Raw genomic sequence first — 230,686 nt, 5'->3', positions numbered from 1 at the left:
GGACGAGGTAGGCCAGCAGACCGCGGCGTTCGGCGATGCCGGGACTGGTGTGGATGGCGATCGCCTCCCACACCCGGTCCACGTCGTGTGCGCCGACCCCGTGCCGCGTGAGGAGATCAGCGGCCAGGTCGGCACCCTCCACCTCGAATCGCGCGACACCCGGTGCCCTCGTGCCGACGCCGAGATCGTGCATGACGGTGGCGGCGAAGAGCAGTCCGGGGTCGTAGTCCGCGTCGTGCGTGACGTTCTCGTGGTCGGCGAGCAACGTGGCCCACAGGTAGCTGCGGACGGAGTGGTGGAACACCGATTCCGACTCGGTCGACCGGGCGAGGGCGACGGCGGCGACGGCAATCGGGTCAGTGGGGAGATCGAGTGATGTGGTCATGCACGTAGTCCATCGCGACCACGCCGGCCACAACAGTGGCCATCGGGGCACCTCTCGCTCGAAAATGGTCAGCATGACCCATTCCGTCGCGGTGCTCGCGCTACCGAGTGTGTTGCCGCTCGACCTCGGCATACCCATGCAGGTGTTCGGCCTCGATCCGCGCTACACGGTGGTGGTGTGCGCCGACGAGCGACTGGGGCCGACACCTGTCGGAGACGTCGCCATCGTCGGAACCCGCCCTCTCGAGGCGCTGTCGCACGCGCAGACCGTCGTCGTGCCCGGTGTCGCCGATCCCACGGCGCCCATCTCGGGGCCGACCCTCGAGGCCCTGCGGACGGCAGCCGATCGTGGTGCGCGGATGGTCTCCATCTGCACCGGGGTCTTCGCGCTGGCCGCGGCCGGGCTCCTGCGCGGCAGGACGGTGACCACCCACTGGCAGGAGGCCGACCGACTTCGCGATCTGCACCCCGAGGTGTCGGTCGACGCACGACCGCTGTTCATCGACGACGGTGACGTGCTCACCTCGGCGGGAGTGGTGGCCGGGGTCGACCTCTGCCTGCACATCGTGGGGCGCGATTTCGGTGGGGCCGCGGCCAACCAGCGTGCGCGGGCGATCGTTGCCGCTCCACGGCGCGACGGCGGGCAGGCGCAGTTCATCGCCGCCTCGACGCGCGAGCCGCGGGGTGAACGGTTGCGCGACCTGCGAGCGGTGATGACCGCCGACCCCGCACGGCGTCACACGATCGCCGAACTCGCCGCGCGGGTGCCGTGCTCGCCGCGCACCCTGGTGCGCACCTTCGTCGAGGAGACAGGTTCCACTCCGGCGCAGTGGATGGCCGCCATCCGCATCGATCTCGCACGCGAGATCCTCGAGACGACCGACCTCCCGATAGAGCAGCTCGGTGAGCGCACCGGGCTCGGATCACCGTCGGCGACGCGAGCGGCCTTTCGGAAGGTATGCGGCGTGAGCCCCGAGCAGTACCGCCGGACGTTCACCGCCGGTGGCTGACAGCAGTGTTCAGTCGACGACGGGCACGTCACCCAGGTTGGTGACGACGCGGCGCAGCACGCCGAATGCGGTGGCCTGGTCGCGGTCGGCGACGCCGTCGAGCATGGCGGTCTCGACCGACCGGACGGCGACGGTCGCCTTCTCGAGGCTCCGACGGCCCCGGGCGGTGAGCTCGGTCGGCAACACCTTGCCGACGGGCGCCTGATCGGGGCGTCGCACGAACCCGTCTCGCTCGAGCGCCTGCACCAGCACGTTCATCGACTGCCGCGTGACGAACGTGCCCCGCGCCAGCGCGGCCGTCGACAGTCCGGGCCTCTGGGCGAGGAGTTCGAGACACGAGTACTGCGTGACCGTCAGCCCCAGTGGGCGGAGCGCGGACTCCATCGCCGTGCGCAGCGCACTCGACGCCTCCTTGAGCAGATACCCCATCGACGTCTCGAGATCGATGCCCTCTTGACTCATGTCAGTATTCTGACATAGCTTGATGTGTGTCAGGCACCTGACACACATCGAAGGAGAACCCCATGCCCGTCACCGGCCCCGACTTCATCTCCCTGCAGGCCCGCGATCTCGCTGCGTCGCAGGCGTTCTACGAGAAGTACCTCGGTCTGGTCCGCTCGCCGGCCGGCCCTCCGCACGCGGTGGTGTTCACCACGACACCGATCGCCTTCGCGCTGCGCGAGGTCGTCGCGGGCACCGATCTGGAGTCGGTGCCTCAGCCCGGCATCGGGATGGCGCTGTGGATGCACGCCACCGATGTCCAGGCCATCCACGACGCCCTCGACGCCGACGGCCACCCGATCGTCACCGCCCCCTTCGACGGCCCGTTCGGCCGCACCGTCACCTTCGCCGATCCCGACGGCTATCACGTGACGCTGCACGAGAAGGCCTGACACGACGACACCCCGCCGACCGGTGAGGGTCGACGGGGTGTCGTGGTGTGTGGAGCTGAGAGCGTCAGCCCTTCACGTCGAAGCGATCGGCCATCATGACCTTGTCCCACGCCGCGACGAAGTCGTGCACGAACTTCTCCGTCGAGTCGTTCTCGGCGTAGACCTCGGCGACCGCACGCAGCTGCGAGTTCGACCCGAACACGAGGTCGTTGCGGCTGCCGGTGTACTTCTCCGCACCGCTGGAGCGGTCCTTGCCGACGTAGGTGCCCTGCTCGTCACCGACGGGCTCCCACACGGTCTCCATGTCGAGGAGGTTGACGAAGAAGTCGTTCGACAGCGTCTCCGACTTGTCGGTGAACACGCCCAGCTTCGAGCCGCCGTGGTTGGCGCCCAGCACGCGCAGACCGCCGACGAGCACGGTCAGCTCCGGCGCGCTCAACGTCAGCAGGTTGGCCCGATCGACCAGTGCGAACTCCGCGGGAAGGCGATCGCCCTTGCCGAGGAAGTTGCGGAACCCGTCGACCTTCGGCTCGAGGTAGGAGAACGACTCGACGTCGGTCTGCTCCTGCGTGGCGTCGGTACGACCCGGGGTGAACGGCACGGTGATCTCGACACCGCCGTTGCTCGCGGCCTTCTCCAGGGCGGCCGCGCCGCCGAGCACCACGAGGTCGGCGAACGAGACCTGCGCGCCACCGGCGCCGTTGAACGACTCCTGGATCGACTCGAGCGAACGGATCACCTGGGCCAGCTCGTCGGGCTCGTTGACCTCCCACCCGGCCTGCGGCTGCAGGCGGATGCGACCGCCGTTGGCGCCACCGCGCTTGTCGCTGCCGCGGAACGACGACGCCGCCGCCCACGAGGTCTTGATCAGCTGCGAGATGGTGAGACCCGACTCGAGGATCTTCGCCTTGAGTGCCGCGATGTCCTCGCCGCCGATGAGCTCACCGGTGACCGCGGGGATCGGGTCCTGCCACAGCAGTTCCTCGGTGGGCACCTCGGGTCCGAGGTACCGGACGACGGGTCCCATGTCGCGGTGGAGCAGCTTGAACCAGGCGCGCCCGAACTCGTCGGCCAGCGACGAGGGGTCGGCGAGCCAGCCGCGCGTGATCTCCTCGTAGATCGGATCGACGCGCATCGCCATGTCGCTGGTGAGCATCATGGGCGGGTTCTTCTTGCCCTCGACGTGGGCGTCGGGGACGAGATCGGTGGCGGCGCCGTCCTTCGGACGCCACTGATTGGCGCCACCGGGGCCCTTGTGGACCTCCCACTCGTAGCCGTAGAGCGTCTCGAGGTAGGAGTTGTCCCACTGGGTCGGGGTCGCCGTCCAGGCACCCTCGATGCCGCTGGTGATCGTGTACTCGGCGTTGCCGGTACCGAAGCTGTTCTTCCAGCCCAGACCCATCTGCTCCAGGGGCGCACCCTCGGGCTCGGGTCCGATGTACTTCTCGGGATCGCCCGCGCCGTGCACCTTGCCGAAGGTGTGGCCACCGACGACCAGCGCGGCGGTCTCACGGTCGTTCATGGCCATGCGGCCGAAGGTCTCGCGGATGTCGTTGGCCGACAGCTGCGGATCCGGGTTGCCGTTGGGGCCTTCGGGATTGACGTAGATGAGGCCCATCTGCACGGCGCCCAGCGGCGTCTCGAGCTCGCGGTCACCGGTGTAGCGCTCATCGCCCAGCCAGGTCTGCTCGGGACCCCAGTAGACGTCCTCCTCGGGCTCCCAGCGATCCTCACGACCACCGGCGAAGCCGAAGGTCTTCAGGCCCATCGACTCCAGCGCGACGTTGCCGGTGAGCACGATCAGGTCGGCCCACGACAGGCTCTTGCCGTACTTCTGCTTCACGGGCCATAGCAGACGACGCGCCTTGTCGAGGCTGGCGTTGTCGGGCCAGCTGTTGAGCGGGGCGAAGCGCTGCATGCCGGCGCCCGCGCCGCCGCGACCGTCGTGCACGCGATAGGTGCCGGCCGAGTGCCAGGCCATGCGGATGAAGAACGGGCCGTAGTTGCCCCAGTCGGCGGGCCACCAGTCCTTCGAATCGGTGAGGACCTCGGTGATGTCGGACTTCACCGCGGCGAGATCGAGGCCGCTGAACGCCTCCGCGTAGTCGAAGTCCTCACCCAGCGGGTTGGCGACGGCCGGGTTCTTCTGCAGGATGCCGAGGTTGAGGGCGTTGGGCCACCAGCCGCGGTTGGTGTTGCCACCCTCCACCGGCGCGGCGTTGCCGTGCACCACCGGGCATCCGCCCGACGCGTGGTCGGCGGGCTGCTCCTCGTTCATCTCTTTTTCGCGGGTTTCGTGGGCTTCGGTCACGAGATTCCTTCCGGTGATTGACAACTGGCTGTAGAGCAGACGGGCTCGCGATGAGGTATCAGGTTCGCGCCCGGCGTTCGATGGTGCACTGCGGGCAGTGGCCCCAGTAGATGACCTCGGCTTCATCGATCTCGAAGCCGTTGCTGGTCGATGCGGTGAGACACGGCGCCTCGCCCACGGCGCAGTCGACGTCGGCGATGGCGCCGCACGAGCGGCACACGACGTGGTGGTGGTTGTCGCCGACGCGTGACTCGTACCGGGCGACCGAGCCGGCGGGCTCGATGCGGCGTACCAGTCCGGCGCGCGTGAGGGCACCGAGGACGTCGTAAACCGCCTGGCGCGACACCTCGGGCAGAACGGTCCGCACCGAGGTGAAGACGGTGTCGGTGTCGGCGTGAGGATGGGCTGCCACCGCGTCGAGGACCGCCACGCGCGGACGCGTCACGCGCAGCGACGCTGCGCGCAACATCTCCGTGTGATCGATCGCCGGGTGCACGCCACCACTATGCGCGACTTTTCTGGAATGAGTCAAGAGTGTGGGCGATGAACTTTTGGTGTCGACGGGTAGGGCCTGACAAATCTCGTTGGCTAATCGGCGACCGGTCGACACAATCAGCAGATCACCGTGGAAGGGGGTGACGAGCTGTGACAACCGATGGCGACGAGGTGAAGCGGGTCGCCCCGCCGGAGGCGCTCACGTCTGTGGCGACCACGGCCGACGCCCCGGAACTGCTTGTGCTGCAGCGGTGTTGCTGGGTGGCCGAGGCGATCGCGAACGACACCCTCGACATCCCGCCACTACACGAGACACTCGCCGACGTCGTCGCCTGGATCGGTGACTGGACCGTGCTGACCGTTCGGGACGGGTCACGCATGATCGGTGCCGTGCGTGGGCGTCTCGTCGGTGACACGTGGGAGATCGGACGCCTCATGGTGGCGCCGGACATGGCCGGTCAGGGCCTCGGCCGTCGGTTGCTCGCACAGGTCGAACGAATCGCCCCTCAGACCACCGCCGCCTTCGAGCTGTTCACCGGGGCGAAGAGCGTCCGCAACCTGGACCTCTACCGCCGAGCCGGCTACGAGATGGTCGACACGACGGTCCCGACCGGTCACATCACGGGCGCGGTCACCCTGCGCAAACCTGCAGGCCGAGCTGCCGGTGAGCAGTGATCAGGCGAAGCGCGCGGCGAGCCGCTTGAGGGTCTCGGTGATGCCGTCGCCGTTTTTCTTGTCGTAGCCGGTCAGCGTGAGCGCGGCGGGGAGCTTGGCGGTGCCGTAGTTGAACGACTCGGTCACCGTGGTGACACCGGGTGTCTTCTCGTCGAGTTCCCAGCGCCACTTGTGGCCCATCGGGTGCTGCCACTCGACGACCTTGTCGGGAACGATCTCGGTCGCCTTCGAGGTGATCTTGTAGGGGAAGCCGAACTGCTTCATCCCGACGCTGAACTTCGCGCCGGTGGTCAGGCGGTCGGGGCCCTTCACGGCGGTGTCGCGCACGGTGCCCGACCCATCGAGCTCGTGGTGGCGGTGCGGGTCGGCGACCAGGTCGAAGATCTGCGACGCCGGCGCGTTGACCTGCACCTGGCGGGCGACGATCTTCGGGCCGATGTCGACAGAGGTCACGGTGGAGTTCGTCATGTCCCTCACGCTACGCATCCGCTCCCACGATGCAACGGGCTTGCAACGTCGCTCGGCGTAGCGTTTGTGGTGCACATCACAAGTACCCCGTGCAGTGATGACGACAGCTGTCGTCCCAGGATGCGCGGGTCAGGACAGGGAGGTCCAGACATGGCAGTGTTCGCCAACCCCGGAACCGACGGCGCGGTGATGAACTTCGAGTCGCGCTACGACAACTGGATCGGTGGCAAGTGGACGCCGCCGGTGAAGGGTCAGTACTTCGAGAACCCGTCGCCGGTGAACGGCAAGACGTTCTGTGAGGTCGCCCGCTCGACCGCCGAGGACATCGACCTCGCCCTCGACGCCGCCCACGCCGCCGCTCCCGCGTGGGGCAAGACCTCGGTCGCCGAGCGCTCGCTGGTGCTGCTGAAGATCGCCGACCGCATCGAGGCGAACCTCGAGAAGATCGCCGTCGCCGAGTCGTGGGACAACGGCAAGGCCGTCCGCGAGACGCTCGCCGCCGACATCCCGCTCGCCGTCGACCACTTCCGCTACTTCGCGGGAGCGCTTCGCGCGCAGGAGGGTTCGCTGTCACAGGTCGACGAGGACACCGTCGCCTACCACTTCCACGAGCCGCTCGGCGTCGTCGGCCAGATCATCCCGTGGAACTTCCCGATCCTCATGGCGGTCTGGAAGCTCGCCCCGGCACTCGCCGCGGGCAATGCCGTCGTGCTCAAGCCGGCCGAGCAGACCCCCGCGTCGATCCTGTTCCTCATGTCGATCATCGGCGACCTGCTCCCCGACGGTGTCGTCAACATCGTCAACGGCTTCGGCGTGGAGGCGGGCAAGCCGCTCGCGTCGAGCAACCGCATCCGCAAGATCGCGTTCACCGGTGAGACCACGACCGGCCGCCTGATCATGCAGTACGCCTCGGAGAACATCATCCCGGTGACCCTCGAGCTCGGCGGCAAGAGCCCGAACATCTTCTTCGCCGACGTGATGGCCTCCGACGACGGGTTCCGCGATCGCGCGCTGGAGGGCTTCACGATGTTCGCGCTGAACCAGGGCGAGGTGTGCACCTGCCCGAGCCGCGCGCTCATCCAGGAGTCGATCTACGACGAGTTCATCGATCTCGCCGTCACCCGCGTCGAGAAGATCAAGCAGGGCAACCCGCTCGACACCGACACCATGATGGGTGCCCAGGCCTCCAACGATCAGTTCGAGAAGATCGTCTCGTACCTGAGCATCGGTCAGGAAGAGGGCGCGAAGGTGCTCACCGGCGGTGAGCCGCTCAAGCTCGACGGCGATCTCGCCGGCGGTTACTACGTGAAGCCGACGGTGTTCGCGGGCAACAACAAGATGCGCATCTTCCAGGAGGAGATCTTCGGCCCCGTGCTCTCGGTCGCGACGTTCTCCGACTACGCCGAGGCCATGTCGATCGCCAACGACACCCTCTACGGGCTCGGCGCGGGCGTCTGGTCGCGTGATGGTGCCACCGCCTACCGCGCGGGTCGCGAGATCCAGGCCGGTCGTGTGTGGACGAACACCTACCACGACTACCCGGCACACGCGGCCTTCGGCGGCTACAAGGCGTCGGGCATCGGGCGCGAGAACCACCTGATGATGCTCGAGCACTACCAGCAGACGAAGAACCTGCTCGTCGGCTACGCCCAGGGAGCGAAGGGCTTCTTCTGATCCGCTCGCGCCACCTGCACTACGAAAGAGACCGTGATGACTGCTGCTACCGACAGGGTCGTCGCCACTGACTCCGCCGTGGAGCTCCTGACCAAGTTGTCGGAGCTCCACGGCGGCCTCATGATCCACCAGTCCGGTGGATGCTGCGACGGCTCGGCCCCGATGTGCTACCCGGCCAACGAGTTCCGCGTCGGGCAGCGCGATGTGCTGCTCGGCGAGATCGACCTCGCCGAACCCATTCCCGCCGTGCGGGTCTGGATCCAGGGCGATCAGTACGAGGTGTGGAAGCACACCCAGCTGATCCTCGACGTGGTGCCCGGCCGAGGCGCCGGGTTCAGCCTCGAGGCACCCGAGGGAGTGCGGTTCCTGGCTCGCTCGCGGGTCTTCAACGAGGCCGAGAACACCTGGCTCGACGCATGCCCGCCGCGGCGGGGAGCCGAGTTCGCGACCTGAGTGAAGCGGGTTCACCCACGTGACCTGCACCGCCGCCCCGGTTCGTCTGTGACCAAGACGACCGGGGCGGTCTGCGTCCCGGGGTCGCGCGGCACGGTCCGGCGGCTCACGATGTAGCGATGACCGTCGATGACCTGCCCGTTGTCTCGCACGACCTCGTGCTGGCGACCGGCGCCGCCGTCGAGGTGCTCACCGCCCTCACCGAGGTCCACGGTCAGCTCCTCATCCACGAGGCCGGCGGAACCTGTGCCGGGTCGGACCCCATGTGTCACCCGGTGCGCGAGTTCCGCGTCGGCCTTCGTGACGTGGTGGTCGGCGAGATCGCACTCCCCAGCCCGCTGCCCCCGACCCAGGTGTGGGTGTCGCCCGAGCGACACGACCTGTGGCACGACGCCGAGATCGTGCTCGGAGTCGCCGCCGGCCGCGGGTCGGGGTTCAGCCTCGAGGCGCCCGACGGCATCCGATTCGTCGCGCAACCCTTCGCCGGGCCCGGCATCGACCGCTAGGTTGGAACCGCCCACGACTCGAAGATGTCGGGTCGGGGTAGGAGAAGTCGATGTCGTCTGTGCGGGGCAAGGTCGTCCTCATCACCGGTGGTGCTCGCGGGATCGGATGCGAGACCGCGCGAGCGCTGGTCGGGAAGGGCGCGAAGGTCGTCCTCACCGATCTCGACGAGGGACCGCTGGGGTTGATCGGCGAGGAACTGGGATCCTCCGCGGTCACCGTCGTCGCCGATGTCACCGATCTGGCGGCCATGGAACGCGCCGTCGCCGCCGGCATCGAGGCCTTCGGTGGGATCGACATGGTCCTCGCGAACGCCGGCATCGCCAGTTACGGGTCGGTGCTGAACACCGATCCGATCGCGTTCCGCCGAGTCGTCGACATCAACATCACCGGTGTCTTCCACACCGTACGCGCGGCGTTGCCCTCGGTGATCGAACGCAAGGGATACATCCTCGTGGTGTCCTCGCTCGCCGCGTTCACCCCCGCGCCCGGCCTCGCGGCCTACAACGCGAGCAAGGCCGGTGCCGAGAACTTCGCCAGCGCGCTGCGTCTCGAGGTCAAGCATCTCGGCGTCGACGTCGGTTCGGCGCACATGTCGTGGATCGACACCCCGCTCGTTCAGGACGCGAAGAAGGACCTCACCGCGTTCGCCGAGATGCTCGACGCGCTGCCCGGTCCGCTGAGCAAGACCACCACCGTCGACAAGTGCGTCGACGCGTTCGTCGCCGGACTCGAGAAGCGCAAGCGCCGCGTGTTCGTCCCCGGATGGGTCGGTGCCATCGGATGGCTGCGCAACGTGATCACCTCGCCCATCGGCGAGAAGTCTTCTCTCGCACAGGCTCCCACGGTCATCCCGAAGATGGACGCCGAGGTCGCGGCCCTCGGCCGCTCCACCAGCGCGCGCAACATCGACAGCGGTGCGGTGGTCGAGAGCGACCACTGAGCGCGCAGGCTCTCAGTCGGCCGTCGCCGGCGAGCGGCGCAACAGCACGACAGCGACAGCTGCACACGCGGACGTGGTGATGACCGCACTCACGATCGCCGTTGTCGTGGTGGCGGCGTAGCTGAGATCTCCGAAACCGGAGAAGCCCTCGGCATCGGTGAGCGGCGTGTACGCGGTCCATCCCGCGCTCGTTCCGGTGGTCCGCGTCAGGAGTGGCAGTGCGACGAGGGCGCCGACGACCGTGGCGCCGTGCGGGCGGGCGTCGCCACGAACTGCCGCCACCAGCGTGGCTCCGACCACCACCGGCACCAGGAAAATGCCTGCGAACGCGGGGATCATCGACGACGTGTCGCCGTCGAGGAACTGGGACGCCGTGAGGATCGTCAGCGCGATGAGCGCTGCGCAGACGGCGGCCGGTGCCCGCCGACCATCATCACGACCGCTCGTGAGGATCGCGACCGTGGCGCCGAGAGCGATGAGTCCGGCGATCACAGCGGCCTCCACGGCGCCGCTCGCGGACGCCCCGTCGGCGCCGTGTGATGCGACCGCCGCCACGGCCGCGAGCCACACGAGGCCGCGGCGGCCCGGTGTCGCCACGGCGACGACGATCGCCACGGCCACGAGGAGGTAGCCACCGAGGAAGGTGTGGAGGCCGGTCGCGCTGGTCATCGACGAGCTGATCCACCGCAGGAACCACCAGAACACGAGCGCGCCGGCCACGAGCACCATCGCCGCGATCGCGGCCGGCCGAGCGGGTGGTCGACGGATCGGTTCGGACAGGCGGGGTCGAAGTGTGACGGCCAGGAGGACCACGGCGATGACCACGAGCGCTGCGCCGACGACGAGCACCCGGTCGCCGGCGAAGACGGTGACCGATCCCCTCGACGGAAGATAGTCCGCGTAACGGCGGGGCGTGGGGTCCTCCCTGCGCCGGATCGTTCCCAGCGCGGGCACCACGAACGACCCGAGGACGAAGCCGGCGACGGTGCCCGTGAAGGCCGAGCGGCGCGGGTCGGTCCGGGTGATCGCGACGATGCCGCCGAGGACACCGCCGGCCCCGATCGTCCTCACGACTGCCGGAGCGTCGAAGAGTGCCGCGCCGACCAGAATGACTGCCCCGATGGTCATCCCGACGACGGCGACACGAATCCGTCGGGACGCCGACACCACCGCCAGTGCCACGAGTCCACCGACCGCGATCGCCGTGGGTGTCGAATCGAGCGGGAATCCCGGAGGATCGACAGAGAACCCGAATACATCGCCACCGGCCGTGGGCGCTGTGAGGACCGCGCCCGCAACAGCTCCGACGACTGCGGCGCTCGCGGTCGCCGCGATCTGTCGACGATCCAGGTGGACCATCGGTCAGAGGCCGACGAGTTCGGCGCTGATGTCCCAGACGCGTTCGGCCAGTGCCATGTCCGTGCTCTGGCGGCTCGAGGTCGCGGGCTTGCGTTTGGCGAAGTAGCCACCGGGCTCCCAGTCGGAACCGGGTGTCGAGGTGGCCAGCCACACGAGCGTGTCGGCGCCCTTGCTCGGTGAGATCGTGACGAGGTTCTTGATGACGGGGGTGTGGTAGGCGAATCGCATGAAGTGGGTGGTGTCGCTGGCGAAGTTGGTGCCGACGATCCCGGGATGGAACGAGGCCGCGGTGATCCCGCGGTCGCCGTATCGCCTCTGCAACTCACGGGTGAACAGGATGTTCGCCAGTTTGGCGTCGCCGTAGGCCCTCTCGGGCGAGTACCCCTTCGCGTTCTGGAGGTCGTCGAGGTCGAGTCGACCCCATTGCTTGGCCGCGACACTCGCCGACTGGATCACACGTGCGTTGCTCTCGGCCAGACGGTCGATGAGCAGGTCGGTCAACAGGAACTGTGCGAGATGGTTGACCTGGAAGGTCTTCTCGAACCCGTCGACGGTCACTTCGCGATCGCCCATGATGCCGCCCGCATTGTTGGCCAGCACGTCGATCCGTGGGTACTCAGCCAGCAGGGTCGCCGCGAGGTCGCGCACCTGGGCCAGCTCGGCGAAGTCGGCGACGTGATGGGGTACGCCCAGTTCGCGTGCCACCGCCGCGGTCTTCTCCGGTGATCGGCCGACGAGTACGACGTCGTGGTCCGGGGCGAGTACACGCGCGGCGGCGGCCCCGATCCCATCGCTGGCGCCGGTGATCACGATCGTCTCGCGTGGTGTCATGGCGCCCATCGTGTCAGGCGGTGACGGGGGCGTTCTCGTGCGCCGTGCGGGCGAGGACGACTCCGGCCAACGCGACCCCGACGACCATCAGTACGCCGACGTAGCCGACGACGCCGACCCATCCGGCGGCGGTGAAGGCCAGGCCGCCGAGCGCGCCGGCGACCGAGCTACCCAGGTAGTACCCGAACAGGTACAGCGACGAGGCCTCGGCGCGATGATCGCTCGCCCGGGCTCCGACCCAACTGCTGGCGACCGAGTGGGCCCCGAAGAAGCCCGCGGTGAAGAAGAAGATCCCCACCAGTGTGCTCGGCAGCCAGTCGGGGACGGTGATCACGAGTCCCGCCACCATCACGGCGATCGAGATCCACAGGACCCGACCTCGTCCGTGCCGGTCGGACATGCGGCCCGCGTAGCTCGACGAGAACGTACCGGCGAGATACATGACGAACACCAGGCTGACGATGCTCTGCGGCAACGAGAACGGCGAATCCAGGAGCCGGTAGGCGAGGAAGTTGTAGACGGTGACGAAGCCACCCATGAGGACGAACGCGAGGCCGAACAGGCACAGCATGGGTACATCACGAAGATGTCCGGCGAGGTTGCCCACCACGATTCGCGCGGTGACCCGCTGCGGCACGAAGTTCCGCGACGGGGGGACCAGCCGGATGAACACGATCGCGAAGCCGAGCGACACCAGGCAGGCGATCTCGAGCGCCCACCGCCAGTCGACGACATCGGCGGCCAACCCCGGCACGAGGCGCCCGGTGAGGCCACCGATCGTGGTACCGGAGACGTAGTAGCCCATGGCTTTTCCGAGTGACGGGCCGTCGATCTCCTCGGCCAGATAGGCCATCGCGACGGCGGGGACACCGGCACACAGCACACCGACGAGAGCGCGTCCGGCGAGCAGCACCTCGATGTTCGGTGACCACGGCAACACCAGTCCCAGCACCGAAGCCGCGACCGCCGAGATCACCATCACGCGCACGCGTCCGTAGCGCTCGGACAGCACACTCGCGGGGATGATCGTCAGTGCAAGGAGACCGGTGGTGAGCGACACGGTCAGTGCCGAGGTGGTCGGCGAGACCCCGAAGTGGTCGGAGAAGACCGGCAGCATCGCCTGCACGTGGTACATCGCCATGAACGCGGCCATACCGGCCGCGAACAGCGCCAGCGTCGCCTTGCGGAACTCCCTCGATCCGGCTGGATGGCCGTCGAGGTCCGTCACAGCTGGGCTGGGCGTGCGCACTGCTGAACTCATGTGGCTCAACATTTCCACCCGACTGTTCGGAAAGGAAATGAATCGTTTCGAGGTTTGTCATGCACTATTGGCATATAGCCTGGTCAGGGTGCAGTCGGATTTCGAGTGGTTCGTGGATCTCGCGGAGATCGAGAACGTGAGCGTCGCCGCGCAGCGGCTCCACGTGTCGCAGCCGACGTTGTCGCGTGCGCTGGCGCGACTCGAACGCGAGGTCGGGGCGACCCTGTTCGACCGACGTGGCAAGCGACTCGCCCTGAACGACCGCGGCCGCGTCTACCTCACGCACTGCCGTCGGGCCCGGGCCGAGATGGAGGCCGCGCGGCATCAGATCGCCGACATGCTCGATCCCGTGGAGGGCACCATCCACCTGTCGTTCCTGCACTCGTTCGGTGTTCGGTTGGTGCCCGAATGGATCGGGGCGTTCCGGCGCGACGCCCATGTGTCGTTCACCTTGAGCCAGGACGCCGCCGAGACGGTCGTCGGCCGTGTTCTGTCCGGCGAGGCCGATCTGGCCGTCGTCTCCCCGCGCCCGCGCAGTACCGATGTCGCCTGGGCGCCGCTCATGCAGCAGCGCCTCGGACTCGCCGTACCGCGCGATCATCGCTTCGCCACCCGATCGGAGGTCGCGTTCGATGAGGTCGCCTCCGAGCCGTTCATCGCGATGGCCCCAGGGTTCGGTATGCGGCGCATCCTCGATGAGCTCTGTGCCGCCAATGACTTCCGACCCGACATCACCTTCGAATCCAGCGAGCTGGGCACCATGGCCGGTCTCGTCGGAGCCGGCCTCGGCGTCGCCGTGTTGCCCATCGAGGACGACGCGCAGACCCCGGCGACCGTGTCGCTCATCCCGCTGTCGGGGTCGCAGACCACTCGCGAGATCGGGCTGATCTGGCAGCGTGACCGCGCCCTGCCGCTGCCGGCCGCACGGTTTCGTGACTTCGTCGTCGAACGGTGCGCCACCGGTTCATGATCGACGGATGGACGTCTTCCGCACCCCTGACAATCGTTTCGAAAATCTTCCCGGCTGGGACCACGAGCCCCGGTATGTGGAGTGGGAGGGAATGCGTGTCCACTACGTCGACGAGGGCGCGGGCGATCCGATCGTGCTCTTCCACGGCGAACCGACGTGGAGCTACCTCTACCGGAAGATGATCGGCCCACTGTTCGATGCCGGGCACCGCGTGATCGCCTACGACCACATCGGTTTCGGACGTTCCGACAAACCGACCGACCGCGACTGGTACACCTACAACCGGCATTCCGCGGTCGCCGATCACGTGCTCGATGAACTCGGTGTCGACAACGCGACCGTCGTCGTGCAGGACTGGGGCGGGCCCATCGGGCTCCGCTGGGCGACCGAGCACCCCGAACGTGTCGCGCGACTGGTCATCATGAACACCGGCCTGTTCACCGGCAGGGTCAGCAAGGGGTTCCTCGCGTGGCGCGACTTCGCCGAGCGCACCCCGGACCTCCCGGTGGGCACCATCATCGGTGGCGCGACCGCCACCGACGTGCCGCCCGAGGTGATCGCCGCCTACGACGCGCCGTTCCCGACCGTCGAGTCGAAAGCCGGCGCCGCACAGTTCCCGCTGATCGTGCCCGTCGATGCCGACTCGGTCGGCGCCGACGTCCTCACGCGGGTGTCGGACGACCTCAGCCGGTGGCAGAAGCCGGTGCTGGTGGCGTTCTCCGACAGCGATCCCGTGTTCCCGCACCCGCGGTCGGGCCAGGTGTTCACCGACCTCATCCCCACGGCGGGAGAACAGGTCACCATCACCGGCGCCGCCCACTTCCTCCAGGAGGATCGCGGCGAGACCATCGCCGCAGAGATCATCTCGTGGATGGGTGGTTCCTGACCGCACGAGACTTCGCCGCAGGGCCGCTCTTAGGTAGTTCCACGCTGTTTCCTGGACCGCGGCGGTGTGACGGTGGACCGATGAGAATCCGAACAGCTTCGTGGTTGCTGGGCATGGTGGTGATCGCGATGACAACCGTGGGATGCGGTGCGCCGGATCGGAGTGCGGAGGCCGCGCAGCTGGAAACAACGCTGGGATCGATTCCCGGCGTGGAAAGCGCAGACGTCTACTACACGAACGGTTTCGACAGCGGGTACACCGTCGACATCAAGGTCATGATGCCCGGCGCCGACGACCGGCAGGTCGTGGCGATGGTTCGTCGGATGAACGCCGAGATGGGCAACGAGTTCGACGACTACGGCACACCGGTCACCATCGGCATCGGAGACAACGTCGTCATCGAGTCCGGAGGCCGGTTCACCCCTGAGGGCGCTGCCGCAGACCTCGCGACGGCGCGGGTGGCGCAGACTGGAGTGGCAGCCGGCTGGATCACGGTGTCCCATCGCGAAGGCGGTCCATCGATCGACATCACAGATGCTGCTGATCCTGTCCACGCTGCGACCGTGATGTCTGCGGCATTCGGCTCGGCGCGTGGAGAGATCGACGTGATGCCACGAGAGCCTGGCTCGCAGCTGCGGTGGCTCGTCAACACCCCCGTGTCGGACAGGCACATCCACGATGCGGCTGCGCGCATCGACACACTCGGTACCCCGGTTGCCGCCGTCACGGTCGACGACGGAGGCATCGCAGAACTCTGGATCGATGCCGGTACCGAGACGAACGCCCACGCGACGGTGAGCGCGGTCATCCACTCTCTCGGTGCCGGCAGAAACCGCCCGTTGCGCCTCCACTGGAGGGTGTCGCCTGCCGTCGACACCTGGGAGAGAGACGCGAGCGGTTCGGCGTCCGTCGGTACATGCGACGAGACGCGGACCGACCGCGCCGCTGACCCGCGCACCGATTTCGAGGCTGCGTCCGTCGCACTGGAGCGACGCATACGAGCCGAGTACGAGACCTGCCGGAAGTAGCGCTTGACCGCGCTCCGCGGAGCGCGGTCAGGCGGCGATGGGTGTGGTGTGTTGCCCGGTGCGCCATTCCCAGGCGGCGTAGAGGACTTCGAGGGTGTAGCCGAGGTCGAGTGCTCCGCCGCCGACCGGTTCGATCGCGTCGGCGGCGATCATCGAGTCAGGTCGCCAACTGTCGGGTGCGGTGATTGTTGGTGCGGTGTCGATGGCGGTGCCGCTGGGCGTGTGGAACGTGAACTGCTGATCGCCGACCGCGCGGATGGTGAACTCGCCGTTGTGTAGTGCCCGGTGGTGGGTGGAACACAGCATGATCAGGTTGTCGGGGTCGGTGCTGCCGCCGTCACGCCAGAACCGCACATGATGGGCGTGCAGATGACGTGTGCGGCCACACGCGGGATGGCGGCATCCACGATCACGGTCAGAGACCAGCCGCAGCAGGGTGTGCGTGGGGAGCCGTCGTTTCCGGCCCCACCGCAACACGACATCCTTGCGTCCGCGGCGGTGTGTGACGGTGCGCCGCGAACCACCGCATGACGCCTCATCAACATCGGTCTCCGATATGGCCGGACCGGAATCCAGATGCGGTTCGGCTCCCGCGTCGTCGGCGTCGGTGTGGATGACGATCTCCGCGCCGGGTGCGTAGGTGGGCATCGCGGTCACCGTCGCCATGGTGTCGGCCATCGCGACGACCGCGTCGGCGATGTTCGACGGCACGTGACGCCACAGGTCCGCCGAGCCTGCTGCGCTCCGCGGAGCGTTCGGAGCGGTCTCGGGGAGCGGTAGATCGGGGTCGCCGGCGGTGCGGGTGCTTTCATATTCGCTGCGCACCACCCCGGCGAGGAACCGGGCACCATCGAGCGGCGAGAGCCGCATCGTGACCGCGAGCGTGCCGTCGTCGTTCCACTGCCACCGCGCACTCGACTCGACCCGACCGGTGTCGGCTTCGTTCTCGCGCCGGTCGATGTGGCTGACCGACCGCACGATCCGTTCGACCTGCGCCGCTGTCGCCGACAACGCGACATTCACCAGTTCTTCCTCGCGGTCGGTCGTGGCGACGCGGGTCAGGGCGCGCACTTTCGAATACGACAACCGGCCCTGGGCGAACGCGGCGTGCATCTGTGGCAGCTCGTGGAGGGCGTGGGCGATGCGGAGATGTTCCTGCGCTGCGCGTAGCGACAACCCGGTGCGCCACGACAGCCAGTGCGCACACGACCGGACGCCCTCACCACTCCACACCCCGCGCTTATCGAACTCGACGAGCAGGTCGAGAAAACGCGCCGTCAACGACGCGATCTGCCCCGCATAGCCCACGACCCGTTCGGTGAGCGCAGCGTCCGACAATCCGCCCGGACTGGACTGGTCGAACAGATCGGATTGCTTCGACGCGATGGCTGTGACCGTCATGTTTCCCCCGGATGACCTGCAGTTATCGACTCCGGCAAGGGTATCGGGACCCACCGACAATCGTTGCTGAGCGCGCTCCGCGGAGCGCGATCGATACCCTGTGGACGAGCGCAGCGAGGGCGCGCTCACCGGTCGGAGGAGGTAACAGATGTCGGTGTCGTTGGCCAAGGGTGGAAACGTCTCGCTGAGCAAGCAGGCGCCTGACCTCCGTGCGGTGAGTGTCGGATTGGGATGGGACGTACGCGCCACCACCGGGGCCGACTTCGATCTCGACGCCAGCGTGCTCGCCGTCGGGTCCGACCGGAAGGTGTTGTCCGACAGCTACTTCGTCTTCTACAACAACCTCACCTCACCCGACGGGGCGATCGTGCACACCGGCGACAACCTCACCGGCGAGGGCGACGGTGACGACGAATCGGTCAATGTTGACCTGAAGGCCCTCGATCCCCGTGTCGAGTCGATGATCTTCGCGGTCACCATCCACGATGCAGACAACCGACGACAGACCTTCGGTCAGGTGGTCAATGCCTTCATCCGCGTCGTCAACATCGACGACGGCGTGGAGCTCGCGCGCTACGACCTCAGCGAGGATGCCTCCACCGAGACCGCGATGGTCTTCGGTGAGCTGTATCGACGCAATTCCGAATGGAAGTTCCGCGCGGTGGGCCAGGGCTACGCGAGCGGCCTCGCCGGCATCGCACGCGACTTCGGCGTCGACGTCGACTGATCGCGTTCGGCCGGGTCAGCCTGAGACGAGCCCGTGACGATGCGCGAAGGCGATGGCCTGGCCGCGGTCTCGGAGCGCCAACTTCGCGAAGACGTTGTTGATGTGGGTCTTCACGGTGGACTCGCTGACGAACAGCGCCTTGGCGATCTCGCGGTTGCTGGATCCATCGGCCATGTGCACGAGGACTTCTCGCTCGCGGGCGGTGAGTGCGTCGAGTTCGGACGGTGACGTGGTCGCCGCAGACGGACCGGCGGATCGGACGGCACCGGCCAGAAGCCGTTGCTGCACAGTGCGATCGAGGACGGACTGTCCGGCGGCGGCTGCGCGGATGGCGGCGGCGATCTCGTGGCGGTTCGCATCCTTGGTGAGGTAGCCGCGGGCGCCGGCGTCGAGTGCGCGGAAGATCGACTCGTCGTCGTCGAAGGTGGTGAGCACCACGACGGGAAGGTCGGGAGACGATTCGCCGATGATGCGGGTGGCCTCGGCGCCGTCCATCCCGGGCATGCGGAGATCGGTGAGCACCACATCGGGCTGATGTTCCGCCACGAGGTCGACGAGCGCGGCACCGTCGGCCGCGGTCCCCACGATCGACAGATCGGCCACGAGGTCGAGCATCGCGGCGAGTGCGTCGCGGATGGTGGCCTGATCATCGGCGATGACCACACGAATCGGCTGCGGGGAATCGGCGGCGGTCACCGGTGCACCTCGATCGTGACCGTCCAGCCGGCGTCCGGATCGGCGACGGTACCGGGTCCGGCGGTGAGCGTCCCACCGATCTCGGCGGCTCGTTCCCGCATACCGACCAGTCCCATGCCCGACCCTCCGGTGAATCGCTCTGCGTGCGTGCCTCTGTCGTTGACCACACTCACACGAAGCGCGTCGGTCGTGAACTCCAGGGCCACGGTGATGGGTGCCCCGGCCGCGTGACGGCGGGCGTTGGTGAGTGCCTCGCCGACGATCCGGGTGAGGTGCGCGGCGACCTCGGGTGCCGGCTCCCACGCATCGCCGGCCGTCGACAGCGTCTCGCCATCGCCGGTCACCATCGCGCGGATCGCGGTGACGAGATCACGCGACTCCTCGCGTAGCGCGTACACCGCACGTCGCGCCTCGACGAGTCCGTCGGCGACCATGCCCTGGGCCGTCTTCACCGCCTGTCGTCCATCGTCGGCGCGACCGTCCTCGAGCAGCGCGTCGGCGAGATTGAGCTGCATGTTCACCCCGGACAGGGAGTGCGCGAGGACGTCGTGGATCTCGCGTGCGACTCGGGCGCGCTCGGCCAGCACCTGCGCCCGGCTCTCCGAGGCGATCGCCCGGTCGGTCTGTTCGACCTTCTCGCGCGCCAGACGCATGGCCTCGCTGCGGTCGCGGCGCGTCATCCCGATGAGCACGGCCAACCCGACGAGCAGCGGCCAGTACGCCGTGCCGTCGAAGCGGACGGTCGTGGCGATGAACGCGGTGGCAGAGGTGACCGTGGCGATGACGATCGCCGGCACGGTGGCGAAGCGGAACCCTGCCGTGCCCGCGATGATCGGGGCGAACGCGGTGGCCGCGCTGGTGGGGTCGAACGCGAAGAGCAGTCCGGCGACGACACCGGCGGCCAGGGTGGCGAGAAAGCCGATCGGCCGCGGCAGCAAGGCGGGATCGAGCAGCCGCATCGACATCCCCAGCGTGCCCAGGACCATCAGGATCACGCCGTAGAGACCGCTGCCGGAGAAACCGAGCGGCGAGACCGTGAGCCAGGCCCACACGACCACGGCGACGTTGATCAACGGGAACAGTCGCGACACCGTCGCGTCGGTGATCCCCGTTCCCGCGAAGCCGTCGGCCGGTACCGGCGGTGCCAGTCGGGACAGGTTCGGAACGCGCATAGGTGACCACGATGCCACCGACCGTGCGTGGCCGTCCTCCACCCACGGGTGGAGACATATGTCCACCCCGCACTCCACTGTCGGGTCGATCCGCTTTCCGTTGTGGCGCAGCAGAGTTGTCTCGAGCGACACACCGGTCGCCACGGATCGTCACCCACGAAGGAGAACACCATGTCGGACCTCAGCCAGGCAGTCGAGATCAGCGGCGGAATCTTCGCCCTCATGATGGCGACGCAGTACGGCACACGTCATTTCGGCCTGCACAAGATCGCGATGCCCGTTCTCGCGGTGGCCGGCTTCGGCTACGCCTACCTCAAGGACGCGCCGACCGATCACCACTCGATCGTCCTGTATCTCGTCGGGGCGGGTATCGGAGCGGTGTTCGGGCTCCTGGCCTACTTCGCCACGGCCATGTGGGCCGACCGCTCCACCGGGAAGATCATGACCCGCTGCACGACCGCCTTCGTCTCGGTGTGGTTGGTCGCCATGGCCGCGCGGATCGGATTCGTGTGGGCCGTCTCCGACAACGCGTCCTTCCGGACCTGGGTGGGTGAGCACATGATGTCGCTGCATCTCACGTCCGACGCGATCGCCCCGTTCTTCGTGATCTGGGCACTGGTGATGGTCGTGGGCCGCGTGATCGCACTCTCGTCGCGGGCCGCCCGCCTCCGCAGCGAGTTCCGCACCTCGCCCACCGCGGACCTCGCGCTCGCCCGCTGACCACACCCCACACCCGCCGACCATCGAAGAGAGGTCCTGCCATGCTCGCCAACATCGTCATCGCCGTCGCCGTGATCGGCCTCATCCTCTACCGCCAGATGCGCCCGACACCGGTGGGCGGTTCACCCAAGACCGCGGTCATCCTCACCGTGATCGGTGCCGTCGTTGCCGCGAAGTCCCTCGACGGCACCGGGGTCGGCGCTCTCGATCTCGTCGTACTCGGCGCGTCGACCGTCGTCGGCCTGGCCATCGCAGTGGTCCGCGGTTTCACGGTGCGGACCTACCGGGATACCGCCACCGACACCGCCTATAGCCGCGGCACCGCACTCACCGCGGGACTGTGGCTGGCAGGCATCGCCGCCCATGTCGGGATCGACCTGCTCGCGTCGGCCGACGTCAGCGGATCGACGCTGCTGTTCTACCTCGGGTCGGTGCTGCTGGTACAGAACCTCGTGGTGACGGCCCGCGCACGGCGAGCAGGTCTGCCCCTGGCCGTCACCGATGCCCGCAAGGTCAGCGCGAATCGGTGACGCGGGAGCGATCGAACTGATCGGAGACGAAGGAGGCCGCCGCGCGCAACGCGCGAGCGGCCTCTGGTCCGAACAGCGGGAACATCTGGAACACGTGGGTCTGATCGGGCCAGATCTGCAGTTCGCAGGAACCACCGGCGTCGGTGATGCGCCGGTGGATGTCTCGTGCGTCGTCGGCCATCACCTCCAGCGAGCCGGCCTGGATGAGGGTCGCGGGCAGATCCATGTCGGCCGAGAGGTCGATGTGCAGTCGAGGATCATCCGCGGCCACATCGCCGAGATACATGCGGATCACGTTGGCGCCCAACCGCGCATCGATCAGCGGGTCGCGGTGACCGCCGCGCTGCCGGGCCAGCGACAGCTCGAAGGTCGGATCCGACAACGGGGAGAACAACACCATCGCCCGCGGCTGGCCGAGCCCCTGAGCGTGGTTGTACGCCAACAGGTCCAGCGCCATGTGGCCCCCGGCGGAATCGCCCGCGATCACGATCTGGTTCGGCGAGTACCCGCGGTCGAGCAGCCATCGGTATCCGGCGATCGCATCGTCACCGGCGGTGGGGAACCGGTACTCGGGCCCGAGGCGGTAGTCGAGACTGAAGGCCGGCATACCGGTGAGTGTCGACAACCGTGACACCAGACCACGATGGGTACGCGGAGAACACACCACGAACCCACTGCCGTGCAGGTAGTAGATGATCGTGGCGCTCGGCCCCACACCGCGTCCGTGGACCCATTCGCCGCGTACGCCGCGCCGCTCGTGCACCGGGCTGATCGTGGTCCCGCGGGGGACCGGACTCAACGCCACGATGGTGCGGTTCACCACCGGCCGCGCCCGCCGGATCATGGTCGGCGTCGGGGAGTTGACCGCGTCGGCCGAGCGGAGTCCGAAGCCCGAGACCAGGGCGGGCAGCGTGCGCTGCATCGAGGAATTGAGTGACCGGGACCGCCGCGAGCCTCGGGGCGTGTGCCAGGGCTGCGCGGGATCACCGATGTCGTTGGACGCGACCATCAACCGACCATAACCCCGACTATCGAGATGACATCTGTCATTCGAGATCCGTGACATCCGATCCCGGTGCGAGGCCCCCGGCGACGGCATCGTCATCGGCATGAACATCCCACTCGCTCTCCACACCGAAGGACTGACGAAGTCGTTCCGGGGACCACGGTCGCAGACCGTGCGTGCTGTCGACGGCGTCGACCTGTCCATCCGCCAAGGCGAGGTCGTCGCCTTCCTGGGCCCCAACGGCGCGGGCAAGACCACGACTCTCGACATGATCCTCGGACTCACCCGACCCGATTCGGGCACCGTCGAGTTGTTCGGCACCACGCCCGACGCCGCGACCGCATCGGGGCGTATCGCCGCGGTGACCCAGACCGGCGGGCTGCTGCCCGACTTCACCGTCGCCGAGACGGTCCGCATCGTCGCCTCGACCTTCGGCGTCCGTGATGTCGACGACGTGATGGACCGGGCGTCGATCACCGACATCGCCGGCCGCAAGGTGTCGAAGTGCTCCGGCGGCGAGCAGCAGCGCCTGAAGTTCGCCCTCGCATTGCTGCCCGATCCGGACCTCATCGTGCTCGACGAGCCCACCGCCGGGATGGACGTCGAGTCCCGACGCGCGTTCTGGGCGACGATGCGCGCCGACGCCGGACAGGGACGCACGGTCCTGTTCGCCACGCACTACCTCGAGGAGGCCGACGACTTCGCCGACCGCATCGTGATGATCGCCGGCGGCAAGGTCGTCGCCGACGGATCGACAGCGGCCATCCGCGCGCAGTCCTCGGGCCGTGTGGTCTCCGCCGTCGTCGATCCCACCCGCATCGGCTGGATCACCGACAACGCGCCGAGCGTGACCTCGAGTGAGGTCCGCGGCGGCCGACTCCACCTGTCCACCAGCGATTCCGATGCCGTCGCACGATTCCTGTTCACCGCCACCGACGCCCATGACCTCGAGATCGTCGCCCACGACCTCGAGGACGCGTTCGTCGCCCTCACCGCCCCCACCACACAGAACACACCGGAGACGATCAGATGAGCACCCTCACCCCCACTGCGCCCTCCACCGCCGGCGGCCCGCTGCGCGGCTTCTCACCCACCTATGTCCGCCTCGACGTGCAGCGCGTACTCCGCAACCGTCGCGCGATGATCTTCACCCTCGCCATGCCGACACTGCTCTACGTCGTGTTCGGCGCGACCCAGAAGTACGGCGGCGACGACAGGATCGGCCACGCCAACACCGCCGCGTACGTGATGGTGCACATGGCGGTCTACGGCGCGATCCTCGCGACCACCACCAACGCCGCGTCGGTCGCCCTCGAACAGCAGGCCGGATGGACCCGAACCCTCCGACTCACGCCGTTGACGTCGTTGGGGTACGTCGTGACCAAGGCCCTCGTCGCCCTCACCATGGCGGCCCTGCCGCTGATCCTGCTGTCGATCGTCGGTGTGTTCACGGGTGCCCGCGCGCCGGTGGCCATCTGGATCGGGTCGGTGCTGCTCGGCTGGATCGGCGCCTCGGTGTTCGCCGCCTTCGGCATGGCGATGGGCAGCGCCCTCAAGTCGGAGGCCGCGATGCAGGTCAGCGGTGGTGTCCTCACGCTGCTGGCCTTCGCGGGCAACCTGTTCGTGCCGCTCAAGGGCGCGATGCTGACCTTCTCCATGTTCACCCCGATGTTCGGCATCAACACGCTGGCCAACTACCCGATGACCGGCGGCGACACCGTCTACGGCGATCACATCGCGCTCTGGATCAGCCTGCTGAACATCGTGGTGTGGGCGTCGATCTTCACCGCCGCGGCCGTCTGGTTCTACAACCGCAGCACCGATCGTCAATGACGTCGCTCGCGCTTAGAGTCGACCCCGTGAGCACCGCGTCTCCCGAGTCAGCGACCACCGAACCCACCGCGCCACACCGGCGCGGTGGGTTTCCGGGGTGGGTCCGCAGCCGTGGCCGGAAGGACCTCAGGTGGGTGTTCCCCGCCATCTGGCTCATCTTCCTGACCTATCCGGTCACCGCGTTGTTCGCCGCCGACGAGAGTCCGACCCGCACAGCAGTCGGGATGGCGTTGATCGTCGCGTTCGCGGTCGTCTACGTGGCGTCGTGTGCGCACGTCATCCCCATGCGCCACGACAACCCCGACCCGGCTGTGGCGCTGCGATACTTCGTCGCTCTGACCGCGATCGCGGTGGCGACCACGCCCATCCTCGCCAACGGCAGCCTGGCTTTCGGACCGTTCCTCATCGCCATCACGGTGTTCGGCTTGTCGCAACGCACGGGTTTCGTGGTCACCGGCATCGTGATAGGCCTGGCCGTCCTCGGACCGGAGTTCATCCCCGGTTGGGACTTCGACCCGGGAACCGTCATCGCGCTCTTCGTCTCGGGTGGCGCGATGATCGCCGCCCGCAATCTGCAACTGCGCGAACGGGAACGCGATGCCGCCGAGGCACGACAACGCGAGCTCGACGAGCAACTCGCCGTGGTCGCCGAACGCGAACGTGTCGCGCGCGATGTCCACGACATCCTGGGGCACTCACTGACGGTGATGACCCTGAAGTCCGAGCTCGCCGGGCGCCTCGTCGACATCGACCCCGAGCGGGCGAAAGCCGAACTGGCCGAGCTGCACTCGATGTCGCGGCAGGCGCTCGCCGAGGTGCGGGCGACCGTCGGCGGACTGCGGACACCCGATCTGCGCACCGAACTTGCCTCCGCGCGCACCGCGTTGACCGCGGCCGACATCGTCGCCGACCTACCGCAGGCCCTCACCGATCTGGCCCCCTCGCGCTCGGCGCTGTTCGCCTGGGTACTGCGGGAATCGGTGACGAACGTGGTGCGCCACAGCGGAGCGGCCCGGTGCACCGTCACGGTCGCCGACGACCGCCTCGAGGTGATCGACGACGGGTGCGGCATCCCCGAACACGCCTTCGGCAACGGGTTGCGAGGACTCACCGAACGGGTCGAGGCCGCCGGCGGCGACCTGCACGTGCGTGCGACACCCAGGGGTACCGCGGTGGAGGTGATCCTCGCGTGAGCGCACCGATCCGACTTCTCCTCGCCGATGACCAGGCGCTGGTACGGGGCGCCCTCGCGGCGCTTCTCGACCTCGAGAAAGACATCACCGTGGTGGCGCAGGTGGGCCGGGGAGACGAGGTGGTCGACGCCGCGCGGGCCGCCGCCGCCGACGTGTGCCTGCTCGACATCGAGATGCCCGGCGCCGACGGTATCGAGGCCGCGGCACGGGTCAAGGCCGAACTCCCACAGACCCGTTCGTTGATCGTCACGACGTTCGGTCGCCCCGGGTACCTACGACGCGCGATCGAGGCAGGTGCCTCGGGCTTCGTCGTGAAGGACACGCCCGCAGGTGAACTGGCCGACGCGGTACGGCGCGTGCACGCCGGTCTGCGCGTGATCGACCCGACGCTGGCCACCGAGAGCCTCACCGACGGTGACAGCCCGCTCACCGAACGTGAACGTGATGTGTTGCGGGCAGCTCTCGAGGGGGCAACCGTCGCTGCCATCGCCGGTCAGGTGCATCTCACGCCGGGAACGGTGCGCAACTATCTGTCGAGCGCCATCGGCAAGACCGGTGCATCCACACGGGCCGAGGCCGCAGTCACCGCCCGTCGTCGCGGCTGGTTGTAGGCCGCTGTTCTCCCACATCGCGGTTCGCGGTTCCGTGCCTGGTTCGTCGGGCTACGCTTTCCGAAACTGAGCGGGGTAAAAGAGCTGCCTCGCCTGGGGGGGAACAACGATGTCGACCGACGCCGCGCGATCTCTCGACGACCTGCTGGGTCCGTCGGGTCGTGTGCGGTCGGTGTATCAACCGATCCTCGACCTGCAGACCCGTGTCGTGGTGGGATACGAGGCTCTGGCACGGTTCCCGCGGACCCCCGAGCTCGGTCCGGCCGAGATGTTCACCGCCGCCCGTGACATGGGTGTTCTCGGCGATCTCGACTGGGAATGCCGCCGCGCCGCGATGACGGGAGCGCTCCGCGCGGGAGTCCGCGGCCCGCTGCACCTCTTCATCAACCTCGAACCCAGCGTCCTGGGGACGCCTCCACCGTGGCGGGTCGACCCCCGTCAGGTGTCGGAGGCGGTCGGCATCGTCCCGACCGTGATCGAGCTGACCGAGCGGGCTCTGCTGACCGACCCGCGCTCGGTGCTGTGGGCCGCCGACTGGGCCAGGGAGCGCTCGTGCCTCGTCGCGCTCGATGACGTGGGGGTCAACCCCGACTCGATGGCGATGCTCTCGGTCATCCGACCGGACATCATCAAGCTCGACCGGGTGATGCTCGGGCCCGAACTCGACCCCGAACATCGCCGGACCCTGCGCGCGGTATGGGATCACGTCAGCGACAGCGACTGTCGGATCCTCTGTGAGGGAATCGAATCCGAGGACGACCTCGACCGTGCGCGCGCGCTGGGGGCATCGCTGGTCCAGGGCTACCACCTGGGCATGCCGGGCCCGTTGCAGATCACCCCCGACATCCTCGACGCCGCGAGCGGATCGACTGTGCTGGCCGTCGAACCCGAGGCCCCGTCGGTGGTCCCCTCGGTTCCGGCGGATCTGCTGCGACGGGTGCCGACGCGCACCTCGCCGCTGCGCCAGATCGCCACTCTCGGATCGGGTTTCGAGGAGGCCGCCGCCCGCGACGGCACGATCGGGCTGATCCTGCTCTCGATCCATCTGCCCGAGTTGTTCACCGCCACCGCGGCGGCACGGTTCGCGGAGCTCGCGGAGTCGAACACCCTCGTGGGGGTGGTGGGGGCCGGCACGGCCCTGCCCGACGGCGTCCGTGGTGCCCACATCCTGCCGCTACGCGAGCACGTCGCGTTGGCGGTGGTCGACCCCGACGGGTCCACCGCCGTGGTCGCGCGCAATCTCGGCGACACCGGTCCGGTCGGGGACCGCCGCTACGAGTGGGCCATCACCCACGACGAACGCGAGGTGGCCGGCATCGCCCGCGCCCTGTTGCGCCGCCTGGCCCCACTCCCGTCGACCGACGTCGCGCAGGGACACCGCATCGCTGCCCACGCCACGTCGGGTGACCACCGCAACCTCCTGTCGGAGCTGGCGGAGACGGCGGCACGGGCCGTACCCGGCGCCGAGAGCGTGGGACTGTCGCTGGTGTCGCGTGACCAGGGCCTCACCACCATCGCCGCCAACGACCAGTACCCGGTGCTGCTGGATCAGCTGCAACAGCTCTATGGGGTGGGGCCCAGTCTCGAGCCGAGCGACGACGACACCGTGATCCACATCTCCGACCTCACCTCCGACGAACGCTGGCCGGAGTACAGCCGCGTGATCAACTCCGCGGCGCCGATCGGCACGGTGCTGTCGTTCCGACTGTTCACCGGCCTCGACACCTCAGGCTTCATCACGTTCTACGCCCAGGAGTCCGACGCCCTCGATGCAAGCGCCGTCGAGGTCGCCCACGAGCTGGCGCGCCACGCCCAGCAGTACTGGATCTCACTGCGTGCGTTGACCGCTCGTGATGCCCCGACCCCGATCCCGCGGAGTGGCCTGACGGCTGCGATCGACGACGCGGTCGGTGGACCGGAGCCGCCCCCGAGCCACACCGCCGAACCCGACACCGGTCGCATGGGTCGCGTGCGCGAGGTCTTCGACCGTGCCGTGCGCGAGGGGCGTTCGGTCGCGTCGGTCGCGGCCGGGGGATCGTGCGGGGCCGCGGGGACATGACCTCCGCGCTCAGCGGTGGTGGGCGATTTCTGTGGTAGCCGCCTTCCGTGAGAAAATTGTCCGATGATCACGTGCAGGGCGACCCCTTGCCGGGGTCGACGACGCCACGTCCGGTGACGGGCTGGCGTGCACCGTTGAAGCAATGGGGCTGCAACGTTGGGTGCGGATACCGTGGGCCGGGGCGTCAGCGCTGGTCAGAGCCGTGATTAGGGCGTCCTCATAAGGGTTTGCCGAGCGGTGGTGCCGTAATCTGGGAAGCAGTGAGGCGTTCTCGCGTTACGCGATGTAAGGGCGAACAACAATGAAGCAGGCACCCGGCCCCCAGGGCCTTTACCACCCGGTCAACGAGCACGACTCGTGCGGCGTCGCCTTCGTGGTCGACATGCACGGTCGCCGTTCGCGCGACATCGTCGACAAGGCGATCACGGCGCTGGTCAACCTCGAACACCGCGGTGCCGCGGGTGCCGAGCCGAACACCGGCGACGGCGCGGGCATCATGATCCAGGTCCCCGACGCGTTCCTGCGCGCGGTCACCGATTTCGAACTCCCCGCCGAGGGTGAGTACGCGACCGGCATGGCGTTCCTGCCGCAGGGATCGGGCGATGCCCGGACGGCGTGCGAGTCGGTCGAGAAGATCACCGAGTCCGAGGGCCTCACCGTTCTCGGATGGCGCGAGGTCCCCACCGACGACACCTCGCTGGGCGCCCTCGCCCGCGACGCCATGCCGACCTTCCGTCAGATCTTCGTCGGCGGTGCCTCGGGCGACGAGCTCGAGCGGCGCGCCTTCGTGGTCCGCAAGCGCGTCGAGACCGAGCTCGGCAGCAAGGGCGCCGGCCAGGACGGACCCGGTCGCGAGACCGTCTACTTCCCGAGCCTGTCGGGTCGCACCTTCGTCTACAAGGGCATGCTGACCACGCCGCAGCTCCGTGGCTTCTACCTCGACCTGCAGGACGATCGGGTGGAAAGCGCTCTGGGGCTGGTGCACTCGCGCTTCTCCACCAACACCTTCCCGTCGTGGCCGCTGGCGCACCCGTTCCGCCGCATCGCCCACAACGGTGAGATCAACACCGTCACCGGCAACGAGAACTGGATGCGCGCCCGCGAGGCGCTGATCGACACCAGCGTCTTCGGCGACTCGGTGGCCGAGAAGATCTTCCCCGTGTGTACCGAAGGAGCCTCGGACACCGCGCGTTTCGACGAGGTGCTCGAGCTGCTCCACCTCGGTGGCCGGTCGCTGCCGCACTCGGTGCTGATGATGATCCCCGAGGCGTGGGAGCGTCACGAGAGCATGAAGCCCGAGCATCGGGCGTTCTACGAGTACCACTCGACGCTGATGGAGGCATGGGACGGCCCGGCGTCGGTCTGCTTCACCGACGGCACGGTCATCGGTGCGGTGCTCGACCGTAACGGCCTGCGCCCCAGCCGGATCTGGGTCACCAAGGACGGCCTGGTCGTGATGGCGTCGGAGGTCGGTGTCCTCGACATCGATCCCGCCGACGTCGTGCAGAAGCTGCGTCTGCAGCCCGGCCGCATGTTCCTCGTCGACACCGATCAGGGACGCATCGTCGACGACGCCGAGATCAAGGACGAGTTGGCGTCGCTGCACCCGTACCAGGAGTGGCTCGACAAGGGCTTCCTCCGACTCGGTGACCTGCCGGGCCGGCCGCACACCCACATGCCCCACGATCGGGTCCGACTGCGCCAGCAGGTGTTCGGTTACACCAGCGAGGAGCTCAGCCTCCTGGTGACGCCGATGGCGGCCAGTGGTGCCGAGGCCATCGGCTCGATGGGCACCGACACCCCCATCGCGGTGCTGTCGCTGCGGCCCCGCACGCTGTTCGACTACTTCCAGCAGCGCTTCGCCCAGGTCACCAACCCGCCGCTCGACGCGATCCGCGAAGAGGTCGTCACCAGCATCGGCGTGACCATCGGTAAAGAGGGCGACCTGCTGAACCCGACGGCCGACTCGTGCCGTCAGATCGCTCTGCCCCAGCCCATCCTCGACAACGATGCGCTGGCCAAGTTGGTCCGCATCAACGACGACGGCAACTACCCCGATTTCCGCAGTGTGCAGATCCGCGGTCTGTACCCGGTCGCCGAGGGTGGCGAGGGCATGCGCCAGGCGCTCGAGGACGTGCGTCGTCAGGTGTCCGAGGCCATCGCCGACGGTGTGCGGCTGATCGTGTTGTCCGACAGGGAATCCGACGAGAAGCTCGCCCCGATCCCGTCGCTGCTGCTGACCTCGGCGGTGCACCACCACCTCGTGCGTGAGAAGACCCGCACCCAGGTCGGGCTGCTCGTGGAGGCAGGTGACGCCCGCGAGGTGCACCACATGGCGTGTCTCGTCGGCTTCGGCGCCGCGGCCATCAACCCGTACATGGCACTCGAGTCGATCGAGGACATGGCCGAGCGGGGTGTGCTGAAGGACGCGAAGGGCGAGCCCCTCGACTTCGTCACCGCGCAGGCGAATTACGTCAAGGCCGCGGGCAAGGGCGTGCTCAAGGTGATGAGCAAGATGGGCATCTCCACTCTCGCCTCGTACACCGGTGCGCAGCTGTTCCAGGTCATCGGTATCGGCCAGGAGACGGTCGACGAGTACTTCACCGGCCTGCTCAGCCATCTCGACGGCGTCGGCCTCGACCAGATCGCGGCCGACGTCGCCGCGCGTCACGCGCTGGCCTTCGAGGCCCGCCCCGAGGAGCGCGCGCACCGCGAGCTCGAGGTCGGCGGCGAGTACCAGTGGCGTCGCGAGGGCGAGTACCACCTGTTCAACCCGGACACGGTGTTCAAGCTGCAGCACTCGACCCGCACCGGTCAGTACTCGGTGTTCAAGGAGTACACGAAGCTCGTCGATGACCAGTCGCGCAAGATCGCCTCTCTGCGTGGACTGTTCGACTTCAACTTCGGTGACCGCGACCCCATCCCGATCGACAAGGTGGAGCCCGCGAGCGAGATCGTGAAGCGGTTCTCGACCGGCGCGATGAGCTACGGCTCGATCTCCGGCGAGGCCCACGAGACGCTGGCCATCGCGATGAACCGACTCGGCGGCCGCTCGAACTCCGGCGAGGGCGGCGAGAGCGTCGACCGCTTCGAGCCCGACGAGAACGGCGACTGGCGGCGCAGCGCGATCAAGCAGGTCGCCTCGGGTCGCTTCGGCGTCACCTCGCACTACCTGACCAACTGCACCGACATCCAGATCAAGATGGCGCAGGGAGCCAAGCCCGGTGAGGGTGGCCAGCTGCCGCCGCACAAGGTGTACCCCTGGGTCGCCGAGGTCCGCGGCTCCACTCCCGGCGTCGGACTGATCTCGCCGCCGCCGCACCACGACATCTACTCGATCGAGGATCTCGCCCAGCTGATCCACGACCTGAAGAACGCCAACCCGGCCGCGCGTATCCACGTGAAGCTGGTGTCGGAGGTCGGTGTCGGCACCGTCGCCGCGGGTGTGTCGAAGGCGCACGCCGACGTGGTGCTCATCTCCGGTCACGACGGTGGCACCGGTGCCACCCCGTTGACGTCGGAGAAGCACGCCGGCGCACCGTGGGAGCTCGGCCTTGCCGAGACCCAGCAGACGTTGCTGCTCAACGGACTCCGCGATCGCATCGTGGTCCAGGTAGACGGTCAGCTCAAGACCGGTCGCGACGTCGTCGTCGCCGCACTGCTGGGCGGCGAGGAGTTCGGATTCGCCACCGCGCCGCTGGTGGTGTCGGGCTGCATCATGATGCGCGTCTGCCACCTCGACACCTGCCCCGTGGGTGTCGCGACGCAGAACCCTTTGCTGCGTCAGCGGTTCACCGGCAAGCCCGAGTTCGTCGAGAACTTCTTCATGTTCATCGCCGAGGAGGTGCGTGAACTGTTGGCGCGCCTGGGCTTCCGCACGCTGCAGGAGGCGGTCGGCCAGGTCAAGGCCCTCGACACCACGAAGGCGCTCGCTCATTGGAAGGGCGCGAAGGCCGGCAAGCTCGACCTCTCGCCGATCCTGGCCGAGGCCGACTCGCCGTTCATGAACCAGGACCTCTACTGCTCGGGCAGCCAGGATCACGCGCTCGACAAGGCGCTCGATCAGCAGCTCATCGCGCAGAGCCGTCCGGCGATCGACAAGGGTGAGCGCGTCTCGTTCACCTCGGCGATCTCGAACGTCAACCGCACGGTCGGCACCATGCTGGGCCACGAGGTCACCAAGGTGTACGGCGCCACCGGACTGCCCGAGGGCACGGTGATCATCGACTTCACCGGGTCGGCGGGCAACAGCTTCGGTGCGTTCCTGCCCAAGGGCATCACCCTGCGGCTCGAGGGCGACGCGAACGACTTCGTCGGCAAGGGCCTCTCGGGTGGACGCATCGTGGTGCATCCCTCCAAGGTCGCGCCGGAGAGCTTCGTCGCCGAGGAGAACATCATCGCGGGCAACGTGATCGGGTTCGGCGCCACCGGCGGCGAGATCCTGCTCCGCGGTGTGGTGGGCGAGCGGTTCTGCGTCCGCAACTCCGGTGCCGTCGCGGTGGTCGAGGGTGTCGGCGACCACGGTTGTGAGTACATGACCGGTGGACGGGTGGTCGTCCTCGGCGACACCGGGCGCAACTTCGCGGCCGGCATGTCCGGTGGTGTCGCCTATGTCTACGACCCGTTCGGCAAGCTCCCCGACAACCTCAACACCGAGCTCGTGGAGCCCGAGGCGCTCGAGGACGACGACGTGGAGTTCCTGCACGGGATCATCGAGAAGCACCGCAGTGAGACCGATTCCCCGGTGGCCGCAGCCATTCTGGCCGACTGGGACAACACGCAGGGCAAGTTCACGAAGGTGATGCCCCGGGACTTCAAGCGGGTTCTGGCGGCCATCGCCGACGCCGAGAAGGCCGGGCGTGACGTGGACGAGGCGATCATGGAGGCAGCTCGTGGGTGATCAAAAGGGTTTCATCAAGTACACCGAGCGTGAGCTCCCGGCACGTCGGCCGGTCGATCTGCGGCTGATGGACTGGAAAGAGGTCTACGCCGAGCACGACCACGAGACGCTGCAGCGCCAGGCCAGCCGGTGCATGGATTGCGGTATCCCGTTCTGCCACAACGGCTGCCCCCTGGGCAACCTGATCCCGGAGTGGAACGACCTCGTCTACAAGGGTCAGTGGGAGGACGGCATCGACCGTCTGCACGCCACCAACAACTTCCCGGAGTTCACCGGTCGGTTGTGTCCCGCGCCGTGTGAGGCGTCGTGTGTGCTGGGCATCAACCAGCCCGCCGTGACGATCAAGCAGGTCGAGGTCGAGTTGATCAACAACGCCTTCGACAACGGCTGGGTCAAGCCCGTCATGCCGACCAAAGAGACCGGTAAGACGGTCGCCGTCGTCGGCTCGGGTCCCGCGGGACTCGCTGCCGCACAGCAGCTCACACGCGCCGGCCACACCGTGACGGTGCTCGAGCGCGCCGATCGGATCGGCGGACTGCTGCGCTACGGGATCCCCGAGTTCAAGATGGAGAAGCGCCACATCGATCGTCGGGTCGAGCAGATGGAGGCCGAAGGGACCACGTTCCGTACGGGAGTCAACGTCGGCGTCGACCTCTCGGTCGAGGAGCTCCGTTCGTCGTACGACGCGGTGGTCCTCGCCAACGGCGCCACCAGCTGGCGCGACCTGCCGATCCCCGGCCGCGAGCTCGAGGGCATCTACCAGGCCATGGAGTTCCTGCCGTGGGCCAACAAGGTGCAGCTCGGCGACGATGTCGTCGGCGAGGACGGTCAGCCGCCGATCACCGCCAAGGGCAAGAAGGTCGTCATCATCGGTGGCGGTGACACCGGTGCGGACTGCCTCGGCACCTCGCTGCGTCAGGGCGCCGAGATCGTCCACCAGTTCGAGATCATGCCCCGGCCGCCGGAAGAGCGCGCCGAGAGCACCCCGTGGCCGACCTACCCGCTGATGTTCCGCGTGTCCTCGGCCCACGAGGAGGGCGGCGAGCGTGTCTTCTCGGTCAACACCGAGAAGTTCACCGGCGAGAACGGCAAGGTCACCTCGCTCTCGGCGCACGAGGTCGTGATGAACGAGGGCAAGTTCGAGAAGGTCGAGGGTTCGGAGTTCGAGCTCGAGTGCGATCTCGTCCTGCTGGCCATGGGCTTCGTCGGTCCCGAGCGCGAGGACTTCCTCGACAAGCTCGGCGTCGAGTACAACGGGCGCGGAAACGTGGTGCGCGACGACGAGTTCCAGTCGACCGTGCCCGGTGTCTTCGTCGCCGGTGACGCCGGTCGTGGACAGTCGCTCATCGTGTGGGCCATCGCCGAGGGGCGCTCCGCCGCCGCCGGTGCCGACCGGTACCTCACGCAGGAGACCTACCTGCCCGCGCCGATCCACCCCACGCAGGCACCTCAGCGCTGATCTGAACCGCGTCACCGCAACGCCCCTCGTCGATCGCGACGGGGGGTGTTGTGCGTTCTGGACGCCCCGCGCTCACGGCCGGCGGGGCAGCAGCTTTCGCAGGAGGACAGTCGCCGTCAGCATCACGACGAGGATCGTGATGCCCTGCACCCACCAGGTCCACCACGGCGCCACTCCGGTCGCGCTGATGATCGCCGACGCCACGATCAGCGCGGAAAACAGCAGCGGCAGTATCCACCCGCGCCATCCGCGGGAGCTGTACCAGAGCCCGTTGTCGGGTAGGGGTTCGTCGACATGGTCGACCGGCCGCATCGGTTCGATGTCCGTGGGCGACGTCGTCGTCAACGAAGCCGATGGACCCGTGCGGAGTCGGGTGTCACAGGCCGAGCCTCTCGAACACCATCGTTGCTTGAATTCGGTCACCGCCGCCGAATCCTTTGCTTCCCGATGAAGCAGTGGTGATGGTGTGGAGGCGGTACCCGAGCGCGGCTTGTGCGTTGATGGCCTTCTCGAGCTCGGGCAGATTTCCGGAGCCCGTGCCCCACAGCTTCTCCTTGAGGATGATCTGCACGACAACGTAGTTCTGGACTGCTGGATTCGTCATACGGGCAGAATATTGCGGACCGGGGGCCACGTCCGCGCTATTCGTACAACTGCACGGCGAGGAGCTTGCCGTCGGTGGCGACCTTGCGGGCGTGTTCGTCGAAATCGGGAGCGGCACAGACGAACAGGGTGCGACCGTCGGGTCCGCCGAGGCCGCAGGCGAACACGCCGCTGTCGAAGTCGTACTGGTCGATGACGCCGCGGCCCTCGGCCACGCGGGCGACGCGACCGCCGAGTGCGTCGGCGGTCAGGAGGGTGCCGTCGGTGTCGAGGCAGCAGCCATCCGGCGCCAGGACGATCTGGCCCATCGCCGTGGGGATGTCGGTCATGTCGGGGAGATCGCCGAACACCGCCCAGTCGCGGCGCTCGCCGAGCGATCCGTCGTCGGCGATGTCGAAGGCGCTGACCCGGTTGGCGATGGTCTCGTCGACCAGCAGCCGTCCGTCGTCGGTGAGCGCCATCCCGTTCGGGAAGTACAGGTCGTCGGCGACGACACGCGCCGAACCGTCGGGTTCGACGAGGACGAGGTGCGTGGATGCGGGCGTCCCGCCGTTCATGAGGTCGAAGCCGAAATTGCCGACGTAGGCACGGCCGGTCGCGTCGACGAGCATGTCGTTCAGATTCTCCGACACCAGCTCGGAGAGGTCGGCGTGCACGACGAGTTCTCCATCGGGTTCGCGCCGCAGGATGGTCTGATCGCGCATCGACACAACCAGCAGCCGCCCGTCGGGGAGCCAGCCCAGCCCCGACGGCTGATTCGGCACCTGCGCCTCGACGCGCACGTCGGAGCCGTCGGCGTTCGCCGAGATCACCTGGTGCGTGTAGAAATCCGACACCCACACGCGATCGTCGTGCCAGCGCGGGCACTCGAAGTAGGTGTAGTTCTCGAGGATCACGGTTGCGTCAGTGGCCATACCCGATCCGATCACGGAGATGGCACGGCGCGTGGCGGAATCGCGCCCACGATCGGCGCGACCGTGCGCCGGGCGAAGGCGCGGACCGCTGCCGGATCGGTGAGATCGACCGCGAGCCCCGGCGTCATCAGATACGACAGCCCCAGGTGTACGAGCGCATCTGCCTGTTCGTCGGGATCTCCGACCGCGATCGAACCATCCCTGTGCGCCCGACGCAGGTTCGCGGCGACGGCCGACCATGCCAGTCGCAGCGGTGACGGGTCCCCGCCCGACAGCGCGGCGAGCAGCTCGCCTCGTCGTCCACGGTCGGCGAGAAGGGGGTCGTCGTCGAGGGCCAGACAGATCGCGAACCCCTCCACCACCTGGTCGACGGGATCGGTCACCGCGGCGAACCGGTCGACCATCGTGCCGACGACCTGGCCGACGAAACGCACGAGGGCGGCCTCGAAGACGTGGTCGCGACTGTCGAATCGGCGGAACACCGTGGCGCGACCCACCCCCGCCTCGCGGGCGATCTCCTCGACCGTCGCCTCCCGCGTGCTGCGTCGACCGAGCACTGTCAGCGCGGCGTCGAGGATGCGGTCGTCGGTGGTGTCGGACGTGGGCGACGCAGGACCGAAGGCCTGTGTCACGGCGCGGGCGAAGAGATCTCCCAGCGGTGCACCCGGTCGCGTCATGGCTGCGATGATCGCACGCGACGAGGCCGTGTGAGACTATTCAGTCATGAGTAGTCTCACCGATCTCGATCCATCCACGCCGGTCATCGTGGGGGTGGGTCAGGTGTCCGAGCGGATCGGGGAGCCCGACTACCGCGCTCGATCCGAAGCCGACCTCGCCGCGGACTCGGTCCGCGCAGCGTTCGACGACACCGGGTGCGCGCGGGACGAGGTGGCGAGCGCCATCGACACCCTCGGAGCCATCCGATCGTTCGAGGTGTCGAGCCCGCTGTCGTCATCGCAGCTGGGTCGGCCGGCGAACATGCCGGGCGCGATCGCTTCTCGGGTCGGCATCGATGCTCGGCGTCTCATCGCCGAGGTGGTCGGCGGGCAGAGTCCGCAGCACCTGCTCACCGAGCTCGCCGGCGCGATCGCCGCGGGGGAGACCGAGTCCGCGGTGATCGTGGGGGCCGAGGTCATCTCGACGGTCCGTGCGATCACGTCCGACACCGAGGCGACTCGACCCGACTGGAACGAACCAGCCGACCCCGAGGCCGATGCGCGTCTCGAGGACCGCGGATTCGGGCTCCGCGGCATCACGACCGTCGCCGAGGTCCGCCACGGGCTGATGGTGCCCGTGCTGCAGTACTCGGTGATCGAGAACGCGCGTCGTGCGAGGCTCGGCGCCGATCGGGAAACCTACACACGATCGATGGCCGAGCTGTTCGCGCCGATGACCGCTGTCGCCGCGAAAAATCCGCACGCGGCGTCACCGGTCGAGCGCACGGCCGAGGAGATCGCTTCGGTGGACGACTCAAACCGACAGGTCACCGATCCGTTCCCGCGTCTGATGATCGCGCGCGATCAGGTCAATCAGGCCGCGGCTGTCGTCGTGATGTCGGTGCGCCGCGCCCGCGAGCTCAAGATCCCCTCCGACCGCTGGGTCTTCCTCCACGGGCATGCCGACCTTCGCGAGAAGCGACTGCTCGACCGGCCCGACATCGGAGCCGCGCCGGCTGCCGCCGCGTCGGTCACCTCGGCGCTCGAGGTGGCGGGGATCGGTCTCGACGACGTGGCCGCCATGGATCTGTACAGCTGCTTCCCCGTCGCGGTGTCGGCGGTGTGCGACGGCCTCGGTCTCGCACCGGATGACCCGCGCGGCCTCACCGTGACCGGCGGGCTTCCGTACTTCGGCGGGCCCGGCAACAACTATTCGATGCACGCGATCGCCGAGGTGGTCGATCGTGTGCGCGCCGAGCCGGGCTCCTACGGGCTTGTCGGCGCGAACGGTGGTGTGCTGAGCAAGTATTCGACAGGTATCTATTCGACCACCCCGGCGCCGTGGGCGGCGTCGGACAGCGCGCGGGTCCAGGCGCGGCTCGATGCCGTCACCGATGTCGAGATCGTCGATCGTGCCGACGGCCCCGCGGTCATCGAGACGTTCACGATCTCCTACGGCAAACGAGGACCGAAATCGGCGATCGTGATCGGTCGGCTGCTCGGCGCCGACGGCGGGCAGGGCGAGCGCTTCATCGCGACCGTGCACCGGTCCGACGAGGCGATGATGGCGCACCTGACCGACACCGACCAGCCGATCGGGACACAGGTGGTCGCGCAGTCGTTCGCCGACGGCAATCGTGTGAGTCTCGAGGTCGCAACCATGGATGCGTTGAATCCCGTTCGTGCGGCCGGCTTTCGGGACGATTACAGCGGTGTTCTTGTCCGGCGTGACGGTCACCTGCTCGAGGTCACGATCAACCGGCCGCAGGCGCGCAATGCCCTCGATGCCGCGACGAATGCCGAACTCGACGAGATCTTCGACGCCTATCTCGCCGATCCCGATCTGTGGGTCGCGATCCTGACCGGTGCGGGCGACAAGGCGTTCTCGTCGGGCAACGATCTCGCGGCGACGGCATCGGGCGCGATGTTCTCGGTGCCCAAGAACGGGTTCGCCGGACTGACCAGCCGCCCCGATCTCACCAAGCCCGTGATCGCGGCGGTCAACGGCCACGCGCTCGGCGGCGGGTTCGAGATCGCGCTCGCCTGCCACATGATCGTGGCCGACGAGCGCGCTACGTTCTCGCTACCGGAGGTGAAGGTCGGACTCGCGGCGCTGGCCGGCGGGCTGGTGCGACTACCCCGACTTCTCGGACGGTCGATCGCGATGGAGATGATCCTGACCGGTCGTCGCATGCCCGCAGCCGAGGCCCTCGAGCGCGGCGTGGTCTGCCGCGTCGCACCCGAGGGCACCGTGATGGACGCCGCCCGCGAACTGGCGTCGGAGGTACTCGCGTCCTCGCCGACGTCGGTGCGCGCCTCACTCATCGGCATCGCAGAAACTCAAGGAATCAGCGATCCCGTTGTCGCGGCGTCACATCCGACGACGGCGATGGACGAACTCATCATCAGCCAGGACACCATCGAAGGCGTCACCGCATTCGTCGAGAAGCGCGCCCCGGTGTGGCGGGGTCGCTAGGCCCGGACCGTCAGGGGACGACGAGGTACGAGCTCAGAACCGGGAAGCCTGCGAGCAATCGGACCGGTCCCGTCGCCGGGGTGGGAACCACGGACGCCAGGACCAATCCTGACCCGGTGACGATGTCACGGGTGACCTTCTCGCCCGGTCGCGGTCCGAACGACGCGGACAGGTTGACCGTCTTCCCCAGTGCGATTGCGCTGTAGTAGCCGAAACCGAAGTCGACCTTGCACTGGGGCTTCTTAGCCCAACCGGGCCCGTTCCCGGTGAACCCGCGAGACGTGATGGTCACCCGGGTCACCGCACGCTTGGGCGAGGAGAAGTCCACGTAGGCGACTCCTCGGCAGAAGTCGTGGTCGCCGACGACGCCCATGGATTCTCCGTCGGGAGAAAAGCGGGGGACCGGCTTCGATGGTGGGGCGGACGGTGCTGCAGACGCAGGCGCCGCGGACAGCGCACCTCCGGTGAGAGCGGCAGCGGTGATCGCGACAGCGACGGTCAGGGAGCGAAACGTATGGCGCACAGTGTTTTCCTTTGCAGGTGTGATGACGGCCGAGGGTCAGGGGACGATCACGTACGAACCGAGGGGGTAGCTCTGCGGAAGTCGAACAGGACCACCTATTGCATAGGTGCCGACGCCGAACGACACGAGACCGGAGCCGGTCGCGATGTCGCGGGTTACCTTTTCTCCGGGTTTGCGTCCGAACTCTGCGACGAAGGGCGTCTCTTTGAAGAGCGCGTTGCCGCTGATGTGGGTGGTGATGACCAGCGTCCGGCACTTGGGATTCTTCTGCCATCCGCGTCCGTTGCCGGTGAAGCCGTTCGACCTCAGTGTCAGTCGTAGGACTCCTCGCTTCGGTGACGAGTAGGAAAAGGTGAAACTCCCGCGGCAGAAGTCATGATCGCCCACCGTAAAGAGCGTCTCGCCGTACACCGACAACCGCTGCAGCGGTTTGGGTGCGGGGGCAACTGGCGCGGCCGTTGCCGGCGCGGACGCGAGTGCACCTCCGGTGAGGGCGGCAGCGGTGACCGCGACGGCGGCGACGAGTGAGCGAAAGCGCGTACGCATGGTGATTGGATCTCCCCGAGGATGTGGTCGACGCCCCGTCGGCGTCGAGAACGTCGTTAACCTACCGTACGAACGTTCTGCCTCGGCCTGCTGCCCGGTGGTTATCCACAGGCAAAACCTCATATGCGCGCGTGTCTTAGGTCACATTAGTGTAGTCACATGAGTAACATGCGTCACACCGGTGCTCGGGTCGACGGGTGTCGGACCTCTCGGAACCAGGGATGTGATCCTTCGTGAAGCTCACCACGAACATTCATCACGGACGTACTGCGCGACCCACCCACATATTCGCCGGCCGCCCCGGCGGCCTGCTCACCCGGCACCGTCTGGCCCGTCGTTGGCCCGAAGACGGCGAGCGCATGGTCACCGCGGCCGACATGCGCGCATTCGGTCTCTGACGCAGCCGCAGGTCGAATCCACTGCCCACTTGCGGTCTTTACGTGCCCAACCGGCGGGTTTACGTGCCCAACTGGCGGGTTTACGTGCCCAACTGGCGGGGCGGGGTGGGGAGATGCCCGGCGCGGCGGGCGAGGCGCTCGATGTAGAACGCCGTGTCGGCCGGATGCTGGGCGACGACGAGGTGATTCGCCGGACTGATCTCTTCGTACACGCCCCCGAGGATCTGCGCATAACGACGATGTCGCCACCGCCACCAGCGCAACCACAGCCCGGCCGCGGGTAGTGCGGCGAGCACGGTCACCGCCGCACGCACCGTTCCATCGTCGCGCCGTCGCAGTTCTATGAGGTCCATGCTGATGGAGGGGAACGCGGCGTTCTCCACGAGGGTGGCGCGCAGCATGTCCGATCGGCCGAACACCTGACGGACCCAGAACCGTTGCGCCGCCGTGTAACCGGTCGGAGGGGTCGGGAACACCGAATCGTGCGCCGCAGCGCCGAGCAGCTGCGGCAAGCGCAGGCGATCGGCCACGGCCACCGCGCGGTGACAGTTGCGCACGCGCAGAGCAGTCGGCAACACGCGCCACGGGAACATCACGAACGTGCCGTCGATCATGAGCACGCCGGCCGTGCGATCGGGGTGCTCGCGGGCGAACGCCTCGGCGTACATCGACGACATCGAGTGCGCGGCGATCAGCACGGGCTCGTCGATCGCGAGGGCGTCGAGGACGCTCGAGATCCTGTCGACCTCGCCGATCAATGTGGGCCACGCGTCGCGGGGGAGTGCCTCGCTGGCGCCGTAACCGGGACGGTCGAAACGGATGACGGTGAACGACGGCGACAGCGCATGGGCGAGCTGATCGAGATCGAACCAGTTGCTGCCCAACGCCGCCAGCAACACCACGGGTGGGCCGGAGCCCTCGGTGATCACATGCGTGGAACGACCGTCGATGTCGATCAGCTGCCCGGGCAGCTCCTCGGTCACCGGGGTTTGGCCAACGGGAAGGCGAGCGTCTCGCGGATCGACTTGCCGGTCAGCAGCATGACCACGCGGTCGACGCCGATCCCCAGACCGCCGGTCGGCGGCATCGCGTACTCGAGGGCGTCGAGGAAGTCCTCGTCGACCTCCATGGCCTCCCGGTCGCCGCCGGCTGCGCGGTCAGACTGTGCGGTGAGGCGCGTCCGTTGCTCCACGGGGTCGGTGAGTTCGCTGTAGGCCGTGCCCAGTTCGACACCCCAGGCGACCAGATCCCATCGCTGCGCCACCTCGGGGCGATCGGGATCGGACCGTGTCAGCGGCGACACCGACGTGGGGAAATCGACGTAGAACGTCGGCATGGTGGTCCGATCCTCGACGAGGTGCTCGTAGAGCTCGAGCACCAGCTGACCCGCATCCCACTCGGGTCGGTGGAGTATCGCCAGACTGTCACAGATCTCGCGCAGCCGAGCCGCATCGGTGTCCGGCGTGACCGGTAGACCCGCCGCGTCCGACACCGCGCCGTGCACCGTCCGGATCGGCCAGTCGCCGGAGATGTCGACCGCCGTCATCGCGCCACCGGGGCCGGGTCGCATGGCGACGGCCGCACCGTGGGCCGCGACGGCCGCGGCCTGGATCAGCGAACGGGTCAGATGCAGCATCGTCATGTGGTCGCCGTGCGCGAGATATGCCTCGAGACTGGTGAACTCGGGATTGTGCGTGCTGTCGACACCCTCGTTGCGGAAGTTGCGCCCGATCTCGAAGACCCGCTCGATCCCGCCGACGCACAGTCGCTTCAGGTAGAGCTCCGGCGCGATGCGCAGATAGAGGTCGAGGTCGTAGGCGTTGATGTGCGTACGGAACGGCTCGGCGTTCGCCCCGCCGTGCACCCGCTGCAGGATGGGTGTCTCCACCTCGAGGAAGCCGTGGGCGACGAGGTGGTCACGGATGGCCCGCACGGCCAGGGCCCGCGTGCGCAACGCGTCGGCCGCCGAGGGGTCGACGGCGAGTTCGACATGTCGTAGCCGCACCCGGGACTCGGGGTCGGTGAGGCCACTCCACTTGTCGGGCAACGGGTGCAGACATTTGCCGAGCATCGTCCAGTCGTCGGCCAGCACCGACTCCTCGCCCGACCGACTCCGGCCGCGACGACCGCGCACCGACACCAGATCACCGAGATCGACGAACTCGGCGAAACGGTGGGCGACGTCCGGGTGCTCGCCGGCGTCGAACAGGACCTGAATCGACCCCGAAGCATCGCGCACATCGGCGAAGATCACGCCACCGAGGTTGCGCGCCCGCAGGATTCGGCCGGCGATCTCGACCGGCAGACCCGACTCGGCGGTCAACGCGGCGGCCACGGTGTGACTCGGCGGCCGGGCGGCCGGGTAGGCGTCCACTCCGGCCGCGGTGAGCGCGGCGAGCTTGGCCATCCGCACCCGAACCTGCTCGGGCCTGCGCGGTCCGGTCACCGAGGCCTCTGCCGCAGCACGGATCTCGTCGATGACGGTGTCGATGTCGAGTCCGGCCGGGATGGCCGGGGTCGTGCCCACGTGTCGCCGCGACCCCATGCGGTCTCGTCGGATGTGGGGCATGGTGACGAAACCCTCGGTGACGATCGCGGCGATGCCCGCCCGCAGGATGAACCGTGCGTCCTCGCTGCACAGGAATCGCGGTGCCCACTGGGGAAGGTATTTGGCGTTGGAGCGGTACAGCGACTCCATCTGGACGAACCGGGAGGCGAAGGTGAGCACGCCGTGCGCCCCCTTCATCACCGGGCCGGCACCGATCTCGCCGCCGCGTTCGAACACCGAGCGGAACGCGGCGAAGTTGAGCGATATCCGCGTCACGCCGAATTCGCCTGCGTGGAGCGCGAACTCGGTCACCATGGCCTCCACCACGCCGTTCACGGCGTCACGGTCGCGGCGCATCAGGTCGAGCGATGCACCCGTCCGGCCCCACGGCACGAACGACAGCATCCCGACGACGCGGTCGCTCGAGTCCGTCTCGTCACCGGCGATCACGGCCTCGACGAGCAGGCACCGGTCGTCGTGTCGATCACCGAGTCGGCTCAGGGCCATCGCGAAGCCCCGCTCGTCCTCGGTGTCGCGCCACCGGTCGGCGCGGTCGATGACCGCGGCCATCTCGTCGTCGGTGAGATCGCCGTGATGGCGGATCCGCACGGTGACACCGGCGCGACGGGTGCGGGTGACGGCCTGTCGCACACCGCGCATCTCGGGCCCGTGGATGCGGTAGGTGCGGGCGTCGACCACCGCCTCGTCGCCGATGTTGAGCGCCGTCATCCCCGCTGCGGCGTAGGCGGTCGCGCCGCGTTCACTGGCGCCCATCGCGGCGGGGTGCCAGCCGTATCGGTCGCAAAGGGTGAAGAACTCGGCGATCGCGTCGGGCCAGAACCGTGGGTCGCCGATGGGATCGCCCGACGCCAGCCCGACGCCGACCTCGACGCGATAGGTGATGGCGGCGTGGCCGTTCGGCGCGAACACGACCGCCTTGTCCCGGCGGGTGGAGAAGTAGGCCAGCGAGTCGTCGTCGTTGTAGGCGGCGATCATCGCGCGGATCAGGCGCTCGTCGGGCGGGGTCATCAGCCCCGCGAGCCGCTGCGAACGGAACAGCACGACGGCGGCGGCGATGAGCGCGAGCGCACCCAGCAGACCGAGGAGTGAGTTGATGACGGTGTAGGTGTGGTTGCCGTCGAAGGTGCGGGTGCCGACCGACGCGAAGGTCACGACCCGGTTGAACGCGTAGGGCAGGCGCTGCTCGGAACTCAGGTCGCGGGGGAACGCCTCGACCAGCCCCCATCCGATCAGGGTCGCCGCCACCAACCCGCCGGCCAGCACGGCGAGCGCGGTGAGCAGCGCGCCGCGACGCACCCGCGTGTAGAACTGCCGATACCGCAGGATCAGGTAACCGAGGACGACGATGTCGATGGCGAGGCCGATCGCGACACCGACGCGACCGGCCGTGGACACCTCGTACTCGCGGGCGACCGACGGGACGAGATAGATGCTGTTGGTGCCGGCGAACAACACGATGTAGCCGACCGTCAGCCACCACGCGACACGCTTGCGGGCCGAGAGAGCGACAGAGAGCAGGACGAGGACGAACGCCCACGCGAAGCTGGTGTCGGGTGCGGAGATGACGTAGGTGTCGATCCAGTCCCGGGGCACGGCGACGATGTGGCGGACGGTGACCGAGATGCTGCTGACGACAGCGAAGGCGGCCAGGACGCCGACGACGCGGCCCGCGAACCGGGGTGCTCGTCCGCCGTTGCCCGACGGGGTGCGGATGCGCTCGAGGATGCGCGCGGAACGCTCGACCGGATCGCGTCGTTCGACCGGGTCGAGACGCTTGTCGGCAGAGGTGGTGGCGGTCATCGCAGGCGACCCCCTCTCCCGGCCTCGCGTGCCCTCGACGTCGCGCGTCCCACGGTGTCGGTGTCACAGTGGTGCAGGTGACATGGTGTCACCTGCGCACCTGTGTCGTCATCGGGTGCGGGCGACCCGTGGCGAGGAGCGTGACATGACAGATGTGTCCGGCGAGGTCGAGATCGCCGACGACTCGATCCGACTGGGCCAGTTCCTCAAACTGGCGAACCTGATCGAGAGCGGCGCGGAGGCGAAGACGGTGATCGCCGACGGCGAAGTCACCGTGAACGGAGAGGTCGAGACGCGCCGGGGTCGACAGCTCGTGGTCGGCGACATCGTCGCCGCCGGTGGCATCGCCCTGCGCGTGACCGGCCCTGTCACGTGAGCTGATCCGCACCTAAGCTGATCCACCGTGAGCGAATCGACTTTCCAGGCCACCGCCGACCTCGTCGACGAGATCGGCCCCGACGTCCGCAGCTGCGACACCCAGTTCCGCCAATTCGGTGGGCGTCGCGAGTTCTCCGGCCCGGTCCGCACCGTGCGCTGTCACGAGGACAACGCGCTCCTCAAATCGGTGTTGGGGACGCCCGGTGACGGCGCGGTCCTCGTCGTCGACGGGGGCGCGTCGGTGCACACGGCGCTGGTCGGGGACCTGATCGCCGAACTGGGTCGCTCGAACGGATGGGCCGGCGTCATCGTGCACGGCGCCATCCGCGACTCCGCCGTCATCGGCGGCATGGATTTCGGGTGCAAGGCGCTGGGTACCAACCCCCGCAAGTCCACCAAGACCGGTGCGGGCGAAGCCGATGTCGACGTCGCCTTCGGTGGCGTCACGTTCCGTGTCGGCGACGTCGTGCACAGCGACGACGACGGCATCGTGGTGGTCTAGGCGAGATCAGCTCTGGGCGGGGCGGGAGCCACCGCCTACGATGACAACATCGTGTGTCAGATCGGCACACCGCTTGCGAGGAGAAGAGCCCCGATGGCGAGACCGGACACCGCGACCTTCGACCGTCTTCGTCGACTGGTCGCCATCGACCAGTACGACACCCGACCCACGAGGTCGGTGCTCGAGGCCTACACCGGCACCGAGATGACCACCATCCCCATCGGCACCGCCGACGACCTCGACGTGGCCGTGCGTCGTGCCCGCGCCGCGCAGGCCCGCTGGGCCGCGACGTCGCCCAAGGAGCGCGCCGACCTGCTGCTGCGCTTCGCCGCGCTCGTCTTCGAGCGCCGCAACGAGCTCATGGACATGGCCCAGGCCGAGACGGGCAAGGCCCGGTCGTACGCCCAGGAAGAGGTCATGGACGTCGCGCTCACCGCGCGGCACTACGCCAAGACCGGCCCGAAGACGTTGGCCGCCAAGAAGGTCAAGGGCATGATCCCCGGCGCCACCGACGTGCGGGTGCGCTATCAGCCGAAGGGTGTCATCGGCGTCATCTCGCCGTGGAACTACCCGGTCACCCTCGCCGCGTCGGACGCCGTCGCCGCGCTCATGGCGGGCAACGCCGTGGTGATCAAGCCCGACAGCCAGACCCCGTACTGCGCGCTCGCGGTCGCCGAGCTGCTCTACGAGGCCGGCCTCGAACCCGAACTGTTCGCCGTGGTCCCCGGCCCCGGCGGTGTCGTGGGGCAGGCGCTGGTGAAGACCGCCGACTACCTCATGTTCACCGGGTCGTCGGCCACCGGCGCCACGCTGGCCGAGCAGGCCGGCAGCCGCCTCATCGGCTTCTCCGCCGAGCTCGGCGGCAAGAACCCGATGATCGTGACCTCGGGCGCCAACGTCGACAAGGCCGTCGAGGGCGCCGCCCGCGCCTGCTACTCGAACTCCGGCCAGCTGTGCATCTCCATCGAGCGCCTGTACGTCGAGAAGCCGGTGGCTGACGAGTTCACCCGGAAGTTCGCCGCCAAGGTCGCCTCGATGAAGGTGGCGCCGGCCTACGACTTCGACGCCGACATGGGCTCGCTCGCCTCGCAGGCCCAGGTCGACGTCATCGACGCCCACGTCAAGGACGCGACCGCCAAGGGCGCCACCGTGCTCGCCGGCGGCAAGAAGCTCGACGAGCTGGGACCGTTCTTCTACGCCCCGACCGTGCTCAAGGGCGTCAACGAGCACATGGAGTGCTTCGCGACCGAGACCTTCGGCCCGCTGGTGTCGGTGTACGAGGTCGACTCGGTGGACGAGGCGATCAAGCTCGCCAACGACACCGACTACGGCCTCAACGCCAGCGTCTTCGCCGGCAGCACCGGCCAGGCGCGCGACATCGGCGCGCAGCTGCGCGTCGGCACCGTCAACGTCAACGAGGGCTACGCCGCCGCGTGGGGCTCCACCGCCGCACCGATGGGCGGCATGGGGGTCTCCGGTGTCGGGCGTCGCCACGGCACCGAGGGCCTGCTCAAGTACACCGAGCCGCAGACCATCGCCACACAGCGCGTGATCGGCATCGACGGCATCCGCGGTGTCCCGCGCAAGCTGTTCCTCAAGCTCGTGCCGACCTCGATGAAGCTGCTGAGGTTCCTGCCCGGTCGCTGATGCGACCGTGTGCGTCGACCGCTCAGCCGCGCCGGCGTCGCTTGCGACGCCGGCGCCGCAGGACGACGGCGACACCCACGACACCCACCGCGACCACATACGGCACGGGGTTGATCGGATCCTGCGTCGACAACGCCGTCGGCGCGGTACGCCGCAGCTGTGTGAAGCGAGCGGTCTCGTCTCCCGCGTCGGGCGTCGGCACAGCGGGAGTCGGCACCGCGGGCGACGGTGTCTGCTCGGGCGTCGCGACCGGTGGGGTCGGCGGGGTGTCGTGAGGGGATGATTTCGGCGGCGCCTTCTTGGCCGCTGTCCGGCTCCCGGGCGAGGTCGACGCGCGTTTGGTCGGGGCCTTCTTGGCGGGGGCCTTCTTCGCCGGTGCTTTCTTCGCCACGGCCTTCTTGGCGGGCGCCTTCTTTGCCGGGGCTTTTTTCGCCACGGCCTTCTTGGCAGGTGTCTTCTTCGCCGGTGTCTTCTCGGGTTCGTCGGGGGTGCCGGCGGCCGGTTCGGTCATCGTCGAATGCTCCCTGCTGCGCGATGGTGTGGTCGGGGGTGCCTCACGTTGGTGATCATCATGCCGAAGGGGACGGGTGCGGCGCGCGTCCTTGGTGACCCTCACAACCGACGATGCGGTGCGCCGGGTCCCGGCGCACCGCATCTGTCGAGAACCGTCCGTCAGGTACGCGCGCGTCGTCGCACCACGAAGGTCGTGGCGACGCCGACGACCACCACCACGACGACCACGTAGACCCACACCGGGATCCCCGAGTCGTCGGAGGAGTCCGAACCATCGGCCGAGGGACCGGGTGTGCCGGTGCCCGCGGTGGTCAGCGTGAACGGCACCTGCCCCGAGACGGGGTGACCGTCGGCGGAGGTGACGCGGTAGTTGATCCGGTACTCACCCGCAGGACCCAACGGGCGCAGCGCGATGCTGATCCGCTGCCCGACGACCTGCGCGTCACCCTGCTGCCAGAAGTTCTGGTCGGGTCCCACCACGGTCAGGGTGTCGTAGGAGTCCTGCAGCGCCTCGTTGAAGGTGAGCGTCACCCGTTGCGGGCCCGCCGACACCGATGCACCGCGCGCCGGGTCGGAGGACACCAGCGAGGAGTGCGCCGAGGCCGGCCCGGCGAACGCGATCGACGCCAGCACGACGAGGAACGCGGCGAGCGCGCCCCCGACGAGCCGCCGCGCGACGGACGAGGTCATGCCCGTCGCCGGAACGCGACACCGGCTGCGGCGAGACCGATCACGCCCACGACCAGGCCCGCGCCGCCGAGCCAGCGCGCGGTGGTGTCGGAGTCCGAGGACTCCTCGGCAGCCGCTGCGGTGCCCGACCCGTGGTGGTCGTCGGACTTCGCCGCCAGCTCGATCTCGGGTGCGGGATGTTCGGGCTCGGAGCCGTCGGCGTTGGGTGCCTGGTTCCAGTCGACCCGCTCACCGTCGGAGTAGGTCTGCACCGCGGGGAACGTGACCGACTCCTTCTCGGGCAGTGGACCGGCGCTGAGCACGAACCGCTGGAACTGCCCGGGTGCGACACCGGTCGCACCGGGGGTGGTGGTCCACGTGACGGAGGTGGCCTCGTCGGTGGTGGGGTCCTTGGTCACCGCGGCCTGCCATCCCGGGATCGCCTCCGGTCGAGCCGATTTCAGGTTCGGGAGGGTGATGGTCAGGCTGGTCGTGGTGGTGTTCGTGTCGGTCTCGTTCGGCACGTTGAACGTGATGACGCCGTAGCCGCCCTGCGCGAGACCGGGGGAGTTCGCGGTCACGTGCGCCGAGGCGGCGGCCGGTGCGAGCAGCGCGCCGAGACCGAGGGTGGCGACGGTCGCGACGAGGGCGACCGGGACCCGACCGTGACGACGAGAACCGGGCCGACGAGACCGAGGCCGTGAGATGTGATGAATGGTCATGACTGAGATGGATCCTCACTGAGAAGAGATGTGGGTATACCGCCTGCGCCGGCTCTGATGCCGGCAGGCGGTGCGATGCCCTGTGGGCGGTGTCAGGCGAAGGTGCCGACGACCGGAGGACCGCGCGTCCCGGCGCCCGCGGCGCGATCGATGCGGCGGGCGATGACGAGCGGCGCGACCGTGACGACGGTCGAGACGCTCTGCGCGAGTGCGGTGATGGGTTTCGTGAGGGCTGCGACGACGACGGTCGCCATCCCGGACACCGCGCCGGCGAGGGCGACGAGGACGACGCACAGGGGGATGGCCACCAGGTGCGTCAGCAGCATGAGCAGGCCGTCGGCCGACCCGGGGTGGGCGAGCACGGCGAGATGGTCGAGCAGCATCGACGATCCGCCGTCGGCGGACCCGTGTGCGGCGTGACCGGCGCCGCTCATCATCTCGCCGGACGGCATCACGTGGTGATGACCCGTCGCGCCGGTCGCGGACGCCATGCCCGACGGCATCGCGCCGGAGTGCGGCATCCCCAGCGAGAGGGCGAGGTGGGCGACCGCCTGGCCACCGGAGAGGACCACGAGCAACCCGAGACGACTGCAGTGCGGTCCGGCGAAGATGCCGGCGACGACACCGACGAGCAGAGCGGCACAGACACCCAGCGGGCCGGGTGCGGAACCGGAGGCGATCGCGTGGGCGGCGACGGCGAGTGCGGGGATCAACGCCGCGACCGCGGCTCCCCGGACCGACACGACGCCGGCGACACGAGCGCTCACGGCGCGGCGATCACCGCTCAGGGACGCACCCCGAGGCGGGCCAGCAGATCGGCGTTGATGGCGGTGAGTTCGGTCGAGATCGCCTTGTGCGCGGCACGACGGCGCGGGGCCGGCATGTGCTCGGCCGCCTCGGTCGCCGCGGTCAGGTCGGTGAGCCGCGACTGCATCGTCGATGCGAAGGTCTTCGTCTCCGCGTCGTTGTCACGGGTCCCGGCGAGCGTCGACAGCGACCGGTTGGCCCCGGCGATCTGTGCCGACAGTGCGGCACCGTGGCCGCTGTACTGGTTGATCTCGTCGACGGGGACGCCGACGCGCTCGGCCTGGTAGCGGGTGAGCTGCTCGCGGACGAGCACCGATCCGCGGTAGGCCAGCGGCACCACGATGGGCGAGGCGACCTTCGCGATCGACAGGTAGCGCTTGACCTTTCGCGGGGTCAGCGACGTGCCCGCGGCGGCGGCATCGGCCTTCGCCTTGGCCACCTTCACGCTCGCCTTGTTGGTGTCGGTGACGGCCTTCACCACGGCCTTGTCGGACTTGCGCTGGGCGCGCAGCGTCCTCTTGGTGAGCTTCGCCTCCTGGCGCCTGCGCGCCTTGCGATCTCGCTCCACTCCGCGTGAATCGAGGCGGGCCTCCAACTTCGCCTTGGCCTTGAGGGCCTTGGCCTGGGCTTTCCTCTGCGCGCGCGTGCTGCGTCTCGAGGTGAACAGACCCATGAATCGGATCCTCCCGGTTGAAGAAATGTCTCGGCACTACGGTAGAAGAACAGCCACACCAGCATCGCACAGCCGACGGGCGGTGCCCTCGCTCGGTCGAGGAAGCCGGCGGGTGACGTCACGTGCATGCGAAAGGGATGGGTGGAGATGGACGACAGGGCGGCCGTGCGACGACCCCGTCGACTCCTCTCCGCGCGTGATCTCAGCGGTTGCGATCATCGCCTCGCGCTGGATTCGGGCGTGGTCCCGGACACGCTCGCCGCCCCCGAGTCGGCGGCCGCGACCGATGTCGTCGCACTCACCGACACCCCGGCCGCCGAGGATCCGTCGGTCACCCGCCGCAAGGAGGCCGCCACCGCCCACCGCGAGACGGTCGCGGAGATGCTCGAGGGCCTGCACAGCGATCAACCCGGCGCGGTGGTGCGCGTGGACGGCGCCCACGGCGGTGAGCGCGTGGCCGCGACGATGGCGGCCTGCGCCGCGGGCGTCGCATGGATCTGGAACGCGTCGCTGCCCGTCGATCCCGACGCGGGGATCCGCGGTGGATCCGAACTCCTCGTCCGCGTCGCCGACGGCTACGTGCCCGTGATCGTCGTCAACCACCGCGTCACCGTCCCCGCACCCCCCGCCAAGAAGCCGGCCGCGGGCTCCGGCGACACCCCGTCGGCGCCTCCGGTCACGAGTCCGCTCTGGTCGTGGGCGCCGACGCCGGACCCGTCCCGCGCGGTCCGCCGCCATCGCCGCGATCTGCTGCGCCTGGCGCATCTGACCCGGCTGCTCGCCCACGCCGGCCTCGGGTCGTCGAGCGGGCTCGGCGGTTCGATCGGACTCGACGCCGACTGCATCGTCGTCCACGATCTCGGCGAGACCCTCGCCGACTACGACGCCGTGGTCACCCGGCGCTCGGCCATCGCGGCGGGGGAGTTGACCACCGGGCCGAGTCGGGTCGGCGAGTGCCGCACCTGCCCCTGGTGGGTGCGATGCGAACCCGAGCTGACCGCCACCCGCGATGTGAGTCTCGTGGTCAACGGGTCGCAGGTCGGGGCGTTGCGGACCGCCGGTGTGCTGACCATCGACGATCTCGCGGCGTTCGACGGCCCGGTACCGCCGGACTGGCCCGGTCGGGCCGATCTCGCCGACGCCGTGACCTGTGCCCGGGCCTGGTTGGCCGGGGTGCCGCTGATCCGCCGCACCGAGGAGCCCGTCGTCGCGCGCGCCGACGTCGAGGTCGACGTCGACATGGAGTCCTACGGCGAGGACGGCGCCTACCTGTGGGGCACCCTGTTGACCGACCGCACCGACCCCGCGCGTGAGGTGCTCTACCGCCCGTTCGTCACCTGGGACCCGCTGCCCACCGACGACGAGGCCCGGTCGTTCGCGGAGTTCTGGGCGTGGCTGATGGACGAGCGCGCCGCGGCGCACGAGGCCGGCCACACCTTCGCCGCCTACTGCTATTCGCAGGCCGCCGAGAACCGGTGGCTGCTGGGTTCGGCCCGGCGGTTCGCCGACCATCCGGGAGTCCCCGCGATCGGAGAGGTCGAGCAGTTCATCGGTTCCCCTGAGTGGGTCGATGTCTACGAGGCGGTCGGCGCGAACTTCGTGTGTCCCCACGGCAAGGGACTGAAGAAGATCGCCCCCGTCGCCGGGTTCTCGTGGCGCGACCCCGACGCCGGGGGTGAGGCGTCGATGGACTGGTACCGCGTCGCGGTGGGGCGTGACGAACCCGCGAGCGCCGATCCCGACGACGCCGCGGAGGGGCAGCGGGCGCGACTCCTGCGCTACAACGAGGACGACGTGTGGGCCACGAAGGTGCTCCGGGAGTGGATCGACACCACCGCGAAGGACGCGATCCCGCACCGGTCGGCGCTGTAGCCCCGGCTCACGTGCACGGTCGACGGGAGGCCTGCGGGGCCGCGACGTCCACGTTTGACCACCTTGTCGTATATCCTGTGCGGGACCATGTCGGTGACCGGGGGAAACGGTCGCCACCGGCAGGGTTGTGCGGGGGCGGATCCTTGTGAGACCCATCTGGTGACGTCCCGCACCGATTTCACTGAACTCAGTGGGGGTGGGGAAAGATGTCTGGATCTGTCTCGGGCAAATCGCGTCCGGACGATGCCGTGTCGACGAGCGACGACTCGACGGACGACGGAGCCGAAGCGTCGGACGCGGGTCTGTTCGCCCGGCGGCTCGAGGAACTGTTCCGGACCGTGCCGGGCCCGAACGGGCGCGCATACAGCGCCAAGGCGATCGCGGCGCGGTCGACCGAGCGCGGATTCCGTCTCGGCGAGTCATACCTCAGCCAGCTGCGGTCGGGCAAGGCGAAGTCGCCGTCGTTCCGCACCGTCGAGGGCATTGCCGCGGCGTTCGGAGTCGACGTGCACTACTTCTTGGAAGACCGTGCGGCGCAACGCACTCGGGACCAGATCGAGCTGATGCGTCTCCAGGCCGATTCGAGCGTGCAGGTCGCGGCGTTCCGCCTCGCGGGCCTGTCGAGCGACTCGGTGTTCATCGTCGGGGAACTGATCAAGGTCCTCCGCGCACAGCAGGGGCTGCCGGTCGATCCGCCGGATCTGGCGTCAGCGCTGAGCGGCGCCGACAGCCGTCCGTCGAACGAGCCGGTGCACAGCGGCTTACGCGTGGTCCCCGTCCGGTCCTGACGGAGCCTCTGCCGCAACGGGTTCCGCTGTCGCGGCGCGGGCGGCCCGCGACCTGCGGGTGGCGATGATGACGCCGATCCCGACGACGGTGATCACGACGGCGGCGCTGATGGCGCTGACGGCGACGATGGTGCTCGCGGCGGCCAGGATGCCCTCGGTGAGCAACCAGATCGCGAACCCGAAGAACAGCACCGCCGCACCGAGGGAGATCGCACGTTCGGGCAGCTTCCGCCCCAGTGCTGCACCGACGATGATCGCCAACGCGTCGGCGGCCACCATGCCGACGGTCGAACCGATCCACACCCCGACCCAGTTGTGGTCGGTGGACAGCGTGATCGTCGCCAGCATCGTCTTGTCGCCGAGCTCGGCGAGGAAGAACGACGACATGACCGCGAACATCACCGAGGCCCCGGTCCGTGCGGCGCGGTTGGACTCGGTGTCGTCGAGTTCGTCGCCGCGCACGGTCCACAGCCCGAACACGAGCATGGCGAGACCGCCGACGATGGTGATCAGGTCCGATGGGATCGACAGCCCCAGGTAGTGGCCGACGACGACCGACACGAGGTGGACGGCGGTGGTCGCGATGGTGATGCCGAGCAGCACGACCCACCAGCGGTACCGGATCGCGTAGGTCATTGCCATCAGCTGCGACTTGTCGCCGAGTTCGGCGACGAAGATGACGCCGAAGCTGATCATCAGGGCGGAGAGCATGACTGTGACGGTAGAGGGATCGCGCGGGTCGAGCAACAGTTACCCAACCCTCATAACCCCAGTTCGGAGGCCCTTTTGACGCGGTTTCGGTGACCCGTGCGAGAAGGTTCAGGCGGCCAGCAACATCGCCAGCACGGCGGTGTCGGGGTCGGAGTTCGGGTCGACCCCGACCTGGTTGCGCAGCGTCACCACCGTGCCGTCGGCCTCCGCCTCGGCCCAGCCGGCTCGGTGTTCGAGGCCCAGTTCGGGGACACCGGGCAGCAGGACGCATCCCGATGCGACCTCCGAACACTCCGGCAACGACGGTCGCGTCTGCGACGGTGGATGGAGCATCACGAGCGCCGGCGGATGTCCGCGGAGGCCGGAGCGATCGGGTCCGCCGTGGCTCAGCACGGCGATGAAGTCGTCGCTGAAGACGCTGCCCATCGCGAGCATCATCCCCACCGTGCCCGGCTCGCACTCGTCGGGACGGTCTTCGACCACCCCGAAGATGGTGGTGGTCTGCAGTAGTCCGGGGCGGCACGCGATGCGCACGGAGGCCACGAGGGTCTGTGTCCACTCGAGGGTGGTGTCGGGCCAGCGGCCGGAGATCAACATGCCGCCGAGTCGACCGTCGCGATGGAACGGTGTGAGACCGATGGGGACGGCCGCGGCGGACCGCCTCGCCGGACCGATGTCCTCGCTCATGAGGCCTCCTACCGCAGACGGACGCCACCACCGAGCGTCACTTCTGACGAGCATCACCGACCGCGGTGGGCGCCACAACCGCTGGCGCGGACTGCGCAGCGCAGCGTTACAGGATGTTTGCAGGACCGAGACACGAGAAGGGCCACCGACTCTCGTCGATGGCCCTCCTGGGTACTGCTGGGGTGATCACCCCGGGGCGCTCATGCCCCGACGATGAGTCCCTTGCCCTGGCTCTGCGCCTTGGCGAAACGCTCGCCGGCGTCGGCCCAGTTGACGACGTTCCACCACGCCTTGACGTAATCGGGCTTCACGTTCTGGTAGTCGAGGTAGAAGGCGTGCTCCCACATGTCGAGCATCACGATCGGGATGAGACCGACCGAGGTGTTGCCGTGCTGGTCGGTGAGCTGCTGGATGACCAGCTTGCCCTCGATGGTGTCGAAGCCGAGGATCGCCCATCCGCTGCCCTGCAGCGTGGTCGCCGCGGCGGTGAAGTGCGCCTGGAACTTGTCGAAACCGCCGAACTGATCGTCGATCGCGGCCGCGAGATCACCTTCGGGCTTGTCTCCACCGTTGGGGGACAGGTTCTTCCAGAAGATCGAGTGGTTGGTGTGGCCACCGAGATGGAAGGCCAGGTTCGCCGAGAGCTGGAAGACCTTGTCGGCGATGGTGCCGTCCTCGCGTGCCGCGGCGGCCTTCTCGAGCGCGGTGTTGGCGCCCTTCACGTAGGTGGCGTGGTGCTTGCTGTGGTGCAGCTCCATGATCCTGCCGGAGATGTGCGGCTCCAGTGCCGCGTAGTCGTAGTCCAGATCCGGCAAGGTGTATTCAGACACGTTGTTCCTCTCCTCGGGTTCCATACCCGTGCGATGTTCTTCTACCGTATCCAGCCTTACGCAGTGCTGGGGTGAATGCAACAGTCGCCGACGATTCCACCTCAACCCTGGTTCAGGTTTCAACGGCACGGGAAACGCGGTGTGACGTGCAGGGATACCGATACCGACGAGTTGTCGGAAGGAGCGGATCAGAGCAGGAAGAGGGCCACCAGCACGACGATGAGTGCGGCGATGCTGATGCTGATCGCGACACAGCGGCCGCGGATGTCGACGGTGTCGTCGCGCCAGGCGGAGGAGGGACGCCGACCTGCCGACCGATGGGGATCGGACTGGGTGTGTGTCGCCACCGCCAAGCTCCTGTCGCCGTCGAGGGAGTGAGAACGGTCACACGAAGCGACCGTTGGCGCAACTATAGGCACGGCGATGAGACATCTCAAATCGGCGGCGTCGGACCTACCCGATCAGATCTGTGAGCGCGCCGTCGAGGTCGGGGAAGGCGAAGTGGAAGTTCCTGTCGGCGAGCACCTCTGACCGTGCGCGGCGCCCGGTGAGACCGAGCAGGGGGTCGCTGCGCAGCAGCACGGCGCCGAGCCGCAGCAGCGGAGTCGGGGTCGGAGGGGCGGGAGGTCGGTGCAGGTGGCGGCGCAGCGCGGCCATCAGGTCGGTGTTGCGGACGGGCTGATCGGTGGCGGCGACCAGCACGCCGTCGGGCAGGTCGAGACCGGGCGTGAGCCCGAGCGCCCCCCGCACGATCGCCAGCCAGTCGTCGATGTGGATCCAGCTGAACCACTGTTGGCCCGACCCGACCCGACCGCCCAGCCCGAAGCGGGTGAGTCGAGACAGCGTTGCCAGCGCGGGCGCACCGGTGTCGAGGACGATGGAGGTCCGCAGGATCGTCTGATGCCCGCATCGCGCCCCGTGTGCGGCGGCCTCCCACGGGGCGGCGACCCCGGTCATCTGCGGCAGCCCGGGATCGGGCAGCGGGGTCTGCTCGGTGCACCACGTCTCGCCGGCGTCGCTCCAGATCGCAGTGGTACTCGCCTGCACCCAGTGGGTGAGAGGTGTGGAGAGTTCGGCCGCCGCGGCGACGAGGGCACGTGTCGGTACGACGCGGCTGCGGGTGAGTTCGCCGATGTTCGCCGCCGTGGGCCGGACGTCGACGAGTTTTCCGGCGAGGTTGATCAGCGCGGTCCCGGGGAGATCGAGCTCACCGATCCACTCCCCGGGCGTCTCGCCGTCCCAGCGCACCTGTCGGACCGACCACTGCGGGTCAGGGGAGCGGCTCACCACCACGACCTCGATGCCGCGCGCACCCAGGTCTGCGCAGATACGACGACCGAGGGCGCCGGTGCCCCCGGCGATGACGACGCGACGCGGAGCCCCGACGGCCGGGGTGGCGGGGTCCTGCGGCGATCCGGACATGCGTCACGGTAACCCCGGAACAGGTCACGGAGACCGTGTGAAACCTCACCCATCTCGCCTGTCACAGGCTGTGCACAAGGTGGCCGACGGGTGCGCTCGGGCGGGCGCGAGGCCACTATCCTCGCCGGAGGCGTCGGGCGATCTCGACCGGCGACACATTCCTAGACACGGGCGAAGGCGGTGACATGGCGGTCGGCACCACCCCCGCGGGTTCCGCGGCCGCTCTGCACGCCGCGTTCACCGAGAGCGCCGACGCCGACGTCACCCTGCGACTGCTGCGATCGCGCAGCGCGATGGTGCACCTGGCACTCATGGCCGCCCGCCTCGGCGACGGCCAGGTCGACGGCGATCACCTCGCCGCGGGCCTCGCCCACGACATCGCCGCGCTGTCGTCGCACTGGACCGACCGCGACGTCGCCGTCCCGACCGCCGAGGAACTCCTCGACCTCTGGACGCGGCGCGGGTTCGTCGCCCGCACCCTCGACGCCGATCGACACATCGAGCGCTATCAGCTGACGCGGGGCGCGACCACCGCGCTGGCACAGGTGCAGTCGGTACGACACGACCGCACGGTCGCCACCCAGACGGCGATGGAGATGGTGATCGGTCGACTGTCGAACATCGCGGTCGCCATCAATCCCGATCCCGGCGAACACATCCGCGACATCGACGCGAAGATCGCCGAGCTGACCGCGCGGCGGGCCGAGCTGGCCGCAGGCGCGGTCCCCGCCGTCGACGCCCGACGGGTGTTCGACGACATCCGCATGGTCACCTCGCTCGCCGAACGGATGCCTGCCGACATCATCGGCTACGGCGAGAAGCTGCGCGAGAACTCCCGCGAGCTGCTCACCGGCGGCCTCGACGAGCGGGCCGGTGCCTACGCCGACGCACTCAACCGGATGTTCGACGGTCACGACGAACTCCACCGGTCCGCCGAGGGCAGCGCCTTCGACGCCTTCTACACCCTCATCTCCGACCACCGTTTGCGCGACGACCTCGAGCGACACATCGACGCGATCCTCGCCGCCCTCCCCGATCTCCCGCGTGATCAGGCCGACATCCTGGGCCGCTTCATCGACCGCATGTGGGACGAGGTGCAGCACGTCGACGAGATCCGCGGACAGGTGTACCGACGGATCAACACCTTCGTCAAAGGTGGTGACTTCCTGCACTATCGGGCGCTGCGGGAGCAGATCGGCGAGGCACAGCGCGCGGCCGCGGCGGCCTTCGAACACGTCAGCGCGGGCCGCGACATGGGTATCGAGGTCCCGATGGGCGTGGCCGACACCCACTCGATCGGCGCGGTCTCACTGCACGACGGGGTGATCGAGATCCCCGACGGTGTCGAGGCCTCCGCCGGTGAGATCGACATCGACCCTGCCGCGCTCGTCGGCACCGAGACCATCGACTGGCAGGCCCTGACCGAGGCGGTGAACGCGTCGGTCGCGCGCGGCGCCGCCGATCTCGCGGAGGTGTTGTCGCGCATCGATTCCCCGCGCGTGGGCGATGTGGTCGGCGTGTGGTCGCTCGCGCAACGACACGGCGCGGTCGACACCACACGGTCGGCGATGACGGTCGGTGCGCACACCGCGCGGGGTGTCCGCGAGATCACGGTGCCCGCCATCGTGTTCACCGCCCCCATGCCCGAACCCGTGGTGACCGCCGTCGACCCCGCGGTGCACCTGCTCGACGACCTGACCGGGGGGACCCCAGCGTGACCACAGACGACGTGACCGAGGACGATCTCGCGACCGACGCCCCCGAGGCCGGCGACGACCTGTTCGTCGACAGCCCCGACGCCGAGGCCTCGCCGTCGGTCGACCTGTCGCACTTCAGCTTCGACGGCACCGAACCGCTCGGCGAGATCGGTCAGCGCCGCACCGAACCCCGTTTCGACGGCGACACCTCCGAACTCCCCGCGCCGGTCTGTTACGCCCTGCAGGAACTCGTCGCCGCGGCCCACGTGAGCGGCAAGTCCCGTAACTGGCGTGCCATCGAGGCGAACGAGCAGATCATCCGCTCGCGCCTGTCGGAGCTCAACCTCGTGCTCGAGATCGACACCGAACACCGGTATGCGTTCACCCGCCAGGTCACCGAATCCGATCCGCGCCAACGCAACATCCTCCGCGCGTCGACGCTCACCCTGGCCGCGTCGGTGCTCGCGCTGTTCCTGCGCCAGAAGTACCTGACCAGTGTCGACGAGTCGGCGACGGTGGAACGGACCGAGATGGTCGACCACATGCTCACCTACAAGCCCGTCCGCGACACCGACGAGGCCGGATTCATCCGTCGTGTCGACGCCGCGATCAACGTGCTCGAGAACCGCAAGGTCATCCGCGCCCTGCCCGGCACCGACCGCTACGCCATCCACGGGGTGATCGCCGCGCTGTTGACGCCGGAACAGGTCGAGTCCTACACCCGCGCCTACCGCGTCCTCGCCGGCGACGACCCCAGCCCCGATCTGGCCGAACTCGACGAGGCGTCGCTCGACGAGACCGAGAACGCTCCCGACGGCACCACCGAGGATGAGGACGAGCAGTGACCGACACCCTCGAGCAGACCGCCACGACCGCACGGCGCACCATCGCGATCGGACAGTTCCGGCTCACGCGTATCCAGCTCGTCAACTGGGGAACCTTCCACGGCTACAAGGACTTCCCGATCGACGAGCGCGGTGTGCTGCTGACCGGTCCGTCGGGATCGGGCAAGTCGTCGCTGATGGACGGTCACTCGGTGGTCCTGCTGCCCACCTACGACCAGGGGTTCAACGCCTCGGCCGACCTCACCGCCAAGGGTGCGAAGCGGGCCGCGCGCTCGATGGCCGACTACGTGCGCGGGGCGTGGGCGGAGAACGACGACGAGTACAACCAGTCGCAGGTGCAGTACCTGCGCGGGTCCGGCGCGACGTGGTCGGCGATCGCCGCCACCTACGACAACGGCGCGGGCTCGGTGACGACGGCCGTGGCCATCAAGTGGTTCCCCGGCTCCGGGAACGACGGAGCCGCGCTGCGCTCGTGGTATCAGCTGCACCCCGGCGACGCCGACCTGTTGTCGCTCAACGACTGGGCTGCAGGCGGATTCGACATCCGCTCGTACCGGGCCTCCCATCCCGAGGTCGCCTGCTTCGACGTGCAGAGCGCCTACCAGGAGGCGTTGCGCCGTCGGGTGGGCATCGGCAGTTCCTCGGCGGCGCTCGCGTTGATGGGCAAGGCCAAGGCGATGAAGAACGTCGGCGACCTCAACCTCTTCATCCGCACCTACATGCTCGACCGCCCCGACACCTACACCAAGGCGCAGCGGCTGGTCGAGAACTTCACCCAGCTCGACGAGGCCTATCAGGCCGCGGCGCGGGCCCATGCGCAGGAGAAGGTTCTGCGACCGATACCCGATGCGTGGCAGGCGTATTGCGGTGCCGAGGAGTCCACGACCCGTGCCGCCGAGCTGCTGGGGCCGCCCATGCGCGCGTTCATGCGCGAACACCGCGTGGCGTTGCTGCAGGCCAAACTCGACTCGATCGAGGACCAGCGGACCGCGCTCGACAACGAGGTCGCCTCATGGGAGAACATCGCCGACGAACGCGAGGACCGGCACACCTCGCTGCGTGACCAGCTCACCGTCGACAAGGGTGAGCTCACGTCGCTGGAGGCGGAGCTGAAGTCGTTCGAGGCGCAGGTGACCGCCCGCAACCGTGCTTACGAACGGTATTCGGCGGTGGTGTCGCGGCTCGGCGAGAACACGCCGGAGTCGCACGAGGAGTTCGCCGCACTCCGTGACCGCGCCCCGCAGATCGGCCGTGCCGCCCGCGAGGCCGCGGCGTCGCTGTCGGCGCGGGCGCACCCGGTGTTCAGTGCCGAGACCGACGCTCGTCGCGAGCATGAGGCGGTGCTCGAGGAGTTGACCACCCTGACCGCCCGCCGCTCGCTGCTGCCGCGCGATGCCCTCGCCCAGCGCGACGCCATCGCGACCGGAACCGGTGTCGCCGCTCACGACCTGCCGTTCGCGGCCGAACTCGTCGAGGTCGCACCCGAGCACCGCGACACCTGGGCCGGAGCCGCCGAACGTGTGCTGCGGAGTCTCGGCATGACGTTGCTGGTGCCGCAGGAACACCGCAGGCGGGTCTCGGATTTCGTGAACGCCACCAACCTCGGCGGTGTGCTGGAGTTCCGCGCCTTCGACACCGACGCAGGAGTGACCGACCCGACGCCGGGAACGCTGGCCGCGGTCATGACGGTGGACACCGCGCACCCGGCCGGGCCGTGGCTCACCGGCGTGGTGGCCCGCTCGGCCGCGCACGTGTGTGTCGGCACCCCGGTCGAGCTCGACCGCCACGACCTCGCGGTGACGCCGCAGGGCCTGGTGAAGGCCGGACGCGACCGCTACCGCAAGGACGATCGCCGTCGCGTCGACGACCGCACCCATTGGATCTTCGGCACCAACACCGACGGAAAACGCGCCGCGCTGGAGGAATCGCTCGTCGGGTTGCAGGCCCGGTTTGACGAGGCGAGGCAGGCGTCGCAGGACATGCGGGACCTGTTGGAGGACAACCGGGAACGCGCCAAGGCGGCCGATGCGCTCGCCGCCTACGGCTCGTGGACCGAGCTGAACTGGTGGTCGTCCCGTCGCGACGCCGACGAGCTGAACCAGCGGATCGAGGCCGTCCGCGGCAACCGGGTCGATCTCGCCGAACTCGAGGAGCAGGTCGACATCGCCCGCGCCGACTGGCGTGAGGCGGTCGCACGAGTCGGTGCGATCAACGATCAACTGCGCCACATCGGTTCGGACTGGGACCGCTGGCTCGCCGAACTCGAGCAGTCCAGCGACGCCGACGCCATCAGCGACGACGACCGCGACTACCTCTCCGGTGTGCTGAGCACCGTGCTGGAGGGCAACGGCAAGCAGCTGTCGATCGAGACCTACGGCGAGGTGCGGTCGGATCTGCGCAACGCACTCGAGGCGGTGCAGGCCGACGCCAACGCCGACCGCGACAGCGCAGAGAACCGCATCGTGCGCGCCGCCGAGGCGTTCGTGCGGGAATGGCCCGCCGCGGCGAACAACCTGACGCCCACCATCGCCGGTGCACAGGATCTCGTGTCGATCCACGCCGGGCTCATCGACCACGGACTCGCCTCCACCCAGGAGCGGTTCCGGCAACTCATCACCACCGACATCTCCCACTCGGTGTCGAACCTCTACAAGGAGATCGGCGACACCAACAAGCGGATCCGTCGCGGTATCGCCGAGGTCAACAGCGGGCTCCGGCGGGTCGATTTCAACACCGGCACCTATCTGCAGATCGCTGTGCAGCACAACCCCACCGAGGAGGCGACGGAGTTCGCCCGCATCGTCGACGCGATGATGCGTGACGCCCCCGCGGCCCGGGCCGGCGACGGCGCGGTGCTGGCGCGGCAGTTCTATCGGATCAAGAACCTCATCATCGCTCTGACCGCGACCGACGCCGAGGGAAAGCGCTGGTGCGACAACGTCCTCGACGTGCGCAACAGCTACTTCTTCTACGGCAAAGAGCTCGCGCGGCCCGTCGCCGGCGAGGAAGCTGACGACGACGCGCCGCCGGTGCACACCTACCGCAACACCGCGACCAACTCCGGTGGCGAGCAGGAGAAGCTGGTCGCGTTCTGTCTGGCTGCGGCACTGAGCTTCTCGCTGAGCAGTCCGGACGACCATCGCCCCGGCTTCGCGCCGCTGATGCTCGACGAGGCGTTCAGCAAGTCCGACGAGACGTTCAGCAGCCAGTCGCTGCGGGCGTTCGAGCAGTTCGGTTTCCAGCTGATCATCGCCGCGCCGATCCGTATGGCAGGCATCGTCGAGCAGTTCATCGGTCAGGTCATTTTGGTGGACAAGCGGATCGGGCCCGACGGCGCGCGGTCGGACGCCCGGACCGCGACGTTCGGCGAGATCGCGACGGCGCGGCAGCAGCGGTGAGTCGGCCGTGACGTCGTCGGATCGGATCTCGCTCGAGCAGTGGAACCGCACCGTGCTGACCCGTCAGCACCTGCTCGAGCGCGTCGACGACGACGCCGTGGAGGTGCTCGACCGGTGCGTGGGTCTGCAGTCGCAGGACCCGCGCGCGGCGTTCTTCGGGTTGTTCTCGCGCGTGGTGGATTTCGATCCCGCCGAGCTCGACGGGTTGATGCTCGACCGTGAGGTGGTGCGGATGGCGCTGCTGCGCAGCACGGTCTTCTGCATCGATGCCGCCGATGCCCGTTGGATCCGACCACTCGCCCAGCCCACGCTCGATGCCGAACTGCGGACCAACCATCTGCGGAACGTCGTCACCGCCGACCCTGCGGCGGTGACCCGGTACGCTCGAGAACTGTTGACCTGCAGGGAGATGTCGACGAGAGCGCTCGGTGCCGCTCTGGTGGAACACTTTCCCGGCGAGTCGGCGTCGACCCTGTGCACGATCGCCCGGTGCACGCTGCCGCTCGTCCAGGTCCCGCCGCGTGGACTGTTCGCCGGGAGTGGCGCCACCACCTATCGGCTGTTCGACGAGTGGGTCGGTCCCGGTGAGCCCGCCGTCACCGCGGACGAGGCGATCAAGGACCTCATCCGGCTGTACCTGCGTGGCTTCGGGCCGTCGACCGTTGCGGGCGTGCAGAGTTGGTCGGGGCTCACCCGACTCCGTGAGCCGATCGAGGCGATGGAACGCGACTGGGAACTCAATCGGCTGACCGGGCCTGACGGTGAGGAACTGTTCGACCTCGACGGCCTCGACATCGCCTCGGCCGACGAGCCCGCCCCCGCCCGTCTCCTGGCGCCGTTCGACAATGTCGTGGTCGCCCAGGCCGATCGCCGTCGCGTGATCGACGACGACGTCTACAAGGCGATGGCCACCCCGAACGGTCGTCTACCGGGGTTCGCGATGGTCGACGGTCGGGTGGTCGGGTCGTGGCGCGTCGACGCCGCCGGAGCGGTGTCCGTCGAGTACCTGCGCGACGTCCCCGCCTCCCGACGACGAGCACTCGACGCCGAGGCCGACGCGGTGTCGGAGTTCGTCCGACGGCCGAACGACTGAGGTCCGGAGGGTGTCAGGCGTGGGCCTGACGGTGCAGGGCTGCCATCTCGTCGGCGAACATCTCGACGGGTCCCTCGACGGGGACACCCGGCGCCACGGTCTCGATCGGGAGCGCCGCGACCGGTGAGGCGGGCACACCCCATTCCTGCAACCAGTCGGTGAGCTGCGCCGACGACACCGCGTAGACGATGCGACCCAGGCCGACCCAGGCGTGCGCGGCCGCGCACATCGGGCAGTGCTCACCGGAGGTGTAGACCGTCGACCGGGCGCGGTCGTCGGGCTCGAGGTTCTCCACCGCCCAGAGCGCGATCGCGAGTTCCGGATGGCGTGTCTCGTCGCCACCGCCGACGCGGTTGCGGTCGGCGAAGACCGGCCGGCCCTCGGCGTCGACCAGCACCGAACCGAACGGCTCGTCGCCCGCGGTCAGGGCCTCGCCGGCGAGGTCGACGCAGCGTCGCAGATGGGTGAGATCGTCGTCGGAGATCGCCATCGTGCCAGCGTAGGCGGTCGCGCTGATCTCATCACACCACCTTGCATGCAACCTTGTATGCAAGGTGTTACGGTCATCGGCATGACCGTGAACGCGGGACCGGTGGCCGCCGAGCGCGCCTACGCCCACACCAAGGCGCAGATCATCAGCGGCGGTCTGGCCGGCGGTCAGTTGGTGAGCGAGGCCAAGATCGGCGCCGAACTCGGTATCAGCCGCACCCCCGTCCACGAGGCCTTCCTCCGTCTCGACGCCGAGCAGCTGATCGAGCTGGTCTCACGGAAGGGCGCCATCATCCGACCGATGACACCGTCGGAGGCGACCGACGTGCTCGCCATGCGGCAGGGCATCGAATCGGCCTCGGCCGCGCAGACATTCGCCGCCGGTGGTCCCGACGCCGAGATCGCCGAGCGCATCGAGGAGAACCTGCGTCGGCAGGAGGGCGCGGTCGGAGCCGGTGACGTCTCGGCGTTCGTCGACGCCGACGACGACTTCCACGCCCTGCTGATCGAGGCCTCCCGCAATCCGTTGGCGCGGCAGTTCTACGAGCAACTGCGCGGGCGGCAGCAACGGCTGCGCACGATGTACCTGCGCATCGACCCCGGCAACCTCGCGGCGTCGTATGCCGATCACCGCACCCTCGCGGACTGTTTCGTACGCGGCGACCGTGACGGCTTCACCGCGGCGCTCGTCGCGCACCTCGAGCGCTACCAGGGAGCGATATGACGGTCCCGGCCCGCGCGGCCGCGGTGGATCGATCGATCGACGTGACGCACACGGCCGGGAAGGCCTGGGTCCTGGTGTTCGGCACGCTGTTCGTGTGCGCGTGGTCGGGGAACCAGTTCAGCCCGATGCTGCTGCTGTACCGCGACACCGCGCACTACTCGTCCGCGACGGTCACGCTCTTCCTCGGCATCTACGTCGCGGGACTCGCACCGGCACTGGTGATCGCGGGCGCGGTGAGCGACCACGGCGGGCGGCGCGGACCCATGTCGTGCGCGGTGTGGTTCGGGGTGGCGGCCAGCGCGCTTCTCGCCCTGGGTGAACTCGGGTCGTTGCCGATCTGCCTGGGTCGATTGTTCGCGGGCATGTCGGTCGGCACGGCGATGGCCGTCGGCACGAGCTGGCTGAAGGAGCTCAGTCAGGGACGATTCGACCCGACGGCCGATGCGGGCGCGGGCGCACGGCGGGCCTCCCTGGCGTTCACGCTCGGTTCGGCACTCGGCGCTCTCGTCGCCGGCAGCATCGCGCAGTGGGGTCCCCTGCCCGAGGTGCTGCCGTACCTCATCCACATCATGGTGGCTGTCCCGTTTCTCATGCTGGTGCGCCGCCCACCCGAGACGGTGTTCGCCCACGCTGTCGCACAACCACTTCGGGCACGGCTCACCGTGCCCTCGATGCGTCACCGGCGCTTCCTGCGGGTCGTCCTCGTGTGCGGACCGTGGCTGTTCGCGGCCTGCGCGCTCGCCTACGGATACCTCCCGGTCTTGCTCGCCGACGCGACCGGCGGTCTCGGCCTCGCCTACGCGACACTCCTGAGCGTCGTCGCGCTCACCAGCGGAGCGCTCATCCAACCCGTCGCCACGCGCATCGACTCGCCCTCGAGTGCCCGCGGCATCGTGGTGTCGATGGCGACGCTCGCGGTCGGCCTCGTCGTGATGATCGCCGCCGTCGAGACCTCGCAGGTGGTGATCGGTCTCGTGGCGGCAGTCGTGTTCGGGGTCGGATTCGGTATCGGTCTCGTGTCCGGACTGCGCGAGGTGCAGCGCATCGCGCCCGCCTCCGACCTGGCCCGGCTCACCGGGATCTTCTACGCCGTCGCCTATCTGGGCTTCGTCGTCCCCACGATCCTCGCCGCCCTCACCCCGCCGTTCACGACGCTGTTCCTCCTCGGCGTCCTGCTCGCCGCGCTCGTGGTGTCGACGGCGGTCGTGGTCGCGTCTTACCGCAGGCACCTGCCGCGCAGTCGTGCCGGCGCGTCATCAACGGTCGCCGGGTGAGCCCTCGGGCGAGGTGAGTCGGACGACTCGCGCCGGTGCCCCCACGGCGACTGCGTTGTCGGGGATGTCGGACAACGCGACGCTGCCTGCGCCGATGACGGAGTTACGGCCGATGGTGACACCGGCGCCGACGGTGACCGCGGCCGCCAACCATGAGTCCTCGCCTATGACGATCGGTGCTGCACGTTCCCAGCCCTGCCGGCGGCGAGCATGGTCATCCACGGGTTGAAGGGCGGTGACAAGTGACGCGCCCGGTCCGACACGAACGTTTGATTCGAGCTTGATCGGTGCGTCGTCCATGAAGAAGGCGGTGCAACAGGTGGTCTCGGCAGGCGCCGTCGGATCCGGTTGCGGCGTTGAACTCGTCGACCAGATCGGCACACAATCGTCGTCGTCCGCGGAGGTCGTCATCATCGAGGTACCACTCGCCACGCGCCAACCGGTCCGCCTGTTCCTCATACCGATGACGGTAGTCCGCCCGAGGTCGCGTTCCGCGGAACGCGGTCGGATCGGCTTGTCGGTGGGTCCCGATAAGCTTGTGGGAGTTGATAACCGCAGCTCATCGGGGGTAAGCATGTCGGTCACCGCTCTTGCATCGAAGCAGTCTGATCTATTCGATTTCGCGCCCCCGGACGGATTGTCCGACGACGAACTCACCGATCGCGTGGTCGGGTACGCCTCCCAGATCGCCGCCCTCACCGCACGATTCCTCGACCTGCTGCGCGAGTTCGACGACCGCAAGGTGTGGAGCGGCATCGGGATCCGCTCGTGCGCGCACTGGCTGTCGTGGAAGACCGGGATGTCGTTGCGTACAGCCCAGGATCATCTCCGCATCGCCCATGCGCTGACCGATCTTCCTCGGGTGTCCGATGCATTTGCTGAGGGTCGGCTGTCGTACTCGAAAGTCCGCGCGATCACCCGTGTCGCGACCCCCGATCGTGAAGAAGAACTGGTGAATGCGGCGCTGTCGGCTACCGCGGCGCAGGTCGAACGACTGGTGCGGGGCATCGCGCACATCGACCGCGCCGAAGACGAGGCGGCGAGCCGTCGAATCGAATCATCGTCGCGGTGGAAGTGGAACGACGACGGGTCGTTGGCGGTGACGATGCGACTGTCCCCAGTCGATGGGGCCCGCTTCCTCGCCGGCGTCGTACGCAGCGAATACGAGAGAACTCGCACCACAGGTGACCCCGACCTCGAACTCCCCGCTGACACTCAGCACCTCGACGTTGCAGCAGCGTCACCAGATCTGTGGCGCGGAGTCCCCACCGACATCTCCGGCGCAGTGGTCACCATGGCCGACACCGCGCGCACCGTGGTCGCGATGCCCGACTTCGCCCCGGGCGCGGAGATCGTCATCCACACCGACGCAGAGCACTCCGTCGATCCACATCTCGATGCCGGACCCGCCATCGCCACGACCGAGGTCGACGAGGCCGCATGCGGTGGATCGACCAGGGAGATCGGCCACAAGCGATCTCGCAGCGGGAAACGCGGTGTTGCGCTGACATTCGGCCGTAAACGTCGACTACCCACTAAAGCCCTACTGCGGGTGGTGCACGCCCGCGACCGCGGATGCCGACACCCCGCCTGCGGACGCACCCGACACCTCCACGCCCACCACGTCCGGTTCTGGAGTCACGGCGGCACCACCGACCCCGACAACCTCATCCTGCTGTGCTCCACCCACCACCGCGCCCTGCACAACGGCGACTTCACCATCCGCGCACTCGGACACCAGCAATTCACCTTCCACCACCCCAGCGGCACACCCATCGACACCGCACCCCCGACCACAGCCCCGCCCGGCTGGCGCCCGAACACGACCATCGCCGACGATGCCCTCGAACCCATCGGAGGCGGACCCCTCGACCTCGGCTACACCCTCGAAGTCCTCTACGGCATCTGGGAATGGCGTGACGGACAACAATCGGCACCCACCGCCGCATGAACCGCGTTCCGCGGAACGCGGTCAGTCGGCGACACGCAGCAGGTGCATCCGGCTGACCATTCGGAACGTGTCAGGACGGGAGGCTGCCGCAGACGTCAGGAACTCGTCGACGGTGTGCGGAGAGCGGAAGGTGGTGTGGACATCGCGGTCGACCAGGATGTCGACCAGATTGATGAACCGCTGCTGGGCTTCCGGATCGACCACCTCGAACAGTGGTATGTCGGAAATCGTCCAGGTGTCGAAAAGTGAAGCCCAATGGTCGTATTCGATGGTCGACAGGGGTCCGTCACATATCTGATCGAACGTGACCCAGAGGTGACGATTATCCACCGCGACGACCGGGAAGCTTCTTCGGCCGAGGTGTAGACGCGTGTCGGTGGTGCGTCGATCGGCGCCCGATGGCGACGACGAAACCCATGCGCCGGCGGCAAATCCCGCGTCGCGCTGCCGCGTTGTGGTGCGGTAGTCGATGGACCCAGCCAGACGGTGGATCGCGAGATTGTCTGCGATCAGGGCGGTCCCCGCCTCCATGATGTGGTGCCACACAGGGTTGGGTAGCAGGTCGTCAGGAGCGTAGTTCGAGGTCACGATGATCGTGGTCTCATGAGCCAGCACGTACTCGAGAAGCCGGGTGAAGAATCGGGCGTCGCCGGGATCGTGAATGTGCAGCTCGTCGAAAACGAGGAGTCGACGTGCTCCGACGATGTCGTCGAGTGCACGACGCAGGGCTTGAGGATTGCCCTGCTCGGAGTGGACGCGCGCATGCAGGCGATGGAAGAACTCGTGCGAATGCACTCGCACCTTCGGTGCAGGTGCGGCGTCGAACACCGCGTTCACGATCCACGACTTGCCCCGCCCCACCGGCCCGTACACGTACGCCCCCCGTGGTGCTGTCCATTGCCGCCGTCGGGGCCGCGGGGCGACGACAACTGCGAGCTGGGCGACGAGCAGGCGTTGATCGGGGTCGAGGCTGAATCCGCCTCGGCTGGAGGCCGTGTCGGCTGCGGCGATGATCTGATCGCGCACCGGCTCAGCCGGGGAGTTCGCCGGTACGCGGGTTGCGGGCGGTGATGCAGTAGGGCCGCCCGGTCGGATCGGCCATCACCGTCCAGTCACCGTGTTCGGCGACGACCTCTGCGCCCCAGTCCTCGTGCCGGGCCACCTCCTCGGCGGGGTGGGTGCTGGCGAGGTCGACGTGACCGGCGATGGCGCCGGAGTTGGTCGACTGCAACAGGATCCGGACGGCCAGGTGCTCGGGCCGCGCCAGGTGACGGAACTCGGGTCGGCCACCGCTGCCGCCGATCACCTGCCACCCGGTCAGCGCCTCCCAGAACGCGCACTCACGATCGAACCGTCGCGAGGGGATGTCGATCGACACCTGGTCGATGATGCTGATGGTGTCGCCCGGCCACCGGATGGGACGCGACTTGCGGCTCTGTCCCCGCCAGACCACCAGACAGAACACGAACCCCGCCGGCGAGGTCATGGTGATGCAGTCGTCGGCCCACGAGACCACCGCCGCACCGATCTCCTGGGCGCCGGCGGCCGAGGCGACGATGTCGTCGACAGCGAGGTCGAGGTGCACGCCGCCGACGCCGTGGTCGATGCGCTGGACCAGCAGGTGCGGGTCACCGTTGAACGGTTCGAGCGAGGCGAACTGGCGCTTCTCGCCCCGCGGCGGGGAGACGGTGCTGCCGGCGATCGCGCGCCAGAACGTGACCTCGTCGCCGAACTCGTCGGCCGGGAAATCGAGCACGACCGACAACCATCGCACCGAGGTCACCGCCATCAGCGCACCCGGTGCCGCGCGCGCCAGCGCTCGAGAGTCGTCCGGTCGCCGGACACCTCGATCTCGTCGCCGCGGTTCCACAACCCGAGATAGAGGGCGCCGGCGGTGCCCCGCCACCGTGCGGTCGCCGACTCCGGTGCACCCTCGGTGACGGTCAACGCCTCCTCCGACACCGACAGGGTCCAGGCGTGGCCGGTGTCGGTGGTCTCGACGCCGATCGTCGCGGGCTCACCGGCATACAGCTTCGAGCGTCCGCGGGGCGCGAAGCGCACCAGCAGCTCGTCGAGACCGTCGGCGGCGAGGGCGGGATCGATGCCCAGGGCCGCGGCCGTCGGGATCGAACCTTGTTCGGCGGCAACGGCATCGACGGCGTGAATGGTGGTCTCGTGCGCCTGGCGGCGGGTCCAGAACTCCAGCGGGGTGCGGCCGGTCTCCATGAACACCCAGGCATCGACGTCCGGGTCGGCCGTGGAGAGGGTGTCGAGGAGTTCCCGCGCGCCGTCGAGGAACCAGTCGGTGAGGTCGGTCGGCGCCACGCGGTCGAGGACGACGGACTCCGACGCGAACGGAGCCTCGATGCCCAGGATCTGCGCCTGTGCCCAGCGGTGCACCATCCCCTGGTGCGCCACGAGATCGGCGACCGTCCAGTCCGGACACGGCGGGACGAGGGCGGTGAGCCCGGCCGTGCGCGCAGACGTCGACAACCGGTGCGTCGCCGCGTCGATCACGGAACGGAACTCGTCGATGGTCGGCCCAACGGACATGCCGATCAGTGTGGCACGTACGGGCTCACAGCTGGGGGAGTACCTGTGCGGCCACCAGTTCGAGGTGGTCGAGATCGCCGAGATCGAGCGTCTGCAGGTACATCCGCGTGATGCCGAGGTCGGCGAACCCGCCGATGGTGTCGACGATCTGTGCCGGGGTCCCGGCGAGTCCGGATGCCCGCAGATCGTCGACGTCGCGTCCGATCGCGTCGGCGCGGCGGGCGACCTCGGCGTCGTCGCGGCCACAGCACAGCACCTGCGCCGCCGAGTGCTTGATGGACGTCGACCGCTCGACGGTCGCGCAGGCCTCGTCGATCCGACGGTGCAGCGGGGCGGCGTCGGCGGCGGTCATGAACGGGGTGTTGAACTCCGCGGCGAAGCGCGCGGCCAGCGCAGGGGTCCGCTTCTTGCCCGCGCCGCCGATGATGATCGGCGGACCGGGCTGCTGGGTCGGTTTCGGCAGGGCCGGGGACTCGGTGAGTTGATAGTGCTTGCCGTCGAAGGTGAAGCGGTCGCCCACCGGGGTGGCCCACAGGCCGGTGACGATCGTCAGGTACTCCTCGAGCCGGTCGAACCGCTCACCGAGCGCGGGGAACGGGATGCCGTAGGCCGAGTGCTCCTCGGCGTACCAGCCCGCCCCGATGCCGAACTCGATGCGCCCACCCGACATCGCGTCGACCTGCGCCACCGAGATCGCCGTCGGCCCGGGCAGACGGAAGGTCGCCGAGGTGACCAGGGTTCCCAGACGGATGGTGCTGGTCTCGCGGGCGATGCCGGCCAGGGTGATCCATGCGTCGCTCGGCCCGACACCGTCGGGGACGTTCATCGCGAGGTAGTGGTCGGACCGGAAGAAGCCGGTGAAGCCGGCCGACTCGGCGGTGGTGGCCACCGCGAGCAACTCGTCGTAGGTGGCACCCTGCTGCGGCTCGGTGAAAATGCACGTCTCCATCCCTCCAGCATGCCCCCTAGAGTGGCTGTCATGGACAGCACCGGCGGACCCCGCGCATGACCGATCGCTGTCTGCCCCGGTTGCTGCGTCGTCTGCGTCCGCCGCAGGGCGACCGTGTCGCGGTGGTGCGACTCGAGGGCCACATCGGATCGGTGGGTGTGGGGCGCGGGGGCATCACCGCCGACGGGGTCGAGGGCGTGCTGAAGCGCGCGTTCACCGGCGACCGTGTGAAGGCGGTCGTGTTGGTGATCAACTCGCCCGGGGGTTCGCCCGCCCAGTCGGAGTACATCGCCGAACGGATCCGCCAGCTGGCCTCGGAGAACGGTGTGCGGGTGCTGGCGTTCTGCGAGGACGTCGCGGCCTCGGGCGGGTATTGGATCGCCTGCGCGGCCGACGAGATCTTCGCCGCCCGTACGTCGATGGTCGGGTCGATCGGGGTGGTCTCCTCGGGTTTCGGCGCGACCGACCTCATCGGCCGCGTCGGACTCGAGCGACGCATCTACACCGCGGGGGCGAACAAGGCCCGGCTCGACACCTTCTCCCCGGAGAAGGAGGAGGACGTGGCGTGGCTCGCCGGCATCCAGGGCGATCTGCACGCCGCGTTCATCGCCTGGGTGCGGCAGCGTCGCGGCGCCAAGCTCCAGGGCGACGATGCGACCCTCTTCAACGGTGACGTCTGGATCGGACGCAAGGCCGTCGACGTCGGGCTCGTCGACGCGGTCGGTGTGTTGCGGTCGGTGATCGCCGAGCGCTACCCCGACGCCGACGTCGAGGTGGTCACTCCGCCCAAACCGCTGCTGGCCCGATTGACCGGTGGCCAGGTCGGTGTCGCGGCCGCTGTCGACGGCATGGTCGACGGGGTGGTGTCGGGTGCGCTGTCGGCGGCGGAGAAGCGGTCACGCTGGTCGGCCTTCGGCCTGTGAACAAGTTCAACAGTGCGGAAATTCATCCACAGGCGTGACCTTCCACCGCAGGCCCGGGCACGTTCTCGACGACCCTCAAGTTGTGGATGAGGTTGTGGAAACTGTGGACAACCGGCCTTTTTATGCACCACGGCGTGAGTCAGGTCACCTTTTTCGTGCATTTGAGCTCATTTCGTTCGCGGTCCTGAAGACCCGATTGCAGACTTCACGCGGCCGACCTGCGCTCTGGCCTGTGCACAGCCTGTGGACAAATTCGGTCGCCACCGCGCGCCGGGTCGGACGTGCCACCATGGGACGCGTGGGTGCGCACGGGCGGTCGGGTTCTCGGATCGGCCTGTCGTGATCGATTTCTGCCCCCGCTGTCGCATCCAGGCGCCGCACGACCCACGTCGTTCCGGATGCCCTCGCTGCGGCGGGCAGTTGATGGTCCTCGACAGCCTCGATCAGATCCCGCCCCGCCCCTCGGCCGCCCCGGCGCCGCCCCGACCGCGCCCGGTGTCGACCGCCCGACGCAACCCGCGCATCCGCTGGGAGGCACGTCGGCCACCCGAGGCGCGCCCCGCCCCGCGCGCGCCCCGATCGGCCGGGCTCGGACCCACCCCCCGGTATGCGGTGCCGCCGCGGTGGGGACTCGTCGATGTCATCACCCCGGCCGAGGAACCGCGGCCCTCGCGCGCGGAGCGCCTCGCCGGATCGTTGACACCACTGCTGCAGGCGACCGGTTCGGTGCTGCTGGTCGCGGCGGCGGCGGAGGCCTGGATCTACGCCCTCCTGATCCGGAACCGCACCGCCCCCGTGGGCGCCACGACCGCCGGGTGGGCCTACGCCATCACCTGGGCGCTGGGCGTGGTGTCGATCGTGATGGTCGTCACGAGCCTGTTGTCGTTCACCGCCTGGTTGCGGCGGCGCCGCGCCGAGGCCTTCGCCGAGCACGACCGCCTCGACCCCCGACCGACCTGGCACCTGGTCGTCGGCTGTCTGGTCCCGGTGGTCAACATCGTCGCGCCGGCGGTGTTCCTCCACGAACTCGCGCGGTGCGGTCACGCGCTGCCCGCCGACCGCGTGATGCGGGTGCTGCGGCTGTGGTGGGCGGCGTGGGCCGCGCTGTCGGCGCTGGCGATCGGCACGCTCGTGATCCGCTACTCGTCCGACTCCATCCAGTGGGGTGCGAACGCGGTGCTGCTCACGATCGTCTGCGACCTCGCCGGCGCGGCGTTCGCGATCGTGTCCTCACGTCTATTGGTCCGGGCCTTCGACCCCGACGCGCGACCCGAACCGTCCACCCGGTGGCTCGCGGCATGACCGGCCCGATGCCGCTTCCCGGTGACCACGAGCCGGCCGATCACGATCGCGACGACGCCGAGGCCGTTCCGCCCGACGCGCAGATGACCGATGACCTCGCCGAGGTCTCGCGGATCCGGAGGCAGCGTCGTCCGGCCGTCGTCGCGCACCGCGGCGCCTCCGCCGATCGCCCCGAGCACACCCTCGCCGCGTACGAGTTGGCTCTCGCCCAGGGCGCCGAGGGGCTCGAGTGCGATGTGCGGCTGACACGCGACCACCAGCTGGTGTGCGTGCACGACCGCACCGTGGACCGCACGTCGTCGGGGACCGGCGTCGTCAGCGAGATGACGCTGGCCCAACTACGCGAACTCGACTTCGGCAGCTGGCATGCGCGGGGCGCGCCCGCGAAGGTGCTGACGCTGGCCGAGCTGCTCACCCTCACCCTCGACTGGCCCGACCCGGTGCGGCTGTTCATCGAGACCAAGCACCCGGTGCGCTACGGCGCGCTGGTCGAACAACTGCTGTTGGCCGAGCTGCACCGGTTCGGGGTCGCGGCACCTGCGTCGGCCGATCACAGTCGCGCCGTGGTGATCTCGTTCTCCCCGGCGGCGGTGTGGCGTGTCCGCCGCAACGCGCCCATGCTGCCGACCATCCTCCTGGGCGAGACCGCGCGGCTCCTGGGGGGCAGCGCGGCCACCGCCGTGGGCGCCACCGGGATCGGACCGTCGATCGTGACGCTGCGCGATCATCCCGACGCCGTCGACCGCGCCGCGGCATCGGGTCGCGCCACCTACTGCTGGACGGTCGACGAGTACGCCGACGTCACGCACTGTGCGCGGATCGGTGTCGATTTCATCGCGACCAACCACCCCGGCCGGGTGCGGGAGTGGCTCGAGCCGGGGCGGCGCTGAACCCCGTGTGCGCGGGGTAATAGATTCTGGTCCCATGGCCAAGAAGAGCAAGCGCGGAACCGGACGCCCCGGCAGTGATCGAGCCGAGCGGGTCGCCGCACGCAAGGCGAGGCAGGCACAGGCCCTGGCCGCGCCGGCCCGGCCCTTCGAGGGTCTCGCCGCCGAGTGCGACATCGTGGCGCTCCGCGCGTTCGTCGCGTCGGCGACGGCGTCGATCACCGTCCACGGCGAGTCGGGGTCCAACGCGGTGTCGCTCGCGACGATCCTGCCCGGTGCGGTCCAGGCCCTCACCCGCGATCTGGGCGGTTCGGTCGAGGGCCTCGTGGCCCTGCAGACCGAGTTCGAGGGGCCCGACGTCCCCGGCGAGCTCGCGCACGCGCTGCGGTGGGCGAGCCGCGCCGAGGCGGGTACGCCCTACGAGCCGCGGCCCGAGGACACCGACGGCGCCGAGACCGACGGGGAGGCCGATCTTGCCGCCACCCTGGGCGCCGACACCACCCTCGACATCACGTTGCACGACGACTTCTCGTGGTGGTTCGCCGATTCCGCCGACATCTCGCCGGACATCGCCGCGATGATCGAGCAGGCCTCGGAGTCGATCCTCCCGACCGCGCGCATCGTCGGCGACGACCTCTCCGGCGCCCCGTGGTGGGTCGACGCCGGCGAACGAGCCCACATCCGCTGGGTGCGGCCCGAGGCCGAGGACGACGTGATGACCGCGCTGGCGCGACTCCACGCGGCGGGCAAGCTCACCCTCGGCGAGGGATCGAAGTTCGCGGGGTCGTTCCGCACCCACGGTCTGCTGGTGCCCGTGTTCGACCTCGACAACGAGATGCACCACGAGGAGTGGACCGCCCCCTGTGCCCGCTTCGAGGCCGATCTCGCCGAGGCCCTCGCCCAGACCGGCGAGCTCACCGGTGAACAGCGTCGCTCGCGCGACGGCATCCGCGGCCGCCAGGTCACCCTGCGCTGAGCGTCCCGCCGGTCAGATCGCGCCACCGGCGATCGAGGGCGCGGTGGCGTCGGCCTCGGCCGCGACGTTGAGTTCACGCTGCACGAAGTTCTCGAGATCGAAGGTGTTGCCGTTGCAGCGCTCGGCGACGGTCTGCAGGGTGGTCATCACCGCGACCTCCTCGACCTGCTCCTTGAGGAACCACTGCATGAACTGCTCGCCGAGGTAGTCGCCCTCGTCGCGCGCGGTCTTGGCCAGCGCGATGATCTGATCGGTGACCGTCTGTTCCTGGTGCAGGGCGAGCTTGATCGGCTCGCGGAAATCGCCGAAATGGCTTTGCGGAGCGGCGATCCCGGGAACCTCGACGGCCATGTCGCGGTCGAGGAAGTACTGGATGATCATCATCGCGTGGTTGCGCTCCTCGACCGACTGGCCGTAGAAGTGCTTGGCCAGCTGCGGGAGATCCTCGTTGGCGTAGAACGACGCGAGCGCGATGTACTGCTGCGACGCGGCGAACTCGTGGGCGATCTGCTCGCCGAGGAGCTGGTGGAAAGCGGATACGGGGCTCGCTGCTGAGCGCGTGGTGACGGACATGGCGACGAGACTAGGCTGTCCGATTTGGCCTGTCATCCAAGTTCGCCCTTACTGAGGATGCACTTCCCACCGCTCAGCTGATCGCACCGGTGTTGGTACTCAAGAGGTTCTGGGGGATGGGTGAATCCTTCGCGATCAGGTCGAAGAAGGTCGACGTGTCGTCGTCGGGGGCCAGTGCGTCGCCGTCGTCGGTGCTCTCCGAGCCGCCGGTGGGTGTGGTCGTCGTCACCGGTCCGCCGCGCAGCGCCCACCCCAACATCGCGAGGTTCCAGATGTGGTCACCGTTGTCGACCGTGAGCGTCGAGACGGTGCCGCTCACGAACGGGAACAGCCGGAACGGGTTGGCGATGGTGGAGAAACTCGCCGCCTTCGACATCAGCGCGGTGAGGAACTTGCGCTGGTTGACGACGCGTTCGAGATCGGCGTTCGGGAATGCGCGGGTGCGCACCAGTCCCAACGCCTGACGGCCGTTCAGATCCTGGCACCCGGCCCGCAGGTTGAGGCCCGCCTTCGGATCGCGCAGTGGTTGGTCGAGACAGATGTTCACCCCGCCGACCGAGTCGACGAGGGTGTCGAAGCCACCGAAGCCGATCTCGGCGTAGTGGTCGATGTGCACCCGGGTGAACGTCTCGATGGTCTGCACGAGCAGCTTCGGACCGCCGAAGGTGAACGCCGCATTGATCTTGTGCGGGCCCTGACCGGGGATGGTGACGTAGAGGTCGCGCGGGATGCTGACGATGATCGCCTTCCCGCTGTTGGGGATGTGGACCAGCATCATGGTGTCGGTGCGGCCGAGATCCCCGTCGACATCGCCGGTGGTGAGGTTGCGCTTCTGTTGTTCGGTGAGGCCGGCGCGCGAATCCGAGCCCACGAGAAGCCAATTGGTGCCCGGGGTGTCGCGGACGCGGTCGGGGTAGGCGCTCAGGGCGTCTACGCGGTTGAGCTTCGAGTCGTAGTAGAACGTGAGGCCCACCAGCGCCACCACGATCACGAGCAGCAGCGCGAGCAGGGTGCGACCGATGCGGGGGCGACGCAGACGTCGACGCCGGGGCGGTCGCGGCGGCGGGCCGACGGGGCGTTCGGGTCGCGGCGGGCGAGGGGGCCCGGGTGGGCCCGGACGTTCGAGTCTCGGATCGCGTCGGAAGCCCTGGGCGTCGGCCGGTGTGCGACCACGCGGCGGCGGAGGGGGTGGCCCGCCGCGGCGCGGTGGCGCGTCGCGGAACGGTTCGGGCTTCTGCGGGGGCGCGTAGCCGTCGACGCCTCGCGCGGGACCCGGCCGTGGCGCGCCCGACCGTGGGGGTGGGGGCTGGTTCGGTGCCTCCGACCAGGCGCGGGGCGGGCGTCGGTCACCGCCGCCGTCACCGCGTCGGGGCCCGCCCGGGTCGCGGGGGCGCCGGATGAAGGGCCCCTCCTGGTCGCTCACAGCCACGACTGTACGGAGCCGTGCGGCGCGAAGGCGGTCACTGCAGCCAAGTGAGATGGTCTCGCAACAGCGCGTATCCGACGAACGCGACGGTGTCGATGAGGGCGTGGCCGATCACCAGGGGCCATGTGCGCGACGTCAGCTGGAAGAACCGGCCGTAGACCAGACCCATCACCACGTTGCCCAGGCCGCCACCGAAGCCCTGATAGAGGTGGTAGCTGCCACGCAGCAGCGCCGACGCCAGCAGCGATCGGTTCTCGCCCCACCCGAGCTGGCGCAGCCGGGTGATCAGGTAGGCGACCACCAGCACCTCCTCGGCCCCGGCGTTGCCGACGGCCGAGATCACCAGGATCGGTAGGCGCCACCACGTGTCGGTGAGGTCGCTGGGCAGCACCTGGGCGTTGACGCCCAGTGCACGCGCCACGAGGTAGAGACCCAGCCCCGGCAGCCCGATCCCGGCGGCGAGCGCCGCGCCCCAGGCGACGTCGCGGCCTGTCGGGCGGCGGGTGATCCCGGCGCGGTGCAGGGCCACGCCGCCGCGGTAGATGAGGTAGGCCGCGAGCGCGGCGATGGCGAACAGCCTCGTGGCGGCGAGCAGTTGGCGGGCCAGGTCGATGTAGTCGATCGTCGAGGTCGACTGGTTGAGGGCGACCGTGCTGTTGCCGATCCCGCCCGATCGCAGCTCGGCCTCGAGCAACGACAACGCCGAGTACGCGCCGGAGAGACCGAACGTGAGGATGACGACGATGCTGATCTCGGCGCCGATGAGCCGACGCTGCGTGCGGTCGGTGACGACCGCGATGTCGGCGGGGCGCGCCGGCGTCAGCAGTGTTCGGATGGGTGAGGGCACCTCGCCACGATAGAGATGCCGCCTGTGTCAGTCGGTGATGCTGTTGAGGTAGGGGCAGCCCGCGAGCGCGCGGATCGCCCGCGACAGGGCCATCACGTCGGTGACGGGGCGGTCGAACGACAGGCGGGTGTCGAGGTCACCGGTCTCGCCCTCCACCCGGAACCGGATGCCCCAGCGATCGATGCCGAGCGGGCGCACCCGACCGTTGCGCAGGTGCCGCGGGAGGCGACGGCCGAGCTGCTCGATCACGTCGGAGTGGTCGGAATCGAGGTGGACGATCCAGTCGGCCTCGTACTGCCAGAACGGGTCGGGTGTTGCGCGGGTCAGCTCGTCGGCGGCCACCGCGGCCGCACCGGTCGATGTGGCGATGACGGCGCCGGTCAGCTGCAGACGCAGCATCGAGTAGCCGTGACCGAGGTCGAGCAGCTCGTCGGCGGGGTGCTCGAGGGCGATCTCCATGGCGAGGTCACGCTCGAGGTCGGCGGGCACCCGGTGCAGCACGCCGTTGAGCCAGATGAGCGACCGCACGCGTTCGCGGAGCTCGATGGGTGCGCAGTCGGTGACCTCGACCATCGCCGGGACACCGTCGGAGTCCGCGCGGGTGGCGGCCATGGCGTCGGTGTCGGATCCGATGAGGACGAACGCCTGACCGTCGAACAGGTGCACCATCGTCACCGGCGACGGTTCGGCCCCCTCGATGGCGACCATCGCCGCGGTCACGCGCATACACGCGGTGCGGATCGCCTCGGCGTCGGTCGGGCGGTCGGTCACGGTGGTTGCCATGGCGGGTCCTGTTCTGGCGGAAGCTGAACGAGCGTGGTTAAGGTAACCCTAACCTAAACTCTGGAGCGGGGTCAGGCAACAGGTGGACTAGGCTCGACGCGTGTCCGATCTCCGCCCTCTGCTGCCCGAGCCATCCGGCGCGGTCGCGTATTTCGGTCCGGCGGGAACCTTCACCGAGATGGCCCTCGACCGTCTGATGGACCGCGTGGGCTGGGCCTGTCGCGAGCGTTCCGCGCAGTCGAGCCCGGGAGATGTCGTCGCGGCCGTCCGGTCGGGTGCCCTCGAGTACGGCTGCGTCCCGATGGAGAGTTCGGTCGAAGGTGCGGTGCCCGCCACCATGGACGCGCTCGCCGCCGGCGACGGCGTGCAGATCCTCGCCGAGACCGTCCTCGACATCGCCTTCACCGTCGCCGCGGCCCCCGGACGTGGCCGTGACGACGTGCAGACCATCGCCGCCTATCCCGTCGCCGAAGGTCAGACGCGCGAGAGCCTGCGGCGGCTGTTCCCCTCGGCGAGGGTCGTCCCGTCCTCGTCGAACGCCGCCGCCGCTGCCGATGTCGCGGCCGGCCGCGCCGACGCCGCGCTGACGACGGCCCTCGCCGCCGGGAACCACGGTCTCGTCGCGCTTGCCGAGGATGTCGCCGACGCGGCCGACGCCACGACACGGTTCGTGTTGATCGGACGCCCGGCGCCGGTCCAGGCGCGCACCGGTAGCGATCGGACGGCGGTGATCCTGAACCTGCCGGATGCGCCCGGCTCCCTCGTGCGTGCGATGAGCGAATTCGCCACGCGTGACATCGATCTGATGCGCATCGAGTCGCGCCCCCGACGCCATTCGCCGGGCTATCACTTCTTCCTCGACGCCTCCGGTCACATCGACGACCCCCTGATGGGACACGCGCTGGCGGGACTGCACGCCTTCGCCGAGAAGGTCACGTTCCTCGGTTCGTGGGCCGCCGAACGCGCGACCGGTGCGGCCTCACCCGACCATTCCGACTCGCTGCGCTGGGTCGAGGCGTTGCGCCGGGGTGAGCACTGATGGCGTCGTTGCACCTCGTCCGGCACGGGCAGACGACCTCGAACGTGATGGCGCGCCTCGACACACGACCCCCGGGCGCGGGGCTCACCGACTTCGGTGCGCGCCAGGCGGTTCGGTTCGGCCTCGAACGCCCCGACGTCACACCGATCGCGCTGTACAGCTCGATCGCCCGGCGCGCGCGAGAGACCGCCGACCTCATCGGGACGGTGTGGGGGATCGAGGCACAGGCAGTCGCAGACCTCCACGAGGTGCAGGTCGGCGACCTCGAGGACCGCAACGACGACGACTCGGTGCGCGCCTTCCGTGATCTGATCGCCGACTGGTTCGCCGGTCACACCGATCGGCGGGTCGGCAACAGCGAGAGCCTCGACGACCTGCTGGGCCGCTACGTCCCGGTGATCGAGTCGCTGCGCGACGCCCACGCCGATGCGCCCGGCGACGTGTACGTGGTGAGCCACGGGGCCGCGATCCGACTGGTCGCCGCGCATCTCTCGGGCGTCGACCCCGAGTTCGCGCTCGAGAACGGGCTGCCCAACACCGGGTCGATCGAACTCGCCTGGCGCGACGACGCGTGGACGTGCGTGCACTGGGGAGGTGTCGACCCGGCCCGCCCGTCCGGGGCTGTCACCGTCGACCCGATGGGCTGAGGCGCTATCCGGCGGGTCGGGCCGATCCGGCCTGGGAGAACCGCGGCGGTGAGCACTGCTTCCACGAGCCGTCCTCGCGGACGAAGAGCCACTCGATCCCGGTGAACGGTCCGATGGTCTGAAGCGATCCCGAACCACCGACCTGATATCGCAGATCGACCGTGGCAGTAGCGGATTCCCCGGTCACACGGATGGCTCCCACGTGGTCGACGACGACGTGGACCGGGCTCGGACGCGAACCCGGGGTGTTCTCCGCGGCCACCGACGAGCAGATCGTGGCCCGGAACGCGGCCAGGTCGGTCCCGTTGCGCGTTCGCGCGTAGGCATCGATGGCGGTGCGGATCGCGGCGGAGTCACTCGACGGCGCGAGGGTCGATGAGGGCGGCGCCGCGTCGGGACCGGTCCGGCTGCAGGATGCGATCGCCGCGGCGAGCACCACTGCGCCGCCGGCCACTCGGACCGCACGCATCAGCCCCATCCGTGGGCGTGCAGCCAGGTGTCGTCGATGCCGAAATGGTGCGCGATCTCGTGCACGACGGTGATCGCGACCTCATTGACCACCTCGTCGCGGTCGGTGCACATCGCGAGCAGGGGCTCGCGATAGATCGTGATCGTGTCGGGCAGTGCGCCGCCGTAGGTGGTGTCGCGGTGGGTCAACGCGATGCCCTCGTAGAGCCCCAGCAGATCGGGTTCCTCGGGGTGGTGCGCCTCCACGAGAACGACCACGTTGTTCATCGCGTCGGTGAGCTCGGTCGGGATGGTGTCGAGGGCGTCCGACACCAGCTCCTCGAACTCCCGATCCGACATCTCGACGGTCATCGCGCGGATCCGTCTGCGACAGAGAGGTACATGGCGGTCAGCCCTCGGGGGCCGGGACCTCGGTCGGGTTGGGGGAGATGCCCTGCGGTAGCGGCACCGGGGTCGGGTTGAGGCGACCGGGCGGCTCCACCGGCGGCGGCACCGGCACCTTGCCGTTGATGAGCAGGTTGGGCTTGCCGTCGCCGACAAGGGTGGCGAAGCCCCCGCGGTCGGGCAGACCGACGTAACAGACCGCGGTGCGACTGCCCGACAACCAGCTGACCTGGCTGATCGTCGACCACTGCACGTTGAGCGTGGTGTCGGTCAACGCCTTCTGCGTGCCGAAGAACCCGGTCGTCATCTTCGGGCAGACGCCGGAGAGGAACCGGTTCTGGGTCGCGATGTCGGGCCAGGGCTTCCCCGCGCCGGGGGCACCGAACTGCTCGGCCAGCCCGACGAGCCCGGTCACCTGGAACGCGTGCTGCTCGGCGCAGTTCACGGGGTCGGTGGGCTGGCGCGATTGCTGGTTGATGCCGATGCACGTACCGATCGGCCACTGCGGCGCCTGGTCGAGGTCGGCGACACGACCGAGGAACGGCTGCAGTCGACCCGTGGAATCGGCGGACTGGATGCCGCAGCGCAGGGTGCGTTCGCCGTCGTTCCACTGACGCTGCGAGGGGTAGAGCATCCCGACCGAGAAGCGACCGTTCGGATCGAATCGACCGTTGAGGTAGGAGTTCACCTCGTTCGGGCAGTACTGCTCGCGCAGCGCGACGAACTGCTCCCGGCTCGGCCACGGCGCGGTGTCGCCGAATGTGTTCGCGGCGGCGGCCGTGAGGTCGACGACCCCGGCCACCTCGAAGTAGTGCGATCCGCCGCAGCCGATGGCCGACGGGCGGCTCGGATCGTTCTGCGGCCAGGTGAGACACGTGCCCGGGGTCGAGCGGTTGAACGCGTTGGCCTGCGGCCCGCGGGCCTCGGCGCCGATCGCGGTCTGGTCGATCGACCCGGCATCGGAGAACCCGCCGATGGCCGCGACGATCGCCGCTGCCGCCAGCGCGCCGAGCACGACGGCGCCGAGCACGGTCCGCATCGGGTGCGCGGTGAGCCACCGGGTTCGACCCGCGGCCGGGCCTGCGGCGGTCGTGTCCGCGGAATCGCGAGCGTCCTCGGGCTCGGGAACCGGATCGCTGTCCTCGTGTACCGCGGTCTCGACGGTCTGGGGGTCATCGTCGGGCGCAGCGTCCTCGGCCGACGCGGTCTCGTCGACGGGGTCGTGCGGGGTGTCGTCGGACGGGGAGTCGTCGGGTGCGGGGGGATCGGTGGGCGCAGACATCGCCGTCCATCATGCCTGTCGCGGGGCGGCGTCCGGCCGATACCGTGGACCTCGATGCCGATCCCCGATGAACCGACCCCTGACCAGCGCGATGCCGACGACCTCGCCGAGCTGGCCGGCCGGCTGTTCGACATGGCGCGGGGCGGTCACACCGCGTCGCTGGTCGGGTACGTGCGGGCCGGTGTGCCCGTGAACCTCACGACCGGCACCGGCGACACGCTGGTGATGTTGGCCGCGTACCACGGGCACGCCGCGACGGTCGCCGCCCTCGTCGGTCTCGGTGCCGAGGTCGATCGCCCCAACGACAAGAACCAGACCCCGCTCGCAGGTGCGGTGTTCAAGGGGCACGACGACGTCGTCGAGACCCTCGCCGCTGCGGGCGCCGATCCCGACGCCGGTACGCCGACCGCCCGCGACGCCGCCTCGATGTTCGGTCGCGAGGATTATGCGGCGCGGTGGCCGTGATCGGGGACTGACCCGCGCAGGGCCAGCCAGTAGGGTTCTGCAGGTGATCGACCTCAAGATCCTGCGGGACGACCCCGACCTCGTGCGTACCTCCCAACGCAAGCGCGGAGAGGACCCCGCGCTCGTCGACACCCTTCTCGACGCCGACGTCACGCGTCGATCCGCGATCGCCGATGCCGACGCGCTGCGCAACGAGCAGAAGACGCTCGGCAAGTCGGTCGGCAAGGCCTCCGCCGACGAGAAACCCGCGCTGCTGGCCCGCGGCAAGGAACTCGCCGACAGGGTGAAGGCCGCCTCGGCAGCCCAGTCCGAGGCCGAGGCCGTGGTGACCGCGACCCATCGCGCGATCGGCAACGTCGTCGCCGACGAGGCGCCCGCCGGCGGCGAGGACGACTACGTGGTGCTCGAGCACGTCGGCGAGCCGACGGCGATCGACAACCCGAAGGATCACCTCGAGATCGGTGAGTCGCTCGGCCTGCTCGACATGGAGCGCGGCGCGAAGGTGTCGGGATCGCGGTTCTACTTCCTCACCGGGCAGGGCGCACTGCTGCAGCTCGGCCTGCTGCAGCTCGCCGCGCGCCTGGCGAGCGCCAACGGGTTCACCATGATGATCCCGCCGGTGCTGGTGCGCCCCGAGGTGATGGAGGGCACCGGCTTCCTCGGCGCGCACTCGGCCGAGATCTACCACCTCCCCGACGACGACCTGTACCTCGTCGGGACATCGGAGGTACCCATGGCCGGGTACCACATGAACGAGATCCTCGACCTCTCCGACGGGCCGAAACGCTATGCGGGATGGTCGAGTTGCTTCCGCCGCGAGGCCGGCAGCTACGGCAAGGACACCCGCGGCATCATCCGCGTGCACCAGTTCGACAAGGTGGAGGGCTTCGTCTACTGCAAGCCCTCCGAGGCCGAGGCCGAGCACCAGAAGCTGCTGGGGTGGCAGAAGGAGATGCTCGCCGCCATCGACGTGCCCTACCGCGTGATCGACACCGCCGCAGGTGATCTCGGATCGTCGGCGGCACGCAAATTCGACTGCGAGGCATGGGTTCCCACGCAGGGGACCTACCGCGAGCTGACCTCGACCTCGAACTGCACGACGTATCAGGCCCGTCGGCTCTCGGTGCGCTACCGCGACGAGAACGGCAAGCCGCAGACCGCCGCGACCCTCAACGGCACGCTGGCCACCACGCGCTGGATCGTCGCGATCCTCGAGAACCACCAACAACCCGACGGCACCGTGAAACTGCCCGAGGCGCTCGCCGCGTCGGTCGGGACCGACGTGCTGCGCCCCACGAGCTGACCACGCGCCCATGTTGATCGCGGGAGTCCTCGCTGCGCTGTTCGCCTCGATCGCCTACGGGGTGTCGTCGGTGCTGCAGGCCCACGGCGCCCGCAGCAGTCACGACGCCGCCCTGGCGCGCGGCGAGACCGGGCTCTCGACCGAGACCGGCGCGCCCACACTGCGATCGACGGTGTTGGCGATGCTGACGGTCTACTTCATCGTCGGGACGGTGATGGACGTGGCGGGCTTCGTCGGGGGCGCGGTGTCGGCCCGGCTGTCACCTCTGTTCCTGTCGCAGACGATCATCAGCGCCAACCTCGTCATCACCGCGGTGCTCGGCATCTTCGTGCTGAAGATCCGTCTGCACACCCGTGACTGGATCGCGATCGCGGTGGTGCTGTTGGCGCTGTGCGCGTTGGGGGTGTCGGCGAAGGAGAACCCCCGAGAGACCGAGTCGATGCTGTTCCACTGGGTGTTGCTCGGCGCGACCGTGGCGTTGGTCGTCGTCTCGGTCGCGCTGGTGCGGTTTCTCGGATCCCGCGCGGCCATCGCTGCCGGTCTCGCGGCCGGTGCGCTGTTCGGTGCCGTCGCCATCTCGGTGCGTGTGCTCGACGGTCTCGATCCGTTCTCGCTGTCGACGCTGTTCACCGATCCCGCCCTGTATGCGTTGGCGCTCGCCGGGGGCGGCGGCTTCTACCTGCACACCGTTGCGCTGCAACTGGGTTCGGTGAACGGTGCGACCGCCGCGCTGGTCGTCGGTGAGACCGTGGTGCCGGGTGTGATCGGCGTGATCTTCCTCGGTGACGAGACGGTGAACGGCCTCGCGTGGCTCGCGGTGCTCGGTTTCGTCGCCGCGGTCGTCGGTGCCGTCACCGTCGCCTGGTCGGGCGCGGTGGAGGCGTCAGCGCAGGCCGAGGCACAGGCGGAATAGTGCCGGGCACGGGCGAGTTGACGTCGTCGACGCCCACCTGAGGAGATCCCGACCGTGCCACTCGTACACATCCACCTGATCGAGAACCGCCGTACCACCGAACAGGTCCGTGCGCTGGCCGACGTCGTGCAGGAGGTGCTACTCGAGCACTTCGCCGCCCCTCCCCGCGATCGCTACCAGCTGATCACCGAGCACAAGCCCGGCGGGATCATCGCCGAGGACACCGGGCTCGGATTCGAACGCACCGACGACATCGTGCTCATCCAGATCGTGCAGCAGGGCCGCGACACCGACCAGAAGCAGGCCACCTACCGTGCGCTGGCCGACCGGTTGGGCGCCGAATGCGGTCTCGCAGGAACCGATCTCATCGTCTCCGTCGTCGAGAACACCCAGGCCGACTGGTCGTTCGGCAACGGGACCGCCCAGTTCGTGACCGGCGACCTGTAGATCTCAGCCCCGTGCCGCGCGACCCGCGGCACGGGTACGACCGGGTGTCTCGCCGATGACCCCGCGATAACGGCGCGAGAAATGCGCGTGATCGGTGAAGCCCAGATCAGCTGCGAGGGTGGACAAGTCGGTGTCGGGTTCGGTGTAGAGCTGAGTGGCCGCGTCCTGCATCCGGCGACATTCGATGAGCTGCTTCGGGGTGAAGCCGGTGTGTCGACGCACCACGCGCTCGACCGTGCGCACCGATGCGTGCACGGCATCGGCGAGCGCGGCGGCCGTGGTGATGTCGGCGCGTTCCTCGGCGATCACCGCCGCCGACGTGGCCAGGCGGCCTGCGGCGTCGACGCGGTCGGCGAGCGGCGTGAGCCACTCCTGCAGGATCCCGCGCAATTCCTCGCTCTCGCCGGTCATCGCGGCTGCGAGTCGGGTGGAGGGAGCGTCGTGGAACGCGACGTCCACGCCGAGCAGCCCGGTGTCGACGAGGTCGGTCAACAGCGGGGTCGCGGCCGGGCGGAACAGGACGCCGACCGCCCAGCCGGTGCCGGTCAGGGTGCGTTCGGTGACGTGCGGCTGCGGCCCGTGCAGGCCGGTGTGATGCGAGCCGTCGACCTGCGGCCCGGCCTCGACGACGACATTGAGGGCGGGGTAGTTCAGGACCCGCTGGGTCAGCGGTCGGTCGAGGCGCCACCGGACGACCCAGACGTTGCGCACCAGGTCGGGGAGACCGAGTTCGAAGCGGTCGAAGACGACGCCGGGCGATCCCGGGTTGAGGTGGCCCCGGGACGTGATCGCGTGGTGGATCTCCGGCGGTCCCATCGTCGGACAAGTCTGTCGCAAACGTACAAGACCTGCCAGCCCCCGGCGGCGACGATGGACGGCATGACCAGCACCGAGAACACCACCCCCGCGACCGGAGACCACACCACCGACGGCCGCCCGCACGCCTACTCGTCGCTCACCCCGTTCATCGTGGTGAGCCCGGCCCGCGACGCGATCGAGTTCTACCGCAGCGTGTTCGACGCCTCGGTCGGCGGCGTCACCGAGATCGACGGCGTCGTCGCACACGCCGAACTCCAGTTCCCCGAAGGACGACTGCAGCTCGGGGAACCGTCCCCAACCTACGATCTCGCCGTGCCGACCCCGGGATCCCCGGCGATCTACTCCCTCGCGATCTACGTCCCCGATGTCGATGCCGCCGTCACCCGCGCAGTCGACGCGGGCGCCACCGTGCGCGAGCAGCCCATGACGTTCGTCTCCGGTGACCGCTTCGCGTCGGTGCTCGACCCCTTCGGTGTGCGGTGGTCGGTGATGACGCGCGTCGTCGACATCAGCCCGGAGGAGAGCGAACGACGTGTCGCGGACTGGGCCGCCGACCAGGGGTGACGACCGACGCAGCTACTCGTGGAGGTCGCTCGACGGCAGGTTGCCGAGAATCGCGAAGCCCTCGAGGTAGGGCTCGATGTCGCCGGCGACGGTCCACGATCGCAGCTGCGCCGCCGACCGGCGGCTCACCAGCGCGCGGGCGAGATCGGCGTCGGTGGCGGCGACGACCGCGGCGGGTTCACCGTCTGCCGATCGCCACGCCCAGCGCTGCCCCCGTAGTTCGAGGGGTGGGAGGTCGGTGACTCGTCCGGCGAGTCGCTGTGCGAACTGGTCCCGGACATGCTGTGCCGCAGGGGTGTCGGTGGCACCGTGGGCACCCAGTGCGCCGCGCAGGTCCTGCTCGTGGATGACGATGTCGTTGATCGGACGGTCGCCGGCGTGACCCATGTACGCGACCATGGCGTCGGTGATGCCGCGCCACTCGGCGACCAGCTCGGCGACATCCCTGTCGCGTCGGGCCTCGACCTGCGCGGCGGTCCAGGCCTCGTTGTGGTCGTCGGGTTCGTGTCCGGCCACCACGTCGGCTCCTATGCCGACCATGTGCGACAACAGATCTCGCACCGTCCAGTCGGGACAGGCCGGGACCGCCGCGGCGACGGCCGCCTCGGGGGCGCGCTCGACGAGATCGATCACGCGCTGTTGCGCGGCGGTCCATTCCGCGATGGCGTCGAACATCAGGCCTTCTCTCCGATGGCGGCCGAGATCAACACCTCGGCGGCGTCGCGTGCGTGTCGTGCTGCGGTGGGGTCGGCGACGATCGCCGACGTCGTCTGCGCGCCCTCGGCGAGGAGGACGAGCTGGCGGGCCAGGGCCGGTGTGGCGCCGGCCTTCTCGACCAGGTCGTCGACGTAGACCTGGAAGCTCTCCTTGTGTGCGCGCGCCGCCGCGGCCACCTCGGGTGACGACCCGCCGAGTTCGCCGAACGCGTTGATGAACGCGCAGCCACGGAAGTCGTCGGTGACGAACCACTCGGCCAGGAAGTCGAACACCGCGAGAAGCTTGTCGCGGGGCGAGGTGACGGGGGCGGCCACGCGATCGAGGCCCGACACCCACATCCCGTGACGATGGTCGAGCACCGCGAGCACGATCGCGTCCTTGCCGGGGAATTCGGCGTAGAGACGTTTGAGGGAGACGCCGGCCGACGCGCGCAGTTCGTCCATGCTCACCTGCTGGATCCCGCGTTCGTAGAACAGCCGGTCGGCTGCCTCGACGATGGCGGTCCTGGTGTCCATGGGGTCAGTGTACTTGCCGCGAGAACGATCGTTCTGTACCGTGGTCTCACGAGAGAACGTCCGTTCTCTCGCCGACGGAACCACACCTTCGTCCAGGAGACACGTCATGGGTTACATCACCACCACAGGCACCGAGAACTCCGCTCCGATCGAGCTCTACTACGAAGACCACGGCACCGGGCAGCCCGTCGTGCTGATCCACGGTTACCCGCTCGACGGGTCGTCGTGGGAGAAGCAGACCGCCGCGCTGCTCGACGCCGGCTACCGCGTCATCACCTACGACCGCCGCGGATTCGGGAAGTCGAGCCGTCCCACCATCGGTCACGACTATGACACCTACGCCGCCGACCTCAAGGCCGTCCTCGATCAGCTCGACCTGAACCAGGCCGTGCTCGTCGGCTTCTCGATGGGCACCGGCGAGGTGGGGCGCTACCTCGGCACGTACGGATCGTCGCGCATCGACAAGGCCGTGTTCCTCGGGTCGCTCGAGCCCTACCTCCTGCAGACCGACGACAACCCCGCCGGCGTCCCGCAGAGCGTGTTCGACGGTCTCGCCGACGCGGTGAAGTCCGACCGCTACGCGTTCTTCACCGACTTCTTCACGAACTTCTTCAACACCGATGACTACCTGGGCAACCGGCTCAGCGAAGAGGCCCTGGCGGCCAACAAGCAGCTGGCCTACAACGCCTCGCCGTGGGCATCGGTCGCGGCTCAGCCGACCTGGCTCACCGACTTCCGCGAGGACATCCCGAAGATCGACGTGCCGTCGCTGATCGTCCACGGCACCGCCGACAACATCCTGCCCATCGACTCCACGGGCCGGGAGTTCACCAAGGCGCTGCCCGACGCCGAGTACGTCGAGATCGAGGGTGCGCCGCACGGCCTGCTGTGGACTCACCACGAAGAGGTCAACAAGATCCTGCTCGACTTCCTGGCGAAGTGAGATCCTTCCCCGCGAAGTAGCGGTTCGTCCGCTCACCGGCCGCACCCGAGACCCGGGTGCGGCCGGTTCGCGTCGTGGCACATGTCATCGTGGGGTGATGGCTTCGCGCAGGGTGACCGAGTCGACGCTGGGGGCGTGGGTGTTCACGGTGAACGGCGCGCGGTGGGACTCCGTGGTCGATATCGCCTCGCGGCGTGGAGGCCTCGCCACCCGCTGCGTCGCGGCCAACTATCGCAAGGACGTGATGGTCGCGGGTCAGCGCGCGCTCCTGTGGGCGAGCGGCCCGCCGACCGGGCCGCGGCCGCGCGGCATCGCGGGACTCGGATGGATCACCGGCCCGAGCGAGATCGACCCGGAGAACGACTCCGACGAGCCGTCGTGGCTCGCCCACACCGACATCCGCCTCCTCTCCGATGCCGAGCGCATCCCGGCGACCGATCTGAACGAGGTGCCCGGCCTGGCCGGCATGGAGATCCTGCGACTCCCGCAGGCGAGCAATCCCTCCTGGGTGACCCGCGACGAGATGGCAGTCATCGAGCCCCTGCTGGCCGGATGGCCCGATCCGCCCGTCGCACGGTCGACCGCCGTCGGGTGATGAGGCGGGCGAAGGATCCTGCGCGCCGAGCACTTTCGGTCCACCCGTTACTTCGCGTCGTTTAATTTTGTCGCCTAAACGAGCGAACAAATAGCCGATTTGACACAACAAATGTGAATTCGACGTAACACGGCGTGCCGAGGTCTAGCTTCACCCTCATCACCGGATTTTCTCAAGGGAGTTGTCGTGGGAGTTCACAAAGCATCGCGGGTGTCGAAGACCGTCGGTAAGGCGGGCCTCGCGGGCACCGCCGCCGGAGCGGTCGTGACCACGGCAGCGGCCGCAGTCCTGATGGGAGCGGGGGTCGGGTCCGATGCGGCGTCGCTGACCGCGGCAGCAGGGGCCAATGCCTCGGCCGACACCGCGCTGAGTCGCGTGCACGCCGAGGGCGTCGTGCTGACCGGCAAGACGTTGGAGATGTTGTCGTCGTTGCCGGCGGGTTCGTCGGTGGTCGTCCCGAATCAGTCGTCGACGCAGAGCGGATCGTCCTCCTCGTCGGTGCCACCGTTGTCAGGGCTGGGTTCCTCTGCGGTGCAGCTCTTCGTCCCGTCGACGACCACGGGTGGTTCGGGACCGGTGTCGCAGGCGTCGGCGTCGTCGTTCAGCATGTTCCCCGCCCAGACCACCTGGACACCGCTGCGCACCCTCGCGGGAGAAACGCCGTCGGGAACGGCGTACGCGTTCGTCCCGGCCGCAGGTACCGATCCGCTGGCCGGGATCGGCATGTTGATCCGGGTGTTCATCGGTGACGGTGCCGATGCGCCGGCGAATTGTGTTGCCGCGGCGTGCAATGGCGGCAACGGTGGACTGTTGTTCGGTAACGGTGGTCGTGGTGCGAATGGCGGAGCGGGTGGCAACGGCGGTCTGTTCGGCAACGGTGGCGCGGGTGGTGCCGCCACCGTGGCCGGCGGCGTCGGTGGTGCGGGCGGCAACGCCGGGTTCATCGGAACCGGCGGTACCGGTGGCGCGGGCGCGGCCGGCGCGACGGGTCTCGCCGGAGGCAAGGGCGGGGCCGGTGGCCGTGGCGGGTTCATCCTCGGTGACGGCGGACTCGGCGGAGCGGGTGGCGCAGGAGCAGCCGGAGCGGCCGGGGCCGCGGGAACCGACGGTGGTGCAGGCGGAGTCGGCGGTAGCGGTGGCGGTCTGATCGGCAATGGTGGCGTCGGCGGTGCCGGTGGTCTCGGTGGGGCGGGCGGAGCGGGTGTCGCCGGCGTTGCCGGTACAGCGGGAACCGGCACCGGCGCTGCGGGTGGTGACGGTACCGCCGGGACGGCCGGCGGCGCGGGTGGTCGCGGCGGAAATGCCGGTGCCGGTGGCGTATCCAGCCTGATCGGCACGGTCGGTGCGGCCGGCGCGAACGGCAGTGGTGGAGCGGGCGGCTCGGGTGGTCGCGGTGGTGATGGCGCTGCGGGGACGAATGGCGCGGACGGCGTCGACGCCACCGCACTCGGTGCGTCGGGCACGGCCGGTCAGGCCGGCGGCAAGGGTGGTGCAGGAGGACTCGGCGGCGGCGCCGGAGCCGGCGGTGCGGCAGGCACCGGAGGCACCGGGGGAACGACCGGCACCACGGGCAGCGCAGGACTTCAGGGCGTCGGCGGAGCCGGTGGCAACGGCGGCAACGGCGGTGCGGGCGCGAACGGTGCGACCGGCGCCGTCGGTGCGGCTGCGGTGGGAGCCGGGGCGAACGGCAACACCGGCGGAACCGGTCTCGCCGGCGGGAACGGTGGTCGCGGTGGTGACGCCGGTATCGGCGGCGCCGGCTCGACCCCGGGTGCCGACGGCCTGAGCGGAAGCGGTGGCGCGGCCGGAAACGGCGGGCAGGGCGGCACCGGATCGAACGGCAACAACGGTGCTGACGGAACGCCGGGAACTGCGCCCGGCGGTTCGGGCGGCGACGCGAGTGGCGGTGGCAACGGCGGGGCCGGTGGACAGGGCGGAGCGGCAGGCAACGCCGGCGCCGCAGGCACCGGTGCCGGTGGCATATCCGGCGCGACGGGACAGACAGGACTCCAGGGCAACGGCGGTGCTGGCGGCAACGGCGGAACCGGTGGTGCCGGTGCCGACGGCCAGAACGGCGCGAACGGAGCTGTCGTCACGGGTGTCGGAACCAACGGGAACAACGGCGCGGCCGGCACCGCAGGCGGGAACGGCGGTCGTGGCGGCAACGCCGGCATCGGCGGGGCCGGGACGGTGGTCGGCGCCAACGGTGTGAACGGGACCGGTGGCGCGGCCGGCGACGGCGGCAACGGCGGCAACGGATCGGACGGCGCATCAGGTGCCGACGGCGCCACCGGCGTCACCCCGGGCAGCGCGGGTGGCGCCGGTACCGCGGGCGGTGCGGGTGGCAACGGTGGAGCCGGCGCCGTCGCGGGTACCGCGGGTGCCGCCGGAACCGGTGGGACGGGCGGTGCTTCGGGCGCAGCGGGTACCGATGGCATCCAGGGCGTCGGCGGCAACGGCGGCAACGGCGGACGTGGAGGCAACGGTGCCGCGGGCGCAAACGGCGAAGCCGGCGTGAACACCGGCGCCGCACAGAACGGCGGCGCCGGTGGGGCCGGTGGCAACGCGGGAGCGGCGGGCACCGGGTCGACCAACGGGACCGCCGGTGTCAACGGCACCGGCGGCAACGGGGCTCAGGGCGGTAACGGCGCTGCGGGCACCAACGGTGGAGCAGGTGCCGCGGGAACCGCCGGCACCATCAACGGCGGTACCGGCGGTGCGGGTACCGCAGGCGGCGCGGGCGGAAACGGTGGCGCCGCAGGGGCGGTCGGTACCGGCGGCACCGGCGGCTCGAACGGCGTCCAGGGCAACGGCGGAAACGGAGGCGTCGGCGGTACCGGAGGTGTCGGCGGTAACGGACGGGCCGGGACGAACGGCGGGACCGGGGCAGCGGGATCGGGCGAGGGCGTCTTCTCGGCTCCCGGAAACGGTGGCACCGGAGGCAACGGAACCGTGGGCGGCAACGGCGGCACAGGCGGTGTCGGCGGAGGTGGCGGCGCGGCCGGGACCGGGCTCGTCGACGGCACAGCCGGAGCCAACGGCAACGGTGGAGCCGGCGGGATCGGCGGCGTCGGTGGCAATGGCGGAACAGGCGGAGCCGGCGGCAACGCGACAGTCAGGAACGGCGGAAACGGCGGTAGCGGCGGCACCGGGGCCGCCGGCGGGATCGGCGGAACCGGCGGCCTGGCCGGTACGGGCGGTGCGACGGGAACCGGTGCCACCGGCACGGCTGGGATCGCGGGCAACAACGGTACCGGCGGGACCGGAGGTGGCGGTGGCACGTCGACAACGGGCTCGGGGGGCGCCGGTGGCGCCGGTGGCGGAGTCGCGTCCACCCGAGGAGACGTGAACGGCGGCAACGGAGGAGCGGGCGGCTCATCGACCCTCTCCACCGGTGGCGCCGGCGGCGCAGGAGCCGGTGTCGCCACGAACAGCGGGCGCGCCGAGGGCGGCGATGGCGGCCGTGGCGGCAGCGGCACCTCCGGCGGCGCAGGCGGTAGCGGTGGCGCAGGAGGCTCCACCGGCACGGGCGGCCAGGGTGTCGGCGGTGCCGGCGGCAACGGCGGTGCGGGATCGGTGGGTAGCGGTGGCAGAGGCGGTTCCGGCGGACAGGGATCGGGCTCGACCGCGACCGGCGGCACCGGCGGCAGCGGTGGCACGAGCGGTGCAGCCAGCGCAGGCGGGGCCGGTGGTACCGGTGGGTCCGCGGTCGGAACCGGCCCGCAGGCGACCGGTGGCGCGGGTGGTCAGGGCGGCACAGGCGGATCGAGCGTCGTCGGAGGCCGCGGTGGAACAGGTGGCGCCGGCGGCGGGGCCTCGAACTCGACCGGCGATGCCCTCGGGGGCGCGGGCGGCGTCGGAGGCGCCGGTGGTTCGGGCAGCATTCCGATCGCCGGAGGCGCAGGCGGCAACGGCGGAACCGGTGGATCTGCCACCGCCCCGGGCGCCGGAACGGCAACCGGTGGAACCGGTGGAGCCGGGGGCCCGGGAGCGGGATCCGCGGCGAACGGCACCAAGGGCGGCAACGGGTCTGCCACCGGGTGACCCGACGCACGACCGGTCCCTAGGCTGATCGATCCTGATCTGCGCTGCAGCGCAGCATTCGCGCCCACCGACAACTCGCGTTGTCGGTGGGCGCGAACGTCCTCGCAGGTAACGTGATCATCTGAGCCACCTCCTGCGGTGGCGCGCCACGCATGACCTTCAAAATCTGTTCCGTCACCAAGGACTTCCGTGAATCAACCCGCCTCGTCAGCAGACCAGTCGCGACAGTCGCGACTCCTCCCTCTGCTGGCCGTTGCCGCAATCGCCGTCGCCGTGGCTGCGGTGGTGGTCGCAGTGATAGCCCTGGTGCAGGGCGGTTCCGATGACTCCGCGCCGAGCTACTCCGACGCGCAGCGGGCCACCGACACCCGCACGGTGTGCGACGCGTTCGCGCTGAACCTCAAGGCGGTGTCGATCCAGACCGGGTCGCAAGCGCCCGCAGGCGAATCGGGCGTATCGGCGGCGGCAGCGAACGCACGGCTCGCACTCTTCGCGGCGTCGGTGAACCTGACCGATGCTCTCGAGGCGGCTCCGGCAGCGCCCGAGGGTCTGCGCGCTGCGGTGACCGATCTCGCGAAGCAGTACCGCACGGTGGCAACGCAATATCTGGCGGGCGCCACGAACACGGCGTCGGAGGTCACCGCGGCAGTGCGCAGTGCGGGTACGGCAGCGACATCGGTGAGCAACGCCTGCAGGTAGCCGCCTGCGCGGCTCTCAGTACGGCGGTGGAGGTTCCGCGTCCCGGGCACGCTCGACGGCACGACGATGCGCGTCGCGTTGTCGGATGCGGAGTTCGTCGAGGTGCCTGCGTGCCGGATGATCGGCTCTCGAGGGTGGCGAGCGCAGTGCGGAGAACAGATCGGTGCCGGTGTAGGCGTTGCCGAGGAACATGTGGCCGGTGGGCGACTCGAAGAGCACCGTGCCCATCTCGTCCTGGTGGTCGCGCCACGCGGTGAAGGTCTTGATCCGGTGGTGGAAGCGGCAGAGCGGCTTGAGATTCGCGCGGACGGTCGAGCCACCGCGGCTCGGATGGCGGTGGTCGAACGGATCGGTGTGGTCGATGTCGGTCGACCACGCCGGCGCACTGCATCCCGGGAACGTGCAGCACAGTTCACCGGCGCGGATGAGAGCCTGCAACTTTCGGCTCGGGACGTACCCGGTCGCGTCCGCCGCAGGCGGTGTGGGGCGAAGGAACTCGCGCTGGGCGTCGGCCAGCAACGACCGCATCGTGTCGGCGTCGACGATGCCGTGGCCGTCGAGGAACCCCGGCTGATCATCGAGCCCCACCAGTGTCGACAGATTCGCCACGATGTGGAAGGTCGGCCGCACCGCCGACCACGCGGCCGACTCCGAAGCGTCGACCCCCGCCGCAGTGCAGTCGTCGCAAAGGCATTCGAGTCGGGATTCGTGACGCGACAACGCCAGCAGCGCGTCGGCACGACGCTGGTCACGCGTGCGGGGATCGCCAGTGTGGGGTTGCGCTGCCATCGCCTCGAGCTGCGCGTCGATCTCGGCTGCGCTCGCCATGGGCAGTGACGCCGACATCCGACTCTGCCCCGGCGCGTGTCGGTCGGGACGCACCGATACCTTCCTGTCAGCTTCGGCGCGCTCGCGCCGCCGCAGGAGCGCATCGGAATCGAACTCGGCGACCACGGCGTCGACCATGACCGTGAACCGGGCACGCGACATCGGGGGCCGGGCGAAGATCGCCTGGGCGAGATGGGCGTCGACCTCGGCGATGGTGTCCGGTGAACACAGCGCCGTCCGCGCGACGGCGGTGAGGAAGTGTGAGAGCTCCAGTCGCCCGGTGGCCAGGGCGTGGCCGGTGAACGGGACGCGGTGCCGCAGAGCGGAACCGGCGACGATGAGTTCCCGCGCTCGCGCGGGTGTGACGTTGAGGACCGCACCGACCTCTGCCGTGGCGCGCTCGAGGCCATCGGGTCCGAACTGCGACCGCGGGTCCTGTGCGCACCGGGCGGCAGCGGCTATCTCGGTGAATCGCTCGATCGAGTCCGCCTCACCGCTGTGGTGCTCGGCGACCTCGCTGAGGAAGTCCTCTTCGCGTTCCTCGTGGATCAGGCTGGCCGCCTGCAGCATTCGATAGTCGGCCGACGCCGTGATCGATCGGCAGTGGGCGAGTACCTCGACGAGTTCGACCGCGGTCAGGGCAGTGTCGTCTGCCCGCTGTGTCACCACCCCCGAGGTCATGGGGACGAACGTACAGGCACCCACTGACACCATGGCCAGAGAACGCCGATGCCCTGTGGATGGACGAGAACTGTGGACAGTTGGCTAGCCGTGCGATGAGACCGGGAACAGGCCCAGCAACCGGCGACCCATCGCGATCGATGGTGCCGCGTCGACCCGGACCCCGACGAGCGCCGGGAATCGTTCGCGCACGGCTTCTTCGAAGCGATCGGTCAGGGTGACGTCGGAGGCCGGGCAGTGGGCGCACGTGCCGCCCAGCGACACGGTGACGACGCCGGAAGCGACCTCGACGACGGTCAGGGCGCCGCCGTGGGACCGGATGAAGGCACCCACCTCGCCGGAGAGAACCTGGTCGACCGCGGCCCGCAACACGTCGTCGGCCGAGCCCTCATCCACCGGGCGCCATGCGTCCGGCTCGCCCAATGCCGATCCCAGCGCGGTGCGGATCGCAGCGCCGGCGGTACGCCAGGAGTGATTGTCGTCCAGGCGAATGCGTATGGCATCCGGTTCGACGCGGAGCAGCGTGATCACCCTGTCATCGACGAACCCCTGCACCACCACCGGCGCCGACGCCACCTCGCCGACGAAACCGAGGGTGCCGGCAGGCATGATCCAGCGAAGCTCCTGTGGCGCACCGGGTACGGCCTCGGCATGAATGGGGACGGTCATGTCACCGCCGCCACGATGGTGTGTGCGGCGAAGGCCATGACCCAGGCGAGTACGAACATGTACCCGAACGCGATGGCCGGCCACTTCCAGGTGCCCGACTCTCGGCGCATCACGCCGATCGTCGACATGCATTGCAGCGCATAGAGGAAGAACACCATCAGCGCCGCCAACACGGGCGGGGTGAACAGCGGCTCGCCGATCCGCTCACCGCTGGTGACGCGCATCTTCGACAGCGCGTTGCTCGGATCGTCGGGATTCTCGGCCGCACCGACTTGTCCCAGCGTGGCCACGAAGGTCTCGCGTGCCGACAACGACGCGAGGATGCCGATGTTGATGCGCCAGTCGAATCCGAGCGGCGCGAATACCGGTGCGATGAACTTGCCGACAGCGGCGCCCGCGCTGTGCTCGATGACGTAGGAGGACGTCGCAGCATCGTCGTTCGGGTCGATCCCGGCGGCCCGGAAGTCGCTGTCGCCGCGGGTCGGGAGGTTGAGCAGCAGCCACAGTGCAGCGGTGGTCACGAGGATGATGACACCGACCTTGCGGACGAAACCCCGGCAGGCGTCCCACACCGACAACGACATCGAGCGCACCGACGGCCACCGATACGGCGGCATCTCCATGTAGAAGGGGAGCAGCGGGCCGGTGCCGCGACCAATGCGCGAGAACAGCCACGCCGTCGCCATCGCCGACACCGCGCCGCCGAGGTAGAGCGCGAACATCACCACGCCCTGCGCCCCGAACGGGCCGACCCGGTCGGAGGAATCGACGAGCAGACCGGTCAGCAGGATGTAGACCGGGAGCCGCGCCGAACACGTCATCAGAGGAGCGGCCATCATGGTGGCCAACCGATCTCGGGTCGACGGCAGCGTGCGTGTCGCCATGATCCCCGGGATCGCGCACGCCAGCGACGACAGCAGTGCCACGAATGCGCGGCCCTCGAGTCCGGCGACCGACATGATCTTGTCCATCAGGAACGCCGCGCGCGCCATGTACCCGACGCCCTCGAGCAGGGCGATGAGGATGAACAGCAGCGCGATCTGCGGCAGGAACACCAGCACGCCGCCGACGCCGCCGATCATCGCATCGCCGAGAAAGCTGGCGAGCCAGTCGATCCCGACGTGGTCGCGCACCAGGCCGGCGAGGTAGTCGAAGAACTGTTGGACGTAGTCCTGGAGTGGGGCGGCCACGGTGAAGATGACCTGGAAGAACGCGAACATGGTCGCGAAGAACACCAGTGTGCCCCAGACCGGATGCAGCAGAACGGCATCGATGCGACGCGTGCGGTCGTCGAGGCGCGGCAGGCGGTAGCGGGAGGTGGTCAGCACCGACTCGATCCACGCCGTGACCTCGGGTCCATCGGCGGGCGGGGGGAGTGCCGGGGTCGTCCACTGGTCGGGGTGGGGGAGGAGCTCGCGCAGCGCACCGAGTTCGCGGCGGCGTCCGCCGACGACCGCGACCACGGGCACGCCGATGGCGCGCGAGAAGGCGTCGACGTCGATGGAGCCCTGGCGACGGGTCAGCTCGTCGGTGAAGGTGAGGACCACGCACGCGGGCAGATCGGTGCCCAGCACCTGGGCCAGCATGCCGAGAGATCGCCGCAGTGTGGTCGCGTCGAGGGTGACGACGAGACCGTCGGGGGTGTCGGTGGTGACGTCGTCGGGGTCGAGGACGTCGGCGACGATCTGCTCGTCGGGGCTGATCGCGTCGAGACTGTAGGTACCCGGGAGGTCCTCCACGAGAACGTCGTGGTCGCCGACCTGCGTGCGCCCCTCGTAGCGGGCGACGGTCACGCCGGGGTAATTGCCGGTCTTCGCACGGAGTCCGGTCAGCGCGTTGAACAGGGTCGTCTTGCCGGAGTTCGGGCTGCCGACGAGGGCGAGTCGGGCATCGGAGCCGTGATCGTCGAGTGATCCGGCGCCACCGTGCGGTCCACAGCTCACGCGCCACCACCGTTCTCGTCGACTCGGGTCAGGTAAGGCTTTCCTGGACTCCCCGTCCACCACAGTAGCGCTGCGACGCGGCCGTGCTCCCGGCGATTCTGTGCAGGTGAGGGCATACGTCCGACTTGCCCGAATGCTGGACGCACGGGGTGTGATCGACACCCGCTCGACATCGTCAGGCCGGCCGCGGTTCACGTGGATCGACCACGGTCGCGTCATGAGACCGACGACTCGCCTGGCCACCCTCGTGCTCGCCCTCGCCGCGGCGGTGACCGTCGCACCCGGATCGGCAGGAGCGGTCGACTTCGGCAGTTCCGGACTCGGCGGTGACCCCGGCACCTACACCTACGCGGTGATCGGCGACGTGCCCTACGGACAGCCCCAGATCGACGTCTTCCCGACCTGGATCGCCCAGATCAACGCCGACCGCGCCGTCGACATGACCTTTCACGTGGGGGACATCAAGAACGGGTCGACGAAGTGCGCCGACGACTATTTCGCGTTGATCCGCAAAGACTTCGACACTTTCCGTCGGCCCTTCCTCTACACCCCCGGCGACAACGAGTGGACCGACTGCCACCGCGCCAACAACGGCGCCTACAACCCCCTCGAGCGGCTCGCGGCGGTACGGAAGACCTTCTTCACGCGTCCCGGCCGGACCCTCGGGCAGCAGGCGCGACCGGTCGCGTCGCAGAACGCCATCGGGTTCCCCGAGAACGTGTCGCTGACCCAGCGGGGCGTGGCCATGGCGACCTTGCACGTGGTCGGCAGCAACGACGACCTGCAGCCGTGGACCGGGATCGGCCAGACCGCGGCCACGCCTGCGCAGATCGCCGAGGAGACCGCGCGCATCAACGCCGCGATCACGCAGGTGCGCACCACCTTCGCCCAGGCGAAGGCGCGCAACGACCGCGCCGTGTCGTTCTACACGCAGGCCGACATGTTCGATCCCACCTACGCGGTGACCCCGAACGACGACTCGGCGTTCACGCCGCTGGTGCGTGCACTCGTCGAGGAGTCGCGCAGTTTCGGCAAGCCGGTCTACCTGTTCAACGGCGACAGCCACATCTACAACTCCGATACCCCGCTCGCAGCCGGCTCGAAGTGGTTGTCGTTCTACGGGATCACGGATGCGGCCGACAACCTGACACGCGTGACCGTCGACGGTTCGTCGAACAACAAGGACTACCTGCGGGTGTCGATCTCGAAGCCGAATGATCCGAAGGTGCTGAGCTGGACCCGCGTGCCGTACACCGTGCAGGCCGCGGGCTGAGCCGAGACGCGATCTGCAAGGCAGCGTCAGCCGGCTGCGATGACCTTGATGCAGTCGGCCTGGCGGCGGCGCAACGCGATCTCGTACCCGGCGACCCGCACCACCACCGGTCCGCGCATCGGAGCGCGACGCACGGCGACGACCTCGGCGCCCGGCGCGAAACCGAGATCGAAGAAGCGACGTGCGGCCGACGGGTCGGCGTCGGCGCACAGGCGCGACACGACCGCGGAACTCCCCAGCGGCAGGTCGCTGACGGCGACCTCACCGATCGTGGCCTCGTGATCGGCGACGGCGCGCGAGCGGAGACGGTCGGTGGTGATCGACATGTCGCCTCCTGCCTCTGTGAGTTCGTGCTGGGCAAGTGAGCCTTACCTAGCTGAGATGAGGCAAGCATAACCACGATCTCCGACCCGGCGCCAGGCCCTCGGTGAGCGTCGGTAACGATCTGCCCGATACGGGCGATCTGCGTGTACACCCGTCCGACGACCCCAGGGACAGACCATGACCAGGATCGCGACCTATCTGACCGCCGCCGCCGCTGCGCTCGTGCTCACCGGCCTCACCGCAGGCTGCTCGTCGGACTCGTCCGACACCGCCACACCGACCTCGACGGTCACCGTCACCCCGTCCACCGCCGCATCCGCGTCGGGCGGCGAGGCCGGCGGCGGCGACTCGTCGGCGGATGGGGCCACCGACGCCCCGGCCCAGGAGACCGCCGGCCAGACTCGCATTCCCGCCGTGTCGGCCGTGCCTCCGTCGGAGTTCGCCGACGGAGCCTTCTCCTCGTTCGCATCACCCACCGGCAAGATCCAGTGTCGAGCCGTCGACAACACGTTCAACTGCCAGACCGAAGGCCTCCCGCACACGGTCGCGACGTCATCGCTGTGCAACTTCTATCCGGGCGACGAGCAGGGCCGCGCGGTGCGTTTCGGTTGGTTCAGCGGAGGCCCCGCCCCGTGCGCGACGATCATCCAGGGCGAGGGCTACCGCTCCCCGCACACGCTGCAGTACGGCCAGCGTGTGACGTTCCCCGCCATCGCGGGACGGACGATCACCTGCTCGTCGGCCCCCAACGGGATCACCTGCACCCAGGTCGGCGGCTCGGGCGCCCGCGGGTTCGTGCTGTCCGCCGAATCGTTCAGGGTGCTCTAGGGGTCAGGACAGCATCAACAGGGTCGAGGTGGCGCTGGCGACGAGACGTTCCTCGGAGTCGCGCACCTCGGCGCGGACGGTGGCCGTGGTGCGGCCGTGGTGTTCGACCTGTGCGCGTACGCGAATGGCGCCACTGTCCGGCGCGATGGCACGGATGTAGCGACAGCTCAGGTCGAGCGTGGTGAAGCGGCGGTTCTCCGGGTTCACGGTCATGAGGGCCGAGCCGAACGCGGCGTCGATGACCGCGGCGATGAGCCCGCCCTGGATGGTTCCGAAAGAGTTGCAGTGGAATTCGCGCGGCTCGAGCTCGAGGACCGCCCACCCTTCGCCCGCGTCGACCGGCCGGTAGTCGATGGTCGACGACGCCGGACTGAGGGGCAGCTCACCGGCGATCTGGGCGTGCACCTGCTCGATGCCGTGCAGCTCGGCATGGGCACGTCCGACCGGCGGCGTCCACGTGTACTCGCGCCGTGGCTCGTCGACCACTTCCGTCACGACTCGATCTTGTTCGCGCGCAACTCATGTCCCTTGGAGGTGAGGCAGCGACCGGTCGGCAGGTCCCACGACCACCCGTGCAGGTTGCAGGTCAGCTTCTCGCCCTCGATGACCCCGAACTTCGACAGGTCGGCCTTGAGGTGCGGGCACCGACGCTGGATCTCCCAGCCGTCCTTCTCGATCGACGCCGAATCGTCGTGCGCCTCGGAGAACCAGCCGTCGGCGTACGCGATGCGTTCGGCGGTCAGGCATTTGAAGAACGTGTAGAGGAACTCGTTGTATCCACCGATGCGCCACGTGGTGAACCGCGTCGACAGGAAGATGGTGTTCACCCAGTCGGGTTCGTCGTCGCGCAGCACGGTGCGCACCAACTCGGCCGGGATGCGGAACCCGTAGCGGTACTTACCCTCACCCTCCTTCGGCTCGCGGACCGTGCGGTTGGGGAAGTCGAGCACGACGGTCTGATCACCCATCACCAGGCCGACCGGGTATCCGATGCCGTCGCAGATGAGGTCACTCGCGGCCATGATCGGCTCGAAGAGATCACGCAACGGCGGCAGCAGCGGCTCACCGTCGGCCGGCGCCCACGACGCCTTCGCCTCGGCGATCACCGGCGCGAACTTCTCGGCCATCTTCTCGAGGTAGGCGCCCTTGTTGGCGCCGAAGACCTGCTCGGGCGGATACGGGTGCGACACCTCGACGAGCTCGGATCCTCGCAGCTCCGCCGTCGACCCCGACACCATCATCAGGCCGCGGTGCGTGGTGCCGTCGTCGGTGCCGTGTTCCACCATCTGGTCGAGAAAGGTTGCCTGATCAGGGAAGATGCTGGTCGTGTCGGGTGTGCCGTCGGCGTCGGGGACGTCGTTGAGGTAGCGCAACTCGGGGTCGAGGAACATCGGCGGCCCCGCCGAGGGCACCACCCAGGTGGCGCCGACCTGCTCGATGTACGACCGCGCCCGGTCCATGCCGCGCTGGCGCTTCTGCGCCGCGAAATTGGCCTTCGTCTTGCGCGGGATGTCGTAGACCATCGGGTACCAGATGGCGCCGGAGTACTGCAGCAGATGAATGTCGATGTGGCCGAACGCATCCGAGATCACGTCGAGGTCCACCGGGCGGGCGTCGTTCATGTTGAAGCACGTGGTCTCGCCGTCGGAGACGATGAGCCCGCTGTCGCCGATGGGGCCGTCAGCGGGTGCGCGTAGCGCCACGATCATGACCTCGAGGCTGCCCTTGTCGCCCGAGACGGTGGTCTTCACCGAGTCCTCGGTCTCTACGAACGTGTGGAACCCGAGCGCCTCGAGCTCGCGCCGCAGATCGGGCACCGGGTAATCCGGCAGCAGGACGGTCGCGTCCTTGTTCACGTTCTCGGCGAGGTTGCGCGCATCGAAGTGGTCGCGGTGCAGGTGCGACACGTACAGGTAGTCGCAGTCGCCGAGACTCTTCCAGTCGAGCTCGGAGTTGTCGGGGAACGGGAACCACGAGGCGAAGTAGGCAGGGTTCACCCACGGGTCACACAGGATGGACCCGGCCGCGGTCTGGATGTGGAATCCCGCGTGTCCGATGCTGGTGACCTGCACTCGATGCCTCTCTCTCGATTCCGCGGCCGTCGATCCGACCGCCCCTCCAGGGTAGAGGCGGACGCTAGGGTCATCGGCATGGAACCCGCGTACGACACCGTGATTGCGATCGCCCGCTCCATGTGGGCCGCGCAGGGACTGAAGTTCACCGTCACCGGCGCCGAGAACGTCCCCGAGTCCGGTGGGGCGGTCATCGCGATCAACCACACCGGGTACCTCGACTTCACCTACGCCGGACTCCCGGCGTTCCTCCACGGCCGCCGCAAGGTGCGGTTCATGGCCAAGAAGGAGGTCTTCGACTCGAAGGTGTCGGGGCCCATCATGCGGGCGCTGCGACACATCCCGGTCGACCGCGGCGCCGGTGCCGAGAGCTACCGGGCCGCTGTCGAGTACCTGCAGCGCGGCGAGCTCGTGGGTGTGTACCCCGAGGCCACGATCAGCCGCAGCTTCGAGATCAAGGACTTCAAGACCGGCGCCGCGCGGATGGCGCTCGAGGCCAACGTGCCCATCGTCCCGACCGTGATCTGGGGTGCCCAGCGCGTCTGGACGAAGGGTCACCCGAAACGGATGGGACGCTCGAACACCCCGATCAGCATCGGGGTCGCGCCGCCGATCACGCCGACCGGCACCCCCGAGGAGCTGACGGCGACGCTGCACCAGGTGATGACCGACACCCTCCACGAGATCCAGGGCGCCTACGGCAAGCACCCGGTCGGCGAGTTCTGGGTCCCCGCCCGCCTCGGCGGCGGCGCGCCCACCCTCGACGAGGCCAACGCGATGGACGCCGAGGAATCGGCCGAGCGGGCCCGCAAGCGCACCGAACGCGAGAACTGACCCCGGTCAGATCTCCGCGGTGCTCGACTGCCCGCCGCCGGCGCGTTTTGCCGCGTACATCCGTGTGTCGGCGTCCCGCATGGCGGCCTCGAGTGCATCGGGGAATTCGTGATCCCGGGGTGCGCCGATGATCGTCGCGCCGACGCTGACCGTGACCGGGACCGCGTCTCCGGCGTCGGTGAGACGCCGGGGCAGCAGGTCGACGAACCGCATCACCTCGTGCGGGGTCCCGCAGAGAACGACGGTGAACTCCTCGCCGCCGGTCCGCCCCGCGACGGCGTCACCACCCAGGATGTCGCGCATCCGACGTGCCAGCGATCGCAGGACGTCGTCGCCGGCCACGTGTCCGTGAGTGTCGTTGACCCGCTTGAAATCGTCGATGTCGACGACCACCGCCGCGAGCGCCAACCCGTCGCGCGACGCCCGCTCCCACAAGAGCTCCACCGAGACCTCGATGCCGCGCCGATTCCGTAGGCCCGTCAACGGGTCGACCAGCGACTGTTGGGCATCGATCGACAGACGGTTCCACGCGATGTGTGCGGCGACCGGCACGCCACACACCGCGGCGAACAGCACCAGACCGCCGGCGGCCAGGGCGTAGGGATCGAAGAGGTCGGCGTGCTGCACCCGCCACAGTGCGTAGGCGATGACCGCGGCCGACCAGGTCAGGTGGGCAAGCAGCCACCGCGAACTCACGAAGTAGGTGCACAGCGCGCTGTTGATCACGAACAGTGCGCACCCGATGGCGTGGACCACCGGACTGTAGAGCACCAGGATCACCGCCAACCCGACGTCGCCGAAGACGGCGAACCCGACGAAGTAGTTCCGGGCCTGACGTTGGGTCGTCGGTATGGGGGCCACCGCGATCAGCACGATCGCGACCGCCTGGAGACCCATCATCAGCAGAGCGATCGTGCGTTCGGCGGTCCCCTGCGGCCCATCGGGACTGCGCAGCAGCAGCGCCGAACACACCGCCATGAGCAGCGTGTTCGCGGCGAACACCGCTCGGATCGACGACCGCAACGACCGCATCGAGTGGTGGTCGACGATCCAGGCGTAGTCGTGCGATCCGACGAGCCATCGTCGTAGGTCCACGATGGTCACCTCCCCGCCGGTTTGGTGGTCAGAGCAGTGCGACGCTCGCCTGGTCGCCCCCGGCGCGCTTCGCCTCGTACATCCGGGCATCGGCGATGCGCAGGGCATCACGGAAGTCCTCGTGCGCCGATCCGGCCGCCGACGGCGCCCCCAACACGACCGCCCCCACGCTCACGGTCATGGCCAGCGCCGCCCCACCATCATCGTGCGGGTCGATCACCGTGCGCAGCCGATGGGCCAGCGTTGCGATCTCGTCGGAGAGCCGTGCGCGGGACCCGGCGACGATCAGCATGAACTCCTCGCCACCACTTCGTCCCAGGAGCGCATCGGCCCCGGCCGCATCGTTCATGGTGGCGGCCAGCCGCCGCAGCACGGCGTCACCCACATCGTGTCCGAAGGTGTCGTTGATGCGTTTGAACCGGTCGACGTCGACGACCACGACGGCGATCCCGGCGTCGGCCGCTCGAGCCGCACGCCACGTCTTCTCGAGCGACGCCTCGATGCCCCTACGGTTGTACAGGCCCGTCAGCGGGTCGCGCACCGATTGCCGGGCGTCGACCGACAGCAATGTCCACGCGATGTGCGACGACACCGGCACACCGCAGACGGCCATCACCATCACGACGACCGCCGAGCCGATCGCCCATCCGTCGACAACGCCGGTCTGATGCACACGCCAGGCCATGAACGCGATGAAGGCCAACGAGAAGGTGAGATGGGCCAGCAGCCACCGCGAACTCACGAAGAACATGCACATCGCGCTGTTGAGCACGAGCAGTGCGCACCCGAACGCCCCGTCGATCGGCGGCAGCGTGAGCATCACCGTCGCCACACCGAGGTCGCCGAAGAGGACGAAACCCACGAAGTAGAGCCGGGCCCGATCGATGGTGTGCGGTAGCGGGACGACCAGGATGAAGAGGATGACGATGCCCTGCAGGACCAGGACCGTGAGGGCGACGTGCGTCCCCACATCTCCCTGTGGCCCGCGCGAACTCAGCAGTGCGAACACCGAACTCACGGCGAGCATGAACGTGTTGGCGGCCAACGTCAGCCGGATCGGCGTCTGGAGCGGCCGCATCGAGTGGTGGTGCACGATCCACAGGTAGTCGTGCGGGGCGAGCAGCCACATCAGCAGAGCGCGCCCGAAGCCGTCGGCGCCGAGCACTGGCGCTCGGTCGAGACGTGACATCTGACGGGACTGGAACACGCGGTGTGCTTTCGGGTCGACGAGGTCAGCCCCCCGATGGGCTCGGCCCACATCATTGCACTCCGGCGGCCTCGCGCGGGTCGATAGGCTGAACGGATGGAACCCGTCTACCGGACGCTCGAGATCGCGGCACATGCCCTGGTCCGGGCGCAGGGGATGCGGCTGTCGGTACGCGACGAGGACAAGCTTCCCGCGAGCGGCGGCGTGGTGTTGGCGGTCAACCACACCGCATACGTCGACTTCCTCGCCGCGGCACTAGGTGTCCACCGCGCAGGCCGTCGTGCCCGCTACATGATCAAGTCGGAGATGATGGACAACCCGTTGGTGCGCTTCCTCATCACCCACACCCACACCGTCCCGGTGGATCGCTCGGCCGGTGCGCAGGCCTATGCCCAGGCTGTCGAGAATCTGCGTGAGGGCTACGTCGTGGGCGTCTACCCGGAGGCGACCATCAGCCGCAGCTTCGAGCTCAAGGAGTTCAAGACCGGTGCGGTGCGCATGGCCGCCGACGCGGCCGTGCCGATCGTCCCGGTGATCGTGTGGGGTGCGCAGCGCCAGTGGAGCAAAGGTGTTCCGCGGGACATGGGTCGCAGTCGCATCCCGGTGTCGGTGCGGTTCGGTGACCCCCTTCATGTGGGTGCCGACGCCGACCCCGTCGCCGAGACCGCCCGCCTCAAGACGCAGATGTCGGAGCTGCTCGACGCCGTGCGCGCCGACTACGGCGACCACCCGGCCGGTGCGCCCTGGGTTCCCGCCTCGATGGGTGGGGGCGCACCCACCCCCGAACAGGCCCACGAGATCGAGGACGCCGAGGCCATCCGCAAAGCGGAGCTACGCGAGCGCAAGCGCGTCGAGCAGGCTCGCCGCGAGAAGGGTCGGGGCTGACATGCGCCGCACGCCGTTCGGGCCACCCTCACTGATCGTCAGCGACGTCGACGGCACCCTCATCGACGGTTCGGAGACGGTGCGCCCGCTGACACGCCGCGCTCTGCGCCGCGCCGCCGAGGAGGGCACTGCCTTCGTGCTCGCGACCGGTCGCCCGCCCCGCTGGATCGCCCCCATCGCCGAGCAGCTCGACCACGTCACCTACGCGGTGTGCGCCAACGGCGCCATCGTCTACGACGTGACCGCCGACGTCGTGCTGCAGTCGGCCACCCTCTCGCCGGACGTGCTGGCCGAGATCGCCGAGATCGCGCGCCGGGAGATCCCCGGGTGCGGTCTGGCCGCCGAACGGGTCGGCGAGAGCGCCCACGATTCGGCGACCGCGCCCTTCGTCGCGGCCGCGGGATACGTGCACGCCTGGCTCAACCCCGATCACGTCGAGGTCGGCGACGACGACATCGTCTCGGCGCCCGCGGTGAAGATGCTGATCCGCAAGCCGGGAGCGTCGAGCGACGCGATGGCCGCGGCCATGACCGCCGCCGTCGGCGACCGTGCCGCGGTCACGTTCTCCACCGACAACGGGCTCATCGAACTCGCCGTGCCCGGCGTGGACAAGTCGACCGGTCTGCGCCGGTTGGCCGAGATCGCCTCTCTGCCGGTCGATTCGGTCATCGCCTTCGGCGACATGCCCAACGACGTGGAGATGCTGCGGTGGGCCGCCCGCGGTGTCGCGATGGCCAACGCCCACCCCGCCGCGCGGGCTGCGGCCGACGAGATCACGACGAGCAACGACAACGAGGGTGTCGGGCGCGTACTGCACCGCTGGTTCACCTGATCGGGGTGCATCGCGCTCGACCCGAGGTCGACAGGCTCCTCCGATTCGGGGACACTGTGGTCGTGAACACAGCACAGGATCGCCGCCCCACCGCCCGCACGATCGCTCTCGGTGTCGCCACGACGGCAGCTGCTGCCGGACTCGTCGCTGCCGGCGCCGGTGCCGCCTCGGCCGCACCGTCGGCCCCCGAGGGGACGTACACCAAGACGTTCACCTCGCGGTACTACCCGACCCCGCAGAGCGCGGTCGTCGGTGCCGAGATCAACCTCTACCTGTTCAACTCGGTGCGCCTCAACGGCAACCAGGCCTGCTCCGAGCAGCGCAACCCGCTGGTCAAGCCCGACAAGCCCACCGGCTGGACGGCCACCATCACCGCCATCTGCCTGCGTGACGCCGGCACCGCCAACTCGAACCAGTCGGTCAACTGACCTGACGCGAGCTCAGTTCGCCGGGCCGGTGCTGGGCACCGGTGCCGGCGCACTGGCACCGTTCATCTGATTGCCCAGGCTGCGGGTGAACTCGTCGATGAACGCCTTGATCACCTGCACCACCACGCCGCTGCTCTTGTTGAAGACCAGCGAACCGAACTGGAACGCCTGGGTGATGATCCCGCTGATCGCGGAGTCCTCCGACCCCGTCGGCAGCCCCAGCGCACTCTTCTCGTAGCCGGCCGCGCCCCACGCCTTCGCGATGGCGCCCTGGACGACCTGCGCCCCGGTCTGCGGCGACCAGTAGATCTTCCCGTTCGTGAAATCGACGTACTTGGCCAACCCGTTCGGGGTGGTCAGCTCTGCGCTGGTCGGCGCACCCAACGCACCGGTGGCCCCGCCCATCGACAACCACTTCTGCGCGATGGCGCCCGGGTCGGTCGCCGACAACACCTGCGTCGCGACCCCGCCCAACGTCGTCGTGTCGCCCGGCGCCGTGGTCGGTGACGGTGTGGCGTCGGTCGGGGCGGACGTCGACGGCGTCGTCGCGGTGGGGGTCGTCGCGGTGGGCGCCGTGGTGCCCGCGGCGGCGAGGTTGCCCGCGGCGACCTCGCGGATCTGCGGGAGCGCGGCGTAGCCCAGCGTCCCGGGGCACTCGGTGTTGTCGTAGTCGCGGTGCCCGCTGATCATCGGCAGTGACGTCGTCTGACCCGCTCCGTACTTCGCGGTGTCGAAGCCGATGGAGGTCAGCGCCGAGGTGCCCTTCGGATCGAGGCCGGCGAGCTTGAGGCGCCACCCGAGGTAGCTGCCCACCGAGCGGATGAGCTCCGGGGTCGGCGCCACGTCGTTGTAGTTGCCGAGCATCGCCACTCCGACCGTGCCCTGGTTGAACCCACCGGTGTGGGTGCCCTGCACGTTGCGGTCGAGCCCACCGAAGGCGCCCTCGAAGATCTGTCCGTACTTGTCGACGAGTGCGTTGTAGCCGATGTCGCACCAGCCGAGTGTCTGTGCGTGATAGGCGTAGATGCCGCGCACGATCTCCGCCGACTGCTCGGGCGTGTAGTCGTTGTTGCCCGCAGAATGGTGCACCACAGCGGCTTTCAGCGTCGGATCGTAGGTCGGCTGATCGCAGCGTTTCGATTCGTCGGCGCCCCACTGTGCGCGGGTGATGACCGGCGGCTGCTGACCGGGCAGCACCGTCGGCAGGCCGAGAGCACCGCCCGAACCGCCGGGGGTACCGGGGTCGATGAGCGCGGCCTTGAGGGTCGAGACCACGTTCTCCAGCACGCTCGGCGTCGAGGGCCCGGTGACCGGGGCCGGTCCGGTTGCCGTCGTGGTGCCTGCGGCGGGAGCCATCGGGTCACCTGCGACCGGCGAGCGCGGGACGGTGAACGCCCGCGGGGCGATCTCGCCGGGGGCGACGGTCATCTCGGGCTTGTCCGCCGATGCGGGGTTCTGCGGAGCGCCGGGGACCGCCGGGGTGGCGACACCGGCGCGGGTGACGGCGACCTGCACGGCCTTGGTGACCCCGACCCAGATCGGTTCGGTGCCGGCAGTGGCTTTGTCGCCGGCACGCGGTCCTCCGTCGGCGGGATCGGCCGAGAGCCATGGACCCCAGCTGCCGTCGGGCTTCTGCGCCCGGATGAATGCGGTCGTCTGGGCCAGCGCCTGCTCGGCGGCGGCCGTCGCGGCCTGCGGTGCGTTCGCGGCGGGTTTCAGGTCGTCCCAGGTGAGGCCGATCATGCTGAACGGCCGGTCGCGGCTGATCTCCTTGACGACCGCGCCCGCGGGGAGGTCAGCCGAGACCGGCGTCCGGGGATCGGTGGTGGGGGCGGGTGCGGTGGTGCTGCTCGCCGACGGCGCCGTCCCCGTCGGGAAGAGATCCGAGGGCAGCAGGCCGGGCGGGAGCACGCCGGAGGGGATCACCTTCGAGAGGTCGGGCAGCGGGATCGACGACAGGTCGATGGGCGGCAGGGTCACGCCGGCCGCGGCGAGGCCCGATCGGACGAGGTCGAGAACGATCGTCGGCACGGTGTTCAGGCCGACCTGGCTGATCGTGGTCGCCTCGGCCGCGAGCGTCGGTCGACGCTGGTCGGTGGTGTTCTCGGGCGCACTACCGCCGATGACGGCGATCACGGGGCTGGCCACGACCACCGCAGCGACGGTCGCCACCACGATCGACGGCCTCGAGCGGCGATATCGCACTGTGAACTCCTCGCGTGACGGTGAATCGCACACGACGAGTCGTCGTACGCAGACCGCCACATCGTGTTGTCGCGACGGGTCCAAGTCCAGAACCGGACACGGCGTGGCGTGCAACTCGTGATGCTGTTGTTATCGCATGGGGCTGTTGTGACTACTAATCGGACACTATCGTCGCTGAAGTCCCATCCATACGCACGCATCACGATGTTCGCCCAACCGCAAAGGACCCCAGCCGATGGCACAACGGGCCACCGACCGACGTCTGCTGACCTCGGCAGCTCTCGGTCTCGCGCCCGTTCTCGTGCTCGGCGCGGGAATCCTCGGCGTCGGGGCCGTCGTCGCGCACCGCGAGATCTCCGAGCCGGTGACCCTGTCGGTGGGCAGTCAGGTCACGTTGATCGGCCACGGGTTCGGACACGGGCGCGGGATGGGGCAGTACGGCGCGTACGGCTACGCCAAGAAGGGTTGGACGGCCGATCAGATCCTCAACCATTACTACGGTGGCACCACCGCGGGGAAGACGGACAAATCCGTGACCGTTGCGCTCACGCGCAACACCACGGCGAATGTGCGTGCGGACGCCGGGATGAGGGTCGGTGGGCAGACGGTGGCGCCCGGACAGGCGGTTCGACTGTCCGGGACCACCGCCACCATCACCGCGGGATGCGGTGGCGCGGTGGTCCGCACGGTCTCGGTGAACCCGCCGACGATCGACCCGGTCAACACCGCGAGCAACCGGCCGGCCAACGAGTGGCTCCGGTTCTGCGGATCGAACGATGCCTACCGCGGCTCCATCGGCCTCGACGGCGGCCGCGTGGTCAACATCGTCGGCGTCGACGACTACACCAAGGGCGTCACCCCCAAGGAGAGCCCCGCGCGCTGGGCCGATTCCGGTGGCGCCGAGGCACTCAAGGCCCAGGCCGTCGCCGCGCGCACCTACGCGCTGGCCGCCACGGCCAAGGGCAAGAAGATCGACGACACGATGATGTCGCAGGTCTACGGCGGTGCCGGCAGCGAGGATCCGCGCACCAACGCCGCCGCCGACGCGACCGCAGGCCAGATCCGCGTGGTCGGTGGCCAGCCCGCGTTCACCGAGTTCTCCTCCTCCACCGGCGGGTACACCGCGGGTGTGAACTTCCCCGCCGTCGTCGACGACGGCGACACCGAGTCGCCCAACCACAACTGGACCGCCACCGTCGGCTCGGGCAGCATCGCCTCGGCCTTCGGCGTCGGCGCACTCACCGGGTTCCAGGTGATCCAGGCCAACGGCCTCGGGGCCGAGAACGGGCGGGCGATCAAGGTCCGCATCTCCGGCAGCAGTCGCACGGTGGAGGCCACCGGCGACGAGGTCCGCTCCAAGCTGCAGCTCAAATCCGCCTGGTTCACCGTCCAGGGCCAGCCGAAACCCCAGATCGTCGCGCCGCCCGCGGGTGTCGGGGCGGGCACGGCCACCCTGCCCGGCGTGCCGTCGGTGCCCGGTGGTGTCCTCCCGTCCCTGGTCGACGCGGTCACCGGCGCGCTCGGCGGGCTCGTCAGCCCGTCCACACCGGGAGCGCCCTCCGCACCGAGCACGCCCGCGGCACCCGGCGCGCCCACCGGGGGCGACCTGTCGACGCTGATCAGCGGACCCATCTCCGCGGTGCTCAAGGCCGCGATCGCGGCCATCGACGCCAAGATCGTCGAATACGGCGGCCCCTCGGGACTCCTCGGCCAGGTCCTCACTCCCGTCCTGCAACTGGCGGGTGGCGGGTTCCTCCAGAAGTTCGCGAACGGCAACGTCTACTTCAGTCCGCAGACCGGGGCGCACGCGCTCGGCGGGTCGGCGCTCACCGACTACGTGGCCAAGGGGGCCGAGGGAGTCCTCGGCCTGCCGACCGCCGACGCCGGCATCCCCACGAGGTGACGCCGGCCGGGTGCACCCGATCGGCGGTGACCCGGTGGGCCATCGCCGTCCGTTACCCTGAGGCCCCGTGGCACCTGACAGCATTGCTGACCCTGCCGTTCGCAGCGCAGCACCCGATTCCTCCTACGACCTGATCGTCGTGGGGTCCGGATTCTTCGGACTCACCGTCGCCGAGCGCACCGCGTCGCAGCTGGGCAAACGGGTCCTCGTGATCGACCGCCGGAACCACCTCGGCGGCAACGCGTACTCCGAGCCCGAGCCGACCACGGGCATCGAGATCCACAAGTACGGGGCGCACCTGTTCCACACCTCGAACAAGGTCGTGTGGGACTACGTCAACCAGTTCACCGACTTCACCAACTATCAGCACCGGGTGTTCGGTCTCTACGAGGGCCAGGCCTACCCGCTGCCGATGGGACTGGGGATGATCAACCAGTTCTTCGGCAAGTCGCACACCCCCGACGAGGCGCGCGCCCTGATCGCCGAGTTGTCCGCCGAGTTCGACAGCGACACCGCGGAGAACTTCGAGGAGAAGGCCATCAGCCTGATCGGTCGCCCGCTCTACGAGGCGTTCATCAAGCACTACACGGCCAAGCAGTGGCAGACCGATCCGAAGAACCTGCCCGCGGGCAACATCACGCGCCTGCCCGTCCGCTACACCTTCGACAACCGGTACTTCAACGACACCTACGAGGGACTGCCGGTCGACGGCTACACCGCGTGGCTGCAGGCGATGGCGAACCACGACCTCATCGAGGTGCGCCTGGAGACCGACTGGTTCGACGTGCGCGACGAGATCCGGGCCGCCAACCCCGACGCGCCGGTGATCTACACCGGTCCCCTCGACCAGTACTTCGACTACTCCGAGGGCGAGCTGGGCTGGCGCACACTCGATTTCGAGACCGAGGTGCTCGAGACCGGTGACTACCAGGGCACCCCGGTGATGAACTACAACGACGGCGACGTGCCCTTCACCCGCATCCACGAGTTCCGGCACTTCCACCCCGAGCGGTCCTACCCGAAGGACGCGACGGTGATCATGCGGGAGTACAGCCGCTTCGCCGAGTCGGGCGACGAGCCGTACTACCCCATCAACACCCCCGACGACCGGACCAAGCTGGCCCGCTACCGCGACCGCGCCAAGGCCGAGACGGCCTCGCAGAACGTGCTTTTCGGCGGTCGGCTGGGCACCTACCAGTACCTCGACATGCACATGGCGATCGCGAGCGCGCTGACCCTGTACACCAACACCGTGGCGCCGCACCTGCGTGACGGCGCGCCGTTGGTGGATTCCGAGTGACGGCCCGGACGCTTCTGCAGCGCGTCATCTTCCCCCGCCGGGGTGAGCCGCTCGACGTCCGTGCGCTCTACCTCGTGGAGTCGGAGAACAACGCCCGTCGCGCGCACGCCCCGACCCGTACGTCGGTGGCACTCGGCGCCGATTCCGAGGTCAGCTTCGAGACGTACTTCAACGCCTTCGCCGCGTCGTACTGGCGGCGCTGGAGCATCCTGCAGTCGGTCGTGTTGCGCGTCGAGGTCGTCGGGACCTGCCGTGTGGACGTCTACCGCTCCAAGAGCGACGGCGCCCGCATCGGCATCGGCGGCGATCTGGTGCCGCTCGATCCTGAGACCGGCACCGGCGTCATCGAGTTCACCCTCGACCTCGGTCCGTTCGAGGACGGCGGGTGGATCTGGTTCGACGTCACCACCGACACCGACGCCGAGATCGTCTCCGCCGCCTGGTACGCCCCGATCGATGCCCCCGGTGGCGACGACACCCGACGGGTCACCATCGGCATCCCCACCTTCAACCGGCCCGACGACGCCGTCGCCGCACTGGCCGCCCTCACCTCCGACCCGCTCGTCGACGAGGTCATCGACGCGGTCATGATGCCCGACCAGGGCACCAAGCTGGTCCGGGAGCAGGACGGGTTCGACGCCGCCGCAGCGGCTCTCGGCGACCGGTTGCGCATGTTCAAGCAGGGCAACCTCGGTGGATCCGGCGGCTACTCGCGCATCATGTACGAGGCGCTGCGCCAGACCGACAGCCCCTACATCCTGTTCATGGACGACGACATCGCGATCGAGCCCGATTCGATCCTGCGGGCGCTCGCCATGTCGCGGTTCGCGCGCGACCCCATGTTGGTCGGCGGACAGATGCTGAATCTGCAGGACCGCAGCCATCTGCACTGCATGGGCGAGAGCATCGACCGTAACCGCTTCATGTGGACCGCGGCGCCGTTCGTCACCTACGACCACGATTTCGCGAAATACCCACTGCGCGATCGCAAGAAGTCGAAGAACCTGCACCGCCGGATCGACGTCGACGGCAACGGCTGGTGGATGTGCATGATCCCGCGGCAGTGCGCCGAGGACATCGGGCTGCCCATGCCGCTATTCATCAAGTGGGACGACTGGGAGTACGCGCTGCGGGCCCGCAAGGCCGGTTACCCGACGGCGACCGTGCCCGGGATCGCGATCTGGCACATGGCGTGGAGCGACAAGGACGACGCCATCGACTGGCAGGCCTACTTCCACCTGCGCAACCGGTTGGTGGTCGCGGCCATCCACCACGACGGCCCGGTGAACGGCATCGTCACCTCCATGGCCAAGGCCACGGTCAAACATCTTCTGTGCCTGGAGTACTCGACGGTCGCGATCCAGAACGAGGCCATCCGCGACTTCCTCGCCGGCCCCGATCACATCCGTGACCTTCTGCCCACGGCGCTGCCGAAGATCGCCGCGATGCGCAAGCAGTACCCCGACGCCGTGGTGCTGCCCTCGGCGACGGCGTTGCCGCGCACCAGCGGCGAGGCGACGGCGCTGGGTGTGAACGCGCCGAGCAACCCGATCACCAAGATGCGTGCCCTGGGTTCGGCCGTGGTCAACAACCTGCGCCCGGCCGATCTGCGACACCACGAGGTGCCGCAGGCCAACTACCCGCCGATCGAGGCGCGCTGGTTCAGCCTCGGCCGCGTCGACGGCGTGACGGTGACGACCGCCGACGGACGCGGCGTCGTCTACCGACAGCGCGACCGCGACATCGCCGCGGCGCTGCTGCGGGAGTCGTTGTCGCTCAACCGTCAGGTGAAGGCCCGGTTCGACGAGATGCGCGCCACCTACCGCGCCGCCGCCGCCGACCTCACCAGTGAGGAGAGCTGGGAACGTGTCTTTGCACAGGAGTGATGGGCAGAACAGTGACCGCGCCGTGTCGGGGGAGGATGCGATCCTCGTGGGCATCCAGTCGGCGCTGGCCGACCGCCCCGGGGTGCTGCCGATCGCGCGCGGCATGTCGCACGTCGGTGAGCACGCGCTGGGATGGATGGCGGCGGCCGGGATCGGTGTCGTGGTGTCGGAACTGCGCGGTGACGAGGTGGCGGCCGCGCGCTACGCCCAGGCCGGGGTCGGTGCCTTCGGCGCCCACGCGGCGTCGGTCATCATCAAGCGCATCGTGCGACGCCCGCGGCCCGCGCACCCCCGCATCGCCGTCGGGGTGTCCACCCCGAGCCGGTTGAGCTTCCCCTCGAGCCACGCGACCTCGACGACCGCCGCGGCGATCCTGCTCGGCCGGGCGGCCGGACTGCCGCCCGCGGCCCTGCCCGCGGTGCTGGTGGCGCCCATGATGCTGTCGCGACTGGTGTTGGGTGTGCACTATCCGTCCGACGTCGCTGCCGGCGCCCTGGTGGGAGCCGCGTGTGCAGCCGCGACCACGCGCAGTGACAGACTGGCTGCGCGCGTGACGCCACGGGTGTGGCGTGCCCTGAGCAGTTCTCGGGGACCGATGCGCGGCATGGGAGTGAGATGAGCGAGGAGCCGGTCGAGACCGCCGAGGTCAAGGGCCCGCCGAAGAACCTGACGAGCGGGCTGATCAAGGCCGTCCGTCCGCGGCAGTGGGTGAAGAACGCGCTCGTGTTGGCGGCTCCGCTCGCGGCCGGTGCGGTCGACGACGGCACGGTGCTCTCCCGCGCGGCCATCGCCTTCGTGGTGTTCTGCATGGCGGCGTCGTGCATCTACCTCGTCAACGACGCCCTCGACGTCGAGGCCGACCGCGCGCACCCCACCAAGCGCTACCGTCCGATCGCCGCCGGCGTGGTGCCGCGGTCGTTCGCCTTCGCCCTCGCGATCGTGCTCGGCGTCGGCGCGCTCGCGCTGTCGTTCCTGGCCAACTGGCATCTCGCGGCGGTCATCGCCGTCTACATCGGCATCCAGCTCGCCTATTGCTTCGGCCTCAAACACCAGGCCGTCCTCGACATCTGCATCGTGTCGTCGGGCTTCCTGCTCCGTGCCATCGCCGGCGGTGTCGCCACCGAACTGCCCAACGGCCTCTCGCAGTGGTTCCTGCTGGTGATGGCCTTCGGATCGCTGTTCATGGCGGCGGGCAAGCGCTACGCCGAACTGCAGCTCGCCGAGCGCACCGGCGCCAAGATCCGCAAGTCGCTCGAGTACTACACGACCACCTACCTGCGGTTCGTGTGGACTCTGTCGGCCACCGCGGTCGTCCTCTGTTACGGACTGTGGGCCTTCGACAAGGAGGCCGGTCACAGCGACAACGTCTGGTACGCGGTGTCGATGGTGCCGTTCACCGTCGCGATCCTGCGTTACGCGGTCGACGTCGACGGCGGTCAGGCCGGTGAGCCCGAGGAGATCGCGCTCGGGGACCGCGTCCTGCAGTTCCTCGCGGTCGCCTGGTTAATATGCGTGGGTGTCGCGGTCTACATCGTCAGCTGAGGCTGACATCACAGATCGCACAGCCATCACCTCCGAGCGCCCCGTGAGCGCGTTCTCCCGTGTCCGCTCGGCGCTGCCCGCGGGCACCTTCGCCATCAGCGCCGTGGTGGTCGCGGCGCTGTTCGCGTCGGGCGCCTGGCAGCGTCGCTGGATCGCCGACGACGGCCTCATCGTGCTGCGCACCGTCCGCAACCTCCTCGCAGGCAACGGTCCGGTGTTCAACAAGGGCGAACGTGTGGAGGCGAACACCTCGACGGTGTGGACCTACCTCATCTGGTTCTGGACCTGGATCACCGACGCGCAGATCGAGTACGTCGTCCTGTGGATCGCCCTGGTGCTCTCGGTCGCCGCCCTGCCGCTGGCGATGTTCGGCACCTACCGCCTGCTTGGCATGTCCGAGCGCGCACCGGCCGCGCACCGCGCCGCGGTGGTCCTCGTCGTCCCGCTCGGCGCGCTGGTCTACATCGCGCTGCCGCCCGCGCGTGACTTCGCGACCAGCGGTCTCGAGGTCTCGCTCTGCATCTTCTGGGTCGCGGTCCTGTGGTGTCAGATGGTCGCGTGGTCACGCCGGTCACCGGAGTCCACCGGAGTGCGCGCCAACGCCTCGACCCTGGCGCTGGGGTTCACCGCGGGGCTGTCGCCGCTGATCCGGCCCGAACTCGCGATCGTCGGCGCGCTCGTGCTGCTGTTGGTGTTCGCCACCACGATGACGTGGCGCATGCGGATCGCGTTCGTCGCCGTCGCCGCAGTGCTCCCGGTCGGCTACCAGATCTTCCGTATGGGCTACTACGGGCTGCTCATCCCGAACACGGCCGTCGCGAAGGACGCCAGTGGGTCGAAGTTCGAGCAGGGGTTCCGTTACCTGGGCAACCTCTTCGGTCCCTATGTCCTGCTGTTGCCGCTGATCGTGGCGCTGCTCGCCCTCGCGCTCGTCTGGTTCGCGCGGTCGCGCTCGCTGCCCGCACCGGTCCGGTCGGCCTCGGTCGGTCGTGTCGCGCGGTTCCGGTCACGCCTCCGGTCACCGGGCGCGGTCGTCGTGGTCATCCTCGTCGCCGGCCTCGTGGAGGCGGTCTACTGGCTGCGCCAGGGCGGCGACTTCATGCACGCGCGCGTCCTGCTCGTCCCGCTGTTCCTGCTCATGCTCCCGGTGATGGTGCTGCCGATCGCGGTGCCCACCTCGCTGCGGGGCGCCGGCGGGATCGTCGGCGTGGGTGTCGCGGTCGCCTCGACGGCCTTCTTCGCGACCACGGTGGTGTGGGCCATCGTCACCTCGCACTCGCCCGGCATGCCCAACGGCACCGACATCGGGCGCAGCGGCATCGTCGACGAGCGGCGCTACTACATCCAGAACATCGGGATCGAGCACCCGGTCACCGCGGAGGACTACCTCAACTACCCGCGCATGCGCGCGATGGTGGAGTCGATCGCCGAGCACTCCGACAAGGGTGGCGTGCTGCTCCCCTCGGGCAACTATGACGAGTGGTACTACGACCCGCTGCCGGTGCCGCCGCCGGCCGGGGTGCCCAAGCAGATCACCGTCTTCTTCCTCAATCTCGGTATGACGAGCATGAATTCATCGCTCGACGTCCGTGTCATCGACCAGATGGGACTGGCGTACCCGATCGCCTCGCACACCGAGCGCCTCGAGGACGCGCGGATCGGTCACGACAAGGACCTCGACACCGAATGGGTGATCGCCGACAGCGGTGCGGTGCCGGTCTACCCGTTCCTGCCGCTCTACCTCGACCAGGACTGGGTGCGACAGGCCAAGGAGGCGTTGACCTGTAAGCCGACACAGGATCTCATCGCGTCCTACGAGGCGCCGATGAACCTGACGCGCTTCCGCCGGAACCTGGTGCAGTCGTTCGATTTCACCGACTACCGCATCGATCGCGTGCCGCGCTACGAGCTGCAGCGGTGCCGTCTGCCCATACCGCCACCGGTCGGGCAGCGCTGATCCGTGACGTTGGCGATCGCTAACATATCGGTTGTGTAACGCGGTGCCGCCTTCGACCGATATGGTCACACGGACCGGTTTCGGCAGGTCACGCCGGTGTGACGGTTTGCCGACGGAACGAGTTCGCAGGTTTGTCAGACGCAATGCCATCCAATAGGCTCCGTTCGGCGCACGTGGATGGCTCCGCGTTGCCGAAATGAGATCGAAGACGGTCGGCCGGTTCGGCGTCGTCGTACGCCGGAGGACCACCGACACCGTCGGTGTGGACAGAGTTACCGACTTCGTCGGTGGCGGACAGAGAGAGAGCACCACTCGATGCGTGTGAGTTCACGAGCCCGCAGGTCCGGGACCCAGTTCTCGATGATGAAGCGCCTGATGGCCGCATTCGTGGCGCTCGCCGCGATGTCGTCGGTCGCCGTGGTCGTCGGATCGGGCACCGCCTCGGCCGCACCCCGCGTGCAGCAGTACTTCATCGACGGCTGCGGCATGCCCGCGGTGAAGGTCCGCATGTGGACCAAGCCGGGCAACTACAAGACCGTCATCGCGCTCGACGGTCTGCGCGCCACCAATGACGTCAGCGGCTGGGAGCACAACACCCGCATCCAGGACATGGCCGACTCCGGCGTCAACGTCGTGGAGCCCATCGGTGGACTCGCCAGCTTCTACAGCGACTGGAACGCGCCCAGCAACTTCAACAACCAGCCCTACCGCTACCGCTGGAGCTGTGCGATCAACCAGCGTCTGATCCCCGAGCTCGACCGCCGCGGCCTCGCCGTCGGCCGCACGGGCAAGTACGCGATCATGGGCATCTCCATGGGCGGCAACTCCGCCATGGTGATCGGCGCGAACAACCCGCGCATCGACCACATGTTCTCGATGTCGGGCTACCTGAACCTCTCTGCGCCCGGTATGCGCGAGGCCATCCGTATCGCCCTTCTCGACGCGGGCATCGAGGCCGGTGTCGGCCCGTTCAACTCCGACTCGATGTGGGGACCGCCGACCAGCGTGCGCTGGCTCGAGAACGACCCGTTCGTGCAGATCGGCAAGATGCGCGGCAAGAAGGTCCGTGTCGCCTCGGGCAGTGGCCTCCAGGGCCGTTTCCCGACCGACTTCCTCGGCCTGATCCAGGGCGCCCCGCTCGAGGCGCTGTCGCTGGCCCAGTCGCGTGCCTTCCAGGTGCAGGCATTGGTCAACGGCGTCCAGATCACCTCGGACTTCCCGTCCACCGGTCTGCACGCCTGGGGCTACTGGTCGGACATGGTGTTCCGCGCCAAGAACCAGGGATGGTTCCGGGACTGACACCCACCCGCGACTGGTGAGTCACAGAAACCTCACAAGTCACATCAATTCACAGTAGTCACAGTGTGGCGTCCACACTTCGCAGCGCCCTACGTGTAGACCTCTACACGTAGGGCGTTCTGCTGCCGGTGACGATGCCGGAATCGACGGTTCACGAGACCGTCGACCACGAGCAGAACCGATGGTGGCGAAGGAGTATCGGTCGATGCGGGTGTGGCGGCGCGGAGTTCTCGGGGCAGCAGCCGGTCTGACCGCGCTCCTCATGGTGAGCGGTACGGGCGTCGCGGCGTCGGCACCGGACGGTTCCGACGCGCCCGCCGCGTCGACCTCCCCCTCGGCACCGGCCGCGCCGGCGTCTTCGGCCGATCCCGCCCCCGCCGCCACCTCGGTGGCCCCGGTCGCGGGCGTGCGGGTGACCAACACCTTCTGGTACTCCGACCGGCGCGTGGCGATCTGGGTCTACTCGCCGGCGATGGGCACCAACATCCAGGTGCAGTTGCTGCTGGCCCGCGACTGGAACCAGTCGCCCCAGGAGCGCTTCGCCCAGCTGTACATGCTCGACGGCCTGCGGGCTCAGAACGACAACAACGGCTGGACCATCAACACCGACGTCGAGAACTTCTACAAGGACAAGAACGTCAACGTCGTCCTCCCGGTGGGCGGCGAGTCGAGCTTCTACACCGACTGGAAGCAGCCCGACAACGGCAAGAACTACCAGTGGGAGACGTTCCTGACCAAGGAACTCCCGCCGATCCTGCAGGGCCAGTGGCGGTCCACCGATGTCCGTGGCGTCGAGGGCCTGTCGATGGGCGGCAGCGCCGCGATGATGCTGTCCGAGCGCAACCCCGGCTTCTTCCGCTTCGCGGCGTCGTTCTCGGGCATCCTGCAGCTCAGCTCGTTCGGCATGCCGCAGGCCGTGCAGTTCGCCGTCCGCGACGCCGGCGGATACGACTCGGCGAAGATGTTCGGCCCGCCGTCGGATCCGGCGTGGAAGGAACACGACCCCTACCTGCACGCCGACAAGCTCAAGGGGATGAGCCTCTACGTCTCGTCGGGCAACGGTCTGATCGGCCAGTACGACACACCGTCGACGCTGCCGTACCTGGCCACCAACTACGCGGGTGTCGGGCTCGAGGTCCTCTCCCGCGTCACCTCCACCCAGTTCGCCACCACGCTCAACCGCATGGGTATCGCCGCCCAGGTCGTGTACCGGCCGTCGGGCACCCACACGTGGCCGTACTGGGAGTTCGAGATGCACCAGGCGTGGCCGCAGGCCGCCCGTGCGCTCGGTGTCGCCTCCGACACCCCCAAGTGCTCGGTGAGCGGCGCCATCCAACCCGTGTCGGTCAAGCATCGTGAGCTCGGCGAGTGCCTCACGCCCGAATACGGCGTCCCCGGCGGCCGGGCGCAGGACTTCCGTGGCGGACGTGTCATCTGGTCGGCCTCGACGGGCGCCCACGTGGTGGCCGGCGCGATCGGCGGTGCCTACGTGGCCGCCGACGGTCCGGGCGGATACCTCGGTTTCCCGGTGAGCGACGAGCTCGGCACGCCCGACCGCAAGGGACGTCTCAACAAGTTCCAACGCGGTTACGTCTACTGGACGCAGGCGACCGGCGCCCACCCGGTGACCGGGGCCATCCTCGCCGACTGGGGCAAGAGCGGTTACGAGCGCGGACCGCTCGGATACCCCACCGGCGACGAGGTCGACACCCCGAACGACAAGGGGCGCGTCCAGGGATTCCAGATCGGCGCCTACTACTGGACCGCGAAGACCGGGGCCCACTCGGTGCAGGGCGAGATCATCAAGAAGTACGCCAAGACCGGGTACGAGGGCGGCTACCTGGGCTTCCCGACCAGCAACGAGATCGGCGCGGCCCGCGGTGGGCGGTTCAACCGCTTCGAGGGCGGCAACATCTACTGGACGCCGGCCAAGGGCGCCTTCGCACTCCCGAGCGGACCGGTCTTCGACGCCTGGGCGACCGTGGGCTTCGAGGGCGGCCGCCTGGGTTACCCGATCAGTGACCAGTTCCAGGTCACCGGCGGTGACCGCGTCAACTTCGAGCGCGGGTACATCGAGGTCGTCAACGGGGTCGCGACCATCCGCTGACGCGATGGGTAGCCTGGCGCAGGCCGTCGGGCGCGCACACGCGTTCGCCGACGAGAACGGACCAGATCAGCGAGGACGTGAGATGAACAAGCAGTGGATGCGGGTGCTCGTGGCGACCGCCGGGGCCGCGGTGACCGTGGGCGTCGCCGGATGTGGCAGCGGCGACTCCACCGTCAGTGCCCCCGACAGCGTGTCGAGTTCGGTCGTCGCGACGAGTTCGGCGCCGTCGTCGTCGGCCACCTCCTCGGGTGCACCGTCGTCCACCGCGGCGAGCAGCGCTCCCGAATCCGGTTCGGCCGCAACCGCTCCCGGCACCCAGACCTCGGCGCCGGCGGGCTTCCCCGGTGGCGCGTCACCGGCTCCGCAGGGCAGCAAGGGCGCGGCCTACCTCGCCGAACTCAAGCGCACCGGCGTCGAGTTCCCGAACGACCCCGACAACGCCGTGGCGTTCGCGACCGCGGAGTACGTGTGCTCGAGCAAGGCCTCCAACACCGACGCCCTGCAGATCAAGACCTACGTCACCGCGTTCGTCGCGTCGGGCACCACCGACGCCGCGGCGGCCTCGGCCAAGGCCGACAAGGTGATCGCCGCCGCCACGTCGACCTACTGCAAGTAGCCCGCCATGCCTCCCCGGCCCCGTACCACCGATCCGCGTCGTCGCCGGCGCCGGATCGTCATCGGCGTGATCCTCGGCGTCGTGGTGCTCGCGATCATCGCGATCATCCTGGTGGTCGCCCTCATCGTCTCGCTGCTGCGTCCGTCGCCACCGGGACCCGGGCCCGGTCCGGGACCGTCGAGCAGCGCGCAGCGTCCGAGCGCGCAGTCGGCCGACTGCCCCGACGTGCAGGTGATCGTCGTGCCCGGTACCTGGGAGTCCTCGGCGAACGACGACCCGTACGCGCCGTCGGCGAACCCGGCGTCGTTGATGCTGAAGGTGTCGCGGCCCCTCGGCGAGGCCTTCCCGGGCTCGCGGGCCGACGTCTACACGGTTCCCTATGTCGCACAGTTCCGTAACCCGACGAACCCGGCCGATCGCACCACCGACTACAACACCTCGCGTGCGCAGGGCACGGCCCGCGCCAAGGGCAAGATCACCGAGGTCAACCAGCGGTGCCCGCTGACGAGCTATGTCCTGATGGGCTTCTCGCAGGGCGCGGTCATCGTCGGCGACATCGCCTCCGACATCGGCAACGGACGCGGACCGGTGGCGCAGGACCTCGTGCTCGGCGTGGGCCTCATCGCCGACGGTCGGCGCCAGCCCGGCGAGGCGAAGACGCCGGGCCCCGACCCGAAGGGCGTCGGCGCCGAGGTGGCGCTCGGCGGGTTCGGCGGGATCGTCCCCGGCATCGCGATGACCGGCGGCCGTCCCGGCGCGTTCGGCGACCTCAAGGACCGCACGTATTCGATCTGCGCCGAGGGCGACCTCGTGTGCGATTCGCCGACCATCCTCAACCCGATCGACGCACTCGGGAAGCTCGCCGGCGCCATCAACAACCCGGTCCACGCGCTCTACGCCACCACGCGGTACTGGAACGACGACGGCGCCTCGGCCACCCGGTGGATGTTCGGGTGGGCCCGGTCGCTGATCTCCGACGCCCCCCGCCCACCGCACACCTGACCCGGTGCGCGCACGCGGGCAGGAGTTGGGTACCGCAGCGCTGCCCACGTATCGTGTCCGGCGTTCACCCGACCGATTCGCCCTGCTGATCGGCGACACCGCCGATCGCAAGACATGAGGAGTGCCGATGACGACCGACGCAGCCGCCACCACCCCGGCGTTGCGCCCGTTCCGATTCGCGGCCGGAGGTGAGGGCAACCGCGACGAGGGCGGCGCCCGCAAGTTCGTGGCCCTCGCCCAGCGGGCCGAGGAGTACGGGTTCGACACCTTCGCCATCCCCGACCACCTCGAGAACCAGGTCGGGCCGCTGGCCGCGCTCGGTGCGTTGAGCCAGGCGACCAGCACCATCCGGTTGGCGACGACGACGCTGGCCGCCGGCATGCGACACCCCGTGGTCCTGGCCAAGGAGGCCACCACCATCGACGTGCTGTCGAAGGGCCGCCTCGAACTCGGCATCGGGGCGTCGTGGCTGCGCGAGGACTTCGAGTCCGCGGGTATCCCGTTCGGCACCCCGGGTGAGCGTCTCCGCCAGCTCGACGAGGCGTTGCAGATCCTCGACGTGCTCCTGCGCGGTCAGGAGTGCACCTTCTCGGGCGACTACTACCAGGTCAAGGGTGTCGTCGGGGCGCCGCGACCGCGTCAGGGCCCGCGTCCGCCGATCATGGTCGGTGCGGGCGGCCCGCGCATGCTCGAACTCGCCGCACAGCACGCCGACATCATCTCGGTGGCCACCGGCAGCACCCCCGACGGACTGCTCAAGCTGTCGGACATGACGATCGAGAAGACCATCGAGCGCGTCGACCGGATCCGCCGCGCGGCCGGCAGCCGATTCGACGACATCGAGCTGAACTGGACGATCGCCACCATCCTCATCACCGACGATCGCGCGTCGACCGCCGAGATGATCCTCGGCGCCATCGACAGCGGCTTCCCGCCCAACCTCGCGAAGGACGCCGACCTCACGGTCGACGACATCCTGGCCTCGCCGTACATCATGTGTGGGTCGTTCGAGGAGATCGCCGAGCAGATCCGCACCGTGCGTGAGCGCACGACGATGTCGTACGTGGGGGTGTTCCCGACACAGATGGATGCCTTCGCACCGGTGATCCCACTGTTGAGGGGGACATGATGGCCGCCCTGTGGGGTGATGTGCGACCACAGTTTGCAGGGGTGAACCCGACAGACCGTTCGCAACGGCTAACATACTCGGAGTTTGACGTGCCATCGACAGCGTCGGCCGTGGGGAGCCGAGGGTGCCGGTCACACAGTGGTGCGTTCACTCGAAGGAAACGCTGGGGGACGGATCCGAGGCCAGGTCATCGACGACTGCCCGACGATTCCCGGCGCCGCCGAGCCACGACGTGGACCGGCTGTAGCGACGACGGCGACCGACGATCGGGGTAGACGATGTCAACAGGAGTCCACATGAAGAACGCGTTCGACGATTTCCTCGATGAGACCGGCAACATCCACTTCAGCGACGACGACACCCTGGTCGACTACGTGGAGCGCAACGTCCGTGAGAAGGCCGACACCCTGGCCTACCGGTTCATGGACTACAGCCGTGAGCGCGATGGCGAGGCCATCGAGCTGACGTGGGCACAGTTCGGCAAGCGCCTGCGCGCCATCGCCGCGCGCCTGCAGCAGGTGACCAAGCCGGGCGATCGCGTCGCCATCCTGGCGCCGCAGTCACTCGAGTACGTCATCGGGTTCTTCGGCTCGCTGTACGCGGGCAACATCGCGGTGCCGCTGTTCTCCCCGGACGAGCCGGGTCACACCGACCGACTGCACGCGGTCCTCGGTGACTGCACCCCGAGTGCGATCCTCACCGCGTCGAAATCGGCCGAGGCGGTCCGCGACTTCTTCAAGCACCTGCCGGCCAAGGAACGACCGCGTGTGATCGCGGTCGACGCCGTCCCCGACTCGGTCGGCGAGACGTGGCGCAAACCTCTGCCCCACCTGCACGACATCGCGTACCTGCAGTACACCTCGGGATCCACCCGCACCCCGGCCGGTGTCGAGATCACCTACGAGTCGGTCTCGGCGAACGCGCTGCAGATGATCGAGGCGATGCACCTCACCGACGACTCGCGTGGCGTGACCTGGCTGCCGATGTTCCACGACATGGGCCTGCTGACCATCATCATCCCGGCGCTGGGCGGCAAGTACATCACCATCATGAGCCCGGCGGCGTTCGTCCGGCGGCCCGGTCGGTGGATCAACGAGCTCGCCGCGCTGAGTGACGGAGCCGGCACCTTCGCGGCCGCACCGAACTTCGCCTACGAGCACGCCGCGGCCCGAGGTCTGCCGAGAGAAGGCGAGACCCTCGACCTCAGCAACGTCATCGGCCTGATCAACGGCAGCGAGCCCGTCACGGTCAGCTCGATGAAGAAGTTCACCGAGGCCTTCGAGCCCTACGGACTGTCGAAGACCGCGATCAAGCCCTCCTACGGCATGGCCGAGGCGACGTTGTTCGTCTCCACCTCCACGCGCGACACCGAGGCCAAGGTCATCTACGTCGACCGCGAAGCCCTCAACCAGGGTCGGTTCGAGCTCGTCGACGAGACCACGCCGGGTGCCGTCGCGCAGGTCTCCTGCGGGCAGGTGGCGGTGAGCCAGTGGGCCGCGATCGTCGATTCCGAGACCGCCACCGAGCGACCCGACGGCCACGTGGGGGAGATCTGGCTCAACGGCATCAACCTCGGCCACGGGTACTGGGGCAACGAGGCCGAGACCAAGAACACGTTCCGCAACAGCCTGATCCATCCGCTGGAGACGGGCAGCCACTCCGAGGGTGCCCCCGACAACGACCGCTGGTTGCGCACCGGTGACTACGGCGTCTGGTTCGAGAACGAGCTGTACGTGACCGGTCGCGTGAAGGACCTCGTCATCGTCGACGGCCGCAACCACTACCCGCAGGACCTCGAGTTCAGCGCTCAGGAGGCGAGCACCGCGCTGCGCCCCGGGTTCGTGGCCGCGTTCGCCGTGCCGGCCAACCAGCTACCCGCCGAGGTGTTCGCATCGTCGGCGAGCGGTCTGAAGTTCGACGCCGACGACGCCTCCGAGCAGCTCGTCATCGTCGCTGAGCGCAACACCGGCAAGCGCGCCGACCCGCAGGAGGTCGCCGACATCGTGCGCGCCGCCATCGCCCAGCGGCACGGTGTGATGGCGCGTGACGTGCTGATGGTGCCCGCGGGATCGATCCCCCGTACCTCCAGTGGCAAGATCGCCCACACGGCGTGCAAGAACGCCTACATCGACGGAACGCTGCGCGGTGGCCACACCCAGACGGCCTTCCCCGACGCTCCTGACGCCACTCCATAGACTGGATCTCGATGTCTGAACTGAATAGCGACACCCACGTCCCCACAGCACCCGACGCTGACCCGGCGACCAGCAACGACGGCGAGACGGCCGGCGATCTGACGGTCGCCGAACTGCGCGACTGGTTGCGGGACTGGGTCTCCACCGCCACCGGCATGCCCGCCGATCAGATCTCCGACGACCGCCCGATGGAGGAGTTCGGTCTCGCCTCGCGCGACGCGGTGGCCATGGCTGCCGACATCGAGGACAAGACCGGGGTCCTGCTCACCGCGACCGTCGCCTACCAGCACCCGACGATCGCGTCGCTGGCCAAGCGCATCATCGAGGGCGATCCCGACGAGGGTCTCGAGGTCGACGAGGACGCGGCGTTCTACCACCGCGATCGTCCCGCCGACGACGACATCGCGATCGTGGGTGTCGCGACCCGTTTCCCCGGCGCCGGCCACACCCCGGAGTCGACGTGGGATCTGCTGATCAACGGCCGCTCGGGCACCGGGGACCTCCCCGAGGACCGCTGGACGGAGTTCAAGGCCGAGCCGCGCCTGGCCAAGGTGCTCGCCGAGAGCAACATCCGCGGTGGCTACCTCGACGACGTGAAGGGCTTCGACGCCGACTTCTTCCAGATGTCGCCGCGTGAGGTCGAGATGGTCGACCCGCAGCAGCGGCTCGCGCTCGAGCTCACGTGGGAGGCGCTCGAGCACGCGCACATCCCGCCGAGCGACCTCAAGGGTGGGCAGGTCGGTGTCTACATCGGCAGCTCCACGAACGACTACCAGATGCTCGCGGTCGCCGATCCCGAGGCAATGGGTGACACCGCGGCGTATGCGCTGACCGGTACGTCGACGGCCATCGTCGCCAACCGCGTCTCGTACTTCTACGACTTCCACGGCCCGTCGGTCGCCCTCGACACGGCGTGTTCGTCGTCGTTGGTCGCGGTGCACCAGGCGGTGCGCAGCCTCCGGTCGGGGGAGACCGACGTGTGTGTCGCCGGTGGCGTCAACATGTTGATCTCGCCCGCGGCCACCCTCGGTTTCGACCGCGTCGGTGTGCAGGCGAAAGACGGTCGTATCAAGGCGTTCTCGGCCGACGCCGACGGCATGATCCGCGGTGAGGGCGGCGGGTTGATGATCCTCAAGCGCGTCGCCGACGCGCGCCGCGACGGCGACACCATGCTCGCGATCATCGCCGGCTCGGCGGTCAACTCCGACGGCCGGTCCAACGGTCTGCCCGCGCCGAACCCCGAGGCGCAGGTCGCGATGCTGCGGACCGCCTACCGCGACGCCGCGATCGACCCGCGCTCGGTCGACTACATCGAGGCCCACGGCACCGGCACCATCCTCGGCGACCCGATCGAGGCCGACGCACTCGGCCGCGTCCTCGGGCGCGGTCGCGACATCGACAAGCCGACCCTGCTCGGCTCGGCGAAGACGAACTTCGGCCACCTCGAGTCCGGTGCGGGTGCGGCCGGGCTCATCAAGCTGGTGCTCGCGCTGCAGAACGACAAGTTGCCGCCGTCGCTGAACTACTCCGGCCCCAACCCCTACATCCAGTTCGAGGCGACCCGCCTGCGGGTCATCACCGAGCCCACCGACTGGCCGCGCTACGCCGGTCACGCCGTGGCGGGTGTGTCGGGCAACGGTTTCGGTGGGACCAACGCGCACGTGGTGGTGCGCGAGGTGCTGCCCACCGACCTCGTCGAGCCGGTGGCGGCACCGGTGCCCGCGACGTCCGGGGCCGGCGATCTCGATCGGGCCGACCTGTCGCACTCCTCGGCCGACCGCGGTGACCTCGACCCGTACGACGATGACGACGACGATTACCTGACCGACGCCGAGAAGGCCGCGCGCGGGATGTTCGCCACGACCGCCACCGCGCCGGTGGAGGAGGTCGCCCCGACGGTCGATCCGCTGGCCGGGTACGCGCCGAGCGCCGTGGCCGGATCCGTGGTGCCCCTGGTGATCTCGGGCTTCCTGCCCTCGCGTCGTCGCAAGACCGCGACCGACCTGCTGGAGTGGCTCGAGTCCGACGAGGGCCGTGCCACCCCGCTGGCCGACATCGGTCGATCGCTGGCCCACCGCAACCACGGCCGCAGCCGCGCGGTGATCATGGCCCACAGCCACGACGACGCCGTCGCCGGTGTGCGCGCGGTCGCCGAGGGCAAGAACAGCCCGCTGGTGTTCAGCTGCGACACCCCCGACCCCGCGTCGGCGGTGTGGCTGCTGTCGGGCTTCGGCTCACAGCACCGCAAGATGGCCAAGCAGCTCTATCTGGACAACCCGGTGTTCGCCGCCGCGGTCGACGAGGTCGACGGCTTCGTCCAGCACGAGCTCGGCTACTCCATCGCGGAGATGTTCACCGACGACGAGCAGACCTACGGCATCGAGACCGCGCAGGTCGGCATCTTCACGATCCAGGTCGGACTGTTCGAGCTCCTGCGCCATCACGGCGCGCAACCCGGTGTGCTGGTGCCCCATTCGATGGGTGAGGCATCGGCGGCGTACCTCAGCGGCGGGTTGTCGCTCGAGGACGCCACCCGGGTCATCTGCCAGCGCTCGCGTCTCATGGGCGAGGGCGAGGCCAGCCTCGAGGGCGACGACATCCGCCTCATGGCGCTGGTGGAGTACAGCGCCGACGACATCACCGGTGTCCTGGCCGACTACCCGGGTCTCGAGATCTGCGTGTACGCCGCCCCGACCCACACCGTGATCGGTGGGCCCGAGGCCGAGGTCGACGCGATCGTCGCGCGCGCGGAGTCCGAGGGGAAGCTCGGTCGCAAGCTGCAGACCAAGGGCGCGAGCCACACCGCGCAGATGGACCCGCTGCTCGGCGAACTCGCCTACGAGCTCACCGGGATCGAGCCGCTGCGCCCCACCGTCGGCTTCTACAGCTCGATCGACCGCGAGACGTTCTACCGTCCGGGCCACGAGCCGGTCCACACCATCGACTACTTCACCAAGGGCCTGCGGCACTCGGTGTGGTTCTCGCAGGCCATCGCGAAGTCCGTCGAGAACGGGCACCGCACCTTCATCGAGTTGTCGCCGAACCCGGCGGTGCTGATCTCGGTCGCCGCGGTGACCTTCGGTGCCGGTCTGCACGACGCCGAGCTCATCGAGACCTTGCGGCGCAAGGAGGACGAGAACCTCGGCTGGGTCACCGCCCTGATGAAGCTGTACGTCCACGGCCACCGCGTCGACGTGGCGTCGCTGTTCGGTGCCGGCGAGTTCGCCGACATCCCGCGGACGCGCTTCGAGCGCAAGGACTTCTGGATGCGTGCGGTCATCAACGGCGGCGCGGGCGCCAACCGCGTCCCCGGCTCGCATGTCGCGCTGCCCGACGGTCGTCACGCGTGGGAGGTGGCCGCCTCGGTCGTCACCGATCCGCGGGAGCTCGTCGCGGCCGCCGCGACCCAGGTCCTCACCGACGTCCGCGTCGGCGCGGTCGAGACCCGCGGCGAGATGCCCACGGCCGGAACCGTCACCACCACGTTCACCCCGCACCCCGGCGGCGGTTCGCTGCAGGTGCACGGCAAGGACGCCGGCGGCGCCTTCACACTGCTGGCCGACGCCGTGGTCACCGCGGGCGCCGCACTGGGCGGCACCGCCGTCGCCGGCGAACCCATCACGACCCCCACCCCCGCCGAGGCGGCCCGCGCGTCGGGCTTCGTCGACGAGCGCGTGACCGTCGAGCCCGAGATCGTCGAGGACGCCGGTGCGCGATGGGATCCCGAGAGCGGACAGAGCGTCGACGACCGTGTGGCGTCGATCATCGCCGAGTCGATGGGCTACGAAGCGGAGGACCTGCCGCGGGAGATCCCTCTGATCGAGCTGGGTCTCGACTCGCTGATGGCGATGCGGATCAAGAACCGTGTCGAGTACGAGTTCGACATCCCGCAGATGCAGCTGCAGGCGATGCGCGAGGCCGATCTGCGTGACGTCGTGAAGTTCGTCAGTTACGCCGTGGAACACCGCGACGAGGTGGCGGCCCTCGCCGCCGACGCCGAGGGCGGCGGCGAGATCGACACCGCGGCCATCGCCGAGCTGATCGACTCGACGTCCACACCGGCTGCCGCGGCGGCACCTGCCGCCGAGCCGACCGCCCCTGCGGCGGAGCCGGACCCCGCGCCGACCGAGCCCGCGCCGAGCGAACCCGCGCGTCCTGCCGCACAGGCGGGTGACCTCATCAGTCAGGCCGCGGTGGCCGCGGCCGCGGGTGCCGACGTGCCCCCGCGTGATGCGGCCGAGCGCCTCACCTTCGGTGTGTGGGCCATGGTCACCGGCACGTCGGCCGGCGGCATCTTCAACCCGCTGCCCGTGCTCGACGAGGAGACCGCCGAGAAGTTGACGGCACGGTTGTCCGAGCGGGCCGGCGGCGAGATCGACATCGAGGACGTGCTCGACGCGCAGACCATCGAGGACCTCTCGACCTATGTGCGTGACCAGCTCGAGGGCGGACAGGTCGACGGCTTCGTGCGGTACCTGCGCACAGTCGAGAACCCGACCCGCCCACCGCTGTTGCTGTTCCACCCCGCGGGTGGGTCGTCGATGGCGTACGAGGCGCTCATCAAGAAGTTGCCCGCCGATCTGCCGGTGATCGGCTTCGACCGGGTCGAGGGCAGCATCGAAGAACGTGTGCTGCAGTACATCCCGAAGCTGCGCGAGGTGGTCCCGACGGGGCCGTACGTGCTGGCGGGCTGGTCGCTCGGCGGCGCACTCGCCTACGGATGTGCGCAGGTGCTGCGCGAGCAGGGTGAGGACGTCGCGATGGTGGCACTGCTCGATGCGGTGCGGCCCAACGGTTCTCCCGAGGAGACCACCGACGAGAAGCGCGCCCGCCTCGAGCGGTACATGACGTTCGCCAAGCGCACCTACGGTGTGGACGACGTGCCGGTGCCGATGGACCGTCTCGTCGCGGCCGACGACGAGGGTCAGTTCCGCATCATCATGGAGCTGCTGTCGATGAGCAACGCCAAGATCCCCGGCGGCATCATCGAGCACCAGCGCACCTCGTTCCTCGACAACCGTGCGCTGTCGACGATCGAGCCGACCCGGTACGACGGCAAGGTGGTCCTCTACCGCGCCGACAAGATGCAGGACGGCGCAGTCGAACTCGAGCCCCGCTGGGGTGACATCCCCGAGGACGGTCGCTGGGGTGAGGTCGTCGACGATCTGGAGATCGTGCACATCGGTGGCGATCACCTCGCGCTCATCGACGAGCCCTACATCGGGCGGATCGGAGCCGACCTCACCACCCGGCTGGCCGACATCACGCGGCCCTCGGCCGCAGCGAGCGCCTCAGGAGGCACCAACTAGTGGACACCACCGCAGCCAAGCTGGCCGACCTCCGCGCACGACTGGAACTCGCGAAGGAACCGGGTGGCGAGAAGGCCATCGCCAAGCGCGCCGCGAAGGGGATCTGTTCTCCGCGTGAGCGTCTGGCGATGCTCTTCGATCCGGGCACCTTCGTCGAGTTCGGTCAGCTGGCCAAGCTGCCCGGCACCGACTCGAGCGGCTACGGCGACGGCGTGGTCACCGGACACGGTCTCGTCAACGGGCGTCCGGTCGCGGCGTTCAGCCACGACCAGACCGTGTTCGGCGGAACCGTCGGCGAGGTGTTCGGCCGCAAGGTGTCGATGCTGATGGAGTGGGCCGGCAAGATCGGCTGCCCCATGGTCGGCATCAACGACTCGGCCGGCGCCCGCATCCAGGACGCGGTCACGTCGCTGGCCTGGTACGCCGAGATGGGTCGACGCAACGACCTGCTCTCGGGTCTCGCGCCGCAGGTTTCGGTGATCCTCGGCAAGTGCGCCGGTGGCGCGGTCTACACCCCCGCGAACACCGACATCCTCGTGGCGGTGAAGGACTCGAGCTACATGTTCGTCACCGGCCCCGACGTGATCAAGCAGACCACCGGCGAGGAGATCGACGCCGAGGATCTCGGTGGCGCCCACAATCAGGCGCGCTGGGGCAACATCCACCACATCGCCGACACCGAGGCCGACGCCTTCGCATGGGTGCGCGAGTACCTCGACTACATGCCCTCGACGTGTCACGAGCGCCCGCCGGTGATCAATCCGGGACTCGAGCCCGAGATCACCGAGAGCGATCTGGGTCTCGATGACTTCCTGCCCGACAACGACAACGCCGGCTACGACATGCGCGACATCCTCGTCCGCATCTTCGACGACGGCGCGTTCCACGAGGTGTCGGAGATCTTCGCGCCCAACATCATCACCGGATACGCGCGCGTCGACGGACACAGTGTCGGCGTCGTGGCCAACCAGCCCAGCGTGATGGCCGGCGTGCTCGACACCGACAGCTCGGAGAAGGCGACGCGGTTCGTCCGCATCTGCAACGCCTTCAACATCCCGCTCGTGTTCGTCGTCGACACCCCGGGCATCCTCCCCGGCGTCGTCGAGGAGGCCAAGGGCACCATCCGCCGCTCGGGAAAGTTCCTCTTCGCCTACGTCGAGGCCGACGTGCCGAAGGTGACGGTGGTGGTCCGCAAGGCCTACGGCGGCGCGTACGCGGTGATGGGCTGCAAGCAGCTCGGCGCCGACATCAACTTCGCGTGGCCCACGGCCAAGATCGCCGTGATGGGTGCCGAATCGGCCGCGGCCATCCTCACCCGTCGGCAGACCGAGAACGCGACCCCGCACGAGGCCGACAAGATCCGCACCGACTTCATCAACTTCTACAACACGATGATGGCCACGCCGTACCTCGCCGCCGAACGCGGCTACGTCGACGCGGTCATCGAGCCGTCGCAGACGCGCCTGCAGCTGCGCAAGGCTTTGGCGCAGTTGCGGGACAAGCAGATGTCGCGCACACCGCGCAAGATGCTGTTGATGCCGGTCTAGGACCAGCGCGGACGCATCGGTTGGGCGGTGTCACAGGGCCGACGGGTGACACTGACACTCTCGACAGATGTTGAGAAACGCCGTACCCGGCGGTATCGCGCGAGGTTAGTCTGCGGGCGCCGCCCCTGCGGGGGCACCGACGCCCGAGGAGTCCCTTGTCCCGCACACGTCAGCTCTCCGCGTTCGCAGTGATCTGCGTGTGCGAGCTCCTCATCGTGCTCGACATGACGATCATCAACGTCGCGCTGCCGCAGATCGGCATCGAACTCGAGACGTCGATCACCGGCCTGCAGTGGGTCGTCGACGCCTACACGCTGACGTTCTCGGGCTTCCTGCTGGCCTTCGGCAACCTCGGCGACCGGTACGGCCGCAAGCTGATGCTCGCCGGCGGGCTCGCGGGCCTCGGGCTCTCGTCGATCATCGGCGCGGTCGCCGACGACATGGCGTGGGTGCTGGTGTCGCGGGCGCTGATGGGGTTCTTCGCCGCCGCGGTGCTGCCGGCGACGCTGGCGATCATCACGAACATCTTCCCCGACCCCAAGGAGAAGTCGCTCGCCATCGGTATCTGGTCGTCGATCGCCGGTGTCGCCGTGGCGATCGGGCCGATCTCCGGCGGCTATCTGCTCACGCACTTCTCGTGGCACTCGGTGTTCTGGCTGAACGTGCCCGTCGCCGCCGTCGCGCTGTTCCTCGCGTGGCGGCTGGTGCCGAACTCGAAGGCGGCGAGCGTCGGTCGGCTCGACTGGCCGGGCGTCGTGCTGTCGATCGCGGGCATCTCGATCGGTGTGTTCGCCATCATCGAGGCCCCGCGCTACGGCTGGCTGTCGGCGACCACGCTCATCGGTTTCGCGCTGTCGGTGGTCCTCATCGTCGCGTTCATCCGACGCGAGCTGACCACCGATTCACCGGTCCTCGACATGCGACTGTTCCGCATCCGGCCGTTCGCGTTGCCCGCCTTGGCCATCGCGGTCGGCTACTTCAGTCTCTTCGGCTTCCTCTTCCTCATCACCCAGTACTTCCAGGGGGTCCGCGAGTACACGCCGCTGGCCTTCGGCATCGCGACGCTGCCGTTCGCGGCGGCGCTGGCCGTGTCGGCACCGACGGCCACCGTGATCGCCCAGAAGGTCGGCACCATGCCGCCGTTGGTGCTCGGGTTGGTGCTCATCGGCGCAGGGCTCATCGTGGGCGGGCAGGTGGAACTCGACAGCTCCTACCTGACCCTCGTCCTGCCGGCGATGATCCTGCTCGCGATCGGCATCGCGATCATCCAGGGACCGGCGACCGAGTCGATCATGTCGTCGGTGCCGCTCGACGAGGCCGGCGCGGGCTCGGCGGTCAACGACACCACCCGGGAGATCGGCGGCACGCTCGGTGTCGCGGTGATCGGCTCGATCGCGAGCTCGTACTACCTGACCCACGTCCGGACGATCGTCGACGGCATCCCCGCCGGGCTGATGAACGACACCGAGAAGGAGTACGCGCGGTCCAGTGTGCTGAGCGTCCTGCAGATCCGGGAACGCGACATCCCCGCCTTCTTCGACCCCGCGCGCAACGCCCTCATCGACCAGATGAAACAGGCCGCGCTCACCGGCTCGGCGCACGCGTCGTACCTCGCGGCGGGGGCGGTGTTCGTGTGCGCAGTCGTCGTCGCGATCGGTCTGCCGCGGCGGTACCGCACGTCGGGCATCGTCGGTGATCAGGTCGAGACGCTGGCGAAGGAAGGAGTCGTGAAACAAGTTCTCGTAGAACAGGACACCGTGAGCGAGGGGGTCGCGAGCGAGGAGCGGCCGACCCCTCAGGGACAACGATGACGACCGTCGCCGTCACCGGCGCGACCAGCGATTTCGGTACCGCGATCCTCCCGGTCCTGTTGGCCGACCCCACGATCGACCGTGTGATCGGCCTGGGTCGGCGTGAGCCGCGGGTGCATCACAGCAAGCTCGACAACGTTCGCACCGACATCCGCTCCCCGGAGCTCGAGCGCGTGTTCGCCGGCTGCGACGTCGTCATCCACCTCGCGTTCGTCGTCGAGGAGCAGCGCGACAAGTCCGACTCCAGCGATGTGAACCTCGGAGGTTCGCGCAACACCATCGAGTGCGCGCACCGGGCGGGGGTGCGGCACATGGTGATCGCGTCGAGCGCGAGCGCCTACGGAGCCACCGATCTGCCCGTGCCGGTGACCGAGGACGAATTCCCCACCTCGGACCCGAGCCGCTACTACTTCTTCGACAAGGCCGAGGTCGAGCACTTCGTCGAGTGGTGGCTCCGGCGCCACCCGGGTGAGATGACCATCGCGATGCTGCGGCCCACGTTCGTGGTCGGCGCCGACGTCGCCAACGACGGCATCGACATGTTGACCGGCATGGCCATCGCCTTCCCCGACCCGTCGACGTCGCACTACCAGTTCATGACCCAGCACGACATGGCCCGCGCGTTCACCCTGGCCGCCGCGTCCGACCTCAGTGGCCCGTTCAACATCGCGCCCCGCGATCACACCCCGGTGCAGATCCTGGCGCGCATGCAGGGCCAGGCGGTCACGGCCGCGCCCCTACGGCTCCTGCGCCTCCTCGCCGACATCGGCTACCGCCTGCGGGTGGTGCCGTTCTCGTCGCACTGGATCTCCTCGGGTGAGGCCGCACTCGACCCGGATCTGTTCTGCCGCACCACCGGCTGGGAACCGTCGGCGTCGTCGAACGACGTCGCGGCCGCCATGGTCCTGCTCCGCGGCCGGCCCCTGTTCGGCGGGGCCGAGGTCCTTCCGTCGGCGCGGGTGGCCGAGGTCGCCCTCGAACCGGCGACACGCCGATTGCGCCGATGGGTCGAGACCGACCCGGCGATCGGGGAACTCATCGGCGACGTCGACGACGCTCTCGCGCGAACTCGTCACATCACCTTCGACACCCCCGTCGGCGGCGTGCACGCGCAGCTGCACCCGGGTGACGGCGGCCCGACGGTCGTGCTCGGTGTGGCCGGGCGCAACCACGCCCGCTATGTGACCCCGCTCGCCGCACGCCTTGCCAGCGACGGACTCACCGTCGTCGTCGTCGACACTCCGGGACACGGACTGAGCAGCGGTCGTCGCGGCACCCGCCGCGGTCACGCCCGTGCCGTCGACGCGGTGGCCGCCGTACAGCCGGATCCGTCGACCGTCGTCGTGGAACTCACCGGCCCGCAGCGCGGCCGACCGTCCGCGCCGGACGGGCCCGACGGCCTGCTCGACTTCCGGGCCGGCGCACGTCTGCCGTGGAAAGGGCGGGGCCGCAACGCCACCGCGGCGGCGGTGGCGACGAACACCAGGGTGACCGCCGGTGTGGCCGACGACCTGTGCACCGGGGAGGGTCAGCGTCGGATCGCCGAGGCCATCCTCGGCGCGGTCAGACGCGTGGGCGTGCCAGCCAGTCGAGGGTGAACTCCCGCTCGATCCGGAAACCCTCGGCCGTCTGCGCCATCATCATCTTCTCGACCATCGCCCCGACGACGGGCACCGACGCCGTGACCGTGCCCTCGAAGTGCATGTCGCACCGGTCGGGGCCCACGGCCCGCAGCTCGACACGGGCGTCGATGCTCGCGGGCATGGAGATCACCGTCGACACGAAGGTGCCTGCGGCGCGGGCGGTCTCGCGGGGCAGCCATGACTCGGTGTACTCCACGTTCACCCTCGACGGCACGAAACGTGTGAGGGCGGCGGGTATCGACGTGGCGGGGATCGGTTGGCGTACGACGGCGCGGAATCCCGACTTGTCGGCGGCGCAGCTGATCAGCTCACCGCCGCCCCCGGCCATCGTCGCGACGCGGTCGCGCCAGTAGCGCTCGTCGGTGAGCGTCGCGTACAGCCGCTCCATCGAGCACGGGTAGGGCTCGATGTGTGAGATCTCCGACGCCACCGGTGTTCTCAGCCCAGCGCCGAGGCCGGGACCCGCTCGTTCGCCAGCTCGGACGCGGCGTCGATGTCCTCGGGATCGTCCATCCCGGCGGCCTCGGCGGAACCGACCGCTCCCGCGGCGTAGTTGGTCGCGTCGGTCTCGGTGAAGTCCATCGGCGGCAGATGTCGTACGAGCGCGTCGATCGCGCGGTCGAGCTGGGAGTGGGTGTGCTCAGTCTGCACACACAGTCGAAGCATGGCCTTGTTCTGCGGGACGGCGGGGAACATCGCGACCGCGGCGAACACGCCCTCGTCGTACAGCTTTCGCCACGTGTTCGACACCCGCAGCTCGGTGTAGCAGAACGCCGGGACGATGGGGGAGACCACCTCGGTGCCGTCGGGGAGCGGTGAGGGCTCCACGGTCGGGATCCCGGCGGCGACGAGTCCGTCGCGCAGGTACTTCGCGTTCTCCAGTGTGCGGGTGCCGCGTTCGCGCCCCTCGTCGGTCTGCAGCATGCGCACCGAGGCGAGTGCCGCGCCGAGGGTGGCGGGGACGGCGGCCGTGGTGAACAGGAAGGTGCGGGCGTGGGCGCGTAGCGCGTCGACGATGTCGCGGTTGCCGCAGACGAATCCTCCGGTCGACCCGAGGCCCTTCGACAACGAACCCATGCGCACGTCGATACGCTTCTCCACGCCGTAGAGCTCGGCGGCGCCGGTGCGACGCTCACCGAGGACCCCGACGCTGTGGGCCTCGTCGACCATCAGCGCGGCGTCGTGCTTCTCGCAGACGTCGGCGATCGCGTCGAGTGGCGCGAGGTCGCCCTCCATCGAGTACAGACCGTCGACGATGACGAGTTTGGCTCCCACCGAACGACTCAGTCGCTCGTCGAGTTGTGCGGCGTTGTTGTGCCGGAACGCACGGATCTTGGCCCGGCTCAGACGCGCCGCGTCGTAGATGGAGGCATGCGCGGCCGAGTCGACGATGACCGTGTCACCGACGCCGACGAGCGCGGAGATGGCGCCCAGGTTGGCCTGGTAGCCGGTCGTGAACAGCAGCGCGTTCTTGGTGCCGTGCCACGCGGCGAGCTCGGCCTCGAGTTGCACGTGCAGATCGATCGTCCCATTGAGAAGTCGGCTGCCGGTGACCGTGGTGCCGTACTTGCGGAGCGCGGCCATCGCGGACTCGCGCACCTTCGGGTGGTCGGCCATGCCGAGGTAGTTGTTCGACCCGAGCATCACGCACTCGCGTCCCTCCACCGGGACGGTGGGCGCGTTGACGGAGTTCATCACGCGGTAGAAGGGCAGCTGGTCGCTGTCGCGCATCACGCGGTACGCCCAGACACGCTTGTCGTGGCGGATGCGGTCGAGAATCAATTGCGAAGACATGAAAACCCCCCGGTACGTGTGAGCGAGACGCTAGCGAGGTCTACAGCCGCGAGGGACGCCGATTGTCCACTTTCCACAACAGTCACAACCGGACTCAACATCTGTGGAGACCTGTCCGAAAAGGGTTTCCATACGCATCGGTATGTGGTACCCATCACACCATTGCGGTCCTGTCGACGCACGGCGAAGGTGATCGGGGGATGGATGAGCGTTGCAGTCGGGGCACGTGTCAACGAGGGGCGAGAGACCTCGGCGGCGAGTGGGGTGTTGTTGGCGCAGGCCCGCGCCGCGCTGGCGCGGCGGATGCCCGTTCTCGCGGAATGGTTCGCCGAGACCACCCTCGCCGAGCGTGAGGCGCCCGGTAATCGCGGCCTCGAGGTGTTCCGCGAGGCCGGTGGGTGTGGGCTGATCGTCCCCGTCGAGATCAGCGGTCAGGGCGCCTCGGCGGTCGAGGCGCTGCAGGTGCAGCGCGCGATCGGCGCGGCGTCGCCGTCGCTGGCGGTCGCCACCGTGATGCACCACCTGTCGATCGCGACCATCGTGCAGATCGCGCTGACCGGCCCCGAGGAGGACCTCGCGCTGTTGCAGAGCGTGGTCGAACAGAACGCACTGATCGCGTCGGCGTTCGCCGAGGGTCGGGTCGGTGGGAGCACGCTGATCCCCACCGTCTCGGCGGTGTACGACGAGGACACCGGTGACTACGTGGTCACGGGTCGGAAGAAGCCCTGCAGCATGGCCTATTCGATGGCCTTCCTCGCGGCGAGCCTCGACGCCAAGGAATCCGAGGGCGGTCGCGGCCGCAAGGCCGTCGGATTGATCCCCGCGCAGATGCCCGGCGTCAGCATCGAACCGTTCTGGACCTCTCCCATCCTGGGTGGCGCGGAGAGCGAGGAGGTGATCCTCGACGGTGTCCGTGTGCCCGCGGCGCTCATGATGATCGGCACCATGCAGGACCCCGACGGCATCCACGAGATGACCGGGTTCCTCTGGTTCGGGCTGCTCGCGTCGGCGGGCTACATCGGCGCCGCGAGCACCCTGCTCGAGCGATTGCTGCACAGTCCCAGGGTCGACGCCGCCACCTACACCCCCATTGCCGCCGAACTCGAATCCGCCATGGCGGCACTGGAATCGGTGGCCGCAGCTCTCGACGCCGGCGAACGCGGCGCGGACATCTCGGCTCGACTGCTGTTCATCCGCACCGCACTGCGCACCTCGCTGTTGCGGGTGGCCTCGGCGGCGACCTCGGCGCTCGGCGGGATCGCCTTCATCACCGACCCCGACATCGCCTACCTCGCATCGGTCCTGCAGGCCTTCTCGTTCCACCCACCGTCGACCACCGAGACCCAGCGATCGTTGTTCGCCTATCACCGCGGTGAGGAGTTCCGGCTCGCCTGAGTGGTGCATCCGCTCCCGCATCGGTACCGTGCGTCTGACCGAGATGCGCAGGGTGGGAGGTCGTGGCCGGTGTTCGCCCGCAAGCGTGACGTCCGCACGGCGTCACGCCGCAGGATCCTGATCGTCGACCAGTTCGTACCGGATCCCCTGCTGGGCGCCGGTCTTCCGCGTGCGCACCAGATCGTCTCGTCGTTCGTCGACGCCGGCTTCGACGTCGACCACTACCCGATGTGGTCGAAGCGGTCCGAACGCCGACGTATGAGGGTCCTGTTCGGCACGCGGGTGCGGTTCCGTCGGGGACAGGGCCGGCTGGGCCTGTGGAACGTCCTCCGCACAGATGGCGCCGGGTACGACGCCCTGTTCGTCAGTCGGCCTCCGACGATGCAGACCCTCCTGGCCGTGGGGTGGAAGCCGCGATGGGGCGCTCGTCGCCCGCCCGTCATCTACGACGCCGAAGCGCTCTTCGCTGTGCGGGAGAAGCTCCGTCGAGCGCTGTACCCACCGGCGATGTCCGATGCGGAGTTCCAGGAGGAACTCCTGGCCGAACTGCGGCTGATGTCGGAGGCGGACGCCGTCGCCACGGCGGGATCGTCCGACGCCGCAGCCATCGGTTCCGGGATCGACATCCCCACACGTGTTCTGCCCCATGCGATCAGCGCTCGCCCGGTTCCCGCCGCGGGCTTCGACGATCGCCGCGGCATCCTCTTCGTCGGACGTCTTGCCGGACCTCCCGATCTGACGCCGAACGTGGACTCGGTCCAGCACTTCGTCCGCGAGATCATGCCGGAGCTCGATCGTCTGATCGGGACCGACTACGTCGTGCAGATCGCCGGGATGGTCGACTCCCCGGAGATCGAGGCGCTGCGATCGGATCGGGTCGCCGTTCTCGGTGTCGTGCAGGATCTCGGCGAGCTGTACGAACGGTGCCGGGTGTTCGTGGCGCCGACCCGCTACTCGGCCGGCATCCCCCTCAAGGTCACCGAGGCGATGAGCCGGGGCATCCCTGCAGTGGTCACACAGCAGCTCGCCGATCAACTCGAGGTCCGAGAACCCACGGTCGCGATCGGTGACGGAGCAGAGGGCTTCGCCCGGGCGTGCGCGCGGCTCTACACCGACGCGGAGCTCTGGCGGGACACCCGTGAGCAGGGGCTCGGCTTCGTCGCGAAGGCGTGCTCGCCGGAGGTGTTCCGCCACAGGCTCGTCGAGGTCGTCGACGCCGCGATCGCGCACGCGCGCGAGCGTCAGGAACTCTGAGCTCGCGGGAGTCGGCAGATCAGGTGCCGTCGGCGTCAGGCTGCGCTGTGGTGCAGCGGGGTGGTGTGGAGGACCGTGTGGTCGTCGAGACTGAGGACGTCGACGCTGTCGACCGCGACGCGTCGGCTCCAGTGCCTCCCGTAGACCCGTTTCAGCCCACGCGACATGAGCAGGCCGCCGAGCAGTTGGTATCGGCGTCGTCCCGCGACGACATCGGCGGTACGGCGACCGAAGTGGTTGAGAAAGCTGCGCTCGGTCGCGACGATCCGGAAGCCCTCCTCGCGCAGGCGCAGCGAGAGATCGACGTCGGCGCCCCACGCGAACCTGCCGAAGCTGCGCTCGTCGAGTTCGCCGACGGCGACGAAGGCCTCGCGGGTGAGCATCAACGCCGTGCCGTCGCACACCGCGAGTTCGCGGTAGGCGTCGCGCGGTTCGTACTCGGCAGCAGGTCCCTCGTGATCGGAATGCATGGCGAGGTGCGCGGCGTCGTCGTAGACACCGACCACGGCGCCGGCGTCGTCGGGGAGCCGCTCGTCGAGGATGCCGTCGAAGAATCCCCGCGAGATCCTGACGTCGTTGTTGAGGGTCATCCCGGCGTCGTAGCCCTCGGCGAACGCGGTGCGGAAGCCCAGGTTCGAGCCGCCGGCCCAACCGGTGTTCCGGCCCGGTGTGTGCACGCGCTCGTCGGCGACCGGTGAGTAGTCGCCCTTGTTGTCGACGATCATGTAGTCGACGCCCTCGCGCTCGAGATCGCCGACCAGCGCATGGGTGTACTCGATCTGCCCGTAGACGGGGACGGTGACCAGAAGAGTCTTCGCCATTCTTCGACTCTCCCGCACATGCGCACGATTGTGAACCCGGGTCACGAGTCATTCGTGCGTTCGTCCGACGTGGACGCGGTTCTGATGGACGCTCGGCCTGCAGCCTTCGATTCGAACCAGGAGGATGTGATGCCGGTCACATCACGTCGGTCGTCGTGTCGTTCGCTTGTTCGATTGCGGCGCCCGACGGCCGGTCGTTACGTTCGGTCACACATGCCATGGAGGATCGCGACGACGCAGATGGACGGGCGGTGCCCCCTGTGACACCAGCACCATCGGTGACCGTCTGCATCCCGCTCTATCACCACGCCGACACGGTCGAACGTGCTCTGCGCAGCGTGCTCGCGCAGGATCACGACGACATCGAGATCCTGGTGGTCGACGACGCGTCCTCGGATCGTGGGGCCGAGATCGCTCGTGGTCTGATCCGTGACGGAGACCGTGTCGTCGTCAACGACGTGCGCCTCGGCGCGGCCGGAAATCACAATCGATGCATCGAACTCGCCAGGAACGAGCTCATCCAGTTCGTCCACGGTGACGACGAACTGCTGCCCGACGCACTGTCGTCGCTGGCCGCGACGTTCACGCATGCCGATGTCGCGATGGCGTTCGCACCGCGCCGCGTCGTCTCCGACGACCCCGAGTTCCTCCGGTGGTGCAGCGTCCTCCACCACCGATTTCGAGCGCTCGGGACCGTCAACCGCGCCGACGATCTGATCACCGAGTACATGCTTCGTGGTGCGCTGAACAACTGGTTCGGGGAACCCACCTCGGTGATGTTCCGGCGGTCGCGGGCCGTGCGCGCCGGAGGCTTCCACACCGACATGGTGCAGTCCTTCGACATGGATCTCTGGTTGCACGTGAGCACCGGTGGCCAGATCACGTTCGTCGACCGGGAGCTCTCGGTGCGACACCACACCGGGTCGACGCTCAGCGCCGCCAATCAGGCGGAATGGAAGGAGTGGATCGATCGGCCGCGCCTGATCTGGGCCGTCGTCGCCGACTCCGCGATGCCGTGGCGGGCACGGCTCTACGGTGCGATCTGGACCCTCAACAGCCACCCGCTGTCGATGATCTACGCACTGCGGGGCCAGCGCGGAGAGAGACTTCGACGACTACGACTCGTGCTCGGACTGCCGTTCCACGAGTTCGCGCGAGCCCGTCGGATCCGCGCGAACCGTGACTGAACGGTTCAGCCGAACTCGGCGGCGTTCTCGGGTGCCGAGTCGGTGGGGATGCGCAGGGCCGACAGCAGATCCTTGTAGAGAGGACTGCTTTCCAGGAGCTCGTCGTGGGTGCCCTGGGCGATGAGGCGCCCGTCCTGCAGCACCACGATCATGTCGGCGTCGACCACGGTCGACAGTCGGTGGGCGATGGTGATGACCAGACCGGTGCGGGCGTGGTCGACGATCGCGTCGTGGATCGCGTGCTCGGTCAAAGCATCGACCTGGGCGGTCGCCTCGTCGAGCAGCAACACCGGGCGGTCGGCGAGCAGCGCGCGGGCCACGGCGATGCGCTGGCGCTGGCCACCCGAGAGCGAGTTGATCGAGACCTCGGCGTCGAGCCCACCGGGAAGCGTGTCCACCACGGACCGCAGGGACAGGCGGTCGAGGACCTCGTACATCGCCTCGTCGGTCGCGTGCGTGTTGATCAGTCGCAGGTTCTCGCGCAGGGTGCCCGGGATGAGCGGCGACTCCTGCTCGACGTAGGCGAAGTGGGTGCGCGTGGTCGACGCCGAGACATCCTGGTAGGCATGCGTTCCCAGACGTAGCTCGCCGCTGTCGGGCTCGAGGAACCGCAGCAGCAGCGAGAGCAGGGTCGTCTTGCCCGCACCCGAGGGGCCGATGAGGGCCACGTGGCCACGGCTGGGCATCCGCAGGTCGATACCGTTGAGCACCGGATCGCCGTCCGGGTAACTGGCGAACACGTTGCGCAGCAACATCCCCGACCCGTCGCCGGTGGGGACGCTGCGCTTGGGCTGCCAGTCGGCGACGGGGTGACCTGCCCGATGACGGGGACCGGTGCCGTTCGACCCACCCTGCGGTGAACCGCCCTCGACCGGCATGGCGTCGACCTGGCGGATGCGTCGCGCCGCGGCGAGCCCGGCCTGCAACTGGGTGAGGCTGGTGCTGAGCTGACCGATCGGGTCGCCGATCTGGAAGGCGTAGAGAAGGAACGCCACGAGCGTGGAGACGGTCATCGCACCCGAGGACACCCGTACCGCGCCGAACGCCAGGATGGCGAGGATCGAGACCTGCACGCCGGTGAACGACGTGGTGATGGCCAGAGCCTGACGCCGCACCGCGAACATGTTCAGATCACGTGAGCGCGCGGCGATCTCGTCGAGTCGCGTTCGCACGCGCTCCTCGGCGATGGCGGCCTTGATGGACTTGATGGCGCGGAGGTTGCCGTCGAGTTCGCCACCGAGTTCGCCGACGGCGGCCTGTGCGCGCTCCTGCGACTTGGCGATCGAGGGCAGGATGCGCCCGAAGAGGAACGTCAGGACCAACACCGCGATGAGGGTGACGCCGACGAGGGTGATGTCGAGGATCGCCATCATGACCAGCGCGCCCACCAGCATCACCACGCCGTTGACGCCACCGACGACACTCGAGGACGCGGCCTCGCGCAGCAGCACCGAATCGGACGTCACGCGGGTGACGAGCTCCCCGACGGGGCTTCGCTGCAGCGGGGTGAGCCGCGCGTACAGAAAGCGGAGGTTCATCCGACGTCGAGCGTCGTAGACCACCCCCTCGGACAGGTTGCCCAAGGTGACCAGCTGCCACCACTGGGCGGCAGCGCTGATGATCACCAGGCCGATGAGGATCGCCAGGGGTGGGATGAGACCGGACTTGCCACTGACCGAGTCGAGGATGTGCTTCGTGGCCAGCGGGGTGCCGAGGCGCGCGGCCGATCCGATGAGTCCGGCGACAATCGCCAGACCGAACAGCGGCAACCGGGGCCGTATGAGCTCCCAGAGCAGACGCGTGTTCGGTTGGTCCTTCGATGAAACCTCTGTGCTCTTCGAAAAGTCTGGCGTCGATTCTTCGCCCATGCGCATAGTGAACCAGAGTTCCCGACCGTCGCCCGAGTTGCGGCCGTGACAACGGCCACGTTCGGTCAGCCCGGGGTGCCACCCGAATCGGTACCGCCGGAGGACTGTCCGGCGCCGCCGCCGCTGCCGGCGGGCTCCGAGGCGCCACCCCCGGTCGACGGCGGCGGTTCGGAGGTGGGCGGTGAGATGACCGGAGGTGTCACCACCGGGGGCGTGACCGCTGGTGGTGCGGGGTTCGGTGCCGCCGGTTGGCCCGCTGGACGCGACGAACCCCCGCCGTCGCGGGGTGATGCGGTGGCGGGGGCTGCTGCGTCTGTTCGTGGTGCGACGGCGGGGCCGGGCGCGATGGGTCCGCCGCGTGCCGCGTCGTTCCCCGGGATGGCCGCGGCGGCGTTCGTGGGGTCAGTGTCGTTCGTGGGGGCGGCGACCGGCTCGAGCGGTGCGGCATCAGCCGACGTGGGCGCCCCGATCGCGGCGGGGGCGGGATCACCCGCGGACACAGGCGTGGTGTCGGAGGACGAGGAGGGGTGCGCGGACTCGTGGCCGGCGCTCGGGACGAGCCGCATCTGTGCCTCCGAACCCCCGTGGGTGGCCCACAGGGTCACGGTCACCGCGCACACGACGACGACGACACCGGCCACGGCACTGAACCAGCGCCATCCGGCCGACGCCGCCTGGTGGGCCGCGGGGGATGCGGACACCTGTGCCCGCAACGCGGCCTTCGTGGCCTCGTAATCGATCTCCTCGCGCACGAGAACGTCCTTCGTCCAGCCCCCCGGCGAGAGGAGGATAGCAGCGAGGCGTGATTGTTGGCGCAGGTCACGACCTCGAGCTACCGCCGCGTGCGTGAAGAGCTCTCCGCGGCGTGCAGGGCGGCGAGACGGGCGTTGTAGGCAGCCAGCGCGGCGTCGTCCCCATCGATGTCGTAGGAGTCGCCGGTGGTGTCACCCTGCGCGCCGGTCGCGAGTGTCGCCTCCTGTCGGGCGCGGTCCAACCACGAGACCCGGCGCGACTCGCCCGGCTTCCGGTGGGTCTCGGCGCGGATCCACTGACCGGCGACCAACACCAGCAACAGCATCATCAGACCGTCACCGCCGAACCACATGATGGCTCCGGCGATGTTTTGATCGGCCAACGCGTCGGGGCCCCACCCGAGTCGCGACTCGCCGTAGGCCGGCGCCAACGGGCGGTCGGTGAGCATCAACACGATGCCGACGAGGGTGTCGGGGCCCATCGCGATCAACAGCGTCACGAAGCGGACGGGATGCGACAGGTCGTGGCCGCTGAACTCGCCACCGATGGTCGGCAGCAACAGCAGGTAACCGCTCACGATGTAGACCACGGTCTCCGAGGTGTGGATCCAGCCGTGTTCACTCATCGCCTGTTGGAAGCCGGTGAGGTGGGTGCCGACGAGCACCGCCGCGTACACCGGAACCGAGAAGGCGGGCGAGGTGACGAAGCGGGTGACCCGGTGGGTCATCACGGCACGGACCCGACCGGCGCCCACGGGTCCCGACGACTCCATCGCCAGCCGCACCGGTTGCGCCAGCACCAGGGTCAGCGGGATAACCATGATCAGCAGCAGGTGGGTGATCATGTGCATCCAGAACAGGTGGTGCGCGAACGCCGCGGCGCTCGAGTTCAGGGTCACCACCAGCAGCGCCATCGCGCCGAACCACGCCGCGGTACGCGACCACGGCCACGCGACGCCGGCGCGACGGCACCGCGCGACACCGACCAGATACGCCGCGGTGGCGACGATCATGACCGCCCACCAGACCGGCGTCGCGGTCCAGTCGGTGAGGATGTCGGGCCGGCTCATCGGGGTCATGTCCACCCGACCCACTATCCCCTCGGCTGCACGCGGCGTCGAGGATCATCGGCCCAGCTCACACCACGTGCACGGCTTGTCCGATAGGTCCGATTCGCCCCCAGGGTTCAGTACCCGATCGACCGCATCGGTGCCGGGTCCCACGTGCCCGACCGGGTTTCCTCGCCGATCGTCAGCTTCGCCGTCTGCGCGGGAAGGATCTCACTGAACCGTTGCAGCGAGCCCCAGTCGTTGCCCCAGTTGTTGCGGAGGTAGGTCGCGAGCAGTTGCGGCCGCAGCATCGCCTCGGTCAGGCCCAGCGGTCCACCCGCCTTGCCCGACATCCACGTCTGGCTGTTCTGCCGGGTGGCACCCGCATCGGGCAGGATGCGCCACTTCGGCACCTCCTCGACACCGTTGCGCACCGACATCGGTCGCTGGCACGGGAACACGAAGGCGGGCACCCAGTCGATGAGCACCGGGTCGGTGCGTCCCACGACCTGCTCGAGCGTGCGCAGGGTGCTGATCCGCGGCGGCGTGACCGCCACCCACTGATCCGAGCTGCCGCTGGTGTCGGCGACGAGCAGTCGTGCCACGTTGGCCCCCGCGGGTGCGTCGGACAGCGGGAACCGCAGATTGCGCCATGTCGGCGCCTCACCGACGTCGATGGGCGACCGTTGTCCCACGGGTGTCACGGCACCGTCGGCGCCGACACGCCCGTACTGGACCCGCACCTGCTGGCCCTGGCTGACGATCCCGAGTCCGTTCTTCGCCTCGACCGCACCCGCGACCGACACCGTGAGCAGTGGGGCGTCGGCCGATCGCGCGGGCATCCGGTACCAGTCGCTCGTCAGCGATCCGCCGGACCCGCCGTAGCTGCCGAGCACGGGGGTGCGCTCGGGGGCGAGTCCGAACGGCAGCTTCACCGTCGACCCGTTGACACCGCGCGCACCCTGGCCGCCACCGGTACCGCCCTCGGTCGAGGCGTCACCGGTCGAGGCGTCGTCAGAGCCCGCCGAACCCTGCGTGGTGTTCGTGGAGCTGCTGGTGGTGGCGTCGTCGTCACTGTTCTGGGTGGTGTCGACCGAGAGGTCGTTCGGCACCCCGTTGGGGGTGAAACCCTGCGACGGCTGCGGACCGGCGAGAGCGTCACCGGGTGAGGTGGTCGGCGACTGGCCCGCGACCGCCGCGGGTGCCAGCAGGCCACCGTTCGGATCGGTCTCGACGAGGACGTCGTTGGCCATACCGCAGATGTTGCCGGTGAGGGCGCGCGCGTTGCTCGATGCCCACGAGAAGCTGTTGCGCTGTACGACAGCACCTTTCACCAGCGAGAGCACCTCGAACACCACCACCAGGGCGATCAGCGTGGGCACGATCGCACCGTGCGGGGTGCGCCATCGACTCGTCGATCCACGCCCCTGTGCGACGACGTCGTCGACGTGATCGTCGCGTAGGTGTTGCCACAACCCGATCAGGGCGGTGATCACCGACAGTGCGAGGAGCAACCAGTAGATGCGGATCCCGCCGATGGCCGGCGGTCGATCACGCCACGGCACGCCGTAGGTGCCGACGAACCACCATCCGTTGATGCCCGCGAACGCGATGCCCATCACGAAGAACAGGGCCGCCACGAGGAAGGTGCGGTTACGACGTCGGCGCAGGATCGCCGGTGCCGCCATCGCCCCGGCCGCCGCGGCCAGGCCGCCCGCGATGCCTGCGTAGACACCGAGATGGTGCGTCCACTTGGTGGGCGTGAAGGAGATGATGAAGACGGTGCCGAGGATGACCGCGACAAGGCGCCACACCGGCCCGCGTGCGATGCCGCGTGGCGACCGACGGCGCAGCAGCACCAGGATCACGAACATCAGCAGCAGGAACATGGTGAGGATGCCGAAGCGGCGTGCCAGCGAGGCGTCGACCTGGTTGGGCAGCAGCAGGTAGTAGTAGCGCACCGGTTCCTGCCACCACTCGAGCGTCGGTCCGACCTCGCTCGCGACCTTCGAGCTGGTGATGACCCCCGACAGGGTGTTGTCGGCGAAGATCTCGAACAGCACCGCGGTGCCGGCGGCGAGGATCGGCGCCAGGATCGGCAGCAGCCCGTCGCGGTGGCGGCGTTTCGCGAGTCTCTTGATCAGCGGACGGATCCCGGCGACCAGCGCGGCGACGGCCATCAGGCCGCCGGGCGCGATGGCGAGGGTGAACGCGGCGAAGATCGTGGCCGTCGCCAACGGCAGGAAGCGACCGGTGGCGATCGACCGGTCGACCGCGCACCACGTGAGCAGGGCGCCGACGGCGAGGGCGGGTTCGGGACGCAGGCCGTTGTTGAACGGAAGCCAGATCGCCAGGAAGACCGCGGCACAGGTCCACAGCGCGGGGGTGGAGTGGCGGACGGTGCGCCCGAGACGGGGGATCACCTCACGACTGAGCAACCACCATCCGAGCAGGCCCAGCAGGAAGGCGGGCAGACGCATCCACGGTGCCGCGAGGCTGACGTGGGTCATCGCGCGGATCACCTGGTAGTGCCAGCCGAACGGATCCTGCGGCACACCGAAGTAGCGGTAGTAGTTGATCGGGTAGCCGGCGGCGTCGGCGACGCGACCGACGGTGAAGTTGTAGCCGTCGTCGGAGGTGTTGCCGCCCAGGAACCACCACAGTCCGAGGACCACGATGACCACACCGTCGATGGGGCGCAGGGTCCACCACCGCGCGGGCAGGAAGCGCTTGTGTCGTCGCCCGTCGCCGCTGTCGAGGATGCCCAGCGAGACCAGCGACAGCAGCGTCATCGCGATGCCGAGCACGATCGCGGTCAGCTTCAGTGCCGTGGGGGTGGTGACGAATCGGGTGTCGATCGTCGCGCGCAGCGACAGCCCGGTGGCCGGGGTCGAACCCGGCAGATCGGTGTAGACGCCGACGATCTGCGGCCGCAGGTTGGGGTCGGCGACGTCGAAGGACAGCTGACCGGGCGCGCCGGCGGGCAGGCCGCGGATCTCCGCGCGTGTGCGGGTGCCGTCGAAGCGCATCACGATCGAGCAGTCCGCGTCGCTCTGGGCCTGCGCGCGTGGGGTGTTGACCAGCACCACGTTGCGGTCGGTGACCTGGATCTGCTCCGACGTCACCGAGACGAACAGGCCGCGCGCGAACGCGTCCGACCCGGCGGTGGGGATCGTCGAGAGCAGGTTGCCGCCGTAGGAGGGCAGTCGCGAGGCGGCCGCACAGGGCACGGTCACGTCGGCGTCGATGGGGACGAACGACACCAGCGGGGCAGCGATGTCGCCCACCCCGTTCTGGCCGACACCCTGCTGGGGCCACGACATCGACGCCGTCGTCTGGTTGACCGGCAGCAACGGCGTCGCCAGTGCGAGCAGCGCACCGAGCAGGCCGGTGACGATCGCGACGATCCGCACGATGCGCATACGCCGCGCCGAGGTCGGCGGTCGTGTGGATGTCTTCGTCACAGTGGTGCCCTCAGAGGTCGTGCCCGTGCGGTCGGGGGTCTTGCTCACGCCGTCGCTGCTCACGAGTCGTCCGATGTCACGACGCGGATGGATCCGTCACGCGACCAGCCCCAGCGGCTGCGGTCGCCGACGGTGACGGTCGCGGTGGGTGCGTCCGGCGCCAGGGGTGCCAGGCGCTCGAGCGAGCCCCAGTCGCGGAACCAGTCGTCGCGCAGGTAGGTCGGCACCGTGGTCGGTGTCGTGGTGCCCTCCGAGATCCCCAGAAGGCCACCGTCGTCGGAGTCCATCCAGGTCTTCGACTGCGACAGTGCGGTGATGCGATCGGGCAGGATCCGCCACCGCGGGACGTCGGTGACGCCGTGGTGCGAGACGATCGGTTGCTGACAGGGGAACTGGCCGGCGACGGTGAAGTCGATCAGCGTCGGCGCCGAGGACCCGACGACCTCCTGCAGGGTCTGCAGCTGCGCCGCCCGCGGCGGGGTGATGGCGAGCCACTGATCGGAGGTGAGGTTGTCGTCGTCGGCGACGATCCGCATGACCTGCGCGCGCGGCGGGATGGCCTCGGTCGGGATGCGCAGGTTGCGCCACGGGCGGTTCGGCGGTTCGGGTCCGGGGTCGATCGGCATGAAGGGTGCGCCGATCTGGGTGAATTCCCCTGTCGGGGAGCTGATCCCGAACTGCACCCGCAGCGAGCGACCGAACTCGCCGACACCGTCGACGTCGACCGAGGCGATCGCGCCGGCCGCGCTGATGACGATGAGCGGTGTGCTGCCGCGCTGCGGGAGTCGGTACCAGGAGGTGGTCAACGACGCCCGCCCCGAGTCGTACCCGTAGCTGCCGAGCACCGGGGTGCGCGACGGGTCGAGACCGAACGGCAGCGCCGCGGTCGACCCGTTGACGGTGCGGGGTCCGTTGCCGCCCAGGGTCCCCGGCAGTCCGCCGGTGACGGTGAAGGCGTTCTGGATGGTGCCGGCGACGTTCATCTGGCCGGGGCGTGACTGTGTCGGTTCCGGTGACAGGTCGGGCGCGACACCGTTGGGGGTGAAGCCGACCGAACCGGTGCCGGCCAGCGCCGCCGATGCCGAACCGCCGTCGGCGGGTACGAGCGTGCCGGCGTTGGCGTCGCGTTCGACGAGGACGTCGTCGGCCATGGCGCAGGTGTCGCCGCCCAGCGCCCGCAGGTTCGCGCCGACCACCGTGTACTCCGAGCCGCGGGCGACGGCGGCCTTGGCGAACACCGCGAGCTCGGCCACCACCATGAGGATGGCGATCGCGGCGATGGGGGACGACGCCAGCACGAGGCGACGACGGTCGGCCTTGGACGGCGCGTCCGACGGGGCCTCGATGTGGGCCGACGGGTCGGCGGATGCGGACTCGTGGACGACGCCGCGGTTCGCGACGAAATCGAGTCGCAGGTGCAGCCACACCGCGCCCGCCGAGGCGAGTACGGCGAGCACCAGCAGGATGGTCGAGACCTGGATACCGAGGAGCACCGGTGCGCGGTCGAACCACGAGATGCCGAAGTCGTAGGCCCACGGCCACGCGTTCTTGCCGGCCATCGACGCCGCGAGCGCGAACAGCAGCCCGGCGACGAGGACGGCGAGATTGCGGGCCGAGCGGGCCGCGGACTGCGCGATGGCGACGGTCGCGACGGCGGCCAGCGCCGCGGCGATCCCGGCGAAGATGCCGAACTGGATGGTCCATTTGGTCGGCGCGAACACCCACAGCACGAGGGTGACACCGACGGCGCCGATCCCGCGCCACACCGGACCCGGATCGATCCCGCGGATCCGCTTGCGGCGCAACATGACCGCGAGGACCACGAACACCGAGGCGAGCAACAGCAGCACCGGGACCCGTCGGGTGAGTGCGCCGTCGTCGGTGCTGACGGTGAGGAAGAAGTAGCGGAAGTACTCCTCGTGCCAGCTCAGCGAGGGGCCGACGGTGAAACGGATGCGCACCGCGTCGTAGACCGTGGCGAGGGTCTGGTCGCGGAACACCACGATGAGGGTGAACAGCCCGGCCGCCGCGACCGGCAGCACGAGAGCCGCGAGACCGTCGTCGCGGCGACGTCGCAGCACCACCTCCACCATCGCGCGCGCTCCGGCGACGAGGACGGCGACGGCGATCACGCCGTGCGGCGCCAGGGCGAGGGTGAGGCCGGCGGCGAGGGTGGCCAGCGCGGCGGGCAGCAGTCGGCGGGTACCGATGGCCTGCTCGACACCCCACCAGGTGAGCAGCGATCCGGCGACGATGATCGGTTCGCTGCGCAGGCCGCTGTCGAACGGCAGCCAGAAGGCGACGAACACCGCCGCGGCGGCCCACAGCGCCCACCCGCTGCGGCGGACCGCGGCGCCGAGCCGGGGCAGCAGCACGCGACTGAGCACGAACCAGGAGACGAGGGCGGCGACGAGCGCGGGGATGTGCATCCAGATGCCGGCGGTCGACACCGACGACCAGTGACCCAGGAAGCTGTAATACCAGTCGAACGGTGCCTCGGGGATGCCGAACCAGCGGTAGTAGTTGGAGAGGTACCCGGCGCCGTCGGCGACGCGACCCATCGTCAGCACGTATCCGTCGTCGGGGGTGCCGGCACCCAGGAACAGCCACACGACCAGCACTGCGGTGACGGCGGTGTCGGTGATGCGCGGGGCCAACACGCGGCGCCACGAGCGCACGCCGATCCGGCGGTGGTGTCCGCCCAGCCAGTCGAGACGGGCCAGCGCGATCAGGGCCAGCGCGATGGCCAGGATCCCGATGATCATGACCGCGAGCTTGATGGCCGAGGGCGAGCTGGCGTAGCGGTTGTCGATCCCGACGTCGACGCGCAGGCCCTGGGCGGCCGCGGCCTGTACCCGCGGTGTGGTCAGCGTGCTGAAGATCCCGTCGACCTGGGGACGCTTGTCGGGGGTGAGGGTGGTGGCCGGACCGAGGCCGACGAACTGTGCGCCCGGGCCGGTCGGCGAGGAGAACACGCGGATCGAGCGGCACTGGGGTGACCGGACCTGCTCACGGGTGGCCGATGCGGCCGGTGTGCCGCGGAAGGAGACGGTGACCGCCGAGGAGTTCGCCGACACCACGAGCGACTTCTGCGACGCGCGGTCGGCGGTGGTCGGCATGGTGGCCAGCACCGTGCCCCCACCGGTGCCGAGCGAGTCGACCAGCGAGCACGGGATGGAGGCGGTCAGCGACTGCGGCGTCTGGGCCGTCAACGGCGCGACCACCGACGGCGTGTCGGCCGCCAGCGACTGCCCGGCGGGCCAGGCGAACGCGGCGGTGGTCTGGTTCACCGGCAGCAACGGGGTGAGGATGCACGCGAGAATCCCCACCACACCGGCACTCACGGCCACCAGGCGAGCGGTTGTCGCACTGGACAGTCGGGCAGTCATCGGCACGAGCAACGATGGTATGCGACTTGTCTGTGGCCGCCGCATCGCCACTGTGCACATCGACGGCGAGTGGGCGGCAAGCCCGGTGGTCAGTAGCGGATCGGGGCGGGACTCCACAATCCGGAGCGGGTCCGGGTGCCGAGTTCGAGCTGCGCCGGGCCCACGGTGTCGTTGTAGGGCTCGTAGCGTTCGAGCGATCCCCAGTCCCGGCCGATGTCGTCCTGGAGGTAGCTGGGCACCGTCGTGGAGTCGAGCGACACCTCGATCCAGCCGAGCGGACCGCCGCCGAACGAGTCCTGCCACGCCGAGACGGCCGCGGCGAGGTCGGCGCCGGGCATGATGCGCCACTTGGGCACCTCGGCGACGCCGTCGCTGTGGTCGAACGGTCGCTGGCACGGGAACGCCAGACCCGAGGTCCAGTCGATCTGGACCGGGTCGCGGTCGCCGACGAGCGACTGCAGCGTCTGCAGCCGGGGCGCCCGGGGCGGGCTGACCACGATGAAGCGGTCCGACGCCAGGTTGTCGTCGGTGGCCACGATGCGCACCGCGGTCGCGTCGGCGGGGAACGAGCTGCGGTAGGTGCGCAGGTTGCGCCACGACGGGCTCGGTCCGGGATCGATGAGATCGACCTCGCCGGCCGAGGTGTAGTCGCTGTCGCGGCTGCCGCTGCCGGTGCTGTATTCCAGCTTGAGGTCGGAGATGTCGAAGTTCCCGGCCGCCGCCATGGCGATCAGCGGGGTGTCCGCCGACTTCGCGGGCAGGCGGTACCAGGACGACGTGAGACGTGCGGGGACCTGATCGGCGGCGGAGTAGCTGCCGAGCACCGGGGTGCGGTCGGGGTCGAGGCCGAACGGCAGCTTGGCCGTCGACCCGTTGACGCCGGGCTTGTCGTTCTCGCCACCGCCGGTGCCGCCGGTGTTGTTCGTCAGCACGTCCGGCGACGCCGCGACATTGGTGCTGAGCACGCCCAGCGATCCCTCGCTGGCCGTCGAGTCGAGCATCATCGGCAGACCGTTGGGGGTGAAGTTGCTGGTGGCGGCACTGCTGTCCGATGAACCCTCCGGCCGCGGTCCGGCCAGCGGATCCGACGACGACGTGTCGATCGGTTGCAGCAGGCCGGCGTTCGGGTCGGGCTCGACGAGGACCTTCTCGGCCATCGCGCACGGCGAACCGGTCAGCGCGTCGAGATTCGACGACGGCACCGAGAACGACCCGCTCTGGTTCACCCCGGACACGACGGCGGTCGACACCTCGAACACCACGAGCAGCCCGGCGATGATCGCCAGCGGGGCGGCCGCGAAACGGCGGGCCACCGGCAGCGGCGCGGCCACGATCCGCGCACGCCGCGTCCGGGAGGCGGTGGTGGTCGTATCGGCGGTGGGGTCGGGTGCGGGGCGGTGCGGGTCGCGGAGGTGGAACCAGCCCGCCAGCGCCAGCGTCGCGATGCTCAGGTAGAGCAGGATGCTGCCCAGCGCCACGATCAACCGCACCGGCTGCGAGCCGTAGGGCATCCCGTAGTTGGAGATGTAGAAGTAGGCGTTCGGTCCGGTGAAGGCCAGGCCGGTCACGAACAGCACCAGCGCGGTCACCAGGGTGCGGTTGCGGCGCGAGTGCATCGCGGTCGCCGTCACCGAGATCGCGGCGATGGCGGCCAGCGCTGCGGCGAGACCGGCGAACACACCGAAGTGGTGGGTCCACTTGGTCGGCGTGAACATGAGGAACACCAGCGAGGCGAAGGTGATGCCGACGATGCGTCGGGTCGGGCCCATCGCGGTGCCGGGGATCCGGTTCTTGCGGAACAGCATCGCGCCGGAGACCACGAGTCCGACCAGCATCACCAGGACCGCGAACCGGCGACCTACCGAGCCGTTCGCGGAGAACTCGAACAGTGCCGAGTAGCGGTTGATCTCGTTGTACCAGTGCAGCGACGGGCCGAGTGCGGTCTTCATCTTCGACGCCTGCAGGAACGCCGTCAGCGTGAGATTGGAGAACACCACGAAGATCACGAACGTCCCCGCGGTGAGCACGGGCGCGATCATCGCCAGGTAGGTGACCCAGCGGCGACCACCGGTGGTCTCCTGGATCACCTTGGTGCGTTTGATGATCGACATGATCATGGGTCGTCCGCCGGCGATCAGCGCCGCGACGGCCATCAGTCCGGTGGGGCCGGCGGCGAGGCTGAACGCGCCGACGGTGCACGCCACGGCCGCGGGCAGGGTGCGCCCGGTGGCGATGGCCCGTTCCACCGAACACCAGGTGAGCAGTGCGCCGAGACAGATGATCGGCTCGGGGCGCAGACCGTTGTTGAACGGGAACCACGACGCCATGAACACGAACGCCGCGGTCCAGGGCACGATGCGGCTGGTGGTGGCGGCGCGACCGAGCCGGGGCAGGATCTCGTGGGAGATGATGAGCCACACCGCGATCCCGCACAGCAGCGCGGGGAGCCGGACCAGCGGGCTCGCGGTGCTGATGTGGGCGAGCCATCCGAACACCTGGTAGTACCAGCCGAACGGCGCCTCGGGTGCGCCGTACCAGCGGTAGTAGTTGGCGGTGTAGTGCGCGTGTTCGGCCACGCGCGACATCGTCAGCAGATAGCCGTCGTCGGAGGTGTTGGCGCCCACCATGTGCCAGACGAGCAGCCCGCCGATCACGACACCGTCGCGGGGATTGAACCGCCACCACCGCGCGGGCAGGATGCGGCGGTGCCTGCGGCCGTCGGTGCCGTCGAGGACGGCCAGCGCGATGAGCGCGACGATGGTCGCGACGACGCCGATGACGATCGCCGTCCACTTGATGGCGGTCGAGGCGGTGGAGTAGCGCGAGTCGATGGTCGCGTGGGCGCGCAGGCCCGGTACCGCGCCGGCGGTGTCGGTGAGGTCGGTGAAGATGCCCGTCAGCTGCGGACGCTGGTCACCGTCGGAGGTCTCGCCCTGCAGGGGCGCGCCGTCGGAGTCGGTCATGCCGACGAACCGTGCGGTGACCGCGTCGGAGGTGGCGGTGACGTCGATGCTGCGGCAGTTCTGGGCCCGGATCTGCGCCAGCGAGGCGCTGACCAACGGCACGTTGCGGACCACGACCTCGACCGACCGTTGATCGGCAGGATCGGTGGTCGTTCCCGAGACGCGGATGAAGAGGCCACGCTCGACGGCCTTCTCGGCGTCCTTCGGTGTGGTCGACAGCAGCACCGACTGCCCGGGGCGATCGAGACGGGTGACCGCCGAGCACGGGACCGACACCTCGATGTCGATGGGTACGTAACTGATCAGCGGCGCGGTCACCGACCGCAGTTGCTGGTTCGCCGAGACCTGCGGCCAGTCGATCTCCGCGGTCGTCTGCGTGACGGGCAGCAGCGGTGTGGCGATCGCGAGCACGAACCCGATCAGTCCCGCGACGACGGCGACGATGCGGGCGACACGCACACGGTCCCGGCCGGATCGGCGGCCCGTCACGCTCCGGGTCTGCTCGGTGGGCGACGTCGCGGGCCGGGGGTTTTCGGGCACAGCTGCTGATCGTAACCGCGTGGCGCGGCGACCGGCGCGCAGGAGGTCAGGCGTCCTACAGTGACGTCCATGTCCCAGCGCAGCCGGACGGTCCTGCTCCTCAACGGCCCGAACCTCAACATGCTCGGCACCCGCCAGCCCGAGGTCTACGGCCCGGCGACCCTCGCCGACGTCGTCGAGCTCGCACAGCGCACGGCCGACGAGCTCGGTCTCACCCTCGCCGCCCGGCAGACCAACCACGAGGGCGAGATGCTCGACTGGATCCACGCCGCGCGCGGGACGGTCGACGCGATCGTCATCAACCCCGGAGGGTGGACCCACACCTCGGTGGCCCTGCGTGACGCGCTGGTGATCCCCGAGGTGCCGATCGTCGAGGTCCACATCAGCAACGTCGCCGCCCGCGAGGACTTCCGACACCATTCCTACGTCTCGCCCATCGCCTCGGCGGTGATCGCGGGATGCGGGGTCTCGGGCTACGGATACGCGCTCCGACGGGTCGCGGAGCTGCTCGACACGCAGTGATCTCGATCACATCGCGCACGCTCGACACTGTGGCGATGACCAGCGTGACGGCCCATCCTTCGGTATGAGATCCGGTCGCAGTTGTCCTGTTCAACTGCCGTTCGGGCAAAAGTGGGGGACGGGATGCCGAGTGTCCTCCGTTAGTATTCCTCGCAATGCTGTTGCGCCTCCGGAGTGCGCGACGGTGCGAAGCGACCGTCGGGGGCGACTCACACCCACGTCGACGGTGATGTGGAGGTCCGATGCGGGAGGCTCGTCATGTCGACCGCTGACATCGCCCGCCAGTCGCCCGGAACCGGGGGACCGGCCGACGATCGCGAGGTCACCGGGGTGCCGGCAGGCCACGACGCCGGCCTCGAGGCGATCGAATCCGATCTGGTCCGCAGCCGTTTCCACGTGCTGTCGGCCGTCGCGGCGTACTTCGCCCGGCCCCGTTGGTGGGTCGAGATCGCCCTCATCGGGGCCCTCTACGGCGTCTACTCGCTGATTCGCAACAGTGTCGGCGAGGTCGCCGACACCGCATTCCGCAACGCCGAGTCGATCCTGTCCTTCGAGGACCGTTTCCACATCGCCCTCGAGCGTCCGCTCAACGAGTGGGTGCACCACACCCCGATCGTGGCCGACATCGTCGCCCTGCAGTACGCGACGTTGCACTTCATCGTCACCCCCGCTGTTCTCGTGTGGCTCTTCTTCCGCCGCAGCACGCACTACCGCGCGGTCAGCGCGATCCTCATCGTCACCACGGTGCTCGCGTTGATCGGCTTCTACTGGTTCCCCACGGCCCCGCCGCGGCTGCTGAGCCAGCAGGGTTTCGTCGACATCATGAGCCAGACGTCGTCGTGGGGGTGGTGGCCGGAGTCGGGTACGCCGGGTAGTGACGCCATCTCCAACCAGTTCGCCGCCATGCCGTCGTTGCACTGCGCGTGGGCCGCCTGGTGTGGGCTGTCGTTGTTCTTCCTCGCGCGTCGTATGTGGGTGCGCATCCTCGGCCTCGTGTACCCGTTCACCACCTTCTTCGTGGTGATGGGATCGGGCAATCACTTCATCCTCGACGTCCTCGCCGGTCTGGCCACCCTCGCCGTCGGCGCCGCCGTCGTGTTCGGCATCAGGGCGGCGTGGCGATCGCGCGTCCGTCGGCGCTATCAGGACCAGGCCGGGCGTATCGGCGAACCGGCCGTCGGTGACACGCTGACCGCGGCCGAATGAGACCGATTCGATGACCACCGGGGTGACCGGCCGGCAATGGAGCTGGCCGATGGCACTCCCGCTGGCGGTGGCCCTGATCGCGACGGTCACCCTCTGGGCGCTCAGCCCGACCCTCGGAGACCTGCAGGCCGCGATCGCGCGCGAGGAGGCCGCACGGTCGGGCGTCGGTCTCGGTTACTGGTTCGGCTGGTACGGCGGGGTGTCGCCGGGCAGCTACTCCCTACTCGTGCCTGCGTTGTCGGCGCTCACCGGCTCGCTGGCCCTGCTCGCGATCGCCACCCTGGTGATCGCGGTGATGGCCCACCCCCTGGCGCACGCGACGGTGGGAATCGGCTCGGGCAGTCGGGCGGTGCACCCGACGATGCTGACGTGGGCCATCGTCGCCGCCGCGGTGCTCAACATGATGTCGGGGCGCGTGGCGTTCTCCGTCGGGGCCGCCTTCGCCCTGTTCGCCGTGCTCATGCTGCAGCGCGGCGCGACCACCCTCGCCGCGGTGGTGCTGCTCGTCTCGGGTCTCGCCAGTCCGTTGGCGCCCGCGTTCGTGGGGTTGGCCACCGTGCCGTTCCTGCTCGGCGGCGGCCATCGGTCCCGGACGGTCTGGAGTGTGCTGATCGGGTCGGGTCTCGGTGTGGTGGTGCCCTTCGCACTCTTCGGAGCGCCTGGGGCCCAGGGTTTCCCGTGGACGACGTTGGTGTGGACGATCCTCATCGGTCTGGGCGCGGGGTACGCGATCACCGAGGCGCCGCAACGCTGGATCGCGCCGCTGGCCATGGTCACCGCGATCGTGGTGTTCGCCATCCCCAACGGCATCGGGTCGAACCTGAGTCGCTTCTTCTGTCTCGTGGTCCCCTGTCTCATCCTGTGGTTCTCGCGCCGCGCGCTGCCGATCCTGCTGGTCACCCTGGTACCCGCGGTCAGCTACGCGGGCTTCGTCGCGGTGGCCGATCAGGTGGCGGTCGCGAACGCCGGTGACACCGAGAAGAACTACGAGCCACTGCGGCTGGCGCTGCTACGCGGACCCGGCCTGGTTAACCACCGCGTGGAGCTGATCGACGCGGGCACCCACGCCGGATCGCACGAACTGGGGTCGCTGGTGAAGCTGGCGCGCGGGTGGGAGAACCAGTCCGATTCGCGGTTCAACCCGATCTTCTACGACAAGGACGCGCTCACCCCGCTGTCGTACCGACGGTGGCTCAACGAGAACGCGGTGTCGTGGGTCGCCGTCTCCGACGAGCCGCTGCGGCAGGCGAGATCCGAAGCGGCACTGGTGAATGCCGGATTGCCGTACCTCACGCGCGAGTGGGGGAACGACGAGTGGACGCTCTACCGGGTGGCGAATCCCGGATCGGTGGTGGCCCCGCCGCTGTCGCTGGTGACCGAGACCCCGGCGCAGATGGTGGTCGAGATCCCGGACACGGGAACGCATCCCATCCAGATCCGACCGAATCGCTATCTGGTCGCGCGCGATGTCGACGATCCGACGGTGAGCGCGTGCATCGATCAGACCGAGCAGGGCTGGATCACCGTGCGGGCCCCGCAGCCGGGGACGTATCGGCTCGAGGGGCCGCTGTCGGTGCGCGGTGTGCTGTCCGAGCAGTCGCCGAGCTGTGCCTGATCACAACAGGCGTTGACACCGCGCCCGGCGCGGGAGGACACTCGACGGATACGTGTGACGGTAGACACACCTATCGGTGGTCACCGCGCCCGGCACCGACAGCGGAGGTTTCCCATGGCGACCGACATCCGGGCGCGCAGGATCAGGTTCTCCTACCCCGAGGGATCCCTCGAGCGGCACTACGTCGCCGGCGACCTCGTGATGAGCCACATCGTGTCGATGCTCTCGGCGGTGTTCCCCGAGGGCGAGGACTTCTTCGTCCGGTCGGTGAAGCACTACCGCGACCAGGTCACCGATCCCGTGCTCAGCAGGCAGATCGCCGGGTTCATCGGCCAGGAGGTCACCCACGGTCGCGAGCACCGCGAGATCAACGAGCGACTCGGCGCCATGGGGTACCCGACGATGGCGTGTGACAAGCACACCAAACGAGCGCTGGCGCGGATGTTCCGGCGGTTGCCCCACCGGTTGTCCCTGGCGATCACCGCGGCACTCGAGCACTACACCGCGACGTTGGCGTCGCTGTTGCTCACCGAGCCGCGGGCGCGCGCACTCATCTCGTCGGAACAGGTGCGGGCGTTGCTGATGTGGCACGCCTACGAGGAGGTCGAACACAAGGCCGTCGCGTTCGACGTCTACCGGTACGTCGGCGGGACCGAGCGGATGCGCATCGCCACCATGCGAGTGGTCCACGTGGTGTTCGTCCTGAACACCATCGCCTGGACGATGGTGTCGATGGCACGTGACCGCGCCACCTACAACCCGCGACGGTTGTTCGCGAGTCTTGCTGCGCTGCGCGACAATCCGTGGCTGGGACGCGAGGTGCTCGACGAGCTCCGCACCTACACCCGTCGCGGCTTCCATCCCGACGACAACCCCACCGAGTACCTGCTCGAGGAGTGGCGGGCCGAGTTGTTCGGCGACACCGGGGTGTTGGCCGACAACCTCGCGGCCGGCCGAGGTCACCGCACGAGCTGAGCCGTCAGCCCCGCAGGGCCGCGGCGACCGCGTCGGCCACCGACCCGCGGTGGACCTCGCCGTGGCCGGGGAAGAGGAACTCGACTGCCGTACCCGACAGCCGTTCCCGCTCGGCCAACGCGCGCAGGGTCTCCCGGTTCGCGGCCTCGTCGTGGTGGAACACCGGGTGGATGCACTGCGGCCCGACATGGGCGGTGATGCCGTGTCCGGTCACCAACGCGTCACCCGACACCAGCACGCGGCCACCGGCCACGAGGTAGGCGCTGTGGCCGTCGGTGTGGCCGTGCGCCGACCACGGCACCGGGCGTCCCGGCAGGTCCAGCGATCCGTCAGCGGAGAGGGTGAAGGGTTCGGCGTTGGGGATGCCGGTGGTGTCGAGGCCGCCGAGGGCGACGATCTCGGCCATCCACCGCAGCACGCGTGGCCTGTAGGCGAGCTTCGCCAGCGACTTCGGCGTCGCCTGCTGCAGGTGTTCGCGGCGTGCGTGGGACACCTCGACCGGATCGAGGTGGACCGGGAACGCGTAGCGGTTCGCGAGACGACTGAGGCCGCCGATGTGGTCGACGTGGGCATGGGTGACGAGTGCGGCGCGGATGTCGCCGGGCTGAGCACCGATCTCACGTACCGAGGCGATCACGTCGTCGACCTGTTTGGGGTAGCCGCCGTCGATGAGGGTGACACCCGAATCGTCGCGCAGCAGAACCCAGTTGACGTGCTCGGTGTGGATGAGATGCGCGCTGCCCCCACGCTCGTTCTCGACGGTCGTGATCGTGAAGTGACTCATCTGCGCACCACCAGGACGAAGGGTCCCACCTCGGTCACGGTGAACCGGGGATCGTCGAACAGGGCCGAACCGAAGGCGACCGTGTAGCGCCGCACGTTGGGGTCGTTCGGGTAGACGTCGGTGGCCAGTCGCAGAGCATATCCGTCGGCGCTGTAGCGGAACAGGAACACCTGCGGCGCGCGCCAGGGTGAGATGTCGAGGGCGCGGATCAACTCGTCCGGGGTCTGCAGGGTCGCCCACCGCTCGATCGCGGCGGCGCGTTTGTCGAACTCGGCCAGGGGGTTCGCGTAGTGCGAGGTCAGTCCCTGGAAGCCGTAGTAGGGGTAGATCGACAGGAACCCGTAGTCGGCGGTGAGGACGATCGTCTGGTCCCGCGGACGTCCGGTCTGTTGGCGGATGAGGGTGTCGATCTGCGGGAAGTAGGACTGCGCTCCGGGCGGGCGCTTGTCGGCGCGGTCACCGTTGCCGTCGGTGTCGGTGTAGGCGGTCGTGATCTCCGAGCTGAGGTGATCGGGGATGTTCTGCGAGACACCCACCGCGGCAACGACCGCCGCGACCACCACGAGGAAGCGGATGTCGCCGAATCGTCGCACGGCCGCCTGCGCGATCTCGGCGATGCCGAGGACCCCGGCGGCCGAGAGGATCACCGCGAGCAACGGTTCGAGGCGGAACGACAGCAGCGTGGTCCCCATGGCCGTCAGCGCCATCGACAGAAGGCAGAACAGGTAGATCGCGATCACGACGATCCCGAGTGCGAGCGACACCGTGCGCTGACGGTTGCGCAGCAGCAACCACAGCAGGCCGATCATGCACAGCACGCCGACCAGCGTCAGGTGCAGCATGGGTGTGGGGAGCTGCGCCCCGCCCGAGGGCAGGTAGTGCTCGGCGGTGCCGCCGCTGGCCGGCGAGTTGCGCAGCCGTGCGAGCAGATACGGCGCCCACACGATCAACGCGATCAGCCCCGACACCACGCCCATGCCGATCAGGCGGCCCGCGTGGACGCCGAGTACCCGCAGGCGCTGCCGCCGCACGGCACCGGGGTCGGTCGCCGTGTTCGTCGTCGCGCGGATGGCCTCGACGGCGAGGTAGAGGGCCATCAGTACCGCCGCCAGCGCGTACAACCCGGTGAACAGTGTGTAGAAGGTGGCGCTGATGCCGATGAAGATCCCACCGGCGAGCAGGGCGGCGCGGCGACCGGACCGCAGGGCGTGGAACGCCGTGATCATCATCGGGGCGCCGACGAGGATCAGCACGGCCGCATAGGGTTCCGGGCCCGCGTACATGATGGTGACGGCAGTGGTGGCGAGGGTGATCGCGATCGCGCGGTCGGTGCGGACCATGCGGGTCCACAGCGCCATCGCCACCGCGGCGGCCACCGCGATCGACAGGATCGCCCACGGCTTGAACGCCTCCCACGCGGGCTGATCGACGAGGTTCGCGTACCGACCACCTAGCCAGAACCATCCCGCCGGGTAGTACGGCGCGAGGTCGATGTACGTCATGTCAGCCAGGCCGTGGGTGTCGGCGAGGCGCGTGAGGTATTCCGTGCGGAACTGCTGGTCGACCGAGATGCCGAACAGGTAGAGCTTCGTGGCACCCAGCGGCATCGCGAGGGTGACCGTCGCGAATGCCGAGATGCCCACCCAGCTCAGAGGTTTCACCCACCGGGTGAGTGCGCCCATCCGGGACGCGACCACCGCGACGAGCAGGACCGCGATCGACACGCACTGCCCGACGGTGGTGAGCGCACCGGTGACGTTCGAGGAGTTGAAGGCCGGCCACTGCACACGACCGATGGCGAACAGCCCGATCGCACCGACCACCGCCGCGACCACGGCGGCCGCGACGATCGTCGCCGTGTCGATGCCGTACCGGCGCACGCCGCGCGGCTCGGCGGGCGAGGACGACGGGTGGGGCGACTCGGCCCTCGGCGCGTCGGTGGTTGCGGCGCTCACGTCGGGATCAGATGGGGAGTTTGCGGAAGATCGGGCGCGGGATGTGGCGCAGCACGATCATCACGTAGCGGAACGGCGGCGGCGCCCACACGATCTCCTTGCCCTTGTCGGCGGCGCGCACCGCGAGGCGGCCGACATCCTCCTTGTTCACCGTCATCGGGGCTTCCTTGACGTGCGCCGAGAGACGTGTGCGCACCATGCCGGGTCGGATGACCAACACCCGGACGTTGAACTCGCGCAACGCCTCCCCGAGTCCGAGGAAGAATCCGTCGAGCCCGGCCTTGGTGGAGCCGTAGACGAAGTTGCTGCGGCGGACGCGCTCACCGGCGACCGAGCTCATGGCGATGATCTGGCCGTGCCCCTGCGCGCGCAGGCGCTCTCCGAGCAGGACACCCACCGACACCGCCGCGGTGTAGTTGATGTCGGCGGTGAAGACGGCCTTGCGCTGGTCCTGCCAGACCTCCTCGTCGACCCCCTGGACACCGAACGCGACGATCGCGACGTCGACATCGCCACCGGCGAAGGCCTTCTCGACCACCTCGGGGTGCGTGTCGGGCTTGAGTGCGTCGAAGTCGATGCGCTCGACCGACGTGGCGCCGGCGGCGGTCATCGTCTCGATCGCCGCGTCGCCGGCCGGGTCACCGGGCACCGTCGCGAGGATCACGCGCATCGGCCCCTTCTTCAGGTACTCGGCGCAGATCGCCAGTCCGATCTCGGAACTGCCACCGAACAGCAGCAGGGTCTTCGGCACGCCGACGGCGTTGATCATGGAGAGTTCCTTCGTTGTGACGTACGGGTACGGGGTGGTGGCTCAGGCGAGTTCGAGGCGCCGGGCCATGTCGGAGACGAAGACGCCGTGCGGGTCGATCCGCCTACGTGTGGCGATCCACTCGTCGATCCGCGGGTACATCGCGTGGAACGTCTCCGCGGTGGTGCGGGAGTCCTTGGCCGAGTACAGGCGGCCACCCATCGACAACACCCGCCGGTCGAGCTCGGTGACGAACTCGTGCAGGCCCTTCTTGATGGGGAAGTCGACGCAGATGTTCCACCCCTCCATCGGGAAACTCAGCGGCGCGCGGTTGCCCTCGCCGAAGAGCTTGAACACGTTGAGGAAGCTCACATGTCCCGAGGCCTGGATGTCGACGATGATCTGCTTGAACTCCTCGACCGCCTCCACCGGGACGATGAACTGATACTGCAGAAAGCCTTTCGAGCCGTAGGCGCGGTTCCAGTCACCGAACAGATCCAGCGGGTGATAGAACTTCGTCAGGTTCTGGATCTTGCCCGTGTAGTTGCCGCCCATGCGGTAGTACGCCTCGCCGACGATCGCGAAGTCGAGCTTGTTCGCCAGACCGTTGGGGAAGATGTCGGGGAACTTGATGAGCGTCTTGCCGGTGAACGCCAACGGGTTACGGGCCAGGTCGTCGGGCAGCTGGTCGAGCCGTGCGAGCGATCCGCGGGAGAACGATCCGCGGCCCAGCTTCGGCGGCTTGCTGATCGCGTCGAACCATCCCGAGCTGTAGTCGTAGCCCTCCTCGAACCCGTCGGCGTGCAGCGCGATCGTCTCATCGAGGGAGTTCGTGGTCGCGCCGTCGGCGATGAAGTACGCCGTCTCGGTGCGCGTCATCGCGATCTTCGCCCGCAGGATGAGTCCGGTCAGACCGATGCCGCCCACGGTCGCCCAGAAGATCGAGGCGTCGGGGTCGTCGCTGGTGCCGTCGGGTGTGATGGTGAGGACGCGCCCGTCGGCCACGAGCAGCGTGATCTCGGTGACGTGGTTGCCGAAGCTGCCCGCGCTGTGGTGGTTCTTGCCGTGGATGTCGTGGGCGATGGCCCCGCCGATGGTGACCTGGCGTGTACCCGGCAGCACCGGGACCCACAGACCGTAGGGGAGCGCCACCTTCATGAGGGTGTCGAGATCGACGCCGGCGTCGACGTCGGCGATGGCGGACTCGTCGCTGATCGAGTGGATCCGCTTGAGGCGGGTCATGTCGATGGTGAGGCCGCCGACGTTCTGCGCCGACTCGTTGTACGAGCGGCCCAGGCCGCGGGCGATGACGCCACGACGCAGGTAGGAGGGCTTGTCGGCGTTGCTGTCGGCGACCCGCGCGACGGCGTCGGCGATGACCTCGACATCCGGGGTCGACAGCACCTGGCCGTCGATCGGTGTGGTGCGACTCCAGCCCACGAGTCGACGGGTTTCGATGGGCAGATCGGTGGTAGACATCGGTCGACAGCCTACTGCGTCGGTGTGAGGCCCCGACCTGTGATGACTGCCCTCGCGCCTGCGGCCCGGGTCCGGCTCAGGTTGTCAGGGTCCACACCAGACGGCCGTCCTGCGTGCCGGGGAGCCACCCGTCGAAGGCGGTGCCGGTCTCGATCGCGACGGTGAGGTCGAGGAGCAGGTCCCCGACGCTCAACCACCAGGTGGTGTCGTCGTCGGCGTCGACCTTCTCGAACCGCCGGATCATGCGCGCGAGCGCTCCCGGCCGAAGGTCCATGACCAGCAGGTAACCGTCCTGCTCGGCGATGGGCAGGTACTCGGGGATGAACGTGTACGCAGGACTTCCGGCGACATTGCCGTACGGGCCGGCCTCGCCGATGTCCCAGGCCTCGATCATCATCGCCCGCGTCGCCAGCGCCTGGTCGAGACTCAGGACGTCGTACCCGGGTATCAGTCCGTCGAGACGGCCGGATGGCACCGCGTGGACGATCGCGAACCAGTCGGAGCCCCAGATGAGGTCGTCGAGTGCGCGCGGTGGGTCGGGCTCCAGGGAGGGGTGTCCGGTGTTGACCAGGGGGGCCTGCGCCGCGGGCTGCAGGTCGAAGACGGGACTGCTGGTCACGCCGGCGTCGCGCAGCGCCGTCTGCAGCCGGGGCCACAGCGGGGCGACGTCCCGTTCGCGTCCCGCGCGTGCCTCCGGTGGGCTGTATCTCGCGGGCCCGCGCAGGAGGACCTCGTGCTCGGCGTGGCCGTCGATCGGCCAGATGTCGATGCGGATCTGGGTGAGGTAGGAGTCGGGATGCAATCCCATGCAGAGCACGCGGACCATGTGCCGTCCCGGGGCGACGCCGGACAGGATCTGATCGATGGCGACGTCGGAGTCGATCTCGCCGCGTGTCACGTCGAGGGGGCAGGGCCCGGAACCGAATTCGACGGGTGCCTGCTCGATGAGGTCCCACTCGATCCGGTCGGTGTCGGTGGGCGGTTCGGTGTCGTGCACGACCACCTGGCCCATCACCGACCGCGCGTCGAACAGGGAGACGACCACACGCGGGGGAGACTGGGCCGACTCGATCCGGGTCAGTCGACGCAATCGCCTGCTCGCCGCGTCGGTCCGGGTCAGCAGCGCGCTCTCGGGATCGTCGGGGGTCCATGGGCCCGGTGCGGCGCCGATGGTGACGGCGTAGGGCCGGAAGGCGGTGAACCACGACGACGGCTGCATGCGTGGAACGCTACGTGGCCGGGCCGCGGCGAACGGGTCAGCGCGCGACGGCCCAGGCCCGGGTGGTCGCCAGGGTCCGGTCGAGGGTGTCGTCGTCGATGAACCCCTGCGTGCGGGCCGAGAACAGACCGTTGATCGCGGCCCAGCTCGCGATGGTGCGATCGAGGTCGTCATGTTCGCCCACCGCGCGGACGAGCATGGCTGCGATACGTCGCCGGATCACCGACCGCGCCTCGTCGAACTTCGCGTCGGGTTCCAGGGCGTCGGTCAGGGCGATCAGCCGGAACGCCAGCTGATCGTCGTCCCGGTGGAACCGCACGTAGGCGTCGAACACCGCGCCCGCCCGCTCGGCCAGCGTCGAGGCGGCGACGGCCTCGTCGAGGATGTACTCGTTCGCCGCGACCGCCTGATCGGCGAGCGCGAGGTAGATGTCCTGCTTGCCGCCGGGGAAGTTCGCGTAGATGGAGCTGACGGCGACATCGGCCGCGGCCGCGATCTCGGTGATCGTGGCCGCCTGGTAACCGCGTTCCTCGAACAGCGTGCGCGCGGCGGTGCAGACGGCGGTGACGGTACGACGGCGTCGTCGGTCCAGATCGGGCATGGACGAAACCGTAACGCCATTCCGATAACGGAACCTCGTTCTCTGTGGGATCGATCACCTGCTAGAAAGCTCTCATGGCCCCGAAAAGCGTGTTCATCACCGGCGCTGCTGCCGGCATCGGTCGTAAGACGGCCCTGTCCTTCGCCCGTAAGGGCTACATCGTCGGTGCGTACGACATCGACGAGGCGGGGCTCAAGACCCTGTCCGACGAGATCGAGGACCTGGGCGCGACCCCCGTCATCGGTCACCTCGACGTCACCGACGCAGAGGAGTTCGCCGAGCGGCTCGCCGAGTTCACCTCGAAGACCGGCGGCAAGCTCGACGTGATGCTCAACAACGCGGGCATCCTCATCGCCGGTCGGTTCGAGCAGCTCAAGGTCTCGACGCTGCACAAGGAGATCGACATCAACACCAAGGGCGTGGTGAACGGTCTGCACGCGGCGTTCCCGTACCTCAAGGCCACGAAGCGGTCGGTCGCGATCAACCTCGCGTCCGCGTCGGCGATCTACGGTCAGGCCGAGCTGGCCAACTACAGCGCGACCAAGCACTTCGTCCGCGCGATCACCGAGGCCCTCGACATCGAGTGGTCGAGCTACGGCATCCGCGTCGTCGCCATCTGGCCGCTCTACGTGCAGACGGCGATGACCGCCAACATCAAGACCGGCACCACCGATTCCCTGGGCATCAAGCTCGGGCCCCAGGACGTCGCCGACCGCATCGTCGCCGCGGCCGAGCCCAACCTGTTCAGCAAGCTGATCCACCAGGTCCACTACAACGTCGGGACCCAGACCCGCCTGATGGCCGCCGGCTCGCGCTTCTCGCCGGTGTACCTCACGCGTCTGGTCAACAAGCGCCTCGCCGGGAGTCACTGACACCCGCCGTCTCCCTCGCCAGACGACTGAGATCTATCTCTGAGCGGATCGGCATCGCCCTATGCGGCATGCCGGTCCGCTCAGCGGCATTTTTCGGTCACAGTCAGAACAGGGTCACCGGTTCGGCGATCTCGGCGGGACGGTGATTGGCCGACGCACGGCCGCTGGTCTGCGCCTCGCGCGCGGCGACACCGGCGAGTTGATCGGCCATCTCGTTGAACTCGTTGCCCATGTGGCCGCGCACCCAGCGGAAGCGCACCGGCCCGGTACGGCCGGTGATCGCGGCGTCGATGGCCTGCACGAGGTCGAGGTTGCGCACCGGCGAGCCCGAGGCGGTCCGCCATCCCTTGCGCTTCCAGCCGGGGAGCCACTCCGACGAGCATTTGATGCCGTACTGCGAATCCGATTCCACCATCAGCGGTTCCGGACCGGGATGCGCGGTGATGGCCTCGAGGATCGCGTGCAGTTCGGCGGTCTGATTCGTGCCCGACGGCGCCCCGCCGCTGGCTGTGGGACCGGTGTGGTCGACCCAGGCCCAGCCGATCGGTCCACCGGGATTCTTCAGACACGACCCGTCGGTACTCACGATGATCACGGGAGGCGAGTCTACGGTCGGCACACGACATCGCCGGGCAGGCGCGACGGCCCTCTCTCATCGATCGATGCGAGCAAGTGCGCGGTCGGGGTGTGGTTAGGGTTGCGACATGAGCACCTTCTCGGCCCGCGTGGCCCGCGAATCCGACGGCACGGTCTCCCTCACCACCGAGACCGTCGACGAGTCGTTCCTCCCCGAGGGCGACGTCACCATCGACGTCGCGTACTCGTCGGTGAACTACAAGGACGCACTGGCGATCACGCCCGGCGCGGGTGTGGTCCGCAACTACCCGATCGTTCCCGGTATCGATCTCGCCGGCACGGTGCGGGAGTCGGCGAGCCCCGACTTCGCCGTCGGCGATCCGGTCGTCGTGCACGGCTACCAGACCGGGGTGTCGCGCCACGGTGGCTACGCCGAGCGCACGCGGGTTCCCGCCGAGCAGGTCGTCGCCCTCGGTGACGGTCTGACCCCGCGCCAGGCCGCGACCATCGGTACCGCAGGATTCACCGCGGCATTGAGTGTCGCCGCCATCCTGCGACATGGGATCACCCCCGATCACGGTCCGATCCTCGTGACGGGCGCGACCGGCGGTGTCGGTTCGGTTGCCGTCGATCTGCTGGCCGGTGCAGGTTTCGAGGTCGTCGCGTCCACGGGCAAGACCGACAAGCACGACCTCCTCACCGCGCTCGGCGCGTCGGAGGTCATCGGTCGCGTCCCGGAGGACCCCGAGGCCAAGATCCGTCCGCTCGACAAGGCACGCTGGGCCGGCGCGGTCGACTGCGTCGGCGGCAAGACACTGGCCTGGGTGCTGTCGACCGTGCGATACGGCGGCGCCGTCGCGGCCAGCGGCCTCACCGGCGGGGTGTCGTTGCCCACCACCGTGATGCCCTTCATCCTCCGAGGCGTCGCCCTGCTGGGCATCGACTCCGTCGAGCTGCCGATCGCCGAGCGCCGGGAGACGTGGGCGCGTCTTGCCGGTGACCTGCGCATCCGCCACCTCGACGACCTGACCGTCGAGGTCCCGGTGTCCGAGGTCGACCAGGTGCTGGCCGAGATCTCCGACGGCGGACGCACCGGACGCACCGTGGTGGCGGTCGCCGGCGGCTTCTGAGCCTCCCACCCGTCGGCACCGTGGTTAGCCTGGTCGTATGACGTCATCGGCCGCCACGTCGACCCTGTTCACCCTCGAGAACACCTTCGCCCGCGATCTCGAGGGCATGTTCGTGCCCTTCGTCGGCGAGCACGCACCCGACCCGCGTGTACTGGTGGTCAACACCGACCTCGCCGAGGAACTCGGCCTCGACCCCGACACGCTGCACACCGCCGAGGCCGCGCAGATCCTGTCGGGATCGACACCGCCCGCGGGCGCGACCACCATCGCGATGGCCTACTCCGGACACCAGTTCGGGGGTTATCAACCGCTCCTCGGTGACGGCCGCGCGATGCTGCTCGGCGAACTCGTCGACGCCGACGGCGTGCGCCGGGATCTGCACCTCAAGGGCTCCGGCCGGACCCGTTTCGCCCGCGGTGGCGACGGCCGCGCCGCGATTGGCCCGATGCTGCGCGAGTACCTCATCTCCGAGGCCATGCACGCGCTCGGCATCCCGACCACCCGCGCATTGGCGGTCACCGCGACCGGGCAGACGATCATGCGCGACACCCCCGAGCCGGGGGCGGTGCTGGCCCGCGTCGCGTCGAGCCACATACGGGTCGGCAGCTTCGAGTTCGCGCTCCGGCAGGGCGACCCCCTGCAGCCGTTGGCCGATTACGCGATCGCACGCCACCACCCCGACCTCGTCGGTGCCGACGACCGCTACCTGCGGTTCTTCGAGGCCGTCGTCGAGAAGCAGGCCGCACTGGTGGCGCAGTGGATGGCGGTCGGCTTCATCCACGGCGTGCTCAACACCGACAACACGACCATCTCCGGCGAGACCATCGACTACGGACCGTGCGCGTTCATGGACGCCTACGACCCGGCGACCGTGTTCAGCTCGATCGATGTCCAGGGTCGCTACGCCTACACCAACCAACCCCCGGTCATCGGATGGAACCTCGCGCGCTTCGCCGAGTCGCTCATCCCATTGGTCGCGGGCCAGCTCAGCACCGACCCCGAGACACCCGACACCGACGCGGCGATCGCGGCACTCACCGGGGTGCTCGGGACCTTCCTCGACCGCCACGACGCGCACCTCGCCCGCCACTTCGCGGCAAAAATCGGCCTCGCCGAGCCCGATTCGGGCCTGATCGACGACCTCCAGACCGTGATGCGTGAGCATCGCCCCGACTTCACCGGAACGTTTCGGGCTCTCGCCGACGAGCTGCGCGGCAACTCCCGCCCCCTCGACGACCTGATCCCGCGCGACGCCATCGCGCCGTGGCTCGCCCGATGGCGCGCTGCGCTCCCCGAGTCCGAGGAGGCCACCGCCGCGGCGATGGATCGCGTCAACCCGATCTACATCCCGCGAAACCATCTTGTGGACATCGCATTGCGTGCGGCCACCGACGGCGACCTCGAGAAGTTCGAGATGTTGCTGAGCGTGATCACCCGACCGTTCGACGCCGACCCGGCCCTGGGTGCCTACGCGCAACCGGCGCCCGACGACTTCGGTGCGGGGTTCCAGACCTTCTGCGGCACCTGACCCCGGCTACCGTTCGAGCGCGTATCGCGCGGCATTGTGGCCGGGGATGCCGCTGACGCCGCCACCGCGTCGTGCGCCGGCGCCGCAGATCGTCAGCCGCGGGTGGCGGGTCTCGACACCCCACGTGCCGATCTCGGCGTCGGTCTCGGCCCACGGCCACTGCAGCGACCGGTGGAAGATGTTGCCGCCGGGCAGCCCGACCGACTCCTGCAGGTCGAGCGGCGACCTCGCCTCGATGCACGGGACACCGTTCGTATCGAGGGCGATGACGTCGCGGATCGGCTCGGCGAGAACGGAATCGAGCGACGCCAACGTGGCCTCGACGGCGCGGTCCAGCGACCCCGGTGGGACGAAGAGCTCGGGCGACATGTGCAGACCGAACAGGGTCAGGGTGTGCATGTCGTCGAGCCCCGGCCCGAGGATGCTGCGATCGGACAGTGTGTGGCAGTAGATCTCACACGGCGGCACCCGCGGGATCCGACCGGCCGCGGCGTCGGCGAAGGCCGACTGGATCTGGGTGAAGGTCTCGTTGATGTGGAAGGTCCCCGAGAACGCGGCGGCGGGATCGACCGTCGAGTCACGCAACCGGGGGAGGCGGGTCAGCAGCAGGTTGATCTTCAGCTGCGCCCCCCGCGGTGCCGGTTCGGTGTCGACCGGATGGTCCAGCATCGAGTTCAGCACGCTCGGTGCGCATCCCGCGTGCACCATCGCGCCGCGCGCCTCGCCGCCGGCCCACGACACCACGCCACTGTCGGAGTCGACCGCCTCGACGCGCACACCGGTGCGGATGTCCGCGCCGGCAGCGACAGCTGCGCGTGCCAGCGCCCCGCTGACCGCACCCATCCCGCCGATCGGGACGTCCCAGTCGCCCGTGCCGCCACCGATCAGGTGGTAGAGCAGGCAGATGTTCTGCCGCAGCGAGGTGTCGTGGAGGTCGGCGAACGTGCCGATGAGCGCGTCGGTCGCGATCACCCCGCGCACGGTGTCGTCGGTGAACGTCGCCTCGATCAGCTCGCCGATCGGCCGCTCCACCAGCGCCGACCACAGCTCGTCGTCGTCCACGAGTGCCCGTATCTCCGACGCCGAGCGCAGCGGCTCGGTGACCGTCGGGAACACGCGGTGCGCCAAGCGCCCCATGCGATCGTAGAACCGTTGCCACGCAGCGTGATCGGCGTCCGACCCGGTGACGGCGGCGAAGGACTGCCGCGTGGCATCGGTGTCGCCGTTGTCGACAAGCAGTCCGGTCTCGGGCCGTCGGGGTACGGGCGTGTAGGAGGAGAAGCGTCGACGGACCAGACGCACATCGAGGTCGAGGTCGGTGATGATCGACCGCGGCATCAGCGACACCAGGTACGAGTACCGCGACAGCCGCGCGTCGACACCGGGGAACACCTCCGCCGAGATCGACGCGCCACCAACGTGATCGGAGCCCTCCAGTACCAGTACCCGGCGTCCGGCGCGGGCCAGGTACGCGGCGGTGGTGAGCCCGTTGTGGCCGGCGCCGATGACGATGTCGTCGAAGGTCTGCACGCTCACACGCTAGTGGCGGCCCGGCGTTCGAGTCGGTCGAACGCACCCCACAGTGCGAGTCCGACCACGGCGGCGGCCAGACCGATCCCGCAGACGGCGAGCCATCCGGCGGCCCCGTAGGCGACACCCGAGCACACCGATCCCGCGACCGCACCCAGGAAGTAGGTGACCATGTAGGCCGTCGTCACACGACTGCGCGCCTCGGGTGCGAGTGCGTAGATCGCGGTCTGGTTCGACAGCTGTGACGCCTGCACACCGAGATCGAAGACGAGCAGCCCGATGATCAACGCGACCAACGATTCCCCCGACCAGCCGAGCGCGAACCAGCCGATGATGATGATCAACCACGCCGAGGTCGTGGCCAGGCGCGACCGCCCACGATCGGCGAGGCGACCCACCAGGGGAGCGCCGGCCGCGCCGGCCACCCCGGCGAGGCCGAACAACCCGATCGCGGTCTCGCTGAAGTGGTAGTCCTCGCCGCGGGTCCCGGCGAGCAGGAACGCAACCGAGGTCCACATGGCGCTGAACCCGAACATCGTGAGGAACCCCAGCAGCATCCGGTGCCGGAGCACGGCCTCGTCGCGGACCATCGTCGCGACCGAGAGCAGTAGCCGACCGTAGGGCTGTGTCGATCGCGGACCGTCCGGCGGCGTCGAGGTGAACACCACGATCGCGAGCGCCAGCATCAGCGCACTGGTCACGAACAGCACGAGCCGCCACCCACCCAGGCCGGCGATGAGTCCACTGACCACACGCGCCAGCAGGATGCCGATCAGCAATCCGCTCATCACGGTGCCGACCACCCGACCCCGCTCGTGGGGCGCGGCCAACGACGACGACCACGGCACCACGACCTGTGCGGTGGCCGCGAAGACGCCGACCGCCAGCGACGCGACCAGCAGCATCGGGAAACTCGGCGCCACCCCCGACACCAGCAGTGCGATCGCCGACGCGACCAGCAGAAGCGGGGCGAACACGCGTCGGTCGAGGCGGTCGCCGAGCGGCACCAGCAGCAGCAGGCCCGCGGCGTAGCCGAGCTGCGGCGCGGTGACCACCAAGCTGGTGGTGGACGAGCTGATGTCGAAGTCGCTGCGGATCTCCTCCAGCAGCGGTTGCAGGCAGTAGATCGCCGAGACGGTCACACCGGCGGTGATCGCGAAGAGGATCACCAGACCCCGGGCGATGGGCGTGGTGACCTCGGTGTCGGTGTCGGTCATGTGCTCAACGCTTGTCGACCGCGCTCGCGGTGTCGAATCGGGCGGGTAATCTCGGCCCCGCCATGAGCGACGACACCGACGCGCGCGACCACCGCCCACCCGGTTCCGTCGACGCCCGGTTCACCCTCGCCGCCGAGCGCACCGTGCTCGCCTGGATCCGCACCGCCCTCGGGCTCATCGCCGCCGGGATGGCCGTCCTCCATGTGCTGCCCGACTTCTCCTCGCAGAGCGTGCGCGACGTCGTCGGGATCGGACTGATCGTGCTCGGCGCCGGATCCGCGGTCGCGGGCGGTGTGCGGTGGCGGCGGACCACCGCGGCCCTCCGCGACGGCGCCCCGATGCCCGGTCCGGGGCATGTGTGGGCGGTCATCATCGGCGTCGTCGTTCTGTCGCTGATCGCCGTGATCGCAGGTCTGGCGACCTGAGCTCACCCGCTCGACCTGCACGGACACGCCCGGGCGAACGCTCGGTAGGGACTGGGTGACACCCAGGGGCGTCGGCGCACTAGGTTGGTCCCATGACCGAAGAGTCGCCGCTGGCCGTGACCGAGGCCTGGCGTGACTACGGCCGGGCCGATCTCCCCGTGCCGCTGGCCGCCGCGCTCGCGGCCTTCGCCGAGCAGGGGTACCACGGGACGTCGGTCCGGGAGATCGCGGCGCGGGCCGGATTGTCGGTGCCGGGCCTCTACCACCACTACCCGTCGAAGCAGTCGATGCTGCAGGGTCTGCTCGAACTGACGATGGCCGATCTGCTGTGGCGCTCGGAGCAGTCGATCGCCGCCGCGGGCGACGACCCCGTCGACCGGTTCGACGCCGTCGTCGAGACACTCCTGCAGTTCCACATCCATCGCCGCGCGCAGGCGTTCATCGGGTCGACCGAGATCCGCAGCCTCGACGACGACTATCGCAAGAACTACACGAGCAAACGACGCGAACAGCAGCGGATGGTCGACGACATCATCATCGCGGGTGTGCGCGCCGGGGTCTTCATCACCGAGGTCCCCGAGGACACCGGACGTGCCGTCACCACCATGTGCGTCGGGGTGTCGACCTGGTACAAGCCCGAGGGACGTCTCTCGCCCGACGAGATCGTCACCCGTTTCCGCGGGATCGCCCGCGCCACCGTCGGTTACGTCGGTGACGCCGCGCGTCGCGACTGACCGATCACAGCACCGCACCAGCGGACCGAGGAGTAGGAGTACGCCAATGGCTGTCGAACTTCGATACGACACCGAGGTGACCGAGACCGTCGCGGCCACCGAGCGTTTCATCGCCGACTACGTGTTGCCGCTCGAGGACGAGTTCGCCGGCGACATGACCGCGGCCGGCGGCGACGACCTCCGCGTGGAGATGCAGGGAAAGGCCAAGGCGGCGGGCATCTTCGCGCCGCACGCGCCGGTGGAGTACGGCGGCCTCGGCTACAACATGTCCGATCGCGCACCGGTGTTCGAGGCCGGCGGTCGGTCGATGTTCGGTCCGATCGCGCTGAACATCGGCGCGCCCGACGAGGGCAACGTCCACATGCTCTCCCACATCGCGAGCGAGGGTCAGAAGCAGCAGTTCCTCGCCCCGCTCGCCGCCGGTGACGTGCGGTCGGCGTTCGCGATGACCGAGCCCGCGCCCGGCGCCGGCGCCGATCCGTCGGCCCTGCGCAGCTCGGCGACCCGCACCGACGGCGGCTGGAAGATCAACGGCCACAAGTGGTTCATCACCGGTGCCGACGGCGCGGGTTTCTACATCATCATGGCGCGTACCTCGGGCGAGCCCGGCAGTCGCGGCGGGGCCACGATGTTCCTCGCGCCGGCACCCGACCCGGCGATCGAGATCGTCCGTCACGTCGGCACCATCGACAAGGCCGGCATCGGCGGCCACTGCGAGATCCGGTTCCACGACCTGTTCGTGCCAGACGAGAACGTGCTCGGCGAGGTCGACGAGGGCTTCCGCTACGCCCAGGTGCGGCTCGGTCCCGCCCGCATGACGCACGTGATGCGGTGGCTCGGTGTCGCCGTGCGCGCGCACGAGGTGGCCGTCGACTACGTCGCCCGCCGCGAGGCGTTCGGGACCCGACTGGGTGATCTGGGCATGATCCAGCAGATGGTGGCCGAGAACGTGATCGACCTCGCCGCCTCACGCGCCCTGCTCGTCAAGGCCTGCCACGAACTCGATCTCGGTCATCACGCCGGCGACGAGACCTCGATCGCGAAGACGTTCGCCGCCGAGGCGTACTCGCGTGTGCTCGACCGCAGCATCCAGATGTGTGGCGGCACCGGCGTGACCGACGATCTCCCGCTGGCGCGTCTGCAGCAGGAGCTCCGGCCGTTCCGCATCTACGACGGACCGTCGGAGGTGCATCGCTGGGCGCTCGCGAAACGTGCTGTGGGCAAGGCGAAGAAGAAGATCGATCGTGACAGGGAACAGACGGGTCGCGAGCAGGCGGAGAACGCTCGATGAGCCCGTCGGCCGACCTGCCCGGCATGGATGTCGCGGCGCTGACGCGATTCCTCACCGGCCACGGCATCGACCTCGCCGGCGATCTCGAGGTCGAGCTGATCGCCGGTGGCCGTTCGAACCTCACGTTCATCGCCTCCGACGGCACCACGAAGTGGGTGGTGCGGCGCCCGCCGACGAGTGGACTCACCCCCTCGGCGCACGACATGAACCGTGAGTGGACGGTGACACAGGCGTTGCAGCACACCGCGGTCCCGGTCGCCCCGACAGTCGCGTTCGACGCCGACGGCGACGTACTGGGCGCCCCGTGCACCGTCGTGGGGTTCGTCGAGGGAACGGTCATCCGGTCCGCCGGTGACCTCGACGCGCTCGATGACGCCACCGTCGACCGCAACGTCGATGCGCTGATCCGGAGCCTGGCCGATCTGCACGCGGTCGACCACGTGGAGGTCGGGCTCGGTGAGTTCGGTCGGCCCGAGGGTTTCGTCGCGCGACAGGTGAAGACCTGGACCCGGCAATGGGAGATCGTGAAGACCCGCGAGCTGCCGGATGTCGAGAAGCTCGCCGCGGCCCTCGCCGAGAACATCCCCACCGACAGCGCGAACGCGATCGTGCACGGCGACTATCGCGTGGACAACACGATCCTGGACATCGACGACCCGGGAGTGGTTCGTGCGGTGGTCGACTGGGAGATGTCGACGCTGGGCGATCCGCTCACCGATGTCGCCCTGATGTGCGTCTACCGCCAGCCCATCTTCGACCGTGTGCTGGGATTGTCGGCGGCATGGACCAGCGACCGCTATCCCGACACCGACGAACTCGCGCAGCGGTACGCGACCGCCGCCGGGATCGACATGGCGCACTGGAACTTCTATCTCGCACTGGCGAACTTCAAACTCGGTGTGATCGGCGAGGGCATCGCCTACCGCGCCCTACAGGGGTCGTCGTCGGGTGCGGGTGCGGAGAAGGCGGCCGAGGCCACCGCCGAGTTCATGGCCACGGGACTCCGGGCGTTGCAGACGTCGGACTGATCCTGGGATCGGTGCAATGGGCGCCGCCGTGCCAGAGATCGTAGGGTCGAGCCGTGAAGCGGCAGACATGGTGCGAAGCAGGTACGGGTGAACCACTCTTCTTCGCGATCACACCGCCCCGGAAGACGGTGTCCGCTGAGCGCGCGAAGGAGATCGCCGCGGCGACCATCGGGCGTTTGACGGCGATCTCGCCCGACGCTCTGGTCGTGTACGACATCGCCGACGAGTCGGCGCGGAACCCTGACAAGCGGCCGTTCCCCTTCTCGCCGACGATGGACGCGTCGGAGTTCGTGACGCAGCATCTCCACGGCTGGACCGGACGGAAGATCATCTATCGAGCGGTGGGCAAGTACACCGAGGATTCGTTGGGCGCGTGGCTCACCCAGCAGAATCCCGATGAGGTCTCCAGCGTGTTCGTCGGTGCGTCCAATGCAGACCAGGTGGGCGCCACGTCGTTGCGTCGGGCATACACGTTACGGGATGAACGCAGGCCCGAACTCACTCTCGGCGGGGTTGCGATCCCGGAACGACACACCAAGGATCGGTGCGAACACGAGAAGCTGATCGCGAAGCAGGAATCAGGCTGCTCGTTCTTCATCACCCAGATCATCTACGACGTCAACGCGGCGAAGAACCTGTTGTCGGACTACCGGCTCGAATGCCGGCGGCGCGGTATCGCCCCGGTGCCCATCGTGCTCACGTTCTCCGTTGCGGGCTCGCTCACGACATTGGAGTTCATGCGGTGGCTGGGGATCTCGGTCCCGACGTGGGTCGACAACGATGTGGCGAACTCGCTCGATCCGTTGGCGACATCGCACGCGCACGCCCTCGCCGCTGCCGCCGACCTGGCCGACTACTGCCGGAGAATGCGTATCCCGTTCGGAATCAATATCGAAAGCGTCTCCGCACGCCGCGCCGAGATCGACTCCGCGATGGACCTCGCGCTGCGAGTTTCCGACCTATTGCGCTGAGTGCTCAGCGGAAGGTCATCAGCGACCGGTCGGCGACGAGGTCGACGTGGGCGTGGTCGTTGATCGACACGATCGAGCAGCCCGATCCCCCGACGATGACCTTCGTGATCGAGGTGTTGATCATGGTGCGGGCGAGGGTGAGCCAGCGTTCATCGTCGAGGCCCCACAGGCGGGCGAGAACCGCGCAGATGGTGCCGGCCGAGGAGACCGCCAGCACCGTGCGCCCCGAACCCGCCTGTGCGACAGCGTCGTCCATCGCGGCATCGGCGCGCGACCGGTAGTCATCCCACGTCTCCGATCCGGCGACACGACGGGCGATCCAGTCCCGCAGGGAGTCGTCGAGGTGTGCCTGGAACCGCTTCTCGGCCGGGCTCTCGGTGCGGTCGGTGTCGCTGATGATGGCCTCGAGGTCGTACTCGTTCCACCGCGGATCCAGGCGGGGTTCGAGGTCACCGTCCGGTGCGGTGGGGAACTCCGCGAGGATGCGGGCCAGGGTCTCGCGCTGTCGCGCCAGGTCACCCGACACGGCGTGGTCGATGCGGCCGACACGTGCGGCGAGCGCCACGCCGGCCCGACGTGCCTGGTCGGCGCCGAGTTCGGTGAGACCGCCCTCGTGTTGTGCCCATGCGCCCGCGCCGTACGCCTGCGCACGCGCCTGCCCGTGCCGGACCAGATAGAGAACACCCATGTGTCCATCATCGCGGGCATGGGCCTGCCGGTGACGCAACGGGTGCGCCACCGGCAGGTCGGATCGGGTCGGGCCCTAGGAACCGAAGCAGAAGATGCCGGTGCAGGGCGGCGTGTAGGTGAGCGTGACAGTGAAGCTGCCCGAATTGTTGAAGTAGCCGTTGATGTTGTCGTTGATCGCGAACGTCACCGGCCCGGTGCCGGAGAGGATCGTGGGTCCGGCGCCGACGAGCACCGGGGTCGCCGTCCCGACCTTGCCGATGAGGGCGACGTAGTTCTGGCCGCCGATCACACAGGGCGAACTCGGTGAACCGCACACGACACCGGTGCGCCCGTTCGGTCCGACCGGGGTGATGGTGGGGTCATAGGTGGCGGTTCCGGTGGCGCTGACGGTGATCGGGGCGCCCGCGACGGCGACGACGCCGCTGTCGGCGAAGACCCCGTTCGACCCGGCGGTCTTCGCGTCGACGGTGATCGTCTTCGTGACCGGTGCGGCGTTGGCCGTCGCGGGGAGAGCGAGACCGACACCGGTGGCGACGGTGGCTGCGGCGAGGACCGAGCCGAGGCGGATGCGTGCAGTGCGTGAGACGGTGACCATCGGTCCCCCTGACGACGAGAACGGGCGTGGAGTGCGCCTGCGGCACCGGATTCTGCAGTACCGGGCATATGTACGGTAGCAAGGGTGCCGCGGAGGCATGGTCGATTCCGTCGGATCTCAGGCATCGACCTCGCTCCTGACCTCCGGTGCGCGGTCGCGTACACCGAGCATGCGCAGGCAGACGATCGCGGTGACGGCGAGGAGGATGGCGCCGACGAATGAGGCACCGTGCAGACCGGAGACGAAGGCGTCGCGCCCGGCGTCGAGGATGTCGCGGCCGACGCCGTCCCCGATGCGCCCTGCCGTCGCGACGGCACCTGCGAGGCTCTCGCGTGCGGCCGGGTCGGCGCCGGGTACGCCGGCGGGGAAAGCGTGACGATACAGCGCGTTGACGACCGAACCCAGGACGGCGATGCCGAGCGCACCGCCGAGTTCGCTGGTGGTCTCGAGCAATCCGGCGACCGACCCCGCCCGATCGGCCGGTGCGACACCCACCACGTGATCGGCCACCAACGCGGTCGTCGCGACCAGTCCCGCCGCCAACAGTCCCGCACCGACGAGCACCGCCGGTAGCGAGGCGGTACCGGTCATCGTGGCGAGCACCGCGAAACCCGCCGCGGCGACCAGCAGACCACCGCTCATCACCGCGGGTCGACCGAGGCGCGCGGCCAGGCTCGTCGCGGCAGGCGCTGCGAACGCGACCACCACGCTGGGTGCCAGGCTCCAGAGGGCGGCACGCAACGGGGAGAACCCGAGCACCGACTGCAGGTACTGCGTCATGAGGATCGCGTTCCCGATGACACCGAACATGGCGATCAGGTTGATCCAGATGGACGTGGCGAAGCGGCGATCGGCGAACATCCGCAGATCGATCAACGGGTGTTCGAGGTGGAGTTGACGCCGCGCGAAGACGACGCCGACGACGACCCCGACGGCGATGAGTCCGACACGGACGACGCTCACACCGTCGGTGCTCAGTGCCTTCACCCCACCCACGATCGGCAGCAGGGTCGCCAGGGCGAGAACCGAACTCGCCAGATCGATCCGACGTGTCCGATCGCCGGTGCCGCCGGGTAGCAGCAGGGGACCGACCACCACGAGGGCGACCATCACCGGGACGTTGATGAGGAAGACCGAGCCCCACCAGAAGTGCTCGAGGAGGAAGCCGCTGATGATCGGTCCGACGGCGACCCCGCCCGACATCACCGCCGACCAGGTGGCGACGGCGGTGGCCCGTTGCCTCGCGTCGTCGAACAGGTGGCGGATGAGCGCCAACGTCGACGGCATGAGGGTGGCGCCGGCGACGGCGAGCAGTGCCCGGGCGGCGATGAGGGTGGTGGCGCTGTCGGCGTAGGCGGCAAGGATCGACGCCGCGCTGAACCCGACGGCGCCGACCATCAGCAGTCGGCGGTGGCCGACGCGGTCGGCCACCGCGCCCATCGTGAGCAGCAGCCCGGCCAGGACGAACCCGTAGACGTCGAAGATCCACAGCTGTTGGGCGGGGCTGGGATCGAGGTCGGCGGAGATGAACGGGACGGCGAAGAACAGGACCGAGACGTCCATGGACACGAGCAGCATCGGCAGGCACAACGCGACCAGGCCCCACCACGGTGATCGACGAGCGGACATCGGCATCTCCTATCTGTGTATGGCATTAACTGTTTATGACGCACGCTGATGGTAGGAGGTATCTGCGTACAACGCAAGCAGTTCCTCTACGATGGCGGCATGACCGTCGAAACCCCCGCACTCCCGCGGTATCTCGAACTGCTCTGGGACCGCGAGGTCAAGGTGCGGCGGGGGCCCAAGCCCGGTGTCGGGATCAGGGACATCGGTGCGGCGGGCGTCGCGATCGCCGACCGGGACGGACTCGACGCGGTGTCGATGAAGGCCGTCGGCGCCGCACTCGGCATGACGACGATGTCGCTGTACCGCTACGTCGACTCCAAGGACCAGCTGCTGATGGTCATGCTCGACGAGGCCTACGGTCGGCCGACCCTGCGCTGGGGTGCGGGCGAGGAATGGCGCGCGCGGGCCCACCGGTGGTCACGGGCATTGGCCGATGCTCTCGTCGCCCACCCGTGGGTGGTGTCGGTGCCGCTGACCGCGGCGCCGCTCACCCCGCATGTGCTGGCCTGGACCGAGGCAGGGGTGCGTGCGCTCGAGGCCACGCCACTCGGAGCGCAGGACACCCTGTCGTCGCTCCTGGTCCTCGACGGCTTCGTGCGTAATCACGTCCGCCAGGCGATGCAACTCGGGGCGATCGGACCCGACGGCACGCCGACGCCCGACGACGGTTCCTACGAGTCGACGATCGCCGCGGTCGTCGACGAGAAGCGTTACCCGGCACTCCTGCGCGCCGCGCAGGAGATCCGCGCTGGGGAGCCGTCGGAGTTCTACGAGCACGAACTCGCGTTCGGTCTCGGTGTCGTGCTGGACGGGGTCGCGGCCCGCATCGACGCCGTCGTCGGGGGCGATCCGCTGTGAGCGGAATCGGCTCGTCGGTACGGCATGCGTTGGCGGGGCCGCACTACGTTGGGGAGAACGTATCCCGACGACAGCCGGAGGCATCGATGGCAGATCATCTCCACGTGGTGGCCCCGGCCGACCCGGAACCGGCCCCACTGCTGCGCCAGCTGCTCGGCGACACCCTCCGTTCGGCGCGTCGCCGTCAGGAACGGACCCTCAAGGACGTGGCCGAGCGGGCCGGCGTCTCGATGACCTACCTGTCGGAGATCGAGCGCGGCCAGAAGGAGGCGTCGTCGGAGGTCGTCGGTGCCGTCACCCGTGCGCTCGGCGGCAACCTCGTCGACCTGCTCACCGAGATGACGACCCGCGCCATCCCGGCACCCGCGCCCGCGACGCATCCCGGCGGCGACAAGGTCGCCATGCGCGCCGTCGCCTGATCCCGGGGCGGCTCAGCCGCCTGTACCCCGGGCGGCTCAGCCGTCTGTGACCCGGGGCGGCTCAGCCGCCGATGTTCGGGTTGTCGTCCTCTGTGATGTCGACGCCGTTCTTGCTCGATGACGAGCTGATCGAGCTGATCGACGAGTTCACCGCGTCGACCCCGGAGGCGTCGCCGCCCTTGAGCTTGTCGAACGCGGCCTCCACGGTGTCGCCGACCTTGGCCAGCGGCGCCGCGATCGCCTTGCACAACGTAGGGTTGGCCTTCACGTCCTCGCTCGCCAGACGCACCTCACGCTTGATGAACAGGGCCGCGACACCGCCCTTGACCGTGGCGGTGATCCGTCCGTCGGCGCCCTTCTTGAACGTGCCCGCCTTGTAGGGCTTGTAGAGGTAGCGGTGGAACGCGCCGAACGCGAGACCGCTGTGCAGCACGAACTTGGTCTTCGCGAACGAGGTGGTGTTGCTCGTCGGGCAGTCGGTCGAACCCGCGTCCGCCGAACCGCTCACCGCGGCGCTGGTCGGGGCGGCGCTGCTCGACGCCGAATCCGACGACGACTTGCAACCGGACACGATCAGCACCGGCGCGAGCAGCAGGACGAGGACGGTCAGCAGTTTCTTCATCGACACTGCCTACCACAGAGGCGCGCGACCACCTAGTGATCCGAAAGCCTTTGTGCACCAATCGGACACAATGGACATCACCGGTTCAGGTGCGTTGCACTCCCGCGTCGTGCACCAGCAGGGCGATCTGCACGCGGTTGGTCAACGCCAACTTGTCGAGGATGTGCGAGATGTGGCTCTTCACTGTCGCCACCGTCACGAACAGCTCGCGCGCGATGTCGGCGTTCGAGAGTCCCTGTGCGACAGCGACGGCGACGCGCTGCTCCCCGGGGGTGAGTTCGGCGATCTGGCGGGTCGCGGTCGCCGAGCGCGCGTCGCGATCGGGTTCGGTGACCTGTTCGATCAACCGTCGCGTGACCTGTGGCGACAGGATCGGATCCCCGGCGACGACGGCGTGCAACGCGGCGACCAGATCGGCAGGCGGGGTGTCCTTCAGGAGGAACCCGTCGGCCCCGGCCCGCAACGCGGCGACCACCAGATCGTCGGCGTCGAAGGTCGTCAGCATCACCACGTGCGGCGGCGACGGCAACGCGCTGAGGCGCTCGGCCGCGGTCAGCCCGTTCACCCCGGGCATGCGGATGTCCATCAGGACCACGGTGGCACCGGTCTCGGCGACCAGCTCGGCGATCCCGTCGCCGTCGGCCGCCTCGCCGACGATCTCGATGTCGGGGTCACCGCTGAGCATGGTGCGCAACCCCGCGCGGACCAGCCACTCGTCGTCGACGAGAAGGAGTCGTATCGCCTCAGGCACCCATCGCTCCTGTCTCCCAGGGAAGTCGCGCGCGCAGCACGAACCGGTGGTCGACGACGCCGTGCGCCAACTCGCCCCCGGCCAGGGTCACGCGCTCGTTGAGTCCGGTCAGACCCGTTCCGGTGCCGGGTATCTCGGGAAGTCCCATGCTGTGGTTCAGCGGTTGGCTCACCGAAATCGACAACCCGCGTCCGGGCCCACCGGCGATGTCGACGGCCACCGGTACCCGGCCACCGTGCTTGCGCGCGTTGGTCAAACCCTCCTGCACGATCCGGAACGCGGCACGCCCCACCACGCCGGGTACGTCGTCGCTGCGATCGACCTCGATGTGCGGGGTGATCACCGCGCCGGCCTGCCGGGCCTCCGCGAACAGGCTCGGCACGTCGGCCAACGACTGTGTCTGCGCGGCGAGGTCGTCGGATTCCTCACGCAGCATGAGGATCACGTCGCGCAGGTCCTCGAGCATCTGGTGGACGCCGCTGCGGATGACCCCGGCGGCGCGCGCGATGTCCTCCGGAGGAGCATCGGGGCGGTACTCGAGGGCGCCCGCGTGCACCGACAACAGACTCATCCGGTGGGCGAGCACGTCGTGCATCTCCCGCGCCAGGCGTTCGCGTTCGGTCGCCCGCGCGGCGCCGAGTCGTTCGCGCTGTTCGGATTCCGCGCGGCGGGCACGTTCGGCGAGAGAGATCAGCAGCTGTCGGCGGTTGCGGACCGAGGTACCCCATCCGACGGCCACCGCGATCAACAGCACCAGGAACGTGGCGTTGAAGAAGAAGCCGTTGTCGTCACCGATGATCGTCAGGTTGGCCATGCCCGCGGCGATACCGAGCGCGGCGACGCCGATGGTGTGTCGGAAGGGGCGATGCACCGCGAGCGAGAAGATCGCCAGGTACGCCGCTCCGCCGGCGCCCGCGAACGGGATCGACATGATGTTGACGATGATCGCGATCGGCAGCGGCCAGCGTCGGCGCCACACCAGCAACAGGCAGCCGATCGCACCCACGACGAGGTCCACCGGCAGGTCGATCGTGTGCCCGTGGAAGTACGGCAGGGCGCCGAGGAGTCCGATGAACGCGGCCAGGGCGATGACCAGGATGTCGACGACGACGTCGCGGGGACTGCGACGGCCAGTCAGCGGCCGCGGGTCGTCCTCCAGTTCGGCGCGCACCGCACCCGGCAGCCAGGGGCGGCGCAGACCGCCGGCCGGCGGACTCCCGGGACCCGGCATCGCAGAGATCGACATGGTCGACCCATCGTGACCCATCGATGCCCGTGCGCGCATCCGGCCAAAGACTGATCCGAGACGGTACCGATGAGTTCTCGCCTCGACCCGGGTCTTCATCGGTGACCCGCCGCGACCCCGCGGTGACCACACTCAGGAGGAGCCCCCATGTCCCGCATGCTGTTCGTGAACCTGCCCGTCGCCGACGTCTCGGCCTCCCGCTCGTTCTTCACCGGTCTCGGGTTCGACATCAACGAGGCCTTCTCCGACAAGACGACCATCAGCGTCGTCCTCAGCGACATGGCGACCGTGATGATGCTGCAGACCGATCGCTTCCGGTCGTTCCTCGCCGACGGCGACATCACCGACACCTCGACCTCACGCGAGGCGCTGCTCGCCATCTCCGCCGACAGCCGTGAGGCCGTCGACGCCCTCGCCGACGCGGCCCTCGCAGCCGGTGGGTCGCAGTGGACCGATCCGCAGGACCACGGGTTCATGTACGGCCGAAGCTTCCGTGATCTCGACGGCCACGCGTGGGAGGTCGTGTGGATGGACCCCGCGCAGATGCCCGCCGAGTAGTCCCGGCTCGGGGCGGTCAGTCGTTGGACGCGGTCGCCGGGAGGCCGAAGCGCGCGAACTCGGCCACCAGGTCGCCGGCGAAGAACGCCACCACGTGGCGCACCGAGCCGTCGGCGTCGAGATCGAGCACCTGCAGCTGAAACGGCCGGTGCACCCCGTCGTCGCCGATCATGTACAGCCCGAATGCCGGCTGCCCGCCGTTGGCGGTGGTCGGCAGCAGGATCTGATCGCCCGCCTTCTCGGCCGGGCAGTTGCCGCGGATGAGCTTCCCGATCTGCTCGCCACCGAGGTACCAGCCGGTGAACGGCGGCATCTCCCAGATCGAGGAATCGGTGAACATCGACACGATGGCATCGACGTCGTAGTCCTGGAAGGCGGCCACGTAACGCTCGAGGGTCTCGCGCTTCGTGGTCTCGTCGAGCTCCGCGACCGAGTCGCGTTCGGGTGCAACTTCTTTGAGCTGGGTGCGGGCACGCTGCAGCAGGCTGTTCACGGTCGCGACGGTGAGGCCGAGGGTGTCGGCGACCTCGGCGGCCCGCCAGGCGAGAACATCCCGCAGGATCAGCACGGCCCGCTGTCGTTCGGGCAGGTGCTGCAGCGCGGCGATGAACGCGAGCCGGATCGATTCCCGAGACCCCACGACCTGGGCCGGATCGGCCGATTCGGGAGGCGCCGCAGCGTCATCGGCGTAGGGCTCGAGCCACGGGACCTCGTGATCCTGCAGCAGGGGCGCCTCGGGGTCGTAGGCGTCGCCACCCAGCCCGCTGGGGAGCGGACGACGCTTCTTGCTCTCCAGTGCGGTGAGGCAGGTGTTGGTGGCGATCTTGTGCAGCCAGGTGCGCACCGACGCCCGCTGGTCGTATCCCGCGTACCCGCGCCAGGCCCGGATGTAGGTCTCCTGCAACAGATCCTCGGCGTCGTGGTGGCTTCCCATCATGCGGTAGCAGTGCGCCATGATCTCACGGCGGTAGGGCTCGATGATCTCGAGGAACTCGCGGTCGGTGACCGTCTGAGCGGATGTCTTCGCTGCCGGTGCGGTGGGCTGGGCTGTCATGCGTGCCAGGGTACGAAGAATCGGACAGTTGCGCAGCGGTTACGGCGACCAGAAACCGGCGTGTACCTCGCGGGCCTTCGGCAGGTCGACGGGGCCGCGGACCTCGATCTCGCGCACCCCGCGGGCGAAGACCTCGCGGCACGGGAGATCGAGGACGGGGTTGCTCGGATCGGCGCCGGCCAAGTCACGTAGCTCCGACTCGGCCAGGGCGTACACCACCGTCCCGATGCCGGCCCAGTAGATGGCGCCCGCGCACATCGCACACGGTTCGGTGCTCGCGTACATGGTCATGGTCGACAGGTCCGCGCGGCTGATACGGCCGCCCACCGTGCGCACGAGGTTCGTCTCGGCGTGGCCGGTCGGATCGCGGTCGGTGACCACGGTGTTGAGGCCGCTGCCGACCACCGTCCCGGACCGGCCCACCAGCACCGCCCCGAACGGGTGGTCGCCGCTCGCACGTGCCTGTTCGGCGAGGTCGATGGCCTGGAGGAGGAAACTCACGTCGTCCACGTCTCCGACGGTAACAACATGCGGTTGGATTGCGTCCGTGTCCCGCAACCCCGTCATCACCCGAGGATCCGGTGTCCCGGTGCTCCTCGTGCACGGTTGGGCCGTCGACCATCGGATCATGCTGCCGCTCGACGAGTCGTTCGCCTCGCACCCCGGTGCCTGGCGTCGGATCTATGTGGATCTGCCCGGCTTCGGGTCATCGGCCGTCGGCCCGTCGGTCTCCCACGCCGACGACATCGCCGCCGACCTCGACGACGTCATCGACCGCGAGATCGGGAGGCGTCCCTTTGCCGTGGTCGGCAGCTCGTTCGGGGCCGGTCTCGCGCGCCGGCTGGCGGTGCGGCGCCCGGATCAGGTTCTCGGAGTGGCGATGCTGTGCCCGACCGCCGAACCGATCGCGTCGCGCAGGCTCCCCGAGACGCGGGCGGTCGAGGTCGACGAGAACCTCCTCGCAGGACTCGCGGAGTCCGACCGCGACCAGTTCACCGCGGTCACCACGCGACAGACCGCCGACGTGTGGCATCGGTTCGAGCAGTACGTGTTGCCGGGTCTGCGCGCAGCGAACCCCGATGTGGTCGAACGCATCCGGCCGACGCTGTCGCAGTCGCCGGAGACGATGGGTCCGCCCTACCCCGGTCCGGTCCTGATGATGCTGGGCCGCAACGACACCGTCGTCGGCTGGCGCGACCAACTCGATCTCGCCGAGCACTATCCGAACGCGACCGTCGTCATCGTCGACAGGTGCGGCCACAACGTCCACCTCGAACACCCCGAACTCGCCCACCACCACCTCCACACCTGGCTGGACGCACTCTGCTGACTGTGTGGCTCGTGCTGACTGTGACGAAAGTCGAGTCGAGTGTGCAGACAGCGCAGCGCTCGCCGACAGCGAAACGACGCACACTCGGCGAAGAGTTTCGGCACAGTCAGCGGCACTAGAAGATGGCCGCGGCGGGACGTATGCCGACAAGGCTGACTGTGTGGAAACGGCCGTCGAGTGTGCTGACAACACACCGCACGCCGACGACGAAACAACGCACACTCGACGGCCGGCTTCCGCACCGTCAGCGGCAGGAGAAACCAACCACCCACCCGAAATACACTCACGTTCAACACTATTCACTAAATTCAACCTCCCACCCCTCGAACACGCGTGCTAAAATAGACGTACAGTCACACCGGGGGAGGGGGCAGTCCGTGAGCGATCTCGTGGCGAAATACGCTGCCCTGCAGGCCCTGGTGAAGGAGATCGCCGAAGAGACCGCAGACGCCCACGACGACGAGACCGTCGCGCAACTGGCGATCGACCACCACACCGTTGTCCGCCAATTCGAGTCCATCGGTAACCAGCGGATCCTCGAGGTCTCCGACCGGGACGCTCACAAGGCTGTCGGATGCGTGACGGTCACCGAGTTCCTGCAGACGAAACTGCGGATCACCCAGCCGAAGAAGCGGTTACAGGCAGTACAGGCGTTGGAGCCGATGCACGCGATGACCGGTGAGAAACTGCCACCCGCCTGCCCGAACACCGCTCGCGAGTTGGCAGCCGGAACGATCGGCCCCGATCACGTCCACGCGGTACTCGACGTGTTGAAGAAGATCCCCTCGGCCGTCGATGTGGAACAGCGAGCGCGGGCCGAAGAAGTCCTGGCCGAATTCGCCACCACACTCACGCCCAAAGAGATCGGCGCCGCCGGCGTGCGGATCCTCGCCCACCTCGACCCCGACGGCAGATTGACCGACGACCGCGACCGCGCCCGGAGTCGGAAGCTGAACCTCGGGTGCCAGGACTCGCAGTTGATGTCGAAGCTGATCGCCACGTTGGATCCGATCACGCGTGCTCTGTTCGACGTCGTGTTGGCGAAGTGGGCGGCTCCCGGGATGAACAATCCCGACGACGATCAGTCCCCGAATGGGGATCACGCCGACGCCGACCCGCAGTTGCTGAAAGATGCAGCTGACGGGGGGCCATCGATCGCAGTCTCAGCGCAACCGTTGACTAGGTGCGCGACGATGCGCCGACCGTGCCGAAAAGCGCGATCGAGCGTGCTCTGTTCGGAGGTGACCTGCGTGTGTTCGAAGCACGCTCGATGTCGATTTTCGGCACGGTCAGCGGTTTTTCAGACCCAATGACGTGATCACGCTGGCTGCCGACGCCCAGACGCATCTGGCGGTGTTCAGCGACATGACGAATGAACCCTTGTTGTTCGGTCGCGGCCGGCGCCTCGCGTCGCAAGCGCAGCGGTTGATGGCGTTCACCCAGTACAAGGGTTGCAGCAAAGACGACTGCACGACACCGTTCGCCCACACCGAAATGCATCACGCCGAAGTCGATTGGGCCGACGGCGGAAACACCGACTCGCCACACATGGCACCCGCATGCGGACGCCACAACCGCGTCGTCGGTTCTGAACCGCATCAGTGGTCCACCGAGAAGATTTCGGATGGACCTGACGGGGGCCGCTACGGCTGGCGACGTAACACCGACCCGCCCGACCAGCTCCGCGCCAACCAGCTACACAGAATCGACGAGCTCCTCGAACGGCATTCCCGGGGAGACGATCCACCGTGCCCCGAGCGGAGTGAACCGCCGCCGGCTCGGAGGTTCGACCTCACCTGGCCGCGGGCTCCGCTGTACCTCGCTGCCTCGTAGGTGGTTGCGTTCTAACGCCGCTGAGTGTGCGGAAAGTCGTCGTCGAGTGTGCGCTGTACGACTGTGAACTCACGCGACGCGGTCAGCACACTCGACTGAACTTTCCACACACTCAGCACCATCGCGACTGAACTTTCCGCATACTCAGCACCATCTCGCGACTGGACTTTCTGCGCACTCAGCACCACCGTGCGACTGGACTTTCCGCACACTCAGCACCACGACTTTCTGGACACTCAGCCGTCGCGCCTACGTGTCTCGATGCCGGTGAGGATCAGGTCGATGCCGGCGAGGAATTGGTCGCGGTCGTCGTGATCTCGGAGGGCGGGAGCCATCTGGCGGACGAACGGGAACTCGACCGGATCGAGGTCGGCCCATCGATCCGCCATGGCGGCGAGCTGCGTCGCCCGGTCACCCAGATGCGTTCGTGTGCGGGCAGTCTGGGCGTTCTCGGCGTTCTGGCCCGCGACGCCGAGCACGTAGTTCACCAACGCCGACGTCGCATCGAAGGCCTCCCGGGGCGACAGCGCGCCGAGGGCCACCACCCGGCTGCCGATGCTCTCGAAGAATCGCATCAGCGACCGCTGCCCGGCCTCGCGAGGTAGCTGCCCGCCGACCCACGGGTGCGCGTCGATCGCATCGAACATCCCCACCGCGACAGTGCGAATGGCCCGCGCCGCGTCGTCCTCGTCGACCACCGACGACACGACCGGTTCGACGACCACCGACGTCGCTGCACCCAACAGTTCGTCCTTGTTCGCCACGTGGTGATAGATCGCGCCCGCACCGGTGTTCAACCGCGTCGCCAATACGCGGAACGTCAGACCGGCGGCGCCGTCGACGTCGAGGATCGCGACAGCCTCCTCCACGATCCGATCTGTCGACAACGCATCGGTGCGGCGCTCAGCTCGTCGCGTCGTGGGCATGCCCCATCTTGACATTGTTGGAACGACGTTCCAAGCTTGTTGTAATGGAATGGCGTTCCAACGAAGGAAGGAGAAGCCCATGAACACGAACATCACGATCATCGGCGCAGGTCTGGGCGGTCTGGTGCTGGCGCGGGTCCTGCACGTCCACGGCATCGCCGCGACGATCTACGAGGCCGAACCGTCGGCAATGGCCCGCACTCAGGGCGGCCAGCTCGACATCCACGAGCACGACGGCCAGGTCGCCCTGGCGGCCGCCGGCCTCACCGACGAGTTCCGCGCGATCATTCACTCCGGAGGCGAGGCCATGCGGATCGTCGACCGACACGCGACGCTGCTCTACGAGGACGTCGACGACGGCACCGGCGGCCGCCCCGAGGTCCTGCGCGGCGACCTGCGGCGCATCCTCATCGAGTCGCTGCCCGCCGACACCATCCGCTGGGGCGCGAAGGTGGCCGACACCCTCTCCCTCGGCGACGGTCGACACCGGGTCGTCTTCGACGACGGGTCGAGTGTCGAGACCGGTCTCCTCGTCGGGGCCGACGGCGCGTGGTCGAAAGTCCGCCCGCTGCTGTCGGATGCGACGCCGCAGTACTCGGGGATCACCCTGGTCGAGACCTACCTGCACGATGTCGACCACGAGCACCCGGAAGCAGCCGCCGCGGTCGGTGACGGCGCCATGTTCGCGCTCGCGCCCGGACGATCGATCTCGGTGCACCGGGAGGCGAATGCCGTCCTGCACACCTACGCCGCGGTGGTCGAACCCCTCGACTGGTTCACCGGCCTCGACGTCACCGACCCCGCCGGGATCGCGACCGTCATGACGGGTTTCGCCGACTGGGCGCCGGCGTTGACGTCGCTGATCACCGACCACGACACGACACCGGCACTGCGCCCGATCCACGGCCTGCCCATCGGGCACGAATGGTCACAGCGGTCGGGCGTGACCCTCGTCGGCGATGCCGCGCACCTCATGCCACCGGCTGGTGACGGTGCGAATCTCGCGATGATCGACGGCGCCGATCTCGGGCTGGCGATCGCCGCGCACCCCGACGACCTCGACGCGGCGATCGCGAGCTACGAGAAGTCGATGTTCCCGCGCAGTCGCGCCGCCGCCGACGACTCGGCCGCGATGCAGGAGTTGTTGTACGGCGATCGCGCCCCGCACTCCCTGGTGGAGTTCTTCACCGGCGCACACGCGACTGCCACCGCCGAGGGCTGACTTCCGACGGGGTCAGACCGTGGCGCTCAGCGGCGGTGGTGTCCCGCGCAGCACGAATCGGCCGATGTGCTGGTACTTCCAGCGGACCGGGTCGTGCAACGTATGCGTGCGGGCGTTGCGCCAGAAGTGCGACAGGTTGAGTTCATCGACGGCGCTGCGGGTTCCGCTCACCTCGAACAGCGCCGACGACACCTCGGTCGCCGCGCGATCCGACACGATCTTGGCCGTCGCGACGGCCGTGGAGGCCTCGGCGGCGAGCAGACGGGGATCGTCGGGTGAGGTGATGGTGGCGTCGACCGCGCGGGCGGCGGCGTCGAGTGTCGCCTCGGCCGTCGAGACGAGCACAGCGAGTTCGCCGAAACGCTGCACCAACAGCGGGTCGTCGATGGCGTTGTCGACACCGGCCTCGAACCAAGGACGCGATTCGGTCCGTACGAAATCGACTGCGGCATAGAGCGCGCCGGCGGCGATACCGGTGTCGATGGCCGCGTGGATCAGCTGCGAGAACGCCCCGTAGGCGGCGGGCACCTCGACTGCAGGGGTCCGCGGGACGAGGTCGTCGTCGGCGACCGCCACCGAGGTGAATCGCGCTGTCCCGCTGCCGGTGGTGCGCTGCCCGATGCCGTTCCAGTCGTCGATCAACTCGACGCCATCGGCGTCGGGCGAGACGAACACGACGTACTCACCCGGCTTGTGGTCGCCGTCGGCCTCGTCGAGTCGGGCCAGAACGGCCAGCCGCGTGGCGAACAGCGTGCCCGTGCAGTAGAACTTCTCGCCGTCGAGTCGGAAGACGTTGCCGTCGCGCGTGATCCGGGTGTCGACGCCGTCGGCGAACGCGGTCGCCCGTTCGGCCTGCGCGTTCGCGACCCGACCACCGGCGAGGACGTGGGAGAAGTGTCGCGCCTTCTGCTCGTCGGTCCCGGCGAGGCGCAGGAGGTTGAGATTCGTGAAGTGGCTGTGCGGGATCTGTGCGACGTTGGGGTCGGCCGCGGCCAGGATGCGCACCACCTCGGCCACGGTCGACGGCGGCAGATCCGGCCCGCCGAACGCGGCGGGGACGGTGATCGCGAGCAACCCCGACGCCGACAGGGCCTCGATCTCGGCGTGGGGTAGCGACCGCTGACGGTCGCGGTCCGCCGCGCCCGGACCGAAACGCGCAGCCAGACAGCGAGCGGAATCGACTGCCTGGGAGTGGGTCTCGATACGGGCGGCGACGGATGCGGTCATGACTAGACCGAGACCTTCTCGGCGGCCTCGAGCTCACGCACGAGCGGCATGACCTTCTCGCCGAAGTACTCGATCTCTTCCTGGAAGTGCAGGAAGCCACCGAGGATGAGGTCGACGCCGAGCTTCTTGTAGGCGACGATCCGCTCGGCGATCTGCTCGGGCGTGCCGATCAGCTGGGTCTTGAACCCGTCGTTGTACTGGACGAGGTCCTCGAACTTCGAGTCGGCCCACATGCCCTTGCCGTCGGAGGTGGACTTGCCGGCCTGCTGCACCGAGTCGCGGAAACCCTCCACCGCAGGCTTGTTGGCCTTCTCGATGATCTCGCGCAGGGTGTCGCGGGCTTCCTTCTCCGTGTCACGGGCGATGATGAAGCCGTTGAGGCCGAACTTCGTCTCGCGGTTGTGGGCCTGGGCGACCGAGCGCAGGTCCTCGATCTGCTCGGTGACGCCGTCGAAGTCCTTGCCGTTGGAGAAGTACCAGTCGGCGAACTGACCACCGTTGCGGCGGGCCGCCGAGGAGTTGCCACCCTGGAACAGCTCCGGGTTCGGGCGCTCGGGGGTGTTGAGCGGCTTGGGCTTCAGGCTGAAGTCGCGGATCCGGTAGAAGTCGCCGGCGAACTCTACGTTGTCCTCGGTCCAGATCTTCCGGATGACCTCGAGGAACTCCGCGCTGCGACGGTAACGCTCGTCGTGCTCGAGCCACGGCTCACCGAGGGCCTTGAACTCGCCCGAGAACCAGCCCGAGACGACGTTGATCGCGAAGCGGCCGTTCGACAGGTGATCGGCGGTGGCGCCGAACTTCGCCAGCACGGCGGGATGCCACAGACCGGGGTGGATCGCGGTGATCACCTTGAGCTTCTCGGTCGCCATCAGCAGTGCGAGGGAGAACGACGTCGACTCGTGCTGGAACTCGGCGCCGTAGGACGCCATGTACCGCACCTGCGACAGCGCGTACTCGAACCCGACCTTCTCGGCGGTCTGCGCGAGCTTCTTGTTGTACTCGAACTCCCAGTTGGTGCGCTGCTCGATGTCGCTGGTGACCAGGCCACCGCTCACGTTGGGGACCCAGTAGGCGAACTTCACTTCGTCGGCGATCTTCTCGGTGCTCATCTCATGTCTTTCGTGTTCGGGATACAGCTGGATGTCGGGTGGGCGAAACAGAACGGCGTGTCAGGATGCGCCTGCGCGCTCCAGCGTAGGCAGGAACGCCCCCTGCACAGGGTGCGCCGTGGCGTCTCCACTGTCGATGAGACCACGCCGCGCGAGTGCGGGACGCACGCCCTCTCCCACGTGGTACGCCTCCTCGAGATGCGGATAGCCCGAGAGGATGACGTGGTCGATACCGAGATCGGCGTACTCACCGATCCGCTCGGCGACCTCCTCGTACGACCCGACGATGGCGGTACCGGCACCACCGCGGACCAGTCCGACGCCGCTCCACACGTTCGGGTGGATCTCGAGCGCGCGGGCGTCACCACCGGCGACGAATCCCGACCCGCCGCCGTGGAGCTCCCGCATGCGTCGCTGTCCCACCGACTCCGACCGCGCCAACGCGGCCTGGGCGTCGGCGACGACGCCGGGATCGAGAGCGGAGAGCAGGCGGTCGGCCTCGGCCCAGGCCGCCTCGGAGGTCTCACGGGCGATGACGTGGAAGCGGATCCCGAAGTCGACCGTGCGGCCGGTTGCGGCGGTGAGATCGCGGATCCAGTCGATCTTGTTCGCGACCGCGGCGGGCGGTTCACCCCACGTGAGGTAGGTGTCGGCGTGACCGGCGGCGACGGTCCCCGCGGCCGGTGACGACCCGCCGAAGAAAATCGGGGGCAGCGGATCCGGGCGCAGCGCGAGCGACGCTCCCTCGACACGAATGTGCTTGCCGTTGAACGTCAACGGCTCGTCGGAGGTCCACAGGTGCCGCACGATGTGCAGGAACTCGCCGGACCGCTCGTAGCGTGCGTCATTGGAGAGGAAGTCGCCGAACGCGCGCTGTTCGGCCGATTCGCCGCCGGTGACGACGTTGAGCAGCAGACGCCCACCCGACTGCCGCTGCAGCGTGGCCGCCATCTGCGCGGCGAGGGTCGGGCTGGTGAGCCCGGGCCGCAGTGCCACCAGGAACTTCAGGGTCTCCGTCGACTCGACGAGCATCGCCACCGACAACCAGGCGTCCTCGCACCACAGGCCGGTCGGGGTGAGGACCGACTCGAAGCCGTTGATCTCCGCGGCCCCGGCGAGCTGGCGCAGATACCGCAGGTCTGCCGGCCGGTCGCCCGACATCGCGGCGCCGTGGCCGCCCGCCATCAGGTTCCGCGAATCGCCGTACGTCGGCAGGAACCAGTGGAGACGCAGGGACACGGTGTCCTCTCGGGGAGACAGGGGGCGGATGACACCCCGGCCCGTGCGTGCACGTGGACGAGGTCGCGCTCCAGTCTGGCCGCGTACCGATCCACGGGCAGGGGTTGGAATCGCGGTGATCGAAAAGCCCTCGTGCGGCTGCCTTTGCCGTGGTCGGCGGCTCTTGCTAGATTGCGCTCATGCCGAGCACGACGTCGTACATCCCGGAGGTCACCTACGTGATCACCGCGTTGGGCTGCCGTCTGCCGTTCGCACGTCTTCTCTGTCGCACGAATCTCTGACCTCTTCTCAGACATTCGTTCTCCACATCCACGCAGTTCACGCGCGGTGTGGCACATTCGACAGGGACACCTTCATGACCGCTTCACTCGATCATCTCTCGACCCGTACCCGCCGTCCGGCGCAGACCCGCACCCGACTGTCCGGACCCCGACCCGGTAGTGGTTCCCGTCCGCTGGCGATCGGTGTCGCCGACGGGCCCCTCACCGGCCAATCGCTGCGAACCAGGACCCCGACCATCCACATCGCGACCCCTCAACTCCAGCTGTCGACGCGCCCGTCGGCCGTGGTGTTGCGGACCGCGCGACTGCAGGGCCCCATCTTCCGAGACGACGCCGCGGCCGGTTCGGGTCTGTCCATCTCGACGGTGAACCGCCAGGTCAGCGCCCTGTTGAAGGCGGGTCTCGTGCGGGAGCGCGCCGATCTCGCGCCCGCCGGCGCCATCGGTCGCCCGCGTCTGCCGTTCGAGGTCAACGTCGCCGACTTCCTCACCGTCGGCATCCACATCGGTCTCAAGGTCACCTCGATCACCACCCACGACCTGCTGCACCGTGTGGTCGGCGCGATCCAGATCCCGACCCCCGCGGGCGACAACCCCGAACAGACGCTGACCGCGATCGGCCTGTCGGCCCGTCGCTTCGCCTCCCGCTGGCCCTCGCAGCGACTCCTGTGGACCGGCGTCGCCATTGGTGGCCGCGTCGCCGAGGGCGGTTTCGTCGATCATCCGCGACTGGGCTGGACCGCCGCGCCCGTCGGACCGGTGCTCTCGCAGACCATCGGACTGCCGGTGTCGGTCGCCTCGCACGTCGAGGCGATGGCCGCCGCGGAGCTGCTGGTGAACCCGCAGCAGTCGGTGGGTACCGACGAGCCGGGGAGCTTCCTGTACTTCTACGCCCGCGAGATGGTGGGCATCGCGTTCACCGTCGGCGGCACGGTCTACACCCCGAGCGCCGGCCCGCCCGTGATCGGCCACTTCCCGAGCGGTCCGACCACGCTTCTGGACCCGCGGCGCACCGGCACCCTCGAGGCGTCGGCGAGCGACACCGGCGTGGTGGACGCGGCGCGTGCCGCCGGTCTGGCCGTCGAGTCCATCGAGGACGTGCACGCCGCGGCCGCCGCGGGTGACGACACCGCCTCGGCGATCCTGCTCGAGCGGGCCGAGGTGCTCGGTCGCGCGGTGTCGCTCATCGCCGACATCTTCAACCCCGACCACGTGATCCTGGGCGGTCAGGCCTTCACCGACGCCCCGTCGACGCTGCCCGCGGTGGCCCGCGCCGTTCGGGCGACGCCGGCGGCGAGCAACCGCGATGTCCGTGTGACGCGCGCGGGTGCCGGCGTGCAGCAGCAGGCCGCAGGCGCGGTGTCCCTCGACGCGATCTACAGCGATCCGATCGGAGCTCTCGCTCTCACCGCGTGAGACCTGGGCCCCTCACGGAGTGAGACCTGAGACACCGACCGGTTCGGTCTCCTCTGTGAAGTCGACCGCGGTGGCCTGCGCGCCCACCAGGGTGAGTACGGCCACCGCGACCGCGGCGATCGCGACGGTCACCGACAACGCCATCGGGTAGCCCCATCGCTCCGAGAGGTGTTGCTGGATAGGCAGGTTCAGCGCGGCGATCACGTTTCCGAGCTGATAGGTGACGCCGGGGTAGAAGCCGCGGATGGCGTTGGGCGACATCTCCGACAGGTGCGCGGGCACCGACGCCCAGGCGCCCTGTGTCGCGGCCTGGATGAGGAACGAACCGAGACACAGCATCCCGGCCGTGGTCGAGTAGGCGAAGATCGGGATGATCGGCAGGGTCAGGACGGCCCCGACGAGGATGGCGCCCTTGCGCCCGATACGGTCCGACGCCCAGCCGAGGACGAATCCACCGATGATCGCTCCGACGTTGTAGATCACCGCGATCCAGGTGGCGGTCGTGGCGTCGAGGCCTGCGCCGCGGTTCTCGTCGGACTTGAGGAACGTCGGGTAGAGATCCTGGGTACCGTGCGACAGGAAGTTGAACGCGGCCATGAGGATCACGAGGAACACGAAGCGCCGCAGCACCTTCGGGTTGAGGAACACCGTGCGGACCGAGGTCTTGTTCTTCTCCAGCAGCGCCTTGGTGTTCACCCACACCTCGGACTCGCGGACGTTGAGTCGGATGATGAGGCTCACGAACGCGGGGAGGATCGACAGCGCGAACAGGTACCGCCAGCTCAACCCGAGCCACGAGTTCACCACCAGGAACGCGACCGACGCCAGCAGGTAACCGCCGGCGTATCCGCCCTGCAGGATCCCGGAGAAGAAGCCGCGACGATGCGCGGGCACCTTCTCCATCGACAGTGCCGCTCCGAGCCCCCACTCGCCGCCCATGCCGATGCCGTAGAGCAGTCGCAACACGAACAGCACCCAGTAGTTCGGGGCGAAGGCGCACAGGAAGCCGATGACCGAGTACAGGCACACGTCGACGATGAGCGGGGTCCGGCGACCGATCTTGTCGGCCCAGATGCCGAACAGGTACGCCCCGACCGGTCGCATCACCAGGGTGACCGTGGTCAGGTAGGCCATCTTGTCGAGTGAGACACCGAAGTCGTCGGCGATCTCCTTGTAGACCAACACCAGGATGAAGTAGTCGAACGCATCCATCATCCAGCCGAGATAGCTCGCCGCGAAGGCCGAACGTTGGTCGGTGTCGAGTCTCTCGCCGGCTGAGCGCATGCGTGGAGTGTCCGTCCCGTCGCCATGGTGTCTGTGGCTAACGGCTTACCCGAGCGTGGAGCGAATTGCCAGACGGCCCAGCAGCTTTGACCGAGATGCGCGTTATGTCGGAGATGGTCGGGTGCGGGCCCGGTGTTCGATCGCACGGTTGGTCACGCCGGACACGGCGAGTGCGATGAACAGCGTCTCGATGCCGTGTCGGGGGAGGAGGAAGGCCACGGGTACCGCGACGAGGTATGCGATCAGATCGAGCAGCAGCTCGGTCGAGCGGCGGCGCAGCGACCGCACCGGGAGGGTGTCACGCGTCGCCTCGGCGCGTATCGACAGCAGCGCCACGATGGCGACGATGTTGACCGCGGCGTAGACCGTGGCCGCGACGCCTGCGGCATCACCGTGGCGGGCGAGCAGTGACGCCGCGAACGGCATCGCCGTCACCGCGAGAAGCAGCAGGAACGTCCGGCGGATCATCGCCGGGGTGGACACCGCGACCCGGCGCATCTCGCGATGATGGCGCCGCCAGTAGTTGGCGATCACGTAGAAGCTGATGAGGAACGACAGATACGACGGCATCTGCTCGTACAGCGCGTCGTCGCGTCGTCGCGTCGTCGCATCGTCGGGGAAGTCCGGGACGCGGACGTCGATGACCAGCAGGGTCATCGCGATGGCGAACACACCGTCGGTGACTCCGAACAGTCGCCCGATCGATCTCTCCTCGACCGCTGGGTCCTCCGGTGCGCTCGTCACCCGGCGAGGTTAACCCTCGCCGGGTGACGTGGCGTGGCTCGGCGTGAGACCGGTCAGTCGACGGTGCGCTTGTTGTAGGCGCGCAGCGCGAACGGGGCGAGGATTGCGGTGAGCCCGATGGTCCACAACACGGTGGCGAGCACCGGGTGGTGCAGCGGCAACTGCGCCGAGGGTGCTGCGGCGGGACCGTTGCCCCACAGCTCACGCATCGCCTGCACGAGCGACGAGATCGGGTTCCACTCGGCGATCACGCGCAACCACGTCGGCATGGGCCCGGTGGGGACGAACGTGTTGGCCAGGAACGTGATCGGGAAGAGGACGGTGAACATCACACCGTTGACCGCCTCGACCGACCGCATGAGCGATCCGACCAGGATGCCGAACCAGATCATCGCGAACCCGAACAGGAGGATCAGCGCGAACGCGCCGATCGCCTCGCCGACACCGTTGCGGATGCGCCACCCGATGAGAAGACCGGTCACGGCCATCACCGCGATACCGATCGACGAGTGCATGAGGCTGGCGATGCTGCGGCCGATCAACACCGACGACCGTGCGATGGGCAGCGACCGGAAGCGGTCGATGATCCCCTTCTCGAGGTCGGAGGTGATGCCGGTGGCCACGACGAACGCCGAGAACACGATGGTCTGCCCCATGATCCCGGGTAGCAGGAACTCGCGGTAGGAGACGCCGCCGGTGTCGGTGATGGACGCGCCGAAGACGAACGCGAACAGCAGCACGAACATGATCGGCTGGATGGTCACGTCGGAGAGCATCTCCGGCATGCGCTTGGTGTGGATCAGGTTGCGCTTGACCATGATCCACGACTGCTGGGCGAGGTTGGTGTCGCGGATCTCCGGGCGGGTGATCACGACGGTGGGTGCGGGGGCGGTGGTGGTCATACCGAGGTCTCCTGAGCTGAGGTGGCGGGATCGGTGTCGGCGGCGTTGTCCTCGGCGGTGTGGCCGGTGAGGGAGAGGAACACGTCGTCGAGGCTGGGGCGCGAGAGCCCGATGTCGTCGACGGCGATGCCGCTCTCGGTGAACCAGCCGATCACCCGGTTGAGATCGGCGAGACCGTCGGCGGGTGCGGTGAGTCGGCGCGCGCCGAGATCGACGAACACCTCGCCACCGGTCTTGCGGAGCAGGCCCTCGGCGGCGCCGATGTCGTCGGCGTGCGACACGGTGAGCACCAGGCTGGCCTGGCCGGCCTGTTCCTTGAGCTGCAGCGGCGAACCCTCGGCGATGATCCGACCCTTGTCGATGACGACGATGTTGTCGGCGAGTTGGTCGGCCTCTTCGAGGTACTGCGTGGTCAGCAGCAGGGTGGTGCCCTGTTTGACCAACGCGCGCAACACATCCCACAGCTCCGAACGGCTGCGGGGGTCGAGTCCGGTGGTCGGCTCGTCGAGGAACAGGACCGGGGGCGCGGCCAGCAGGCTGACCGCGAGGTCGATCCGTCGGCGCATACCGCCCGAGTAGCCCTTCACCGGACGGTCGGCGGCGTCGGTGAGCGAGAACTGCTCGAGCAGCTGGTCGCCGATGGCCTTCAACTGCCTGCGGCCGATGCCGTAGAGCCCACCGATCATCATGATGTTCTCGCGGCCGGTGAGGATCTCGTCGACGGTGGCGGCCTGACCGGTGAGCCCCATCGCGCGACGGATCTGCTTCGGCTGGCTGACCACGTCGTATCCGGCGATGCGTGCGGTCCCGCTGGTGGGCGGGGTGAGGGTCGTCATCATGCGGACCGTGGTGGTCTTGCCGGCGCCGTTGGGGCCCAGGAGCCCCAGGACGGTGCCCTCGGGGACGGTGAAGCTCACACCGTCGACAGCGGTCTGGTCGCCGAACTTCTTGACGAGGTCGATCGCCTCGATGGCGGGCGCGGAGGTGGGTGCGGACATGGGTGTCAAGGTAGCGGTCGAGTCCGACAAATCGCCATGGGATTTGCGGGTGGTCACCTCGGGTACGGGGATCATGGAACGGGCTCCTCGAGAGATCGGGCGTGATGGTCGCGGTTGCGTCGGCGGGTGGTGGATGCAGGGGTTGACCGGCGCGGTACGCAGAACTCATCGGTGATGTCGTCGGAGAGGGACCAAACCCGGCGGGACGGGAAACCTACGGTACCGTAAGTTCATGGCATCGACGCCGCCCATCGCGGTGACCCTGGAGAACGCCGACGACGTGTACGGCTACTACGCCGAGCATCGGCAACCTCGCCTCAAGGCGCGTTTCGCCCACTTCGCGCTCGCGGCCAAGTTCCGTCCACGGGTGTCGTATGCGGACGACTCACGTCCGGAACTCGCGCAGGCCGTGAAGGAGCAGGTCAGACTGGTCATCTGCATCAATCACCTCGCCGACACCGACCAGTACATCGCTGCCGCCGCCGTCGCGCGCTCGCCGATCCGAGCGTTGATCGGCCGCATCCGGGTGTTGGCCAAGAACGATCTGTTCGACGATCCCCGGCAACGCGCGAACCTCGACATGATGGGGTGCATACCCGTCTTCCGTGCTCGCGACAACGACCCGGAAACCGCTGCGGCGGCGAGTCGCCGCATGATCGCGGTGTGCGTCGAACGTGGTGTCGGCGGCGACAGCATCGCTGTGTTCCCCGAGGGCACCCGCAACGACGCCGACCCGTCGACCCTCCTGCCCCTCGCGTCCGGTTTCGGTCAGATCGCCGTGGGCATCGCCGCGCAGGCTCCGGTCGCCGTGGTCCCGATGGGGATCGCCTACCGCGCCGGTACCCGGGTCGGCGCCGCTGTCGTGCTGGGTCGCCCGCGCGTCGTGTCCGCGGACGAGGCGGTCGCCGACGTGACCGGTGCGCTGCGCGATCGCCTGCAGCACGCGGTCGACCTCGCCCGCGCCCGGTCGGCGCACTGATCAACGGTCGCGGAGTTCGATCCCACTCGCGAGGAAGGCCCGGGCCCACTGATGGACGTCACCCTGGAGAACGCCGACGAGGTCTATGCCCACTACGCCGTGCACCGACAGCCGGTGATGCGGGCGCGGCTCGCCTACGGCTACCTCGCCGCGCGATACCGACCCAGGGTCGGATACGAGGCGGACGCCCGTGAGCAGATCCGTGCACTGCTGAGAAGCGGGGTGCGATGTGTCGTGTGCGCCAACCATCTCTCCGACAAGGACCAGTTCGTTCTCGCCGCCGCCGCATTCCGTTCGCCGCTACGACGGAGGATCGGACACATCCGCGTCCTGGCCAAGGACGAGCTGTTCACCGATCCGAAGCAACGAGCGCAGATCGACATGATGGGTGGGATACCGGTCTTCCGTCCCAAGGATCACCAGATGCGGGCCGCCGTCGCGGCGGGCCGGCAGATGATCGACATCTGCGTCGAGCGCGCGGCCGACGCCGGTGACAGCATCGCGATCTTCCCGGAGGGGACCCGCAACGAGAACCCGGCAGTCCTGCTCCCCATCGCGAGCGGGGTGGGCCACATCGCGTCGGGTATCGCGCGCCGCACCCCGGTGGCGCTGGTGTCGATCGGTATCGCCTACCCCGACGCGAGCTGTCGCGACGCCGAGGTGGTGATCGGTGAACCCCGCACGATCGCCGCCACCGACAAGGCCGCTGCGATCACCCGCACCGTGCGGGTCGACCTGCAGCACGCGGTCGAACTGGCGCGCGACCGGCTCGCCGGGCGGGCCGATCACCCCCGGTCGAGGTAGAAACCCGCCGTCTCGGTCGCGACCGCCGCCACGTCGCGCGCGGTGTCGGGGTCGATGTCGTGATCGGAGTGCAGCGCGGCGGCCAGGGCGTCGCCGCGCAGGTCGCGGGAACGCAGCAGATCCCAGGCGAGTTCCACCAACCGCACCGAGGTGGGGTGGTCGAGGGTCGGACGGTTCGAGCGCAGCGCCGTCGCCGCCCAGTCCGCATCGAACGTGCCCCGCGGTGGTCCGAAGACGCGCTCGCCGGAGGAGTAGGGATCGGACACACCGCGACCGTACCAACACCGTGGCCCCGCAGGGATTTGGCGAACTCCGTCCACCGGCGACGCCGGGTGGGCGACCATTGAGCCCGACAACGAGACCGCCTGCAACGAACGTGGAGACACCATGTCCACCTATATCGTCACCGGCGCGACCGGCTTCCTCGGACGAAGGGTCGTCGCCCGACTGCTCGAGCGCGAACCCGCCGCGACCGTCCACGCGCTCGTCCGCGCGTCCTCGGTCCCCCGCATCGAGCGGATGGCGTCGGAGTGGGTCGGCGGCGACCGTGTGCATCCGCTCGTCGGCGATCTGACCCAGCCCGAGCTCGGGCTCGGCGACGAGCCGCCCGCGGCCGACCACATCATCCACCTCGGCGCGGTGTACGACATGACCGCGTCGGCCGCCCAGTCGGAGGCGGCCAACGTCCAGGGCACGAAGGCGGTCATCGACCTCGCCCTGCGCCTCGACGCCGTCCTGCACCACGTGTCGTCGGTGGCCGTCGCGGGCGATCACGTCGGTCCCTTCACCGAGGACGACTTCGACCTCGGGCAGGGCCTGCCCTCGCCGTACCACGAGACGAAGTACATGGCGGAGAGGATGGTTCGCGACGCCGTCGGGCTGCGCTGGCGGGTCTATCGTCCGGCGATCGTGGTCGGTGACTCCGAGACCGGCGAGATGGACAAGATCGACGGTCCCTACTACTTCTTCACCGCGATCAGGCTTCTCGGCGCGCTGCCGCACCTGTTGCCCGCTGTGGTCCCCGAGGTCGGCGACACCAACGTCGTGCCCGTCGACTACGTGGCGTCGGCGATGGTCGAGCTGATCCACGCGAGCGGACTCGACCACCGCGCCTTCCACCTCGTGAACCCCCGCCCGCAGTCGACCCGCGAGATCTTCGGAGCCCTCGCCAAGGCGGCCGGCGCGCCGACCGTGGTCGGTTCGGTGCCCGCGCCCATCTCGACCGGGGCGCTGCGGCTCAGCGAACTGCCCGGCATCAAGATCGCCCGCGACCTCCTCCTCGATCAGGTCGGGATCCCGCCGGTGGTGATCGATCACCTCACCTTCCCGTCGGTGTTCTCGTCGGAGAAGACGCAGAAGGCGTTGGCGGGCAGTGGGTTGGCCGTGCCCGAGTTCTCCCACTACGCCGACGTCCTCTGGCGCTACTGGTTCACCGAACTCGACCCGAACCGCGCGCGCCGCCCCAACCCGGCCGGGGAACTGGCCGGGCGTCGGGTGATGATCACCGGCGGCTCCTCGGGCATCGGACTGGCGACCGCGCACAAGGCGGCGCGTCGCGGTGCGCGGGTCATCCTCGTGGCCCGCGGGGCCGAGGACCTCGAGGCGGCCGTCGACGAGATCCGCGCCTCCGGCGGTGACGCCCACGGTTATCCGTGCGACATCACCGACGACGAGTCGGTCGACATGATGGTGAAATCCGTTCTGGACGAACACGATCACGTCGACTTCCTCGTCAACAACGCCGGCCGCTCGATCCGGCGCGGCGTCGTGTACTCGACCGAGCGCATGCACGATTTCGAACGGACCATGAGCGTCAACTACTTCGGCGCGGTCCGCCTGGTGCTCGCCCTGCTGCCCGGGATGCGTGAGCGTCGCTTCGGCCACATCGTGAACATCTCGTCGATCGGTGTGCAGACCAAGGTGCCGCGGTTCTCGGCGTACGTGGCGAGCAAAGCCGCGCTCGACGCGTTCAGCGACGTGATCGCCTCGGAGGTCCATGACGACGGCATCACCTTCACCTCCATCAAGATGCCGCTGGTGCGCACGCCGATGATCGCGCCGACCACCATCTACCAGTCGCTGCCCACCTCGTCGCCGGATGACGCCGCCGACATGGTGATCCGCGCGCTCGAGAAGCGCCCGGTCCGCATCGACACCCCGGTCGGCACCATCGCGGAGTTCACGGGGATGTTCGCCCCGCGGTTCAAGAACGCGTTGCTGCACCAGGCGTATCGGCTGTTCCCGGAATCGGCTGCGGCCAAGGGGGAGAAGCCGGTCGAGTCGTCGTCGGGTGCGGGCAAGGCCGGCAAGAAGTCGTCGCGTCCACCGGTGCCCGTCCCGAACGCGGGGCTCCCGGAGTCGGCCAAGCGCATCGCGCGGCTCATCCCCGGCGTCTACTGGTAGGCCCCTGCTGCTGAGATCGTCCCCCTGAGCGACCTCCGAGGGCAGATCGCCGTCGGTGGGTGCTGTCGGGGACGATCTCAGCAGGGCCGGCGGCTACCGCCAGGTGATGTCGGCGTCGGCGAGGCGCTCGAGCCGGCCCGCGACCTCGGCGTCGAGATGGCCGCTCACCGGCACGATGCTCAGGCTGACGTCGCCGCCGCGGATGGTCGCGACATCGGTCCCGGGCAGCGGTTCGGGACCGGGTTCGAAGGTGAGCGCGTAGTCGGGTCCGTCGCCGGTGTAGCCGATGCGGCCCATCGGGAAACGGTCGGGTGTGGTGGCGACGAATCGCGCGGTCGCGTCGTGCTCGGGTGCGGGCACGTTGACGTTGAGCACGGTGCCGTCGGCGACGAGATCGCGCGGTGCGGCCGAACCGAGCAGCGCGACAACGATTCTTGTGGTCGCATCGAACTGCGCGATGGCGGGCTCGGTGGCCCACGGCAGGTCGGTCGACACCGCGACCGCGGGCACCCCGAAGCTCGCCGCGGTGACCGCTGCGCCGACGGTGCCCGAGAAGTGCACCGCCTGACCTGCGTTCGCGCCGGCGTTGGCGCCGGAGACGACGATGTCGGGTGCGGCATCGGCGAACACCTGCGAGAGCCCGAAGATCACCGAGTCGGCGGGGGATCCCTCGACCGACCAGACGTCGATCTCACCGTCGGGGCGGGTGACCGTGAGGTCGCGGCCCGCGCTCAGCCGTGCGCTGGCCCCGCTCTGGTTGCCCGAGGGCGCGACGACGGTCACCGTGTGCCCGGCCGCGCGGAGTCCCTCGGCGAGGGCGACGATCCCCGGCGCCTGCCATCCGTCGTCGTTGGTCAGCAGGATGCGCAGGCTCATGGGAGACGACGCTATCGGCCGCCCGCCACCCGACGCACGCGGGCCGGGCACGATGGGGGAGTGCCCGAAGGTGACAGCGTCTATGTGGCCGCCCGCAAGCTCGACGTGCTCGTCGGCCGGACGGTGACCCGCGGAGAGCTGCGCGTTCCCCGACATGCGACCGCCGACCTGTCCGAGCGCACGGTGCTGGGACTCGACACCCATGGCAAACACCTGCTGACCAGGTTCTCCGACGACCTCACGCTGCACACGCACATGCTGATGAGCGGCACGTGGACCGTCTCCCGACAGGGCAAGTGGCTGCCGCGCGACCTCATGGCCGAGGTACGGGTGCTGCTGCGAACGGCCTCGGCGTCCGGTGGTGACGGTCCCGCGGCGTACGGCATCTCGATGCCGATCGTCGAGTTGATCCGCACCCGCGATGAACACACCGTGATCGGACACCTCGGCCCCGATCCGCTGCGTGCCGACTTCGACGCCGACGAGGCCGTGCGCCGTATGACGGCCGACCCTGACCGCGCCGTCTCGGCCGTCCTCCTCGACCAGCGCTGTGTCGCGGGCTTCGGCAACCTCTGGGTCAACGAGCTGTGCTTCCTGCGCGGACTGAACCCGTGGACACCGATCGGTGAGGTCGACGTGCCTGCGCTCCTGCGTCTCGGCCGCACGGCGCTGCATCACTCGGCGACCGTCCGCGGCGCCTATCAGGTCACCACCGGCAACAGCCGCCGCGGAGAACAGCACTGGGTCGCCGGCCGGCGAGGGCGTCCGTGCCTGCGGTGCGGGACACCGATCCGCGTGGTCGCCGAGGAACCCAACGACCCCGAGCGCCGACGGACCTGGTGGTGCCCGCACTGCCAACCCGGCCCGGAGGCCCCACCCCGTCGCTGATCCATCCCGTCTCCGCACCTGCGGCTCCCAAGAACGATCGCAGACGCGTATGCGTAGACTTCTGCGCGTGGAACAGATCCGCGTGCGCCGCGCCGCCGAACTGCTCGGCGTCAGCGACGACACCCTGCGCCGATGGATCGCCGCCGGTGAGGTGTCCTCGACGACCGACGACGCGGGCCGCACCGTCGTCGACGGCGCCGACCTCGCACGATTGGCCAGTCGCCGCGCCCCCGAACCCGTCGCCGACGGCATCGGCGCCGAGCGCTCGGCCCGCAACCGCTTCGTCGGCCTCGTCACCGACGTCCGCTCCGACACCGTGATGTCGCAGGTGACGATGCAGTGCGGGCCGTTCGAGGTCACGTCGCTGATGAGCACCGACGCCGTCCGTGATCTCGGCCTCGAGGTCGGTGTCGTCGCGACCGCACTCGTCAAGGCCACCACCGTGATCGTCGAACGCCCCGACAGCTCCCTCGAGAAAGAGAACTGATGACCCGCAACCGGATTCGTCTCGCTGCCCTCGCGATGACCGTCGCCGCACTCGCGACCGCGTGTTCGTCGAACGACAGCTCGGGATCGTCGAACACCTCCGCGTCGGGCTCCTCGGCGAGCGGCGCGCCCGTGACGCTGACGGTTTTCGCGGCCGCGTCGCTGAAGAAGGGCTTCGCCGAGATCGCGCAGGACTTCGAGAAGGCGCACCCCAATGTCACCGTGAAGACCACCTTCGACGGGTCATCGGCTCTGGTGACCCAGATCAAGCAGGGTGCGAGCGCCGATGTCATCGCCACGGCCGACCAGAAGACGATGACCTCACTCGGTGCCGACGCGCTGGACCCGACCACATTCACCCGCAACGTGCTGACCATCATCACCGCGCCCGGCAACCCGAAGAACATCATCTCGGTGCGCGATCTCGCCCGGTCGGGGGTCACGACGGTCCTGTGTGCCCCGCAGGTCCCGTGCGGCAACGCCGCCGCGACCGTCGAGAAGAACACCGGCGTCGACATCCGCCCGGCCAGCGAGGAGACGTCGGTGTCGGGCGTGGTGACCAAGGTGACGAGCGGTCAGGCCGACGCCGGCCTCGTCTACACCTCCGACGCGAAGGCCGCCGGGTCGAAGGTCGCGGCGGTGAACGATCCCGCCTTCGCCGCGGTGGTCAACGAGTACCCGATCGCGACGGTGAAGGGCACGCAGCACGCCGGCGAGGCCAAGCAGTTCATCGACCTCGTCACCGGCGCCGAGGGGCAGCAGGTGTTGAGCGAGCTGGGGTTCGGCGCGGGACGGTGAGAAAGCAGCCGGGCGCACGCGGTGTACCCGTCTGGCTGTACCTGCCCGCGCTCGTCGGGTTGGCGCTCATCGTCATCCCGCCGATCGCGCTCACCCAGCGTCTGCCATGGCGTGACTTCATCTCGTCGATCACCTCCGAATCCTCGCTGCAGGCACTGGAACTGAGTCTGCGCACCGCGGTGGTCAGCACGGTGCTGTGTGTGATCATCGGGGTGCCGATGGCGGTGGTGTTCGCCCGATCCGACGGCGTGGTCCTCCGGGTGGTGCGCGCTCTGGTGCTGCTGCCGCTGGTGCTGCCGCCCGTCGTGGGCGGCATCGCACTGCTGTACGCGTTCGGACGCAAGGGGCTGATCGGTGAGCACCTCACCGTTCTCGGCATCGACATCGCCTTCTCGACCACCGCGGTGGTCCTGGCGCAGACCTTCGTCGCGTTGCCATTCCTGGTGATCAGTGTGGAAGGGGCGCTGCGGGTCTCGGGCTCGTCCTACGAGCAGGTGGCCGCCACGCTCGGCGCCGGACCGACCCGCACGCTGCTGCGGGTGACCGTCCCGCTGGTCGCCCCGGCACTGCTCAGCGGGCTGGTGCTCGCGTTCGCCCGCGCGATGGGCGAGTTCGGCGCGACGATCACCTTTGCCGGCAACGCACCGGGCGTCACGCAGACCGCACCCTTGAAGATCTACGTGGACGAGATCAACGATCCGGAAGCGGCATTACCGCTGTCGTTCGTGCTCATCGTCGTCGCGCTCGTCGTCGTGATCGCGGTGCACCTACGTCGGCCCGGTGTGGGGAACGCGCTGTGACACTGCGTGTACAGGCGATGTCGGTCGCCCCGGACCTCGACGTCGACATCACGGTGCCCGACGGGTCGACGGTGGCGGTGCTCGGTCGCAACGGCGCGGGCAAGAGCAGCCTGCTCAACCTCGTCGCGGGTCTGTTGCGGCCCACGGAGGGCTCGATCAGCGTGGGCGGTCGGACCCTCGTCGACGACGACACCTTCACCGCACCGCATCGCCGGTCGGTCGCCTTGCTGGGCCAACAGCCGCGGCTGTTCCCGCACATGACGGTCGCCCGCAACATCGCTTTCGCGCCTGCCGCAGCACGTGTGGGACGCACCGAGATCCGACAGCGGGTCGAACGTTGGGCCGACGCCGTCGACGTCACCGACCTGCTCGACCGCAAGCCGCATCAGCTGTCCGGTGGGCAGGCGCAGCGTGTCGCCGTCGCACGCGCGCTCGCCGCCGACCCTGCGGTGCTGCTCCTCGACGAACCGTTCTCCGCGCTCGACGTCGACGTGGCGGCGCGCCTTCGCACCCTCGTCGGACGGGTTCTCGCCGACCGCGGACGCATCGCGCTGCTGGTCACCCACGACCTCGTCGACGCCGTCACCCTCGCCGACACCGCCGTCGTGATCGCGGGAGGTCGGGTCACCGCGCACGGGCCGGTCCGTGACGTACTCGCCCGTCCCACCGATGATTTCGCCGCACGACTGGCAGGACTCAACCTCGTGACCGGTCGCTGGGACGGGGAGGCCGTGACCGCCGACGGCCTGCGCGTCGTGGGCGAACCGTCGGCGGATGCCGCACCCACCACAGGTGGCGGCGCGACCGCAGTCTTCGATCCGACCGCGGTCGCGGTCTACACCGACCCGCCGGCCCACGGCAGCCCGCGCACGGTCGTCGAGGCCCGGGTCTCCGAGATCGCACCGGCCGGCTCCCGTGCCTCGGTCCGCTGCGTCGCAGGATCTGCCGAGATCACCGCCGAGGTCACGTGGGCCGCCGTCGCCGATCTCGCGCTCGCGGCAGGCACGGCGGTGTGGCTGACGGTGAAGGCCGGCGAGGTGCAGGTCTACCCGACGGTGTCTCCCGCCGGCTCGTGATCGGTCAGTCGGCGTGGACGACGTCGAAGATCTGCTTCTGGATGCCGTTGCCGTAGGCCTCGTGTTCGACGAGGCGCAGATGCGTGCTGTCCTTGTCGGCCTCGCTGAACAGGCGCTTGCCCGCGCCGAGCAGTACCGGGAACACCAGCAGGTGGTAGCGGTCGACGAGTCCGGCGTCGGCCAGCGACGCGCCGAGGGTTGCGCTGCCCTGCAGCAGGATCGGGCCGCCTTCGGTCTCCTTCAGTGCGGCGACGTCGTCGACCGAGCGCAGGATGGTGGCCGGCCACCGGTCGTCGTCGGACTCCATCGATGTGGAGACCACGTAGCGGGGGAGGGTGTTCATCTGGGCGAACTCCTCCATCGTCGGCCACACCGGCGCGAACGCCTCGTAGGAGGTGCGACCGAACAGCAGGGCGGTCGACTCCTGCTGTTCGCGTCCCTTGATCTCGTAGGCGGCCGGATCGAACTCGATGCCCTCGAAGGTCCAGCCGGAGTTGCGGTAGCCGGGCTCGCCGCCGGGTGCCTCCATGACCCCGTCGAGTGAGACGAACGCGGTGATGATCAACGGGCGCATGGGAATCCTCCGGATGTGTGGGTGGGGCGATCTGAAGGGGTAGACCGGTGTCGCGTCAGGAAATCATCGCGCGTCGTCGGTCGGCTGGTGATCGCGGTTGAGCTCGATGACCCGGGCCTTGAGGTGGCGGTACCCGCGGACGCTGAGCGAGCCGATCGATTTGAAGAAGTAGCGCTCGTCGTCGACGGCGTCGGCGAGTTCGGCGTCGCACAGCGAGGTGCCGGGGCGCGCCGATCCGGTGAGTCGTGCCGCGATGTTGACCGGTTCGCCGAACACGTCGCCGAACCGGGTGAGCACGCGGCCGTAGGCGAGACCGACCCGCAGCGGCGGGATGTCGTGCTGTTCGGTGAGCGTGTGCAGCTCGAGGGCGATCTGGGTGGCCTGCACCGGGTCGGCCACGGTGAACATCACCGCGTCGCCGAGTGTCTTCACGATCTGCCCGTCGTGGTCGGTGATGATGTCGTTGGCGCGGCCCTCGAACGCCTCGAGCAACGCGTTGAGGTCGTCCATGCCGATCTTGCGGGAGAGGCTGGTGTAGCCGACGATGTCGCAGAACCCGACGACGAGTTCGTGCCCCACGGCGTCGTCGGGCACGCGGTCGGAGTCGATGTTGCGCAATGCGGCGGCGAGGTGGCGACGCCAGATGAGTGTCTGCACACGGCTCATCGCCATGGCCATCTGACCGAGGCCGGTGTCGACGCCGCTGTCGCGGTCGAGCTCGTCGAGCCGGTAGGCCTGCCAGTCGGCCAGACGCGACATCGTCTGCCCGATGGCGCGCGCCGCGGCGACCGCCTGGCCCTCCGGCGCCGAACGATAGGCCGCGATGACCAGTCCCATCGCCGAGAGATCGTCCTCGGTGAAGATCGGCTGATCCCGCGAGTCGTGCGCGAACCCGAACGCCCGCCAGATCTCATCGGCGAACTCGGGGTCGATGTCGAGTTCGGAGACCGCCTGATCGCGGGTGAAGACGCGCGGGCCACCGAGCAGCATCTCCTCGACCGCGGCCAGTCGATCGTGCGGGGGATCGCCCTGCGGGTTCTCCTCGGCAGCGGTCACAGTCCCAGAACGCCTTTCATCATCAGCGCGAGTTGTCCGGGGAGCTCCGGTCGGTCACGTCCCCGCCGCATGCGCATCGCGTCGTTGGCGATGCTCAGAGCTGCGTGCACGGTGACCGCGGCCTCGGCCCGGGGGAGTCCGGGGTCGATCTCGCACACCAATTCGATCCAGCGTCGCACGTACTGGCGCTGCGCGGCCAGCAAATCGCGCGCATCGACATCGCGCAGCACGGTGCCGTTGTGGAAGGCCACGGCGAGGTCGGGTGTCGCGGTGAGGACCGTGACGTAGGAATCGGCGAGCCGCGACAGGAACTCCTGCGGTGTGCGCGACGCGGCGTGGGCGGCCATCGCGCCGGCCTCGAGTCGGGCGGCGCTGCGCTGACCGATGCTGGTGAGGATCGCGACCTTGCTCGAGAAGTGCCGGTAGACACTGGGCCCGGTGATGCCGACGGCCTCACCGATCTCGTCGACGCCGACGTTGCCGAACCCGCGGCGTTCGAACAGACCCGACGACGCGTCGAGGATCTCGTCGCGGCGGCCCATCGGTTCGGGCCCGGGCAGTGCGTCGGTCTCGAGCAGCGGCGCGTCGGCGGTGCGCACCGACACCACCCGGGTGATGAGCAGACGGAGCCGCGCGTGCGCGCGCGCCGCCGGGATACGGGTCGCGTGCATGCTCGTGCTGCCGGCGATGCTCAGCGCCGCCCACGCCAGTTGGCGGGCGCCGCGGTCGTCGAGATCGGCCCGCCCGACCTGCAGGGCGCGGGCCCACCGTGCGAGCACCGCCGTGGTGCGGGTGGCGACCTCGCGGTTCTGGTCGTCGGAGAGGAAGGCGCCGTTCCAGCGCCACAACACCGCGGCGTCGGGGCGTCGGATGCCCATCGTGCAGATGCTGTCGACGAGGCCGTCGAGGCGAGCCGGGTCCTCGGGGGCCAGGCCGTCGGCGCGGTCGAGGGCGCGGTCGGTGCAGGCCTCGAGGTCGGCGACACCCGCCAGTACGGCGGCGGCGAGAAGCGCCTGCTTGTCGGCGAAATGGCGGTACACCGAGGGGCCGGTGACCCCGGCGGCCTTCGCGATGTCGGCGACCGACACATGCGAATAGCCCCGCTCGCCGAACAGCTGCGCCGCGAGTGCCACGAGTTGGCTCTTGCGGTCGGCCGGGCGGCGCGTGACGGGTGGGTCGGTGGCGGTCATGGTGAACAGACCTTAGCGCAGAAACTGACCCCGCCGACCGGTTTGACGAGCCGGTATAGCCAAACAAGTTATCGAGCGTTAGCCTCATGCTCAAGAGTTGACCGGGTATCGGACCTGCCAACCGAAGATGTACATCGGAAAGGAACATGCACCATGAGTGACGCATTCATCTACGAGGCGATCCGCACGCCTCGCGGCAAGCAGCGCAACGGTTCGCTGCACGGAACCAAGCCGGTGGATCTGGTCGCCGGCCTGATCGGTGAGCTCCGTACCCGTTTCCCGGACATGGACCCCGCCGACATCGACGACGTCGTGCTCGGCGTCGTCTCGCCCGTCGGCGAGCAGGGCGCGGTCATCTCGCGCACCGCCGCCCTCGTCGCGGGCCTGCCCGACACCGTTCCCGGCACCCAGATCAACCGCTTCTGCGCCTCGGGCCTCGAGGCCACCAACCTCGCCGGCCAGAAGGTCGCGTCGGGCTGGGACAACCTCGTGATCGCCGGTGGCGTCGAGTCGATGTCGCGCGTGCCCATGGGCTCCGACGGTGGCGCCATGTTCCAGGACCCGGCCACCGCCTACGACCTGTACATCGCCCCGCAGGGCATCGGTGCCGACCTGATCGCCACCCTCGAGGGCTTCAGCCGTGAGGATGTCGACGCCTACGCCGTGGAGTCGCAGAACCGCGCCGAGGCCGCATGGTCGGCCGGTTACTTCGCGAAGTCGGTCGTCCCGGTCAAGGACATGAACGGTGTCCTGATCCTCGACCACGACGAGCACCGTCGCCCCGGCTCGTCGGTCGAGTCGCTGGGCAAGCTCAAGCCTGCGTTCGCCGGCATGGCCGAGATGGCCGGGTTCGACGAGGTCGCGAAGCAGAAGTACCACGCCGTGGAGAAGATCAACCACGTCCACACCGGCGGCAACAGCTCCGGCATCGTCGACGGCGCCGCCCTGGTGCTCGTCGGTTCGGCCGAGGCGGGCAAGCGTGCCGGCCTCACCCCGCGGGCGCGCATCGTCGCCACCGCGCAGACCGGCAGCGATCCCACGATCATGCTCACCGGCCCCACACCGGCCACCGAGCTGGTGCTGAAGAAGGCCGGACTCACCGTCGACGACATCGACGTCTTCGAGCTGAACGAGGCGTTCGCCTCGGTCGTCATGAAGTGGATGAAGGACCTGAAGATCCCGCACGAGAAGACCAACGTCAACGGTGGCGCGATCGCGATGGGCCACCCGCTCGGCGCGACCGGCGCGATGATCCTCGGCACCGTCGTCGACGAGCTCGAGCGCAGCGGCGGCCGCTACGGCCTCGTCACCCTCTGCATCGGTGGCGGCATGGGCGTCGCGACCATCATCGAGCGCGTCTGACGCACCGGCCTCTCCCACACACGACTGCTTCTCACTAAGGACATCCGAAACACATGAGCGACAACATGATTGCCTGGGACAAAGACGCCGACGGGGTCGTCGTCCTGACCATGGACGACCCGAACCAGGGCGCGAACACCATGAACGACCTGTTCATGAGCTCGCTGGAGGCCACGGTCGACCGCCTCGAGGCCGAGAAGGACGACATCACCGGTGTCGTGCTCACCTCGGCGAAGAAGACCTTCTTCGCCGGCGGCGACCTCAAGGACATGACGAGCGACCGCGGTGAGCGCGACAAGGTGGAGATCGCCACCGAGATCACCAACCGCACCAACCATCTGAAGAAGAACCTGCGTCGCCTCGAGACCTTCGGCAAGCCCGTCGTCTCGGCCATCAACGGTGCCGCACTCGGTGGCGGGCTCGAGATCACCCTCGCCACCCAGCACCGCATCGCCGCGGACGTGAAGGGTGCCTCCATCGGCCTGCCCGAGGTCACCCTCGGCCTGCTGCCCGGTGGCGGCGGTGTCGCACGCACGGTGCGCCTGCTCGGAATCCAGAACGCGCTCATGGGCGTTCTGCTGCAGGGCCCGCGCATGCGCCCGGAGAAGGCCAAGGAGACCGGCCTGATCCACGAGGTCGTCGGCAGCGTCGAGGAGCTGCTCCCGGCCGCCAAGGCGTGGCTGAAGGAGAACCCCGAGGCCGTGCAGCCCTGGGATGTCAAGGGATACAAGATCCCCGGCGGCTCGCCCTCGAGCCCGTCTCTCGCGCAGGTCCTCCCGGCCATGCCGGCCATCCTGCGTCGTCAGCTCAAGGGTGCACCGATGCCCGCACCGCGTGCCATCCTCTCGGCCGCGATCGAGGGCGCGATGGTCGACATCGACACCGCCACCGAGATCGAGACCCGCTACTTCGTGTCGCTGGTGACCGGCCAGGTCGCGCAGAACATGATCAAGGCGTTCTTCTTCGACCTCAACCACATCAACGGCGGCGGCTCGCGCCCCGACGGTTACGAGAAGTGGACCGCGACCAAGGTCGGCGTCATCGGCGCGGGCATGATGGGCGCGGCGATCGCGTACGTCTCGGCCAAGGCCGGCATCGACGTCGTGATCAAGGACATCGACCTCGATGCGGCCAAGCGCGGCAAGGCCTACTCGGAGAAGCTCGAGGAGAAGGCGCTCTCACGCGGCAAGACCACGCAGGAGAAGTCTGACGCCCTGCTCGCCCGCATCCACCCGACCGTCGACGCCGCGGACTTCAAGGGCGTCGACCTCGTGATCGAGGCGGCCTTCGAGTCGGTGGAGGTCAAGCACAAGGTGTTCCAGGAGATCGAGGACATCGTCGAGCCCGACGCCGTGCTCGGCTCGAACACCTCGACGCTGCCGATCACCATCCTCGCCGAGGGCGTGAAGCGCTCCGAGGACTTCATCGGTATCCACTTCTTCTCGCCCGTCGACAAGATGCCGCTGGTGGAGATCATCAAGGGTGCCAAGACCTCGGATGCGGTGTTGGCCAAGGTCATCGACTACACCCTCGCCATCAAGAAGACCCCGATCGTCGTCAACGACAGCCGCGGCTTCTTCACCTCGCGCGTCATCGGCACGTTCATCAACGAGGCCATCGCGGCCGTCGGTGAGGGCGTCGAGCCGCAGATCATCGAGCAGGCGGGCCAGCAGGCCGGCTATCCGGCTGCGCCGCTGCAGCTCTCGGACGAGCTCAAGCTCGGCCTGATGCAGAAGATCCGCAAGGAGACGCAGGAGGGCGCCAAGGCCGAGGGCAAGGAGTTCCCCGACCACGGTTCCTACGATGTCATCGACCGTCTGCTCGAGCAGGGCCGCGACGGCAAGACCGCGGGCAAGGGCTTCTACGACTACGACGAGAACGGCAAGCGCACCGGCCTGTGGCCCGGACTGCGCGAGGAGTTCAAGTCGGGCAGCAAGGAGGTCCCGTTCCAGGACCTCATCGACCGGATGCTGTTCGCCGAGTCGCTCGAGACCGTGAAGTGCTTCGACGAGGGTGTCATCACCTCGATCCCGGACGCCAACATCGGCTCGATCTTCGGTATCGGCTTCCCCGCGTGGACCGGTGGTGTCGTGCAGTACATCAACCAGTACCCCGGTGGACTGCAGGGCTTCGTCGATCGCGCGAAGGACCTGGCGTCGAAGTACGGCAAGCACTTCGAGCCGCCGCAGTCGCTCGTCGACAAGGCCGCCAAGGGTGAGAAGTACTGATCTGACCTGAGGTCGACAGACACGACAGAGCGGCCCGGTTCCTCCACGAGGAGCCGGGCCGCTCTTCTGTGTGTGCTGACTGGGTCGTACAGCCGCTGACGGTGCGGAAGCCCGTCGTCGAGTGTGCGTTGTTCGTTCGTCGGGTCACGGTGGGTTGTCAGCACACTCGACGGCGGTTTCCACACAGTCAGCTGAGATGGTCGGGTTCGGCACGGTCAGCTGCGGTGGTCGGTTTCCACACGGTCAGCACCGTGTGTCGGGGATACTTGCGGGCATGGTGGACAACAGGCCCGATCACGAGGTCGTCATCGTCGGTGGAGGGTTCTCGGGCATCGGGGCCGCGATCCTGTTGGGGAAGGCCGGGTTCGACGACTACCTGCTGGTCGAGGACGGCGACGGTCTCGGTGGGGCGTGGCACTGGAACACCTATCCCGGCGTCGGGGTCGACATCCCGTCGTTCAGCTACCAGTTCTCGTTCGAGCAGCGCGCCGACTGGTCACGGGTGTTCGCGCCGGGTTCCGAACTCAAGGCCTACGCCGACGACTGCGTGCGCAAGTACGGCATCGACGCGCACACGCGACTCAACACCCGCGTCATCGACGCCGACTTCGATGCCACGCACGACCTCTGGACGCTGACCCTGCGCGGCGGCGAGACCCTCACCGCGCGCTACGTGATCGGCGCGACGGGTGTGCTCACCCAGCCCAAGCCGCCCGAGATCGACGGCATCGACTCGTTCGCGGGGACGGTGATGCACACCGCCCGGTGGGATCACGACGTCGACCTCGCCGGCAAGCGCGTCGCGGTGATCGGCACCGGTGCGTCGGCGGTGCAGGCCATCCCGGCGATCGCGCCGATCGTCGACCACCTCACGGTGTTCCAGCGCACCCCCATCTGGTGTCTGCCGAAACCCGACGCGGCGATGCCCTCGGCCGCGCGCACCACACTCGGTGCCATCCCGGGCGCGAAACGTCTGGCGCGCACCCTGAGTCAGGTGTTCGTCGAGTTCAACTTCCCACTGCCCGCGCACTTCAACGGTGTCCTGCCGATCGCGACGGTAGGCGAGAAGCTCGGCCGCCTCTACCTCCGCCGCGCCGTCCGCGATCCGCGCACCCGGGAGAAGTTGACGCCGCGCTACGCCCTCGGCTGCAAGCGTCCCAGCTTCTCCAACGCCTACCTGCCGACCTTCAACCGCGACAATGTCAGCCTCGAGACGACCTCGATCGAGGAGATCACCCCGACCGGGATCCGGACCTCCGACGGCACCGTCCACGAGATCGACATCCTCGTGTTGGCAACGGGATTCAAGGTGTTCGAGCGCGGCAACATGCCACCCTTCGGCGTGCGCGGGATCGGCGGCATCGACCTCGACACGTGGTGGGACAAGAACCGCTTCCAGGCGTTCCAGGGCGTGAGCGTGCCGGGCTTTCCCAACTTGTTCACCATCCTCGGGCCCTACGGCTACAACGGGTCCTCGTACTTCAATCTCATCGAGACCCAGACCCGTCACATCCTGCGGTGTCTGCGCCGCGCCCGCGACACCGGTGCCACGCGCGTGGAGGTGACCGAGGAGGCCAACGCCGAGTACTTCGAGACGATGCTGGCCCGACGCGGGAACCAGGTGTTCTTCCAAGGCGGTTGCGGCGGCGCCAACAGCTACTACTTCGACGACCACGGGGATGTGCCGTTCCGTGCATCCACCACGCTCGAGACGATGTGGACCAGCCGCCGGTTCGACCTCGACAGCTACTCCTTCAGCTGATTCTCACCGGCGCCGGGAGCGGAGCGAGCGGGCCGATCAGTCACCGGCGCCGGGAGCGGAGCGAGCGGGCCGATCAGTCACCGGCGGCGGTACATCCCCCACATGGTGGGGCCGTCGGGGATCACGATCTCCCGGGTGATCTCGAAGCCGAACCGCTCGTACAGCGGTGTGTTCCGCGCGTTGCTGTTCTCGAGGTAGGCCGGTCCGTCGACGGTGGCCAGTCGATGTTCGAGAAGTGCGCTGCCGCAACCCTGTCCGGTGACCACGGCGCCGAGCAGCGCCAGGTACCAGAGATCGCCGTCGGGACGCGCGTCGTCCATGGCCCGTTGCACGATTTGCCCACGCGCCGCGGCGGCCGGGCCCATCCTGCGCGCGAACACCGGGCCCGCGACCAGTCGGTGCCACAGTCCGGGGCGGTGCCCCGGCGGGTCCCATGCCGCCGCGGCGACGGGTTCGCCGTCGACGTGCACGATGTCCGACGATCCGCGTGCGCAGTGCTCGTGGGTCATGAGGGCGTCGTAGAACGGGCCGATGCGCCTGCCGTCGGGAAAGATGAACCGCACCACCGGGTCGTCGGCGAACGCCCGGGCGAGGATCGCGGCCACCGTGTGCCGCTCGTGGGTCCGGGCGACTCGGACCGCCTGGGAGGTCATGCGACCACGATAGCCAACAAACGAGAACACGTTCTAGTCTGAGCGGGTGGACGTGACATATGAGGGCACCCGACGCGAGCTCACCACCGACAAGGGAGTGCTGCGCTATCACGAGGCGGGCGACCCCGACGCCCCGCCGCTGCTCCTGCTGCACGGCTCGGGACCGGGGGTCACGGGCTGGCGCAACTTCCGCGGCAACCTGGGCACGTTCGCCGAGCAGCACCGCTGCCTGGTGCTCGAGTTCCCGGGCTTCGGCGTCAGCGACGCCTGGGAGGGGATGCCGGTGCTCAACGCCGGCAAGGCCGTGAACCTGTTCATGAAGCAGCTCGGCATCGAGAGCGCGGCGATGATCGGCAACTCGATGGGTGGTGTCGTCGGGGTCAACCTCGCCATCCGCAAACCCGAACTCGTGAGCAAGCTCGTCACCATCGGCGGTGTCGGCGGCAACTTGTTCAGTCCCTCACCCAGCGAGGGGTTGACGCTCCTGCAGGAATTCGCCGACGACCCCGACCGCGACAAGCTCGTCCGCTGGCTGCGCGCGATGGTCTTCGACAAGGCACTGGTGACCGACGAGCTCATCGCCGAACGCTGGGACGCCGCCACCCACCCCGACGCCCTCGCGACCGGCCGCGCGATGTACGGATCGGCGGCGTTCGAGATGCAGCAGCAGTTCATGGCCGCCGCCGACACCCCGCCCTACTGGGCGATGATGCACAAGGTGGCCTGCCCGACCCTGCTGACCTGGGGCCGCGACGACCGCGTGAGCCCGCCCGACATGGCGCTGGCGCCGATGCGTCTCATCCCCGACGCGCAACTGCACGTGTTCCCGCGCTGCGGTCACTGGGTGATGATCGAGGCCAAGGCGGCATTCGAGGCCACCGTGCTGGCCTTCCTGGCCTGATCGACGATCCTGGCCGACCTCGGCGGCGTTGCTACCCTGAAGCGTGAACGGGGGCAGCGTCGGGAGAGATCTCGGCGAGCAATGGGGTGATCTCGCGGGCCGCGTGGGTGCGCGGTTCACCGACGGTCCGACCTACGCCGCAGCCGCCGCCACCCTGCACCGCACCACTCCCCACACCGTGGCCGTCCACCGTGGTGGGGACCTCGTGGCGATCGCTGCGTTCGCGGCTCGCCCGCTCGGACCCCTGACCCTCGCCCGATCGATCGGCCGTGGTCTCGGTCAGGGCGGTGACGTCATCGCGATCGACGACCGCGCCGCCGACGACCTCGCCGACCGCCTCGCGCGGAGTCGACACATCCTGCGACTCGAACAGTTCCCCGCCGACAGCCCGTTGCTCGACGCGCTGGCCCGCGACCGGCACTGGCACGTCCACACCCGGGTGGTCTCGGAGATCCCGACGCTGACCCTGCGTCCCGACGCCACCGCCCGCGCCGTGCGCAGCGGCCGCACGTTGGGTCAGCTGCGGTCGGTCCGGAGGAAACTCGCCGCCGACGGCCGCGAGGTCGCCTTCGAGCTCGTGCGCAGCCGCGCCGACCTCGACCGGCGATGGGGCGACATGCAGCGGGTCGCAGGGTTACGCGCCGACTCGCGACCCGAATGGGACGCATGGCTCGCCGGAGACCGTGCGACGCTGGTGCGCACCGTTCTCGACGGTGAGGCCGCCGCCGGTCGACTGCGGGTCCTCGGGATCACCGTGGGCGGGGTGTGGGTCGGCCACGACATCGCCGTCCGGTGCGGCACCACCTGGGCGCGGTATCTGACACATTTCGATCCCGACCATGCGCGACTGCAGCCGGGTCACCAGTTGATGGTGTGGATCGTCGACCACCACCGCGAACTCGGCATCGACCGCATCCATCACGGCCGTGGGTCGACCCCGGTGAAGGAGGCGTGGTCGAACCACGCGATCGACGCCGTCGACGTGTGGGCGGTGCCCGACACGGTCGCCGGTGGTCGGGTGGCGCTGCCGATGCTGGTGGCGGCCGCGACCGCGCGAGCCCGCGTCCCGGCCGGGCTCACGCGCCTGGCGGACCGTGCCCGCTGAGGTGACTACTCGCCGGGGCCGGCGTCGACCACCTGCAGCGCCACATCGGCGAGTTTGGTGTTCGAATCCTGCGACAGACGCGCCAACAGGCGGAACGCCTCGTCGGAGTTCAGCGTGTAGCGCTCCATCAACATGCCCTTGGCCTGACCGATGATGTCGCGGTTGGTGAGCGCGGCGCGGATCTGTTCCTTCTCGCGTACCGAGGAGAACGCGATCGCGGCGTGCGCGGCGAACAGGGCACCGATCGAGCGGGAGTCGTCGTCGAATGCGTCGACCCGGGTGCTGTGCAGGTTGAGGGCACCGAAGTTGTCGCCCTCGACGTAGAGGGTGAAGCACAGCATCGAACGGATGCCCAGCTCGGCGGCGGCCGCGCTGAACGCGGGCCACCGGTCCTCGGTGGTCATGTCGCGGATCCACACCGTGTCGGAGTGCAGCGCCGAGCGGATGCACGGGCCCTCACGCAGCTCGGACTGCAGCCGGTCGGACTCGCGGGCGAGATCGCCGATCAGTACCGGGCTCTCCACGGCGGCGTTGCCGGTGACCAGCGTGATGCTCGCGTACTCGGCGCCGGGGATCGACTCGACGGCCGACGCGCTGATGGCACGAAGGATCGTCTCGGTGTCCTTGCTCTCCGAGCGCAGCCTGCGGGCGACGTCGGCCATCTGTGCCGGGAGTGCGGCCACCGGGGACATGTCCTTCGCCGAGGCCGGTTGCGAAAGGACCCCGTTGTCGTTGGTCTCGCCGTTCATGTCAGCCAGCGACTGCATGTGACTCCCCCCTCGGATCTTCTCCCGCACGTCTTCGCTCAATTGATCCATCTCGTGTGTGCTTTTTCTCCCACGGGGCCGTCACCGGTAGCGGGGCCACGCCCCAGTGAGACGGCCACCTTGCTCTAGATGTCGGTCGGGAAAGCATAGCCAGCCCGAACGCTCTGCTGCGCCACAGCCACCGAACTGGTCCGGGTGAATCATCGTTCGCAGGGCTCCGGGTTCTGCGGTGTCACCAGATCCGGACGCGCTCGGCCGGATCGAGGTAGAGGCGATCGCCGGGACGTACGTCGAACGCCTCGTAGAAGGCATCGACGTTGCGCACGACGCCGTTGCACCGGAACTCCGGTGGCGAGTGCGGGTCGACGGCCAGTCGGGTGATGGCCGCGGCCTCACGCAGCTTGCTCCGCCACACCTGCGCCCACCCGAAGAACACACGCTGCAGACCGGTGAGGCCGTCGATCCGCGGCGGCTCGGTTCCCTCGGTGGCCAGCCGGTAGGCGACCAGGGCGATCGACAGGCCACCCAGGTCGCCGATGTTCTCGCCGATGGTGAACGCACCGTTGACCTTGTGCGACGTGTCGAGCCCGCGGGGGGTGAACTTGTCGTACTGCGCGATCAGGACCTTCGTGCGCTTGCCGAACTCCGAGCGGTCGGCGTCGGTCCACCAGTCCACGAGGTTGCCGTCGCCGTCGTACTTGGCGCCCTGGTCGTCGAAGCCGTGGCCGATCTCGTGTCCGATGACCGCGCCGATGCCGCCGTAGTTCGCGGCGTCGTCGGCGTCGGGGTCGAAGAACGGCGGCTGCAGGATCGCCGCGGGGAACACGATCTCGTTCATGCCGGGGTTGTAGTAGGCGTTGACCGTCTGCGGGGTCATGAACCACTCGTCGCGGTCGACCGGGCCGCCGATCTTCGCGAGCTCCCGGTCCTGCTCGAAGGCCGACGCCCGCGCGACGTTGCCGACGAGGTCATCGGCCACCATCTCGAGACCGGAGTAGTCACGCCATTGCGCGGGGTAGCCGATCTTCGGGGTGAACCGGTCGAGCTTGGCGAGCGCCTTCTCCCGCGTCTGCGGGCTCATCCAGTCGAGATCGCTGATGTTGCCGCGATAGGCCTCCACCAGGTTCGCGATCAGCTCGTCCATGCGGGCCTTTGCCGCCGGGGGGAAGTGGCGCTCGACGTAGATCTTGCCGACCGCGAAACCGATGGCCGCCTCGACGAGACCGACACCGCGCTTCCAGCGGTCGCGGTTGACCGGCGTACCCGACAGGGTGCGACCGTAGAAGTCGAAGTTCTCCTCGACGAACGCCGCAGGCAGATAGGGCGCCGCGGAGTGCACGACCTCCCACTGCAACCAGGTGATCCAGTCGGTGAGCGGGCGGTCGGCGACCAGGCCGCCGAGTCTGTCGACGAACGACGGCTGTCGCACCACGACCTCGTTCAGTGCGGACTGTTCGACACCCAGGCCGCGCGTCCACGCGGCGACGTCGAAGGCGCCCGCCGCCGAGGCGATCTCGGCGAACGAGCGCAGGTTGTAGGTGAGGTCGGCATCGCGGCGCTTGACCACGTCCCAGTGGAAGCCCGCGATCGCGGTCTCGAGATCGAGGACCGTCGCGGCCTTCGCCTCGGCCCCCTCGGATCCGGCACCGTCGATGCCGGCCAGCGCCAGCATCGCGCCGACATGCGCGCGGTAGGACTCGCGGGTCTCGCGGTGCTTGTCCTCGGTGTAGTACGACTCGTCGGGCAGGCCGATGCCCGACTGCGACAGGTGCACGAGGTAGCGATCGGACTGCTTGGAATCGGTGTCGACGTAGAAGCCCAGGGCGCCACCGGATCCCGCGCGCTGCAGCTCACCCATGACCTCGGCGAGCTCCTCGGTGGAACCGATCGCGGCGACACGGTCGAGCTGCGCGCGGATCGGGCTGAGCCCGAGCGACTCGATGCGGTCGGTGTCCATGAAGCTGCGGTACAGCGCGCCGATCAGCTGCGCGTCCGACCCGGTGGGGGCGTCGGTCGTCTCGGCGCACTCGACGACGATGTCGCGGACGTTCTCCTCGGCCCGATCGCGCAGGGTGTAGAACGACCCGTCCATGGGGCGGTCCTCGGGGATCTCGTGCTCGGTGAGCCAGACGCCGTTGACGTGCTCGAACAGGTCGTCCTGCGCGCGAATTGACTCATCCACCCAGTCGAGGTCGATACCGGAGGGTGCGGGTGCGGAAGCGGTTGTGGAGGTCACCGTCCCATCCTGCCTGACAACACCGTCGCGCCCCGGGCCCGTGAGCCGGTTACTCGATCGTGACGGGACCGTAAGCGAAACGCGAACGTCAACGGTGTCATTAGTTATGTGACAGGAGTGAACTGACGTGGTGAAAGTTGTCATCTCGACTCGCGTGCGTGTCATCGCCGCGACGGTCGTCAGCGGCGTGTTGGTGTTGTCGTCCTGTGGTGTGTTCAGCGACGAGCCGAAGACCGACTCGCAGCGCATGCTCGACGTGTTCGCCTCCGCCATCTCTTCGCAGGACGCCGCTCGCGCCGCGGCCCTGACCTCCGCGCCGGGCCAGGCCGCCACCCAGATCGGCGACACGCTGTCCGCCATGCACGCCGAGTCGGTGTCGGTGTCGGTCACCGACCCGGTCGAGTACTCCGACCACACCGCGAGCTACGGCCTCACCACCACCTGGCACCTCGGGCGCGACCGCGAGTTCACCACCGAGACCACCGGCACCGCCCGCAAGCTGACCGCGGGTTGGCGGGTGCAGTGGGAACCCACCGTCCTCGCGTCGGGACTGCAGGCCGGTGGCGTGCTGCGTTCGATCCGTACCGACGCGCGCCCGGCGCCGGCGGTCCTCGACGCCGCGCGCGCACCGTGGATGACGCTGCAACCCACCAACGACATCGTGATCGACCCCGCCGCCACGCCGAACCTGCCGAACACGGTGCGCCGTCTCGCTGCGGTGATCGCACCGATCGCGCCGCTCATCACCGGACCCGTCATCGACCGCAGGCTCGCCGACGCCGGTGGGAAGCCGGTGCAGGTCGTGTCGCTGCGCGACTCCGACATGACGGTGCTCGCCGGCAATCCGGCCGCCGTGCCCGGTGTCGCGGTGAACCGTTCGGGTGCGCTGCTCGTCACCGACCGTCGGGTGAGCTCGCCGCTCACCGACGGGATCACGAACTACTGGCAGGCGATCCGCGACGCCACCTCGGGCTGGGCGGTCGAACTCGCCGACCGCAACGGTGCGGTGACGCGCCTGGCCGGGGCCCAGGGACCCGCGGCCCCCAGTTTCGCCACCACGTTCGCCCCCGGCGTCCAGCTCTCGGTCAACGAATCGGTCGTCGACGTCGCCCAGCCGGCCACGATGCTGGTCCTCGACGCGCAGTCCGGGGCGATCCTCGCCGCGGCGAACAACGACGCCGCCGACGCCGCCCAGGCGAGCGCCGGTGGGTCGGTGCTGACCGCGACGACCACGCCGGGCAGCACGCTGGTTCCGGTGACCACGGCCATCGCGGCCGCGTCGAAGGGTGACGACGAGAAGGCCCAGAAACTGCTGCACGCACTCGGTCTCGGTGTCACCTTCGCGATCCCCGGTGTGTCGATGCCGTCGGCGAACTCCTCGCGGGTCTCGGCCGCGGCGTTCGATCCGGACGCCCTGCAGGTCTCGCCGGTGTCGATGGGGGCCTTCGGTGTCGCGATGGCGCGGATGAGCTCCGTCGCGCCGACCTTCGTCTCCGGCGTGCCCACGAAGGTGCGCGGCGGCGACCTCGGACCGGTCGACGCCGGTGTCTCCTCGGCCGTGAACGCCGCCATGCGCGCCACCGCGAAGACCGGCGACGCCAGCGACCTGACCGGGGCACCCGGACTGCGCGCCCTGGTGGGCACGAACGGCCCGCAGGGACCGGGGTGGTTCGTCGGGATCGTCGGGAAGCAGGTCATCGTCGTGCACTGTGCCGGTGAGCGATCCGGCTCGGCGGCCCTGCAGGTGGCACAGAAGTACTTCCGCAGTCGCTGATGTGACCCGAGCCGGGTCGGTGGGACGACCCGATCGCTGACATCATGGCGGCATGCGCAAGTTCTCGCGGTTCCTCGCGGCCTTTTTCGGTGTGCTGCTCATGCTCTACACCGTGGTCGGGCAACTGCTGGCCCTGACGCCGGTGCCGTGGATGTCGTGGATCCTGGCGGCGGGCTTCTTCCAGACCGTGTTCATCGCCATCGACACCCTGCGCGACACCCTCGGCATCTACAACGTGGTGATCGCACTGATCGCGCTCGCGCTCATCTTCCGCACGGTGCGACCGCGGCGGTGGCGCCCCGAGGGCCTCAGTCGTCGGCGCACGATCGTCGCGGGGTTCGCCGGTTTCGGTGCGGTGGCGTCGGTGATCACGATGATCGTTGTGAGCGTCGGGGTCGCGAGCGCCGGAGCCGGTTTCGCGTTCTTCACCCCACCGACCCCCGGTGGTGACCTCGGGCGCGGACCCGACCAACGCGTCGTGACCGGGACCGTCGGCGCCACCACGCTGCACGCCGATCTCTACCGCCCCGACGGCGCCGGGCCGCATCCCGTGGTCGTCTTCGTCCACGGCGGCGCGTTCGTGGCCGGGGCGCCGGGGCCCAACCCGTACAACCGATTCCTCGCCGACCGCGGTTACGCGGTGCTCGACGTCGAGTTCCGGCTGGCGTCGGCGACCGTGCACAACTGGGACACCCAGGTCGGCGACGTGGGATGCGCGCTCACCTGGCTCACCCGCAACGCACAGCCCAACGGCTTCGACACGAGTCGCGTCGTGATGTTCGGTGAGTCGTCGGGTGGCAACCTCGCGATCAACGCCGCCTACATGTCGGTGACGAAGTCACTCACCCCCACCTGCGGCACCGCCGCCGAGATCCCGAAAGTGGTTGCGGTGGTGGGTGGCTACCCCGCGGTCGACCTGACCCAGGCGTACGCCGACTCGGCCATCGGCAAGACCGTCGGCATGCAGTTCGTCGGTGGCTCGCCCGAGGACTTCCCGGAGCGTTACCGCTACGTCGACGCGGCCAACCACATCACCGCACAGTCGCCGCCGACCCTCATCGTCCAGGGCGGTGCCGACCATCTGGTGCTCGCGAAGTCGGTGAAACGCTTCG

The 230,686-nt window shown here is 68.9% G+C and carries 207 protein-coding genes (2 of these 207 cut by a window edge); 109 read left to right on the top strand and 98 right to left on the bottom strand.

The features are described 5' to 3' along the window. Positions 1-385, bottom strand: partial view of an HD domain-containing protein gene (locus ASG12_RS01270; protein WP_055784319.1) — the 5' portion only. The gene continues 248 nt to the left of window position 1, outside the view; only the first 385 of its 633 coding nucleotides appear in the window; it begins with the start codon at positions 383-385; the stop codon falls past the left edge of the window. A 73-nt stretch (positions 386-458) separates the two neighbouring features. On the opposite strand from ASG12_RS01270, the gene ASG12_RS01265 reads away from it, so the two are divergent. Further along, positions 459-1,394 (top strand): GlxA family transcriptional regulator, encoded by a 936-nt coding sequence (locus tag ASG12_RS01265; protein ID WP_200932714.1) that lies wholly within the window; start codon positions 459-461, stop codon positions 1,392-1,394. 9 nt (positions 1,395-1,403) lie between these two features. On the opposite strand, the gene ASG12_RS01260 is transcribed toward ASG12_RS01265, so the two are convergent. After that, positions 1,404-1,856, bottom strand: a complete 453-nt coding sequence (locus tag ASG12_RS01260; protein WP_055784318.1) for a MarR family winged helix-turn-helix transcriptional regulator — start codon at positions 1,854-1,856, stop codon at positions 1,404-1,406. A gap of 62 nt (positions 1,857-1,918) precedes the next feature. On the opposite strand from ASG12_RS01260, the gene ASG12_RS01255 reads away from it, so the two are divergent. Continuing rightward, positions 1,919-2,287 (top strand): VOC family protein, encoded by a 369-nt coding sequence (locus ASG12_RS01255; RefSeq protein WP_055784317.1) that lies wholly within the window; start codon positions 1,919-1,921, stop codon positions 2,285-2,287. Positions 2,288-2,351: 64 nt separating this feature from the next. On the opposite strand, the gene katG is transcribed toward ASG12_RS01255, so the two are convergent. Next, positions 2,352-4,565 (bottom strand): catalase/peroxidase HPI, encoded by a 2,214-nt coding sequence (katG, locus tag ASG12_RS01250; protein WP_055784315.1) that lies wholly within the window; start codon positions 4,563-4,565, stop codon positions 2,352-2,354. 91 nt (positions 4,566-4,656) lie between these two features. Next, on the bottom strand, positions 4,657-5,067 hold the full coding sequence (locus ASG12_RS01245; protein ID WP_055787374.1) for a Fur family transcriptional regulator: 411 nt from the start codon (positions 5,065-5,067) through the stop codon (positions 4,657-4,659). 176 nt (positions 5,068-5,243) lie between these two features. On the opposite strand from ASG12_RS01245, the gene ASG12_RS01240 reads away from it, so the two are divergent. Further along, complete coding sequence (locus ASG12_RS01240) at positions 5,244-5,768, top strand: GNAT family N-acetyltransferase (RefSeq protein ID WP_235455738.1); 525 nt, start codon at positions 5,244-5,246, stop codon at positions 5,766-5,768. Here ASG12_RS01240 and ASG12_RS01235 read toward each other — a convergent pair whose 3' ends face one another. Continuing rightward, positions 5,769-6,236: an SRPBCC family protein gene (locus tag ASG12_RS01235; RefSeq protein ID WP_055784313.1), complete on the bottom strand. Its 468-nt coding sequence runs from the start codon at positions 6,234-6,236 to the stop codon at positions 5,769-5,771. Between the two features lie 150 nt (positions 6,237-6,386). Here ASG12_RS01235 and exaC point away from each other — a divergent pair, with 150 nt between their 5' ends. The 4 genes from exaC (at position 6,387) to ASG12_RS01215 (ending at position 9,810) form a co-directional block, all read left to right on the top strand. Next, the gene (gene exaC, locus ASG12_RS01230; protein ID WP_045820926.1) at positions 6,387-7,910 is read left to right on the top strand and encodes an acetaldehyde dehydrogenase ExaC; all 1,524 of its coding nucleotides are present in this window, start codon (positions 6,387-6,389) and stop codon (positions 7,908-7,910) included. 36 nt (positions 7,911-7,946) lie between these two features. Next, on the top strand, positions 7,947-8,363 hold the full coding sequence (locus ASG12_RS01225) for a DUF779 domain-containing protein (RefSeq protein WP_045820927.1): 417 nt from the start codon (positions 7,947-7,949) through the stop codon (positions 8,361-8,363). Positions 8,364-8,482: 119 nt separating this feature from the next. Continuing rightward, the gene (locus tag ASG12_RS01220; RefSeq protein WP_055784311.1) at positions 8,483-8,869 is read left to right on the top strand and encodes a DUF779 domain-containing protein; all 387 of its coding nucleotides are present in this window, start codon (positions 8,483-8,485) and stop codon (positions 8,867-8,869) included. A gap of 50 nt (positions 8,870-8,919) precedes the next feature. After that, the gene (locus tag ASG12_RS01215; RefSeq protein ID WP_045820929.1) at positions 8,920-9,810 is read left to right on the top strand and encodes an SDR family oxidoreductase; all 891 of its coding nucleotides are present in this window, start codon (positions 8,920-8,922) and stop codon (positions 9,808-9,810) included. Positions 9,811-9,822: 12 nt separating this feature from the next. On the opposite strand, the gene ASG12_RS01210 is transcribed toward ASG12_RS01215, so the two are convergent. The 3 genes from ASG12_RS01210 to ASG12_RS01200 are packed head-to-tail and all read right to left on the bottom strand — an operon-like array spanning position 9,823 to position 13,261. Then, on the bottom strand, positions 9,823-11,169 hold the full coding sequence (locus tag ASG12_RS01210) for a hypothetical protein (RefSeq protein WP_055784309.1): 1,347 nt from the start codon (positions 11,167-11,169) through the stop codon (positions 9,823-9,825). A 3-nt stretch (positions 11,170-11,172) separates the two neighbouring features. Then, positions 11,173-12,000 (bottom strand): SDR family NAD(P)-dependent oxidoreductase, encoded by an 828-nt coding sequence (locus ASG12_RS01205; protein ID WP_055784307.1) that lies wholly within the window; start codon positions 11,998-12,000, stop codon positions 11,173-11,175. A gap of 13 nt (positions 12,001-12,013) precedes the next feature. After that, a complete protein-coding gene (locus ASG12_RS01200; protein ID WP_055787368.1) occupies positions 12,014-13,261 on the bottom strand; it encodes an MFS transporter in 1,248 nt (415 codons plus the stop codon). A gap of 88 nt (positions 13,262-13,349) precedes the next feature. Between ASG12_RS01200 and ASG12_RS01195 the strand changes: the two genes are divergently transcribed. The 3 genes from ASG12_RS01195 (at position 13,350) to ASG12_RS01185 (ending at position 16,145) form a co-directional block, all read left to right on the top strand. Continuing rightward, complete coding sequence (locus tag ASG12_RS01195) at positions 13,350-14,231, top strand: LysR family transcriptional regulator (protein ID WP_235455735.1); 882 nt, start codon at positions 13,350-13,352, stop codon at positions 14,229-14,231. A 7-nt stretch (positions 14,232-14,238) separates the two neighbouring features. Further along, positions 14,239-15,117, top strand: coding sequence for a haloalkane dehalogenase (locus ASG12_RS01190; protein WP_055784303.1), 879 nt, complete (start codon positions 14,239-14,241; stop codon positions 15,115-15,117). A gap of 80 nt (positions 15,118-15,197) precedes the next feature. Continuing rightward, positions 15,198-16,145 (top strand): hypothetical protein, encoded by a 948-nt coding sequence (locus tag ASG12_RS01185; RefSeq protein WP_156377874.1) that lies wholly within the window; start codon positions 15,198-15,200, stop codon positions 16,143-16,145. A gap of 27 nt (positions 16,146-16,172) precedes the next feature. Here the strand turns inward: ASG12_RS01185 and ASG12_RS01180 are convergent, their stop codons facing one another. Continuing rightward, the gene (locus tag ASG12_RS01180) at positions 16,173-17,546 is read right to left on the bottom strand and encodes an HNH endonuclease (RefSeq protein ID WP_055784300.1); all 1,374 of its coding nucleotides are present in this window, start codon (positions 17,544-17,546) and stop codon (positions 16,173-16,175) included. Between the two features lie 148 nt (positions 17,547-17,694). Between ASG12_RS01180 and ASG12_RS01175 the strand changes: the two genes are divergently transcribed. Beyond that, positions 17,695-18,273, top strand: a complete 579-nt coding sequence (locus tag ASG12_RS01175; RefSeq protein WP_055784298.1) for a TerD family protein — start codon at positions 17,695-17,697, stop codon at positions 18,271-18,273. A 15-nt stretch (positions 18,274-18,288) separates the two neighbouring features. Here the strand turns inward: ASG12_RS01175 and ASG12_RS01170 are convergent, their stop codons facing one another. Both ASG12_RS01170 and ASG12_RS01165 read right to left on the bottom strand, forming a co-directional pair. Beyond that, on the bottom strand, positions 18,289-18,969 hold the full coding sequence (locus ASG12_RS01170; protein WP_082501549.1) for a response regulator: 681 nt from the start codon (positions 18,967-18,969) through the stop codon (positions 18,289-18,291). Beyond that, positions 18,966-20,141, bottom strand: coding sequence for a sensor histidine kinase (locus tag ASG12_RS01165; RefSeq protein WP_055784295.1), 1,176 nt, complete (start codon positions 20,139-20,141; stop codon positions 18,966-18,968). Before ASG12_RS01165 ends, ASG12_RS01170 begins: the two co-directional genes overlap by 4 nt. 171 nt (positions 20,142-20,312) lie before the next feature. On the opposite strand from ASG12_RS01165, the gene ASG12_RS01160 reads away from it, so the two are divergent. Beyond that, the gene (locus ASG12_RS01160) at positions 20,313-20,861 is read left to right on the top strand and encodes a hypothetical protein (RefSeq protein WP_156377873.1); all 549 of its coding nucleotides are present in this window, start codon (positions 20,313-20,315) and stop codon (positions 20,859-20,861) included. 41 nt (positions 20,862-20,902) lie between these two features. Then, the gene (locus tag ASG12_RS01155) at positions 20,903-21,391 is read left to right on the top strand and encodes a hypothetical protein (protein WP_055784291.1); all 489 of its coding nucleotides are present in this window, start codon (positions 20,903-20,905) and stop codon (positions 21,389-21,391) included. Here the strand turns inward: ASG12_RS01155 and ASG12_RS01150 are convergent. Further along, complete coding sequence (locus ASG12_RS01150; protein ID WP_055784289.1) at positions 21,375-22,400, bottom strand: alpha/beta hydrolase; 1,026 nt, start codon at positions 22,398-22,400, stop codon at positions 21,375-21,377. The genes ASG12_RS01155 and ASG12_RS01150 overlap by 17 nt on opposite strands. A gap of 100 nt (positions 22,401-22,500) precedes the next feature. Here ASG12_RS01150 and ASG12_RS01145 point away from each other — a divergent pair, with 100 nt between their 5' ends. The 7 genes from ASG12_RS01145 (at position 22,501) to ASG12_RS01115 (ending at position 34,452) form a co-directional block, all read left to right on the top strand. Further along, positions 22,501-23,430 carry an ABC transporter ATP-binding protein gene (locus tag ASG12_RS01145; RefSeq protein ID WP_055784287.1) on the top strand — a complete coding sequence of 310 codons (930 nt, stop codon included), beginning with the start codon at positions 22,501-22,503 and terminating at the stop codon, positions 23,428-23,430. Further along, entirely contained in the window at positions 23,427-24,230 is an 804-nt protein-coding gene (locus ASG12_RS01140) for an ABC transporter permease (RefSeq protein WP_055784285.1), read from the top strand. Before ASG12_RS01145 ends, ASG12_RS01140 begins: the two co-directional genes overlap by 4 nt. Before the next feature lie 134 nt (positions 24,231-24,364). Next, positions 24,365-25,423, top strand: coding sequence for a sensor histidine kinase (locus ASG12_RS01135; RefSeq protein ID WP_055787363.1), 1,059 nt, complete (start codon positions 24,365-24,367; stop codon positions 25,421-25,423). After that, entirely contained in the window at positions 25,420-26,034 is a 615-nt protein-coding gene (locus ASG12_RS01130; RefSeq protein WP_055784283.1) for a response regulator transcription factor, read from the top strand. Before ASG12_RS01135 ends, ASG12_RS01130 begins: the two co-directional genes overlap by 4 nt. Before the next feature lie 109 nt (positions 26,035-26,143). Then, positions 26,144-28,093: an EAL domain-containing protein gene (locus ASG12_RS01125; RefSeq protein WP_055784281.1), complete on the top strand. Its 1,950-nt coding sequence runs from the start codon at positions 26,144-26,146 to the stop codon at positions 28,091-28,093. A 301-nt stretch (positions 28,094-28,394) separates the two neighbouring features. Then, on the top strand, positions 28,395-32,993 hold the full coding sequence (gene gltB / locus ASG12_RS01120; protein WP_055784279.1) for a glutamate synthase large subunit: 4,599 nt from the start codon (positions 28,395-28,397) through the stop codon (positions 32,991-32,993). After that, complete coding sequence (locus ASG12_RS01115) at positions 32,986-34,452, top strand: glutamate synthase subunit beta (RefSeq protein ID WP_055784277.1); 1,467 nt, start codon at positions 32,986-32,988, stop codon at positions 34,450-34,452. Before gltB ends, ASG12_RS01115 begins: the two co-directional genes overlap by 8 nt. 72 nt (positions 34,453-34,524) lie before the next feature. Here the strand turns inward: ASG12_RS01115 and ASG12_RS01110 are convergent, their stop codons facing one another. The 4 genes from ASG12_RS01110 to ASG12_RS01095 all read right to left on the bottom strand — a co-directional run bounded on the left by ASG12_RS01110 (position 34,525) and on the right by ASG12_RS01095 (position 36,646). After that, complete coding sequence (locus ASG12_RS01110) at positions 34,525-34,764, bottom strand: hypothetical protein (RefSeq protein ID WP_055784276.1); 240 nt, start codon at positions 34,762-34,764, stop codon at positions 34,525-34,527. Positions 34,765-34,828: 64 nt separating this feature from the next. After that, positions 34,829-35,056 (bottom strand): DUF4177 domain-containing protein, encoded by a 228-nt coding sequence (locus tag ASG12_RS01105; RefSeq protein ID WP_055784274.1) that lies wholly within the window; start codon positions 35,054-35,056, stop codon positions 34,829-34,831. A 37-nt stretch (positions 35,057-35,093) separates the two neighbouring features. Next, positions 35,094-35,969, bottom strand: coding sequence for an SMP-30/gluconolactonase/LRE family protein (locus ASG12_RS01100; protein WP_055787360.1), 876 nt, complete (start codon positions 35,967-35,969; stop codon positions 35,094-35,096). Positions 35,970-35,980: 11 nt separating this feature from the next. Then, positions 35,981-36,646: a TetR/AcrR family transcriptional regulator gene (locus ASG12_RS01095; RefSeq protein ID WP_055784272.1), complete on the bottom strand. Its 666-nt coding sequence runs from the start codon at positions 36,644-36,646 to the stop codon at positions 35,981-35,983. Between the two features lie 46 nt (positions 36,647-36,692). Here ASG12_RS01095 and ASG12_RS01090 point away from each other — a divergent pair, with 46 nt between their 5' ends. Then, positions 36,693-39,101 (top strand): acetyl-CoA acetyltransferase, encoded by a 2,409-nt coding sequence (locus ASG12_RS01090; protein WP_055784270.1) that lies wholly within the window; start codon positions 36,693-36,695, stop codon positions 39,099-39,101. A 10-nt stretch (positions 39,102-39,111) separates the two neighbouring features. Here the strand turns inward: ASG12_RS01090 and ASG12_RS01085 are convergent, their stop codons facing one another. Together ASG12_RS01085 and ASG12_RS01080 are read right to left on the bottom strand one after the other, a co-directional pair. After that, positions 39,112-39,474: a hypothetical protein gene (locus ASG12_RS01085; protein WP_055784268.1), complete on the bottom strand. Its 363-nt coding sequence runs from the start codon at positions 39,472-39,474 to the stop codon at positions 39,112-39,114. A 186-nt stretch (positions 39,475-39,660) separates the two neighbouring features. Further along, on the bottom strand, positions 39,661-40,170 hold the full coding sequence (locus ASG12_RS01080; protein WP_055784264.1) for a hypothetical protein: 510 nt from the start codon (positions 40,168-40,170) through the stop codon (positions 39,661-39,663). A 233-nt stretch (positions 40,171-40,403) separates the two neighbouring features. On the opposite strand from ASG12_RS01080, the gene ASG12_RS21480 reads away from it, so the two are divergent. After that, complete coding sequence (locus ASG12_RS21480; RefSeq protein WP_156377872.1) at positions 40,404-40,568, top strand: hypothetical protein; 165 nt, start codon at positions 40,404-40,406, stop codon at positions 40,566-40,568. A gap of 80 nt (positions 40,569-40,648) precedes the next feature. On the opposite strand, the gene ASG12_RS01075 is transcribed toward ASG12_RS21480, so the two are convergent. Both ASG12_RS01075 and lysX read right to left on the bottom strand, forming a co-directional pair. After that, positions 40,649-41,551 (bottom strand): alpha/beta fold hydrolase, encoded by a 903-nt coding sequence (locus tag ASG12_RS01075; RefSeq protein ID WP_055784262.1) that lies wholly within the window; start codon positions 41,549-41,551, stop codon positions 40,649-40,651. Continuing rightward, a complete protein-coding gene (gene lysX / locus ASG12_RS01070; RefSeq protein WP_055784259.1) occupies positions 41,548-44,937 on the bottom strand; it encodes a bifunctional lysylphosphatidylglycerol synthetase/lysine--tRNA ligase LysX in 3,390 nt (1,129 codons plus the stop codon). The genes ASG12_RS01075 and lysX overlap by 4 nt, the downstream gene beginning before the upstream one ends. 145 nt (positions 44,938-45,082) lie before the next feature. Between lysX and ASG12_RS01065 the strand changes: the two genes are divergently transcribed. From ASG12_RS01065 to ASG12_RS01055, 3 genes are all read left to right on the top strand, one after another. Continuing rightward, positions 45,083-45,313: an RNA-binding S4 domain-containing protein gene (locus tag ASG12_RS01065; RefSeq protein ID WP_055787358.1), complete on the top strand. Its 231-nt coding sequence runs from the start codon at positions 45,083-45,085 to the stop codon at positions 45,311-45,313. 27 nt (positions 45,314-45,340) lie between these two features. Next, positions 45,341-45,817: a ribonuclease E activity regulator RraA gene (gene rraA / locus ASG12_RS01060; RefSeq protein ID WP_055784257.1), complete on the top strand. Its 477-nt coding sequence runs from the start codon at positions 45,341-45,343 to the stop codon at positions 45,815-45,817. 93 nt (positions 45,818-45,910) lie between these two features. Next, positions 45,911-47,464 carry a succinic semialdehyde dehydrogenase gene (locus ASG12_RS01055; protein ID WP_055784256.1) on the top strand — a complete coding sequence of 518 codons (1,554 nt, stop codon included), beginning with the start codon at positions 45,911-45,913 and terminating at the stop codon, positions 47,462-47,464. Positions 47,465-47,486: 22 nt separating this feature from the next. On the opposite strand, the gene ASG12_RS21475 is transcribed toward ASG12_RS01055, so the two are convergent. The 5 genes from ASG12_RS21475 to ASG12_RS01030 all read right to left on the bottom strand — a co-directional run bounded on the left by ASG12_RS21475 (position 47,487) and on the right by ASG12_RS01030 (position 50,848). Next, on the bottom strand, positions 47,487-47,975 hold the full coding sequence (locus ASG12_RS21475; protein WP_156377871.1) for a hypothetical protein: 489 nt from the start codon (positions 47,973-47,975) through the stop codon (positions 47,487-47,489). Positions 47,976-48,136: 161 nt separating this feature from the next. After that, a complete protein-coding gene (locus tag ASG12_RS01045; RefSeq protein ID WP_045820953.1) occupies positions 48,137-48,667 on the bottom strand; it encodes a copper resistance CopC family protein in 531 nt (176 codons plus the stop codon). Next, the gene (locus ASG12_RS01040; RefSeq protein WP_082501541.1) at positions 48,664-49,368 is read right to left on the bottom strand and encodes a YcnI family protein; all 705 of its coding nucleotides are present in this window, start codon (positions 49,366-49,368) and stop codon (positions 48,664-48,666) included. Before ASG12_RS01040 ends, ASG12_RS01045 begins: the two co-directional genes overlap by 4 nt. Positions 49,369-49,460: 92 nt before the next feature. After that, complete coding sequence (locus ASG12_RS01035) at positions 49,461-50,135, bottom strand: hypothetical protein (RefSeq protein ID WP_055784253.1); 675 nt, start codon at positions 50,133-50,135, stop codon at positions 49,461-49,463. 17 nt (positions 50,136-50,152) lie between these two features. Beyond that, positions 50,153-50,848, bottom strand: a complete 696-nt coding sequence (locus tag ASG12_RS01030; protein ID WP_055784251.1) for a DUF6474 family protein — start codon at positions 50,846-50,848, stop codon at positions 50,153-50,155. Positions 50,849-50,974: 126 nt separating this feature from the next. Between ASG12_RS01030 and ASG12_RS01025 the strand changes: the two genes are divergently transcribed. After that, on the top strand, positions 50,975-52,720 hold the full coding sequence (locus tag ASG12_RS01025) for a TM0106 family RecB-like putative nuclease (RefSeq protein WP_235455724.1): 1,746 nt from the start codon (positions 50,975-50,977) through the stop codon (positions 52,718-52,720). A gap of 206 nt (positions 52,721-52,926) precedes the next feature. Beyond that, positions 52,927-53,508: a helix-turn-helix transcriptional regulator gene (locus ASG12_RS01020; RefSeq protein ID WP_055784247.1), complete on the top strand. Its 582-nt coding sequence runs from the start codon at positions 52,927-52,929 to the stop codon at positions 53,506-53,508. On the opposite strand, the gene ASG12_RS01015 is transcribed toward ASG12_RS01020, so the two are convergent. The 5 genes from ASG12_RS01015 to ASG12_RS01000 all read right to left on the bottom strand — a co-directional run bounded on the left by ASG12_RS01015 (position 53,482) and on the right by ASG12_RS01000 (position 57,158). Next, positions 53,482-54,219 carry a TMEM165/GDT1 family protein gene (locus ASG12_RS01015; RefSeq protein WP_055784245.1) on the bottom strand — a complete coding sequence of 246 codons (738 nt, stop codon included), beginning with the start codon at positions 54,217-54,219 and terminating at the stop codon, positions 53,482-53,484. The two genes, ASG12_RS01020 and ASG12_RS01015, sit on opposite strands and share 27 nt — an antisense overlap. A gap of 108 nt (positions 54,220-54,327) precedes the next feature. Then, on the bottom strand, positions 54,328-54,906 hold the full coding sequence (locus tag ASG12_RS01010; RefSeq protein ID WP_055784244.1) for a hypothetical protein: 579 nt from the start codon (positions 54,904-54,906) through the stop codon (positions 54,328-54,330). Between the two features lie 200 nt (positions 54,907-55,106). Further along, positions 55,107-55,736, bottom strand: a complete 630-nt coding sequence (locus ASG12_RS01005) for a superoxide dismutase (RefSeq protein ID WP_045821001.1) — start codon at positions 55,734-55,736, stop codon at positions 55,107-55,109. A gap of 188 nt (positions 55,737-55,924) precedes the next feature. Next, complete coding sequence (locus ASG12_RS21470) at positions 55,925-56,083, bottom strand: hypothetical protein (RefSeq protein ID WP_156377870.1); 159 nt, start codon at positions 56,081-56,083, stop codon at positions 55,925-55,927. Between the two features lie 106 nt (positions 56,084-56,189). Continuing rightward, the gene (locus tag ASG12_RS01000; protein WP_055784242.1) at positions 56,190-57,158 is read right to left on the bottom strand and encodes a DUF1731 domain-containing protein; all 969 of its coding nucleotides are present in this window, start codon (positions 57,156-57,158) and stop codon (positions 56,190-56,192) included. 185 nt (positions 57,159-57,343) lie between these two features. Between ASG12_RS01000 and ASG12_RS00995 the strand changes: the two genes are divergently transcribed. The 4 genes from ASG12_RS00995 to ASG12_RS00980 are packed head-to-tail and all read left to right on the top strand — an operon-like array spanning position 57,344 to position 64,191. Beyond that, positions 57,344-58,876, top strand: coding sequence for a DUF3375 domain-containing protein (locus ASG12_RS00995; protein WP_055784239.1), 1,533 nt, complete (start codon positions 57,344-57,346; stop codon positions 58,874-58,876). Then, positions 58,873-59,700 carry a DUF4194 domain-containing protein gene (locus tag ASG12_RS00990; protein ID WP_235455719.1) on the top strand — a complete coding sequence of 276 codons (828 nt, stop codon included), beginning with the start codon at positions 58,873-58,875 and terminating at the stop codon, positions 59,698-59,700. The genes ASG12_RS00995 and ASG12_RS00990 overlap by 4 nt, the downstream gene beginning before the upstream one ends. Then, on the top strand, positions 59,697-63,098 hold the full coding sequence (locus ASG12_RS00985) for an ATP-binding protein (RefSeq protein WP_055784238.1): 3,402 nt from the start codon (positions 59,697-59,699) through the stop codon (positions 63,096-63,098). Before ASG12_RS00990 ends, ASG12_RS00985 begins: the two co-directional genes overlap by 4 nt. 7 nt (positions 63,099-63,105) lie before the next feature. Next, on the top strand, positions 63,106-64,191 hold the full coding sequence (locus ASG12_RS00980) for a winged helix DNA-binding domain-containing protein (RefSeq protein ID WP_055784235.1): 1,086 nt from the start codon (positions 63,106-63,108) through the stop codon (positions 64,189-64,191). A 13-nt stretch (positions 64,192-64,204) separates the two neighbouring features. Here ASG12_RS00980 and ASG12_RS00975 read toward each other — a convergent pair whose 3' ends face one another. Then, a complete protein-coding gene (locus ASG12_RS00975; protein ID WP_055784234.1) occupies positions 64,205-64,681 on the bottom strand; it encodes a nucleoside deaminase in 477 nt (158 codons plus the stop codon). Between the two features lie 81 nt (positions 64,682-64,762). On the opposite strand from ASG12_RS00975, the gene ASG12_RS00970 reads away from it, so the two are divergent. Then, a complete protein-coding gene (locus ASG12_RS00970) occupies positions 64,763-65,404 on the top strand; it encodes a GntR family transcriptional regulator (protein WP_055784232.1) in 642 nt (213 codons plus the stop codon). Then, on the top strand, positions 65,401-66,678 hold the full coding sequence (locus ASG12_RS00965; protein ID WP_082501537.1) for an MFS transporter: 1,278 nt from the start codon (positions 65,401-65,403) through the stop codon (positions 66,676-66,678). Before ASG12_RS00970 ends, ASG12_RS00965 begins: the two co-directional genes overlap by 4 nt. On the opposite strand, the gene ASG12_RS22030 is transcribed toward ASG12_RS00965, so the two are convergent. Further along, positions 66,661-66,900, bottom strand: a complete 240-nt coding sequence (locus ASG12_RS22030; RefSeq protein ID WP_327197925.1) for a hypothetical protein — start codon at positions 66,898-66,900, stop codon at positions 66,661-66,663. The genes ASG12_RS00965 and ASG12_RS22030 overlap by 18 nt on opposite strands. Next, on the bottom strand, positions 66,893-67,063 hold the full coding sequence (locus tag ASG12_RS22025) for a hypothetical protein (protein WP_235456214.1): 171 nt from the start codon (positions 67,061-67,063) through the stop codon (positions 66,893-66,895). Before ASG12_RS22025 ends, ASG12_RS22030 begins: the two co-directional genes overlap by 8 nt. Before the next feature lie 189 nt (positions 67,064-67,252). Here ASG12_RS22025 and ASG12_RS00955 point away from each other — a divergent pair, with 189 nt between their 5' ends. After that, a complete protein-coding gene (locus ASG12_RS00955) occupies positions 67,253-68,629 on the top strand; it encodes an HNH endonuclease (protein ID WP_055784227.1) in 1,377 nt (458 codons plus the stop codon). 21 nt (positions 68,630-68,650) lie between these two features. On the opposite strand, the gene zapE is transcribed toward ASG12_RS00955, so the two are convergent. Genes zapE through ASG12_RS00935 form a run of 4 tightly spaced genes read right to left on the bottom strand, consistent with a single transcriptional unit; the run spans position 68,651 to position 72,131 of the window. Further along, entirely contained in the window at positions 68,651-69,655 is a 1,005-nt protein-coding gene (gene zapE / locus ASG12_RS00950) for an AFG1/ZapE family ATPase (RefSeq protein ID WP_055784225.1), read from the bottom strand. A gap of 4 nt (positions 69,656-69,659) precedes the next feature. Next, the gene (locus ASG12_RS00945; protein ID WP_055784223.1) at positions 69,660-70,418 is read right to left on the bottom strand and encodes a VOC family protein; all 759 of its coding nucleotides are present in this window, start codon (positions 70,416-70,418) and stop codon (positions 69,660-69,662) included. Beyond that, positions 70,418-71,182, bottom strand: coding sequence for a maleylpyruvate isomerase family mycothiol-dependent enzyme (locus ASG12_RS00940; RefSeq protein WP_055784221.1), 765 nt, complete (start codon positions 71,180-71,182; stop codon positions 70,418-70,420). The genes ASG12_RS00945 and ASG12_RS00940 overlap by 1 nt, the downstream gene beginning before the upstream one ends. 25 nt (positions 71,183-71,207) lie before the next feature. Next, positions 71,208-72,131, bottom strand: coding sequence for an LLM class F420-dependent oxidoreductase (locus ASG12_RS00935; protein ID WP_055784219.1), 924 nt, complete (start codon positions 72,129-72,131; stop codon positions 71,208-71,210). A 56-nt stretch (positions 72,132-72,187) separates the two neighbouring features. Between ASG12_RS00935 and ASG12_RS00930 the strand changes: the two genes are divergently transcribed. From ASG12_RS00930 to ASG12_RS00915, 4 genes are all read left to right on the top strand, one after another. Further along, a complete protein-coding gene (locus ASG12_RS00930) occupies positions 72,188-73,054 on the top strand; it encodes a S49 family peptidase (RefSeq protein ID WP_055784217.1) in 867 nt (288 codons plus the stop codon). 423 nt (positions 73,055-73,477) lie between these two features. After that, positions 73,478-74,356, top strand: a complete 879-nt coding sequence (locus ASG12_RS00925) for a DUF4328 domain-containing protein (RefSeq protein ID WP_055784215.1) — start codon at positions 73,478-73,480, stop codon at positions 74,354-74,356. A gap of 83 nt (positions 74,357-74,439) precedes the next feature. Beyond that, complete coding sequence (locus ASG12_RS00920) at positions 74,440-75,246, top strand: glycerophosphodiester phosphodiesterase (protein ID WP_055787344.1); 807 nt, start codon at positions 74,440-74,442, stop codon at positions 75,244-75,246. Between the two features lie 34 nt (positions 75,247-75,280). Beyond that, positions 75,281-76,219: a DUF5926 family protein gene (locus ASG12_RS00915; RefSeq protein WP_055784213.1), complete on the top strand. Its 939-nt coding sequence runs from the start codon at positions 75,281-75,283 to the stop codon at positions 76,217-76,219. A gap of 12 nt (positions 76,220-76,231) precedes the next feature. On the opposite strand, the gene ASG12_RS00910 is transcribed toward ASG12_RS00915, so the two are convergent. From ASG12_RS00910 to ASG12_RS00895, 4 genes are all read right to left on the bottom strand, one after another. After that, on the bottom strand, positions 76,232-76,792 hold the full coding sequence (locus tag ASG12_RS00910) for a ferritin (RefSeq protein WP_055784211.1): 561 nt from the start codon (positions 76,790-76,792) through the stop codon (positions 76,232-76,234). Between the two features lie 73 nt (positions 76,793-76,865). Continuing rightward, the gene (locus ASG12_RS00905) at positions 76,866-78,215 is read right to left on the bottom strand and encodes an LCP family protein (RefSeq protein ID WP_235455709.1); all 1,350 of its coding nucleotides are present in this window, start codon (positions 78,213-78,215) and stop codon (positions 76,866-76,868) included. Between the two features lie 37 nt (positions 78,216-78,252). Then, positions 78,253-79,065, bottom strand: coding sequence for a CPBP family intramembrane glutamic endopeptidase (locus tag ASG12_RS00900; protein WP_055784208.1), 813 nt, complete (start codon positions 79,063-79,065; stop codon positions 78,253-78,255). A 27-nt stretch (positions 79,066-79,092) separates the two neighbouring features. Continuing rightward, on the bottom strand, positions 79,093-79,848 hold the full coding sequence (locus ASG12_RS00895; protein ID WP_055784206.1) for a DUF2470 domain-containing protein: 756 nt from the start codon (positions 79,846-79,848) through the stop codon (positions 79,093-79,095). Positions 79,849-79,948: 100 nt separating this feature from the next. Here ASG12_RS00895 and pheA point away from each other — a divergent pair, with 100 nt between their 5' ends. Together pheA and ASG12_RS00885 are read left to right on the top strand one after the other, a co-directional pair. Then, positions 79,949-80,887, top strand: coding sequence for a prephenate dehydratase (pheA, locus tag ASG12_RS00890; protein WP_268810413.1), 939 nt, complete (start codon positions 79,949-79,951; stop codon positions 80,885-80,887). After that, positions 80,887-81,534, top strand: a complete 648-nt coding sequence (locus ASG12_RS00885; protein WP_055784204.1) for a histidine phosphatase family protein — start codon at positions 80,887-80,889, stop codon at positions 81,532-81,534. The genes pheA and ASG12_RS00885 overlap by 1 nt, the downstream gene beginning before the upstream one ends. A gap of 4 nt (positions 81,535-81,538) precedes the next feature. On the opposite strand, the gene ASG12_RS00880 is transcribed toward ASG12_RS00885, so the two are convergent. From ASG12_RS00880 to ASG12_RS00870, 3 genes are read right to left on the bottom strand one after another with little or no spacing between them, the layout of a single operon-like run. Next, on the bottom strand, positions 81,539-82,003 hold the full coding sequence (locus ASG12_RS00880) for an Rv0361 family membrane protein (protein ID WP_156377869.1): 465 nt from the start codon (positions 82,001-82,003) through the stop codon (positions 81,539-81,541). Further along, positions 82,003-82,353: a metallopeptidase family protein gene (locus ASG12_RS00875; protein WP_055784199.1), complete on the bottom strand. Its 351-nt coding sequence runs from the start codon at positions 82,351-82,353 to the stop codon at positions 82,003-82,005. The genes ASG12_RS00880 and ASG12_RS00875 overlap by 1 nt, the downstream gene beginning before the upstream one ends. Before the next feature lie 37 nt (positions 82,354-82,390). Continuing rightward, the gene (locus ASG12_RS00870; protein WP_055784197.1) at positions 82,391-83,668 is read right to left on the bottom strand and encodes a septum formation family protein; all 1,278 of its coding nucleotides are present in this window, start codon (positions 83,666-83,668) and stop codon (positions 82,391-82,393) included. 54 nt (positions 83,669-83,722) lie between these two features. Between ASG12_RS00870 and ASG12_RS00865 the strand changes: the two genes are divergently transcribed. The 4 genes from ASG12_RS00865 to ASG12_RS00850 are packed head-to-tail and all read left to right on the top strand — an operon-like array spanning position 83,723 to position 86,796. Further along, positions 83,723-84,133, top strand: a complete 411-nt coding sequence (locus ASG12_RS00865; RefSeq protein WP_055784195.1) for an ankyrin repeat domain-containing protein — start codon at positions 83,723-83,725, stop codon at positions 84,131-84,133. A 43-nt stretch (positions 84,134-84,176) separates the two neighbouring features. Then, positions 84,177-85,436 (top strand): serine--tRNA ligase, encoded by a 1,260-nt coding sequence (gene serS, locus ASG12_RS00860; RefSeq protein WP_055784193.1) that lies wholly within the window; start codon positions 84,177-84,179, stop codon positions 85,434-85,436. 10 nt (positions 85,437-85,446) lie between these two features. Beyond that, positions 85,447-86,349 carry a hypothetical protein gene (locus ASG12_RS00855; RefSeq protein ID WP_235455708.1) on the top strand — a complete coding sequence of 301 codons (903 nt, stop codon included), beginning with the start codon at positions 85,447-85,449 and terminating at the stop codon, positions 86,347-86,349. A 54-nt stretch (positions 86,350-86,403) separates the two neighbouring features. Further along, positions 86,404-86,796 (top strand): tautomerase family protein, encoded by a 393-nt coding sequence (locus ASG12_RS00850; RefSeq protein WP_055784191.1) that lies wholly within the window; start codon positions 86,404-86,406, stop codon positions 86,794-86,796. Positions 86,797-86,799: 3 nt separating this feature from the next. Here ASG12_RS00850 and ASG12_RS00845 read toward each other — a convergent pair whose 3' ends face one another. Continuing rightward, positions 86,800-87,612, bottom strand: a complete 813-nt coding sequence (locus ASG12_RS00845; RefSeq protein ID WP_200932713.1) for a helix-turn-helix domain-containing protein — start codon at positions 87,610-87,612, stop codon at positions 86,800-86,802. A gap of 63 nt (positions 87,613-87,675) precedes the next feature. On the opposite strand from ASG12_RS00845, the gene ASG12_RS00840 reads away from it, so the two are divergent. After that, the gene (locus tag ASG12_RS00840; protein ID WP_200932712.1) at positions 87,676-88,179 is read left to right on the top strand and encodes a VOC family protein; all 504 of its coding nucleotides are present in this window, start codon (positions 87,676-87,678) and stop codon (positions 88,177-88,179) included. Between the two features lie 12 nt (positions 88,180-88,191). Here the strand turns inward: ASG12_RS00840 and ASG12_RS00835 are convergent, their stop codons facing one another. Beyond that, a complete protein-coding gene (locus tag ASG12_RS00835; protein WP_055784188.1) occupies positions 88,192-88,854 on the bottom strand; it encodes a maleylpyruvate isomerase family mycothiol-dependent enzyme in 663 nt (220 codons plus the stop codon). Continuing rightward, positions 88,854-89,411, bottom strand: coding sequence for a TetR/AcrR family transcriptional regulator (locus ASG12_RS00830; protein WP_055784185.1), 558 nt, complete (start codon positions 89,409-89,411; stop codon positions 88,854-88,856). Before ASG12_RS00830 ends, ASG12_RS00835 begins: the two co-directional genes overlap by 1 nt. A 106-nt stretch (positions 89,412-89,517) precedes the next feature. Between ASG12_RS00830 and ASG12_RS00825 the strand changes: the two genes are divergently transcribed. The 4 genes from ASG12_RS00825 (at position 89,518) to ASG12_RS00810 (ending at position 95,692) form a co-directional block, all read left to right on the top strand. Further along, positions 89,518-90,354: an alpha/beta fold hydrolase gene (locus ASG12_RS00825; RefSeq protein ID WP_055784183.1), complete on the top strand. Its 837-nt coding sequence runs from the start codon at positions 89,518-89,520 to the stop codon at positions 90,352-90,354. Positions 90,355-90,451: 97 nt separating this feature from the next. Then, positions 90,452-90,949 (top strand): hypothetical protein, encoded by a 498-nt coding sequence (locus ASG12_RS00820; protein WP_156377868.1) that lies wholly within the window; start codon positions 90,452-90,454, stop codon positions 90,947-90,949. A gap of 186 nt (positions 90,950-91,135) precedes the next feature. Then, complete coding sequence (locus ASG12_RS21465; protein ID WP_156377867.1) at positions 91,136-94,993, top strand: PE family protein; 3,858 nt, start codon at positions 91,136-91,138, stop codon at positions 94,991-94,993. A 189-nt stretch (positions 94,994-95,182) separates the two neighbouring features. Next, positions 95,183-95,692, top strand: a complete 510-nt coding sequence (locus ASG12_RS00810; RefSeq protein WP_156377866.1) for a hypothetical protein — start codon at positions 95,183-95,185, stop codon at positions 95,690-95,692. A 15-nt stretch (positions 95,693-95,707) separates the two neighbouring features. Here the strand turns inward: ASG12_RS00810 and ASG12_RS00805 are convergent, their stop codons facing one another. From ASG12_RS00805 to feoB, 3 genes are all read right to left on the bottom strand, one after another. Continuing rightward, a complete protein-coding gene (locus ASG12_RS00805; protein ID WP_235455706.1) occupies positions 95,708-97,201 on the bottom strand; it encodes an HNH endonuclease signature motif containing protein in 1,494 nt (497 codons plus the stop codon). 84 nt (positions 97,202-97,285) lie between these two features. Then, positions 97,286-97,777 (bottom strand): NifU family protein, encoded by a 492-nt coding sequence (locus tag ASG12_RS00800; protein ID WP_162243390.1) that lies wholly within the window; start codon positions 97,775-97,777, stop codon positions 97,286-97,288. Positions 97,778-97,866: 89 nt separating this feature from the next. Continuing rightward, positions 97,867-99,813 (bottom strand): ferrous iron transporter B, encoded by a 1,947-nt coding sequence (gene feoB, locus ASG12_RS00795; protein ID WP_055784170.1) that lies wholly within the window; start codon positions 99,811-99,813, stop codon positions 97,867-97,869. Positions 99,814-100,030: 217 nt separating this feature from the next. Between feoB and ASG12_RS00790 the strand changes: the two genes are divergently transcribed. Continuing rightward, complete coding sequence (locus ASG12_RS00790) at positions 100,031-101,086, top strand: hypothetical protein (protein WP_055787330.1); 1,056 nt, start codon at positions 100,031-100,033, stop codon at positions 101,084-101,086. 26 nt (positions 101,087-101,112) lie between these two features. On the opposite strand, the gene ASG12_RS00785 is transcribed toward ASG12_RS00790, so the two are convergent. Then, complete coding sequence (locus ASG12_RS00785) at positions 101,113-101,412, bottom strand: FeoA family protein (protein ID WP_082501530.1); 300 nt, start codon at positions 101,410-101,412, stop codon at positions 101,113-101,115. A 175-nt stretch (positions 101,413-101,587) separates the two neighbouring features. On the opposite strand from ASG12_RS00785, the gene ASG12_RS00780 reads away from it, so the two are divergent. Beyond that, a complete protein-coding gene (locus ASG12_RS00780; RefSeq protein ID WP_055784168.1) occupies positions 101,588-102,238 on the top strand; it encodes a hypothetical protein in 651 nt (216 codons plus the stop codon). A gap of 3 nt (positions 102,239-102,241) precedes the next feature. Here the strand turns inward: ASG12_RS00780 and ASG12_RS00775 are convergent, their stop codons facing one another. Both ASG12_RS00775 and ASG12_RS00770 read right to left on the bottom strand, forming a co-directional pair. Then, a complete protein-coding gene (locus ASG12_RS00775) occupies positions 102,242-102,733 on the bottom strand; it encodes a PaaI family thioesterase (protein WP_235455704.1) in 492 nt (163 codons plus the stop codon). Continuing rightward, positions 102,730-104,310, bottom strand: a complete 1,581-nt coding sequence (locus ASG12_RS00770; protein WP_055784166.1) for a Rieske 2Fe-2S domain-containing protein — start codon at positions 104,308-104,310, stop codon at positions 102,730-102,732. The genes ASG12_RS00775 and ASG12_RS00770 overlap by 4 nt, the downstream gene beginning before the upstream one ends. Positions 104,311-104,388: 78 nt before the next feature. Here ASG12_RS00770 and ASG12_RS00765 point away from each other — a divergent pair, with 78 nt between their 5' ends. Then, on the top strand, positions 104,389-105,144 hold the full coding sequence (locus tag ASG12_RS00765; RefSeq protein ID WP_055784165.1) for a lysophospholipid acyltransferase family protein: 756 nt from the start codon (positions 104,389-104,391) through the stop codon (positions 105,142-105,144). A 6-nt stretch (positions 105,145-105,150) separates the two neighbouring features. Here the strand turns inward: ASG12_RS00765 and ASG12_RS00760 are convergent, their stop codons facing one another. Beyond that, the gene (locus ASG12_RS00760; RefSeq protein WP_162243389.1) at positions 105,151-106,239 is read right to left on the bottom strand and encodes a GGDEF domain-containing protein; all 1,089 of its coding nucleotides are present in this window, start codon (positions 106,237-106,239) and stop codon (positions 105,151-105,153) included. Between the two features lie 28 nt (positions 106,240-106,267). After that, positions 106,268-107,428: a GGDEF domain-containing protein gene (locus ASG12_RS00755; protein ID WP_162243388.1), complete on the bottom strand. Its 1,161-nt coding sequence runs from the start codon at positions 107,426-107,428 to the stop codon at positions 106,268-106,270. Positions 107,429-107,542: 114 nt separating this feature from the next. Between ASG12_RS00755 and ASG12_RS00750 the strand changes: the two genes are divergently transcribed. The 3 genes from ASG12_RS00750 (at position 107,543) to ASG12_RS00740 (ending at position 109,591) form a co-directional block, all read left to right on the top strand. Next, the gene (locus ASG12_RS00750; RefSeq protein WP_055784157.1) at positions 107,543-108,331 is read left to right on the top strand and encodes a lysophospholipid acyltransferase family protein; all 789 of its coding nucleotides are present in this window, start codon (positions 107,543-107,545) and stop codon (positions 108,329-108,331) included. Position 108,332: 1 nt separating this feature from the next. Continuing rightward, a complete protein-coding gene (locus ASG12_RS00745; protein WP_055784155.1) occupies positions 108,333-109,163 on the top strand; it encodes a Cof-type HAD-IIB family hydrolase in 831 nt (276 codons plus the stop codon). Positions 109,164-109,225: 62 nt separating this feature from the next. Then, entirely contained in the window at positions 109,226-109,591 is a 366-nt protein-coding gene (locus tag ASG12_RS00740) for a hypothetical protein (RefSeq protein ID WP_156377864.1), read from the top strand. Between the two features lie 12 nt (positions 109,592-109,603). Here ASG12_RS00740 and ASG12_RS00735 read toward each other — a convergent pair whose 3' ends face one another. Next, positions 109,604-111,796: an N-acetylmuramoyl-L-alanine amidase gene (locus ASG12_RS00735; RefSeq protein WP_235455694.1), complete on the bottom strand. Its 2,193-nt coding sequence runs from the start codon at positions 111,794-111,796 to the stop codon at positions 109,604-109,606. Between the two features lie 235 nt (positions 111,797-112,031). On the opposite strand from ASG12_RS00735, the gene ASG12_RS00730 reads away from it, so the two are divergent. The 16 genes from ASG12_RS00730 (at position 112,032) to ASG12_RS00655 (ending at position 138,997) form a co-directional block, all read left to right on the top strand. Further along, positions 112,032-113,699: a SpoIID/LytB domain-containing protein gene (locus ASG12_RS00730; RefSeq protein ID WP_055784149.1), complete on the top strand. Its 1,668-nt coding sequence runs from the start codon at positions 112,032-112,034 to the stop codon at positions 113,697-113,699. A gap of 67 nt (positions 113,700-113,766) precedes the next feature. Then, entirely contained in the window at positions 113,767-114,999 is a 1,233-nt protein-coding gene (gene glf / locus ASG12_RS00725) for a UDP-galactopyranose mutase (RefSeq protein WP_156377863.1), read from the top strand. After that, the gene (locus ASG12_RS00720; protein WP_055784147.1) at positions 114,996-116,885 is read left to right on the top strand and encodes a glycosyltransferase; all 1,890 of its coding nucleotides are present in this window, start codon (positions 114,996-114,998) and stop codon (positions 116,883-116,885) included. The genes glf and ASG12_RS00720 overlap by 4 nt, the downstream gene beginning before the upstream one ends. Further along, entirely contained in the window at positions 116,866-117,504 is a 639-nt protein-coding gene (locus ASG12_RS00715; protein ID WP_055784144.1) for a phosphatase PAP2 family protein, read from the top strand. The genes ASG12_RS00720 and ASG12_RS00715 overlap by 20 nt, the downstream gene beginning before the upstream one ends. Next, the gene (locus ASG12_RS00710; protein ID WP_055784143.1) at positions 117,501-118,427 is read left to right on the top strand and encodes a decaprenyl-phosphate phosphoribosyltransferase; all 927 of its coding nucleotides are present in this window, start codon (positions 117,501-117,503) and stop codon (positions 118,425-118,427) included. The genes ASG12_RS00715 and ASG12_RS00710 overlap by 4 nt, the downstream gene beginning before the upstream one ends. Further along, on the top strand, positions 118,402-120,384 hold the full coding sequence (gene zomB / locus ASG12_RS00705) for a flagellar motor control protein ZomB (RefSeq protein WP_082501524.1): 1,983 nt from the start codon (positions 118,402-118,404) through the stop codon (positions 120,382-120,384). Before ASG12_RS00710 ends, zomB begins: the two co-directional genes overlap by 26 nt. 360 nt (positions 120,385-120,744) lie before the next feature. Beyond that, positions 120,745-121,683, top strand: coding sequence for an alpha/beta hydrolase (locus tag ASG12_RS00700; protein WP_443089066.1), 939 nt, complete (start codon positions 120,745-120,747; stop codon positions 121,681-121,683). Positions 121,684-121,864: 181 nt separating this feature from the next. Continuing rightward, positions 121,865-123,790: an alpha/beta hydrolase-fold protein gene (locus ASG12_RS00695; protein ID WP_235455684.1), complete on the top strand. Its 1,926-nt coding sequence runs from the start codon at positions 121,865-121,867 to the stop codon at positions 123,788-123,790. 4 nt (positions 123,791-123,794) lie between these two features. Then, the gene (locus tag ASG12_RS00690) at positions 123,795-124,406 is read left to right on the top strand and encodes a DUF732 domain-containing protein (RefSeq protein ID WP_055784141.1); all 612 of its coding nucleotides are present in this window, start codon (positions 123,795-123,797) and stop codon (positions 124,404-124,406) included. A gap of 6 nt (positions 124,407-124,412) precedes the next feature. Next, complete coding sequence (locus tag ASG12_RS00685; protein WP_055784139.1) at positions 124,413-125,408, top strand: cutinase family protein; 996 nt, start codon at positions 124,413-124,415, stop codon at positions 125,406-125,408. A 127-nt stretch (positions 125,409-125,535) separates the two neighbouring features. Then, positions 125,536-126,537, top strand: a complete 1,002-nt coding sequence (locus tag ASG12_RS00680; protein ID WP_055784137.1) for an LLM class F420-dependent oxidoreductase — start codon at positions 125,536-125,538, stop codon at positions 126,535-126,537. Positions 126,538-126,833: 296 nt separating this feature from the next. Further along, positions 126,834-128,732, top strand: a complete 1,899-nt coding sequence (fadD32, locus tag ASG12_RS00675) for a long-chain-fatty-acid--AMP ligase FadD32 (protein ID WP_055784135.1) — start codon at positions 126,834-126,836, stop codon at positions 128,730-128,732. A gap of 11 nt (positions 128,733-128,743) precedes the next feature. After that, the gene (pks13, locus tag ASG12_RS00670; RefSeq protein WP_055784133.1) at positions 128,744-134,041 is read left to right on the top strand and encodes a polyketide synthase Pks13; all 5,298 of its coding nucleotides are present in this window, start codon (positions 128,744-128,746) and stop codon (positions 134,039-134,041) included. After that, positions 134,041-135,588 carry an acyl-CoA carboxylase subunit beta gene (locus tag ASG12_RS00665; protein WP_055784131.1) on the top strand — a complete coding sequence of 516 codons (1,548 nt, stop codon included), beginning with the start codon at positions 134,041-134,043 and terminating at the stop codon, positions 135,586-135,588. The genes pks13 and ASG12_RS00665 overlap by 1 nt, the downstream gene beginning before the upstream one ends. A gap of 155 nt (positions 135,589-135,743) precedes the next feature. Next, the gene (locus tag ASG12_RS00660) at positions 135,744-137,399 is read left to right on the top strand and encodes an MFS transporter (protein ID WP_082501520.1); all 1,656 of its coding nucleotides are present in this window, start codon (positions 135,744-135,746) and stop codon (positions 137,397-137,399) included. After that, complete coding sequence (locus ASG12_RS00655; protein WP_055784130.1) at positions 137,396-138,997, top strand: NAD-dependent epimerase/dehydratase family protein; 1,602 nt, start codon at positions 137,396-137,398, stop codon at positions 138,995-138,997. The genes ASG12_RS00660 and ASG12_RS00655 overlap by 4 nt, the downstream gene beginning before the upstream one ends. On the opposite strand, the gene ASG12_RS00650 is transcribed toward ASG12_RS00655, so the two are convergent. Beyond that, the gene (locus tag ASG12_RS00650; protein ID WP_055784127.1) at positions 138,963-139,472 is read right to left on the bottom strand and encodes a DUF2505 domain-containing protein; all 510 of its coding nucleotides are present in this window, start codon (positions 139,470-139,472) and stop codon (positions 138,963-138,965) included. The two genes, ASG12_RS00655 and ASG12_RS00650, sit on opposite strands and share 35 nt — an antisense overlap. Before the next feature lie 8 nt (positions 139,473-139,480). Further along, positions 139,481-140,836: an aminotransferase class I/II-fold pyridoxal phosphate-dependent enzyme gene (locus ASG12_RS00645; RefSeq protein ID WP_082501518.1), complete on the bottom strand. Its 1,356-nt coding sequence runs from the start codon at positions 140,834-140,836 to the stop codon at positions 139,481-139,483. Positions 140,837-141,040: 204 nt separating this feature from the next. On the opposite strand from ASG12_RS00645, the gene ASG12_RS00640 reads away from it, so the two are divergent. Together ASG12_RS00640 and ASG12_RS00635 are read left to right on the top strand one after the other, a co-directional pair. After that, entirely contained in the window at positions 141,041-142,231 is a 1,191-nt protein-coding gene (locus ASG12_RS00640) for an acyl-CoA dehydrogenase family protein (RefSeq protein ID WP_082501733.1), read from the top strand. A 69-nt stretch (positions 142,232-142,300) separates the two neighbouring features. Further along, complete coding sequence (locus ASG12_RS00635; protein ID WP_055784125.1) at positions 142,301-143,485, top strand: glycosyltransferase; 1,185 nt, start codon at positions 142,301-142,303, stop codon at positions 143,483-143,485. Between the two features lie 35 nt (positions 143,486-143,520). On the opposite strand, the gene ASG12_RS00630 is transcribed toward ASG12_RS00635, so the two are convergent. Further along, positions 143,521-144,306: a hypothetical protein gene (locus ASG12_RS00630; RefSeq protein ID WP_055784122.1), complete on the bottom strand. Its 786-nt coding sequence runs from the start codon at positions 144,304-144,306 to the stop codon at positions 143,521-143,523. A 260-nt stretch (positions 144,307-144,566) separates the two neighbouring features. Here ASG12_RS00630 and ASG12_RS00625 point away from each other — a divergent pair, with 260 nt between their 5' ends. Further along, positions 144,567-145,493, top strand: coding sequence for a glycosyltransferase family 2 protein (locus ASG12_RS00625; protein WP_162243387.1), 927 nt, complete (start codon positions 144,567-144,569; stop codon positions 145,491-145,493). A 5-nt stretch (positions 145,494-145,498) separates the two neighbouring features. Here the strand turns inward: ASG12_RS00625 and ASG12_RS00620 are convergent, their stop codons facing one another. From ASG12_RS00620 to ASG12_RS00595, 6 genes are all read right to left on the bottom strand, one after another. Continuing rightward, positions 145,499-147,262, bottom strand: a complete 1,764-nt coding sequence (locus ASG12_RS00620; protein WP_200932711.1) for an ABC transporter ATP-binding protein — start codon at positions 147,260-147,262, stop codon at positions 145,499-145,501. 164 nt (positions 147,263-147,426) lie between these two features. Next, the gene (locus tag ASG12_RS00615) at positions 147,427-148,113 is read right to left on the bottom strand and encodes a hypothetical protein (RefSeq protein WP_055784118.1); all 687 of its coding nucleotides are present in this window, start codon (positions 148,111-148,113) and stop codon (positions 147,427-147,429) included. A gap of 80 nt (positions 148,114-148,193) precedes the next feature. Then, positions 148,194-149,192 (bottom strand): cytochrome c oxidase assembly protein, encoded by a 999-nt coding sequence (locus tag ASG12_RS00610; protein ID WP_235455683.1) that lies wholly within the window; start codon positions 149,190-149,192, stop codon positions 148,194-148,196. A gap of 107 nt (positions 149,193-149,299) precedes the next feature. Next, entirely contained in the window at positions 149,300-152,584 is a 3,285-nt protein-coding gene (locus ASG12_RS00605) for an arabinosyltransferase domain-containing protein (RefSeq protein ID WP_055787300.1), read from the bottom strand. A gap of 101 nt (positions 152,585-152,685) precedes the next feature. Continuing rightward, a complete protein-coding gene (locus ASG12_RS00600) occupies positions 152,686-156,015 on the bottom strand; it encodes an arabinosyltransferase domain-containing protein (protein ID WP_055784116.1) in 3,330 nt (1,109 codons plus the stop codon). A gap of 89 nt (positions 156,016-156,104) precedes the next feature. Beyond that, on the bottom strand, positions 156,105-159,467 hold the full coding sequence (locus tag ASG12_RS00595) for an arabinosyltransferase domain-containing protein (RefSeq protein WP_235456203.1): 3,363 nt from the start codon (positions 159,465-159,467) through the stop codon (positions 156,105-156,107). 120 nt (positions 159,468-159,587) lie between these two features. Here ASG12_RS00595 and aroQ point away from each other — a divergent pair, with 120 nt between their 5' ends. From aroQ to ASG12_RS00575, 4 genes are all read left to right on the top strand, one after another. Further along, positions 159,588-160,040 carry a type II 3-dehydroquinate dehydratase gene (aroQ, locus tag ASG12_RS00590; protein WP_055784111.1) on the top strand — a complete coding sequence of 151 codons (453 nt, stop codon included), beginning with the start codon at positions 159,588-159,590 and terminating at the stop codon, positions 160,038-160,040. Positions 160,041-160,298: 258 nt separating this feature from the next. After that, complete coding sequence (locus ASG12_RS00585; RefSeq protein ID WP_082501516.1) at positions 160,299-161,246, top strand: phosphatase PAP2 family protein; 948 nt, start codon at positions 160,299-160,301, stop codon at positions 161,244-161,246. Positions 161,247-161,295: 49 nt separating this feature from the next. Beyond that, positions 161,296-162,861: a hypothetical protein gene (locus tag ASG12_RS00580; RefSeq protein WP_235455681.1), complete on the top strand. Its 1,566-nt coding sequence runs from the start codon at positions 161,296-161,298 to the stop codon at positions 162,859-162,861. A 114-nt stretch (positions 162,862-162,975) separates the two neighbouring features. Further along, positions 162,976-163,836 carry a metal-dependent hydrolase gene (locus ASG12_RS00575; protein WP_055784108.1) on the top strand — a complete coding sequence of 287 codons (861 nt, stop codon included), beginning with the start codon at positions 162,976-162,978 and terminating at the stop codon, positions 163,834-163,836. 4 nt (positions 163,837-163,840) lie between these two features. Here the strand turns inward: ASG12_RS00575 and ASG12_RS00570 are convergent, their stop codons facing one another. From ASG12_RS00570 to ASG12_RS00545, 6 genes are all read right to left on the bottom strand, one after another. After that, a complete protein-coding gene (locus tag ASG12_RS00570; RefSeq protein WP_055784106.1) occupies positions 163,841-164,620 on the bottom strand; it encodes an MBL fold metallo-hydrolase in 780 nt (259 codons plus the stop codon). After that, complete coding sequence (locus ASG12_RS00565; protein WP_055784104.1) at positions 164,617-166,575, bottom strand: galactan 5-O-arabinofuranosyltransferase; 1,959 nt, start codon at positions 166,573-166,575, stop codon at positions 164,617-164,619. The genes ASG12_RS00570 and ASG12_RS00565 overlap by 4 nt, the downstream gene beginning before the upstream one ends. Before the next feature lie 7 nt (positions 166,576-166,582). Further along, complete coding sequence (locus ASG12_RS00560) at positions 166,583-167,344, bottom strand: decaprenylphospho-beta-D-erythro-pentofuranosid-2-ulose 2-reductase (RefSeq protein ID WP_045821186.1); 762 nt, start codon at positions 167,342-167,344, stop codon at positions 166,583-166,585. A gap of 42 nt (positions 167,345-167,386) precedes the next feature. Continuing rightward, positions 167,387-168,802 carry an FAD-binding oxidoreductase gene (locus tag ASG12_RS00555; protein WP_055784102.1) on the bottom strand — a complete coding sequence of 472 codons (1,416 nt, stop codon included), beginning with the start codon at positions 168,800-168,802 and terminating at the stop codon, positions 167,387-167,389. Positions 168,803-168,878: 76 nt separating this feature from the next. Beyond that, the gene (locus tag ASG12_RS22020) at positions 168,879-170,021 is read right to left on the bottom strand and encodes a hypothetical protein (RefSeq protein WP_235455673.1); all 1,143 of its coding nucleotides are present in this window, start codon (positions 170,019-170,021) and stop codon (positions 168,879-168,881) included. A gap of 37 nt (positions 170,022-170,058) precedes the next feature. Further along, positions 170,059-170,622, bottom strand: a complete 564-nt coding sequence (locus ASG12_RS00545; protein ID WP_055784099.1) for a TetR/AcrR family transcriptional regulator — start codon at positions 170,620-170,622, stop codon at positions 170,059-170,061. A 74-nt stretch (positions 170,623-170,696) separates the two neighbouring features. Between ASG12_RS00545 and ASG12_RS00540 the strand changes: the two genes are divergently transcribed. Continuing rightward, on the top strand, positions 170,697-171,494 hold the full coding sequence (locus tag ASG12_RS00540; RefSeq protein ID WP_055784097.1) for an SDR family oxidoreductase: 798 nt from the start codon (positions 170,697-170,699) through the stop codon (positions 171,492-171,494). A 103-nt stretch (positions 171,495-171,597) separates the two neighbouring features. On the opposite strand, the gene ASG12_RS00535 is transcribed toward ASG12_RS00540, so the two are convergent. Further along, positions 171,598-172,089: a ribonuclease H family protein gene (locus ASG12_RS00535; protein WP_055784095.1), complete on the bottom strand. Its 492-nt coding sequence runs from the start codon at positions 172,087-172,089 to the stop codon at positions 171,598-171,600. Positions 172,090-172,198: 109 nt separating this feature from the next. Between ASG12_RS00535 and ASG12_RS00530 the strand changes: the two genes are divergently transcribed. After that, complete coding sequence (locus ASG12_RS00530) at positions 172,199-173,200, top strand: oxidoreductase (protein WP_055784092.1); 1,002 nt, start codon at positions 172,199-172,201, stop codon at positions 173,198-173,200. Positions 173,201-173,237: 37 nt separating this feature from the next. After that, complete coding sequence (locus tag ASG12_RS00525; protein ID WP_055784090.1) at positions 173,238-174,728, top strand: protein adenylyltransferase SelO; 1,491 nt, start codon at positions 173,238-173,240, stop codon at positions 174,726-174,728. 6 nt (positions 174,729-174,734) lie between these two features. Here ASG12_RS00525 and ASG12_RS00520 read toward each other — a convergent pair whose 3' ends face one another. Together ASG12_RS00520 and ASG12_RS00515 are read right to left on the bottom strand one after the other, a co-directional pair. Beyond that, positions 174,735-176,258, bottom strand: coding sequence for a phytoene desaturase family protein (locus ASG12_RS00520; protein WP_055784088.1), 1,524 nt, complete (start codon positions 176,256-176,258; stop codon positions 174,735-174,737). A 2-nt stretch (positions 176,259-176,260) separates the two neighbouring features. Beyond that, complete coding sequence (locus tag ASG12_RS00515) at positions 176,261-177,475, bottom strand: MFS transporter (protein ID WP_055784086.1); 1,215 nt, start codon at positions 177,473-177,475, stop codon at positions 176,261-176,263. A gap of 62 nt (positions 177,476-177,537) precedes the next feature. Between ASG12_RS00515 and ASG12_RS00510 the strand changes: the two genes are divergently transcribed. The 5 genes from ASG12_RS00510 to ASG12_RS00490 all read left to right on the top strand — a co-directional run bounded on the left by ASG12_RS00510 (position 177,538) and on the right by ASG12_RS00490 (position 181,924). Continuing rightward, positions 177,538-177,900 (top strand): YidH family protein, encoded by a 363-nt coding sequence (locus ASG12_RS00510; RefSeq protein WP_055787294.1) that lies wholly within the window; start codon positions 177,538-177,540, stop codon positions 177,898-177,900. Positions 177,901-177,992: 92 nt separating this feature from the next. Beyond that, complete coding sequence (locus ASG12_RS00505) at positions 177,993-178,634, top strand: TetR/AcrR family transcriptional regulator (protein ID WP_055784084.1); 642 nt, start codon at positions 177,993-177,995, stop codon at positions 178,632-178,634. A gap of 46 nt (positions 178,635-178,680) precedes the next feature. Next, a complete protein-coding gene (locus ASG12_RS00500; RefSeq protein ID WP_055784082.1) occupies positions 178,681-179,925 on the top strand; it encodes an acyl-CoA dehydrogenase family protein in 1,245 nt (414 codons plus the stop codon). Next, positions 179,922-180,953, top strand: a complete 1,032-nt coding sequence (locus ASG12_RS00495) for a phosphotransferase family protein (protein ID WP_055784080.1) — start codon at positions 179,922-179,924, stop codon at positions 180,951-180,953. The genes ASG12_RS00500 and ASG12_RS00495 overlap by 4 nt, the downstream gene beginning before the upstream one ends. A gap of 128 nt (positions 180,954-181,081) precedes the next feature. Then, positions 181,082-181,924, top strand: a complete 843-nt coding sequence (locus tag ASG12_RS00490; protein ID WP_200932709.1) for a methylenetetrahydrofolate reductase — start codon at positions 181,082-181,084, stop codon at positions 181,922-181,924. Positions 181,925-181,928: 4 nt separating this feature from the next. Here the strand turns inward: ASG12_RS00490 and ASG12_RS00485 are convergent, their stop codons facing one another. The 3 genes from ASG12_RS00485 to ASG12_RS00475 form a co-directional block, all read right to left on the bottom strand. Further along, positions 181,929-182,612, bottom strand: coding sequence for a histidine phosphatase family protein (locus ASG12_RS00485; RefSeq protein WP_055784076.1), 684 nt, complete (start codon positions 182,610-182,612; stop codon positions 181,929-181,931). 75 nt (positions 182,613-182,687) lie between these two features. After that, on the bottom strand, positions 182,688-183,209 hold the full coding sequence (locus ASG12_RS00480; RefSeq protein ID WP_055784074.1) for a hypothetical protein: 522 nt from the start codon (positions 183,207-183,209) through the stop codon (positions 182,688-182,690). A gap of 117 nt (positions 183,210-183,326) precedes the next feature. Next, entirely contained in the window at positions 183,327-184,838 is a 1,512-nt protein-coding gene (locus tag ASG12_RS00475; protein ID WP_055787292.1) for an MFS transporter, read from the bottom strand. A gap of 99 nt (positions 184,839-184,937) precedes the next feature. Here ASG12_RS00475 and ASG12_RS00470 point away from each other — a divergent pair, with 99 nt between their 5' ends. Further along, positions 184,938-185,696, top strand: coding sequence for a TetR/AcrR family transcriptional regulator (locus tag ASG12_RS00470; RefSeq protein WP_055784073.1), 759 nt, complete (start codon positions 184,938-184,940; stop codon positions 185,694-185,696). Positions 185,697-185,782: 86 nt separating this feature from the next. Further along, complete coding sequence (locus tag ASG12_RS00465; RefSeq protein WP_055784071.1) at positions 185,783-186,115, top strand: helix-turn-helix domain-containing protein; 333 nt, start codon at positions 185,783-185,785, stop codon at positions 186,113-186,115. 61 nt (positions 186,116-186,176) lie between these two features. Here the strand turns inward: ASG12_RS00465 and ASG12_RS00460 are convergent, their stop codons facing one another. The 3 genes from ASG12_RS00460 to ASG12_RS00450 form a co-directional block, all read right to left on the bottom strand. Beyond that, positions 186,177-186,737, bottom strand: a complete 561-nt coding sequence (locus ASG12_RS00460) for a hypothetical protein (protein WP_055787288.1) — start codon at positions 186,735-186,737, stop codon at positions 186,177-186,179. A gap of 85 nt (positions 186,738-186,822) precedes the next feature. After that, positions 186,823-187,488, bottom strand: a complete 666-nt coding sequence (locus ASG12_RS00455) for a response regulator (RefSeq protein WP_156377860.1) — start codon at positions 187,486-187,488, stop codon at positions 186,823-186,825. Then, on the bottom strand, positions 187,481-188,734 hold the full coding sequence (locus ASG12_RS00450) for a sensor histidine kinase (RefSeq protein ID WP_055784069.1): 1,254 nt from the start codon (positions 188,732-188,734) through the stop codon (positions 187,481-187,483). Before ASG12_RS00450 ends, ASG12_RS00455 begins: the two co-directional genes overlap by 8 nt. Positions 188,735-188,881: 147 nt before the next feature. On the opposite strand from ASG12_RS00450, the gene ASG12_RS00445 reads away from it, so the two are divergent. After that, entirely contained in the window at positions 188,882-189,292 is a 411-nt protein-coding gene (locus ASG12_RS00445) for a VOC family protein (protein ID WP_055784067.1), read from the top strand. A gap of 16 nt (positions 189,293-189,308) precedes the next feature. Here ASG12_RS00445 and ASG12_RS00440 read toward each other — a convergent pair whose 3' ends face one another. Together ASG12_RS00440 and ASG12_RS00435 are read right to left on the bottom strand one after the other, a co-directional pair. Beyond that, on the bottom strand, positions 189,309-190,346 hold the full coding sequence (locus tag ASG12_RS00440; RefSeq protein WP_055784065.1) for a sigma-70 family RNA polymerase sigma factor: 1,038 nt from the start codon (positions 190,344-190,346) through the stop codon (positions 189,309-189,311). 39 nt (positions 190,347-190,385) lie between these two features. After that, positions 190,386-190,856, bottom strand: coding sequence for a nucleoside deaminase (locus tag ASG12_RS00435; RefSeq protein ID WP_235455671.1), 471 nt, complete (start codon positions 190,854-190,856; stop codon positions 190,386-190,388). 37 nt (positions 190,857-190,893) lie between these two features. On the opposite strand from ASG12_RS00435, the gene ASG12_RS00430 reads away from it, so the two are divergent. From ASG12_RS00430 to ASG12_RS00420, 3 genes are all read left to right on the top strand, one after another. Then, positions 190,894-191,676, top strand: a complete 783-nt coding sequence (locus ASG12_RS00430; protein WP_055784061.1) for an alpha/beta fold hydrolase — start codon at positions 190,894-190,896, stop codon at positions 191,674-191,676. Between the two features lie 179 nt (positions 191,677-191,855). After that, positions 191,856-192,989, top strand: a complete 1,134-nt coding sequence (locus tag ASG12_RS00425) for a DUF222 domain-containing protein (protein WP_235455670.1) — start codon at positions 191,856-191,858, stop codon at positions 192,987-192,989. Position 192,990: 1 nt separating this feature from the next. Continuing rightward, positions 192,991-193,509: an HNH endonuclease signature motif containing protein gene (locus tag ASG12_RS00420; RefSeq protein ID WP_055784056.1), complete on the top strand. Its 519-nt coding sequence runs from the start codon at positions 192,991-192,993 to the stop codon at positions 193,507-193,509. 236 nt (positions 193,510-193,745) lie between these two features. Here the strand turns inward: ASG12_RS00420 and ASG12_RS00415 are convergent, their stop codons facing one another. After that, a complete protein-coding gene (locus tag ASG12_RS00415; protein WP_156377858.1) occupies positions 193,746-194,435 on the bottom strand; it encodes a TetR/AcrR family transcriptional regulator in 690 nt (229 codons plus the stop codon). A gap of 79 nt (positions 194,436-194,514) precedes the next feature. Here ASG12_RS00415 and ASG12_RS00410 point away from each other — a divergent pair, with 79 nt between their 5' ends. Next, on the top strand, positions 194,515-195,657 hold the full coding sequence (locus ASG12_RS00410; RefSeq protein WP_055784052.1) for an FAD-dependent oxidoreductase: 1,143 nt from the start codon (positions 194,515-194,517) through the stop codon (positions 195,655-195,657). Between the two features lie 12 nt (positions 195,658-195,669). Here ASG12_RS00410 and ASG12_RS00405 read toward each other — a convergent pair whose 3' ends face one another. Genes ASG12_RS00405 through ASG12_RS00395 form a run of 3 tightly spaced genes read right to left on the bottom strand, consistent with a single transcriptional unit; the run spans position 195,670 to position 199,232 of the window. Next, the gene (locus ASG12_RS00405; protein ID WP_055784050.1) at positions 195,670-196,884 is read right to left on the bottom strand and encodes an SfnB family sulfur acquisition oxidoreductase; all 1,215 of its coding nucleotides are present in this window, start codon (positions 196,882-196,884) and stop codon (positions 195,670-195,672) included. A gap of 2 nt (positions 196,885-196,886) precedes the next feature. Then, positions 196,887-197,993, bottom strand: coding sequence for a dimethylsulfone monooxygenase SfnG (gene sfnG / locus ASG12_RS00400; protein ID WP_045821213.1), 1,107 nt, complete (start codon positions 197,991-197,993; stop codon positions 196,887-196,889). A gap of 60 nt (positions 197,994-198,053) precedes the next feature. Next, positions 198,054-199,232: an LLM class flavin-dependent oxidoreductase gene (locus ASG12_RS00395; protein WP_055784048.1), complete on the bottom strand. Its 1,179-nt coding sequence runs from the start codon at positions 199,230-199,232 to the stop codon at positions 198,054-198,056. 355 nt (positions 199,233-199,587) lie between these two features. On the opposite strand from ASG12_RS00395, the gene ASG12_RS00390 reads away from it, so the two are divergent. Further along, the gene (locus ASG12_RS00390) at positions 199,588-200,928 is read left to right on the top strand and encodes an ROK family transcriptional regulator (RefSeq protein ID WP_082501509.1); all 1,341 of its coding nucleotides are present in this window, start codon (positions 199,588-199,590) and stop codon (positions 200,926-200,928) included. A 12-nt stretch (positions 200,929-200,940) separates the two neighbouring features. Here ASG12_RS00390 and ASG12_RS00385 read toward each other — a convergent pair whose 3' ends face one another. The 4 genes from ASG12_RS00385 to ASG12_RS00370 all read right to left on the bottom strand — a co-directional run bounded on the left by ASG12_RS00385 (position 200,941) and on the right by ASG12_RS00370 (position 204,856). Next, a complete protein-coding gene (locus tag ASG12_RS00385; RefSeq protein ID WP_055784046.1) occupies positions 200,941-202,212 on the bottom strand; it encodes an MFS transporter in 1,272 nt (423 codons plus the stop codon). Positions 202,213-202,314: 102 nt separating this feature from the next. After that, entirely contained in the window at positions 202,315-202,956 is a 642-nt protein-coding gene (locus ASG12_RS00380; protein ID WP_055784044.1) for a TMEM175 family protein, read from the bottom strand. A gap of 53 nt (positions 202,957-203,009) precedes the next feature. Then, entirely contained in the window at positions 203,010-203,858 is an 849-nt protein-coding gene (locus ASG12_RS00375; protein WP_045821216.1) for an ABC transporter permease, read from the bottom strand. Then, on the bottom strand, positions 203,855-204,856 hold the full coding sequence (locus ASG12_RS00370; RefSeq protein ID WP_055784042.1) for an ATP-binding cassette domain-containing protein: 1,002 nt from the start codon (positions 204,854-204,856) through the stop codon (positions 203,855-203,857). The genes ASG12_RS00375 and ASG12_RS00370 overlap by 4 nt, the downstream gene beginning before the upstream one ends. Positions 204,857-205,088: 232 nt before the next feature. Here ASG12_RS00370 and ASG12_RS00365 point away from each other — a divergent pair, with 232 nt between their 5' ends. Continuing rightward, complete coding sequence (locus tag ASG12_RS00365) at positions 205,089-205,835, top strand: lysophospholipid acyltransferase family protein (protein ID WP_082501507.1); 747 nt, start codon at positions 205,089-205,091, stop codon at positions 205,833-205,835. Between the two features lie 51 nt (positions 205,836-205,886). Further along, a complete protein-coding gene (locus ASG12_RS00360) occupies positions 205,887-206,639 on the top strand; it encodes a lysophospholipid acyltransferase family protein (RefSeq protein WP_055784040.1) in 753 nt (250 codons plus the stop codon). Here ASG12_RS00360 and ASG12_RS00355 read toward each other — a convergent pair. Next, positions 206,621-206,905 carry a hypothetical protein gene (locus ASG12_RS00355; protein ID WP_055784038.1) on the bottom strand — a complete coding sequence of 95 codons (285 nt, stop codon included), beginning with the start codon at positions 206,903-206,905 and terminating at the stop codon, positions 206,621-206,623. The two genes, ASG12_RS00360 and ASG12_RS00355, sit on opposite strands and share 19 nt — an antisense overlap. Before the next feature lie 121 nt (positions 206,906-207,026). Between ASG12_RS00355 and ASG12_RS00350 the strand changes: the two genes are divergently transcribed. Then, positions 207,027-209,042, top strand: coding sequence for an SDR family oxidoreductase (locus ASG12_RS00350; protein ID WP_055784036.1), 2,016 nt, complete (start codon positions 207,027-207,029; stop codon positions 209,040-209,042). A gap of 93 nt (positions 209,043-209,135) precedes the next feature. Here the strand turns inward: ASG12_RS00350 and surE are convergent, their stop codons facing one another. After that, positions 209,136-209,918, bottom strand: coding sequence for a 5'/3'-nucleotidase SurE (gene surE, locus ASG12_RS21020; protein ID WP_055784034.1), 783 nt, complete (start codon positions 209,916-209,918; stop codon positions 209,136-209,138). Between the two features lie 60 nt (positions 209,919-209,978). Here surE and ASG12_RS00340 point away from each other — a divergent pair, with 60 nt between their 5' ends. From ASG12_RS00340 to ASG12_RS00320, 5 genes are all read left to right on the top strand, one after another. Beyond that, on the top strand, positions 209,979-210,806 hold the full coding sequence (locus ASG12_RS00340) for a DNA-formamidopyrimidine glycosylase family protein (RefSeq protein WP_055784032.1): 828 nt from the start codon (positions 209,979-209,981) through the stop codon (positions 210,804-210,806). A gap of 67 nt (positions 210,807-210,873) precedes the next feature. Next, complete coding sequence (locus ASG12_RS00335; protein WP_045821222.1) at positions 210,874-211,293, top strand: TOBE domain-containing protein; 420 nt, start codon at positions 210,874-210,876, stop codon at positions 211,291-211,293. Further along, positions 211,293-212,090 (top strand): molybdate ABC transporter substrate-binding protein, encoded by a 798-nt coding sequence (modA, locus tag ASG12_RS00330; RefSeq protein WP_055784030.1) that lies wholly within the window; start codon positions 211,293-211,295, stop codon positions 212,088-212,090. Before ASG12_RS00335 ends, modA begins: the two co-directional genes overlap by 1 nt. Beyond that, on the top strand, positions 212,087-212,890 hold the full coding sequence (locus ASG12_RS00325) for an ABC transporter permease (protein WP_055784028.1): 804 nt from the start codon (positions 212,087-212,089) through the stop codon (positions 212,888-212,890). Before modA ends, ASG12_RS00325 begins: the two co-directional genes overlap by 4 nt. Then, complete coding sequence (locus ASG12_RS00320) at positions 212,887-213,966, top strand: sulfate/molybdate ABC transporter ATP-binding protein (protein ID WP_055784026.1); 1,080 nt, start codon at positions 212,887-212,889, stop codon at positions 213,964-213,966. The genes ASG12_RS00325 and ASG12_RS00320 overlap by 4 nt, the downstream gene beginning before the upstream one ends. A gap of 4 nt (positions 213,967-213,970) precedes the next feature. Here the strand turns inward: ASG12_RS00320 and ASG12_RS00315 are convergent, their stop codons facing one another. The 3 genes from ASG12_RS00315 to ASG12_RS00305 all read right to left on the bottom strand — a co-directional run bounded on the left by ASG12_RS00315 (position 213,971) and on the right by ASG12_RS00305 (position 216,786). Continuing rightward, positions 213,971-214,540, bottom strand: coding sequence for a dihydrofolate reductase family protein (locus tag ASG12_RS00315; RefSeq protein ID WP_055784024.1), 570 nt, complete (start codon positions 214,538-214,540; stop codon positions 213,971-213,973). Between the two features lie 63 nt (positions 214,541-214,603). Then, a complete protein-coding gene (locus ASG12_RS00310; RefSeq protein ID WP_235455667.1) occupies positions 214,604-215,596 on the bottom strand; it encodes an adenylate/guanylate cyclase domain-containing protein in 993 nt (330 codons plus the stop codon). After that, on the bottom strand, positions 215,593-216,786 hold the full coding sequence (locus ASG12_RS00305; protein ID WP_055784022.1) for a TetR/AcrR family transcriptional regulator: 1,194 nt from the start codon (positions 216,784-216,786) through the stop codon (positions 215,593-215,595). The genes ASG12_RS00310 and ASG12_RS00305 overlap by 4 nt, the downstream gene beginning before the upstream one ends. Positions 216,787-216,939: 153 nt before the next feature. Here ASG12_RS00305 and ASG12_RS00300 point away from each other — a divergent pair, with 153 nt between their 5' ends. From ASG12_RS00300 to ASG12_RS00290, 3 genes are all read left to right on the top strand, one after another. Then, complete coding sequence (locus ASG12_RS00300; RefSeq protein ID WP_055784020.1) at positions 216,940-218,148, top strand: acetyl-CoA C-acetyltransferase; 1,209 nt, start codon at positions 216,940-216,942, stop codon at positions 218,146-218,148. A gap of 53 nt (positions 218,149-218,201) precedes the next feature. Next, positions 218,202-220,376, top strand: a complete 2,175-nt coding sequence (locus ASG12_RS00295) for a 3-hydroxyacyl-CoA dehydrogenase NAD-binding domain-containing protein (protein ID WP_055784018.1) — start codon at positions 218,202-218,204, stop codon at positions 220,374-220,376. 274 nt (positions 220,377-220,650) lie between these two features. After that, the gene (locus ASG12_RS00290; RefSeq protein WP_055787274.1) at positions 220,651-222,138 is read left to right on the top strand and encodes a flavin-containing monooxygenase; all 1,488 of its coding nucleotides are present in this window, start codon (positions 220,651-220,653) and stop codon (positions 222,136-222,138) included. Between the two features lie 77 nt (positions 222,139-222,215). Here the strand turns inward: ASG12_RS00290 and ASG12_RS00285 are convergent, their stop codons facing one another. Further along, positions 222,216-222,791: a GNAT family N-acetyltransferase gene (locus ASG12_RS00285; RefSeq protein WP_055784016.1), complete on the bottom strand. Its 576-nt coding sequence runs from the start codon at positions 222,789-222,791 to the stop codon at positions 222,216-222,218. A 46-nt stretch (positions 222,792-222,837) separates the two neighbouring features. Here ASG12_RS00285 and ASG12_RS00280 point away from each other — a divergent pair, with 46 nt between their 5' ends. Then, positions 222,838-223,692 carry an alpha/beta fold hydrolase gene (locus tag ASG12_RS00280; protein ID WP_055784015.1) on the top strand — a complete coding sequence of 285 codons (855 nt, stop codon included), beginning with the start codon at positions 222,838-222,840 and terminating at the stop codon, positions 223,690-223,692. A 43-nt stretch (positions 223,693-223,735) separates the two neighbouring features. Then, positions 223,736-224,797, top strand: coding sequence for a GNAT family N-acetyltransferase (locus ASG12_RS00275; RefSeq protein ID WP_055784012.1), 1,062 nt, complete (start codon positions 223,736-223,738; stop codon positions 224,795-224,797). A 5-nt stretch (positions 224,798-224,802) separates the two neighbouring features. Here ASG12_RS00275 and ASG12_RS00270 read toward each other — a convergent pair whose 3' ends face one another. After that, positions 224,803-225,489: a GAF and ANTAR domain-containing protein gene (locus tag ASG12_RS00270; protein WP_055787272.1), complete on the bottom strand. Its 687-nt coding sequence runs from the start codon at positions 225,487-225,489 to the stop codon at positions 224,803-224,805. A gap of 307 nt (positions 225,490-225,796) precedes the next feature. Further along, a complete protein-coding gene (locus tag ASG12_RS00265; protein WP_055784010.1) occupies positions 225,797-227,800 on the bottom strand; it encodes a M13 family metallopeptidase in 2,004 nt (667 codons plus the stop codon). A gap of 127 nt (positions 227,801-227,927) precedes the next feature. Here ASG12_RS00265 and ASG12_RS00260 point away from each other — a divergent pair, with 127 nt between their 5' ends. Next, on the top strand, positions 227,928-229,574 hold the full coding sequence (locus ASG12_RS00260; RefSeq protein WP_327197921.1) for an NTF2-like N-terminal transpeptidase domain-containing protein: 1,647 nt from the start codon (positions 227,928-227,930) through the stop codon (positions 229,572-229,574). Between the two features lie 52 nt (positions 229,575-229,626). Further along, a protein-coding gene (locus ASG12_RS00255) for an alpha/beta hydrolase fold domain-containing protein (RefSeq protein ID WP_055784008.1) crosses the window boundary here: on the top strand, positions 229,627-230,686 show its 5' portion. Its footprint extends 161 nt past the window's final position; 1,060 of the gene's 1,221 nt are visible here — the first part of the coding sequence; its start codon is at positions 229,627-229,629; its stop codon lies off the right edge, out of view.

Origin of the sequence: Williamsia sp. Leaf354 (assembly GCF_001424365.1) — a bacterium.
In the GTDB taxonomy this organism is placed as follows: Bacteria; Actinomycetota; Actinomycetes; order Mycobacteriales; family Mycobacteriaceae; genus Williamsia_A.
The sequence above is the reverse complement of the archived record's forward strand: the minus strand, read 5'-3'. Positions and strand labels throughout refer to the sequence as shown.

Coding starts and splice junctions, on each gene's coding strand:
- ASG12_RS01265 (WP_200932714.1), top strand. CDS start 459: ATGACCCATTCCGTCGCGGTGCTCGCGCTACCGAGTGTGTTGCCGCTC.
- ASG12_RS01260 (WP_055784318.1), bottom strand. CDS start 1,856: ATGAGTCAAGAGGGCATCGATCTCGAGACGTCGATGGGGTATCTGCTC.
- ASG12_RS01255 (WP_055784317.1), top strand. CDS start 1,919: ATGCCCGTCACCGGCCCCGACTTCATCTCCCTGCAGGCCCGCGATCTC.
- katG (WP_055784315.1), bottom strand. CDS start 4,565: ATGAACGAGGAGCAGCCCGCCGACCACGCGTCGGGCGGATGCCCGGTG.
- ASG12_RS01245 (WP_055787374.1), bottom strand. CDS start 5,067: ATGTTGCGCGCAGCGTCGCTGCGCGTGACGCGTCCGCGCGTGGCGGTC.
- ASG12_RS01235 (WP_055784313.1), bottom strand. CDS start 6,236: ATGACGAACTCCACCGTGACCTCTGTCGACATCGGCCCGAAGATCGTC.
- exaC (WP_045820926.1), top strand. CDS start 6,387: ATGGCAGTGTTCGCCAACCCCGGAACCGACGGCGCGGTGATGAACTTC.
- ASG12_RS01225 (WP_045820927.1), top strand. CDS start 7,947: ATGACTGCTGCTACCGACAGGGTCGTCGCCACTGACTCCGCCGTGGAG.
- ASG12_RS01220 (WP_055784311.1), top strand. CDS start 8,483: ATGACCGTCGATGACCTGCCCGTTGTCTCGCACGACCTCGTGCTGGCG.
- ASG12_RS01215 (WP_045820929.1), top strand. CDS start 8,920: ATGTCGTCTGTGCGGGGCAAGGTCGTCCTCATCACCGGTGGTGCTCGC.
- ASG12_RS01210 (WP_055784309.1), bottom strand. CDS start 11,169: ATGGTCCACCTGGATCGTCGACAGATCGCGGCGACCGCGAGCGCCGCA.
- ASG12_RS01205 (WP_055784307.1), bottom strand. CDS start 12,000: ATGACACCACGCGAGACGATCGTGATCACCGGCGCCAGCGATGGGATC.
- ASG12_RS01200 (WP_055787368.1), bottom strand. CDS start 13,261: ATGAGTTCAGCAGTGCGCACGCCCAGCCCAGCTGTGACGGACCTCGAC.
- ASG12_RS01190 (WP_055784303.1), top strand. CDS start 14,239: ATGGACGTCTTCCGCACCCCTGACAATCGTTTCGAAAATCTTCCCGGC.
- ASG12_RS01185 (WP_156377874.1), top strand. CDS start 15,198: ATGAGAATCCGAACAGCTTCGTGGTTGCTGGGCATGGTGGTGATCGCG.
- ASG12_RS01180 (WP_055784300.1), bottom strand. CDS start 17,546: ATGACGGTCACAGCCATCGCGTCGAAGCAATCCGATCTGTTCGACCAG.
- ASG12_RS01175 (WP_055784298.1), top strand. CDS start 17,695: ATGTCGGTGTCGTTGGCCAAGGGTGGAAACGTCTCGCTGAGCAAGCAG.
- ASG12_RS01165 (WP_055784295.1), bottom strand. CDS start 20,141: ATGCGCGTTCCGAACCTGTCCCGACTGGCACCGCCGGTACCGGCCGAC.
- ASG12_RS01160 (WP_156377873.1), top strand. CDS start 20,313: ATGTCGGACCTCAGCCAGGCAGTCGAGATCAGCGGCGGAATCTTCGCC.
- ASG12_RS01155 (WP_055784291.1), top strand. CDS start 20,903: ATGCTCGCCAACATCGTCATCGCCGTCGCCGTGATCGGCCTCATCCTC.
- ASG12_RS01150 (WP_055784289.1), bottom strand. CDS start 22,400: ATGGTCGCGTCCAACGACATCGGTGATCCCGCGCAGCCCTGGCACACG.
- ASG12_RS01145 (WP_055784287.1), top strand. CDS start 22,501: ATGAACATCCCACTCGCTCTCCACACCGAAGGACTGACGAAGTCGTTC.
- ASG12_RS01140 (WP_055784285.1), top strand. CDS start 23,427: ATGAGCACCCTCACCCCCACTGCGCCCTCCACCGCCGGCGGCCCGCTG.
- ASG12_RS01125 (WP_055784281.1), top strand. CDS start 26,144: ATGTCGACCGACGCCGCGCGATCTCTCGACGACCTGCTGGGTCCGTCG.
- gltB (WP_055784279.1), top strand. CDS start 28,395: ATGAAGCAGGCACCCGGCCCCCAGGGCCTTTACCACCCGGTCAACGAG.
- ASG12_RS01110 (WP_055784276.1), bottom strand. CDS start 34,764: ATGCGGCCGGTCGACCATGTCGACGAACCCCTACCCGACAACGGGCTC.
- ASG12_RS01105 (WP_055784274.1), bottom strand. CDS start 35,056: ATGACGAATCCAGCAGTCCAGAACTACGTTGTCGTGCAGATCATCCTC.
- ASG12_RS01100 (WP_055787360.1), bottom strand. CDS start 35,969: ATGGCCACTGACGCAACCGTGATCCTCGAGAACTACACCTACTTCGAG.
- ASG12_RS01095 (WP_055784272.1), bottom strand. CDS start 36,646: ATGACGCGACCGGGTGCACCGCTGGGAGATCTCTTCGCCCGCGCCGTG.
- ASG12_RS01090 (WP_055784270.1), top strand. CDS start 36,693: ATGAGTAGTCTCACCGATCTCGATCCATCCACGCCGGTCATCGTGGGG.
- ASG12_RS01085 (WP_055784268.1), bottom strand. CDS start 39,474: ATGGGCGTCGTCGGCGACCACGACTTCTGCCGAGGAGTCGCCTACGTG.
- ASG12_RS01080 (WP_055784264.1), bottom strand. CDS start 40,170: ATGCGTACGCGCTTTCGCTCACTCGTCGCCGCCGTCGCGGTCACCGCT.
- lysX (WP_055784259.1), bottom strand. CDS start 44,937: ATGACCGCCACCACCTCTGCCGACAAGCGTCTCGACCCGGTCGAACGA.
- ASG12_RS01065 (WP_055787358.1), top strand. CDS start 45,083: ATGACAGATGTGTCCGGCGAGGTCGAGATCGCCGACGACTCGATCCGA.
- ASG12_RS01055 (WP_055784256.1), top strand. CDS start 45,911: ATGGCGAGACCGGACACCGCGACCTTCGACCGTCTTCGTCGACTGGTC.
- ASG12_RS21475 (WP_156377871.1), bottom strand. CDS start 47,975: ATGACCGAACCGGCCGCCGGCACCCCCGACGAACCCGAGAAGACACCG.
- ASG12_RS01045 (WP_045820953.1), bottom strand. CDS start 48,667: ATGACCTCGTCCGTCGCGCGGCGGCTCGTCGGGGGCGCGCTCGCCGCG.
- ASG12_RS01040 (WP_082501541.1), bottom strand. CDS start 49,368: ATGACCATTCATCACATCTCACGGCCTCGGTCTCGTCGGCCCGGTTCT.
- ASG12_RS01030 (WP_055784251.1), bottom strand. CDS start 50,848: ATGGGTCTGTTCACCTCGAGACGCAGCACGCGCGCGCAGAGGAAAGCC.
- ASG12_RS01025 (WP_235455724.1), top strand. CDS start 50,975: ATGCGAAAGGGATGGGTGGAGATGGACGACAGGGCGGCCGTGCGACGA.
- ASG12_RS01020 (WP_055784247.1), top strand. CDS start 52,927: ATGTCTGGATCTGTCTCGGGCAAATCGCGTCCGGACGATGCCGTGTCG.
- ASG12_RS01015 (WP_055784245.1), bottom strand. CDS start 54,219: ATGCTCTCCGCCCTGATGATCAGCTTCGGCGTCATCTTCGTCGCCGAA.
- ASG12_RS01010 (WP_055784244.1), bottom strand. CDS start 54,906: ATGAGCGAGGACATCGGTCCGGCGAGGCGGTCCGCCGCGGCCGTCCCC.
- ASG12_RS01000 (WP_055784242.1), bottom strand. CDS start 57,158: ATGTCCGGATCGCCGCAGGACCCCGCCACCCCGGCCGTCGGGGCTCCG.
- ASG12_RS00995 (WP_055784239.1), top strand. CDS start 57,344: ATGGCGGTCGGCACCACCCCCGCGGGTTCCGCGGCCGCTCTGCACGCC.
- ASG12_RS00975 (WP_055784234.1), bottom strand. CDS start 64,681: ATGGCGATCTCCGACGACGATCTCACCCATCTGCGACGCTGCGTCGAC.
- ASG12_RS00970 (WP_055784232.1), top strand. CDS start 64,763: ATGACCGTGAACGCGGGACCGGTGGCCGCCGAGCGCGCCTACGCCCAC.
- ASG12_RS00965 (WP_082501537.1), top strand. CDS start 65,401: ATGACGGTCCCGGCCCGCGCGGCCGCGGTGGATCGATCGATCGACGTG.
- ASG12_RS00955 (WP_055784227.1), top strand. CDS start 67,253: ATGTCGGTCACCGCTCTTGCATCGAAGCAGTCTGATCTATTCGATTTC.
- ASG12_RS00945 (WP_055784223.1), bottom strand. CDS start 70,418: ATGGCGGTGACCTCGGTGCGATGGTTGTCGGTCGTGCTCGATTTCCCG.
- ASG12_RS00940 (WP_055784221.1), bottom strand. CDS start 71,182: ATGTCCGTTGGGCCGACCATCGACGAGTTCCGTTCCGTGATCGACGCG.
- ASG12_RS00935 (WP_055784219.1), bottom strand. CDS start 72,131: ATGGAGACGTGCATTTTCACCGAGCCGCAGCAGGGTGCCACCTACGAC.
- ASG12_RS00930 (WP_055784217.1), top strand. CDS start 72,188: ATGACCGATCGCTGTCTGCCCCGGTTGCTGCGTCGTCTGCGTCCGCCG.
- ASG12_RS00925 (WP_055784215.1), top strand. CDS start 73,478: ATGGTCCTCGACAGCCTCGATCAGATCCCGCCCCGCCCCTCGGCCGCC.
- ASG12_RS00920 (WP_055787344.1), top strand. CDS start 74,440: ATGACCGATGACCTCGCCGAGGTCTCGCGGATCCGGAGGCAGCGTCGT.
- ASG12_RS00915 (WP_055784213.1), top strand. CDS start 75,281: ATGGCCAAGAAGAGCAAGCGCGGAACCGGACGCCCCGGCAGTGATCGA.
- ASG12_RS00910 (WP_055784211.1), bottom strand. CDS start 76,792: ATGTCCGTCACCACGCGCTCAGCAGCGAGCCCCGTATCCGCTTTCCAC.
- ASG12_RS00895 (WP_055784206.1), bottom strand. CDS start 79,848: ATGGCAACCACCGTGACCGACCGCCCGACCGACGCCGAGGCGATCCGC.
- ASG12_RS00885 (WP_055784204.1), top strand. CDS start 80,887: ATGGCGTCGTTGCACCTCGTCCGGCACGGGCAGACGACCTCGAACGTG.
- ASG12_RS00880 (WP_156377869.1), bottom strand. CDS start 82,003: ATGCGTGCGGTCCGAGTGGCCGGCGGCGCAGTGGTGCTCGCCGCGGCG.
- ASG12_RS00875 (WP_055784199.1), bottom strand. CDS start 82,353: ATGACCGTCGAGATGTCGGATCGGGAGTTCGAGGAGCTGGTGTCGGAC.
- ASG12_RS00870 (WP_055784197.1), bottom strand. CDS start 83,668: ATGTCTGCGCCCACCGATCCCCCCGCACCCGACGACTCCCCGTCCGAC.
- ASG12_RS00865 (WP_055784195.1), top strand. CDS start 83,723: ATGCCGATCCCCGATGAACCGACCCCTGACCAGCGCGATGCCGACGAC.
- ASG12_RS00855 (WP_235455708.1), top strand. CDS start 85,447: ATGTTGATCGCGGGAGTCCTCGCTGCGCTGTTCGCCTCGATCGCCTAC.
- ASG12_RS00845 (WP_200932713.1), bottom strand. CDS start 87,612: ATGGGACCGCCGGAGATCCACCACGCGATCACGTCCCGGGGCCACCTC.
- ASG12_RS00840 (WP_200932712.1), top strand. CDS start 87,676: ATGACCAGCACCGAGAACACCACCCCCGCGACCGGAGACCACACCACC.
- ASG12_RS00835 (WP_055784188.1), bottom strand. CDS start 88,854: ATGTTCGACGCCATCGCGGAATGGACCGCCGCGCAACAGCGCGTGATC.
- ASG12_RS00830 (WP_055784185.1), bottom strand. CDS start 89,411: ATGGACACCAGGACCGCCATCGTCGAGGCAGCCGACCGGCTGTTCTAC.
- ASG12_RS00825 (WP_055784183.1), top strand. CDS start 89,518: ATGGGTTACATCACCACCACAGGCACCGAGAACTCCGCTCCGATCGAG.
- ASG12_RS00820 (WP_156377868.1), top strand. CDS start 90,452: ATGGCTTCGCGCAGGGTGACCGAGTCGACGCTGGGGGCGTGGGTGTTC.
- ASG12_RS00805 (WP_235455706.1), bottom strand. CDS start 97,201: ATGACCTCGGGGGTGGTGACACAGCGGGCAGACGACACTGCCCTGACC.
- ASG12_RS00790 (WP_055787330.1), top strand. CDS start 100,031: ATGAGACCGACGACTCGCCTGGCCACCCTCGTGCTCGCCCTCGCCGCG.
- ASG12_RS00785 (WP_082501530.1), bottom strand. CDS start 101,412: ATGTCGATCACCACCGACCGTCTCCGCTCGCGCGCCGTCGCCGATCAC.
- ASG12_RS00780 (WP_055784168.1), top strand. CDS start 101,588: ATGACCAGGATCGCGACCTATCTGACCGCCGCCGCCGCTGCGCTCGTG.
- ASG12_RS00765 (WP_055784165.1), top strand. CDS start 104,389: ATGGAACCCGCGTACGACACCGTGATTGCGATCGCCCGCTCCATGTGG.
- ASG12_RS00755 (WP_162243388.1), bottom strand. CDS start 107,428: ATGTCACGTCTCGACCGAGCGCCAGTGCTCGGCGCCGACGGCTTCGGG.
- ASG12_RS00750 (WP_055784157.1), top strand. CDS start 107,543: ATGGAACCCGTCTACCGGACGCTCGAGATCGCGGCACATGCCCTGGTC.
- ASG12_RS00745 (WP_055784155.1), top strand. CDS start 108,333: ATGCGCCGCACGCCGTTCGGGCCACCCTCACTGATCGTCAGCGACGTC.
- ASG12_RS00730 (WP_055784149.1), top strand. CDS start 112,032: ATGGCACAACGGGCCACCGACCGACGTCTGCTGACCTCGGCAGCTCTC.
- ASG12_RS00710 (WP_055784143.1), top strand. CDS start 117,501: ATGAGCGAGGAGCCGGTCGAGACCGCCGAGGTCAAGGGCCCGCCGAAG.
- ASG12_RS00700 (WP_443089066.1), top strand. CDS start 120,745: ATGATGAAGCGCCTGATGGCCGCATTCGTGGCGCTCGCCGCGATGTCG.
- ASG12_RS00695 (WP_235455684.1), top strand. CDS start 121,865: ATGGTGGCGAAGGAGTATCGGTCGATGCGGGTGTGGCGGCGCGGAGTT.
- ASG12_RS00690 (WP_055784141.1), top strand. CDS start 123,795: ATGGGTAGCCTGGCGCAGGCCGTCGGGCGCGCACACGCGTTCGCCGAC.
- ASG12_RS00685 (WP_055784139.1), top strand. CDS start 124,413: ATGCCTCCCCGGCCCCGTACCACCGATCCGCGTCGTCGCCGGCGCCGG.
- ASG12_RS00680 (WP_055784137.1), top strand. CDS start 125,536: ATGACGACCGACGCAGCCGCCACCACCCCGGCGTTGCGCCCGTTCCGA.
- fadD32 (WP_055784135.1), top strand. CDS start 126,834: ATGAAGAACGCGTTCGACGATTTCCTCGATGAGACCGGCAACATCCAC.
- pks13 (WP_055784133.1), top strand. CDS start 128,744: ATGTCTGAACTGAATAGCGACACCCACGTCCCCACAGCACCCGACGCT.
- ASG12_RS00655 (WP_055784130.1), top strand. CDS start 137,396: ATGACGACCGTCGCCGTCACCGGCGCGACCAGCGATTTCGGTACCGCG.
- ASG12_RS00645 (WP_082501518.1), bottom strand. CDS start 140,836: ATGTCTTCGCAATTGATTCTCGACCGCATCCGCCACGACAAGCGTGTC.
- ASG12_RS00640 (WP_082501733.1), top strand. CDS start 141,041: ATGAGCGTTGCAGTCGGGGCACGTGTCAACGAGGGGCGAGAGACCTCG.
- ASG12_RS00630 (WP_055784122.1), bottom strand. CDS start 144,306: ATGGCGAAGACTCTTCTGGTCACCGTCCCCGTCTACGGGCAGATCGAG.
- ASG12_RS00610 (WP_235455683.1), bottom strand. CDS start 149,192: ATGACCCCGATGAGCCGGCCCGACATCCTCACCGACTGGACCGCGACG.
- ASG12_RS00605 (WP_055787300.1), bottom strand. CDS start 152,584: ATGCGCATCGTGCGGATCGTCGCGATCGTCACCGGCCTGCTCGGTGCG.
- ASG12_RS00600 (WP_055784116.1), bottom strand. CDS start 156,015: ATGACTGCCCGACTGTCCAGTGCGACAACCGCTCGCCTGGTGGCCGTG.
- aroQ (WP_055784111.1), top strand. CDS start 159,588: ATGTCCCAGCGCAGCCGGACGGTCCTGCTCCTCAACGGCCCGAACCTC.
- ASG12_RS00585 (WP_082501516.1), top strand. CDS start 160,299: ATGTCGACCGCTGACATCGCCCGCCAGTCGCCCGGAACCGGGGGACCG.
- ASG12_RS00580 (WP_235455681.1), top strand. CDS start 161,296: ATGGCACTCCCGCTGGCGGTGGCCCTGATCGCGACGGTCACCCTCTGG.
- ASG12_RS00575 (WP_055784108.1), top strand. CDS start 162,976: ATGGCGACCGACATCCGGGCGCGCAGGATCAGGTTCTCCTACCCCGAG.
- ASG12_RS00570 (WP_055784106.1), bottom strand. CDS start 164,620: ATGAGTCACTTCACGATCACGACCGTCGAGAACGAGCGTGGGGGCAGC.
- ASG12_RS00560 (WP_045821186.1), bottom strand. CDS start 167,344: ATGATCAACGCCGTCGGCGTGCCGAAGACCCTGCTGCTGTTCGGTGGC.
- ASG12_RS00555 (WP_055784102.1), bottom strand. CDS start 168,802: ATGTCTACCACCGATCTGCCCATCGAAACCCGTCGACTCGTGGGCTGG.
- ASG12_RS22020 (WP_235455673.1), bottom strand. CDS start 170,021: ATGCAGCCGTCGTCGTGGTTCACCGCCTTCCGGCCCTACGCCGTCACC.
- ASG12_RS00545 (WP_055784099.1), bottom strand. CDS start 170,622: ATGCCCGATCTGGACCGACGACGCCGTCGTACCGTCACCGCCGTCTGC.
- ASG12_RS00540 (WP_055784097.1), top strand. CDS start 170,697: ATGGCCCCGAAAAGCGTGTTCATCACCGGCGCTGCTGCCGGCATCGGT.
- ASG12_RS00530 (WP_055784092.1), top strand. CDS start 172,199: ATGAGCACCTTCTCGGCCCGCGTGGCCCGCGAATCCGACGGCACGGTC.
- ASG12_RS00525 (WP_055784090.1), top strand. CDS start 173,238: ATGACGTCATCGGCCGCCACGTCGACCCTGTTCACCCTCGAGAACACC.
- ASG12_RS00515 (WP_055784086.1), bottom strand. CDS start 177,475: ATGACCGACACCGACACCGAGGTCACCACGCCCATCGCCCGGGGTCTG.
- ASG12_RS00510 (WP_055787294.1), top strand. CDS start 177,538: ATGAGCGACGACACCGACGCGCGCGACCACCGCCCACCCGGTTCCGTC.
- ASG12_RS00505 (WP_055784084.1), top strand. CDS start 177,993: ATGACCGAAGAGTCGCCGCTGGCCGTGACCGAGGCCTGGCGTGACTAC.
- ASG12_RS00500 (WP_055784082.1), top strand. CDS start 178,681: ATGGCTGTCGAACTTCGATACGACACCGAGGTGACCGAGACCGTCGCG.
- ASG12_RS00495 (WP_055784080.1), top strand. CDS start 179,922: ATGAGCCCGTCGGCCGACCTGCCCGGCATGGATGTCGCGGCGCTGACG.
- ASG12_RS00485 (WP_055784076.1), bottom strand. CDS start 182,612: ATGGGTGTTCTCTATCTGGTCCGGCACGGGCAGGCGCGTGCGCAGGCG.
- ASG12_RS00480 (WP_055784074.1), bottom strand. CDS start 183,209: ATGGTCACCGTCTCACGCACTGCACGCATCCGCCTCGGCTCGGTCCTC.
- ASG12_RS00475 (WP_055787292.1), bottom strand. CDS start 184,838: ATGTCCGCTCGTCGATCACCGTGGTGGGGCCTGGTCGCGTTGTGCCTG.
- ASG12_RS00470 (WP_055784073.1), top strand. CDS start 184,938: ATGACCGTCGAAACCCCCGCACTCCCGCGGTATCTCGAACTGCTCTGG.
- ASG12_RS00465 (WP_055784071.1), top strand. CDS start 185,783: ATGGCAGATCATCTCCACGTGGTGGCCCCGGCCGACCCGGAACCGGCC.
- ASG12_RS00460 (WP_055787288.1), bottom strand. CDS start 186,737: ATGAAGAAACTGCTGACCGTCCTCGTCCTGCTGCTCGCGCCGGTGCTG.
- ASG12_RS00450 (WP_055784069.1), bottom strand. CDS start 188,734: ATGTCGATCTCTGCGATGCCGGGTCCCGGGAGTCCGCCGGCCGGCGGT.
- ASG12_RS00445 (WP_055784067.1), top strand. CDS start 188,882: ATGTCCCGCATGCTGTTCGTGAACCTGCCCGTCGCCGACGTCTCGGCC.
- ASG12_RS00440 (WP_055784065.1), bottom strand. CDS start 190,346: ATGACAGCCCAGCCCACCGCACCGGCAGCGAAGACATCCGCTCAGACG.
- ASG12_RS00415 (WP_156377858.1), bottom strand. CDS start 194,435: ATGCCCACGACGCGACGAGCTGAGCGCCGCACCGATGCGTTGTCGACA.
- ASG12_RS00410 (WP_055784052.1), top strand. CDS start 194,515: ATGAACACGAACATCACGATCATCGGCGCAGGTCTGGGCGGTCTGGTG.
- ASG12_RS00405 (WP_055784050.1), bottom strand. CDS start 196,884: ATGACCGCATCCGTCGCCGCCCGTATCGAGACCCACTCCCAGGCAGTC.
- sfnG (WP_045821213.1), bottom strand. CDS start 197,993: ATGAGCACCGAGAAGATCGCCGACGAAGTGAAGTTCGCCTACTGGGTC.
- ASG12_RS00390 (WP_082501509.1), top strand. CDS start 199,588: ATGACCGCTTCACTCGATCATCTCTCGACCCGTACCCGCCGTCCGGCG.
- ASG12_RS00385 (WP_055784046.1), bottom strand. CDS start 202,212: ATGCGCTCAGCCGGCGAGAGACTCGACACCGACCAACGTTCGGCCTTC.
- ASG12_RS00375 (WP_045821216.1), bottom strand. CDS start 203,858: ATGACCACCACCGCCCCCGCACCCACCGTCGTGATCACCCGCCCGGAG.
- ASG12_RS00370 (WP_055784042.1), bottom strand. CDS start 204,856: ATGTCCGCACCCACCTCCGCGCCCGCCATCGAGGCGATCGACCTCGTC.
- ASG12_RS00365 (WP_082501507.1), top strand. CDS start 205,089: ATGGCATCGACGCCGCCCATCGCGGTGACCCTGGAGAACGCCGACGAC.
- ASG12_RS00360 (WP_055784040.1), top strand. CDS start 205,887: ATGGACGTCACCCTGGAGAACGCCGACGAGGTCTATGCCCACTACGCC.
- ASG12_RS00350 (WP_055784036.1), top strand. CDS start 207,027: ATGTCCACCTATATCGTCACCGGCGCGACCGGCTTCCTCGGACGAAGG.
- surE (WP_055784034.1), bottom strand. CDS start 209,918: ATGAGCCTGCGCATCCTGCTGACCAACGACGACGGATGGCAGGCGCCG.
- modA (WP_055784030.1), top strand. CDS start 211,293: ATGACCCGCAACCGGATTCGTCTCGCTGCCCTCGCGATGACCGTCGCC.
- ASG12_RS00315 (WP_055784024.1), bottom strand. CDS start 214,540: ATGCGCCCGTTGATCATCACCGCGTTCGTCTCACTCGACGGGGTCATG.
- ASG12_RS00305 (WP_055784022.1), bottom strand. CDS start 216,786: ATGACCGCCACCGACCCACCCGTCACGCGCCGCCCGGCCGACCGCAAG.
- ASG12_RS00300 (WP_055784020.1), top strand. CDS start 216,940: ATGAGTGACGCATTCATCTACGAGGCGATCCGCACGCCTCGCGGCAAG.
- ASG12_RS00295 (WP_055784018.1), top strand. CDS start 218,202: ATGAGCGACAACATGATTGCCTGGGACAAAGACGCCGACGGGGTCGTC.
- ASG12_RS00290 (WP_055787274.1), top strand. CDS start 220,651: ATGGTGGACAACAGGCCCGATCACGAGGTCGTCATCGTCGGTGGAGGG.
- ASG12_RS00285 (WP_055784016.1), bottom strand. CDS start 222,791: ATGACCTCCCAGGCGGTCCGAGTCGCCCGGACCCACGAGCGGCACACG.
- ASG12_RS00270 (WP_055787272.1), bottom strand. CDS start 225,489: ATGTCCCCGGTGGCCGCACTCCCGGCACAGATGGCCGACGTCGCCCGC.